The sequence below is a fragment of the Chryseobacterium edaphi genome (assembly GCF_025628985.1).
In the GTDB taxonomy this organism is placed as follows: domain Bacteria; phylum Bacteroidota; class Bacteroidia; order Flavobacteriales; family Weeksellaceae; genus Chryseobacterium; species Chryseobacterium edaphi.
Genome location: NZ_JAOTEM010000004.1, coordinates 1 through 230686, shown reverse-complemented (window position 1 = coordinate 230686; position 230686 = coordinate 1). Strand labels below are relative to the sequence as shown.

Below are 230686 nucleotides of genomic sequence, written 5' to 3'. Positions count from 1 at the left end.
ACCTGAGGTGGAAGGTGGAACAATTGAAGACGACCAGAAAAGAAGAGATTTTACCATTAACGCAATGGCAATTTCTTTAAATAAAGACAATTTCGGAGAATTGATCGATCCTTTTGATGGAATTGGAGACTTGGAAAAAGGTATTTTAAGAACACCTCTAGAACCTGCGCAAACCTATTCCGACGATCCGTTGAGAATGATGAGAGCAGTCCGTTTTGCTTCAACTTTAAATTTTAAAATAGAAGAAAATTCCTTAAATGCAATCAGGCAGGAAGCAGAAAGAATCAAAATTGTTTCGATGGAAAGAATCATGGTAGAATTTAATAAAATCATGCTTTCAAAAAAACCTTCTGTCGGACTTCAATTAATGGAAGAAACAGGTTTAATGAAACTGATTATTCCTGAGTTGATCGAACTGAAAGGTGTAGAAGAAGTGGAAGGACAAACCCATAAAGATAATTTTTACCATACTTTAGAAGTAGTTGACAATATTTCTGAAAACACAGATAATCTTTGGCTGCGTTGGTCTGCGTTGCTTCACGATATCGGAAAAGCTCCTACCAAAAAGTTCGTTGAAGGAACAGGCTGGACTTTCCATGGACACGAGTTTTTAGGTTCAAAAATGGTAAAAACATTGTTTCATAAACTGAAATTACCTCTGAATTCTGATATGAAATATGTTCAGAAAATGGTAAAACTTTCTTCACGACCGATCGCTTTGATTACTGATGATGCTTCAGATTCGGCATTGCGAAGATTACTTTTTGATGCAGGAGAAGATATGGAAGATCTTTTTACACTTTGTAAAGCCGATATAACAACGAAAAATTCAAGAAAACAGGAGAAATTTAAAAAGAATTTTGAATATGTTGCTGTTAAAATAAAAGAAGTTGAAGAAAAAGATCAGGTGAGAAATTTCCAACCGCCAATTTCCGGAGAAGAGATTATGGAAATGTTTAATATAAAGCCCGGAAGAGAAATTGGAATTTTAAAGGAGAAAGTAAAAGAAGCAATTCTGGAAGGTGAAATCGCCAATGAAAAAGAAGAAGCGAGAAGTTTTGTGATCGTTGAGGCTGAGAAATTGGGATTAACTTTATAAATTTTAAGTATAAGAATTAAAAATCCGGCAATTTCTACAGAAGTTGCCGGATTTTTTTGCCTAAAATTTATATTTTATTGAAAGAGAATGATTAATTTTTATAAAAACCATTTGTACCAATTCCGGTAGTAAGAGTTTTTAATAAAGTTCCTCCATTTACGCTGTAAATATTCACTTTGCTGTCTCCCGTGAAACTTGCATCAGAAGTGTAAATCTTTCCGTCAATAACATTAAACCCGTACAAATTCCCAGTTGTTGTAACAATAGGAGTTGTTGGAGTTGTAGTTGAAGTCAAATCCATCGCATAGATTTTATTGCTGCTGTCATTAAAATAGAATCTGTTGGCATCGATTCTCAATTTCTGAGCCTGGCCAAGAGTAAGTGTAGTTGTAGTAAACGTTCCTGCTGTAGTGTTCACTTTGTAAATGTATGAAGCCGTATTGCTTGAAGCAAGCACGTACGCATCACCGTTGTAAGAGATCAAATCTCTGATGATTCCGTTGCTTGGAAGTGTCAATGTTGTTGCAACAGCATTTGTTGAAGGATTTACGATTGTCAAAGAATAACCAGTAGGAAGTTCACCGTAAGGAGCAACTGTCTGATAAGTAATTCCGTCTGTTTGTACTACAATTTTACCGTTGGCTTCTACTACTTTTTCAGCACTTCTTGGGAAATTAATGCTTGTTACAAAAGCGTTTGTAGAAGTATTGTAAATATTTAATTTCATTACATTAAAGAAATTATTATTCGTTACAAAATATTGAGATCCTGAAAATGCAATATATCTAGGATTGTCAAGATTAGCCGTTACTGTAGTTTGTTTTTTGAAATTATAACGGTTTACAATGTCGATTTTGTTAGGAACATTTGATACTAAATAAGCGTTTTCTCCAGTGAATCCTATTGACTGCAAAACATTTCCTAAATTTTCATTATTGTTGGTTTTGTAGATTTTGTTTTCAAAAATTGAAAGATCATTACTCACGAAAGAAACTTCTGAGGTAGGAGTTGAAAATCCACCTTCATTAGCGATAAATATTCCGTTTTCATAAGCTTCGGCTTTGGTAGGTTCCACAAAGTCATCATCGCTACACGCTACGTTGAAAAGTAGAGCAGATGCAAATAAAAATGGTAAAATTTTCTTGAAATTCATATTGTATAGTTTAAAAATTTATATTAAAATTGATACTGTAGTTTCTTTTTGGCAAAGGATAATAAGCCATTGTTTCATAGATTTCGTCAAAAATATTATTGACCTTAAATCCTACAGTGTATTTTTTTAAAAGTGTTGCGGAAATTCCTGCATTCATGACAAAATAAGATTGCAAAGCGTCAGATTTTTTTTCATTACTATCGGTATAAGTCAGTCCGTTGAACATTCCCTGAGCATAAACTCTGAGAAAACGATAATTATAATCTACATTTCCAAAAATTTTGTGAAGAGGAACATACATCAATTGCTTGTTGATTTGTAAATCTTTCGATTTTGTGAAAATATATCCTGCGTTCAGTTTTATATCATGCTCATTGATTTGTTTTCGGTAAGTCAATTGAGATTCCAATCCATAAGATTCAACCTGATTGGTATTAAACGGCGCCCAATAACCCATCGGAGTGCTCATCCATCGCAACATATCTTTTATCCTGATGTAATATGAAGTCAAGGTCAGTTTAAAATCTCCAACTTTAAATTCGTGATCCATATCCGTTTGAATGGAAGTTTCAGGTTTCAGATCAAGGTTTCCTCCCGGTTGCCAATACAAATCATTGAACGATGGAAATCTGAAATTTTTCGAGAAATTTAAATTCAATTGATACCAGTTCGCCGCTTTCCATTTTCCTGAAAACGAATATAAAACCGGAGAATCAAATCCTTCCACAAAATCTTTCTTAATTCCGGCTTCGAAACTAAGCTTTGATGAGGTTATATATCTTAACAAACCTGCAATTGAAGCCACATTTCTGCTGACTTCTTCGATTCCTGAAGTTCCGATTCCTTCACCTTTATTTTGCTGAAATTCTCCAATGATATTCACATTCCATTTTGGATTGATAAAATAATTGAAGTCATTTTTTACAATATAATTTTTCCCCAAACCTCCGCTTGTACTCGGTTGGTTTAAATTAGCAAAATATTGGAAGTTTTCTTCAGTATATGCAGCTTTCAGAATATTGTTAAACTTAGATTTTTTCCAATCCCAGGAAAGTAAACTTCTGAAATTCTGAGTTTCATATCTTGTCGGAGTCTGACTTTCAAAAAACACTGGATAATGCTGATTACCGTCAAAAGTTTCCGAGATCCAGGAAATCTGATGAAAAGGAGCAATTTTATAAGCTGCCGCAAAATTAAAGTTCGTATTGTAGTATTTTCCGTTTCTGTTGATATAATTTCTTGATTCCGGAACTTCGTATTCATTTTGACTTATTGAATGACTTCCCGAAGCTTTAAAACTAAATTTTTCATTGCTGTAAGAAGCTTTCAGGAAATTATTAAACGTTCCGAATGAAGCAATTTCAGAATTAAATGATCCTTTAAAACCTTGATTAAAGTTCAACTCATTATTCAAATGAATACTTCCGCCAATTGCACCGCTTCCGTAGATCACACTTCCGCCACCGGATTTTACTTCCATTTGATCATAACCGAAAAGAGCAATATTATTAACGTCTCCCTGTCCTAAAAACTGAGAATTGATATTGATTCCGTTCCACACAAAAGCTGTTTGCTGCGCTGTTGTTCCTCTGAAAGATGGAGAAGAAACTGCACCACGACCATTTTCTTTAATGTAAACCGGTGATTGAAAACGTAAAACTTCAGAAAGATTGGATGAGTTTTTTTGAATATCTGCAGGAGTCAAGGTTGTAATCTTATGAAAAAGTTTTACCTTATTCATTTGATTATCAAAAATATAAACCGTGTCAATCGTTTTCTCCTGACAAAAGTACAGAGATAGATTGCATACGACAAAAGCGAAGACTAAAGATCTTTTTATATCCATAATTTTTATGCTTTTCCTCCGAAAGCAATCAATTTAAAAATGTTAAAATCTGGCAGGTCTCCTGACTTTCGCTTTTCTACACCTTCCCGCGTTGGCAGTGGCTTTCTTGTAGAAAATGTTGATACGATTTACAGTTGCGGGGACAGCTTGGGATTTTCGCCCAATTCCCTATTAATTCCAATACCTTGGAAACCAAAATTTTTGCAAATATAGGTTTTTAAAAAGAATTATGAATTTAAATTAATATTCTTAGATTGAATAAACTTTGTTTTTTTCAACATTAAGAATTTATGATGAAAAGTTAATTAAGAAAATGCTTCATGCTGTTCTTTAAAGAATCGATAAATTGATTTTGATTAAGATTTTTAAGCGTCATCATTTAAATTTAATCTTAAAATTCAGCGATGTAATTTATCTGTGAAAATCTGCGAAATCTGTGGGAATAATGTTACAAAAACGTCGCATCAAAATAAAAAGGCAGCAGATCTTTAATAGAATTCACTTTAAAGACTTCTTCATTTAAATTTGAAAAATAAACCTCAATATTGTCATTCTGTTTCGTTTCGTATTCCATTAAACTCTGTCTGCAAGCTCCACAAGGAGGAATAGGCGGAGTTTTTTCTGAGAATTCTCTAGGTCCTCCAATGATAAATATTTTGTTGATTTTCTCATTCGGAAAATTTGCACCAATCCAGAACAGAGCCGTTCTTTCAGCACAAAGTCCGGAAGGAAAAGCTGCATTTTCCTGATTGTTTCCTGAATAAATTTCACCGTTTTCCAGTAAAATTGCACATCCTACCAAAAAATTGGAGTAAGGCGCATACGCATTTTCACGCGCTGCTTTTGCTCTTTCAAAAAGCTTTTTTTCAATATCATTCAGTTCGCTGCTGCTTTTGAAATGCTCGTATCCGATGTGTATATCTTTTTTCATTTTTGTGACCGTAAAAAGGGCGATAAAAGTAATCCTTTTTATGGAAGCTGGCAATATCTTTGTTACGATACTAAATTTGTAATTTTAAACCTTTAAAAATAAAATTCAATGTTATATACTCCGATAAAATTTAGAAATGTAGAACTGAAAAACCGTTGGGTAATGTCACCGATGTGTATGTATTCTTGTGAAAATGGTTTGGCTAATGATTTCCATTATGTACATTACGGAAGTCGTGCTCAAGGCGGAACAGGTTTAGTTATGGTAGAAGCTACAGGAGTTGAACCTCGTGGAAGAATCACCAATCATTGCATGGGAATCTGGAATGACGAACAAGCCGCAAAACTTCAGAAAATTGTTGAATTCGTCCATAAAAATTCAGATTCAAAAATAGGAATTCAGATTGCTCATGCTGGAAGAAAAGGCTCTACTTGGGAAAATAAGCAGATCTCTTTGGAAGAAGGTTGGGAGACGATCGCTCCAAGTCCGATTCCTTATCATCCGTCTGAAAGAATTCCGCATGAATTATCGGTGGAAGAAATTAAAGAATTAGTTCAAAATTTCAAAGACGCAGCAAAAAGAGCGGTAAATGCAGGTTTTGATGTCATTGAAATTCATGGTGCACATGGATATTTAGTTCACCAGTTTTTATCGCCGCTTTCAAATGTAAGAAGCGATGAATATGGAGGAAGTTTTGAAAATAGAAGCAGATTTTTATTGGAAATTGTAGATGCTGTGAATGAAGAATTAAGTGAAAATGTTGCGTTATTTGTAAGAATTTCCGGAACAGAATATGCTGAAGACGGCTGGAACGTAAATGACAGTGTAGAATTGGCTAAAATTCTTAAAAATCATTCGGTAGATTTAATAGATGTTTCTAGTGGCGGAAATATTCACGGAGCAAAAATTTCTGTTTTTGACGGTTACCAGGTTCCGTTTTCTTCGCAGGTGAGAAATGAAGCAGATGTAAAAACCGGAGCAGTAGGTTTGATTACTAAAGTTGAGCAGGCTGAAGAAATTTTGCAGAAAGGCAATGCTGATTTGATTTTTGTAGCAAGAGAAATTTTGAGAAATCCATACATTGCCGTTCAGGGATCGTTTGAAATGAAAGAAGATAGTTTTTTTCCGCATCAATACCTTAGAGCGAAAATTTCTTCCTAAATTTAGCATCATCAAAATCATTAAAATAAAATATGAAGATTGAAGACTTTATGCTGCCCTGTCCGAGTAAAAAATTCCTGGGAATAGAATGTTTCGGATGTGGAACTCAAAGAGCACTGGTTTTGGTTTTTCAGGGCAGATTTGCAGATGCATTTCAGATGTTTCCTGCAATTTATACCCTACTATTATTTTTAGGTTTTGTAGCTTTAAATTTTATTGACAAAAAAAGAAATTACGGACAGGTGTTGATATTTTTAGCAATTGTTAACTCACTAATCATGGTATTTTCTTATTTTTATAAACATTTTTTAATCACATAAACTAAACTTTTAAAAAAATCAAATTATGAATCAGCAAAAATTACCTAACGCTACGGCGGTACTTGTTTTGGGAATTGTTTCTATTGTAAGCTGTTGTTGTTACGGTGTTCCGGGAATAATCACCGGTATTATCGGACTTGTTCTTTATAAGAAAGATAATGCCTTATATCAACAAAATCCTACATTATATTCAGATTATAACAATCTGAAGACAGGGAGAATTCTTAGTATTATAGGGATTATATTAAGTATATTGACCATATTTTATTTAATATTCGTAATCTCTTACATTGGTTGGGACGCACTATCAGATCCTGAATTGATGCAGGAACGAATGAAAGATTTGCAAAATCATTAATAAAATAAATAGTAACAGTAAAACCGCAGCAATGCGGTTTTTTTTGTTAAAGAAATAATTAGTATTCCCAATTGATCTTAAATTCTATTAAAATTTTCAAAATATGGTGAATTTAAAATGAAATAAAATCTTTAAAAGTGCTTGCTATAAAGCGTTTTATACTGATTAAAGTGAGAGTAGTAGAATTACTACACAAAATCGTAGTTCTACTACAAAATGTGAATTAAAGCTGTCAAAACTTTTTGTTAGAGATCTTTGGCTCTATCTTCGCTATAGATAAAACATCAAATCACAAAATATTAACTGTTTAAAATTTACAAAATCATGGCAGACAATTCAAGAGGAATCTTAAAATTCAACGGAAGCGAAGGACAAAAATTATTAAAGCTGAATTACAGTGTATCAAGATCTACAGATGTTTCGGGACGTGTAGCTTCAGATCCTTCCAACGCAATCATTAAGCTGACAATTGAGGCTACAGAGAAATCTGAAATCTTGGAAAGTTTGTTGAATGGTAAATACAAACCAACTTCGGGTGAGATCACTTTCAACAAATCTCACGAAGAAGGAACTTTGATCACATTAAACTGGGAAAACGGTTATGTCATTCAACACGAAGTTGATTTTGACGCAGTAGACCAAAATTCTATGTTGATCAGCTTTATTGTAAGCGCAGAAAAAATTAATTACGGAAATGCAGCTTACGAAGGTGTTTGGCCAGGAGCTTAATTACATCAATTAGTTAAATTAAAACTTTATAAAATAGCTTGCTCTTTAAAAAAAGCAGGCTATTTTTATATCTAGTCAAATAAATTTCACTTAGAATATTTAAATATGAAAAAACTAATCTTTACATTGATCATTATTGCTGTTTCATTCGTAACCTCAGCAAATGCACAGACAAATTCCCTTGCAAAATCAACTTGGCAAGTTGAAAAAATAAATAGTGACGGAAGTGTGTTCTTCAAAAAAGCAAAAACAATTAAATTCCCGGCAGAACAACCTAAAATTAATTTCCTTCAGTTTGAGTCAGACAAAAATTATCACACCGGAAATACGTGTTTTCACATGATGGGAAAATATAGCGAATATGAAAATAATCAAGTAGAAATTTCGGAAGGAGCTGCAGATATGGTAGAAAATTGCGAAGAGCCAAAAACATTCAACGGCCTTTATAATTTTAAAATTGATAAAGATCGTCTGGAACTGATTCCGGTAAAAGAGTAAAATTTTAAGAGACAATTTATCTTTAAATTTTAAATCTCGACCCGAAATTCTCAGAAAAAAACATTCCTATTTTCTTATATTTGTTCATTATTCAAAATATGGACGCAACACAGGACAAAAGGCTTTTTCTCATTGATGCTTATGCAATGATTTTCAGAGGATATCATGCAATGTCAAAAAACCAGAGATATACCAGCTCCGGAATGGAGACAACAGCTATTTTTGGTTTTATGAATTCTCTGATTGAACTCATTAGAAAAGAAAAACCGACTCATTTAGCAGTAATTTTTGATGTTGGTCAGGCAAGTATTCGTACCAATGATTATGCTGATTATAAAGCTAATCGAAGTGAAACTCCTGAAGCGATTAAATTTGCCATTCCTTATATTCATCGTATTTTGGAAGCTATGCATGTTCCAAGTTTAGGTGTTGAAGGGTATGAAGCAGATGATGTGATAGGAACAATTGCCTGTAAAGCAGAAAAGGAGAATTACACGAGTTTTATAGTAAGTGGAGACAAAGATTTTGCTCAGTTGGTTACTGATAAAATTAAGCTATATAAACCTGGTTTCAGGGGTGGTGAAATTTCGATTCTAGGAGTAGAAGAAGTAAAGGCTAGATATGGAATTGAAGATCCGAAACAGGTGATCGATTTCTTAGCGATGATGGGAGACTCGTCTGATAATATTCCTGGCTTAGAGGGTGTTGGTGAAAAAACAGCCATGAAATTTCTGAAAGAATACGGAAGCATCGAAAATCTTTTAGCAAACACACATCAGTTAAAAGGAAAAATCAAAGAAAAAATAGAAGCATCCGCTGAGCGTGGAATTTTATCTAAAAAATTAGCAACCATTATTTGTGATGCTCCGGTAGAATTCCACCAGGAACAATACGATCTTGAAACTCCGGATTTTGAAAAAGTAAAAGAAATTTTTGACGAAATTGAATTCAGAAGACTGTACGAAAATTTGTATCGTGCATTTGCCCCAACTGAAACGGTCACTGTGAAAACCACAGTCATCGAAGCAGATGGCGCAATTCTAAGCGAAACCGAAGTGTCAAGTTCTGAAACTCCGCAGCAAAAAGTTGCAAGAAATGTTGGTCAGCTTGATCTTTTCGCAAGTTTTGAAGAACTCGATCAGGCAACTTCAACCAAAGAAACTATTGAGCAAAATGACCATTTGTATCAATTTGTTGATAATCCGAAAGCGCAGAAAATTTTAGTTCAAAATCTTTTAAAACAGAGAGCAGTCTGTTTTGATACCGAAACAACTTCGCTTAATGAATTGGAAGCCGAATTGGTTGGAATGAGTTTCTCTTACAAAAAGGGATTGGCATATTATGTTCCTCTTTCTGAAGATCAGGGCGAAGTTTTGCAGACTTTAGAGATTTTCAGACCATTTTTTGAAAAAGAAGATTTACTTAAAATTGCCCACAACTTAAAATACGATTACAAAGTTCTGAAGCAATACGATATGACTGTAAAAGGTGCCATGTTCGATACCATGATTGCCCATTACCTTCTAAATCCTGACGGAAGACACGGAATGGATTACCTTTCAGAAGTTTATTTAAATTACAAACCCGTTTCCATAGAAACCATTATTGGTAAAAAAGGGAAAAACCAGGGAAATTTCAGAGATGCAGATTTAAGAACGCAAACCGATTATGCTGCGGAAGATGCAGATGTAACTTTCCAGTTATATGAATTGTTTGCGCCTCAGTTGAAAAAAGAAAATCTCGAAGATCTTTTCTACAATATAGAAATGCCTCTTATGGAAGTTTTGGCCAAAATGGAACTCGAAGGAATTTCTTTAGATAAAAAATGGCTTGCTCAGGAAAGTATCGACCTTGAAAATGATTTAAGACAATTAGAATCCAAAATATTTGAAATTTCTGGTGAAGAATTTAATATGAATTCGCCACGGCAATTGGGAGATGTTTTATTTGATAAAATGCAGCTCGATCCAAAAGCCAAGAAAACAAAAACCGGACAGTATGCAACTTCCGAAGATGTTCTTCAGAAATTATCTTCCAAGCATGAGATCATTCAGCATATTTTAGAATACAGAACGTATCAAAAATTAAAATCAACTTACGTTGATGCATTGCCGTCGCAGATTGATAAAGATGATAATCGTGTGCATACCAATTTCTCTCAAACAACGGCTGCAACAGGTCGTTTGGCGAGTGTAAATCCGAATTTACAGAATATTCCGATTCGTACGTTAAGAGGTCAACAAATCCGGGGAGCATTTGTTTCTGCTGAAGGAAAGAAAATTATTTCTGCCGATTATTCTCAGATCGAATTGCGTCTGATCGCTGAAATTTCGGGTGAAGATAATATGATCAAAGCATTTCAGGACGGTGAAGACATTCACGCTTCTACGGCTGCAAAATTGTTTAATATTCCTTTGGAGGAAGTTTCAAAAACGCAGCGTGGACAGGCAAAAACCGTCAACTTTGGAATTCTTTATGGTCAAGGCGCTTTTGCTTTAGCCGAACAAACAGGTTTATCAAGATCTGAGGCCAAACAAATGATCGAAGCCTATTATGAAACTTATCCGAAGTTAAAAGCATATATGGCTGAACAAGTAAAAATAGCTCGTGAGCAGGGCTATGTTGAAACAATTTTAGGGAGAAAACGTCATCTAAAAGATATCAATTCCGGAAATTTTGTGGTTCGAGCTCACGCTGAAAGAAACGCAGTAAATGCTCCTATTCAGGGTAGTGCCGCAGATGTTGTAAAAATGGCGATGATTAAAATTCAGAAAGAACTGGAAAAAGAAAAACTGAAAACAAAAATGCTACTTCAGGTACATGACGAATTAATTTTCGAATCTCCGATTGATGAGGTAGAAGTGGCTACAAATATTATTAAAACCGAAATGGAAAATGCTATTGAAACGCAGGTTCCGTTATTGGTTGAGGTTGGAGTAGGGAAGAACTGGCTGGAAGCGCATTAGAATATATTGAAGACTTCTGCAATAATAATGCGGAAGTCTTTATTTTATATCTTTTTGTAGATACTTGTTTTTCTATCTCCTGATTTTTCAATTAAACCTAATTCAACTGCATTTTTTAAATCTCTACTTGCGGTTGCAGAAGAAATTTCTGAGAATTTTTTCATATAATCTTTTCTCGAAAATTCATCAATATTATTCTCTAAAAAAATTAAAATTCGGTCATTTATGGTAAGTTTTTTAATAGAATTAGCTAATAATTCAGAAAGAGATTCATCAATAATCCCCAACATATATTCTATAAATTTTGTCGAATGACCTTCTTTGTCAGATTGAGATAGCGCGTGATAATATTTTGTCTGATTGTTCGCTATAAGAGTTTCAAAAGGTAAAAACTCAAATATTGGAAATTCATTCATTAAGATTAATGTCTGCCAAAGTCTGCCCATCCTTCCGTTTCCATCCAAAAAAGGATGTATAAATTCCATCTCATAATGAAAAACACAACTCTTAATTAAACTCAATTCAGAATTTTCTTTTAAATAAGAAAAAAGATCTTTCATTAGATAACGAACATTTTCTGATGGAGGTGCAATATGTTCTATTTTTGAACCTTTCATTATTCCAACTCCTTTGGTTCTGTATTTTCCGGGATTTTCGATCAATCCTGTCATCAAAATTTTATGAGCTTTTAGGTAATCTTTTTCGCTGTAAAATTTCAATTGATTTATTTCCTGATAGATCTTTAATGCATTCAAGACCTCTGTAATATCTTTTTGAGGGCCTAAAACTTTTTTATTCTCTAAAATTGCCGTAATCTGATCTTCGGTAAGAGTGTTGCCTTCAATATTTAATGAGGAATGAATGGTTTTAATTTGGTTTTGTTTTCTTAATGTCGGATTATTTTTGATTAAGTAAGTAGCATTTACTTCTCCGATTTTCTGAGAAATATTTGAAATTAAATTTACAATTTGTGAAGTGATCTGATAAGGAGGTTTCATTGTGATACTATCATTTGATACTATCAAAGATAATGAAACTGATTAAGAATTTATATTTTATTTAATACTCAAATTCAATTCCGCCCATATAAACCAAAGAAAATTCATCATTTTCCACAGAAACAGGCTTTGGAATTTGTCCCTGACTTACAAATATCAAAGAGTTAATGTCAAATTTCAATTCAGATAAATTAATTTTATGCACCAGTTCTGGAAGCCATTGATCGGCGAATGAATATTCTGAAAAGTTTTCGTAGATGTTTTTGCTTAGATTTTCAAAACCATATTCAGCCAGATCGCCGTCAAACCAAACTGTATCTTGCGATTCTGCAAATTTTGAGATGTAATTGTCGTCATCTTCTTCATTCAGATAATAGTTCTCATCTTCCTCTACAAATTGTAAGAACTGCTCTTCCGAATTAAAATTCCCTACCCAAAAATCTAAAAACTGTGTATTCATGCCAAATTTTTTGAAGCGTCAAAGGTAAGATTAATAGTTTTTATATTAAAGTTTTCAATGATTTTACAAAAGTATAATTGTGCAGATCGTCCGTTCGAATGTTTTCAGAAGGAAAAATGTATCGAGAACTTGTTGCATCGTAAACAATTTTTGTTTTAGTCTCGCAGACTCTCGATACATTTTCTCTATTTCATTGCGAAAAAACACTAGAACAGACGAAAGTTTAATATATTTTAACCTAAACCTAAACCCTCAAAACTCCACGAAAAGCTCTCGCTGCATAATACGAATTGGCTCCATTGTGATAAACGAAAACTGTATCGTAACGTCTGTCGCAGAAAAGTGCGCCTCCCAAAGCTCTGATTTCTTTTGGGGTTTTGATCCAGCTTGATGTTTTCAGATCAAATTTTCCTAAAGTTTGTAAAAACCGATATTGTGTTTCATCAAGAATTTCTACACCCATTTCGGAAGCAACCGTAAGTATGTCGTTTTGCGGCTTGTTTTCTTTTCTTGAATCCAAAGCTTCACGGTCATAGCAGAAACTTCTTCTGTCTTTGGGGCTTTCTGCCGAACAGTCAAAAAATAAATATTCACCAGTTAGTTTATCATAATCTACCACATCGGGTTCGCCGCCGGAAATTTCCATTTCGTTGATTGACCAAAGTTTTGACGGATTGGCTTTCAGTTTTTCTTCAATTTTAGCCCAGTCCAAATCTTGGTGACGGTTTTTATTTTTTTCAAAACGCTGTTGAAGAACGTCAAGTAATTCTGTAGTTTCTTTTTCAGATAAATGTTTTTTTGATGCCATAGAAGTTCAGTTTTTAACTTAAAATTTAAGGAAAATAAATTAATCTGTCATTCGGAAGATCATATTCGTAAATCTTATCATTTTCAGGATCAATGTAAAGCCATTGAAAAGTGTTGATTTTATGTTCAGACTCTGTGTAAAATCCTAAAACATAGTAATCTTTATTCTCCCAGTTTCGCTTTTCTATGGAATATCCAAGATCTTCTTTATTCTTGATTGTTAATTTAATTAAATCTTTCTTCGAATTAGCAACATAATATTCTGCAAGCTGATAGAGATGATCACGATAACTCTCTGACAATTCATCTTCTTTCGACAAAAGATATTTGAGCTCTTTACCATATTCTTTTCTGAATTTTGAGACATTGCCGTCTTTGATCCTTTTTGCCGAAACAATCCATTGTGCATTTTCAGGAGTTTCTCCGTCTCCTGCGATATAAATAGAATCACTTTTCCATTCGATAGCGATGAGGTCACCTCTCAGAAAACTTCTGTCATTGTTTTGATCATTAACGAAAGTGATTTCTTCCTTTCCTTTTTTACCATTCAATTGAGAGTAATCGAAGTCGTCATTGTAAGAAATAAATTCAATCGTATCTTGTTTAATAGTATCTTTATTAGTCACAATTTTTTGGACAATTTCTTTCTCTGGATCGTCTGTAGATTGATTTTTGGTTTCAGTTGGAGTACATGAAAAACAAATAGTAAAAAGTAAAAACAAAATAATCACTCTCATATTTTTTAATTTGGAATTTAAAAATAACGAAATTTGAGGAAATGAAATTCGCAAATATTCTTAAAAACGATAAATTTTCTGTAAATAAGATACATTTTGATCACAAAAGGTTTAAATGTCAATTCTGATTTTAAGAAACTCTCTTTTCTTTCTCACTCTCCAAAATAGTTTTTTCTAAACGTGAAACTTGTGTTTTTTGTTGTTTAGCGCTCATAATCCAATGAATTGTTACTTTCTTATATGAAGGAGCTTGTCTTTCAAAAAATTCCCAGGCTTTTTTATTGGCTTTAAATTGCTTTTCGTACTCATCAGAAAGTTTGATATTTTCATTTTCGTGAGAATAGATTCTGGATTTACTATCTTTTCTAAGTCTAAAAGCTTCCAATCCTGCAGGTTGCATCAAACCCGCTTTAGTTAGATCTTCAACTTTCTGAATATTGATAGCGCTCCAAATACTTGTTGGTTTTCTAGGGGTAAAACGATTGCTGTAGCTTTCTTCATCAATTGATCTTCGAACACTATCAATCCAGCCAAAACACAAAGCCTGATCAACCGCTTCAGACCAAGTTATTGATTTTTTATTGTTTCCGATTTTGTAGAATCCAACAATGATTTCTGTTTCTGATTTGTGGTTTTTTTCGAGCCAGTTGCGAAAATCTTGTGGAGTGGAGAAAAATGTTGCGGTCATTACTATTATTTAAAGTTATCAGATTTATATTTTAACAATAAATTGATTTGAATTAAATGTAAGAAATGTTTAATTAACACTTAAAATAAATCATCATCATAGATTTATTATAAACAAATGTGGTAGGTCTTATTTTTTGATTCCTTACATTTGTAAGGCATTCAAATTTAAAAAAGAATGATAATGAATTTAGATATGATTGACAGAAGATATAAGGAAACGATTCATACAGACAAAAATAACTATAAATATACCACAGTCACCAACGACGAAAATAAAGTCAGAATTTACACTCTCAAAAACGGATTAAAAGTTTTTTTGGCTCAAAATTTTGACGCTCCAAGAATTCAGACTTTTATTCCTGTAAGAACGGGAAGTAATAACGATCCTTCTGATAATACAGGTTTAGCGCATTATCTTGAGCATATGATGTTCAAAGGAACTTCTAAAATCGGGACTCAAAACTGGGAAAAAGAGAAGGCTTTACTTGACCAAATCTCAGACTTGTACGAGCAGCATAAAGCGGAACAGGATTCTGAAAAGAAGAAGGAGATTTATAAAAAGATTGATGAAGTTTCTCAGGAAGCCAGCCAGTTTGCGATTGCCAACGAATATGATAAGATCATTTCGTCTCTTGGAGCAAGCGGAACCAATGCTCATACTTGGTTTGACGAAACAGTTTACAAAAACAATATTCCGAATAACGAACTCGAAAAATGGCTGAAAGTTGAGAAAGAACGATTTTCAGAAATGGTTCTTAGACTTTTTCATACAGAGTTAGAATCGGTTTACGAAGAATTCAATCGTGCGCAGGATAACGATTCCCGTTTGGTGAATGATTCTTTGATGGAAGCACTTTTCCCGACACATCCGAATGGTCAGCAAACCACTTTAGGGAAGCCTGAACATTTGAAAAACCCTTCGATGAAGGCGATTCATAAATATTTTGACGAATATTATGTTCCCAATAATTATGCGATGGTTTTGGTAGGTGATTTAGATTTTGAAGAAACAGTAAAACTTGTTGATCAATATTTTGGATCAATTCCGTATAAAGAATTACCGAAAAAAGAAGCGATTATAGAAGAACCAATCACCGAAATTGTTGAAAGAACAGTTTTCAGTCCCACAACACCGAGAGTTCAGTTGGCATGGAGAACTGACAGTTATGGTTCAAAAGAAGCGATCCTTGCAGATGTGGTTGCCAATATTTTAAGCAACAGAGGAGAAGCAGGTTTGCTGGATTTAAATATCAATCAGACTCAAAAAATGCTTTGGGCACAAGCGTATTCTTTAGGATTGAAAAATTACGGATTCTTTTCAATGGTCGCTGTTCCAAAGGAAAATCAGACATTGGCTGAAGCTGCAGAGATGGTTTTGGAGCAGATCGAATTGGTGAAAAAAGGAGATTTTCCTGATTGGATGCTTCCGGCAATTATCAATGATTTCAAACTTCAGAGAATGAAAGCTTTGGAAACTGCAGGAGGTTTGGCTAATAATCTTTATGATACTTACATCAAAGGCAGAACCTGGGAACAGGAACTGAATGAAATGGATGAATATGCAGAAATTACCAGAGAAGAAGTTATTTCTTTTGCAAACGATTTCTTTAAAGATAATTATGTGATTATCAAAAAAGAAAAAGGTATTAATGATAAATTGCTTAGAGTTGAAAATCCAGGAATTACTGCAATCAAAATCAACAGAGATGCTCAATCTGAGTTTTTGAAGGAAATCGTGAATCAAAAGACGGAAGATATTCAGCCTGAATTTATCGATTATCAGAAAGAAATAACAACTGATGTCGTTAAAGACAAAAAAATAAGTTTCGTTAAAAATAAATACAATGAAATTGCTCAGGTTCATTTTATTTTTCCTTTCGGAAGTGATCATGACCGCGAACTGGGAATTTCTACGCAGATTTTACAATATCTCGGAACCGATCAATTTTCACCAGAAGATTTGAAGAAAGAATTCTTTAAAATTGGAATAACCAACGATTTTAAAACAACTTCAGACCAGCTTCAGATTTCATTGAGCGGACTGGAAGAAAATTTAGATCAAGGAATCGGGTTGCTGCAACATTGGATGAAAAATGTACAACCCGATCAGGAAATTTACAGTCAGTTTGTAGAAACGATTCTGGAAAACCGAGAAGCGGTAAAAAAGGATAAAAACCGGATTATGAATGCTTTGACGAATTATACAAAGTTCGGAAAAGGTTCGAGGTTTTTAGATTTTCTGTCAAAAGATGATCTTCAAAATGCGAAAGTAGAAGAGTTTACAGAGCGTATCAAGAATTTATTTAAATTCCAGTATCAGATATTTTTCTACGGAAAAGATTTTGAGAAATTTAAAAACGAAATCGAAAACTTTATTGAAACTCAAAGCCGAACAATTGCTGATCCGAAGATTTATCCAGAACCGGAAACCGTAGGAAATGTCTATTTCACCAACTATGATATGGTGCAGATGGAAATGAGCAAAATAGGAAAAGGACACAACGTCAACACAGAAAACTTTGGTAAAATCAATGTTTTTAATGAATATTTCGGGCGTGGTTTGTCATCAATTGTCTTTCAGGAGATTCGTGAGAGCAAAAGTTTAGCATATTCTGCCTACGTTTCTTATTCGCCGAATGCAGAAATCGGACATCCTGATTACGTTACAACGTACATCGGAACTCAACCTGATAAATTACAAATTGCAGTTGATACGATGACTGAACTGATGGATGAACTTCCGGAAGTGACCACTCAGTTTGAAAATGCAAAAAACGCAGCTTTAAAACAGATCGCCTCAACAAGAATTACAAGAACGAATATATTTTTCAATACTTTAAGACTGCAAAAACTGGGAATCACCCACGATTTCAGAAAAGATATTTATAGTCAGATTGAAAGTCTGAGTTTTGATGAAATCAGACAGTTTTATCAGACAGAAATAAAACCAATTCAATTCAACGCAGCGATTATTGGGAAAAAAGAAAACCTGAATCTGGAAGCTGTGGAACAGATGGGAAGTTTTAAAGAACTTGATTTGGAAGAGATTTTTGGATATTAAATATTTTTACTCTCTCAGATTTAAAAGATCAAACAGATTTATTTTAAAGTAATCTGCAAAATCAGCTCGATCTGCGAGAGTAAAATTTTATTATGTCATCAAACAATCGCCATCACCATCCTGAAAATCTGGATTAAAATCTTTCGGAAGACGATCTAAAAGGTTTTGATGAAACATATATCTTCTTTCGATTTTTCGCTGATGGATGTTGGGAAAAGACAAATTTGAATCAATTTTTTCGTTCAGTTCCCATTGATAGCTTGTCATCATTTTTACCTGATGCTCAACAACGAAATAACTTAAAAATTCAATGAATTGTGTGAGATCTGAATTTGAAAATAAATAAGGGATCTTCAAATGACCGTCTCTTACTGCCAATAGTGAACAGGTCATCAGATTCTTATTATCGCAGTACACTTTCACCCAAAAGTATTTGAAATTCTGAGAATAGCTTGAAAATAAGTAATTTTTATCTACTGTTTCACCTTTCAAAATCCAGGGATTTTCAATTGCCCAATTGATTTCTTCAGCAGTCCGATTGCTTTTAAATTCTGAAATGAAATCTGCACTTTCACCATCTATTTTGTCAAGAACTTCAAAAGGAAAACGAGGTTGTTTTACAAAGCTGTTTTTAATAGATATAAAAAAGTTGGCAACAGAGTCTGCAATTTTAAAAACAGGTTTAAAAGGTTTTGTATTCTCTTTTTTCGAAGGAATAATAGTTTCGAGATCTGTTCTAAAATAATATCTCTTTCCCTGTTTTGGCTTGATATATTTAAAAACACCAATTTTGTTATATAAACTTTCTGCTTCTTTTGTAAATTCGGTTATTGCTATGTTTCCACTATATTCGTCAAAAGCTCTGTTGAGTAAAGTTTGAGCGATTCTCTTTCCGCGAAATTGATCACTTATGAAAAGTGTACTCAACCAGGCGTAATGAAGTGCTTTTCCGTCAATTAGAAATTCATCAGGAAGACAACCGATGTATCCCGCTAACTGATCATCATCAAAAGCTAAAATCAGTAAAGTCTGCTCATCATTTGCTTTTGGATTTGTGATGTGCGATTTTGCCCGATGTTCTGTGATCGGAAGAAAATCATATTGTTGAAACTCTCCCGATGAAACAAAATTTTCAAGCTGTTTTTTATTTAAAGTTTTAAGATGGATCATTTCCTGATGATTGTATTTTTATTCAGAAGTTTTTTCAATTTAAAGTAACCAATCTCGCTCCTTAAAGTTTGAGAAGCACTTCCGCCGGTTTCCATTGGAATTCTCTGGAGGTTTTTACTAAAACTGTCAACTTTAATACCTGCACAACCAAAACTGTACGATAGTGGTTCATTTTTAAATAAACTTTCAAAAAAATCATTTTTTACACCAAAATCGGTAAAGGGAAATGCAAAACTGTCGGCTAAAAAATTATTTTCTTTGATGTAGTTTAAACTTTTTATTGTGTTTTCAAGCTGCTCTTCAAGTGCTAATTCCCAATACAGAGGATGATCCCAACTGTGCGCCGAAATCCCGAAACCTCTTGCTGTAAGATTTTTAAGCTGATCAAAATCAAGATATGGTTTTTGTTTTTTTAGATATAAACTAAAATCAATTTCCAGTTCTTCTGCGATCTGATCAAGCTGACTTTTATTTCTGTAATTAATTTTTGAAACTTCTTCGATCTTTATATTATTGTTTGTTGTTCCAGAATTTCTGATTTTGTCAATGATCAAACTTTCCTTAGATCTGAACATCAAATCTTTATTATTGATAAAAGCAGGATTGATAAAATTGATTGCATAAATTCCTTTTCTCTCTAAAATCGGAGCTACTACATCATAAAATTCCCTGAAACCATCATCAAAGGTGAGGAGTGCAATTTTTTTCTTGACTTTAAAATTTCCTTTAAAGAAATCTTTAAATTCATCCCAGTTCACAAACTGAAAATATCTCGAAAAATAATCTAAATCATTCTCAAACTGCCTTACATTTTTATATTTAATAATATGACTGAGATGTGGAAGATTTTCATCAGAAACACAGTGATAAACGGGCAAACAGTAATTTAGAGGAAATGATTTTTCAATATTTTCCTTTTCAAATGTCGCTAAAAAATTAATCAGTTTCTGTTTCATAACGAAAAAAGAATCTATTCAAATAACTCGAAATTGAGATTTAAATAGATTCTTAATAAGTTTTAAATAAAATTATTTTACAATTTTCATCTCATCAATCAGCCACTTAGAATCGGCAAATTTATCAATGATGAAAAGAATATATTTTGTGTCAACCATGATATTTCTGCTGAAACGAGGATCGTAATTGATATCACTCATCGTTCCTTCCCATTGTCTGTCGAAGTTTAATCCTACCAGATTTCCCTGCGCATCCAAAGCAGGACTTCCGGAATTTCCTCCCGTTGTGTGGTTGGTTGCCGTAAATCCTACAGGTACATCACCGCTTTTGTCTTTATAGTTTCCAAAATCTTTTTTGTCATATAGATCGATTAGTTTTTTTGGAACATCAAATTCATAATCTCCGGGAACGTATTTTTCCATTACTCCTGCCAAATGCGTTTGGTAATTATAAGTTACCGCATCTTTCGGAGTAGAACCTTTCACTTTTCCATAGGTTACACGAAGTGTAGAATTGGCATCTGGAAAGAATTTTCTGTCTTTATCGGTTGACATTTGCTGAGCCATATATTTCTTCTGTAAAGCGTCAATTTTCACTTGTAAAGAAGTAAATTGAGGATCTGCAGTTTTCATATATGTATCTTTCATACTCATGAAAAGTTGATAAACAGGATCTTTTTTAATAGTTTTGATCAATTTATCCTGATTAGAAAAAGCTTTGTCAATATCTGTACTCAGAGAAGCTCCGTTCACATCAGATCTTCCTGTGATTATAGAATTTTTAGAAATTTCTTCAATTGCCTCAATGTTTTGAGTTTCGTTTTTATACTTCTCAAAACCTGACGGTAAAAATTGCGGAGCCGTTTTGTTTGCGTATAAAGCTAAAAGTTTAGCAGTTACTTTAGCATCCAATTCTGCGCTGTAATCTCTGTAAAAAGAAGTCACTCTGTTTTTAAATGCTGTTGTTCCTTTCTCGTCCATTCTTCCGGCTTCTACAGAAGTAATGTAATTTGAATAAAGATTTGCTAATGACAAAGTTTCAGCATTCCGTATCACTTCAGAGTAGTAGGCATTATTTAAAGCAAATGGAGCTTGCTGAGCATACAATGAATTAATTTCTGAGATTGTATTTTTTATATCCGGATTTTTTGCAGATAATGTATTCTCATAATTTACTTTTTTCTGTACTGCATTTGATTTTTTCAAACCTTCCACCTCACCAATCCATTTTTTCCAATAGTTGGCAACAGAAGCGAATTTTGACGCATATTTGATACGTGTAGCATCGTCGGTACGCATTTTTTCGTCTAAAGTTTTCAAGGCAACGTCACGAACGGCAATTCTTGCAGGATCTATTTCTGTCATGATCTTTTCAACTGCAATTGCAGGAAGATATTCTGTGGTTCTTCCCGGAAAACCGAATACAAATGTGAAATCATTTTCCGCTTTATCTTTTATAGAAACCGGCAAATAATGTTTTGGAACATAAGGAACGTTGTCTTTAGAATATTCTGCCGGCTTATTATTTTTGTCTGCATAAATTCTGAACATTGAGAAATCTCCCGTATGTCTTGGCCAAACCCAGTTGTCGGTATCACTTCCGAATTTTCCTATGCTTTGTGGCGGTGCTCCTACCAAACGAATGTCTTTGTAAGTTTCGATCACATAAGCATAAAACTTATTTCCGTAATACATTGATTTCACTGAAATCGACTGAAAAGTTTCCGTTTTCTGTGAATTTTTGTAAATTTCAATATTAGCAGCAATTTTTTTCGAAAGTTCAGGTTCCTGAAGATTGTCTGTACCTTCCAAAATCTGATTGGTCACTTCTTTGATGTCAACGATAAAATCAACGGTCACTCCCGGATTTGGAAGTTCTGTTCCCATATTTTTTGCCCAGAATCCGTTAGATAAAAGATCATTCTGAACGGTTGAATGTGCCTGAATCTGCCCGTAACCGCAATGGTGATTAGTTAAAAGCAAACCTTTTGGCGAAATAATTTCCGCAGTACATCCACCATTGAACTGTACTACAGCATCTTTTATACTTGGTTTTTGTGTGTTGAAGATATCTTTGGCAGAGATTTTCATTCCAAGGTCTTTCATTTCCTTTTCATTCAATTCTGTGGGAATCCACATTCCGCCGTATTGCTGAGCCAATCCCAGTGAAAAACTGAAGAACGCCGAAGCAATCAAAATATTACGTTTTATCATTACAAAAAAATTTTGTCTAAAATACGGATTTAATTTTCTATGAAAAAAGAAAACCCTTCCGAAATTTAATTCTGAAAGGGTTTGGGAATTTATATCTTTAGATTAGCAATCTAGTTTAATTTTACAAATAGTAATTCATCATTTGTGTCTCTTAAACGAGAGCAAAATTATGCATTTCATATTTCCCGGAAAATGAATCTAGGTTAAGAAATCTGTTTTCTGATGCGGCTTAACGCTTGTGGAGTAATTCCCAGATAAGAGGCAATATATTTTAACGGAATCTGAAGTACATATTCCGGATAAGTTTTCAGTAAATCCAGATATCTTTCTTCGGCAGAGTACATCAGAAGAGACATTTCACGCTGTACTTTTCTTACATAGAGTCCTTCCGCGGAAATTCGGCCTATATAATTTCCTATTTCTGTACTCTCATATAAATCCTGAAGATCGTGATAATGAATTCTGTAAATGGTTGTGTCTTTTAATGTTTCGATATTGTAGTGACATGGTCTTCGTGTAATGAACGAATCATAAGCGCTGCAGAACATGTTTTTTGCAATAAATGAAAACGTAATTTCCTTTGGCGGCTCCGTTGGATGCGGTTTGTTTACGAAAAAACGAACAATACCTTCAGAGATAAAATAAAGGTAATCTTCGGTATCTCCTTGTTTGAGTAAAATTGTTTTTTTTGGGATTTCTTGCCTTTCAAATTTTACAGTATGAAGTATTGCCAATTCTCTGGGAATTCCTAAAACTGAGACATAAAAATGTATTAAATCTTCCATAAATATGGAAAACAAAATTAAAGAATCAAAATGATTTTAAATAAGATATTACGTGATTTAAACAGAAATTATTCTTTAAACATAGAATAATTAACATTTAAATAATAATCTATTAAAAATTTAAACTCAAAACCTAAAATTCATACGCATTTACTTTGTCGTCACTTTGCAACTGCTCAATAAAAAGGTCATGATTTTTATGTTTTCCTGTTAAAATCCAGGCTGTAGTAATGTTTTCCTGAGTGAATTTTTGTCGTATAATGAAAAATTGTAAATGATATTTCTTAAATGTATCTTCTAGATAAGTGACCTCTTCAAAAGTTTTCACAACAATTTTATACTCCCGAATTTTATGATTATTATCAATGAAATTCTGCAAATAACTGAGCGAACTTAAAATCAAAAGCACCAAAACCGTTCCTGTGAGAGATAGGTAAACATATCCCGAACCTACAGCCATTCCTATTGACGCAGTTGCCCAAATGGTGGTGGCGGTTGTAATTCCATCAATTTTATTATCACCTTTAAAAATAACTCCGGCTCCCAAAAAACCAATCCCTGTAATAATATTTGCAGCAAGACGATCCGGATCTTTGATACCGATTTTTATGGAAAGAATAGTGAAAAGGCAAGATCCGAAACAAACTAATATGAATGTTCTGAGACCTGCCGATTTATTCCGGTATTCTCTTTCAGCCCCAATAAAAAGGCCGAGAATTACCGAAATGAAAATCAATACCAGTTCGTTCTGAATCGAATGATCTTTTAGAAAATCCATTTTTTTTGTTTAAATAAAATTACGATAATTTTCTATTGTTTTTAAACTTAAACACGCACGAAATTACTGTTCATCAGAAATATCAAATCCATTTCAGTTTCGCTGCCACAGTACAAGCTTCAGTTGTATTTCCTACCCGCAGTTTTTCTAAAATATTTTGTCGGTGTCGATTGACAGTATTGATGCTGATAAATAGAAGTTCGGCAATTTCCTTGCTTCTTTTTCCGTCCTGGATCATTTTTAAAATTTCCTTTTCACGAACGGATAAGAATGCAGAATTTCCGGCTTCTGTCTGATGAATTATCGAGCCATTTGAAGTATTAATGATCATTCCGTGATGGAGTGGTGAATTCAAAAAATCAAAATGATAAAGACAAAGTGCCAATTCTACATTTTTGTCTTTAGAATTTGTGAAATAAAACATTTTGTGCAAAATTGCTTTTTGACTGTCAGCTATTCTCAATCTGCTTACGACACAATAATCTTTATGCTGCTCGAAAGGAATCGTTTTAATGAGCTGAAAAAATTGAAGTTCCAATAAATGTTTCTGCAAAACATCTTCAGAATCTAATTTTGAGAAAAGTTCTTCTTCCCAAATGCTTTCAATCTCCTGAATATTTTTATCCTGAAAAATATTGAGTTCGTCTGCCAATTTACCTGAATAAACATAGCTTTTATTAAACTGAAGATCACTCAAAACGGCAATTCCATTTTCCAATTCAATGAAAGTTTTAGCAATTTGCTGACATTTTTTTAATTGAATATTTTCATTGTCAGGATTTTTAGAAAATTCCTGTTGTAAAAGTTTTTCGTTGAGGTCAGCTTGGATGGGTTTCATGAAGAATGTTTAATTAAAACTTAGCTCTGCATTAGGAAGTAATTTTGTTAATCTTTTTTGTTCAGATTCATCAAACGAATTTCCGTTTATCCAAAATGTTTTTACTTGTGTCAATTTTTCAAATCCATTTGGCATTTTTGTTAAACCAGAGAATGGAAATCCAATTCTTCTCAAACTTTTTATTTTAGAAATAATGTCGAATGTTTCAGTCCAATTGAAATCACGAAGTGAGACTAATCCTAGCTGTTCAAGATTTGTAAGCTCAGAAATACTTCTTGGAATAGTTTTTATTGGATTAAGACCAATTGATAATCTTTTTAGGTTATTCAGGTTTGAAATATTTTCAGGAATTTCTCTAATATTATTCCTTTCAATTTCTAATTCTTCTAAGTTTTTTAATTTCCAAATTGGACTTAAATCTTCGGTTTTTAATTGATTGTTTCTAAATGATAATTTTTTAAGGTTCTGTAGTTCAGAGAGTTCTACTGGTAAGTTTTCTATTTTGTTACCCTCAAGATTTAAGACTTCCAGTTTTTTTATATTTTTAATTTCAAAGGAAATTTTTTCAATATTGCTATACCACATAATAATATATTTAAGATTTTTAAGTTTTGATAAATCTGTTGGGAAATCAATGAAATTATTATAGCATAAATTAATTGATTCTAATTTTGGTAAATCATTTTCCTGAAGTGTTATTGCCGAAATTTTGTTGTCAAAAAAACTTATATATTCAAGTTTCTCTAGCCTTAATAGACTCTGTGGTATCTCTGTGAAATTATTTTCATCAAGCATAATTTCTTTAATATTTTTTAGATTTGTTATATTTAATGGCAATTCAGATAAGTTATTTTCAGACAAATAAATAATCTTTAAATTTTTGTTAATTGTTAGAATATTAAAAGCCTGGCTTAAATCTAAATTTGGATTTTCACTCAAATCAATTTCTTCCAAGTTATTGTAAGTGGAAATCTGATCTGGAAGAGTTTTTAAATCTTGTTGTGATAAGTCTAATTTCTTCACGATTTTTGGATTTTTGCTAGCTTCATTGATTGAATTGAATTCCTGTCCAAAGATTGTAATATTTAATAAGCATAATATTAATACAGTGGTTCTCATCTTTTTTTTCTTTTTGAGTTTAATTAAAATTAATGACACAAAAAAATGGTTATAAATCAGTATTGTTCAAAGCTTTCAAACACCATACATTTGCCAATAATCAAGTAAAAATACAATGAATAATCTGAACGAAAAAGAAAAAATGCTGAGCGGAAAAATCTATGATGCAACCGACGAGCTTTTGATGGAGGAAAGAGAAAAGGTAAAAGATATGTGCTTTGAGTATAATCAATTGCAACCATCAAAAATTGAAGAAAGAAAAAGTCTGATCAAAAAACTCTTCGGAAAAACAACAGAAAACTTTCATATCGAACAACCATTTTACTGCGATTACGGTTATAATATCGAGATTGGCGAAAATTTCTATATCAATGTCAATGTTGTCATTCTCGATTGTGCAAAAGTGACTTTCGGAGACAATGTTTTCATCGCTCCCAACTGCGGTTTTTACACAGCTGGACATCCTTTTGACGTTGAGCAGCGCAACAAAGCTTTAGAATATGCCTATCCAATCACAATTGGGAATAATGTTTGGATCGGAGCTGGCTGCAGTATTCTTCCTGGAGTTACTATTGGCGATAATACCGTGATAGGAGCTGGAAGTGTAGTTACAAAAGATATTCCTGCCAATGTTCTGGCTGTGGGAAATCCATGTAGAGTAATCAGAAAAATTTAGAATATTTAAATTTTTAAAATTCTCGCAAATTGTACAGATTTAGCAGATAAAATAATCTGCGCCATCAGCTTAATCTGCGAGAACAAAATCATTCAGAAATGAAAAAGATAATACTATCATCAATCATAGCATTGAATTTATTTCAAGGTTTAAAAGCGCAGTCTTTAGAAAAAATGACATGGTTCAACGAACCTCAGCAATGGGAAATCAAAGACAAAAAACTCATCATGAATGTCACTCCCCAAAGTGATTACTGGCGAATTTCGCATTACGGATTTACAGTAGACGACGCACCATTTTATTACTCAACCTACGGTGGAGAATTTGAAGCTAAAGTAAAAATCACCGGAGATTACAAAGTCCGTTTCGACCAAATAGGATTGATGTTGAGAATTGACGAGCAAAACTACATCAAAGCAGGAGTAGAATTCGTTGACGGAAAGTTCAATTTAAGTACAGTTGTTACCCATAAAACCAGCGACTGGAGTGTTATTGTTTTAGAAAAAACACCACCTTTTGTCTGGATAAAAGCAATACGAAGACTCGATGCGATCGAGATTTTCTATTCCTTCGACGATAAAGAATATGTGATGATGAGGAATGCCTATTTACAAGACAACACACCCGTGAAAGTTGGTTTTATGGCGGCAAGTCCTGATGGAAATGGTTTCAAAGCAACTTTCGAAAGCTTTTCTGTCAAGCATCTTCCGGACCAGCGTCGTTTGGAATGGCTGAAGAAAAATCAAAATTAGTATAGTCAGTTAAAGATGTCAAATCATTTCTTATAAATACAAAAGACTGTCTTCATAAACAGTCTTTGTATTTTAAAAATTAGTTTTTTATAAATTTCTGAATCACCGATTGATCTTTTGTGATTAATTTGATCATGTAATTGCCTTTGGAAAGTTCAGATACATTGATTGAATCGCCATTGAGACTTCGAGAATTTAAAATTCGTCCTGCAGAATCAAAAATTTCAACTTTCACAATTTTTTCTTTTGATTTGATAAATAAGATATCTTTTACGGGATTCGGGTAAATACTGATTTCTGACCTATCATTATTAATTTCCGATGTTCCGAGTACGTTTTGAACTGTTGTTGTATATGTGTTTGTAACGATCGGAGCATTATAATCAAAATAAATATTTGCGGAATTATTGAAGCTTTGTCCAAGCGTCAAAGTAGATTTTGTTTTGATTTTAAATGCTACATAACCATCATTAGTAGCATTTGCAAAAGGTAATTGAATGTTTTCAAAAATAAATTCTACAGTATTTGAGTTTGTAATTCTCGTTACAAAGCTATGACTTCCATGCAAAGCTTGTAAAGTATTAATATCAAATTTTGATGTGTCGATCACGTCTTTTACCACAATATTTTGTGCATTTGCAGTTCCTGTATTCTCGAAACGAATTAAATAATGTACATAATCTCCAACTTGTGTAGATGCAATTGTAGCTCCTTCTAAACAAGTCTTGTCATTCGGGTCAAAAGAATTTACAACTGTTTGGTTTAATGTAAATGTATTATCTAAAGGAGTTTCGTCGACAGCACCATTGATTTGAGAAGAGTAACTTAAAATATTTCCTCCCGATAAAGGTGGTGTTTGTGTCGGAGTATTGAGTACAAATGTCAATGTGATTTCTCTACTTTCAAATGGAAGAAGATTGGCAAAATTCCAGTTTAAAATTCCTGTTGATTGCGAAGCTGGAGCTAGTGTAGAGCTAAGGAAATTCATCAGATTATCATCAAAATTATATACCAATGTTCCTGATTGTGTAGTTGTTCCCTTGTTTTTATAAATGATTTTATATTTTGCATTAAAACCTGGAGAAGCTATTGTTGTCGGGATAATAAGGACTTCCAGATCATTATGATTTCCATTGGGAGCGAGACAGAAATTCTGACTTAAAGGACTCGTTTGTGTAGGAAAATTGGCAGTTATAACACTTGGAGAAATTGTCCAATAAGTTGGATTCTCTGAAATTGGTGTAATAGTATGAGTACCCGAAAGTGCAGGGATAGAGTAATTTCCGGAAGCATCTGCAATCATATTTCCCGAAGTTGATCCGCTGGTTATCGAAAATTTCTGGAAAGGTTTGATAACATCATTGATATCACAGCCATTATTATTTACATCATATTTTGTATTTCCCACCACTTTATAAAAAGTACCCCCCGGTGTGAAAGAGCAATAAGAATTTAATACAATATTGTTGAGCGAATATGAAGATAAATAATTGCTGATAGCTGTGAAATCATCATTATCACAGCAAATATATTTAAGATTAGGGTTATTATTATTAATATGAAACCAAGAGGTTACGTTTAAAACAGTTCCTCCGCTTTTCAGATTAATGTTTTTTAGAAGTGGATTGTCATAGATTGTTATATTCTCTAATAGTGGATTAAGACTTAAATCTAGAGTTGTGAAGTTATTATTAATTGTCCCAAACAATCTTAGGTGTGGAAAATTTGAAAGATTTAAAGATGTTAGACTGCAATTATTTACAACAAATGATTCTATGTTTGTACAATTATTTATTGATAATGAAGAAAGTGGAGTATGAGAAAGAGATACTCCTACCAGACTTTGTAAATTATTCAGTTGAAGATTTGTAAGTGATGCACATGTATTGATTTCTAAATTATATAAATCTGTACAACCTGTTAAATTAATACTATTTGTTAATGGACTAAGTGCAATTTTGAGAGATTCTAAAGAACTCATATTGCTTAAGTTAAAAGATTGTATATTGGTTTTAGTGATAAATAATTTTTCAAGATTAGGACAATTAACAACATTAAGACTATTGACCGGTTGAGGCGAATTTTGATTGTCAATCGTAAGATTTTTTAATGAACTGCTTTGAAAGTCGTAATTTGTAATATTATTATGCTCTGATAATATAGTTGTTAAAGATGTGCACCCTGCAATATTTAGAGAGGTTAATTGCGAGTTATAATTTACTGTTAATGCAACCAGATTTGTCATAGTACTTAGGTCAACAGTCGAAACGGAAGTCCCAAATAGATATAATTCTGATAAATTAGTAAGACTTTTGATACCTTCTACAGATTGTATGTTTGCTCTGTTTGCATAGTTAAGATCAGATAGTTTTACTACATTATTAGCTTCGCTTTGTTGTATTTGACCATCGTTATTTGTATCTATAGCGATATTAATTCCAAATTGATTCTTCGCATAACCATTACTAAAATTTGCTGTTAACAAAAAATTTTTAAAAGCAGCATCAGGAATATTCACAATTTGCGCCTGAAATGCAGAAAACAGAAATATTAAAATTAAAAAGTAAATTTTTTTCATACAGATTATTAGTTTTAAATTCTTTACACGTAGAAAAACAAAAATATATCATTAAGATAAAACCTCAATGATATATTATGTTAAATTTTAAATATGATTGTTATTTTGTATTAGATCAAGGAACTTTTGCTCATCCAAAATACTAATAGTTCCAATATCTTGCGCTTTCTTCAATTTGCTTCCTGCTTTTTCGCCAACAACCAGATAATTTAAGTTTTTAGAAACTGCAGAAATGTTTTTCCCACCATGTTTTTCTACCATTTCTTCAGCAGCTTCTCGAGTGAACAGAGATAGCTTTCCTGTAAATAAAAAGGTTTTTCCGTCTAAAGCATTTGATAAAACTTCGTTGGTATTTTCTCCTTTTTCAAGCTGAACACCGTAAGATTTTAATCTTTCAAGCATCAGAATGTTTTCCGGATTATTGAAGAATTCTACGATACTTACCGCTATTTTCATCCCGATATCTTCCACCTGACAAAGTTCTTCAGCAGTCGCTTTTTTAAGATCATCAATCGTGTTAAAGTTCTTAACCAATTTCTTCGCAACAGTTTCTCCAACGTGTTTAATGCCTATTCCGAACAATACTTTTTCAAAAGGAATTTCTTTTGATTTTTCGATTCCATCGATAATATTTTGAGCAGATTTTTCAGCCATTCTTTCCAAAGGAAGAATTTGTGCTTTTGTTAATGTATAAAAGTCAGCAGGATTTTCTATTAGTCTTTCTTTGTAAAGCTGTTCAATAGTTTCGCTTCCCAGATTATCAATATTTAAAGCCTTTCGCGAAACATAATGAATCATTCTTCCGACCACCTGAGGCGGACAGTGCAGATCATTTGGGCAGAAATGAATCGCCTGATCTTCAAGTTTTATCAGTTCAGTTCCACATTCCGGACAGTTTTTGATGTACTCGATTTCTTTGCTGTTAGAAGTTCTTTTCTCTTCATTTACACCAACAATTTTAGGAATAATCTCGCCGCCTTTTTCCACATAGACAAAATCGTGCTCGTGCAGACCTAGTTTTTTAATAATATCTTCATTGTGAAGAGATGCGCGCTTTACGGTTGTTCCTGCTAGTAAAATGGGTTTTAAATTGGCAACAGGTGTAATCGCTCCGGTTCTTCCGACCTGGTAAGTTACTTTTTCAAGTTTAGTTTCTACTTTTTCGGCTTTAAATTTATAAGCCATCGCCCAGCGAGGAGATTTTGCTGTGTAACCAAGCTGTCTCTGTTGTTTTAATGAGTTTACTTTCAAAACAATTCCGTCAATCTCAAAAGGTAAGTTGTGTCTTTCCGTATCCCAAAAATTTATGAATTCTTTTATTTCATCTAAATTTTTGCAGAGTTTTGCCTGTTCTGAAATTGTAAATCCCCAATCATGAGCTTGATTAAGCAATTCCCAGTGACTTTCTGCCGGAACTTCCTGCGAAACAAATTGATATAAAACTGATGAAAGTCTGCGTTTTCTAACTTCACCGCTGTCCTGCATTTTCAGACTTCCGCTTGCCGTATTTCGCGGATTCATAAAGAGATCAAGACCTTCTTCTTCACGCTGCTTATTGATTTTGTCGAAGTTTTTTCTTGTTAAATAAATTTCTCCACGCATAAAAAATCGCTCAGGAAAATCTCCGGTCAGTTTTATCGGAATGTCTGAAATTGTTTTCACGTTTGAAGTAATTTCATCACCTTGGAAACCGTCACCACGCGTCACTGCCTGAACCAGCTTTCCGTTTTCATATAAAATAGAAATTGAAGCACCGTCATATTTTAATTCAGCAACAAATTCTACAGGCTCATCAATGGTTTTAATGATTCGTTTTTCCCAGTCTGCCAAATCATCAAAATCATAGGAATTATCCAGAGAATACATTCTGAACTGATGCTGAATGGTCGGGAAAATTTTTGTTACACCGCCACCGACTCGCACTGTTGGAGAATTGTCATCATGAAATTCCGGATGTTTGGCTTCAAGATCCTGAAGTTCTTGTAGTAGTAAATCAAATTCAAGGTCAGAAATGCTCGGCTCATCCATCAGATAATAGTTTTCGTTATGCTGATTGAGTTCTTTACGGAGCTGATCTATCTTTTGCTGAATGTTTTCGGACATTGGGAAATTTATTTAAACGCAAAAATAACCAAAGTAATTTCAATTTAAAAAAATAAAATAATTAAATGAGATGAGAATATTAAAATAGCTTAATACATCCTAACTCACTGATATTTCAATTTATAAAATCTCTGTTGACGATGCGTTAATATTATGTTGCAGTTTAATTAAAAAAATGTTAAAACTCCCTTAAACAAAGGGATGAAAAAGTCAGGATACCTTTGCGCATCTAATTTAACAAAATGAAAAGAGTAAAGATTGTAATAGGATTATTATTTTTAGGAATGGGTACGATGGCTTATGCTCAGACCACTCAGGCCTCTATCGTTGGGAAAGTGAATGGCGCAGGAAATGTGGGTCAAGACAAAGTTAAAGTAACGATTGTAAATGAATCTACCGGCTTTAGAACAGAAACGGAAACCAATTCCAAGGGAGAATATATTTTTAAAGAAATTCCATTGGGAGGACCTTATACGGTGATTGTAAATGATGAGAAAAGAGAAGGCTATAATGTCAATTTTGGTGATCAGGTTACCGTAAACATGAGTTTGGAGAATTCCGGTGAAAAAGCGATTGAAGAGGTTGTAATTGTCGGAAATTTAAAAAACAAGATTGGGAATTTGGGCGCTGCTACGGCAATCACCGCAAAAAATATCGGAATCTTACCTGTAAACGGAAGAAATTTCACCAATCTTACCGAATTATCTCCTTTGAGTGGTAAAGGCGGAAACTTATCGGGTCAGTTGGGATCTTCAACTAATTTTACGATTGACGGGATGACTGCAAAAAATCCTACTTCTGCAGGTTCTACGACAAGCCGAAGTGGTGCTCCTTACTCGATTTCGATTGAGGCAGTACGTGAATTTAAGATTACCACCAACCAATATGATGTTACATTAGGAAGAAGTGGCGGTGGAACGGTAAGCGCAGTTACAAAATCAGGAACAAATACATTTACAGGAAGTGCATGGGAATATTTAAGAACAGGATGGTTATCTAGTAAATATGATATCAGAGGAAATGAACGTGTAAATGACTTTTCCACATCTCAGTTCGGGGTTTCCTTAGGTGGACCGATTATTAAAAATAAATTACACTTTTTTGCAGCTTGGGATCATCAGATTGATTCAAAGCCGTTGCTGATTGCAGATATTCGGAGCAATGCTGATGCGTTGAGACTTGGGGTAACCAACGAATCACTGAATCAGGTACTCAATATAGGAAGAGCAAAATATGGTGTTGGAAACACGCAGCAATTTGGATCTTTTGATAGAGTAAGAAATTCTGATGCAGGATTTTTGCGTTTAGATTGGCAGATTAATGAGAAAAACTTGTTAACCCTTAGAAATAATTTCACTTACGATTTTAATAAAAACGGATTGCAGGATAACACGGCAATAAATTTCTTTGAATCGTATGCTAATGATAAAAACTTAGATAACAGTCTTTTAATGACTTTGAGATCAAATCTAAAGCCTAATTTAACCAACGAATTAAAAGCGCAATATCTATATACTTTTCAGGATAGTTATCAGAATGATGAATTAGGGAGAACGGTTCCGAGAGCTATTGTAGAACGTGTAGCTTCTACGATTGACGGAACGAATTTAACCACGAATATCCAAATGGGAGGACATCGTTTTGCTCAGGAAGGATTCAAAAATAATGTTTTTCAATTGGTAGATAATTTATATTACAATACCGATAAAATAAAATACACTTTCGGTGCCGACTTGATGTATACCAGATCAAAATCGATTTATGGAAGTGAAGTGAATGGTAGATTTCAGTTTTTAGGAATTGATAATTTTAATAATCTTACGCCTTACAGATATTACAGAGAAGTGCCGTTGGTGCAAGATACGTCTGTGAAATCAAGTATATATAATTTAGGATTGTACGGTCAGATGCAGACCAAAATTGCAAAAGGTTTAGATCTAATGGCAGGTGTGAGATTTGATTACGGCGGTTATCCAAAAGCAGAATTTAACCAAAAGCTGTTTGATCAAATGGGAATCAGAACCGACAATAAAATTAAATCCTTTATCATTCAGCCGAGATTCCAGTTTGATTGGAATATCAATGAAGGAAATAAAGATTTCTTAAAATTCGGGGCAGGAATTTTCTCATCGGATATTAATAATTATATGGTAATTAATAATTTAGTATTCGATGGAAATCATTTTGCTACGGTAGATGTCAATCCTACTCAGATTGGTCTTACACCTAATTTCCCTGGTTACAGAGCAGATTATTCTACAGTTCCTTCATTGCAGCAATATCAGCTTCCAACAATTAACTATACCGGAAATGATGCGAAAATCCCGATTGTTTACAAGGCAAACATTTCTTATACACATTTCTTCAATGAGAGATTCAGAGCTGGACTTGCGGGATATATGGCTTTAGGTAGAAACAATTATTTCTATTATGACAGAAACATGGTTGCCAATCCTTACTTTACTTTGGGTAATGAAGGTGGAAGAGGAGTTTATGTTCCTTTAAGTACGGTGAATCCGGCAAATGGAACCATGAACTGGAAGGACGGACGAATCAACCAAAACTTCGGTCGTGTTTTAGAACTTGTAAGTGACGGTAAAGTCAACCAGTTTTCATTCGTTGTTGATACGAGCTACCGTTACTGGAGAGATGGAGAGATCACCGCAAGTTACACATGGTCAGATATTAAAGACAATACTTCATACAACGGAAACGTAGCTAACTCAGCAACTTTATCTACTTTGGTGCAAAGCGATCCTCGAGATTTGAGAATGTCTTACTCTGATAATCAGTTTAGAAATAAAGTGGTGGTGTACGGAAACTCTCCAACCATTGCGGGATTCACTTTAGGAATCAGATATTCAGGAATTGGAGGTACGCGTTTCTCTGTAACTTCGGGAGGAAACATCAATGGAGATTTTGTGGATACCAACGATTTGGCTTATATTTTCCCAAGTCTTACCCAAACTTTAATTGATAATCCTGAAGTGGGTGACGCGTTGAAAAACTATATTACAGACTATAATAATCAGGTTGCAGAAAGAAATGGTGGTAAAAATGGCTTCTTCGGTGTTTGGGATCTTCGTATTGCCAAAAAGATTAAATTTGAAAAGATTGGTGGTTTCGAACTTTCTGTAGATATTTTCAACGTAGCCAATATGCTGAATAAAGAATGGGGCGTAAACAAATCTTACGGAAATACAGCACTTTACAGAATCACAGGTTTTGATCCTATCACCAAACAATTTAAATATAGTTTAAATACAAGTGGTTTAGAACCTTTATCAGGAAATCCTTACCAGATTCAGTTAGGAGCTAAATACACGTTCTAAAAATTTAATATTATCTTTATGTAAAAGTCTTTCGGGGCTTTTACATTTAATTTTCCAATTTATATTATGAAAAATTTTATCTTAGGGTTAGCCGTTTTAAGCGCAGGAATTATGAATGCACAAACCCAAATTATCGCACACAGAGGTTATTTTCAGACCAATCCTCCTACAACAGAAAATTCATTGAAATCTCTAGAGAATGCTCAGAATCTGAAAATTTACGGATCTGAATTTGACGTTAGAATGACCAAAGATGGTGTTTTAGTCATCAATCATGACGAGCATCATGCAAAAATGGAGATTTCAGAAACAGATTTCAAAGAACTTGAAAAAGTAAAACTTTCAAACGGAGAACAATTTCCGACCCTGAAAGATTATTTAAAGAAAGGAAAAAAAGATAAATCTTTAAAACTGATCGTAGAAATCAAGCCTGATAAAACTAAAGAAAAAGAAGATGAGTTGACGGCAAAAACCATCAAAATGATCAAAGATCTGAAACTTGAATCTCAAAGCGAGTTTATTTCTTTCAGCTTAAATATCTGCAAGGAAATTAAAAAACTGGAGCCTTCATTTAAAGTTCAGTATTTAAGAGGAGAATTATCTCCGCAACAGATCAAAGATGAAGGTCTTGACGGAATTGATTACCACTACAGCATTTTCGAAAAAAATCCGACATGGATTTCAGAAGCAAAAGCATTGGGATTAATTACAAATTCCTGGACGGTCAATGACGTTGCGGTTTACGAAAAACTTAAAAATCAGGGGATAGGATTTGTAACAACGAATATTCCTGATCAGTTAAAGAACAAATAACTTTTTACTTTATTATTAGATTCAATGCCTTGCAGATTTCTGTCGGGCATTTTTTATGAAATTTTCTAATATTTTCGGGGGAAAAACTATAAAGTTACGGTCTATTTATTTTATGAATAGCATTAAGCTTTCGTAATGTCTCTAAAGGAGTGTATAATAGACAGATAATTCTATTTGTTAAAATAAATTAATATAGCGTTTAAGAATTATTTAAGATATGTTAAAACCTTGTTAAGACCGTAACCATAATGTAATTTTAATTTTGCGCAAACAAAAATTAGATATGCGTAAGGAGACTCAAAAATTACTTCTGTTATCCGTTTTAGGGTTGGTAAGCGTCAATATGGCCGCTCAGCAACAAGTAAAGAAAGATAGTGTGAAGAACATTGAAGAGGTTGTTGTTACAGCTCTCGGAATTAAAAGGCAAGACAGATCATTAGGTTATGTTGCTGAAAAGGTAGATGGAGAAGAATTTACAAAAACTCAAAATAATAACTGGGCGCAAGCTTTGGAAGGTAAAGTAGCGGGTCTGAAAATTCAAACCGCAGGAGCAGGACCTTTAGGATCTGCAAAAATTACTTTACGAGGGAGTGCTTCGATGATCATGGATAAGAATCAGGCTTTGATCGTTGTAGATGGTGTTCCACTGGGAGGTACAGATACCGGAACAGGAAATGCCGCTTACGGAGCAGGAACCGGTGGTGATCTTCCAGTAGATTTCGGGAATAATTTCAACAGCATCAATCCTGAAGATATAGAATCTGTTACGATACTGAAAGGTGCAACTGCAGGAGCTTTGTATGGATCCAGAGGAATGAATGGAGCCATTATGATTACTACAAAATCAGGAAAATCTAAAAATGGTAAAATCAATGTAATTTTCAATTCTAATACTGGCTTTGATTCCGTTTTACATTGGCTGGATTATCAGTACGAGTACGGACAGGGAACTTTACAGAAAAATACTGCGGGACAGTTTTATTATTCGTACGGAGCTTCTCCGGATGGTGTAAATACAGGTTCTACAAGTAGTGCTTTTGGACCAAAATTTGACGGCCAGTCTTATTTCCAATACGATCCTACAGTAGAAGGACAAAGTCTTCAAAGACAAGAGTGGAAACCTTACAGAAATAATATTAAAGATTTTTGGGGAGTAGGAACTACTTATGCTAATAATTTATCACTTGAAAGTTCTACAGAAAAAACAGCTTTCAGAGGATCATTAAATTACACAAAGAATAACTGGATGATGCCCAATACAGGCTTCGACAGATTCAGTGGAGCTTTGTCAATAGATCATCATGCAAGTGATAAACTTCATATTGTAACTAAATTTTCTTACAATAACACGAAAAGTAATAATCTTCCGGCTACGGGATACAACAATCAGTCGATCTCTTATTTCATGATTTTCCAAAATCCGAATGTAGATCTTAGCTGGTACAGACCAATCTGGAAAAAAGGACAAAATCAGATTGATCAGATACATCCGTTTAGTTCATTTATCGATAATCCGTATTTGATTGCCTATGAAATGCTTAATGGATTAGATAAAAAATTTATTACCGGAAATGTCACTGCAACGTACAAATTTGCCAAAAATTTTGACGTGATGTTACGTTCAGGGATTGAGCTTACAGATGAATTAAGAACTACAAAAAGACCTTACAGTTCTGCAAACTATCTTCAGGGATATTACAGAGAGCAACAAATTAAAAATTCTGAATTTAATACAGATATTTTATTCAGCTATAAAAATAATTTTGGGAAATTTGGTTTTAATGCTTCAGCAGGTGGAAACCTTCGCTACAACGAATATGTATTAAACGATTATCGTGCTACAGGATTGAAAATTCCTGGTTTGTATGAGCTTACCAATGCTATTGCTCTTATCACAAAAGTTCCTCAGCCAAGAGATAAAGAAACGAACAGTTTATATGGTTTAGCATCTTTAAATTACGATAATGTTGTGTTTTTGGATGTTACGGCAAGAAACGACTGGACGAGTGCACTACCAAAAGAAAATAGATCGTATTTCTATCCATCAGTAGCAACATCTATTTTACTTTCAGATATTTTTAATCTAAAATCAAACAATTTTAACTTCTGGAAACTGAGAGCTTCATGGTCGATGGTAGGAAGTGATACAGATCCTTATAACTTATATCAGACTTATAATACCAGCGATTTTAATAATTCTGCAGAGATTGCTTCAATCTATTTCAACCCAAATCTAAAACCTGAAATGAATACCAATATTGAAGCGGGGATGGATTTTAGTTTTCTCAAAAATAGATTAACCTACAATCTTACAGTATATCAAAATAATACAGACAATCAGATTATTCCTGTCCCAACATTGATAGAAACCGGATATTCTACAAGAATTATCAACGCAGGAGAAATCAGAAACAGAGGGATCGAAATGACTTTGGGAGCATATCCTGTAAAAACTCAGAATTTCTCTTGGAATGTAAATGCCAACTGGTCGATGAACAGAAATAAAATTCTATCGTTGCCCGGTGAATTTAATGGAGAACCTTACACAATGTCATCCGTAGGAGGAGTTGTTTTCTTCAATGCTGTAGTAGGCGGATCTTTAGGAGATATGTACGGAGCAAAACTACAAAGATCTCCGGACGGTCAGGTAATTTACGGTTCGGATGGTTTGACGGCAAAATCTACAAAAATAGAATACGTAGGAAACGCATACGCCAAATGGAGAGGTGGTTTACAAAATACATTCAGATATAAAAACCTTTCTTTCTCATTCAGTATCGATGGTCAGTACGGAGGAATGGTTTACTCTCAGTCCCATCACAAAATGTCTGAGCAAGGTAAGCTTGAGAATACTTTGCCGGGAAGAGACAACCCGAATGGAACTTTCGTTGGTGCAGGTGTTGTACAAAATGCAGACGGCAGTTTTTCTACCAATACAAAAGCGGTTGCACTTCATACCTATTACGGAGATTATTACAGAAGAGCCAATATAGAAACCAACAGTTTCGATGCAAGTTTTATTAAACTTAGAGAAGCAACAATTACTTATGATTTCCCAAAGGATATCGTGAAGAATCTTAAAATGTCTAATCTGAGCCTTTCTTTATATGGAAGAAACCTGATGATGTTGACAAAGAATTTCCCACTTTTCGATCCTGAAGCGGCAACGCTTAACGATTCTTCTATTACACCGGGCGTTGAGGTTGGTCAGTTGCCAACAGCAAGAACCGTTGGTATACAACTGAATGCTAAATTTTAAAAAAAGAAAAATTATGAAAAATAAAGTTTCAAAATTCTGTACAGTGCTTTTGGCGGCCGCAATGCTTACATCGTGTGACAGATCTTTCGAAGAAATAAATACAGACACCAGCAAAATCAATACACCCACAGCTGGAAGTCTTTTGATGCCGATACAATACAACATGGCAGCAAATGCTTACAACAGAGCCAATAGTTTCACTTCTGATATCATGCAGGTTTCTATCGATTTTCCTAATGAAGGAAACTCGCTCAGCAGATATTACATTACAGAATCTACAGGAAATTCTTACTGGAATACTTCTTACAAATGGCTGAGACAAAACAAGGAAATGTATGATTTTGCAGTGTTGCAAGGTGATAAAAATTATCAGGCAATCTCTATGGTGATGAATGCATGGATGTTTGCAAATCTTACCGATACTTTTGGTGATATTCCTTTCAGTGAGGCGTCTCGTGTAGAGGATGGAATTACCCAGCCAAAATTTGATAAGCAGAAGGATATTTATATAAAACTTCTTGAAGATTTAAAAACGGCAAACTCATTATTTGTAACCACGCAGCCACTTTCAGATGCAGATCTTTTCTTTGGTGCAGGTGCATCAGCTGCAGGTACTGTGAAATGTAAAAAGTTCTGTAATTCTCTGTCATTAAGATTATTGGGGAGAATTTTAAAGAAAAATGGTGAAATAGATGTGCATGGGAAAATTCAGGAAATTGTTAATAATCCTACTGTTTATCCTTTAATGACAAGTAATGCAGATACTGCAGGTTTAGATATTACAGGGGTTGCGCCGCTTTTGCCTCCGATTGCAAGACCGCAGGATTTTACAACAGGTAGAGCTGCTGCTGAATTTTTTGTCGAAACACTGAAAAGCAACAGCGATCCGAGACTCGCTACTTTCTTTTCTCAGGCAAAAGATATTGCGACTCAGGCAAATCTTGGTTACAAAGGTGCTCCTGCAGGTTATGCTCCCGGAACAACATTTACTTATCAGCCGTCAAATATGAATCAGAATTTGGCAAAAGCGCCACTCAAAATTCTTATTTATCCTTACGCAGAACTTCAGTTGACTCTTGCGGAATTTGCTCAGAAAGGCATCATCTCAGGAAATGCTCAGACTTTCTACGAAAACGGTGTGAAAGCCGCTGTAGAACAATGGGGCGGAGTAGTTCCGGCCAACTATTTTACCAATCCGAATGTTGCTTATAACGGTACTTTACAGAGAATTATGCTTCAGAAATATGTTGCTCTTTTCTTTGTAGATCAACAGCAATGGTATGAAAAAAGAAGAACTGGCTTTCCGGTGCTTCCAAACAACGGAGGCTTATTGAATGACGGAAAATTACCTCAACGTCTAATGTATCCTGTTCAAACCAAGATTCTTAATACTACCAATTATCAGGCGGCTGTGCAGTCAATTGGAGGAGATAATATCAATGTGATCAACTGGTGGAATCAGTAATTAATTTAAGTTTAAAAAAATGAATATAAAAATAATATTGCCGTGTCTGTTAGTTTCAGCGATGGCATTCTCTCAGACTTCGGTTTCAGGATATGTTTTTGAAGATAACAACAAAAACCAGAAGAAAGAAAATAAGGAAAAAGGAGTTGAAGGAGTTTCAGTTTCCAACGGAGCGCAGGTTGTTTTAACCGATAAAAATGGGAAATACAGCTTACCGATTCAGGAAGATCAGACGATTTTTGTCATTAAACCTTCAGGATATAAATTAGCTTTAAATTCAAATAATCTTCCTCAATATTATTATCAGTACAAGCCAAAAGGTTCACCTACAGATTATAAATATAAAGGAGTTGCGCCGACCGGAACGCTTCCAAAAGAAGTAAATTTCGCACTGGAAAAGCAGGAAGAAAGCAAAAATTTTGACATTCTTGTTTTCGGAGATCCGCAACCATACACAGAAAAAGAATTAGATTATTTCAAAAGAGCTATCGTTAACGAAGTAAAAGGAACAAAGAAAAATGCTGTTTTCGGGATCAGTTTGGGAGATTTGGTGGGTGATAATTTAAGCCTTCAAAAGCCTTACGCAGATGTCATGAAAGAGATCGGACTTCCTTGGTACAATGTCATGGGAAATCATGATATGAATTATGAGGCAAAAGAAGATTTGGTTTCAGACGAAACTTTTGAATCCAATTTCGGTCCTGCCAATTACTCTTTCAATTACGGGAACGTTCACTTCATGGTTTTGGATGATATTTTATATCCCGATCCACGAGACGGAAAAGGATATTGGGGAGGTTTTCGTGATGATCAGATTCAGTTTATTCAAAATGATTTAAAGCTTGTCGATAAAAATAAACTGATCGTGGTTTCTTTCCACATTCCATTGGATCATACAAATGAAGACAATTTCAGAAATGCTGATCGTCAGAAATTGTTTGATGCGCTTTCACCTTTTCAGAATGCTTTAGTGTTATCAGCTCACACTCACATTCAGCAACAGATTTTCTACGGAAAACCTCAAGGTTGGAACGGTGCAAAAGATCTTCACGAATACAATGTAGGAACCACTTGCGGAGATTGGTGGTCAGGAACTTCAGACGAAATCGGATTGCCAACTTCTACTATGAGAGATGGTACTGCAAAAGGATATTCATTCATCAGTTTTAATGACAATCAATATAAAGTTAAATACAAAACTGCCGGAAAACCGGAAGATTACCAGATCAAATTGTATTTGCCTAAAGTGATTCCTTTCCCATCGAAAACTTCTGCTAAAGTTTTGGCTAATTTCTTCATTGGAAGCAAAAAAGACAAAGTGGAATACAGAATTGACGGTGGAAAATGGGAAGAAATGGAATATAACGAAACCATCGACCCAAATTTTGCACAGTCCGTATTCAAATGGGATACAACCCAAGAACTTTTCCCTGGAAGAAGACCTTCAAACCCTGAGTTTTCAAAACACATTTGGGTAGGAGGGTTTAGTAATAAATTAACGCTCGGAAAACACAAAGTTGAGGTGAGAGCATATGATATGTATGGAAATCAATTCACTACCGCAGATGATTTTGAAGTGAAAAACAGAGTCCTTATTCCTTAATTATTTCAATTTTTTATATATTACTTTCAGAAACCGGCTTATTCGTAAGTCGGTTTTGTTTTTAAATAGAATTTCCTGATTATTAAATTTAGCTGAATAATTGTACTTTAATTTATCTTAACATAAAAGAATATAATTCTAAAGATTCTATTCAGAATTACCAATTGTGAATATTGCTGAGTGGAACGCCATTGCGAACGAAAATAATTTCATTTTTAATTAAAAACCTTTTGCGACCATGGCGTTAAAAAATAACACCCAGATAGAATTTACTTATAATAGATTTCAGTTAAATCAAAATTATAAACGCTTGTTTAAAAAAATGGTTTTGTAAATTTGCACCATCAAAATTAATTGAATGAACTTACAAGGAAAAAATGCTATCATTACGGGTGGCGGAAGAGGTCTTGGAAAAGCAGTTGCTTTAATCCTTGCCAATGAAGGTGTAAATATTGGAATCACAGGAAGAAACGAGGAAAACCTTAAAATGACCGTTGACGAAATCAAAAAACTGGGTGTCAATTCATCATATGCCGTTTTTAGTATAGATAACGAAATTCACGTAAAAGCAGGAATAGAATCTTTAGCAGAACAATTAGACGGAATTGATATCTTAATCAATAATGCAGGAATCGGAGATTTCGGTTCGATCGAAGAAATGTCTTCTGAAGTTTGGGAACAGGTTATCAAAACCAATCTTTTCGGAGTGTATTATGCGGCAAAAGCAGTTTATCCTTTCCTGAGAGAAAAAGGTGAAGGTGATATCATCAATGTTGCTTCAACCGCAGGTTTGAAAGGCGGTCCAAATATGTCGGCTTACGCAGCTTCAAAAGCAGCAGTTGTTTCTTTATCTCAATCTATGATGGCAGAATGGAGAAAACAAAACATCAGAGTTGTAACTCTAACTCCTAGTACAATTGCTTCAGATATGTCTATCGAAGGCGGATTAACAGACGGAAATCCTGATAAAGTTCTTCAGCCGGAAGACTTCGCAGAATGGGTAAGAGATATTTTGAAAATGAACAGACGTGCTTTAATTGCGAATGGTTCTATCTTTTCTACAAATCCATAAGAAAATAGAAATTATAGAATAAATCTGTGTTGAAATACAAAAAGTACCATTCCCGGATGAATGGATTTTATAAAAAACATTTAAATTTTCATTATAAGATGATATAAAAGCGGGAACTATCCCGCTTTTTTTTGTGTTGTCATTTTTGATGAAAAAGTTTCAATACAATCAATATTTTTCATAATTTTATATAAACTAAAAACTTAATAATCGTGAAAACCAATCTTTTAAAAAGGTTTAGGAATTCTAAACCTATACAAGTTCTTTCCTTTTGCTGGAAAGAAGTCTGAACTTTTGGACATCCGTTATATAATATGCAAGAAAGGATAATCCTGAATATATTTCGGTGGTTATCTTAGTTTGATATACTGTAATGGAAATTATTACATGAATGTATGTAATGGTAGTGAAAGAATTCTAAATCATAAGATGTTCTACAACAAGAAATATTTGGAGTTAAAAACTATATCCTAACCAAAAAACCAAACCACCATGAAACTCTGCTTCGTCATCATGGGATACGGCAAAAAAACCGATCCCACTTTAGGAAAAACCTATGATTTAGACAAAACCTATCATAGCATTATAAAACCGGCTGTAGAAAATGTAGGTTTTACATGTGTTCGCAGCGATGAAATTTTAGAATCTGGAATGATCGACAAAAATATGTATGCCTTGTTAATTCATGCAGATCTTTGTATTGCGGACATCACAACGTTTAATCCGAATGCCATTTACGAGCTCGGAATTCGACATGCAGCCAGACCTTTCTCAACGATAATTATGAAAGAAAAAGATGGAAATATTCCTTTTGATTTAAATCATAATAAGATTTTCACCTATTCGCATATGGGAGAAGATATCGGTTATACTGAGACATTGAGATGTGTGAATCAACTGACAAAACTGATAAAAGAGGTTGATAGAACCAGAGAAACAGATAGTCCGTTGTTTCATCATATTAAAGGTGTACAACCTTACACTCTTCCTAAAGAAGAATATACACAAATAATTGAAGATTTAGCAAAAAAGGAAAACGCCATTTTCGCCACAGTAGAAGCTGCTAAAAATAAAATGGCAAAGAGTAATTTCTCTGAAGCAAAGAAACTTTGGAAAATTGCGAGTGAAAGAGTAGGGAACGATGCTTATTATATTCAGCAATGGGCTTTATCAACTTATAAAGATAAATCTGTAAATCCAACTTCTGCACTTTTAGATGCTTTGTCGATCATTAATAAGTTAGAACCGGATAATAGAAATACAAATGATCCTGAAACTTTAGGAATTACCGGAGCAATATATAAAGGATTATGGCTTGAGAACAAAGAAAATATAGAGTTTCTTGATCGTGCAATTGACTATTACAAAAGAGGTTTTACGATTAATCAGGATTATTATACTGGAGAAAATTATACGCTTTGTTTAGATTTAAAATCTGAAATTACCAAAGACGAAGAAGAAAAAATTTATTTGAAATTTGCTGCTAAAAAGAACCGAAAAGAAATCATCAAAATTATTGAAAACTTAAAAGAAGATGAAGATTTTGAAAGCAGAAGTGATTTAAAATGGCTTTATGCAACCTTAGCAAATTGTTATTTTTCTCTTGATGACCATGGAAATTTTGAATTGTATAATGACAAGTTTTTAAGTTCGACAACAGTAGATTGGGAGATTGAAACATATAATAAAGGATTGGAACATTTAAAAAGATTGAAAAATTAATTGTTTAAATATTTTATTAAAACAGAAATCTAACTAATTACTAAGAAATGATTGATTATCCTTTCCAACAAAAAGTGCTTTCATTTGATCAGATGATGGAATTTATTGTAAGTTCTAAACCTGATCAAAAACCGTTAAAATCAAAATCTTTAGGATATACTCTTATTGTTTTAGGAGTGATTGTCTGCTGTGCAATCGCAATTGCTATTACTTGTTTTGCTATTGAAACTAATCTTCACGGAGGAAATTTTCTAATGAGCTATTTGGCGCTTATTTTATTAGTTTTTCCGACTTATCTTTTACTGATGCCCGGATTTAAGCTTATAAAAAAGGAAGGTTTGCCACAAATAAAAGAAAATGGTTATGTGCTTTATTTACGATCTTTCACATCTGATGATGAGATTAATCATTGGAAATATGGTCTTTTGGGAGGACCGGAAGCTGTAATAAAAAGAACGTTTAAAGATTTCGGGCCTTTAATAGGTCTTGGTGCAAATGGAAAAGAAGCTTCTTTTGGCGGATATAGAATTTTTTCTACTGATGATCATTGGAGAGATATAATTTTCAACCTCATAAACTATGCAGGGCTGATTGCACTGTATATGGATGACCGACCAGAAGTACAATGGGAATTGTCTTTATGTTTGAAACATGCAAATCCTGAAAAATTCATTATATATATTGATAAGGGTCGCAAAAAAAACATTAAAATTCTAAATTCTTTTGATCAAATAAAAGAGAAAATTCCATTGAGCTCAGAAAAGCAAAGATTTATTGCTTTTGATAAAAACTGGGTGCCTTTTGAGCCTCGGCGGGAAACGATTCTTCAAGGCGATTTTAAAGCAGAGATGCAGAATTTCATTATCAGTAGAAAATCGGGACTCCCAGCGAATGCTTTTGCAGATAAAACATCAATTAATTTATTGAAGAAAATTTACAGCAGAAAGGTGCTTATTATCATTGCAAACAGTGTAAGTTTTTCATTTATTTTTTTTTCAGATATTGCATTTTATTGGTTGGTGATACCAGTCATTCTGGCCATTATAAATCTGGTGTACATCATCACAGTATTTAACTGGATATTTAGAACAGCACGATATTTAGAATTAAAAATATTCACTACCACAAATGATTATACTCCAAATATAAAAAAAATATCAAATTTAGTGAATATTGGTTTTGTAGTACAACTTATTCCGGTTATTGCATTCATTCCTTTTTTAATATCAATATTTATCGGAGAACCTTTAGATAATTATCTTGAAATTATAATTTCCAAAAGTGTTTGGTGGCTATCCTTAAATTTTTTATATAATGTTACATTTATTATTATCGTTTTTAAACAATTGAAAAAAACTAAAAAAACAATTGCTATTTTGAAAGAACAATTAGGTTTTTTTAAATAAGTTATTTAAAAAATCTCTTATCTTCAAAAATTGGGATAATGACAAAAATGACTGCAAATTGAAAAAGTAGTTTTATTTTTGCAACAAATTATTCACATGCAAAATTATTTAGAATTCGATTTTAAAATACAACCTCTTCAACCTTGGAGTGATATTTTAATGGCAGAATTAATTGAGATAGGTTTCGACAGTTTTACAGAAGAAATTCACGGTATTTTAGGATATATTCAGAAAGATCTTTTCAAAGAAGATGATTTGAAAGCTTTACCACTTTTTCAGAATGATGAGGTGAAAATCGAGTACACTTTTAAAGAAATGCCGAATATCAACTGGAACGAAGAATGGGAAAAGAATTTTGAACCGATCAATATTGACGATAAAGTTTTAATCAGAGCAGAATTCCACGAATCTGTTCCCGGAATGCACGAAATTGTCATTCAACCAAAAATGTCATTCGGAACCGGTCATCACCCGACAACACATTTGATGATCCAGCAAATGATGGATATTGATTTCAACGGAAAAAAAGTTTTAGATATGGGTTGCGGAACTTCAGTGTTGGCAATTTATGCAAAACAAAACGGAGCCGGAGAAACCAAAGCAATCGACATCGACGAATGGTCAGTTGAAAATTCAAAGGAAAATGCTGTAAGAAACAACGTTGAACTGGATATTGAACTTGGGACTGCAGATAATTTAGGAAAAGAAAATTACGATATTATTTTAGCGAATATCAATAGAAATATTCTGATTTCAGACATTCCGACCTATGTTTCTGTTTTAAATGATGGCGGAAAATTATTGCTTTCAGGACTTTGTTTCTTTGATGTTGATGATATTTTGGAAGTTTGTAAAGAGAATAATTTAGAACTGAAAAAGAAATTGCAGCGTGAAGAATGGGTAAGTCTTTTGCTTGAAAAATAATCACACCCATATTAATATGAAATCTTTTTTAATCACCTTATTTTTATTCGTTGTTCAGATTTTTTCTGCACAGGAAGAAGTATATGCAAATGGTGTTTTTAATTTTGAAGAAAACAAAACGCAGAAGATTTTTACTGATCATACGAGAGTCAGACAGCAACCGAATGTGAATGCTCAGATTTTAGATTCTTTGCAATCCAATCAACAGGTTTTAATTCTTAAAAAGGATGAAACTATTTTGAAGTTGGGAGAAAGAGGTTCAAACTGGTATAAAGTTTTCTATCAGAAAGAGAATAAAACTTCGGAAGGTTATGTTTGGGGTGCAAATCTTTGTATTGGTTACAGAAACAAAAACGGGTACGATTTTCTTTTCGGAATTTCAAAAACGATCGATAAGAGAGACAAAAAGTTTAATCAAAATTACAAACAGAATATTGCAAGCGTAAAAGTTGTTGAAGGAAGTTCTTTACTTGATGAGGTTTTCTTTGAAACAGGTTCTGGCGAAAGTTTGAGTTATGGAACTTTCAATGTCGAAAGCAATCACAAACTTCAGAATATAGATTTCACCCTTAAAGCTGTCGTTTCCGGAGAAGCGTGTGGAATTGCAGGTTATGACCAATATATTTTATTTAAAGATAAAAAATTGATCGCTTTGCCACAATTGATGAACGTTGGAGATGCCGATATTTATCATCACAGCGAAGAATTTATTTTCCCAAACGATAAAGGCGGAAATCCAAATGCTTTCATTTTTAAAATGGAAGAAGTGGAAAAGGATGAGAAGGACAGAGAGAAAGTAAAGCGTTTATCTAAAACTTATCTTTGGAACGGGAGTTCTTATAAGTTGAAGTAATTTAAATATGAAAGCTGGAGTCGTTTCTTTATTTTTTATATTGCTGCTTATTTCTCTGATTGGATGCGGAAAAACAATAATTGATTGTGAAAATTCCAGTATTCATATAGAAAATAGATGGTATGCAGAAAATGGGGGAGTAGATTATATGGATGTAACGAGTAATGACCGAATTTTTATTTGTGAAACGATCAATAATTTCTCAGAGGGAGAAAATATAGTGATCAGTCATAATTATGGATATTTAGAAATATTTTTGAGCGGAAAAAAAACTGATATGATTTTCACATACTCAAACGGCGTCGTATATAGAGTTGGTAAATATGTACGCAACGAAGAATTAACAAGAAAAATTTTGAGATTGATGTTTATCTCAAAAAGATGTTGGGTTAAAGATTGTTTAAGTTAAAATAGTATTTTATTAGTATAACTAAAAACCACTCTATATTTACAGTGGTTTTTAATTTTAAGAGCATGACAAAAGGAGAACTTTATGATTGTAAGTATACTCTTTCATATCTTATTTATCCAAGATTGAAAGAGTTTAAAGATGCTGTTGATAGTAAAAAAGCACCATCTGTTCCTGATTTTTCAGATGTTGATTTTTTTTCTAAAACTACTTCTTTTAAAGAAAAAGAAAAATATTGGAGCGAAATCTTAAGCGAAATGATTATTCCTTTTGAGTATCATTGCTACCCAGATCGTTTTGATCAATTAGAATTAGAGGATATTAATAATAAAGTTGATAAAGGGTTGAAACTTTTCGCAAAATACTTTACAAATTTATGGTTCTGATTAAATCTAAAATCTATAAATCCTGATTAATGGTTAATTAAAGATACTCACATTATCAGAAACCAGAAAGATAATTTAATTATTGAGATTGGAAACAAGGAAATGTTATTTCAATAATTAATGATATTAAAATAAAAAAACTCACAAGAAATTGTGAGCTTAAAGTGAGCGCGTCAGGATTCGAACCTGAGACCGTCTGCTTAGAAGGCAGATGCTCTATCCAGCTGAGCTACGCACCCATTTGTAATTTTGAGAAAATTACTAAAACAGTCGGGGCGGCAGGATTCGAACCTGCGACCTCCTGGTCCCAAACCAGGCGCGATGACCGGACTACGCTACGCCCCGATTGAAGGTCATCTAAAACAAATATTACCTTGTTTTTTGTGGGTGCAAAGATAGAGTTTTTTTTGTAATTAAAAAATAAAATGTAAAATAAGTTTTTGTTAAGATTTTAAATTGTTTTTATTATTACATTTACCTTGCTGAGAATCATTTATTTATCTCGTTTCAAAATGAAAAAAATATTAATAAGATTTTCGTTGGTCATTATAATTTCAGCATCATTTATTATTAATTTCAATATTGAAAAAAATTATCTGAAGTCTTCTCAAAATTAAAAATAAAAGATATTCAAAATTTAGAACATACTTCCAGTAAGAACTACTCCAAAAACGGAATTGAAAATATTGGCGAAAGTTTGCAGGCTGAATTAATAAAAATGAATGTTGATCACTGTGATTTTAATGTTAGGAAAGATGGTTTTTTCTTTTTCCAAAATAAAACCATTTATATAAAAAATTCTCAGAAGTGTTTAAGAATAGATACTAAATACATTTTCTTAAAATCAGAATTTAAAATTAATGGATTTCAAATTTGGTATTGAAAGATTTTAACTTCTCAGAATACTTAGTGTAATATTTTTCAATAAAGTATGTGCCAGAAAAGAATTGTTGTTTAAACTAAAAAAGAGAAACCAAATATTGATTTCTCTTTTTTAGTGAGCGCGTCAGGATTCGAACCTGAGACCGTCTGCTTAGAAGGCAGATGCTCTATCCAGCTGAGCTACGCACCCATTTGTAATTTTGAGAAAATTACTAAAACAGTCGGGGCGGCAGGATTCGAACCTGCGACCTCCTGGTCCCAAACCAGGCGCGATGACCGGACTACGCTACGCCCCGAATTTTTCTTGCTGCGGAGAGTAAGGGATTCGAACCCTTGGTACCGTTACCAGTACGCATGTTTAGCAAACATGTCCTTTCGGCCTCTCAGGCAACTCTCCTGTTATAACGTTTTTTGAATGATCGCTATTCCGTTATTGCGAGTGCAAATATAGAATACATTTCCTTATTTACCAAATAATTTTCAGAAAAAAATTGTGTATTTTTGAGGGAATAATCAGTTAAAAAAGTAAACTAATGCGTAAAACATTATATATCATCGGCTTAAGTACTCTCGTTTTTTCGTGTACTTCGCAAAAAAATGTAAAGAAAAGTACTTACAAGCCAAGAACAGCTACAACACAAACAAAAACTGCAGTTAATGCTCAAAATTCAGACAAAAATAAAACTGAAGTAGAAACCGAACACGGCGTAGAATTTTTCAGAACAAATATTGCAGACATTACTAAAAATGACAATACCATAAGTTACGGATCTATCGTTTCTGCAAAACCGGCTGGTTACAAAGTAGTGAAAACTCATTTTCCTGCAATTGCACAAAATTTCAGACAAAAATATCTTATTTTACATTACACGGTTTTACCTGACGATAAATCTGTTGAAGTTCTTACAAAACAATCGGTAAGCGCGCATTATTTAGTAAATAATTTAGGCGATAACGAAATTTATCAGTTAGTAGACGAAAACAAACGTTCATATCACGCCGGAGTAAGCGCTTGGCGTTCTGATAAAAATCTTAATGACACTTCGATCGGGATTGAAATCGTAAACATGGGTTACAAAGCGGATGCAGCTGGAATGAAAAACTTTGAACCATTCAGTGATGATCAGATTAAAAAAGTAGCGGCTCTGGCAAAAGATATCGTGACGAGATATAATATTCCCGCTACCAATGTTTTGGCGCATTCGGATATTGCTCCGACAAGAAAGCAAGATCCGGGACCGCTTTTCCCTTGGAAAAAATTGTACGACGAATATCAGATTGGTATGTGGTACGACGAAATGGCAAAACAGAACTTTTTAACTTTAGCACAAACTGATATTGAAGTTAAATATAACGAACCGTCTTTTATTTTTGTAGTGCAGACTGCTTTACAGAAATTTGGTTACGATATTTTACCCAACGGAAAATGGGATGATGCCACAAAAAAAACAATTGAGGCATTGCAGTATCATTTCAGACCGCAAAATTATAACGGAGTTTTGGATGCTGAAACATGGGCAATTTTGCAGTCGTTGAATCAAAAATATCCAACAAAATAAATTTTAAACGCATCTCTCAATGGTGCGTTTTTTATCATTTAAATAAATTAAACTGTTACAAATATTTTAATGGAAAATTTCAGACAGGAAAGTGACTTATTGGGTGTTCTCAATGTTCCTTTAGAAGCATATTACGGAGTTCAGACGCAGCGGGCAATCGATAATTTTAAAATATCGGGTCAGCTTCTTTCTTCTTACCACGAATTTATAAAAGGTTTGGCTTTCGTGAAAAAAGCTGCCGCAAAAACCAATTATGAATTAGGTTTACTCGATCAGGATTTATATTTTAAAATCGCTGAAACCTGCGATGAATTGATTGGCGGATTGTTTCATACCGAATTTCCTGTTGATATGATTCAGGGTGGTGCCGGAACTTCTATCAACATGAATGCGAACGAAGTAATCGCCAACAGAGTTTTAGAAAAATTAGGAAAAAATAAGGGCGAATACGAATTTTGTTCGCCCAATGATCATATCAATCTTTCACAGTCTACGAACGATGCTTACCCCACGGCGATCAAAATGGGATTGCTGCAGATGAATGAAACCTTAGTTGAAAAGCTGAAAAAAATCGTTGAAGCCTTCCGTGCAAAAGGTGTAGAGTTTCAGGATGTAATCAAAATGGGACGAACACAGCTTCAGGACGCTGTTCCGATGACAATGGGGCAGGAGTTTGAAGCATTTGCTGCGACACTTGAAGAAGATATTTCAAAACTGAATAACAACGCCAATCTTTTTGTTGAGGTTAACATGGGTGCAACGGCGATCGGCACGGGAATTAATGCTCCAATTGGTTATGCGACGCTTTGTGCTAAAAATTTAGCTGAAATCACAGGATATCCTGTCGTTTCTGCTCCGGATTTGGTAGAAGCTACACCCGATACAGGTTCTTATGTGATTTATTCTTCAGCGATGAAACGTTTGGCTTTAAAGCTTTCAAAAATATGTAATGATTTAAGATTGTTATCTTCAGGACCGAGAGCAGGTTTATCAGAAATCAATTTACCGCCGATGCAGCCGGGATCGTCCATTATGCCCGGAAAAGTAAATCCGGTTATTCCGGAAGTCGTGAATCAGGTTTGCTTTAAAGTGATTGGAAACGATTTGACGGTGACTTTTGCCGCAGAAGCTGGACAATTGCAGTTAAATGTAATGGAACCCGTGCTTTCTCACGCCATCATGGAGAATATTCATTTCCTCTGCAATGCTCTTGATACGCTTCGTGAGAAATGTGTTGTAGGAATTACAGCTAACAGAGAAGTGTGTCTAAATATGGTCAAACACAGTATCGGAATCGTAACCGCTCTGAATCCTTACATCGGTTATAAACAGTCAACGCAGATCGCTAAAGAAGCTCTTGCGACAGGACAAAGTGTTTACAATTTGGTTTTGGAGAAAAATCTGCTTTCTCAGGAGCAATTAGATGAAATTCTTGATCCGAGAAATATGCTGAAACCGCACAATAAATAATTGGTAATTTAAATTTACTCTGTTCATAATCAGTATTTTATTTCTCACTAATTCAAATATAGAATTGAAATTTTTAATCATTATTCCTGCGCACAACGAAGAGCATAATCTTCCATTTACCTTAGATTCTTTACAGCAACAGAGTTTTAAAGATTTTAATGTAATAATTGTGAACGATGGTTCTACGGATAGAACATCTGAGGTTATCAAAAATTATACAGATACAGATCCTCGTTTTGAGACAGTTAATCTTGAGAAATCTGCTCATCAGCCTGGTTCTAAAGTGGTCAGCGCATTTAAAAACGGTTTGAAAACTCAGAATATCAATGATTTTGATATTATCTGTAAGTTTGATGCTGATATTATTTTAAATGACAACTATCTTTCTGAAGTGGAGAAAGCATTCGTCAGTAATCCCAGCTATGGACTGGTTGGAGGTCTGCTGTATGTTGAACAAAATGGAAATTGGGTGTATGAAGGAAATTCAAATAGACATCACGTTCGCGGCCCAATGAAAGCTTATCGAAAAGAATGTTTTGAAGCGATTGGCGGTTTAAGGGAAACCTTAGGTTGGGACAATATTGATTCTATTTTACTTAAAAATTTAGGTTGGGAAGAAATTGTTTTACCTGAACTGCATGTGAAATTAATCAAAGTAAAAGGTGCCGATTATACGATAAAACCTGCAGATTACTACGGCAGATATTTTTATTTTTTAGGATTAAACCGTTTTCTTACTTATGTTGCTGCGGGAAAAGAAGCGATGAAATTGAAATCACCAGGTTTTCTCTTTCAAATTGTCGGTTCGTACGAAAAGTGTAAATCTCAAAATCTCGAATTGAAGATTTCGAAAAACGAACAAAAAGTGATTAATGAGCAGCGATGGAATATGTTCAAAAAGAAATGGTTTAAACTGTAAATTCCAATAAGTTGGGAATATCATCCTGATCTAGCCGAAGGAAGCGCGTTCAAAATATAAATTAAAGCTGATTTGGCTTTATCTAAAACTTAATTTACCTGACTTGAAAAACATAGCCTACATAGAAATTGACACCCACGCAGAAATTGCGCAGGATTTTATGGATTTGATGCAAGATTCCAAAGCATTTTCTGTGGATTATTATTTGTCGGAAAAGATTAAAAATCAAATTCAGGAAAATGGCAATGTGGTACACCAATCAGATTCATCGATGATTCTGGATCAGCTGTCAACAAAAAACTATGATTTGATTATTATTGGAACCGTTCACCGTTATTTCAATACTTTTTTAGCCATAAGCGAGAAATATAATACTTCGGTTATTATTCATAATTTGAATTTTTCTAAGATTTCAAAATCAGATTTAATTAAAAATATTTTTAAAAATTATTTGATTTACAGACTGAAATTATGGTGGAAAGAAGGTTTGTATTATGCAGACAAAACCTACGCAAAGGCAAAGTATCACTTGGTTCTTGATCAGGAATTATCTTCTGATAAGCTTGAGTTTTTACCGCTTTTCTATACAAAGTCGGTTGATAAAATTAGGGATAAGATTTTCACCATTGTTATTCCTGGCGGGGTTTCTCAGAAAAGGAGAGATTATAAAAAGGTTTTAGATATCATCCGGAATTTAAAAACCGAAGATCAGTTTACCTTTGTTTTTCTGGGAAAAGCAAAAGGTCATGAACTTAAAGATCTTGAAAATTTAGATAAAAATCTTCCGGAAAATATTAAAACAATCTATTTCTCAGAAAGAGTTTCTGCCGAAATTTTTGACGAATGGATGCGAAAGGCGGATGTTCTCTGGTGTCCGATTCAGGAGGAAGCCGAATTTTTCAGCAACAAAGAAATCTACGGAAAAACAAAAATGACCGGAAACTTAGGTGATGCGATTAAATATGGTAAACCCGCAGTTTTTCCGAAAAACTATTCTTCAAAACTTGATTTTATCATTCCTGAAGAAGAAAATGTGATTGAACAGTTTTTAAAACTGAAAAATTTTCAATATGATTTTCAGAAAGATTTTAGCAGAGAAAAAATTCAGAAAGATGCAGAAGTGCTTTTAAATCAGTTGGTTTCTATTTAAATTTCAGTACACTTTTAATGAATTTCATATTCAAATATTGCTCTACCGGAAATATTTTGGTAAAGTAATTTCCGATGAAAATCAGTATCAGAACAACTGCAGGCTTGTAAACTAAGTTGATAAACTGATTGTCAAAATTTGGCAGAACAATGGCTACCGTTATTGCTAACGTGCAGATAATCGAAACAAAAATCATCTCAATACTTAACGGAGAAACCTTGAACATTACATAATTAAAAATGATTTTGATAACATTGTAAGTGGTTAAAGAAATTGCCGTTGATAAAGCAATTCCCATCAATTTTAGATCTGTATGATTAATAAAATAAAGATTTAAACTGATCGTTAATCCTGCCAGTAAAAGCATGACTAAAATATTGAAACGGTAATACTTTGAAAGCGAAATGATGTTGCCGTTAAAACCGGTTGCGAGATCAATCAAAACAGCAGAACCCCAAATCCAGATAACAGGAGTATATTCCTGCAACTGAAGACCATTTTTAGGCATGAAGTGTGTCAGGAATGGAAATCCAACCATGATGCAAGAGAATAAGATTGCTCCCAAAAAATACAGTGAAAGTGATGTCTTTTTGTGAAATCTATCCAATTCTTCCATATCTCCGTCTGCAAGATTTTTACTGATGATCGGCGCTGAAATATTAAACAAACCAAGCTGTGGAATCGAGATTAAAGAAATCAAAGCATACAAAACCGAGTAAATCCCGTTTTCTTCCATTCCTAAAAACTCACCGATCATAAAACTGTTGATGGCTAAATAATTTCCGAAAGTTCCCAAAAACCCAAAAAAACTATAGCTTGAAAACTCTTTCCAGAAATCATCTTTTTTGAAATATTCTGTACTGAAATCAAAATTTATTTTCTCTAATCTGTTGGTGTAATAAATATATCCCGAAAGCATTAAAGCAAACATTCCGAAGAAAAAAGCATAGGCAATCTGTTGCGATAAAGCAAAATAAAAGACCAGGCAAAATGCACCCAGATTGGCAATTTTTGGAAACAAATTATCAAAAATATTGGAAACAACGATCCGTTTATAATTGGAAGTGTACTTATTAAAAATCGCACAAAACGAAAGCAAAAGAATCATCGGAAGAATGACTTCTTTGATTTTCCAGGCTTCGGTATTTTTAAAATTGGGGAAAATATGAGGAAGAATAAAAAATACAATTGAAAATAAGCAAAAATTTACTAGAATAGCGGCTAACGAAAGTGAAAGCATATTTTGCTTTTTACCATCCTTTTCTACCCTATGAAAAAATTTCACGTTAGAATACGAAATTCCCAGTACTACAAAAGGAACCAACATTTCTGCTGTAGGTAAAATGTATCTCAGTTTTCCGTAAAATTCGAAATCATTCGGGAAGATAAATATTGCCGAGATCGTTCCGATTAAAAAACCAAAATATCCAATGATGGAGTACTTAAAACCCTGTCTTGCAACTACACTCATGAGATTTTAGTTTTTTGGAAGAAAAATAATATTGTTGATGTAGTCGGTTTTGTTTTTTTCGTCGCTGATGTTTTTGGTTAAAATTTCTTCGGTTAATTTTTCAAGTGTAAAAGTTTTTCGGTTGAGATAATTGGCGTCAAATCCCCAACTTTCCACTTCCGAAATTTCGTTCCAGATTGGTGTTTCGTGATGTCTCTGTTCCATTTCAACCATTAAAGTAGGTCTGAATTTCTGTATAGTTTCTTTTCCACCAAAAAGAGTTTTCATTTCATTTCCTTCAACATCGATCTTGATGAAATCTATTTTTTGAATGTTTTTAGATTTCGTCCAGTCATCCAGTTTTACCACTTCTACAGTTTCGGTGTAAGAATTTTCCTCATCTTTTTCTTTGTACGAAGTGTTTAAGGTTCCTCTCGAAGCGACCATTTTTCCTTTGATGATAGGAACTTTAAATTCTGCAGTAGTATTTTCGTCAGACAGAGCTACAGAAGAAATATTCATCGACGGAAATAATCTTTTCAGTCTGATGTTGAGTTTTTTGTTGGGTTCGAAAGCGTAAATATTCTGATGTTTCAGTATATTTTCAAACTGATAAAGAAAAGTTCCAACGTTGGCACCAATATCAAAAATTACAGCGTTACTGTTTAAATACTCTTTACTCCAAACGAGCTCGGGTTCTACATTACGGCCAGAAAAATTTTCTTTAGTGAGATTTTTTAAATTTTTAAAATACCTCTGTTTGTAAAAACTCGGACTGATGTATTGTAAGTTTTCTGCGAGCTGTTGGTATAAAGACATTGCTTTCTTTTTTATGACGACCGACAAAGGTAGTGAAAAATGTTAAAACCATGTTAAATTAATAAAAATATAACATGCTGAAAGCGAGTCTATTGAGTTAGTTTGAAAATGAAATTAATCTGACGCATTTGCAAATGGAGCATTCAAAAAATCATTAAAAGGTTTTGCTGAATTCATAATTGTGGTCAATTTTTCAATGGTATTTTTATCCATAACATCTTTGTTGGTGAGATTGTGCACTCCAATAAAACTTTTAAGCCTTAGATAATCTGCCATTGGATCATCTTTTTCAAAACCTTGTGGGATCTTTTTTAATTCATTTTCACGATCAAGTTCTCCGAAATATTTTTTGAAATCTTTATCATCTATTGCTTTCAGAAAATCATCTTTAAAAACAGATATTTCTTTCCTTATTTGTTTTAAAATAGGAGCTTCAGGTAAATAAATTCCGCTTGCAATGAAAGACTTTTCCGGTTCTATGTGAAGATAATGACCTGATTTTTCATTATTTTTTCCCATTCCGAGAGATGCACCGAAATAGGTTTTGTATGGTGTTTTATCTTTCGAAAAACGTATGTCCCGGTAAATTCTGAGCAGTGATTTTTTTGCATTTAGTTTGGCAACTTTTTCGTCAGATTTCCCAACCTCAATAATCAATTCTTCTACAAAGACTTCAAACTCATTCTGTGCTTCAGTGAAAAGGTTTTTGTTGTCATTAAACCATTCACGGTTGTTGTTTTCATTGAGATTTTTGAGATAGTCGAATATTTTTTTGGAGAGTGTAGCTGCCATTGCTTTTATTTTAATCAAATTTAAATAAATCTAATTACAGACCAAATATTTATATTTTATTTAATGATTCATAAATATTAATGAAAAATTCAAATAAATCGATAAAATAGAACGGAGTTGAGAATTTTTTAAATTTAAAATAAAATTTTTATTCTTTTTTTGCATAAATCTAAAAATACTTAGTGTTTTCTAAAATAAAATTATCAATTCATTAATATTAGATAAAGCGTTATCCAATAATTAGTTGTATCTTTGCAAAAATTTTATATCAATTAATGAATTTATTTACGGAGACCAATTTAAGTCCTGATATCCTTAAGGCCATTGGCGAACTGGGTTACGAAAGCCCGACAGAAATCCAAAAACAGACTATCCCTTTTATTCAATCAGATATTCGCGATCTAATCGCACTTGCGCAGACAGGGACAGGCAAAACAGCAGCGTTTTCGCTTCCGATTTTGGACATGATTGACGATACGAGTCGCAAAATCCAATTTTTGGTGCTTTGCCCGACACGAGAACTATGTCTACAGATTTCAAAAGACATTAACAACTATTCGAAGTACATGAAAAACATCAAAACTACAGCAGTTTATGGTGGAAGCAGTATTACGGATCAAATGCGTTCTTTGAGAGATAAGCCACAGGTAATTGTGGGTACTCCGGGAAGGGTGATCGACTTGATCAACAGAAAAGCTCTTGACTTCTCTGAAATCCACTGGTTGGTTTTAGATGAAGCAGATGAGATGCTATCGATGGGTTTCAAAGACGAATTGGAAACAATTTTAAGAGAAACTCCTGAAACAAAACAAACTTTCTTGTTCTCGGCAACGATGAGCAAAGAAGTAGAAAGAATTTCTAAAAGTTACCTTACAACTCCACATCGTATTTCTGTAGGTTCTATTAACGAAGTTAAAAAGAACATTAAGCACGAATTTTACGTTGTAGGTTACCGTAACAAAAAAGAAGCTCTAAAAAGACTTATTGACGCAAACCCAAACCAGTATTCTATTATTTTCTGTAGAACAAGAATGGAAACTCAGGAGGTTGCAGACTTTTTAATGCAAAACGGTTACGCAGCTGATGCTCTTCATGGTGATCTTTCTCAGGCGCAGAGAGATACGGTAATGAAGAAATTCAGATTGAAAAATATTGATATTTTGGTTGCGACTGACGTTGCTGCAAGAGGTTTAGATGTGAACTCTTTGACGCACGTTATTCACTTCTCTTTACCGGATGATCCTGAAGTTTTCGTTCACAGAAGCGGAAGAACAGGTAGAGCAGGTAAAGACGGTATTTCTATGTCTTTGATCAAGCCTGAAGAAAGCAGAAAGCTGAAGCAGATCAAATCTACAACGAAAATTGATATCGTAGAAAAGAAAATTCCTACAGGGGACGAAGTTATTTCGGCTCAGGTAACTGGAGTTTTTGAAAAACTAATGACGGAGCACGAAAATATCTTTGAATTTGATCAAAGTCTTGTTCCTGATTTGAGTAATTTCACAAAAGAAGAATTGGTTGTTCAGTTGCTACAGTTCCAGTTGAAAGACCTTGCTTTGTATTACAAAGACAAACAAGATCTGTTGGATCAGAAGTTCAACAACAGAGACGATGACAGAGGTGGAAGAGACAGAGACAGCAGAGGTGGAAGAGACCGCGACAGAGGAAGAGATCGTGACAGAGGAGAACGTAGCGAAAGAGGTGAAAGAAGAGGAGATCGTGGTGGTAAGCCAAGACACAGAGACGAAAATATGACTAGATTTTTCTTCAATCTTGGTAAAAAAGACCAGTTGAAAAAACTAGATGTACTGGAAATCATCAACAAAGCTACATCAAGCAAGGGAAGCAAAAGAGCTGAGATTGGAAACATCGAGATTCTTGAGAAATTCTCTTTCTTTGAAGTTGAAAAATCTTATAGCAACGAGCTTTTAGGTAATATTCAATCAATGAAGTTCAAAGGAAAAGATATGAGAGCTGAAGAGGCGAACTAATCTTATACTTAAAATATATCTGAGCCGGCAATTTTGCCGGCTTTTTTATTTTTTTCAATATAAAATATGATTAAATTTAAGATTAAGTATTTGGTTTTTAAAGGTTTATAAGTGAGTGTTTGACATTAGCTTTTGATGTGAACAAATATTAACCCAATATTAACAAAAATTAATGCTGGATGCTTTTTGTTAAGGTCCTTTTTTAAGAAATTTGCACACGAATAAATTAAATACAATTTACAAATGGCAATTGGTAATATTTTCCACGCATTTCAGCCAAAAGATAAAATCTTCTTTGTGCTTTTCGAAAAAGTAACAGAGAATTTAGTTGCAATGTCTAATGATTTCAACCACGGAGTAAAAGATTTTGATCTGAACGACGATGGAATGTTGAAACTGATGAGCGACTATGAGCACAAAAATGACGAGCTTACTCATGAGATCTTTATTGAATTGGGGAAAAACTTCATCACACCTTTCGACCGTGAAGACATTCACACGTTGGCAACAGGTCTTGATGATATTGCAGACTATATCTATGCTTCTACAAAATATATTTTCCTGTACAAATCTCCGATGATGAAAGCTTATGCAGACTTCTCATTATTGATTCACAAGGCTTGTCTTGAAATTCAGAATGCGATGAAAAACCTAAAAGGTTTTAAGAACATGGAGTTGGTAAAAGAAGCTTGTATTAAAGTTAATTCTATCGAGAATATTGCTGATGATCTTCTTTCAAACTCTATGGTAGAGCTTTTCGAAACGAATGATGCCATCAATATCATCAAAATATCATCAGTTCTTAACTATCTTGAAATCGTAACCGACAAAGCAGAAGATGTTGCCAATACGATTGAGAACATCATGATCAAATACGCTTAAAAAAAACAATACATAACAAAAAATGGATTTTCCTATTTTACTCACGGTTATTATTGCTTTGGCTTTAATCTTCGATTATATTAATGGTTTTCATGACGCTGCCAACTCTATTGCGACAATTGTTTCAACAAAAGTTTTAACTCCGTTTCAGGCTGTACTTTGGGCAGCACTTTGGAATTTTGCAGCTTTCTTTATCGCAGCGTATATCATTGGTGAATTCAAAATCGGTAACACGATTGCCAAAACCGTCAATGAAAACTTTATTACGCTTGAAGTTATTTTCTCAGGATTAATCGCCGCTATTGCCTGGAATCTTTTGACTTGGTGGTTCGGAATTCCTTCATCATCATCTCACACATTGATTGGTGGTTTCTTAGGAGCAGCATTAATGCACGCCTTCCTGATGGATTATCGTGAAGTGGTAGCTGCAACTCCAGATTTAGGAATCTGGGATACCTTAACACAGACTGTGACTAAGGTGGCAAGTCAGGATGTGGTGAAATTCAGCAAAGTCATTCCTATTTTCTTATTTATTTTCCTTGCACCGATTATCGGGATGGTGATTTCAATTATTATCACTTTAATTATTGTTCACCTTTATAAAAAATCAAATCCTCATAAGGCTGATAAATCTTTCAAAAGATTACAGTTGGTTTCTTCGGCTTTGTTCAGTTTAGGACACGGTCTGAATGATGCCCAGAAAGTAATGGGAATCATCGGGGCAGCATTGATTTACTACCACGTAAATATGCTTCAGGATCCGGTTTATTTAAATATTGAAACTGCTGAACGTTTTAATTATTTTGCAGAGCACTATATGTGGGTTCCATTGGTTTCTTTCATCGCAATCGCTTTAGGTACCATGAGCGGTGGTTGGAAGATCATTAAAACAATGGGTACCAAGATTACAAAAGTAACTCCATTAGAAGGAGTGAGTGCTGAAACTGCGGGTGCAATCACTTTGTTTATCACAGATCACTTTGGGATTCCTGTTTCTACAACGCACACGATCACAGGTTCTATTATCGGGGTTGGATTGACGAAAAGAGTTTCCGCTGTAAGATGGGGAATTACGGTAAGCTTACTTTGGGCTTGGGTTTTAACCATTCCAATTTCAGCAATTGTTGCTGCGCTTACTTATCTGGCGGTAACGTATCTGACTTAATAAAAAAAATAAATCATATCACTGAACTTTGTCTTAATAGGCAAAGTTTTTTGTTTTATAAAGCCTTGAAAAATCGTATTTTTGTTCAAATTAAAAACTTTTATGGAATTCTTAGACACCTACCAACAGATTGTTGCTGATGCCATTAATAAATATACGTTCAAAGATAAGCCCACAGAATTGTATGACCCGATGAATTACATCATCTCGCACGGTGGTAAGCGCCTTCGTCCGATTATGGTTCTTATGGCGTGTGATTTGTTCGGTGGTGACATGAAACAGGCTATAAAGCCCGCTTTGGCGATTGAGTTTTTCCATAATTTTACGCTGATTCATGATGATATTATGGATGAAGCGCCGTTAAGAAGAAACAAGCCTACGATCCACACTTTACACGGAATCAATGTTGGAATTCTTTCAGGAGACGGATTGATGCTGAAAGCTTACAAATTTTTTGAAGATCTTGAACCTGAAATTTTCAAAGCATGTATCAGAATTTTCACGCATACAGGTTTGCTTTTATGCGAAGGTCAGCAATATGACATCAATTTTGAAACTCAGGAAAATGTAACTTTTGATGACTACATCAGAATGATTACCTATAAAACAGGAGTTTTAAGCGCATCCTCATTTGAGATTGGAGCATTGATTGCTAAAGCACAGTTTAAAGATGCCAAAGCTATCTTCAACTTCGGAAAACATATCGGAATTGCCTTCCAGATCATGGATGATTATTTGGATGTTTTCGGTGATCAGGCTCAGTTTGGTAAAAAACACGCAGGTGATATTTACGAAAATAAAAAAACAGTTCTCTATCTCTTAGCCAAAGAACACGGTACAGAAGAAGAGAAAAAAGAATTGGATTATTGGTACTCTAAAAAGACCGATAACATCGATAAAGTCTACGGTGTTGAGAAGATATTCAGAAGAACAAAAGTTGACGAAAAAGCATTACGTTTGATCGAAAAACATAACGAAATCGGTCAAAGTTATCTTTCAAAAATAGATATTGCAGAAGACAAGAAAAAACCTTTTGCTGAATTGGCAAACTACCTTTTGAGAAGAGAAAGCTAATCAGATTATAGCTATAAGTTTGCAGGTAGCAGTGTTGTTACCTGCTAACTTACAACTGTAACCTCATAACTATACAATGAAATTCAGGACAGAAGTTAATATTCAGGAATCTGAAACGAAGATTGATGTTGAAGATAAAATATTTTCAATAGGATCTTGTTTTGCTTCCGAAATGTCTGAATTGTTTCAACTAGGTCAGTTGCAAACTGTGAATAATCCTTTTGGGACTTTATTTAATCCGTTTTCAATTAATAATTCCATTAAAAGACTTCATGATTCTGAGTTTTATCACGAAGAAGAACTGATCACATTTAATGAGGAATTTATTTCATTAGATCATCACTCAAGCTTTGATACAAGATTTATTCATCAGACTTTAGAAAAGATTAATAAGAAGATTGTTGAAGGAAATCAGTTTCTGCAGGATTCAAATTGGGTAATTATTACCTACGGAACTTCATTCATTTATGAATTTGAACCTAAGAAAAAACTGGTTGCAAACTGTCATAAAATTCCACAGAAGTTTTTTGAAAAAAGATTGTTGACGCATCAGGAACTTACAGATTCTATTTATAATACGATTTTAAATCTGAAAGATATTTGCAGAGACAATCTTCAGATTTTGTTTACTGTTTCGCCGGTTCGTCATACCAAAGACGGAATGATTGAAAATCAGTTGAGCAAATCAAAACTAATTACGGCAGTTCATGAAGTAATTTCAGAGATAGAAAACTGTCATTATCTTCCTGTCTATGAGATTTTAATGGATGATCTGCGCGATTACCGTTTCTACAAAGAAGATATGATTCACCCGAATTCTCAGTCTGTTAATTATATTTTTGAGAAATTCGGAAATGCTTTTTTTTCCGACGAGACTAAAGATTTTATTAAAGAGAATTTTAAAATTCAAAAAGCTTTGGAGCATCGTTCTGATGATGAAAAAGATCCAAAATATATAGAATTTCGTGAAAAGCTGAATCAAAGGATTGAAAACCAGAGAAAGAAAACCAAACACAAAATATTCTGATTCGAGTGATTGACTTTACGAAAATTGATTATCTGAAAGACGGAAATGAAAGACAGAAAAGAGCTTTTGAAATTCTTACAAAGTACAAAGTTTTTGAAAAGCTTTCTAATTTTTCTCCGATTTTGGCGGGAACGATTCCGATTGGAATTGATATTGATGGAAGCGATTTGGATATTATTTGTGAAGTTGATTTCAAATTTGAAGAAGATTTTTTAGATGATATTATTTGGAGTAAAATAATTCCAAATTATGTTGACTTAAAAGCTGATTATCTATACATAAACGATGAGAAATCTCTTGTAATAAATTTTAAATTAGAAGAATTTCCAATTGAAATTTTTGCACAAAACAAACCAACAACTCAACAAAAAGCTTATCTGCACATGATTGCAGAATACAAAATATTACAAGAGAGAGGAGAAGATTTTAAACAAAAAATAATAGAATTAAAGAAAAAGGGAATCAAAACCGAACCGGCTTTCGGGATGTTGCTTAATTTAGAAAATCCCTATGAAGATCTATTAAAATTTTAAAAATAATGATTGATACACATACCCATTTATATTCGGAAGAGTTTAATGAAGATAGAAAAGAGGCTATTCAAAGAGCTTTAGATAAAGGAATTACAGAGTTTTACCTTCCTGCCATTGATTCGGAATCTCATGAGAAAATGCTTCAGTTGGAAAATGATTATCCAAATCAGATATTTTCAATGATGGGACTTCATCCATGTTATGTAAAGCCGGAATCGTGGGAAAATGAATTGAAAATTGTTAAAAAATATCTTGATGAAAGGAGTTTTCCTGCAATCGGAGAAATCGGGATCGATTTGTATTGGGATAAAACGACTTTAGATATTCAGGTGAAAGCTTTTGAACAGCAAATTGATTGGGCAATTGAAAAAGATTTACCTATTGTGATTCACACGAGAGAAAGTTTCGATGAAACATTTGAAGTTTTAGAAAGAAAAAAACATCAGAAATTAAGAGGGATTTTCCATTGTTTTTCGGGAAATCTTGAACATGCAAAACATGCCATCGATTTAAATTTCATTTTAGGTATCGGTGGAGTTGTGACTTTTAAGAATGGAAAGATCGATCAGTTTTTAAATGAAATTCCCTTAGATAAAATCGTTCTGGAAACAGATTCTCCTTATCTCGCACCAGTTCCATTCAGAGGAAAAAGAAATGAGAGTTCTTACCTTGATTTGGTTGCGGGAAAATTGGTTGATATTTATCAAAAAGATTTTGCTGAAATTGATAGGATAACAACCGAAAATGCAAAACAAATGTTTGTGCGATAAATGGTGTTTCATAAACAAAGCCTTCCAAATTTGGAAGGCTTTAATTTTATTTCTTTCTTAAAAAATTACTTTTATTTTTCGGCTTTTTGCTGTGATCAGATTTCTGCTGACCTGCAGGTTTTGGCCTTGGAATAAAAGGTTTGTTGTTAGAATCTCTTTTCTCAACAACCAGATTGTCTGTGTGGAAAGGATGATTTTTCTCAACAGGAATTTTCATTCCGATCAATTTTTCAGTGTCTTTTAGATTTAATAAATCCAATCCGTCAACAAACGAGATGGAAGATCCTTCTGCTCCTGCACGTCCAGTTCTTCCGATTCTATGAACGTAAGTTTCGGCAACGTCAGAAAGTTCAAAATTTACGACATATTTCAGTTCGTCAATATCAATACCTCTTGCGGCAATATCTGTAGCTACCAAAATACGCGTTCTTCCTGCTTTAAAATTATTCAGAGCATTCTGTCTGGCATTTTGCGACTTATTCCCGTGAATCGCTTCTGCTGAGATGTTATTGGCTTGTAATTTTCTTGCAATTTTATCAGCACCGTGTTTTGTTCTTGAAAAAACCAAAACGGAATCTGATATATTATTTTGAAGAATATGCGTAAGAAGTTCAAGCTTATTTTCTTTATCAACAAAATAAACTGCCTGTTTAATGGTTTCAGCTGTTGAAGAAATTGGAGTTACGGAAACTTTGATGGGTGTATTCAAAATTGAATCTGCCAGTTTCTGAATTTCCGTCGGCATCGTTGCAGAGAAGAAAAGCGTTTGTCTTTTTTGAGGTAAAAGCTTAATGATTCTCTTTACATCGTGTACAAAACCCATATCCAACATTCTGTCGGCTTCGTCTAATACAAAGATTTCAAGATTTTTTAAACTGATAATTCCCTGAGCGATAAAATCTAATAATCTACCTGGAGTTGCCACCAAAATATCAACGCCTCTTCTTAAAGCAGTTTCCTGGCTTCCTTGTTTCACTCCTCCGAAGATCACGAGTTTTCTTAGAGGTAAATTTTTACCGTAAGAGTTAAAACTTTCTTCGATCTGAATTGCCAATTCTCTTGTAGGAGTAAGAATAAGTGCTTTTATATGATTGTTTTTCGGGCCTTTTCTCTCTGTAAGATTTTGCAGGATAGGAATCGCAAAAGCTGCTGTTTTCCCGGTTCCCGTCTGTGCAGTACCCAAAAGATCTCTGTGTTCTAAAATAGAAGGAATAGATTGTTCCTGAATAGGTGTAGGTTTTTCATAACCTTCCTTTTGAAGCGCATCTAAAATGGGCTTGATAATGTTTAAGTCTGTAAATAACAAAATTGTATTGTGTATTAAAATAGTGCGGGTGAAGCAGTATACTTCATCATTTTTAGCAAATCTGCTAAAAACTTTTAACAGAATTTTTAAGTAAAAAATTACTTTACTGGCTGAGAATGCCGCGAAATATACTGCAAAGATAGTCTAAATTAATTGAATCCTGTTATTTCACTTTTGTCCACTGTTGATTCATCTTCAAATCTTCAAAAAACTGGTAAGTTTCTCTCAATTTTTCACTTCCTCTTTTACCGTAATCTTCTGTTTCTTTTGAGGTTCCGTCTGCAAATTTAATTCTCAGATAAGAAGTCGGAAGATCGGTAACATTTCTAGTTCCGTATTTGTCCTGAAGGTTTTTCACATCCAATCCATCTAATAAAGCAACCAGTTTATTGTAATCAGCTTCTTTTATGGTAGCTGTAAAAGTTCCTTCTCTCGGTTTCGAAAATTCACCTTTTGATTTTTCTTTTGAGAAATTAAAATGTTCAGCTTCCAAAACTGCGGTTCTGTCTGCATTGATGGTCATTTTGTAAATCGGACAAAATCCGAAACAGGCTCCGGCCTCATATTCTATCACAGAATATTTTGACTGATCCTTTTGTGTGCTGCATGAGAATAAAAGTAATGCAGTAATTAGACTTAATAAATATTTCATTGTTTTAAATTTGATGGGATTCGCTCAATAAGTGTTCCAATTCTTCTTTTATTTCAATAAAAAAGGATAAACAATAATGCTTATCCTTAGATTTTTTATTTTAAATTTTTCTATCCGTGAAGACTCTTCCAGATTGCATCTTTCAGCTCCATCAATCCTTCGCTGGTAACTCCTGAAAAAAACAGAGGTTTTCTGTTTTCCGGGAATTCTGCTGAGATTTCTTTTTTCAATTCATCATCCAATAAATCAGATTTTGAAACAGAAATGATGAAGTCTTTATCCAATAATTCAGGATTGTATTCTTTCAATTCGTTCTCCAGAATTTTAAACTCATGAAAATGATTTTCAGAATCCGCAGGAATTAAAAATAATAAGATTGAATTTCTTTCAATATGTCTCAGGAATCTGTGTCCCAAACCTTTTCCTTCAGCAGCTCCCTCGATAATTCCCGGAATATCTGCCATTACAAAAGATTTGTAATTTCTGTAGTCTACAATTCCTAAATTGGGAGTTAAAGTTGTAAATGCGTAATCTGCAATTTTAGGTCTTGCTGCAGATACAGAAGATAATAATGTTGATTTTCCTGCATTTGGGAAACCTACCAAACCAACATCTGCTAAGATTTTAAGTTCGAAAACGATATAACCTTCCTGTCCATCCATTCCAGGCTGTGCGTAACGAGGAGTCTGGTGTGTTGATGATTTGAAATGTTCATTTCCTTTTCCGCCTTTTCCACCTTCCATCAGAATGATTTCCTGACCGTGCTCTAAGATTTCGCCTACAATTTCTCCATCCTCATTTTTAGCAATTGTTCCTACAGGAACTTCTATGTAAGTATCTTCTCCGTATGCTCCGGTTAACTGGTTTTTGGCTCCGTTCTGACCGCGTTCCGCTTTTACGTGACGGGTGTAACGAAGTGGAAGTAAAGTCCATTCCTGTGAATTCCCCTTCATGATAACGTGACCTCCACGGCCTCCGTCTCCGCCATCGGGACCACCTTTGGGAATATATTTTTCACGACGAAGATGGGCAGAACCTGCGCCACCATGACCGCTTTTACAATGAATCTTTACGTAATCTACAAAATTTGACATTTCTTACAATTTGAGTTATGAGTTATGAATTATGAGAATGAATCGTATGAATTTATAACTCATCACTCACAACTTTAAACTATTTTATTTTTTCTACCTCAGCAAAAAGCTTTTCAGAAATCTCATTGATTTCGCCAACGCCGTTGATCTCTACATATTTTTCTTGTTGTTTGTAAAGCTCAGCAACTTCTGCTGTTTTTGCGTAGTATTCTTTAATTCTATTTTCTATAATTTCTACATCGCTGTCATCAGTTCTACCGCTTGTTTCACCTCTTTTAAGCAATCTTTCAACCAAGATTTTATCTTCTACGATCAATGAAAGACAAACATCGATATCGTTATCCAGTTCTTCTTTTACAATTTTTTCCAAAGCTTCTGTCTGTACAGCAGTTCTTGGATATCCATCGAAAATAAATCCTGCAGCATCAGTCGGCTTTCTCAATTCGTCAATCAGCATATCGATCGTTACCTGATCTGGTACCAATTCCCCTTTATCAATGTAAGATTTTGCCAATTTCCCAAGTTCAGTATCATTTTTCATGTTGAATCTGAAAAGATCACCTGTTGAGATTTGCTTTAGATTAAATTTCTCAATCAGATTTTGAGCTTGAGTCCCTTTTCCACTTCCTGGAGGGCCGAACAGAACAATGTTTATCATAATTGTTTTTCTGCTTAAGGCTTTAGGCAATATGCTTTAAGCCTTTAGCTTTTTTAGTTAATATTTACTTTTTATTTAGATATATTTTAAAAGCTAATAGCTGTCACACTGAGCGTGTCGAAGTGCAAAAGCTAAAAGCCTATAGCAATCGTTAATGGTTGATCGTTCCTTCTTCCAACTGATATAAATTCGGGAGATTTCTTCCCAACTCATCGTAATCAAGACCGTAACCCAAAACAAATTTGTTCGGAATTTCTTTTCCGATATAATCTAATTTAAAATCTTTCTTGTACACTTCAGGCTTTAGTAAAAACGAAGCGATTTTTACAGACTTCGGACGTTGCGTTTCGTTAAAATATTTAAACAAACTTTCCACTGTATTTCCTGTATCCACAATATCTTCTACCAAAATAATGTGACGGTCTTTTACATCTTTCGTTAATTCCATTTTCTGGTAAACGATTCCTGTAGATTCTGTTCCAGCATACGAACTCATCTGGATAAATGCAATTTCACATTCTCCCGGATAATGCTTCAGAAGATCAGAGAAAAACATGATCACTCCGTTTAAAACACCAATGAAAACAGGAACCTCATCCTTGTAATCTTCATAAATTTTTAAAGCGGTTGCTTTTACGATTTCCTGAATTTCGGCGTCCTCTAAATAAGGAACAAAAGTTTTGTCGTGAACTTGAATACTTTCCATAAAATTTTTAGTAGGCGGCAAAGTTACGGATTTTTGATGAAAGTTTTTTGTGAGGTGTATCAGGTTTGTGAAACTTGTTTTATAACAGTAATCAGTAAAATATTTGCAAATTAAAATTCCCCTCCAGTGGAAGGTTGGCGAAAATTTCATAGAAATCTTTGACGGGTTGGTTTTCAACAGCATGGTCTTCCTAGTCCAGAACGGAACGGTTACCCCGCAGTAAGTCGGAGGTCTTGCATCTAAAACTAGGAGTAGGAGTGGATACTGGAAATAGCTCCTGAAAAATAATCATCATTAATAGCAATGTTAAAAAAATATCCTTTGGCGAGATGACTATCAATGAGTTGAAAATTTAAATTGTTAAATTCCTTATCTTTGCAATATAAAATCCCACAAAAACCGCATGTAGAATTTAATTTCTTTCAGATTTAATCAACAATAACTTCAAAAGTTATTGAAGTTCAACCTTAATTAAATAAAGAAATTATGCTTTTTCTACATCATATATCCTTTGGGTTTCCAGCGGGGAATCTGCTTTTTAATTCAATCAACTTAACGATACCCACTCACTCGAAATCTGCTTTGGTCGGAAGCAACGGCACGGGAAAATCAACTTTACTGAAAATCATGGCTGACGAAATTGAACCTTTGGATGGAAACATTAATGTTCGGGGTGATTTATTCTATGTTCCGCAGATGTTCGGAAATTTTAATGCTCTGTCGATTGCGCAGTGTTTAAAAATTGACAAAAAATTAGAAGCTCTTCAAAAAATCACGAGCGGGGAAGTGGATGAAATCTATTTTGAAATTTTAAATGACGACTGGGACATTGAAGAACGCTGTCAGATCGCTTTGCAACATTGGAAACTTGAAAATTTAGATTTAAATCAAACCTTGGAAAGTCTGAGTGGCGGACAGAAAACAAAAGTTTTTCTTGCCGGAATTCAAATCAATCAGCCTGAAATTATTTTATTGGATGAACCGACGAATCATCTCGATTTGGAAGGACGGAATTTGCTGTACGATTTTATCGAAAAAACCAATTCAACAGTTGTGATTGTAAGTCATGACCGAGCTTTGCTAAATTTAGTAAATACGATATTTGAACTGAGCAATCAGGGAATTTCAACCTACGGAGGAAATTATGATTTTTATGCCGAACAAAAAGAAATTGAAAATGAAGCTTTGCAAAATGATATTCACTCGAAAGAACGCGCGCTGAAAAAAGCCAAAGAAAAAGAACGGGAAACTTTAGAACGAAAACAGAAACTCGATGCACGAGGAAAAGGAAAGCAGGAAAAATCGGGTGTTGCAAGAATTATGATGAATACGCTGCGGAATAATGCCGAGAAAAATTCTTCGAAATTGAAAAGTATTCACGCTGAAAAAATCAATGATATTTCGGGAGACTTGCGGGATTTGCGTTCGTCGGTGAGAAATGCGGATCAGATGAAAGTGAATTTTAATGATTCGAATCTGCATTCGGGGAAAATCTTGATTTCGGCGGAGGAAATTAATTTTAAATATGATGAGAAAAATCTTTGGAAAGAAAATCTCAATCTTGAAATCCGAAGTGGTGACAGAATTTCTATCAAAGGCTCGAACGGTTCAGGAAAAACGACTTTAATCAAATTGTTGCTGGGAGATTTGCAGCCTTCTGTCGGAACAATTTCGAAAGCAGATTTTCAGACGATTTATATTGATCAAGAGTATTCTTTGATCGACAAAAATGCGATGGTTTATGATTTTGCCCAACAATTCAATGACAGTTCAATGCCGGAATCTGAAGTAAAAACCTTGCTGTCGAGATTTTTATTCGGAAAAGAAAGCTGGGACAAAAAGTGTGATGTTCTGAGTGGAGGAGAACGGTTGCGACTTTTGCTGTGCGGACTTTCCATCAGCAATAAAGCACCCGATATGATGATTCTCGATGAACCGACGAATAATTTAGACCTTCAAAATGTGAAAATTCTGACGAATTCTATTAAAGATTATCATGGTACTTTGGTGGTGATTTCGCACGATGGAGTGTTTTTGGAAGAGATTGGAGTGAAGATTGAGGTTTTGCTGTGAAAATTTAAATTGTTTCAAGTTGTCATTCGGAACTAAATGGAGTGAAGAATCTCATCTTTTTTGAGATTCTTCATTTTACTTTACTGCATTCAGAATGACAAACTAGATTTCTAACAAATTATTAATTGTAATTTTCCATAAATCTATTTATTTCATGTAAATCTTTTAAGTTCAATTTAAAGTATTCTCCTCTCAATCTTTTTTCTTTATATTTTCTATGTAATTCAGTTTCCACAGAACGTTGTGCTTTCCAACAAGCAATTCTAAAAATTTCCGGTTCTTTGGATTGTAAAGTTTTTTCTCTAAAAATTGGCTGTTTGCTAAAGCCGATTTTTATTAAAGAAGTTTCTTTATTTACCATTAAATAAATATATTCACTTTTGTGTTCTGCATTAAAAATATTATAGTTGTTGTTGAAAATTGATCTTAAAAATTCAACTTTCGGAATCATTTCGATTACTTTAATTGATTTGTAAAATGTGTTTATGATAGTTCCCTCTTTTCCCTCTTCCATCCACTCTTTCAATTCAAGATTTGTTATAGTAAAATGTTTGTCCTTTTCTAATGCCGTTCTTAAATACTTTTGAAAGGTGTTAAAAGTGTCTATTTCTTTAATGAGTTTGTATTTCATTTCTAAAATTGAACAGAATCTCAGTAAAATTAAAGCGTAAAATTTGCTATTGAGATTTATCCTAATAAGATCTCCTTCTGGTTTTTGTTTATAAGTTATATAAAATAATTCGATGATAATATCTTCTTCTTCAAATAATCTTATACCAAAGCATTCCTGATTAATTCCAATAAGTACATTATTGATGCTTCCATTTAAGTCGTCTTGGTTAAGTAAGTGAATTAATTCTTCATTTAGTTCAAAATAGCCATTATTAAATTCATCATTAATTATTTTTAATTCTTCCATATTTTTATTTTTTTAAATTTAAAAATAAATCAGATAAGTTATTAAATGTTGTTTTCAACCACATGATTTCCACACCACCCAAAAATAAAATTCCCCTCAAATTTGCCCACCCAATTTTTTAAAAGTAATTTTGTACGAATCTAAAATAAAAGTAAAATATGTCAACTTACGTAGTTGTAGGTCTTCAATATGGAGATGAAGGTAAAGGAAAAATCACTGATGTTTTATCGGCAAAATCTGATTATGTTGTACGTTTCCAAGGCGGAGACAACGCTGGTCACACAGTTTATGTGGGTGAAGAGAAATTTGTTTTGCACCTTCTTCCTTCAGGAGTTTTGCAGTGTAAAGGGAAATGTATCATTGCTAATGGAGTAGTGGTAAATCCTAAATCTTTCATTAAAGAAGTTGGTCAGATTGAAAGCAAAGGCTTGAGAACAGACCACATCTTTATCAGCAGAAGAGCGCATGTCATCATGCCTTACCACATTCTTTTGGATACTTACCGTGAGGAAGAGCACGGAGGAACTCAGATCGGAACCACCAAAAAAGGAATCGGACCTTGCTACGAAGATAAAATTGCAAGAATCGGGATCAGAATGGTAGATCTTTTGAATCCTGAGATTTTAAGAGATAAAATTGAGAAAAACTTAAAAGTTAAAAACTCTCTTTTCGAGAAATATTACGGAAAACCGACTTTGGACGTTGAAGAAATCTACAACGAGTATTTAGAAATAGGAAAACAACTTCAGGAAAGAATCGTTGATACTGAATTAGAGCTTAACGAAGCGATCAGAGACGGTAAAAACGTATTGTTTGAAGGAGCTCAGGCGTTGATGTTGGATATCGATTTCGGAACTTATCCTTACGTTACTTCATCTTCTCCGTCAACCGGAGGAGTTTGTACAGGAGCAGGAGTTCCGCCAACTTCACTTAAAAATTTAATTGGTGTTGCCAAAGCGTATTGCACAAGAGTAGGAAACGGACCTTTCCCTTCTGAACTGGATAATGAGTTGGGAGAAAGCATCAGACAAATCGGTGGTGAATTCGGAGCAACTACAGGAAGACCAAGAAGAACAGGTTGGTTAGACCTTGTTTCTTTGAAGCATGCTTGTATGATCAACGGAATCAACAATTTGGTAATCACTAAATTAGATGTTCTTACAGGAATTGAAAACCTGAAAATCGTTACGCATTATAAAACGGAAGATGGAAAAATCATTGATTACTTCACTTCTTCAACAGAAAAACTATACAACTACGAGCCAATCTATAAAGATTTACCGGGTTGGACAGAAGATTTAACCAAAGTAAGAAGCTACGACGAACTTCCTGACACAGCTCAGAAATACATCGAGTTTATCGAGGAATACTTGGGAATCAATGTTTACTTGGTTTCTGTAGGTCCTGAAAGAAGTCAGAACATCATCAGAAAAGAATTATTCTAAGAAAATTTATTTTCAATATAAATTAAATCCTGCGAAAGCGGGATTTTTTTTGTTTTAAATGGTAATAATTTTACAGTTGTTATTTTTAACATAGTTAAATTTTTATTTTAACATCATTATTTCTTAAATGATTCTGTTTTGATAATTTTTTGGCAAATATTTTGATATTGTTTCAATGATTTATTCAAACAATATAGAAAACTAATAATTGCAATATATTAACAATTTTAATTTTTATCGTGATGAAACACCTACAAACCAACCAGGATTTCCGTTTTAATGAAATCCTTTTCGAAGGCCGAAACAAACAGTACGGCGCTTATGTTTTAAGAAATGAATCAGACAGAATCCTAACCAAAGCACTCTTCGTAGGTGTTAGTTTATTGGCTGCAATTTCGATTACACCAATGCTGATCTCAGCGTTTAAAACTGTTGAAAAAGTTGTTCCTAATGAACCTATTTACAGACCAGTAGATATTCTTCCGAACGATGATATTGCAAAACCTAAACCTGTTGAAACTGTAAAACCTGTTCAGCCAGTTGCTCCGCCAAATATCAAACAGATAAATACTACTGTTCCTACACCAACTAAGGAAGCGATAGAGTCAGCACCTATTAAAAAGCCTGATGATGCTGTTGCAGGAATAGTGGATAACGTAAAAGGTGTTCCAGCTCCTGTGAATACATATATTCCTCCAATTCCAACGGTAGGAACTGGTACAACAAAAGCTAAAGATCCTATTACAATACCTCAAGGTTCTGACAACTCTGTTAAAGATGCAAACGAATTAAGTGTTTCTGCAAATTTCGAAGGTGGAATTGAATCTTTCAGAACTAAAGTAACAAATAGGTTTGATGGTTCTGGTTTTTCTAGTGGTGATTTAATGAAAACTACGGTAACTTTTATCGTAGAGAAAGACGGAACAATTTCAGGATTAAAAGCTGATGGTAAAGATTCAGACTTCAATGCAGAAGCAATCAGAACTATTAAAGCAGTAAAAGGAAAATGGACTCCAGGAAAAAATAAGAATGGTGATGCTGTAAGAAGTTATTTCAAATTTCCAATTTCTATGAAGTTCGACAATTAAATATATTCAAAAACAAGTTTTGACACTTATCCACAAAATACTACATTTTGTGGATAATTTTTTTTAATGTCTAAAATCCTTATTAACAATATTTTAACTCATCTTTCGTTTTACCCATTCCTTGAAAGCAGAGAAAAAAGTGTATTTTTGAAACTTAAAGTTCAAGCAATGGCAAAAATCATAGGTATCGCTAATCAAAAAGGTGGTGTAGGAAAAACTACAACAGCTGTCAACTTAGCCGCAGCATTAGGGGTATTAGAGAAGAAAATATTAATCATAGACGCAGATCCGCAGGCTAATGCGACATCTGGTCTTGGAGTTGAAGAAGTACAGTATTCTACATACAATTTGTTGGAGCACAGTGTTGAAACGAGAAACTGTATTCAAAAAACAACCACTCCAAATTTAGATATCGTACCTTCTCATATTGATTTGGTTGCTGCAGAAATTGAATTGGTAGACAAAGACAATCGTGAATACATGCTGAAAAAAGCATTGGAATCTGTAAGAGCCGATTACGATTATATCATCATCGATTGTGCACCTAGTTTAGGTTTGATTACGATTAATGCACTTACCGCAGCTGATTCAGTAATTATTCCGATTCAGTGTGAATATTTTGCTTTGGAAGGTTTAGGTAAACTTTTAAATACAATCAAAAACGTTCAGAAAATTCATAATAAAGATTTGGATATCGAAGGTTTGTTGTTGACGATGTATGACAGCAGATTGAGACTCTCAAATCAGGTTGTTGAAGAAGTAAATGCTCACTTCCCAGAAATGGTTTTTGAAACGATCATCAGCAGAAACGTAAGGTTAAGTGAGGCTCCAAGTTTTGGTGAAAGCATCTTAAATTACGACGCAGAAAGCAAAGGAGCCATTCAATATCTACAGTTGGCAGAAGAGGTTCTGTTAAAAAACGAAAATTTAGTAAAGAATTAAAAAAGTTAGAAGCGAAAAGCCAATAGCTATATGCATGATATGAAAGACAAAAAAAGAGCGATGGGACGTGGTTTAGGTGCGATTTTGAGCGCTGAATCCAAGGCTACGGTAAACTCTGCAACTGATGAAGGCGCAGATAAATTTGTAGGAAATATCGTAGAAGTTTCGATTGAAGATATTTACCCGAATCCTACTCAGCCGAGAACTTATTTTGACGAAAAAGCATTAAACGAACTTGCACAATCCATCAAAAATCTTGGAATAATTCAGCCGATTACTCTTAGAAAAGACGGAGAGAACTTTGAGATTATTTCTGGGGAAAGACGTTTCAGAGCGAGTAAAATTGCGGGTTTAACGTCTATTCCAGCTTACATTCGTTTGGTTAATGATCAGGAATTGCTGGAAATGGCTCTTGTTGAAAACATTCAACGCGAAGATCTTGATTCTATCGAAATTGCTTTGACTTATCAAAGACTTTTAGACGAGATTGGGATGACTCAGGAAAATCTGAGCCAGAGAGTTGGAAAGGACAGAAGTACAATTACCAATTCTATCAGATTATTGAGATTGAGTCCGGATATTCAGAATGCGATCAGAAGCGGCGAAATTTCTGCAGGACATGGAAGAGCGATTATCAGTATGGATAATGATGAGCTTCAGCAGATTTTATTTGATTTAATTATTAAAGATAAATTGAATGTTCGTCAATCTGAACAGGCTGCGACAGCTCTGAAAAATCCAAAATCACCCGCTGCTAAAGCAGTAAAGGCTGAACTTTCTAATAACTACAAAAGAGCTCAGAAAACAATTTCTGATCTTTTGGATGTAAAAGTTGAAATCAAAACTACCGGAAACGGAAAAAAAGGTAAAATTGTACTCGATTTCAAAAATGAAGATGAGCTGGAGTATATTTTATCTCATATTAAATAAATGAAAAAAATACTTTTCACATTTTTTCTTTGTGCTTCTGCGATCGCTTATTCGCAGGTAATTCCTCGTGATACCATAAATCGTGATACGAAAGTAGAAACCGTTCCGAGTGACAGTACAATGCTCAAAAAAATTCCCGAAACTTCTATTGTTGAGACTATTGAAGAGGCAAATGCACCTGCAAAAGTTATTGTAACAAAATTAAATCCAACGAAAGCGGGTTTATATTCAGCAGTTTTGCCGGGATTGGGCCAGTTTTACAATAAAAAATATTGGAAAATTCCCATTGTTTGGGGAGCGGTAGGAGCCGGAGTTGGAATTGCATTGTGGAATCAGAATCAATACAAAAAATACAGAGAATATTACATTGCAAAACTCAACGGAACTCCGAATGAATTTATTGATCAAAGACCCTATTTAGATAAAATAGCGTTGGGAAATGCGCAGGACAGATCAAAAAGACAGAGAGATTATGCCATAGCAATTACGGGACTTATTTATATTTTAAATATTGTAGATGCCGTTGTAGATGCGCATTTGTATGAAGGTCGTAAAGATCCTGATCTTACTTTCACGCCAGCTGTGATTTATGATGACTTTGGAAACAATCCACCAAAAACAGGATTGAGTTTAAGTTTCAAGTTTTAAAATTTTTTTAGATAATATAAATAGCTACTATGAAAATAGCATTAGTTGGATATGGGAAAATGGGCAAAATCATTGACGAGATTGCCACCAAAAGAGGTCATGAAGTTGTTGCCCGATTAAAAGAAACTCCAACTGCTGAAAATTTAAACAATCCGGATGTAGTGATCGAATTTTCTCTTCCCGAAGTTGCTTTCGATAATATCAAAGCTTGTCTGGAAAATAAAGTTCCCGTAATCTGCGGAACGACAGGTTGGCTTGAAAGAAAAGCCGAAGTTGAAAATCTTGCTATTCAGAATGAAACAGCATTTTTATACGGATCTAACTTCAGTTTAGGCGTTAATTTATTTTTTGCTCTGAATGAAAAATTAGCTGATTTAATGAAAAGCGTGGATGAATATTCTTGTCAACTGGAGGAAATTCATCACATTCACAAACTTGACGCTCCAAGCGGAACTGCGATTTCTCTAGCGGAAGGAATTTTCAAGAACAATCCGAAATACGATGCGTGGAAACTTGAGGAAACTCAGGACAAGCAATTGGGCATCTTTGCAATCCGTGAAGACGAAGTTCCGGGAACTCACAGTGTTTTTTACAGAAGTGAAGTGGATGAGATTGAGATCAAACATACTGCTTTCAACAGAAACGGTTTTGCGTTAGGAGCAGTCGTTGCAGCAGAATGGATAAAAGATAAAAAAGGAAATTTTACAATGAAAGACGTTTTGGGACTTTAATTTTGTAACAAAACCACAACTTTGCAAACTAATTATAGAAATTTGTGTAATCATTAATTATTGTTACACATTACTCATTACTTAAATTACAGAATAGGCACAAAAATTTATGAATTATTTTTTAACGTATACAGTTTATGTTCTCATTTTATCAGTATTGATGGGGATTTCCACTTGGAAGCTGTTCAAGAAAATGGGGTATAGTCCGCTATTGGCTTTTGTACCTTTCTACAATTATTTCATTGTCTTAAAAGAAACGAATCATCCGAAATGGTGGGCGATTTTATCGTATCTTCCAATTGTAGGTCCGATCATGATGTCAGTTTTTCATTTATATCTAATGAAAAAATTTGGCAAAACTCTTTTTAAAGATCAATTGCTTACTGTAATTCTTCCTTTCATTTATATGGCAACTGTCAATTATTCTAAAGATGTTGAGTTGGAAGATGAAAATGATCTGTATTTGACAGAAGAAGAAAAAAACTCAAAAAAGAAAGATACTTTTATTGGTTCTATTACTTTTGCGGTTGTTTTTGCTACGATAATCCATGTTTTTTTCACGCAGCCTTTCGGAATTCCTACAGGCTCAATGGAAAGAACATTACTAGTTGGAGATTTCCTTTTTGTCAATAAATGGAGCTACGGTTATAGATTGCCGATGCGACCTTTGGCAATACCTTTCTTACAAGGAACTATTCTTGATACAGGAGAAAAAGGTAATCCGAAAGATGACCCAAAATCGTATGTTGAAGGCGTAAAATTACCTTATGAAAGAATTTTTCAATTCAATAAGCCTCAAAGAAACGATGTTGTAGTTTTCAATTATCCTAGAGATTCAGTACACACATCAATTGACAGAAAAGATCCTTATGTAAAAAGATTGGTCGCTGTTGCAGGTGATACTTTTGAAATGAGGAACGGAAGACTGTTTGTGAACGGCAAACCTGAAACAGTTTTAGGAGATCAGGAAGTTCAGCACTCATTCACGGTAAATACAGGAACGCAATTAGATATTCCGGCATTATACAATACTTACGGATTTTTACCTGTAAGAGAAGCTCAGACAAATACAGGGTTTGAATATACTTTTCAAGGTTTAACAGATAAAACTGCAAAGGATATAAAATCATTACCCAATGTTGTTGATATGAGAGAAAATATTTTCCCAAAAGATTCGGGAACTGTTTCTCATAAATTAAATGCTGAAAAAAATGCTTACACAAAAAGTATAGATACAACTCAATCAATTTTCCCGATCAACAAACCTTGGAATCAGGATTTCTATGGACCGCTTAAAATTCCTAAGAAAGGCGATGTAGTTGCAATCAATCAGGAAACTTTACCTGAATATCAGTGGATTATTTCTCAATACGAACATAATAAACTTGAAAATAAAAACGGTAAAATCTTCATCAACGGAAAAGAAACCAGCCAATATACAATTCAACAGGATTATTACATGATGGTTGGAGACAACAGAGATGCATCATTAGATGCGAGATTCTTTGGTTTCGTTCCGGAAGAAAATATCGTTGGAAAGCCGATGTTTACTTGGATGAGTGTTCAGGGAGCGTTTAAAGACTCAAGTTCTTCATACCAAGCACCATTGAAAGTTCGTTGGGAAAGAATGTTTAAAGCAACAAACACAGGAGATGCCAACAAAACTTCTTATTGGTGGATTGCAGTAATGATTCTTGTACTTTTCTTTGGATGGGAGTATTTTGTAAAACTTTTTAGAAAGAAAAAAACTGAAGAAGATTTATAACTAAATTTGTAAAATAAAAATAAAATGAAGTATTTGAAAAAGTACTTCATTTTTATATATAAAAACAATGCAAAATATATTATTACCGGTATTTTATTTACCACCTATTTCATGGTTTTCGGTGTTTTTAGATCCGGAAAACGAAGTTGTTTTTGAACAATGTGAAAGTTTCCCAAAACAGACTTATAGAAACAGAACCAATATTTACGGAGCAAACGGAAAACTTTCTCTTATCATTCCTATCAATCACACCGGAAAACGAGAAATGAAAGATATCGAAATTTCTTACAGGGAAGATTGGCAAAAAATTCACTGGAAATCTATAAAAAACGTTTATCAGGGTTCAGCTTATTTTGAGTATTATGAAGATAAATTTGAAATTCTTTATGAGAAGAAAGAAAAATTTTTGCTGGATTTTAATTTAAAAAGTATAGATATTATTCAGAAAATATTGAAGATAGAAAAGGCACAGTCTTTGAATGAAGAGTATATCAAAAATCCGTCTGAGATTAATTTTAGAGAAAAGTTTTCTACCAAAATTGAGACAGAATTTCAAATGGAAGAGTACTACCAAACTTTCACAGATAAATATGGTTTTCTGAAAGATTTATCAATAATTGATCTTATCTGTAACAAAGGGCCGGAATCTGTGACTTATCTTAAAAATATTAAATAAATCTTATACAATGAAGAAAATAGTATTAGCTGCTTTGTTCTTAGCAGGTTTCAGTTTTTCGTACGCACAGGAAGCAAAAGCTTCGACTAATTCTACAGAAGATAAAGATTTGATGACGTGGTATCATAAAGACTTTACCACTTCAAAAGTCTATGGTGTAAATACCGAAAATGCATATAAATACCTTGAATCTAAAGGTCTTAAACCTAAAACTGTTGTTGTAGGAGTTTTAGATAGTGGTGTTCAGGTTGATCATCCCGGATTATTAAAAAATATCTGGTCGAATCCAAATGAAGTTCCTGGTAACGGAAAAGATGATGACGGGAACGGATATATTGATGACGTTCACGGATGGAATTTTATTGGAGGGAAAAACGGAGATATCGACGTCGACAATATGGAAGTTACGAGAGTTGTAGCAAAGTACAAACCAGTTTTCGAAGGTGATGATTCTACAAAAAACAAAGCAAATCAGGCAAAAATGCCCGAAGAATTTGCAATGTATATGAAATCAAAAGAGATTTTCACAAAAAAAAGTGTGGAAGCAAAGCAAGGGGCTCAGGCAACAACGATGGTTATGGATTTGATACCAAATATGGTTAAATTATTAGGTGGAAAATCTATATCTCAGGAAAACATTGCCGCAATCAAACCTTCTACAGATCAGAAAGATGCCATTGCTTTGCAGATTTTAAATCAGGTTGCTCAAACTCCTGAATTTAAAGGTAAATCTTCAGCTGAATTTGAAAAGTTGATGAATGAACAAATGAAGGAAGCAATGAGTGAGCTTGGTCCAGGAGCAAAGCAATATGATCTTGCTTATGATCCAAGAAAAGAAACTGTAGGTGATAATTATGATGATTACTCTGAAAAAAATTACGGAAACAATCACTATGAAGGTCCTGATGCAATGCACGGAACTCACGTTGCAGGAATCATTGCCGGATCTCCTCAAGGAACTGAAGTACAATATGGTGTTGCAAGCAAAGTTGCAAAAATCATGTCTGTAAGAACGGTTCCTAATGGTGATGAAAGAGATAAAGACGTTGCAAATGCAATCAAATACGCAGTAGATAATGGAGCTAAAGTTCTTAACATGAGCTTTGGTAAACCGGTTTCTCCTGGTAAAAATGTTGTTTGGGATGCATTTAAATATGCTGAAGACAAAGGAGTACTTTTAGTAAAAGCTGCAGGTAACGAAAATGAAGATATTACCGAGCACGTTGCTTATCCTACTAATTTCAAAAATGTTACAGACGAAAAACCTTTAGTAGATAACGTAATCGTTGTAGGCGCAAGTACAAATCATAATGATGCTCTTAGAGCAGGTTTCTCAAATTATAACAAGAATAAAGTAAACGTTTTTGCTCCTGGTGATCAAATATATTCTACGGTACCACACAATGAATATAGATATCTTCAGGGAACTTCAATGGCTTCACCTGTAGTTGCGGGTGCTGCAGCAGTATTGTTGGCTTATATGCCAAATTTAAAACCTGCACAAATTATTGAAGCTTTGGTTAAAACAAGTAATGCAAGTACTGCCAATGAGTTTGGAGAAAAATCTCAGGCAGGTGGTGTAATAGATGTTAAAAAAGCTGCTGAATATGCTTTTACCAATTTCTACAACGGAAAAGCTTCTCAGGTTAAAAAACCGGCAAAAGCAAAAAGAGCTGTAAGAAAATAACAATCAATTATTTAATTGATTATAAAATGAAGCCCGATTTTTCGGGCTTTTTTTATTTTGGTTGTATTTGAATTTTGGCACGGTTTTTTATAGTTATTTTAAGATAATAAACGAAATTGTAAAATCACCATGATTTGAAAACTTAATCATCAATTCAAGTCTATGATTTTATCTCATTAAAAAAATATGCAACTATGAAAAAGTTAATACTTACTGGAATTTTGGGAACATCACTTTTTGCAGTGTCTTGTTCTACCGTTAAAAAAGGAGCAGATGCACAAAGCAACAAATCAGAATTTCTTAAAATGAAAGGAGACTTTCAGATCGTAAGCATCGAATACGACAAACAATATAAAATCAAACCTTTCGACGAAGGTGCAGATGCACAATGTTTTGTTGGTAGTCACTGGAGATTCATTCCAAATAATTATACGGGAGCTTATACTTTAAATGGTGGTGGAAAATGTCCTTCTTTGACACAACCAATCAAATTTGAAGTAAAAGACGGAAATACATTTTTATTCAAAAAAATTCAGGATGGTACAAAAGCTAAACAAAATACTGTAGGTTATACACTTGATGTAATCAATATGACAACAGATCAGTTTTCTTTAGAACAAAATGTACCATTTGACGGAAGTACAGTAAGAGTTGTTTACAACTTCGAAAGAGCTGGAATGAAGTAATTTAATATTTAAAATAAACATTATGAAATTTAACAAAACATATATAGGAGCATTTTTCTTATCATCAGCTTTATTGCTTACAAGTTGTGAAGCAGTACAGAATTCTAATCACCAGCAGAGAGGTACCGCAGTTGGAGTCGCATCAGGAGCGGTAATTGGCGGTATTTTAGGAAACAATGTGGGTAAAGGTAAAAATGCGGCTTTAGGTGCAGTTTTAGGAGGTGTTATTGGTGGTGTTGCCGGTAACGTGATTGGTAATAAAATGGATAAACAGGCTAAAGAAATCAAAGAAACTTTACCTGGTGCAGAAGTTGAAAGAGTAGGTGATGGTATTAAGATTACTTTGAATGAAAGTATTGTAACATTTGCTTTCAATTCATCTGATCTTACTTCAGTTGCTAAAGCTAATTTGGATAAACTTAATCAGGTTTTGGTAAACAATCCTGATACAAATATCAATATCTACGGTCATACAGACAGTGTAGGTGCAGATGATTACAATCAAAAATTATCTGAAAGAAGAGCAAATTCTGTAAAATCCTATTTGATTTCTAAAGGAATTGCTTCAAGCAGAATGTTTGCTTTGGGTGAAGGTGAGGCAATGCCTGTAGCTTCAAACGATACCGATGCGGGAAGAGCAAAAAACAGAAGAGTAGAGTTTGCAATTACAGCGAACGAAAAAATGATCAACGACGCTCAGCAAGGGCAATAATCATTAACATACAAATATTATCATAAAAGACCGCCTTGGCGGTTTTTTTTGTATTTTTATACAGCATATTTTTTTTGCTTTAAATTCACTATTTTTGCAATCGAAATAACATAAATGAAAAAATATCTAAAACTGCTTCGCGTAGAACAATGGGTAAAAAATCTTTTTGTTTTTGTACCTCTATTTTTTTCAGGTAATATCAAAAATTTAGATTTACTCAGCAAAAGTGTTTTCGCTTTCATCATATTTTCGTTGGCTGCAAGCATCGTTTATATTTTAAATGATTACAATGATATTGAAGCAGACAGACAGCATCCAGAGAAAAGAAGAAGACCTTTGGCGAGTGGTGCGATTTCAAAATCAAAAGCACTCTCAATTCTTGGAATTTTGGCTGTCATAAATATTGCTTTAATTCTTTTTGCTCAATTTTATTTTAATCAAATTCTTTGGAAGTTTGCAACTATTATCGGAATTTATTTTGTGATGAATCTTGCATATACTTTTAAATTAAAACATGTTCCCATAATTGATATTTTCATTATTGCGACAGGATTTGTCTTAAGAGTTCAGGCTGGAGGATACATTACTGGAATTTTCATCTCACAATGGGCAACATTATTAACATTTGTTCTGGCATTGGTTTTAGCCATCGGAAAAAGAAGAGGAGAATTAATTAATGCTCAGGTTTCAGGAAAAACAAGAAAAGCTTTGGATGGTTATAATGTGCAGTTTGCAGATATAGCTTTGTCGATCTCAGTGACTTTGGCGATTATCTGTTATCTGATGTTTACATTGTCTCCGGAAGTTCAGGAAAAATTTCATTCAAGAGTTTTTTACACTGTAATTTTTGTTGTTTTTGCATTTTTGAGATATTTACAACAGACTTTGGTTTATAACAGAACTGAATCTCCGACCAAAATCGTTTACAGAGATCGATATATTCAAATCACTTTAATGTTGTGGGTTGCTGCATTTTTAATTCAAATTTACTTTAAAGAATAGATACACAGAATGAGAATGAAGGAAAATAAAGAAAACTTTGTGTTGATTGCCTCTGGATTAAAAAAAATAAATAATTGCTGATGAAGCCGAATTTCATACAAAAAGTTACGAATTGGGGCAATTTTCCGATTGTGGAAAAAGAAATGAAGTCTGAAGACAGCTACAAAAAAATAAAAGAATTTGTACTCAATCACAACGAAGTCATTGCACGAGGAAACGGAAGATGCTATGGCGACGCTTCTTTGGGCGAAAATATATTTTCATCTAAAAAATTAAATAAATTCATCAGTTTCGACCGTCTAAATGGCATTATAGAATGTGAATCAGGAGTTTTGCTTTCAGAGGTTCTTGAAATTTCTGTTCCTCAAGGTTATTTTTTATATGTAACTCCAGGAACAAAATTTGTTTCAGTAGGAGGTGCGATTGCTTCCGATGTTCATGGGAAAAATCATCATGCTGAAGGATGTTTTTCGGAATATGTTATTGAATTTAAATTAATGACAGAAAATGGTGATATCATCATTTGTTCTAGAAATGAAAATTCGGATAAATTTTGGGCGACGATTGGTGGAATGGGATTGACAGGAATTATCCTATCAGCTAAATTTAAACTTAAAAATATTGAGACCTCATACATTCGTCAGGAAAGCATCAAAGCTGAAAATTTAGATGAAATATTCAGACTGTTTGAAGAAAGTGAAAGCTGGACTTACACAGTTGCGTGGATTGACTGCCTCCAAAGAGGTAAAAATATAGGAAGAAGCATTTTGATGCGTGGTGAACATGCTTATCGTCACGAATTATCAGGAAATAAGACCGAAAATCCTTTAACTTTAAAGAAAAAAGTATCTCCTACTGTACCCTTTTATTTTCCGGGATTTGTTCTAAATGCTTTGACGGTAAGACTTTTCAATTTTTTATACTATAAAAAACAGTCAAAAAAAGAAGTGAAGAATTTTGTGGATTACGAAACATTTTTCTATCCTTTGGATGTTGTAAATGACTGGAATAAAATCTATGGAAAATCAGGATTTATTCAATATCAAATGGTCATTCCGAAAGAAACAGGGAAAGATGGAATGAAAAAAATCCTTGAAACTATTGCCAATAGCGGAAATGGATCATTCTTAGCAGTTCTAAAACTTTTCGGAAAAAATAATCCTGAAGCTTACAATTCTTTTCCTTTTGAAGGGTACACTTTAGCTTTAGATTTTAAGGTCAATTCAAAATTGAAAAAATTAGTTGATCAACTTGATCAGATCGTTCAAGAGTTTGGCGGCAGAATTTATCTTACAAAAGACAGCATGAGCAGATCTTCATTGACGGATTATCTCAAAAATGTTCAAAGCTCAAAATTTGTGTCTTTACAGCACAAAAGAATTTTAAATAATAAGTAGAATGATAGTTCTGGGAAGTACATCCGAAGTTGCGCAGGCTTTTGTGGAAAAGGCATTGCAGGAAGGTGAAAAGTTTGAAAGAATCTATCTTTTTACCTCAAATAAAGAAACTACAGAAAGATTTGCAAGACATATCGACGTGAAATTTCTACAACAATCCGAAATTATCGAGCTTGATCTCACAAAAGAAATCAATTATCAGAATTTTGATTCCATCAATTCGAGTCTATTGTTTTGTGCGACTGGATATTTGGGAGAAGCAACCGAAGAAGCTCTTTACGACAACAAAAATACACAGCGAATTATAGATATTAATTATTCGAAGTTAGTTCCTTTAATCAATTATTTTGCTCAGAAATTTGAAAATAGAAGATCGGGAACGATCATTGGGCTTTCATCGGTTGCCGGTGACAGGGGAAGACAGAGTAATTTTATTTACGGAAGTTCAAAAGCAGCTTTTACAGCTTATTTAAGTGGACTGAGAAATTATCTTTTTGAAAAGAAAGTTCATGTTTTAACCGTAAAACCAGGATTTATGGCAACTAAAATGACGGAAGGTTTGCCATTAAATCCAAAATTGACTGCTACTCCAAAGCAGGCCGCAGAATGCATTTACACAGCATTCAAAAAACAGAAGAATGTTACATACGTTTTACCGATTTGGGGCGTTATAATGATGATTATCAGAAATATTCCTGAGTTTATTTTTAAAAAATTAAAGCTTTAAAAGTCATTTTGAAAGATAAAGTAATTTATAAGTCCAATTCATTTTCAATTAATGTATTTATTTTCTTTTTAGGATTTATTTTTTTTAGTCTTGCGATTTGGCTCACGTTCACTTCTCTAAAAAATCATCAGGATGATAATTCAAGAATTGTGGTTTATGTAATTGACTTTATATTTCTCATTGGTTCATTGGGTTCGTTATTTTATTTTTTGAAAACTCAAATTATTAAAGTAACAGAAAATTATTTGATTCTTTCGTATCAGTTTTTACCTTTCTCGAGGAAAATTTTAATTAATCAGATTAAAGGTTTTAAACAGAAATCAAAACCTGTAAAATATTCTAAAGGATTATTTGATAAAGCGGAAACTGTTCATACAATATTTGAAACATTTATCATTTTAAAAAATAATGAAAAAATCAGAACATATTCTTTGACTGATTTTGAATTTTATGAAGTAAGAAAATTAGTTGAAAAAATAAAGAGAGGAATAGGGCATTTTGATGTTGAAAAGTGAAATGCAGCATATTTATTTTTCAAAATTATCCATAATTCTATTCTTAATAATTTGTTTATTTTTGATTTTCGGATTATCAAATGCTCTGGTAAATAATTAATAAATCCATATCAGTTATTAAAACTATGAAAAAATTGTATTGTTTTGATTTTGACGGCACTATTACCTATAAAGATACCATGTTTATGTATCTTAAATTTTACAATCCATCAAAATTTCGGATGCAGTTTGTAAGACATATTCCGCTTTTCATTTTATTAAAACTAAAATTGGCTGAAACTGAAAAAGTGAAAAAAAGTTTTATCGGGTCAATTTTAAAAGGTCAACTTCAGACAAAAATAGAAGAAAAATCGAAGCAATTCTTTGAGGAAAGTTATCCCAAAATTGTCAGAGAAAATGCTCTTGATTTTATTGAAAATATAGACAGAGAAAATACCGAAAGCTTAATGGTAACAGCTTCGCTTGATATTTGGGCAAAACCTTTTGCTGAAAAATTACAGATGAATCTTGTCGCTACTAAGGCAGAATTCAAAAACGGGGTTTTTACGGGAAATTTTATTGGTAAAAACTGCAACGGAAAAGAGAAATTAGAAAGGATAAAAGCAGAAATTACAGACGCTAAATACGATAAAATCATAGCATTCGGGGATACTTCCGGAGATAAGTATATGCTCAAGTGGGCAAATGAAGGACATTATCAATTTTTTCACTAATTTTGAAAGATAAATATTGATTATGAATAAACTTCTTATGTTGCTTTTGGCAGTTATTATGAGCTGTACAAATGCCTCGTCACAAAAGTCAAAAGATATGCAGGCAAAAGGAGAAATTCTTGCTTCTGAATCGCAGGGTGGAGCAGATCAGGCTGGTTTTAAAATCATAAAAGATCAGACAGAACTACAAAATAGTATTACACAAAATTTTAAAAAATCAGGAATGGAACCTGTAATGGAAATTCCTGTTTTTCAAAAAGATAAGAAATTTGTTTTATATAATTTGGGAACTTTCAATTCTGGAGATCATAAGGTAAATGAAATTAGAAGTATTTCGGTAAAAGATAATGTTTTATACGTTGAAGTTCCGGAATATCAGTCTGGAGGAATGGCAATTCAGGTAATGTCAAATCCTTGGTTTATTTTTTCAGTTCCTTCAAATTATCAGTTCACTTCAGTAGAATTAAAATATTCAAAATAAAAATGAATAAAATATATTTAGATAACGCTGCTACAACGCCACTTTCAGAAGAAGTTATTGATGCCATGGTAGAAACCATGAAAATGAATTTTGGGAATCCGTCTTCAACCCACAGTTTCGGACAGGATGCTAAAATTTTAATTGAAAATGTAAGAAGGCAGGTAGCGGATTATCTTCATGTGAGTCCGGCAGAGATCATTTTCACCTCTTGCGGAACAGAATCTAATAACATGATTATCAAGTCAAGTGTAGAACATTTGGGTGTTGAAAGAATCATCAGTTCTCCGATGGAGCACAAATGTGTTTCTGAGAGTATTTTAGATATGAAAAAAAGGAAAGGTGTTGAGGTCGCTTACATCCGTCCCAATGAAAAAGGGGATATCGATTTAGACAAGCTTGATGAATTGCTTAAAGCTTCCGATAAAAAAACTTTGGTGAGTTTAATGCATGCCAATAACGAAATCGGAAATATTATAGATATTAAAAAAGTTGCTCAGATTTGCAAAGAAAATAATGCATTGTTCCATTCTGATACAGTGCAGACAATGGCTCACATGAATTTAGATTTATCTGAAATTCCTGTAGACTTTGCTTCTTGCAGTGCACACAAATTTCACGGACCAAAAGGAATTGGTTTCGCTTTCATCAGAAAAGCCAGCGGATTAAAAGGTATTATTACCGGTGGTCCTCAAGAGAGAAGTTTGAGAGCAGGTACAGAAAATGTAAGCGGTATTGCAGGTTTAGGAAAAGCTCTAGAGCTATCTCTTAAAAATATGGATGCATATACTAAACATATGCAGGACATTAAACAATATACTATTGATCAGGTTTCAGAAGCAATTCCAGGCGTAAAATTCAATGGAAGAAGTTCTGAGCTCAATAACAGTTTGTATACAGTTACAAGCCTTTTGTTACCCTATAAAAATCCTTTAATTGGTTTGCAGTTGGATATGAAAGGAATCGCAGTTTCTCAGGGAAGTGCTTGTTCTTCCGGAGCTTCAAAACCTTCAATGGTCATGATGATGGTTCTTTCTGAAGACGAAATGGAGGAATGTACACCATTGCGAGTTTCATTCAGCCATATGACGACAAAAGAAGATATTGATGTATTTGTAAATGCATTGAAAGAAATTTCTAAAGATCTGATCATAGAAAATACAAATGTTGAGCATAGATAAGCTATTCACTTAAAAGTGCTAATTTTGATCTAAGAAATTAAATAGAATATTAATAATTAAAAATAAAAAAATGGCTTTAGAAATTACGGACAGCTCGTTCCAGGAAACAGTTTTAAAATCTGATAAACCAGTATTGGTAGACTTTTGGGCAGTATGGTGCGGACCTTGTAGAACTTTGGGACCAATCATCGAAGAAGTAGCAGCAGATTTTGAAGGGAAAGCTGTAGTAGGAAAAGTAGATGTAGATAATAATCAGGAAATTTCTATGCAGTATGGTATCAGAAATATCCCTACAGTTCTTATTTTTAAGAATGGTGAAGTAGTTGATAAATTAGTTGGTGTAACTCCAAAAGAGATCATCGCTGAGAAATTAAGTGCACACTTATAAAAAAATCACTTTGATAATGAATGCTTTCCGTATCGGGAAGCATTTTTTTCATTAAAATACTTGCAGATTCGCATTAAAGTTGTATTTTTGCAACCACAATAACAGAAGATAATATCTGAGTTAAAGTAAGAGATCCGGTAGTTCAGCTGGTTAGAATGCCGCCCTGTCACGGCGGAGGTCGCGGGTTCGAGTCCCGTCCGGATCGCAAAAGTTTTTATTCAATTTACTTTTAAAACAAAATTGATCCGGTAGTTCAGCTGGTTAGAATGCCGCCCTGTCACGGCGGAGGTCGCGGGTTCGAGTCCCGTCCGGATCGCAGAAAGTTTTCTCAATTTACTTTAAAAAAATTGATCCGGTAGTTCAGCTGGTTAGAATGCCGCCCTGTCACGGCGGAGGTCGCGGGTTCGAGTCCCGTCCGGATCGCAGGAGTTTATTCAAATTTCATCAAAACCCCTTAAAACGAATGTTTTAAGGGGTTTTTTATTTTTCATCATTTCGTTAAAAGGTAATATAAAGCAATTTAGGAGGGGATAATTCGAGACCAATTTTTTAAAAATCAAAATTGGTCCCTCGATATTTAGAAGTTTTACTTCCCAGAAAGGTGAGCATATTTCTAAAATTGAAAAATTTCGAGGGACCAATGTCGAAATTGGTCTCGAATCAACTAAAAATTGGTCTCGAATTGAGTATTAAATTGATGCTTTTTTACCTATTAATTTTTGATTTTTAAGTTTTATTTATCATAGAGCTGTGATTATTCTTTTTTATTTCTTAAAAATCGAGGGACCAATGCCAAAATTGGTCTCGAATTGACAAAAAATTGGTCTCGAATGAAGAAAATTGAGGTCATTAAAAGAACTGGAGTGCCTTTTAATGAAGGATTTTTATTGCTGTAATAAATTGTAGATAAAAAAAATCGTAAAAATTTATTTTAATCTATAATTATCTTACTATGAGTACGCATTTATCCATTCTTTTCACAGTGAAAAGATCAAAAATTTCATCAAAAGGACTAGTTCCTATTCACTTACGTGTGACCGTTGATGGCAAGAGGCTTGAAATTACAACAGGCAGATTCATAGAACCTGAAAAATGGTGTACTGAATCCGGCAAAGTGAAAGGAAGATCAGCGGATGTTCGGGAAATTAATACCTATCTCGATATTTTAAGATCAAGAATTTACGCCATTCAAAAAGATCTGATCCAATCGGGAGAGATTATATCTGTTGAAGAGATCAGAAATAAGCTAACTGGAATAGAAGACAGTAAAAAACTGCTTCTGTTAATCTTTAGTGATCATAACCTTAAGATGGAACAGTTAATAGGCAATGAATATGCAAAAGGAACTTTAGTTCGTTATAAAAGCTGTTGTAGACATTTAAAAAATTTCCTTCGATTCAAGTATAATTTATCTGACATTGATATTTCCAAAGTCAATCTTGAGTTCATCAATAATTTCGAACATTACCTGAGAACCAAAGATGAAAACCCGTGCAGCAATAATTCAGCAGTTAAGTATATAAAAAACCTAAGCAAGGTCATTCGAATTTGTCTTGCCAATGAATGGCTTAACCGAGATCCTCTGATTGGATATAAATCGAAATACACAGAAGTTAACAGAAAATTTTTAGATGAAGCTGAGTTGAGAAAAATTGAACTTAAGGAATTTAATATTGAAAGGATCGAGATCGTGCGTGATATGTTTGTTTTTAGCTGCTATACAGGGCTATCATTCATCGATGTTCGTAATCTTACTGCTGATCACATCGGAGTAGGAATAGACGGACGAAAATGGATCTTTACTGCCCGTCAGAAAACGAAAATTTCTTCTCATATACCTTTGTTAGATAAGGCAGAAAAAATTCTTTTAAAATATAAAGATTATCCAATGGGTGGGTATAGAGCAAAAAAGTTGCTCCCAATCCCAGCAAATCAAAAAATGAATTCTTATCTGAAAGAGGTAGCTGACCTTTGTGGAATAACAAAAGAATTAACCTTTCACATTGCAAGACACACTTTTGCTACAACAGTAACTCTTTCAAATGGAGTATCTATAGAAAGTGTAAGTAAAATGTTGGGACACAAGAGTATAAAAACAACGCAGATTTATGCAAAGATTATGGACAGAAAAGTCAGTGATGAGATGGACTCATTAGGCGATTTACTCAATAAAAAAGAAAAATCCTTGAGAGGTATTTCTTAAAAAATCTTCCAATTATAATTTCTGTTTCTTCGTGATTAAGCACAAAAGGTTAAGCACGAAGAAACCCGAAATTTTCGGATTTCAACTGCTTTATATCATTCCCTGATCAGCAAATGAAAAATGTGCATCTGAGGTCAAAATAAAATGATCTAAAAGTGTCATACTTAGAATTTTTGCGGCATCTTTAATCTGTTCCGTAATTTTCGTATCAGCTGATGAAGGCTTTATATTTCCGGACGGGTGATTATGAGTAACAATAATCCCGGAAGCATTACAAAGAAGTGCCGCCTGCATAACTATTCTAACATCTACTAGAGTTGAAGATATTCCGCACTCAGATATCTTTTTTATACCCAATACTTTATTTGCCTGATTAAGATACAACGCAAAGAATGATTCTCTGTAATCCATTTCGTCAGCATCAAAATGCTCTCTGAAGATACTTACAACATCTGCAGTCGAAGTAATCAATCTTTCACAATTTCCTTTTCTTGAATAACTCAATTTAATTTCGTTCACAATATTGAATTTCATTTGTTTTGCTCCGAGTACGGCGGAGACTTGTTTTTCCCGCACTTATAATTAAAAACCTGTAGATTGCAGATTGAAGGAAATTTTGACCTTTTTCTATTTTACTAAACCAAATGAAAATCAGATGAGCTGATTAATACTTCATGTGGTTAATAAGGATCAAAATTTCAATGAACTGCATTTGCATCTTGTTAGGTTTCTGACTTTTCTATGCGGATCATTATTCAGGCAGGCACAAGGAAAACTGTAATCAATTTCTTGAAAACAATAGGAGAGAGCATTGATGGAAGCTTGAAATCTATTTGTGGAGGGTTTGGAATCTCTGATTCCGGATACCCAAAAAGATTTTTTTCAGCAGGGGCAACGGAATATATTTGCTACAGAAAATCAATAAGCATAATAAGAAAAAATTCTTGTTTCATGATTGATCATTAGATATTTCTCAGTCAATTGATGCTCAATACCGATCCGAGCTTTAACGAATAAGAATGATTTTAAAATTTACTTTTAGTTTTCAACAAACGATACTGATTGGGAGAATATTTCATTGCAGACTTAAAGTATTTTCCGAAGTGAGAATTATCACCAAATCCGAGCTCATAAGAAATCTGTGTCACGGAAAGGGTAGTGTGCAGTAATAATCGCTCAGCTTCAAGGATGACTCTGTTTTTAATCAATTGACCTGCAGAAATATCCAGATGTTCTTTTATCAGGGCATTGAGATAATTTGCGGTAAGATTCATTTTTTCTGCATATTTTGACTTCGTTTTTAAATCTTTATAATGTAGATTTACCAAATTGCTAAACTCGTCTACAATTTGTTTTTTATGATCAACCGACCTGTTAATGCGATTTTTTTTGTCTGAGTTTCGAATATATTTTAATACAAAAACTTTGAGCAGGAGACAGATGATTTCTTTTCGTAATAATTTACTTTTAAAGTATTCATTTTGAAGTTCATCACAGGTTTGAGCCAGGTCTGCTAAATTTTCATCCGATAACGTTATGTATGGCGAGACATCATTCAAAGCGGTGTCACTTTTAATCAATTTATTTCCAGTGTAAACATAATTGTAAAAAGACTTGGTAAACATCATTATATTTCCTTCTTTGCATTGAACGTCTTTGAAATGGTAAACCTGATTGTAATTAATGAAAAAAAACTTTCCAGGTTTTACATCGAATTCCTGATCATCGATAACGATTAATCCTTCCGCATCTTTTAAAAGTAGAACGGAATAGAATTTATTTTTAAAATGAGAGCTTGAATCAGACTGTATTTTTTCAGCAAATTCATCAAACGGCATCATCACAAACTCATTTCGTAAAACAGAATGATTTTTTAGTTTGCTTAAGGTGAAAGACCGAATTGTATGATTCAAGATTTTTTTTTTAATACCCAAATATAAACATAAAAAATACCACAATTTTGATGTGGTATTTTTCGATATAATTATATCAATGTTAATTACTGTGTTCTAAAATTTTAAAGTGCTTTGGATTTATCTTGTTATCAATTACCTTATCCACATATTCAGAATTCATCGCACGTAAAACAGCCATGTAATTCATACTGAAATCAATCGTATCTCCCACGTGATAATCTTTGCTGTTATCTGCAAGGTCCAAAATCATCATATCAGAACTGGCTCCAATGATTTCAATTCCTGAAGAAATAGGTTGTAAATGCTTTGGGTCAATATCTAAAATTCCGACATCGAGGATAGCTCTTACAGAAGTTTTACCTTTATTTATATTATCGTGAATGGGAGTTTCACCCGTAAGATTCGTTCCTGCATCTCCTGCAGGAATCATAGGCTTTTCTACAATCTCAATGATTTCTGCAGTCATTTGAAATACATCCTGATGCATCCCATTTATGATTGAATCATTATACACATCGGTTCCAAAAAATAAGGTTTCGCCGACTCTGAAATGATTGATTCCTTCCGGTATTTTGTTTTTAAATAGTAAAGGAATCGTCACCGACGATCCTGCTGAAATAAAGGGAATTTTTGTTTGATGGATTTCTTCAATAATCTCTTTGAACCGATGAAGTTTAATGAGTTTTTTTTCATCAGGAAGTATTCCGTTGAGACAGTTGAGATTGGTTCCGATACCTACGATTTCTATGTTGGGTATTCTAATCGCTTCACCATAGAACTGTGATAGATTTTTGACCATAATCCCTTCTCTCAGTTCACCCATTTCCACCATAATCACAATTTTATGAATTTTATTTTGTTCAATGGCTTCATTAGAAAGAGCTTTGATGGTGTCTATTTCAGTATTAAAACTCACATCTGCATATTGTACAATGCTTCGTGCTAACCGTTTAGCAGGTGGTTTTATATAGATCGTCTTTGTCGTTGGAGACAGTTGTTTGATGTGCCTTAGATTGGTTAGACGGGAATCGCAGACTTCTTTATCAGATATTTCCAAAAGGCATTTCAGAAACTTTTCATTTCCACAAAGCAGTTTCGCTACTACTGCCCATATGATATGGTTTTCTTCGAAAAGTTGATTGAGGTAATGATAATTGTGACGTAGTTTATTGGTATTTAAGGTAATGTATGACATTTTATTTTTTTAGTCGCATTTCAAGATATTTACTGGAGAATCCCAGTTTCTTATATAAATGTATTGCCGGATTTTCCGGTTCACAATGGAGTGCGATGTCTCCCTGTGAAGAATTAATAGCGTGTTGCATGAGATTTTTCCCAATTCCATGACCCCGCACATTTTTATCAGTAGCAATATAAACAAGTATATTTTCAGGAATATAGCCACTCATGCCGGTTTTATTGACGACGACTGCGCCAACCAATTGATTTTTGCTTTCGTCTCTGGCAGTAATAATCAGTCCTCCCGGTTTGTTTTCTAATCCTAGCGCATAGCTGACAGCGTCTGAGATATCTGCTTCCGGATCACCGTATTGTTCAAGATGTTCAAAAAGAAACTGAATGATTTCCTTTTTTTGGTAGGCATTGGTTCTGTTATCATCTGAATATTTTTGTAGTGTAATCATAAAGTAAAGTTATCCCGGATGTGGCAGGGTAATGTCAAAACCTACGTTGTCTTCTGAATAGTTTTTGCTCTTTTCCTTTTTGTTTTTTAGAAAAAACAAAGGCACATCCGTGTAATTAATAATCTGTTTTAAAAAATTTTCAGAGAAAAATGATTTCCAGTTGTCTTCATCCTTATAATTAAGAATAATGATATCAGCATCGTCGTCTTCTGAAAACTTTGAAATTTGTGTTGCCTTATCTCGGGTCAGTAAAAATTGTGACTGATATTCCTGCGACTTTATGGCAATCGTAGTTCTGGCTCGTTCATAAGCTTCTTTGATTTTTATCAGATCCTCATCGGTACTGATTCCCAGCAAACTTATCACGCCTTTGTTCCTTTTAGCGATGGCAATCGAAAGATCCACTTTATCGCTTAAATCTTCTAGCACACGAATGGGAACGAGTATTTTTTCGAATGTGTATTTTTTGCATTCTTCAGGCACCAGTAATACAGGGCAGTTTGCTTCAGTTAAGATCTGATAAGATAATGATCCTAAAATCAGTTGTGCAATATTTTGGTTTCCGGAGCTTCCGCAGATCACGAGATCTACTGACTCAAAATCAACAACCTCGTTAATCCCATGTACTAGACGATCATTTTTGATGACTGATTGTATTTCCAACACTGGATATTGAGACTTTAAAGAAATTTCAAGTTCTTTTAACGCCCATTGTATCTTTTGATAGTTTTCATTAATCGTTTCGGCACCGATAATGTGCTTTCCTGTTCTGTCAATGATTGCATGATTGGTGATATTGTGAAGTAATATAATTTTTGCCTGATGGCGTGCAGCGATTTGAACAGCCATTTCGACTGCATTACGTGATTTCTCTGTAAAATCGACCGCTACCAAGATAGTACTGATTAAATTTTGCATTTTCGTTTGTGAATGTAATTCAAAATTGAGATTACAAAATTAAAGAGTACAGTTTTCAATTCATGTTAAGAATGAACGCTGTTATGGTATGTTTTATCTTTTTTTTGATTTGAAACTGGATAACAAAGGATTTATCAATCATTATGAATAGTCTTTCAAAAGCTGTCTGTAAGTGGTCACTATTGGAGATTTTGAAATATAACCGATAAATCTATTTTCATCATCGACAACCGGAAGATGCCATGTGCCCGTATCATCAAATATCTGAATGATGGTTAACGGCATATCAGTTAAATGAATAAGTCAACTTAAAATAAACTTCATGTCACGGATAGGACAGAAACTTTTATCAATGAAGCATACAGACTTGTAAAGTCAGCATTTTTAATTGAAACAATAAAAAAAGATCAAACACAGGCAATAGAGTATGATATTTGGATTTACAGACTAAGCATTTTTATTTTGATTTCTTTACTCACGTTGATTTTGTGGATTCAGCAGAGGATAATGCAGTTTGTATAGAATTTTACAGACCCCATTCAAAACAATATTCTTTTATATTTGACATTGAACTGGAAAATCTATTTGACCGGATAATGAATTTTTTTGGATCAGAGCATATCAATGATTTGAAGAAAAGGAAAGACGAATTTGTTTACAATACCGAAAAACATACTTTTCGATGGAAATATAATTTTGACGTTGTACAATTCCAACGTGATGAGATAACTGACGAGCCCCGAATCTGCTATGCGATAAAGAAAAATTTCGATTTGATGTAAATCTTTAGACTACTGAAAAATTTGAAATAAGTTTTTAATTTAAAATAAAAAAAAATCCAACTGAAAATAAAATTTAACTTTTAAATTATCTTCATCATTCACTGAGCAATAAATTTTGGATATCGTCAATTCTACTGTCATTCACTATACCGAAAATCATTTTCACGTTTCCTTTTTTATCAATAATAAAAGACATAGGATACCGATTTATTCCATATTTCTTCATTCCTTCCAATGATTCAGTGATTTGTAAAAAGTTAAGCTTCTTTTTTTCCGTAAAATTTTTAACTTTCTCTTTATTGTCGAATGTTATACCAATAAAATTGACTTTATCTCCGAGGTCTTGTTGCAATTTTTGTAAATATGGAATCTCCAGATGGCAAGGTTCACAATTGGTAAACCAAAAATTGATTATACTGTTTTTGCCTTCAAGAAAATTACTACTATAATTTTCGCCGTTGGAATCTTTAAAATATTCTATGGGAAAGTGTTTGCCTATTTTATCTTTAACATCGGGAAATACGTAAACAGCTTCTTGTGAGAAGAGTGAAGATGCCAGAAATAGAAAAAAAAATAAAAAAAATAATTTTTTTTCACGCAATGTTGATTTTTTTTTTAATTTTAGCATATGAAAATAGTTGTAAGATTATTATTTGTTTTTAATTTTTTATTAATAAACTCTCAAAGCAAACGTATAGTGTATGAATACAGCTATACAAATGATTCAACGAAACTTGATCAGAAAAAAAGTGAGATTCTGTACTTAGATTTGCACGGTAAAGAATCATACTTTTACAACTCCAAATTTAATTATGTTGACTCATTAAAGCAACAAAAAAATATTGAAAATTACAAACTTTTAACACTAATAAGGGAATATTACAGCTCAAATTCATATAAAGAACTTCTGGTCAGAAATAATAATGCTGTTTCAAGTTTATATTATAAAAATGACACCGACTATTATAAAATTGATTTGCCGAAAAACAGTAAATGGAAAATTTTACCTGAAAAAATCAAATACAACGGTTATAATTTACAAAAAGCTTATGCGGTGATCAATGACAGACATTGGAATGTTTGGTTTAGCAATGAAGTACCAATTAACAATGGACCTTTTATATTTCAGGATTTGCCCGGGCTTGTTTTTATTGCAGAAGATAAAAATAAGAGTCAAATATTCAAATTAGTTGGGATTAGAACCTTAGAGAATGACCATTCAAAGAGTGCATTACTAAAAAGTACAGAAAGATCAAAGAGCATCACAATGGAGCAGTTTAGTAAAATGCTTGTTGATCAGGAGGAAAAATATCTTAATATGGTAAGTAATCGTTCAACAAGTACTCCATCCGAATATTTTGATTCATTAGGAAACAGTATTAGTGAACAGGAATATATGTTAATGCAACGAAAATCCAGACAGGATGTTCTCAAAAGAAATAACAATAAACTGATCAACGATTTTAAAAATAAATAGGAGATACCGAAAATCCTTTAAAGAGTAGGACAACCAATAATTTATTAATTTTTATGAAAACAATTCAGGACTTTCAAAAAGAAAACGATTTGTGTCTGGAAAGAGATGCGATGGTAAACGTTAGCGGGGGTAAAGCTGCAGGTGGATCTCAAAGAAGAGAATCTTATTGCACAGGAGCAAATGGAGGAGACAGTGAAATCTCTTACTTCACAGATAGCAATCAAATGATCTGTGTAGAAGGCTTCACTGAAGACGGTCATCATTATTCAGAAGTATTTTTAAATATTCCAATTAATCCGTAAATGGTTTTAATTCTATCATTGAAAAATGATTTCACAACCAATCTAGTGATAGATTGGTTGTGTTTTTATGCGAAAAAACATATCCGTATTAATGACTCTTTTACCGATGTGGCTTTTAAATCTCAGAAAAATTATCTTAAAATAACAAATGATTCGTTTTTAGATATAGACCACATTTCTTCTTTCTGGTTTCGAAAAGGTACTCCCTTTATCAATACAGAAGATAGTGAAATCATAAAAGATGAAAATAAAATTAATCAGGATTATCTTAGTTTCCTATTACAACAAAAAAAGTCCATAGGAAACACTGGCGGAGCATCTAAAATTAATAAACTAATTGCTTTAAATATTGCTGCCAGTTTTGATCTCAGGATTCCAAAAACATTTTTAGTTGACAATAAAAATGATTTGGCAGATCTGGTAATAAATAATAGTGGCAAAAGGTATATTATAAAAGCGAAAACCAATATTTCAATGTATCAGTTTGATGACTCTTCGGGTATGATATTTACAAATGAAGTCAAAAAGGATGATTTGGAAAAATTTCCTGAAAAATTTGGTTTTACCTTGGTTCAGGAGCTTATTGTAAAGAAATTTGAAATAAGAACATTTTTTTTAAAAAACAAAACATGGTCGATGGCTATCTTTTCACAAAATGACAGTCAGACTGAGAATGATTATCGAAGATATAATAATGATAAGCCAAACAGAAATACTTTATTTCAACTTCCAACCGATATTGAAGAAAAACTGAGATTAGTAATGAGTAAACTTAACTTAGATACAGGATCAATTGATTGGATTTATGCTGATGATAATCAGTTCTATTTTTTAGAAATTAATCCAATAGGTCAGTTTACAAATCTTTCATTCACATGTAATTATAATTTAGAAAAAGAAGTAGCAAAATTATTATGAAATTAATCGAATTTAATGAAATGATTAGTAAGAAAAAAAAGTTGTATCCTTTAACTTTTTTTTATTTGGAAGAACAGACTTCCTCATCTTCAGCATCAAAAAAAACTAAGTTCAGTTTTTTTTACAATGCAAATTACAGCATAGAACCTTTTTACAAAAATATACATCGTTTACTATGAATTTTTTTAAGCTTTTTCCGAATTGTTTAATAACAATTGGTAAAATAAATGCTGTGATCCATGATTTAGAAAGAAATTCCTCAGAACTTATACCTGTTGATTTTGCGAAAATTATTTTGGAATTGGATAATAAAATTCCTGTTACGAAAGTTATTGAAAACTACAATGAAGATGAAAAAGAAATAATTCTGAAAAATATAGAGTATTTTATTGCTAAAGATTATGGTATCTATTGCTCTGCTGAGATGTTTTCATTATTTCCAAAAATGTCAACATCCTTTGAAGAGCCCAATACAATTTCAAATGCTGTAGTAGAATTAAGCTCCATTACTAGAAAAACATTAAAGAAAATTTTCACTAATATCGTGGAAATGGGTTGTTTTGATATTTGTTTAGTTTCGTATGAAGAAATTCATGAGGAAGAATTTTTAAATATTATTGATGTTATTAATATCGATAGGATTAAATCATTAGAAATTACATCAAAATGGCATGATCAAATCAATGATACTTTTTTTCAGAAGATCAATAAGATAGATAGCTCAATTTATAAATTATCTTTTTTTTCGGCGCCTTTTGATAATTATTTTAAATTTGATGAAAATATTTTTTTCGAAAGAGAATTTTCTACACAAAATATTACAAGCTTTAAATACTGTGGCAAAGTTGAAAAAAAATATCTATTTACGGATATGTCAAAATATTTGGAGGCGAAAAACTATAACTCATGCCTTCATAAAAAAATAGCAGTCGACAAATATGGAAATATTCGAAATTGTCCCTCAATGCCGCAAAGCTTTGGTAATATAAATAACATAACACTAGATGCCGCTCTTCAACATAAAGACTTCAAAAAATATTGGAAATTAGGCAAAGATAAGATTGAAGTCTGCAAAGACTGCGAATTCCGATATATATGTACCGACTGCAGAGCTTATACGGAAAGAACTAATGAAAATAGAGAGGGATTAGATGTTTCAAAGCCTTTAAAATGTGGGTATGATCCTTATACAGGAGAATGGGAAGAATGGAGTACGAATCCTCTAAAGAAGAAAGCGATAAAGTATTACGGGATGCAAGAACTAGTTAAGAGAAATTAAATCACGATTAATTGACAAAAAAAAATCCATTTCCATTTTCAGCCGGATTGCAAGATTGCGGTTTCGATGTTTTGGAATAATTAGCAAACAATATTTATCATTTTAAATGGTATGTCTTCAATTTAATGTATTGATTTCTATCTGATCAGTAAATTGAATCACCAAAATACAGTATAAAATTCCATAGAACTTTTCCCCAAATATTATAAGATGTAAAAATATTATTGTGAAGTTCTAAGAATTTTTTTAATTCTTTGGAGTTAGCTAAGCTTTCATTTATAGTTCACTTACTAAACGAAAAGTCAAATTAATCCTTTCTTTCATGTGCAACGCAGACTTCGCGATTCGATGTTCCCAATGCTCTTGTAAATCTCCTTTCATCATCAATAAAGATCCATGAGGAAGCGGAATACTGTGCCTGCTTTGGTGATGATTTAATTTTCTAAAGTCAAACTTCCGGGTCTGTCCAAGACTGAGTGAAGCAATCACAGGTCTGTCACCATATCGGCTTTCCTTATCTCTGTGCCATGCAACAGAATCATTATTGTCCCGATATAAATTGAGTAAGACTGAATTGAATTCATATCCAAAAGCTTGTTCTATCTTATTCTTTAAAGACAATAATTCAGGCGTCCATGCATTCACTTCAAATTCACTGCCTCCCAATTTGTATGATTTCTCACTGTCCCCATACCATGCGGTCAGACGAGGAGTCAAAACTTTCTTGTCATACATGGTCTGGGTTCTCTGTTTCCAAGGAGTACTTTGAAGAAGGTGAGAAAAAAGTAGATCTGATTCGTTCAAAGTCAAAAAATGCTCTCTGAACTCCAACAAATCTTTTGAAAAATCATAAAATTCTTCTGCGCTAAATAAACTGAGTTGACCCATTGTTTTATTAACTTTTTTTATTATTTTTACTAAATCCCACAATGGGATTTTTTCATCATTTGTGTTTTTAAAGCTTTCCCATCAGGAAAGCTTTTTTATATGCGTTCTAAAATATTTTCTATTCTAAATAGTTTTATTAGAACTTCTGATCTCTGATCTTAGTTCTTCAAACATACTTCTGATTTCTTGGTATTCTAAGTTTTCAATTCGCAGTTCCTTTGTATTGATACTGCATGCAAATTCCCAGATTTCATAGACTTCAGACCACTTAATTTCGTAGGGTTCATAAAAAGAATTGTCAGAGCTTACAAAACTTCCGGAATCATTTTGTTTGGAATATCTTTTATAAACAATACCGTCTTTTGTGATGAAAATGTACGTTTTTCCTTTTTTCAAATCCTTTCTATTTTCAAGATATTTTCCGACAATGTAAGTTCCGTCATTGTAAGGCGGCATCGAATCACCATCTGCAGGAAAAGCCCGGAATTTTCCGTTTCTTAAAAATGGTAGCGAGAGATGCTGAAGTCCTTCAACAAATTCAGGATCATTATACCCGCTGAGATATCCCATACTTGCTTTTTGAGGAACAATTTCAATTTTGTTTTCTCCTACCTGATCTACCTTCATCGGCAACAAAACTCTGTTGTTCGGAAGGTTGACGACATCATCCAGCGGATACTTTCGTAAATCAACGGTCAGCAGTAAATCAATACTTACTTTATAGTATTTGGAAAGCTTGACCAACAATTCAATAGGTGGTTCCGACCTTCCGTCCTCATAAGTCGCATACCTTCCGCGCGTGATCGAAATCTCATCACCTACCTTCTGTTGGGATGCTTTGATTTTGTCTCTTAGAAACCTGATGTTTTCTGAAAAAATTGACATTGCTATAAATTATAGCAACAAATATACAATATTTTGTAATAAAACGTAATAATTTTACACCATGGAAAGAGCAATTGTGCATATGGATTTGGATACGTTTTTTGTTTCCTGTGAACGGTTAAAAAACTCCGAACTGGAGAAAAAGCCCGTCATCATAGGAGGTGGAGACCGTGGTGTGGTAGCATTCTGCTCTTACGAAACACGATTTTTTGGCGTACGAAGTGCGATGCCTATCAAGATGGCATTAAGATTATGTCCTGAAGCGAGAGTCATTAAGGGTGATATGGAGATGTACTCCAAAATGTCGCATATGGTAACCGATGTTATTCAGGAAAAAGTGCCTGTTTTGGAAAAAGCGAGCATCGATGAATTTTATCTGGATTTGTCAGGAATGGACAAATTCTTCGGATGCTACCAGTGGACGAATGAAATTGTTGATGCGGTGACGAAAAACACCGGCTTACCGATAAGCTTTGCACTGTCTACCAATAAAACAGTGGCAAAGATCGGAACCGGAGAATCCAAGCCGACCGGAAGATTTGAAATTCAGGAGCAAAATGTCAAGCCTTTTTTAAATCCTCTTTCCGTAAAAAAGATTCCGATGGTTGGGAATGTTACCTTTCAGCTGTTATCAAGACTTGGGGTAAGAACCATCCAGACCTTGTCTCAAACTCCCATTGAAGTTCTGCATCAGCTGATCGGTAAGAACGGAACTGAGCTTTGGAAAAAAGCGAATGGGATTGATGATACTCCGATTGTTCCGTATTCCGAACGAAAATCAATTTCTACAGAAAACACCTTTTCTCAGGACACCATCGATGTACAGAACCTGAGAAGCATTTTGTCAGGAATGGTCGAACAATTGGCTTTTCAGCTTCGTCAGGAGAAATGGCTCACCTCGACCATTTCTGTTAAGATCAGATATTCCAATTTTGATACAGAAACCAAGCAATGCCGAATTCCTTACACTTCAGCAGACCATACTTTGCTCAAATATGTATTGGAACTCTTTAAAAAAGTCTATACCCGAAGAATGAGAATACGGCTCATCGGTGTCAAGTTCACGGGACTGGTACATGGATGCCATCAGATGGATCTTTTTGAAGATACAGAGGAACTGATTTCTTTGTATCAAACCATGGATAAAATCAAAAACAGATTTGGAACAGGAAGTGTGGGTAGAGCGTCCGGACTCTTAAGATAAATACAAGTTTATGTTTCTCAATTGTCATTCCTATCACAGCCTCCGATACGGAACCATTTCTATTCAGGATCTGGTTCAACAGGCTGTGGATCACCAGATAAAAACTTTAGCACTTACGGATATCAATACTGTCACAGGAATTTACGATTTTTTTAAACTTTGTAAAGACAATGACATTAAACCTATTGTTGGAGTAGAGATCAGAGTCGAAAGTGAACTCTATTATATCTGTCTTGCTAAAAATCAGAAAAGTGTCGGAGAAATTAACCGTCTGTTGACCGATTACAATTGTGATGGAATAGAAATTCCAAAACAAAATCCAATCCTTGAAAGCACCATTGTTATTTATCCTTTGCATAACATTCCTGAATTTTTGCAGGAACACGAGTATGTCGGAATCAGACCTGAAGAATTGAACCATCTCATAAAGCAAGATTTCAAAAAGCAGATCGATAAAATGATGATCTTACAGCCTGTTACTTTTACAACCAAACTGGACTATAATCTTCACAAGATTTTAAGAGCCATTGATAACAACACATTGATCAGTAAATTAGATGATCACGATTATTGCAGAGAAACCGAAACATTTGTCAATAAAAAGGAACTGCTGGATCAATACCGTCACTATCCCCAGATCATACAAAACACAGCGAATATTATTGGACAATGCAGTTTCGATTATGATTTTTCAACTCCTAAAAATAAACAGTATTTTACAGACAGCCGGGAGAATGATTTTAAGCTTCTGACCCAACTCGCTTATGAGGGTTTGGAAACGAGATATGGACAAAGTCATCTTGAAGCAAATGCAAGAGTTGAAAAAGAACTAGCCGTCATCGACGAGCTAAAATTCAGCGGTTACTTTCTCATCACCTGGGATGTTATTCAATACAGCAACCGCATGGGTTTTATGCATGTGGGAAGAGGAAGCGGTGCCAACTCCATTGTCAGTTACTGTTTGGGAATTACCGACATCTGTCCATTGGAATTGGATCTGTATTTTGAAAGATTTCTGAACTTGAACCGAAAAACCCCGCCTGATTTTGATATCGACTGGAGTTGGCAGACCAGAGATATCATCCTTGAATATATTTTTACCAAATACGGTAAAGAGCATGTCGCATTCTGTGGAACAAACGTCGAGTTTAAATACCGCTCTATTTTCAGGGAAGTGGGAAAAGCATTCGGTTTACCGAAGGAAGAATTGGATGCATTAGCGACTAAACCAATGTCAGAACACGATAGCAATTCGGTGTTTAAACTTGTTCACAAATACGGCAAACTTTTGGAAAAGTTTCCGAATCAGAGAAGCATGCATTCCTGCGGAATTTTAATTTCGGAAGAACCAATTACCAATTTCACAGCATTAGAAATGCCTCCCAAAGGTTTTCCGATTGTCCAATTTGACATGCATACAGCTGAGGATATAGGATTTGAAAAATTTGATATACTTTCTCAAAGAGGACTAGGAACGATTAAAGATACCGTTGAACTCATCAAGGAAAAAAGAGGAATTACGGTGGATATAAAAGACACGACAATTTCAAAAAATGAAGAGAAATGCAATAGTTATTTGAGTATCGGTAAAACCATAGGTTGTTTTTATATTGAGAGTCCTGCGATGCGGGGATTGCTTAGAAGATTAAAGTGTGAAGACTATAAGGTTTTGGTTGCAGCTTCCTCCATTATCCGTCCGGGAGTTGCACAAAGCGGAATGATGAAGGAATATATTTTCCGACATAATAATCCTACAAAGTTCGAATACTTTCATGATGTATTTAAAGAAGAGCTGGGTGAAACTTATGGGATTATGGTGTATCAGGAAGATGTTATTAAAATCGCTTTGCATTTTGGCGGATTATCGGCTGCTGACGGGGATGTTCTTCGAAGAGCCATGAGCGGTAAAGGAAGATCACTGTCCGCATTGCAGAAAGTTAAAGATCACTTTTTTGAGTCCTGTAAAGAACTGGGACATCCTGAGCAATTGTCTAAAGAAGTCTATCGGCAAATTGAATCATTTGCAGGATATTCTTTCTGCAAAGCGCACTCGGCTTCTTATGCGGTAGAAAGTTATCAGAGTTTATATTTGAAAGTCTACTACCCTATTGAGTTTATGGTGTGTGCCATTAACAACGGAGGCGGATTCTACAGGACTGAAGTCTACGTCCATGAAGCAAAGATGTCAGGCGCAACCATTAAGAATCCTTGTGTTAATCTCAGCGAATATCAGACGACGGTCTATGGAACAGATGTCTATTTAGGGTTGATGCATATTGAGAAAGTTGAAGGTAAAATCGCCATGATGATTCCCGAGGAAAGAAGAAATAACGGGGAATACACTTCCTTGGAAAACTTTGTTAAAAGAATACCGATTGGAATTGAAACCCTGCAGATTCTTATTTTTATCGGAGCGTTCAGATTTACCGGAAAACAGAAACATGAACTTCTGATTCAGGCAAGATTCCTGTTCGGCAATGACCAGTCAACATTCAGACATCCCACTTTATTGGACGAACCGCAAAAAGAATATCAACTTCCGACCATTATCAGAAATCCTTTCGAAGATGCTTTTGATGAAATTGAGATCTTAGGATTCTCTGTGTCATACAGTCCTTTTGATCTGCTGCAGACCAAATACCGCGGTAGTGTAATGGCTAAAGATTTAGTTAAGCATCACAAAAAGCAGATTAAGATGCTCGCTTATCTGATTTCAAGAAAACATGTTCCTACCAAAAGAGGAGCCATGTTTTTCGGAACCTGGATCGATGCGGAAGGAGAATATTTTGACACGGCACATTTCCCGAATTGCCTTGAAGAATATCCCTTTCAGGGTGGAGGCTGCTATTTATTATTGGGAACGGTTGAAGTTGATTTTCATTTTCCAACCATCACTATTCAAAAAATGGCCAAGATGCCATTCATACCCGATCCTAGATACTCAATGGATAAAGAAAAGTCTCTGGAAGCAGCAAGAACACTGCATGAAGATGTCAGCATGACGCAGAGAAAACCTTATCCGCAGGAACATGAAATCGGCCTGCCAAGACAAAAAATGATCTAAAATAAATACTTATTAAAAACAAAATCTCTTACATGAAACTCAAAGCGACCATCGTTGATGAAACAAGTCCCGATCATAATTCTGTCATAGTCAGTTTCGAGGGTGACAAAAACAAAAAGCATTATGAGATCAAATGTTCTTTTAATCCCTATGTCCACAAAATGAGAAAGTGGGACAGCTGGGAATTATCAATTACATGGGACAGTGAAGTTTATATGGATGAGAAGAGTGGTCAAAAATCGTATTTTACCTATCTACTTTGTGATAAGGCAATAGAGATAAATTCACCATATGGTAAAAAAGACTGAAATTAAACTCAGCAGAACTCATACAAATACTAGCAATAAAAAAAATGAGAATCTCCCTTTATCATAAAACTATGAAGGTTTTCAGATGATTAATCGAATAATAGATTGGATGCTTAACCTTAACATAACGAAAGATCTTCACTGATCAATCTAGCTAATAGAGTTTTTAGGTCTTCAAATATGATTTGATTTGAAGATTAATTATAAAAAGATCATTGTAAAAAACATTTCCCTTAGTAATAGCTACTGAAAAAATAAAAAATATGATATGCTATTAGAATGTACAAACCATCTTATTCAAATACGATCGTTTTAGCGATTAATTCGAAAGAAGTTTCACAAATTCTGCCTTCTTTCCAAACAATTAAAATGGTAACAATTCAATAAAATCTTTCGGTACTCCGAAAAGGTAGTGATTTTATGTGACCTCCATTGATAAACTTTGTTTCAACAAAATCAATCAAATTATGGTCACATTATCCCTACTCACCAAAGAAGATCTTCAGGACTTCAAGAAAGAACTCCTGCAGGAAATTACCACTCTATTTGAAAACAAAGGCACTATTCAAAAACAATGGCTTCGAACTTCAGAAGTTAAAAAACTCCTGAATGTCTCATCCGGTACCCTACAAAATTACAGGGTCAACGGGACACTCGGTTACAAGAAGCTGGGTGGAAGCCTGTATTACAGTCATGACGAGATCAAAAAGCTCATGGATTCAAAATAAGTACAATCAATTATAAAACCTACAATTATGCATATCGAAAGAACAGAATTTATTGCCTGGATGGAAAGAATCATGGAACGCTTTGACATCCTCAAAGAGTCCATCGTTAAAAAGCAGTTACAAAATACAGAAATCGACGGAGAGCAATTGCTGGACAACCAGGATGTTCTGCAGCTACTAAGAATCAGTTCAAGATCATTACAGAGATACCGATCAGATAAAAAGCTGCCCTACTACACGATCAGCGGAAAACTTTATTACAAGAAGTCGGATGTTGATCAGTTTATCAGGAACAATTTTCACAGTGCCGTCCGGATCACAGAGAAAGACGATGACAAATAATTCCTTTCACCGCTGAAACTATTCTTGCGATCTCAAAGTCAGATAATTTCGACTTCATATTTCAATACTACAACTAAATACGATCATTATGAGCGAAACCCCAACCGATAAAATTCCAGATTTAGAGGAGTTATCCGATATATTATTGGTACTCGATAAAGCTAAAATGAAAATTCAGGCCGTCACCGGAATTGATGAAAAAGGTCAACTGAAAACAGTTGCCCCCAGCAAGAAAAACCAAAACCAGTTTATGAGGGTTGATAAATCCGGTGATCTTTTTTCTAATTTCTTTTCCAACTTTTTCAGCCAGTTAAAAAATCCAACCCAGTTCTCCTTTTTTAAAGTTCCGGCAGTGGAGTCAGAAGTCAAAGCCAAAGAACTGCAACAAAAGGTAGATCACCTAAACAAGGAAACGACTTCTTCACTTGACAGTACTGAAGTGCCATTACCAAAAACATATACAACAGAAATAACTCAAAATACAACTATAATGGAAGCAAAAGAACCGACAACAGAAAACAATGAATACCGTTACAAACCTGAACAGATCGACTGGGGTACCATGTCAAATTTGGGACTCAGTAGAGAGCGACTTGAGAAATTAAATATTTTAGATCCCTTACTTAAAGGCTATAAAACGAATGATCTCATTTCCATTAGTCTCAATTTTGATGGTGCAATCACGAAACTGGATGCACGACTTTCTCTGCAGCAGAAAGAAGATGGAAAAGTTACGATGGCCATCCATGGCATCAGAAAAGAACCCCAGCTGAACTTTCCATTTTTCGGACATCAGTTTACAGATGAAGATAAAAAAAACCTGTTAACGACCGGTAATATGGGAAGAGTGGTTGAACTTAAAAATTTCAAGACCGGAGAACCTATTCCATCTATTATCAGTGTAGACCGCTTAACCAATGAACTTATTGCTTTGAAGACTCAGTACATCAAGATTCCTGATGAACTCAAAGGGGTTCAACTTGATGATCAGCAAAAGCAAACCTTAAAAGAAGGAAAGCCTCTGCACATTGAAGGAATGATATCGACGAAAGGAGAACCTTTCAATGCCACCGTTCAGTTCAATGCTGACAAAAGATATGTAGAGTTTCTGTTTGACAGAACCCAGCATAAACGTCAAACTCAGACAGAGCATCAAAATTCTGAAACTCCTAAAATATTCAGAGGAAAGGAGCTTGATCCAGAACAATACAGTAAGTTCAAAGCAGGTGAAACGGTCTTTGTCAGTGGATTGACAGACAGTAAAGGAAAAGAATACCAAGGCTATATTACTTTTAATCAAGAAACTTCAAAAACAGAATTCTCCTTTACCAATCCTAATCAGTTCAAAGAAAAAGCAAAAGCATCTGAGGATCATAAAACACAAGCTGCAGTTAATTCCGAAGGAAAAACGAATGAATCGACTAAAAATATCAAAGAGCCTCTGCAATCAAAACAGAAAGAACCAGTGAATAAACAGCAAGAAGATCAGCAAAAAAAACCGAACCGATCAAAAGGTCGAAGAGTCTAAGGACTAAATTTTTCTTTATCATTTATCCAGTATTATCATACCCCATTTATCATCATATACTATGAAAGCAATTCTCGCAGAAAAACCCAGTGTTGCCAGAGAGATCGCCCAGCTTCTCCATGTCAATGAGCAAAAAAACGGTTATCTCACCGGAAACGGATATTGTATAACATGGGCATTGGGACATTTGGTCTCACTGGCCATGCCTGAAGATTATAACATTCCATCTTTTCGGAAAGAATCTATTCCCATTATCCCGGATCCTTTTCAACTCACTCAAAAGAAAATTAAGAAAGGGAAGTCTTATCAAGCTGATCCAGTCGCAGCAAAGCAACTCAAAGTGATCAAAGAAGTCTTTGATCGGTGCAGCAGTATTATTGTGGCGACCGATGCCGGTAGGGAAGGAGAATTAATTTTCCGGTATATCTATGACTATTTGAAATGCAATAAACCCTTTGAAAGACTATGGATCAGTTCTCTTACTGAAAAAGCGATTGCGGAAGGATTCAAAAAATTACAACCCGGTTCAGCATTTGATAGATTGTATCAGGCCGGAAAAGCGAGAAGCGAAGCGGATTGGCTGGTGGGCATTAATGCCTCACAGGCGTTGAGTATTGTTGCAGGCAATGAAATCTATACTTTAGGAAGAGTTCAGACCCCTACACTTTCATTGATCTGTAAGAGATTCCACGAAAATCAAAATTTCACCGTCAGAAAGTACTGGCAAATCCAATTGAAACACCGGAAAAGTTACATCGACTTTACGAGTCAGTCATCAGACCAATGGCAAGATAGAAAATCAGCGGAGCTAATCCTAAAAGCCATTGAGCGTGAAGGAAAAGCTGAGGTGACCGATTTACTGATCAAAACGGTTACAGAACCTGCTCCTTTACTTTATGATCTGACCGCTTTGCAAAAAGAAGCCAACCGCAGGCTGGGATTTTCTGCAGATGAAACTTTACAGATCGCACAAAGCCTGTATGAAAATAAATTCATCACCTATCCAAGAACCGGAAGCCGATATATTCCCGATGATCTATGGTCGGAAATCCCCGAATTAATTCGATGTCTTACTAATCACGAAAAATATAGAAAAGCGGCTTCCCATCTTCAGTTCGGAAACTTCAACAAAAACATCGTCAATGATCTTAAGGTAACCGATCATCATTCCCTATTAATCACCGGTAAAATTCCCTCATCATTATCTGCAAAGGAGAATGCAGTGTACGACATGATCGCATTCCGATTATTGGAATCAATATCTGAAGCCTGTTCAAAAAAGATCAGCACAATTACCATCAGTATAAACGAATATGAATTCCAATCTAAAGGTGTGAAAATTCTGAGTCAGGGCTGGCGATCCGTTAAAGGAATACTCTCTGAAACCGATGACCAAAATATTTCTGAATCAGTGAATGAACTGCCCGAACTTAAAATAGGAGATGAATTCAAGATTGCACAAGGTGAGATTCTTGAAAAGCAAACTCAGCCCGTGAAATTATTTACAGAGGCCGATCTGTTATCTGCCATGGAAAATGCCGGAAAACTCATCGAAAATAAAGATCAACGGAAGATCATCCAGAGCATTGGAATAGGAACATCTGCTACAAGGGCGTCCATTATTGAAACCTTGCTTAAAAGAAATTATATCGAAAGAAAAAACAAGAGACTGATTCCCACTTCAAAAGGTTTGCAGGTTGATCAACTGGTGAAAGATAAAAAGATTGCAAATGTACAGATGACCGCAGAGTGGGAGCTGGCACTGCATCAAATCGAAAAAGGAGACATAGATGCCGGATTTTTCCTCAATAGTATTAAAGAATATGCCTCCGAAATTACTTCTGAACTCCTGTCTATAAATCTTCCAAAAGAAAAATCCCTGACGCTGACCTGCCCAAAATGCAAAAACAAGACATTGCTCATCCATGAGAAAGTCATCAAATGTCCAGATGAAACATGCTCATGGATTCAGTTCCGTATGATTTGTGGTGTTCAACTTACTACCAATCAAGTCAGTTTATTAATCACGAAGGGTAGAACTTCACTTATCAAAAACATGAAAAGTAAAGGCGGAAAAACATTTGACGCATTTATCGTTCTGCAAGATGACCATACCACCAGATTTGAATTTGAAAATCATAAGAAGTGAAGCTCTGAAAAAACGCTGTGTTTAAAATTTTTACCAATTATTGTATTTCACGTAAGAATTGAAGATGGAAAATGATTCAGAATAAAGTTCTATACTGTTAGTAGATTCAATTAAAGAATTGGATCCTTATTGAAAGACAAACGATGTAGCCTAATGATTATTCATCGAACTCAAATCTTATTCTTTTGCCAATTTATAAAAAAGCGTGAAACCTGTTGTTTATTAATCATTCTTGCATGAAATTTCTTACGACTACCAATCGCTTTTAATGTCAATCCGAACAAAAGTCCTCCAAGAGTTCCAATCTTAACTCAAGTAATAATTTCTTTTGGGTGATTAAATTTCGGGAAGTGTCAATTCAAAGTTTTTTTTAATTTCAATTTTTGTTCCTTAAGCGATTTTGCTATCCATTTGCTTGGAATGGATACAAAGTGGAAACTTTAGCCCTAGCAAAATATACCTTGTTAAGTTAGTCAGACAAGGAATCAAATGCCCGCATTGATCACTGTAAAGTCTGGACTTATTTGTGAATGCAGTAGAATTTAATCCGAATATTGCAATTATTACTGGTGCTGTAATTTTATTTTCCGAAGAATCTTAACAATTTTCCGGCTCTGATACCAATCATGATAAACAAATTCCAGTTCTGAAACCTCAAAAGCGCCGAAGTCATAATCCCTGTATTTTTCAATAAGATGATCATAGGTCAACGGGTCTTTGAGTGTTCTTAAATACCTTACTGCAGTAAGATGAGCTGTCTTTAAAGAATATCTTGAATCAATAGAATTCTTAAGTCTGGACTGCTGGAAAGATTGTCGCAGGTTCTCTCTCAGCATCTGCAGCCTTTCATCGTGGTTAAAACCCTGAATCATTATTGCACCTTCAGAACAAGTGACTCCGTGTATTGTTAAAGTAAAGGGCTTATGATCTTTCAAAGATTCGCAGATTACATTTGAATATTGCTCCGGATCAATATTTTCAAGTTTGAAGCCGTCATACGCTGAAATAACTGACAGTATCGTAGTGTGCAAATCTGCTATAGGCTGAAAATACTGTCCGTCATCGACACTGCGAAGTTTTTCCTGAAACTTACTGATTTCATTGGCTGCATGTTCGTCGGGACGTACAATGATACTCAGACCTCGCCGTTGGTCTTTTTTCTTATGGACGAGATTCTGATCAATATCAATTTTCCCTGATCGTATAAAATGTTTTGAGGTATGATAGAGTTGATCGTAGATTTCCTGTGCTTCATTTTTAAAATCCATTTCTCAAAAGTTTTATTAAAAACGAGTATCAAATTTAAGAAAAAAACCAATATGCTACTGCCTCTGATCATTTTATCGAACAACAAAACATGTGGATTGGTAAGAAATTTTGTCTAATTGTTTTTTAGGGGGATTTGACAATCAAGCTAAAAAGAGGTTGCTGATTATCTGATTTTAAAAACTGTTTGAAGTGTCTCGTACACATTTAATAAATTGAGTAATGGTTAGGGAATGATCTTCTCTATTCTCATTAATAAATTATCAATATCAAAAGGCTTAGAAATAAAGTCGTCCGGTTCACAATAATTGCTTATTTGACTAAGCTGGGCATGAGCACTCATAATCATTACAGGAACACCGTCATGATCATTATTGCTTTTAATCTGTTTACACAAATCAATACCGGAGCCGTCCGGAAGCATTACATCGAATAAGTAAAGATCGGGTATTACAGTCAAATCTCGTTTTGAGAATTCACTAACAGTCGAAAATGATTGAACAGAATAGTTTTCAGAAGTTAAGAACATTTCTAATATCTCTCTAATTGCATGATCATCCTCGACCAGAAAAATCTTTCTCATATCATACTCATCATCAATAATAACACCAATATCTATTTTCTTATCATTCTATTTCCTATTGCTGTTGCTTACAGTCTGCAAATCCAATAATATCGAGGTGCTCATTCACGATATTTTGCGTCATTTACTGTACGGTAAAATAAATTTTACTCCATTTTAACAGTGCCTGCCTAAAAGGAATTGTTGATTGTAGCACAGATTTTGATTTGTGACCGATGTTGAAGATTTTTAAGAAAAAAGAAAAGCAAGATCATAATCATTTATCAAGTTGTCAGGAAATTTGTTCAGGAGGTATTTTATATTCTTTTACTTTTTGTTTTAGCCATTTTTCAATCATTTTTAGTGAAATAGCATAGTGCTGCAAAGTAAAAAGTTGTAACCTCATGAAAGATAAGATGAAAAAAATAGTGTCAGAAGAAGACCTGTTTTTATGGGTCAGGCAGAATAACCGGAAGGGTTTCGATTATTTGTACGACCAGCATTCCTGTTTCTTATACGGAATAGCGATTAAAGCGGTTGGTTCACAGCAATATGCTGACGAAGTTGTGGCGATGGTATTTTCAAAGATATGGAATTCGATCAGAAGTGATAAAACTCAAAGTATTCCATTGAAATTATGGATGATACAGGTGCTTTTCTGCACGATAAAAGAATTTTTAGATTCAAAGGGCATTGCCTATGTTTTTTCCATAAATCAATTTCCTGAATTTGGTTTTGAGCTGACTGAAAAGAATCTATAAGTTTTGCTGAGGTTGATTAGACAAAACCATCTCGAACGACCCCAAAGCAAATTCCATATGATCATCGTTTACCACAGCGATCAGACTCGTTCTTATAGAACCTAAATTTCAATCCTTTCTATTCTGAAAAATTCCTCAAACTTCTTTCTATTTCTTCTTAAAAATTAATTAATTTCATCAAAATTAAATGATTAGATTTGCACAAACTATCTGTTGAATGAGTGTCCTAAAAAGGAATAATGTTACGATCAAAGGAACTGGAGAAAATATGATTTTTTTTGCTCACGGTTTTGGCTGTGACCAGAACATGTGGCGGTATGTTTCCCCTGTTTTTGAGGAAAAATATACAACTGTTCTGTTCGATCATGTAGGTGCCGGAAATTCAGATCTTTCTTCCTATTCCTTTACAAAATACAATCAGCTGGAAGGCTATGCCGAAGATATTGTAGAAATCGCAAAGGAGCTCAAGGTTTCCAATGCAGTTTTCGTAGGACATTCTGTAGGGGCAATAATAGGTCTGATTGCTGCAAAGATGTCTCCTGAATTATTTGGGAAATTAGTGCTGGTATCACCATCACCATCCTATATCAATAATGAGGATTATATCGGAGGTTTCAGCAGACCGGAAATTGATGAGCTTCTGGAGTCATTAAATGACAATCATTTAGGGTGGTCAGCAACCATGGCTCCTGTGATTATGGGAAATCCTGACAGAGAAGAACTCGGAAAAGAATTAACCAACAGCTTTTGTAAAACTGATCCTGAGATAGCCAAGCATTTTGCACGCACAACATTTTTAACAGATAAGCGTGATATTTTAGAAGATTCGAAAGTTCCCGTTCTAATCCTGCAATGCAGTAGTGATGTCATTGCTCCGGTTGAAGTCGGTCATTATATGCATAAAAAAATGACGGGAAGTCAACTGGTCATCATGAAAGCAACCGGACATTGTCCTAATCTCAGTGCACCCGAGGAAACCATCGAGGCGATAAGCGATTTTTTATATGACTAGCATCCCATCGAATAATCTGTCAGAAGATTTTGACGACTTTTTTGAATCATCATTATGTGGATTTGTGATTACTGATGAAAATGGGATCATCACAAGAGTCAATACCTGTGCCGCCCGTTGGCTCAACAGCAGTCCCGATCAACTGACCGGAAAACGTATTTCTGACCTCCTTTCGATAGGCGGCAGAATATATTTTGAAACCCATCTGTGGCCGCTACTTCGCATACAGGGACACTTTGATGAGGTCTCTGTCGAACTGACTGATACTGGAAATGGCAGAGTTCCTATTTACATCAACGGATACGAAAGAAGAGGCGAAAACAATAAGCCACTTTTTTTACGTTTCACCTTATTTAAGGCAACTGACAGACGTTTATACGAGGAAAATCTCCAAATGTCCAAAAAACTTGCTGAAACCAACTTAAATATTGAGCAAGAGCAGGCCATCATCCGTGAGCAGTTTATTGCAGTACTTGGTCATGATCTCCGCAATCCGCTTGGGGGTATTATGAGTGCCGCTCAATTGCTGACAAGATCTGAATTGAGTGAACGCGACAAAAAGTTAATGAATATTGTGCATTCAAGTTCAAAAAGAATTTATGAGATGATTAACAACATTATGGATCTGGCTCGTGGCAGACTGGGAGGTGGTATTTCAATAAGCCCTGTCGCTGTTGATTTGGAACAGCTTCTCAATGAAGTGAGTAATGAATTAAAAGTTTCCTGGCCTCAAAGAACCATTGAATCGCATTTTAATATCAGTAATCCGGTAGAATGCGATCCCGGGCGTATTTCTCAATTGGTGTCTAATCTTCTTGCCAATGCAATTAACCATGGTTCGCCTGATACCCCTATCGTTCTTAAAGCAGAAACAGCTCATGAATTTTGGCAGATTTCAGTCACCAACAATGGACAGAAAATACCTGAAGAAGCGGTGCAGAATCTTTTTAATCCGTTTCACCGCGGGGGAACTTCATCCAATCAAAATGGTCTCGGACTGGGATTATATATCTCATCAGAAATTGCAGCTGCACACAACGGCCAATTATCTGTCATTTCAGATAAAGCTCAAACCTGTTTTACATTGCACATTCCAATATAAGATCAGTGTATTGCAGATCCTGAGAACAAGTTTTACCCGCTCTTTAGTGTATTGATAAAAGCTTATGAAAGATAATTAGTAACCATCGCCTCTAAATCCCACAGATCAAATGGCTTTCTTAAAAAATCATTGGCCTGCGAAATATTTTTTATCTTTACGATATTGGTACTCGCACTGACCAATATCACCGGTACCTGTTTGAATTTTTGATTTCTGCGAAGTCTTGTAATTGCTTCTACGCCTCCAATATCCGGAATCAGATAATCCATCAGGATCAGATCAGGCTGAAAGCCGGCTGCACGTTCCTCCACATTATTTGAAGTCTGCGAAACGTCTACTTCATAGCCGTTTTCGAGAAAAATCATTTTCATAGCATCGAGAATCGCAGCGTCATCATCGAAAATTAAGATTCTTTTTTTAGTCATGATTATAGATGTTAAGCGTGTCTTTTATTCCGAAACAAAATCTTTGCACTCTTCATCGAAGGATGATCTATCAAAATTAAAAATCTTTACTGAGATATTTTTGCTCTCCAATTATTCTTTTAAAAGTTACCGTAAGAATTCATAAATTTTTACAACTGTATTCATCAAATAAAATTTATACTTCCAGGATAGTACCGTAGAGGGATAGCAAGAAATTGAACAGACTCTCCAAAGCAATAGACCTGGAAGAATTTGTGACTGTTGAAAGCACTGTGTATTAGCTTAACGATGGTAAAAATGTATTCGTGTACGCTGTTTCAAAACTCAGGATATTCAGGCTCATTACCGTTCTGGCACCACTGCAAAGCACGGTAGACTTTGTCTTTTGGAAATATTTTTACATCTTCTGCAGTAGGCTTCATATTGATTTTCTGAATTCCGGCATCATCACTGACGATGGCTGCGCGATTAGATAAATTGATAAAATCCCTCCTCATTGCTGTAGATCGGGGAATTATAAAATTTAAATCCTTTATCGGATAGATCATCAACTGTTCTTCTGGAAAAGATTTCCAGCATACAACTGCGACAAAGAAATTCATCCTCAAAATGTTCAACATGATCCTTAGATGAACAGCGGCAGCAGGTTTGATGAAGTTTTACAATAAATTGCTCAACAATTTCATTCCATTGAACATTGCTTTTGTCCCTCAATCCTTCGATGGTAATAGAGCCAAAGGAAAAGTTATAATGAAGCTTAGTATCAGATTTCCAACCCAAAGTTTTAAGTTTGGAAAACATTGCTTTTAAGACGTTGTTCCAGCCTGAAGGTAATTCCCAAATAGCACAGTCAATGTAGGTATCATCATCAAAAGCCAAAACATCGATTCCCCTTCTCATCAATTCATCCCTAACCTCCACAATATGTTCGGATGCATACTTTTCAGGAAATATGTATTTGTACTTTAGCAGCTGGTCAGAATCACTTTCTATCATAATCATTCATTTTTAAATTGTTTTACTAGGTTTTTTTTTATAGCTCAACTTTAACTTACTGATCCCGATAGATCGAATTTCGAATTACTTTTTTTCTCCCTTGATTAATGTGATAATACAGTAAATTAAATGCAAAATAATACTTTTTGTCTTCCAGCGAATAATCTCTCAGATCATCTTCCTTCGGAAATATCCAAACTTCAGAAAGATGATCTATTAAATCCTTATATGTTTCATTTTCGATCATTTTAAAAAATCGTCCGATATCCGTTTCATACTGTAGTTCACTGGCCAGCTGATCTTTGTCTACTTGCAGCTCATCGATATAATTCCTGCCCAATAAAAAGATCGGACTGAGTTCAACATCTGTCGTAAAGAATGATCTTCCCTGGTTTGTCAGATCCTGACTTATCTGACTAAGGCATTCTGTCAAAGATTCCGCAGAATGTTCAAATCTATAGGTGACAGATTCAGGAAACCAACTATCAATAGGATTTGAATTGAACAAAAAAGTATGTCTGTTAAAAAAGCCGTCTGAGTGAAACGGCAGATCCTTTTCAAACAAAGATTGATCATGTACTGATTTTAAAGTACAAGTCATGAACTTCCGATTAAAATAGACCCTCATTTCCAGAAAATCGATTCTATCACTCTGCCCATTGACCAGCCTGAAAATATATTTTTTCTTTGAACTGATGTATTTCAAAAATACAATGTTCATTGATTCCAGCTCGATTGAACTGATCAGGGCTTGGTAAAAAAAGGTCTTCGCTAGATTCAATGATTACGAGCATTATTTATTACACATCAAGTCGTTTTATTGCAACAGAGTGATTACTATTTATTCAGTTTCTTTCAGTTTGGTCATCAGATCATTGAAATACTCATAATAGCCTTTTTCATCAACATTCCTGTAATTGAGTAATAAAGAAGGCATCATATATTGAAAGGTTCGCTGATAAAATGCAATCATATGATCTCTTACCAGCGGGTAGTCTGAAACATCTGAATGCTGTAAATTTTGAAATTTTATATTTAATTTATCAAATTGGTCCTTCCAGCTCTTTATCTGTTTCGGATGATCATACTCAGAATCTATCAGTTGATTTAAGCTGTCTTCATAAGGGTTTTGATTAAAGAGATTAAACAGGCAGGCAAATAAATAGGGTTTTTCCACCATTTCTTCTGTCAAACCAAAAGTAGGTATTGCTGTTTTAGAGTTCTCATAGATTTTCTGATAGTGTTGAACAACCTTTTTACGCATCTTAGAATATTCCGGTAATTTTTCACTCATTACTTTTCTGATCCTATTTTCCAATCCAATACACTTTGCTTTCCATTCAGACCTTTCCGATTTCTCAAATTTCTTCACTTCCAAGCTTCTATACTCAAACGGTTCTTCAGAACAACTGTCTTCAAAAAATTCACCCTCAAATAGTTCGATGGTATCCCCATTGATGTGATGGATGTGAATGTAATTCCGAACAAAATCAGGATAATTCAACGGATAATTTCTGGTGGTTAGATGCATTTCAAAATAGAAATCCTCATCCCAAGCTCCCATTACAGAACGAGGAGGAACGACATCCAGAACATAGTGGAATTTATCTTCATCCACGACTGACAATGATTCGACAAAATAGGGTTCATAATTTTCCACAGCCCGAAGAACAGAAATTAATATGCAATCAAATATACATAAATAATTAAAACGTCCTAACGTTGATTCAGTTGCAAGCTGTACAAGTTCAACGCTGCGAAGCCATATAGCGTCAACAGATGCCAGCCAAATCATCTGCTCACAACCACTTGCTTAAATCCTGTACTTTAAACATTAAACAGTAAAAAGCTATGGAAAAGAATAAAGATAAACCACAACCAGACCCACATAATAAAGATATGCAGTCCTCCGACACGCTCTTGGTTCTCCACAACACCAGGAATACCATCGGCATTATCCAAAACATCAACCCAGACGGTACCATCAACCAAACGTCACCCAACCAAGAACATTCAGATCAAATCCTCAAGATCGACCCAAAAGATGACAGTTTCACCCAATTCTATTCAGACTTCTACCACCAGTTAAAAAACCCGGAAGAATTCACCTTCTTCAAAGTCACTGAATACGAAGCCAAGGAAACCGCCAATGACCTCCAAAATTACATCGATCAGGCAACCGTAGAAGAAATTGATGAGCTTAAAGACTATGCAGTTTCCATCGATGCAGTCCAGGCACAACTCGAGCGTCAAAATAAATTCAGCCAATTCCAACAAAGTAAAAATATTCACCCTCACCTCACAGAAAATCAATACCGCTATCTCCCCGAACAGATCGATTGGAACATCATGAGCAAGCTCAATCTAACGAAGGAAAAACTCGAACAGCTCAACGCCTTGGAACCTTTACTCAAAGGATATAAAACACCCACCTTAATTCCCATTACGTTCAATCAGGGAAGCATCAAAACCACCATGGATGTCAGACTTTCTTTAAGACTCAACGATGTTGGATATCTCGAAGTCCGCATTCATCCCATCAGAAAAGAACCCGACTTTACCACCAAACTTTTCGGTCATGAGTTCACGAAAGAAGACCAACTCAATCTCTTGGAAACAGGAAACATGGGCAGGGTCGTCAACCTCATCAACCCCATGACCGATGAACTGACTCCATCCGTCATCAGCAGAGACCGACTGACCAATGAACTCATCGCATTAAGAGCAGAGCATATCAGAATCCCCTTAGTCATTTCCGGAGTTACCCTTAACGAAGAACAAAAGAAAACCCTTAAAGAAGGCAAACCCTTACCCATTGAAAACATGCTCTCCAAAAGAGGAACTCTTTTCCATGCCACCGTCCAGTTCAATGCTGAAAAAAGATATGTAGAGTTCCTATTCAACAGAAACATCAACAAAAGCATCAATAGCTTACAAAACCACTTACAAAGTAAAACCTTCCAAAACCCTCTCAACACAGAAATACCCACCACCTTCAGAGGCAAACCCCTCCACCAATGGCAGATCGAAAAACTCAAAGCGGGCGAGACCGCCTACATCAACGGACTCACCGACAGCAAAGGAAAGAAATACCAAGGCTACATCAGTTTCGATAAGAATATTGGAAGGTTTGAGTTTTCGTTTAAGAATCCGAAGAAAGAACAAAAAGAGCTAAGCAGAAATCAAAGTAAAGGTAAAGGTCGAAAAATGTAAATTTTAGATCGTATTTTTAAAAAGTTTTGTCAAAAAGTGTTTCCTGCAAATCCTGTAAAGGTGTCCAAATTCCGGATTTCACTTTCAAATAAGTTTTACAAAGCGAAACTATTTTTTCTTCGTTTCCAAACCTGATTTTTTTTCTTTCCAATTCTGTTAAACCTTCAAAAGCATTTGACGTAAAACCATAAGTTGACAATAATAGTCCGCTTTCTCTTTTCTCATTGCAGATTACTTTCAAAAAATCTTTAACATATTTATGTCCAACTTGTTTTTGAGACCTCCAATGTTTAACTTCAACAAGATACTTCACTAAAGTTCCCTTTTTATTGATTTCTAATATAATATCTTTGCCACCATCTTTACTTGGAGGTGTTAGTACTACATCAAATGCTAAACCCTCGAATATTTCAGTAATAGTTTTTTCTAATTCCCTCCATTCAAGTTTTAGTAAATAGTTAGAATCTTGAGCAATTTTTTCAATGAATGTTTTACTTACAATTTTGATGATGTCTTCATATTCAAGAGAATTTAGATCAGCTTCTATTTCGATTTTTGATGTCCAGGATTTAAGGTCATCCAAGTTTAAGAGTTCCACTTTTAAAGGATCAGCAATATTTACAAAGCGATAACATGCTGAAGTAAACCCTTTAGGTGCGAATAAGATGATACGATCATAAGGGTAGTTGAATGCAAACGAAACTCTCTCATGTACCCGATCTTCCTTCACACTCTTAGTGGAATTCTGAAGAGAAATGCATATTCTTTCTCGAGAATCTTGCTTAATGCACATAAAATCAAAATTGCTTGTGTCTGGACTTGGGTTGAGTATAGTTGTAAAACCGTCGTTCGACAACAATTTTGAAATGACTTGATGAAATGTAAAGCAAATCTCTCGATCATCTCTTGGGCTTGTTATAGAATTTTCTAAAACAAGAGTATCACGAATTAATTCATCTTTTTTTGTGGGAGTCATCATGTTTCAGAATGTAATAAACCTTGAATGTATTTTAGCAATTATTTTAATTCATCAATATAGAAACATCGTGTCACTTCACTTTTTCTGTCATAATCTTTATAGCGACAAAATTGCGAACCATCTTGAGTTATTACTTTAATTTTCCAATCATCCTCACCGAAAAATAAAAATGGCTTCACAAGTTTCTTTGAATTTTCTACCATATCGAATTTTACAATCCACCTTGGTAAATCATCATCTTCGCCTATATTATAATCCCAAATCTTAATGACATTATCTGTTGGATTTATATTTTTACTATTTTCAACAACTGTACAGCAATCTCCAAAAATCTTGAACATTTCAATCTTTTTATCTGCTTTTCCATATTGACTTTCAGGATAATATTCAAATCCCAATTTTTTCCATGCATACTGAGATTCCTCAGGTGCACAATATAGATGATAAGCTAAATATCCTTTCGGATTCAGATGTTTTGATAGAGTGTTTAGGAGTAATTTTGCTATTCCTGTGCTTCTGAATTCTTTCTTTGTTTCAGCGATCACTATTTCAACACATCTCGATGTTAGTTTATAAGCAAAAAATCCAACGACTTTGTTTTCTTTTGTTACAATACAGATATTTTTCTTTCGATATGATTGGTCAATAGAAGGAAAATTATTTGGTGGAAATGTAGTCCACGAATAAATCTCGTCCATATGATCTGGAGTCGGGTCAAAACTCACAAAGTAGTTATCGGTGTTCATTGAAAAATAATTTAGATATATGTAAGAAATATAATAACTTATTTATCTTCCTACAACTTTTTTAATATCTTCATTGAATGAAATTTGATAATGACCATATAAGAAAAGAAGCTGATGATTTACTAAAAGGTACACTTAGAAATTTACTATTTCAAATGGGTATGAAACTAAAAGAGCATTCAGCCTCAGCGGGAGAAGATAATGGAACAGATTTCTATTTTGATGTAACAAATGAAAAAAATGAACATATATTTTTCTTTAGAAATCAGAATAAAGGCACAAATGATCATCCAAAAGTTCTTAAAAAGAAAAAGGATGTTCATTATCATACGATTTCACATCAGATTAGTTTGCGAAATGCAATCAATTACTATAATGAGTTTGATGAAGCTATAATTTTCACGCTTTGTGATTTGACCACTAAACAAGTTTATTGGTATGATTTACAAAATGACCCTTCTCTCAAAGAAAGAATCGAAATACAAAAGGATAAAGGAAGTAATTTTATCAGATTATACATACCTGCGGTGAATTTTCTCAATGAAGATACGCTAGCGCAATTTCTTGATCACATTGAGACTTCAAAATTAGCGCAGATTCGGAAAAAAAAATTTCTCAGCGACAGTACACAGTCTGATTATGCAATAGTAGAAGAGGAGATTAAAAGCATGCATATTATTGATAAAATTGACCATACACTTAAGTTGTTTGATATCATATATGTTCTTCCTCCAAATGTTATTAGTAGTCTTCCCCCGTTTAAAGGCTCAGATGAAAACATCACAAATTTAGACGGCTTTACATTCTACACGGACAATGAGGAGTTTTTTGATCTGATAGATTCTATTATTCTGAGTGATAATGAGATCAAATTAAATTCTGATGAAATATTTGTTGAGGATCAAAACCGAAAATTAAAGGACATTACCACTTTTCTTTCTGTAAACTATATTAATCATATTATATGGAGAGGTAAAAGTCCAAAAAACAGGATATGTGTTCATAATCTTTTTCAGTATGGTATTTGTGATTGTGAGAGATGTAGTTTGGAGAAACTAAATATTAAGAAAGCAAAAGAACTATTAGAAGACAAAAAAGAAGAAGATATTCTTTACATTACTCTTAGAAAAGGTTATGCCTATTATCTGATGGGGAATTATAAAGAAGCTTTTGATGTGTTCTTTAATATTTATAACGAAACAGATAGAGCAAATAATCCCATAAAATATACTGTTTTAACGTATAATCTAATCCGACTCAGAAGACTGATTAAATGGTCATACATCGGTAGTGACGAGCAAGATATATTAGAAAAGTTATCAAAAATCAATTTTGATTTTGATGAACCTTGGATACGTAAAAAAACTCCTTATTTTCTAGATGTTTTTAAATATATTAAAGATGAAAAATTCTATGATGAAGCTAGAGATAGTTTAGATAGCTGTTTTTCAGAAATTCAGAAGATATCATTCAGTGATAAATACGGTTCATCATTTAGCAGCAATAGATATGATGAACTTAAATCATCTTTTCTTAGGCTAAACTCGTTCCTAAAATATAACTTTTTAATTTTTAAGCATTATTCAAATTACGAGGATTTTGCTAAAAAAGTGTTGGAGTGCATTTTTGCATTATATACATTAAAAAATCCCATCACTGAAAAATATCAAAAATTTGACTGGAGTATTATTGAAATGTGGATTTTTAGCATTGATGAAAAGCATTCAGTTTATCTGCTTGAGAAATACGGTTTAAGTAAAATCAATTTTAATGAACAGTTTGATATTTTTGAGAGAATTAATGATTTAATCCTTAATCTTATTTATTCATGTGAACAGTTAGAAAGTATAAGTGGAATCTATAAACCAATAAAGATTAATAGGATTCTTAGCAATATACTAGTGATTGTTCAATTGTTGGAAATTTCCTATGAATCGAAATCCCAAGTATTTGAAAATATTCTTTTATTGGCAAAGATGGTAAAAGGAAAGTATAATATACCTTTCGATCACTTAATCAGATTTGTGGAAAAGAATGAAGATAACATTCTAAAAGATCAAGTAAGAGAACTGTTAGATGTACTGATTAATGAAGATCGAAATTACAGCTTTGGGCGTTTAATAAATATTTACGTTGAAAAATCCACAAATGAAGAAATAGAAGATTTGATAAAAGAAGTTTTGAAAATTGATGATTTGTTTAAGATTGATGTAGATTTAGATAAGAGATATATCAAAAAACTTTTTTACTCTTTTACCTTTTTGAAAGATGAATTTAAAAATGATATTAAACTCAAAATAACTGAAAGTTTGGAAAAAAACTTTAGTAATGAACTCTACCAATATGCAACAATATATGATCTGATAGAATACGATGACAAATTATTTGAGGTGTATACTTCTCATGTTCCGGATATGTCAGATGAGAGTCAAGAACAAGGTTACGGGTTTTACGATAATATAATGATTGGTCAGATTATCAATCTAGCTTTCAAGTACAACTTAGAATTTAGTAATGAATTAAAGAAATTGATTAAAAAATCTCATCCTAAGTATTCTGATTATTACACATGGTTGATGAACATTGATAGTTTTGATTATTCTAAGTTTGATCCCTATTGGATATTGGAATATCGAACAATTTATTATTTTGAAAGATTTAAGAAGTCTGATATTTTAAAGAAAGAATTAGTGCAATGTCTTAAAGAAAATTATATTGAGGGAGTTGCAAAAATTTATTTTAAAGAGTTGGTTTAGTTAAATCGCTTGATGAGTTTTTATCAAATTGAGATTAGGCTAAAAATGATTATCTTCAAAAAAAGATAAAATTTATCTTAAAATTCACGAGGAATAAAAAATCCTTTTATACAGTCTTGATTTCTGATAGCTATTTGTATGTGATTTTTCTGCTTAAATCCTGCGTTTTCATAGAGATCTTCACCTTCAAAAAAAACTCCACGTACTGAATCGTAGTCTTTTCCTCCAGCATTTACATTCAATGCGTGGGTTGATTGAATTACAGCACAGTCAAGCTTTCTTGCTAAAAGTTCTCCTGTTTTTGATTTTATGTTTTTGGGAAGCTCTAAACCATATGTTTCATATGAATCACACAGTAAATCGTGTGATATTTTTATTTCTTTTAGAAATTTTGAATCCAGTAAGTCTAAGCATGCACCTAGATCTATGACAGCACCTAAAACAGCTGGTTCAGTCACAGAGCTCTTAGGATTGTCTCTTAGCTCCTCAGCAAAATGAAGAGCTCTCTCATGATTGTTTTCCCAGAAATAGATACCGTGTCCCAACCAGTCATAATCATTCTCACTCTTTTTTAGCATAAATCCGCTTTCATTGACGACTTTGTCTCTTATTGACTTATCGCATCCGTGAAAACCTAAAATGAGACCTGATCTTCTCGTATACATGTATTATTTATGTGTAGGAGTTTGCTTTGGTTTAGAAGGTGCCAGATATGGCTTTGTTAGATTTCCGCTTTTTGTGTGAATTCCTGCAGAAAACAAAAAAGCAGAAGCTGACTCCTTAGATCTAAGAATCTTAGAAGATAGACTTTTCAGCTTTTCCAAATGTTCGTTATGTTCTTTAGTACTCATTCTGCTTTACTTTAATGAAGCAAATTTAAAGATAATAATTAATGAACTAAAAATATTTTTAAGTTTTTATTAAATTTTATTTTTATTTAAGAATTTGAAGTACTTGTCATCATGGCAGTTTGTAAATGTCATAAACGTTGCAATTTCACTTTTTCGAAGATATCTACTATTCGGATTTAATTAAAATGCTATCTACATTTTAGTTTGATGAACGGATTTTAAATTTTGCTTAAATTATATGAATAATACCTTATTAACTTTTATAAATTACTGCACACTAACTTCAATAAAATACGATTCTATCTCATCAGTTCTGTCTTTGCCGTTAATATAGATGGCTTGGGATTTTAGATGTGGAGTTGCGTAATTGTACATTTGCTTTAGTTCATTGCAAATATAATAAACTATTGATTTAGTAAAGTGCGTAGTCTCACGGTTTTAGAACCAAGTATAAAAAAAGATTCTGAAAATAATCAGAATCTAGTTTAAAAGTTTACCTACCTTGTTGTCTCTTAGGTGGTTTTAGGGAAGGAGTATTTCCCGGAGTCTGTTTGTTGTCACGCTGTCTTTTATCCGGTTGTCCGGTAGAAACTGCTATTCTTTTAGGTCCTGTTTTTAATCCCATAATATTAAAATTTAAAGTTGTTTTGAATTTTAGATGTTATAAATAAAAATGTGAATTTAAAATGAAAAATATTTAAATTAAATCGCGTAGAGCAAAGATTAATTTCTTAATTGTACTCTAACATCTTCTTTTAATCGAACATTTTGATGTACAAAATTATAGCTATCGAGTAACTGTGTCACCTCATTATAGATATGATTTTCATTTTTTGTATCCTTAATTGTGATAATAAGACAGAACTCCTGACTAGGCGTAATTCTTTGCATATCTGCTTTAGTTTCTGTAAAATCTCTAAAGAGACCATCTACTTTTAAATACCAATTTTTTGGATTTCTTAAGAACTTTTCTTTGTTTGAAGGAGTAAATTCATCTAGATTGACAGCCCATTTTTTCACTGGTTGAAATTTATCTCCATAAGCAACTAAAACTCTCTCTTTTGTATACGGACTATCATTGTTTTTTATTGCGGATTTACTGTATAGACTGTGAGATAGAAGGTTTTGTGCTCCCTCTTTTCCAATTGGATTTATGATAGTTGGTTTGGAGGTATCTCTATCTACCTTTTCATCATAAGTTCCTAGCAAGATATCAATGTTAGATTGGCAATATTCGGCACCGTTTGCTGAGTCAAGAATAGGAGAGGTGACAAGCGTTACTGAGATTTCGCCATGAAAATATCCTTGATCGTCAATCATCGACTGTGGATATGGGAAATCAAGAATTTCAATAAAATTACCTTTTTCCAAATTATCCTGAAGAATTAGAGTAATTTCATTCGGCTGATTAAATAATATATCTTGTATGTTAGATGGTACGCCAAACCCTAAATGTTTCAACTTCTCATCAATAGGGGATTTCAATTCTTCCGGATACTTTGCGGAATGAATTGTTAGAGCCTTTAATAATAGTGGGTTAAAACCTTCATTTAATAAACTGTCAAGGCCAGAAACTATGGATGAGATTCTTGGAGTTGAAAAACTTGTTCCAGCTACGCCTTTCCTATCTCCATTTTTAGAAAAAGTATATATAGGATTTAGGATCAACCTATTGAGATGATCTAAACCGGCATTGCCGCCTACATGAGAGATTTCTGGTTTTATTAAGAAAGATGGTCCAGGTCCAATTCTAGAGAATGGAGAGGAGTGATTTTTTTCTGAGAAGTCTGTAGAATTTTTGTTTTTTGCAATTGAACCTACTACCAGCCCCCTAATAGTATCTGCGGATTGAGATATTCTACCTCTCGGTATATTACTTTTGAAGTTCCCACAGTTACCTGCAGATTTGCAGATTAAAACATTGTGTTGTTCTTGAATTTCATCCAAAGCTTTTCCAAAATCAGAAAATTCTACTTCGTCAGCCTCTTTGTTGGTTCCTAGTGATAAATTCCATATCTTGATATCTTCATTTTCACTAATTGCTTCACGGATGTTCTCAATCAATTCTTCTTCCGAAACTCCTTGAGAGGTATTATTTGGAAATACAATAGCCTCGAAAAGTTTGGCTCCTTGAAAACCAGTATATTTTTCTTCTTCTAGTTCATCTCCGTATATTATAACTCCCGAAACCGCCGTTCCATGACTTTTATCTATGTCATCTTCATGATATTTTGTAAAATTGTTTTCTAATATCCAAGGCGATAAATGAGGAATTTTCGCAATCCCGCTGTCTAGAACACCAATCGTCGGATATTCTCTTCCTATCTCAGGAGTTTTTATTTCAATTTCACCGTCACCTTCCAGTTCATCTAAAGTGACATGATATCTAGGCATTTCGGTAATTAACTGTATTCCATCAAAATCCTTTAATTCCTCTATGGTATCAAGAGTTGCTTGAGTTATTTTGAAAATGTTTAAATCAGCCGAATATAATGTTCTACTATAATTAATTTGTCTTTCGTTACAGAACTTTTCAAATGCTCTGATAGCCATAATATTTAATTCCGGATCCCCGTAATTAAATAACTTTACCTTAAGTGATTCATCTTCTTCAAGTGTCTCGTTGTCAATGTTAATTTCAGGGAAATGTTCTTCAATATCCTCAATTGCTCCGATTCCAAGCTTGAGAGATTGGCTAGCAAGCTCTCTTAGTCCTATTGCTAATTTTTTAGTAATCTTATCAACTTCTTCTGCATTTTCAATTTTCACTAACACTTCGTCGTTTTGACTCAAGCCTATAATATTCATTTTTTGAGTGTTAAAGATTTTGCCAATTTCTCTACGATAAGTTTTAGCTAAGGCGTCTTCATTAAGTTTAACTTTAACAACATTGGGGATATAGTTGCCACTATGCTTTTTTTGTGTTATTTTTTCAGATACAATATTTAGAGCCTGAATAAAGTGCCTAGCTTTTTCTGGTATAATCTCTTCATTGAACCACTTTGGAGGATTTGAACTTCCGCCTCCTTCTGTATTTCTTTCATCGTTAATTCGTTTCTGAAAAAATTTTATAGGTAAATTCCTTTCCATAATGTGCTTATTTTGTTTTTAAATTGTTTCTTACTTGTCTGATTGAAATGTTCATTATATGAGTTATGCGTTCTTGAGAAATACCATTTTCGTTTAAAAATATAATTAGATCCTCAGCCTTGTAATCTTTGTTATTAGCTTCAAAAATTTCCACAAGAACATCTTCATATGATAAAATTTCTTTATTTCTAATGATTTTTTGAGCAAGGATATTGTTAAACAATGTTTTGATGAATGAAGGTGTTTTTCCTTCCAAGTTTTGTAAGATTCTAACCAATTTCTTTTCGTCATTTAGAAAATCGTTAGCTGAGCCTTGTACAAATTTTTCAATGAGTCCTTGTATTTCATTTTGTTGAGGTAGTCCAACTTCTATAACTGTATTAAATCTTCTCCAAATTGCTTTATCTAACAGTTCAGAGTGGTTCGTAGCTGCAATCAGCAAATTAGATTTAGAAAATGTATCAATATTTTGTAATAAACTATTTATTACTCTTTTTAATTCACCTAACTCATATTGATCATCCCTCGCTTTAGCGATTGCGTCAAATTCGTCTAAAAATAGAATGCATGGTTTTTCATCTGCATATTCGAAAATTTTACGTATGTTTTTTGATGTATTGCCCAATAAGGAAGATACAATAGCATCAAATCTTGCGGTAATTAATGGAAGTCCTGTTTTGAATGAAATGTATTTTGCTATCGTTGTTTTTCCTCCTCCAGGAATTCCATACAATAGGAGCGAATTGGAGATTTCAAGTCCATTTTTTATTAGTTCATTTTGATGACTATATAGATTAATATAGTCTTCAACTTTATTTGAGATGCTCGGTGGAAGTATCACATCCTCATCAATTTTGATAGGCATTGAAATATCAACAATGCTCATGCGGCTTTCCTGATCAACAGGGCTTGATAATAATGAATCCATTGACACCATTGAAGAAGGTTTATTTTCTAAAATATTTAGAATCAACTTTGCTAACTTACCGTCTCCATCTTTTTCTAATTTCTCAGCTAAAATTTTGGAATAGTTTGTTATTTTTTTTATATCTCTATTTAAGCCTCCTTCGATAATTCTTAAAATTTCAGTGTGCATTATTTGATTTTAGTGTTACAAATATATCGAATATTGTTATTTAAAACAAGTGATTTGTAATTTATTTAACGTATTTTGTTATTTTTATTTAAAAAATCGTTATTTATTTGTACGTTAGTATGGTTTTTACTGTAGTTATAACCTATGATCGATATTTTATAATGAGTAAATCTCTGCTTTCCAGAGGTTTTTTTTAATATGGTACTTTTAAGATATATTTTTTATATTTATTGACTTTTTCGATTATTATCGGATAAATCAATCTTCCTTAATAAAAACTACATATAAATGAGTCTTAAAATTGTGGGCGTACAGCCTTTATTGGGTTGTGCTGACGGAATAAAAAAAAAGTTATCGGCTGATACTTATTATCCTTTAGATAACAATTTTTCATTTAATCCAAAAACAGAGGAAATATCTAAAGAAAAGATTCAGAAAATACCAGACGATTTTTTTTTTACAGACAAGAAAAAATCGTCTTTAAAAAACATTAATGTTCAAGCTATTGTAGGCAAAAATGGCAAAGGAAAAAGTTCTATTGTTGAATTAATAATAAGAATTTTAAATAATTTTTTTAAAGAATATAAAATTGGTAAAGTAACAGATAATTTGTTCTTTGCTAAAGGAGTATACGCAAATCTTTTTGTTGAAATTAATGGGAAAATAGGGAAAATTTTTGTTGATTCACGTAAAATTTATCACGTAGGTGGGATTGACAATATAATTGTAAAATTTTCATTAGAAAAAAAAGTAATCTTTGATTCAACCAAACAAGCTGAAATAAAAAGATATAGAAAGGAGATTATTAATATTGATGACCTCTTTTTTACAATGTACATTAATTATTCGCTATATGGTCTCGATGACGAAGATTATCACTCTGAAAGCGAGTATTATAAAACTGCAGATGGCGATAAAGTTTCGTGGCTAACTCAACTTTTTCATAAAAATGATGGATATCAGACTCCAATTGTCTTACATCCTTTTAGAGAAGCAGGACAAATATATATTAGGAATGAAAAATATCTTGTCAGTCAACGGTTGATAAGTACAATATTAGACCGGTATAAAAATGATTTCTATTTAACAGACGATCTTCTTATAGATAAAATAAAATTAACTTTTAAAGAAAAGGATGCTTTAGCAGACTATTTAGACAGAATTATCACATCAGATGCTCTTGAAATCAATAATTATAAGGAAGTTGAAGAAATTCTTAGATCACATCTTACTAAAGACAGTAATTATACTGCAAAAATAGTAAATGACTACTACGATTTTTTGGTACAAAATAAAATATTGTTAGATCGTTTTAAAGAGACAATTAATAACAAAAAAACAAGAAATTTTATTCTTAAAAATGAAAGTACATATTCCGATTTAACCTTCATAAATCTTGCAAACTTTGCACGATTACTCAATATTTCTGTCTCAAATGAATCTGATTATGTGTTGATTTATCAAGAATTAATGCAACGAATTGAGGATGCAGAATTAAAAGCGAGAATAAATTATATTATAACCGAAACTGCAGATTTTAATTTTTACATATATAATATCTTTCAGATATTAACTATCTATTTCAATTTTTGGAAACAACATTTTAAACTCCAAGAAAATAATATAATTTTTACATATAAAAAATATCATTTAGAGAAGCATTTATTTTATTATTGTATGATAAAAAGTTATAAATCCATTGCCTATCCAAAATATGATGTTTTTAACAGGTCGGGCACTATTTTAAGCTTTGCTGCGAAATTGGGTCTTGATGAGAAGATTACGACTAATCCTCACACTGAATTTTTAAATAAAATTGTTGAGACAGATAATTCTCATATTTCACTAAAACTCAGACAATCTCAGAAAATTTTGAAATTATGTCTAAGTAATCAGAATGATAAACTTGTAAAGTTATATAAAAAGTTCACCGAGAAAACTGATTTTGTTAATATTAATAATCTCAATACCGCTATTAATAATGTCATTGCTAATTTAAATAATGAGAGTAGATTATTTTATTTACCTCCTAAAATTTTTGAGACAAACATTTTTTTAAAATCTGCAGCAACACAAGTTTCAAATATTGATATTAGTACATTAAGTTCTGGGGAATACCAAAAAAATTCAATTATCAGTTCTTTAATTTATCATTTAAAAAATATTGATTCAGTCGAATATGAAGAAGGTAAGAAGATGGAGTCTATAAGTTCAATATCAATCGCTCCCACATATAAATTTAGAAACATTAATGTAATTTTGGATGAAATTGAATTATACTTCCATCCAGAATATCAAAGAGTCTTTATAGCTGATTTACTAAAACAGTTATCTAAAATCAGGTTCAGGAATATCGAAGGTATAAATTTTCTTTTTGTGACACATTCACCATTTATACTTTCAGACATTCCACAACAAAATATATTATTCCTTAATGATGATGCAAAACCTGAATTTTTTTCAGATACATACAATACCTTTGGAGGTAACATTCATGATTTGTTAGCACACAATTTTTTTTTAAAAAACGGTGCAGTTGGTGAGTTTGCACTTGATAAAATAGATGAAATCATAAAACTTCTCAACAATAAAAAACTAAAAGAAAGATCAGAAGAAGAGAGAGATCATTTACTGAAAAATATTAATTTAATTGGAGAAAGTTTTTTAAGGAATAAATTGTTGGATATGTTTTATGCAAAACTAAATAAACAGAAGAGAATCGATGAGCTAGAAGCAGAACTATTAAAGCTAAAGCAAAATGATTAGTCTAAAATTGAATGATAAGGCTGCCGAAAGTCACTTTTTATTAATTGAAAAATTACTAACATCAAGAATATCAAATGTTATAAAAAATGGTATAAGAAAGAAATCCGGTAAAATTTTCGTTGTACTTAAACCAAATAAAGATCTTCTTAATTATTTAAATTTCTTATTAATATCTGGAAATCTTAAGAAGTTAATAACTGCTAAACCTGATGGATTGATTAAAATAATCTCCGATTTAAACAAGAATTATACTGAATTTTTGGATTCTAAAAGTGAGTCAAACAGAATTTTGTACAATATCTTTGTGTCAAGTTGTTATGATACTAAAAAGTTTTCAAAACATGATTTTATCACTATTATAAATTTAGACACATGTCCATATTGTAATAGAAATTATATATATTATCTTGCAAAAAAAGATGAAATCAAACCTCAAATTGATCATTTTTTTCCTAAATCCAAATATCCCTTTTTTGCAATGAGTTTCTATAATTTAATTCCCAGCTGCCAGACCTGTAATGGCCTAGAGGTTAAGGGCGAAAAAGATCCAGTAAAATTAAAAATCACAAATCCTTATCAAATTATGGATACTGATTTTACGTTTTCTTATAAAATTTTGACCAGCGGCATTATTTCATCGCTCTTAGATAAAAATTCTGTCAAGGTAGAACTTACAAGTTCGCTTACTGGAAATTTGGAAGTTTTTAAACTTAAAGAATTATATGAGCTTCACTCAGATCACGTTGTGGAGTTAGTGTTTAAAAGTAAAATAAAATATTCAGACACCTATAGGAAGTATTTAAAAAAGTACCGTGAAAAAGGTATTTTTTTCAGTGATAATGAAGTTGATAGAATGATTTTAGGAAATTATACTAATATTGATGATATTCACAAAAGGCCATTTTCTAAACTTTACCAAGATATTGGTTTGGATCTTGGCTTAATTAAAAAAAAGTAATTATGAGGTAAACTCACAAATTGATTACTTCTATATTTCACATTTTTTTATAAATGTGTATGATTTAAGGCTTTATTTAATGTAGGTCACTATCTTAGCTTGTTATCTCAACTAGATTTCATGACACTTTTTTAATTATATTTTAACTCTTTTTCCAGAGCCACGAAATGTTTAGGAAGATATAAGCTTTCAGAAATTCCAAGTCTTTGCATTGTATTTATTGCTTGATCCCTATCGCTTTCGGAAAAATATGATAAAGTCCACTTTATATTATTATTGATTGATTTTGAAATTTTTTTTATGTAAGGAAAATCAATATCACTATACGAAAGCCCCCAAACAATAACTTCTTTTATTTCTGAAATATTTGAAAAGAAAAGCTGATTATCATCGATAACTTCTTCAGTTGGCTTTCTCATTTTATTATAAAACTTAATGACCTCAATTTCAGCAAATTTTTCATGACCTACTTCGCTTGACTCCACATTTCCATATTCATCGACCATTTCAAAAATATTCTCATTACCATACAACGCACTCTTCACATTAAACTTTTCAGTTTCTTTACCGTGGCCAAAAATAAGTTTTCCTCCCACTTTATTATGGATATGAAGAATGTTTTTCTCCGCAATGCCATAAACATTTTCTAATGTTTCAGTATAATTAAAAGTCATAAATAAATCATTACTGTCAAGAGTAAATTTTTTATCGACGGAAGAAATTTCTAAAAAATTTATCCATTCCTCAAATCCAATACGAATGTAATCTAATAATTCTTGACATTCTTGTTCGACATATGTTTCGGCCTCAAACCAATCGCAATGATTAGACGTCAGATTAGGAGGGTAATCATTTATAATTTCTTTTAGGGAATCATAAACAATATTGCTCTCAAGAGCATTTTCAAAGTCTGACCATAATTTAGAATTTTCCTCAATATCATAATACTTTTCCATGTAATCTAAAACATCATACCTAAAACGTTTTAAATACATATAAAAATCGGAGAACTTACAAGGAATCCCATGAGTTATATCAAATCCATTGCCAATTACGAATAATTTCATTGTACGATTATTTTATTTAAAATAGAGATAATTTATTAAAGAGGATTTTTAAATTAAATTCATCCTTTTGAAGAATTTAATTTAAAATTTTTTATTAGAAAAATTATTTTTTAAATGCAAGAATTTCAATAAAAGAATTGCAGTTTAATAAATAAAAATCCGTCTTTAAATCAAATGAGAAGTTTATATAAATAGAAGAACTTCTGAAACCATGTATTATCAGTATTCTGAAGAAGTGGGTACTTTCAATAAAATCCCAAGACCGTCAGAATTTTGATTATTCATCTATTTTATATTTAGTTATATCAAATTCAAAATTGAAGAGATCTTTTGGAGAAATTCCAAACGCTGATGACATTTTTAGCATTGTTTCTATGGTCGGATTACCTTTTCCATTTTCAAATTTATTGTAGTTGCTTGAATCGAAAGCAGAATTCTGAGCAACTTGATCCATTGACTTAAATTTTGATTCTCTAACTTTTTTTAGATTTTCAGAAAACTCCAACATAAATAATCTTAAAACTTCTTTGCTATCCATTAATATTGTATTTAATGGCAATTTTGTATTTTTGATTTTAAAATCCGTGGTAATATATTACCATAACTTAAATAAAATTTCTATATTTGTAAAATAAGTTACAATAATTGTAATTTTGCGATACTTCAAAGAATATTAGAAGCTATTGCTTAGAATCTTGGTTTTGAAAACTGGCACTTTTTAAGGAAACAAGAGGATAAGTATTAAGCTCACGACCTAGGCGTGAGCTCTCTTATCTGTTTCCATGGTATGCCAGTACCTCAAGCCGGATATTGTAGAGTTTCACGCTGTTTTTATTTTCTAATTAGTCTACATTCTAAGCCGCTTCCAAAAACATAGTATCAGATTATAGGATACAATAGGGTGTACAACCTATTGCGGCTTTTAAAGCTTACACGGGACAATTTTTCATTCATATTAATTAATGCTTTCCAGTGTCTTTTGGTCACTGCTCAAAGACCTCACCATGTCCTTTTTCAAACCAAAAGGCACTTAGGAAAGTTTTGTTTTCAAATACATGAATTCTGTAGTGATATTATAAAAAAAATGAAATAAAGAAAAGTATTCAATAAAAAAGCCCCTTCCCATAAGTCGACTAAAACATTTTGGAAGGAGCAATGATTATTGAATCGTTTAATTAAAAACATTACAAAACTATGAAAAAATCCTATAATACTATAGGAAGTATTGGCTTTGCCTTTATGTTGACCCTTGTTTGCGGAAACCTAAAGGCTCAGACCAAAACCGTCACGGGCACAGTTACCGTGAATGACCAGCCCCTTTCAGGAGTCTCAGTCTCCCAGGAAGGAAGTGACCAGACTGCCGTCACCAACACCCAAGGCAGTTATCAGCTCCAAATCACCGGAGAAAACAATGTCCTCATCTTCAGACATCCTGAATATACAGAACAGAGAATCTCCGCCAATAACCAATCCGTCATCAACCTCACCCTTGACCCAAAAGTCAAAGGCATCGAAGAAGTGGTGATTAACGCCGGTTACTACAAAGTCAAAGACAAAGAAAGGACCGGAAGCATTGCCAAGATCTCCGCCAAAGACATCGAAAACCAACCCGTCACCAATGTGCTCGCATCCGCACAGGGAAGAATGGCAGGCGTTAACATTTCCCAGAACGGAGGAACACCCGGAGGAGGATACCAAATTGAGATTCGTGGAAGAAACAGCCTCCGTACCCGAAGCAATTCAGAATTCGACGGCAATCAGCCTTTGTATGTAGTCGATGGAGTAGTCCTTGGAAGCGAAGTCAGAACCGTCTATGCCGGATCATCCCTTCCCAACGGAAGCATCAATCCCCTTAACAGCATCAATCCCAATGATATTGAAAGCTTCGAGATCCTGAAAGATGCTGATGCCACTGCCATCTACGGTTCAAGAGGAGCCAACGGGGTGGTTTTAGTCACGACCAAAAAAGGAAAAGCCGGAAAAGTCAGCCTATCCTTCACCAGCAACTATGGACTCAGCAGTGCGATCTCCAACCTCAGCATGATGAACACCGAGCAGTATCTCGGGATGCGCCGTCAGGCTTTTGCCAACAGCAACATCAGCACCTATCCTGCCAATGCGTACGATATCAACGGAACCTGGGATCAAAACCGATCTACCGACTGGCCTGAAAAGCTCATCGGAAATACCTCAACCTTCTCCGATATCAGAGGATCAGTCAGCGGCGGAAATGAGCAGACCGGATTTATCATCAGTCTGGGCCACACCGAACAGACCACGCCTTTCGGAAGAGGTTTCCGGTATGTGACCAACAGTCTCAACAACAGCATATCCCACCGTTCAAAAGACAAAAAGCTCGAGATCAATGTTTCGAACATATTCTCCCTGCTTAAAAACAATGTGATCAATACCGACGTCACGGCGCAGGCTTTTCTGCTCGCTCCGAATGCTCCTGAATTGTACCTTCCTGACGGAAGCATCAACTGGGCTAACGGAATGTTTACCAACCCAGTGGCTGCTTTCAACGGAAGTTATACCAATGATTCCAAACAGCTGATTACCAATCTGACCGCTTCTTATGAAGTTTTAAAAAACATCAGACTCAAACTCAACGGCGGGATCAACTATCAGAATTTTGAAGAATGGTCACTCCAGCCCAATACCATATACAGTCCTACCACCAGTTTAGGATTATCCAGTGCGACTTCAAAAGCATCGAAAAGCAGTCAGAACCGTTTTTCATTAGTGGTCGAACCCCAACTGACTTGGGATTTCCAAAGAAACCATCACAAGATCAATATAATCGTCGGAGGAACCTTACAGCAGGACAGTTTTGAAAGAGGTTCGATGACAGGAACAGGATTTGAGAGCAATGTCTTCATCCGCAATATTGCCGCTGCCAAAACCAAAACCTTTGGTGACCAGCTCGAAACAGAATACAAATACACTGCTGTTTTCGGAAGAGTTAATTACCAATACGACGGTAAATACATTGTCAATCTGACGGGCAGGAGAGACGGGAGCAGCCGTTTCGGTCCCAACAACCGCTTTGCCAATTTCGGAGCTATCGGTGCTGCATGGCTTTTCTCCAAAGAAACCCTATTCAAGAACATCGACTGGCTGAGTTTTGCCAAACTTCGCGGAAGCTATGGCGTTACCGGAAGTGACAACATCGGGGACTACCAGTATCTGGATACCTACACCGTTTCAACATTGATCTACAACGGAACGGCAGCCCTGATTCCATCCAGGCTTTTCAATCCTGACTACAGCTGGGAAAATACCTATAAACTGGAAACCGCCCTTGAAGCCAGCTTCTTTAAAAACCGATTCAACCTGACGGCTTCATGGTACCGGAACCGCTCTTCCAATCAATTGGTAGGCTACCAGCTTCCGGCAGTCACAGGATTTACCTCCGTACTCGCCAATATGCCGGCTGAAGTGGAAAACACCGGCTGGGAATTCGAGTTGAGTGCCGATCCGTTCAAAGACCAAGCACTGAGATGGGATACCTCGTTCAACATCAGTTTCCCCAAAAACAGACTCGTGGCATTTCCGGGTCTGGAAGGTTCCACCTATTCCAATACCTATATCGTAGGACAGCCGATCACCATTGTTAAGCTCTACAACCTTGAAGGCATTGATCCCAACTCCGGAAAATATATCTTCACCGACTATAATGGCGACGGTAAGATTTCAGCACCGGATGATACCCGTGCGATTGAGAACCTCGGGGTTCGATATTTCGGAGGCTGGAACAATCGGCTGACCTACAAGAATTTTGAATTCTCATTTCTGTTTCAGTTTGTGAAACAAAAAAACAGAAACTTTAACAGCACCATGCCTTCTCCCGGACTTATGAGCAATCTCCCAGTAGATGTTCTGAATGTTTGGTCACCCCAGAACGCTGATGGATTGTACATGCCGTATCAGTCCACGGTCAATCCGCTGCATGCCCAGTTTCAGAACTCGACCGCTTCGGTTTCCGATGCCTCATTCATCCGTCTGAAAAATGTTCAGCTGGGCTATCAGATCCCCGTTGAAAACACTTTTTTCAGAAATGCAAGAATCTACATTCAGGGACAGAACCTGTTGACCGTCACGAAATACTTTGGCTATGATCCCGAGTTTCCGTCCATGAGCTTCCTTCCGCCGATGAAAACCTATTCCATGGGCGTACAACTGACTTTTTAAGCAGGATAAACATCCTATAACCCTAATACGAACTTATAATGAAAAAGATAATCAACTATATGAACATCGCAGGAATGCTTTTTTTAACCGGTATTCTGTTATCCTGTGAGAAAATGATTGACGCAGAAATTCCTGCCAACCAGATCGCTTCCGAAACGGTCTTTGAAAATGTCCAGACTGCGGATGCAGCATTGGCGGGCCTCTATGCAAGTCTGTGGAACAATTCCCCGATCTCCGGCGACAAAGCCGCGCTGATGCTCAGCCTCTACACCGATGACCTTGATTTTTATGCCACCTCATCTACCAATGGCATGAATGAAGTCTATCGCAATCAGCTTATTCCATCCAATCCTATTGTGTACGGACAGTGGGCATCTGCCTATCAGATCATATATTCCTGCAATGCAGTCATAGAAGGCTGTGAACATTCAGTTTTACTGAGTGCTCAGGATAAAATGAGAATTTCAGGGGAGGCACTGCTGATCCGTTCTCTGCTTTTATTCTATCTGCAACAGATGTTCGGAGATATTCCATATCCGGTGACCACCAACTATCTGACCAATCAGTCGATCGCAAAGACGCCCTCTGCTGAAGTGCTTGAAAGGTTAGAAAGTGATCTCAACAAAGTAGTTCCCATGCTTTCAGATCAGTACCGGAATGCCGAACGAATTTATCTGAATAAAAAGTCAGCACAGATCCTTTTGGCTAAAGTCTGCATGACCCGACAGAAGTGGGCTGAGGCAGAATCCCATCTTAAACTGATCATCCAGAGTCCTTTGTATCTGGTGCAGAATGATCTGACCAAGACCTTTAAAAAGACCAGCACGAATATCATCTGGCAGCTCAAACCTTTCAATACCAACGATGCGGTTAAAGAAGTGATTGCCTATTATTTCGATTTTATTCCCCCTTATAATTATGCCCTGTCCACTTCATTAATGAACAGTTTTTCAGCATCAGACCTGAGAAAGCAGCGCTGGACAATCCCCGTGACTGTTGCAGGAAACACTTGGTACAGAGCTGCCAAATACAAGAACCTGACCGGAAATACCGACGAATATTCGGTAGTCTTCAGGATTGAAGAAGCGTATCTGCTGCTGGCTGAATCATTAACAATGCAAAATAAAACAGCTGAAGCTTTGCCCTATCTCAATGCTGTGCGTCAACGTGCAGGTTTGGGAGCCGTTGCTTCGCCGATCAGTCAGCAAACGCTTCTCAATGAAATCCTGAGCGAAAACCGCAAAGAGTTTTTTACCGAGACCGGACACCGTTTCTTTGATCTGAAACGGATGAATCAACTCCAACAGCTGACTGCTACGAAACCCAACTGGAAACCGGAACATCAATTGTGGCCGATTCCTGAGCGGGAACTTCTTTTAAATCCAAACCTCAAGCCGCAAAACAATGGATACTAACAGGAAGTTCATGCTTTTGATCATCGTATTGCTGCTGATGCTTTTCCATCGTTATCATGCTCAATCCATGAATCAATCAACCGAAACGCCGCCGACCACTGTTCCGACTTACAATGATCTCCGGCTTTCCGAGAAGGGAAGGTGGTTGCTGTCGAGGACATTGTATGGACAGAATAGTGACACCATATTGGTATTTGACACCCGATATCCTCAAAAGATTCATACCAAGCTGGTTAAACGAAATGTAAAACAAAATTTTATCGGTGAGCAGTCAATTCTTGCTCAGGGTAGCAATACTGCAGATCTGATCAGGCTGCATGATCTACAAACAATCACGTTCAAAGGCGTGAAAAAAAACGATGTGCTCACGGAAGCCAACCACTTTGTGATCCTGAATGACCATCATATCCTCACCATTTATAACTGTGATGCTAAAAAAATAAAGGAAGTAGGGGATATTGAAGAGTATGTCACGGACGAAAAAACCGTTGTGGTTGCGCTTGCTAAAAAAGGGGCAAATTATCAGCTGATCAATATCTATGGAGATATCCATAAGACAATCTACACCACCACCAATACTATCTCGGCAGTTCCTCAGTTTGCAACAGGTAGGTATGCTGCTTTCACGGAAAAGGATGCATCCACCGGAAAGATAAGGGCAGTTCTGGTCAATACCAAAACCTCTGGCCTCCATTTTCCGCTACAGGATATTTTTACGGATGCAAATTTTATCAAAGTGACACCGATTCAGGATGGACGTTATTTTCTCATTGAATCTGAAAAACGGGAAGCTCCTGAAAAAAGCTTTGTGGAGATCCGGTATGGCAATGATCCCTACATGCGGTTTAGAAAAAAAGGGATTCCCCAAAATAAATATTGGCTTTATAACACCCAAAACGGAACAGCACAGTATTTTCCATCTGAATCCAATCTCGACTATATTTCGATTAACAGCGACCGTTTTTTCCTGACACTTCAGAAAGTGGAACAATTCGATTACCGTTTTGCGCAGCCTGTTTTCGGAATCGATCTGTACGACCGACAAATGAATACTTCCCGGAAGGTTGCTGATGCAGTTCGTAATGCTGAAGCTTCTGTCAAAGGACGGTTTGTTGTCATGCGGAATGAACTTACCATGAATTGGGAGCTTCTTGATACCTTTTCCATGACTATTAAAAGTCTTGGTCAAAATCTGACAAATCCTTTCTTCTCTTCTGATGAATCGATGCTGATCTTCGAAAGCAAAGATGGAGTCAAAGTATATGATCTTCCTGAGAATAAGTGGAAGAAAACGCTCCTTCCGGGATTGCAAACCACTGTTGTCCGTAACAGTTCAGTCAATGTTTTTCAGAAATTCGGAGTCAGTATCAGCTGCAGCAGAGAAAATCTATCGGCGGGAATAATTATTAAAGCATGGGATCAGAAAACCAATGGGTTAACCTATTACCGATGGGACGGAAAAAATATCAAAGAAATGGTTTCTGCCCCAAAGAGGTATATCAAAGATTTTGAAATGACAGACCGGGCTTCAGGTTTCATATACACGATCGAAGAATCATACGCTCAAAGTCCGCAGATATTTCAGTATCCTGTAGGCAAAAGCGATAAAAAGCAATGCATGACCTGTCAGGGACTCAGACTAAAAGAACCGGAAATAAAACAGGAAATCATCTCCTATAAAAATTCTTTTGGAAAAGATTTAAAAGGAGTCTTGTATTATCCTTTGATGTATCAGCCGACACAAAAATATCCCATGATCGTCAAAATCTATATGGAACAAAGTAATGCATCTAACCATTTCCTGACGGATGAAGAGAGTGGCGATGGATTCAATCCCAGAGTGCTTCTGGAAAAAGGTTATTTCGTTTTCCTGCCGGATATTGTCATGGATCAGAGGGGAAGCGGACTTTCTGCATTAGACTGTGTACACCGTTCATTGGATGCATTACAAGCTGTACACTCTATTGACCACAACAGAATCGGATTGACAGGACATTCTTTTGGAGGGTATGAAACCAACTTTATTGCAACGCACTCCACCCGATTTAAAGCCTATTTATCCAGTGCAGGCGTCAGCAACTTAACCAGCCATTACTTTACAAACAATCCTCATTCTGCTTTCAACGAATACTCCCGGGTAGAAAACGGACAGTATGAGATGAAAGTCCCTTTTGCAGAAAATAAACAACTATATTTGAATAATAATCCCATCTACGATGCAGAAAAAGTCAATGCTCCGATTTTGCTTCAGGCAGGATTAAAGGACAACAACGTTCTGCCGTCACAAACGATGGAATTTTATACCGCATTGGTCAGAAACAGAAAAGATGTGATTGCTCTTTTTTATTCAGATCAGGGTCATATTCTCGAACCCGAAAGCAAAGCTATTAAAGATTTTAGCAGAAGAGCCATGGAGTGGTGGGACTATTTTCTAAAAGATCATAAAGATGTAGAATGGATTCATCAACAAATGAAAAAGGACGCTTTGTAGCGTCCTTCCTCTTTAAGATTATGGAATTTTGTACAGTAACTCGCCACACATGGTCGGCGTATCAAACTGATGAAGATTGGTGACACCATCACCGCTCCATTTACAAATGTTGGGACTTTGAACATTGTCGCAACTCTGCTGCGCATCAACGCAGACGGTCTGGTTCTCACCAACAGTAACGATTCTGTAGCCGGCTTCCAAAGCTTTGGCTTTCTTGTTGTTTGCGTTGCCTGCAAACGCTGCTCCTGTTCCCAGTGATACCAGGATAGCAGGAATAATGAACTTTTTCATAGTAATAAATAATAATGATTGTTGCCTACTCTGGTTAAGGGTTTTCAGCTTCCCCCTTTCTGAAGTACTTCGTAATTTGTTCTGATAAATGATATCTGGTTAAAAGATCATCCTGTATGATGTACATTGAATGATCTTTTACATACAGTTCTTTCAACTTTTTATTATTTTTTCTATAGATATAAAAACTTCCGATATACATTTGAGCATCTGTTTGATAGACATCAATGACATCTGCTTTTTTCCATGCATTTTTTGATTCATTTTTGCCCATCAGCACAGAGTGATTGAACAGTAGACCCCGGTAAACAAAAGATTGGCTGTTGACTTTAAGGGGAGGCTGGTTCATCTTGCGGCTACCGTCAGATAATGCTACACTTCTGATCTGTGCATTTCTGACTGTATCGATGGTGTGAAGTCTTTGTTTTATTTTCATATCGTTGTCCATCACAATGAACTCGTTTCTGTAAGCATAGGTGTAGATCAGCTCCTTTTCTGCTGCATCGCCGATTAAAATTCCATCGAGATCAAAAACGCCGTCTGTCTGTTTTTGCAGTATCCCTGAAATCATGGTCAATTTGGGAGTCTTTCTCAGATCGATCTGTCCTAAAATGAAATTTTGAGTCGCTGCACTTTGGGTACGTACTGCAAATCTCGTAGAGTCTAAAACAACAAGACTGTTAAAATACGCATCCTGATAACTGATGGTTTTTGCTTTGATGCTTCCGATATTTCCTCTGAATATTACAGGTACTGTACCATCATAAACATAATAATGAGTACCCTTCACTTCAACAGAAATATTTTTAAAATCCAACTGCTTATGATCCGGCTGGAGATACGAAGTATGAATTTTTGAGAGGGCAGTATCTGTTGTTGTTAAAGACAGTGGATATTGACGATTCCCTAAATACAAGGTGTCCTGATTAAAACCTGCAAAATAATAATCTTTATTATCAAGGGTTAAAGTATTGGTTTCCGAAACCGGATGCAGAAGAAATCTTCGGGTAAAATTATTTTCTTTTTTAATGATGTATTCTGATGACAAAAATAAGGTGATCACCATTCCAATGCTAATAATATTAGTTCCCAAAATAATCAATACACTAGATCTCATACTGTTACCTTGACAGTACTTTTCACTGATGATTGCAACAATACCCAATACAACGCATACCAAATTAAAAATTAAATGTTCAGTCCACCCCAGTTTTTCAAGAATTCCCCCGCATGAGCACGGAACAAAATCACTGTAGTTAAGAATCAGATAGATGTATATTGTAAAGGATGACATCAATGCAGTAGATGCATACAATCCTGTTTTCCTATACCTTTCAAAAGACAACAATAGGGCAATGACGATCTCAACAAGAATCACCGAATACGAGATAATACCGGCATAAGCGCTCAGCAAAGGAGACTGCCCGATCTGAACCTGAAAATTTTCAAAGTCTAAGATTTTACTCACCGCTGCGTAAAGAAACAGCAGAATAAAAAAATAAGCGATGATTAGGGGTATATTAATCGAACGGTTTTTCATGGCATAACGATTTATAAGGGTGTTGATTTTATCCTTTGATTATTAGTTTCCATTGAACCCGAAAACCGCAATATTCCGGCATGGGCTCACCTTTATACAGGGTAATGGTTGTCTTAAAATTCCCCATACTTTCCCAGATGCCACTTGTAGGACATGGTTTGCCTGTAACGACTGATATGGATTTTTGGGGAATCATGGGTACATTCTTTTTATAATTTGCCTTTATTTCTTTGGCGCTATCCGCCAGTCATCTCCGTCTCTTACGGGAGGGTCCGGATATAGATGTTCGTCCGATGACTTCGCAGAATCTCTGCTCATCAGATGATGATCTTGCAGATTTTCTGAAATATTTGTCTCATGTACAAAATCTTCGTCATGTTGTGAACAGTTTTGCATCATTGCCGAGCATAGGGCCAGGCTTAAAATTGGGAGTAACTTTTTCATTTTAATAATTTTTTGGTAGTTATCCCGGCCGGATAAGAATCGAATTCGTTACCCAAAGGTAGAGGGGAGAAACCTCGTAAAAAACTGTTGCAAGGAGCTTTTGCACAATTAAGACGTCCTAATTTTACAATTAGGACAATCAAAAAAGTCCGTCAATCAGCATTATGACGAGTATTGTCATAATTTGTCTTAGAATGGCTTATCGATTCCAAAGGATAAGACTTATTATGTTGCAAATTGTCTATTTTTGAGATGGTGAGGTTTTAAAATAGAGCATATGAAAAAGTATCAATACCTGATGACCGTATTTTTATTGTTATCACAACAATTATTTCCCCAGAATTCAGAAAGGTTGACCTATCGCGATATCAGAAAAGAATATGAAAAAATGTTGAACGATGACAGCAGGGCGATGCCGTCTGTGCAGAAATATATCAAAAAAGCCAAAAAAGAAAAAAATCAAGAACACCTCATTCAGGGATATCGTGACGGAAGACAATATTCAGCATCATTTGATGAAAAGCTACAGTATGCAGACAGTACCATTTCTGCAACGATGATGTATGGCAATAAAGATGAAATCAGCAAAGCCTATTTGAGCAAGGGTATTTTATTCTATTTCAATAAGAAGAAATTCAAGCCTGCTTTAGATCAATATCTTAAAGCGTATAAATATTCCAAAAATTCCAAAGATGAATTTCTGAAACATAAAGTCCTGTATCACATGGGCATTGTTAAAAATCATTTAGGGTACTATCAGGATGCTCAGTCCCATTTTGAAAACTGTATCAATTTTTATGAAGAACAGATTAAACGCAGGCTGCATGATAATGACTTATACAGCAATAAAAAAGCATATTATAACAGTCTGCACCAGCTAACCGTAGTCAATAGGTATCTCAAAAATTTTAAGACTAGTGACAGTTTAAGTGCTCTTGGATATAGACTGACCGAGGCTGATAGGGATTTCGCATTGGAAAAATCTTATTTTCTGAAATGCATGGGCATATCCAGTTTCCATAAAAAGGATTTTATTTCAGCCAAACGTTCTCTTGAGGAATCTCTCCCTGGCCTGATCGCAAGAAACGATTTTGCATGGTGTTCTGTAGTTTATTATTACCTTGGAAAACTACATGAAACTCAGGAAAATCCGGTACTTGCCATTAAAAATTATCAGAAAATCGATTCTATATTTAATAAAAATGATTTTATTCTCCCTGAAGTAACAAGAAGTTATCATTATCTGATCAATCACTACAATAATTCGGATGTCAAGAAAGAGCTTTATTATACTACACAACTACTAAAAGCAGACAGTTTAATTACCAAAGACTTCTCCTATCTTTCAGAGAGGATTCATAAGGATTACGACCGGAGTTCTCTGATGGAAGAAAAAACTGAACTGGAAAGATCAGGTTATTATAAAACAAGATTTGGTGTCTTTTTAATGATCGTTCTTATCATTGTGATTGTCCTATTTTCGATGCGATACCGTAAAGATCAAATCATTAAAAAGAAATATTTAAACCTGCAAAAAAGACTTCTTGATGAAAAAGAGATGCAGAAAACCATACAGGTGGCAGAAGATTCGCCCAAGTACAGAATAAAAACTGAACTTTCTCCGGAAGTTTTCGAAAAGATTAGGAAAAAGATTAAAAAATTTGAAGAAGATAAAGGATACAATAAATTGGGATTGACCCAAAAAAGCATTGCAAAGGATTTTGGAACCAATGCTTACTATCTTTCTGTTTATATTAGAGAAAACAAAGAGGTCAATTTTACAACTTATTTATCACGTCTGAGGATCAATTATATCACGAATCTCCTCAATACCAATAATCAATCGTTAAACTTTAAAATAGAAGCGCTCGCTGAAATGTGCGGAATAGCGGCACGACAGAACTTTTCGGATCTGTTTTACGAATACAATGGTATACGTCCGGCTGATTTCATAAAAAACAGAAAGAAGGAATTGGGCTTGCAATAGGATCTACAATTGGTGAATTTTTGTAATTTTCTGAAAAAAGGACATGGTTACAAAAACAATTTTTAGAAAAATCGGTGAATTGGATGAAGATCTAAAACGCAGAATGCAGGCAGTACATGATGAAAACAGTGATCTCATCAGAATATCGGAAAAGTGTCTGATCCTGATTGATCAATGTGTGGTACTGGTCAAAAAAATGATTGTTGATCATCATTTTGACAGCATTGGCGAGGAAGTTCATTTTTTCAAAACACTCAAGCCTCAACTGATTTCAAAGTTTATGTATTACAGTACTGTGCTGGATTTAGAATCACACAGACCCACAGCAGGCCATAAGATTTTAAAAAAGTACTATGAACAAGAACAGGAAAAAATCAATCAGTTTTATCAGGAAAATGCGGAGTTCTACAGCTATTACAGACGTGATGCAACCTATCTTGATCATAAGATATTCATCAGGAACTCGTATGATTTAAAAATGAAATTGTCGTTTGGGTTTTATAATTTTGACAGAAGTTTTACCACTTCTCATGATCATCTCATAGCGCATTTTATAGCAAATCAGCAGCTGGATGAATTCTTAAAAAAGCAGATCGTCAATATCTCAGATAGTCCTGCTTCAAAATCAGTATCTCCTTTAACGTGGTCAGCTTCTAAAGCAGGTCTGATTGAATTGGTATACGGACTGTACCAGATGAGGTGTTTTAATGGAGGAAATATCGAATTAAGTGAGGTGATCAAGTTTGTAGAAAAATTTCTGGATACAGATCTTGGCAATTTTCACAAAACCATATTTGAAATCAGGAACAGGAAGCAGGGACCTGCAAAATTCATTCAACTCATCAATGATCATCTGATTCAGCATTTTCTGGATAAAGATGAGGATGAGTCGTAGCATTCATGTTATAGCTCTGGTTTCGATACAAATTTTTGAAAAACAGAATCTAATCTGGATAGTAGTGCAAACAATGGTATGCTGCTATTTAATTTCTAAAAGCTAAATCCCCTACTGTAGGGGATTTTATGTACTTATAGTTTAAAAAAATAATGCTTTAAAGTATATTTACTGGCAATCACCAGAAATTAATTTTAGACTTATCCGCACAGAAGACATGTTCGAAACTTTAAATGAACGATCCGTTAAAATATCAATAATTTTTAAAACCAGCTCCATATAAAATAATTGTGCTTTCTGACAAATCATTAATTTCTCATTTTAATAAATGTTGTAAAGCAGGATCATTCTGAATTCTTTCTATTTCATCAATAATAATTTTTGAGATATCTAGTTTAATCTTCCGATAATTTTCATCGATCACCTGTTTCATTTGATCTTTTCCGTCCTTATCTACGAAACTCAAAACCTCTGGTATTTTTTGATAGTTTTTAGTTTGTCTAGTTACCGATTCATTATCGACTACAATTTCAGCGTGGAACATTTTCTGATCAATTCGCTCATCAAAATTATCTGAAACTGCCCCGACAAAAACTCCCTGCGTTAAGGTAGATATTTTTGAAGCGGGGATCAAACTGTCTAATTGCGTAGAGATTGAGGTTGAAGTGTCATTTCTGTTGATGGATATGCTTTGTCTTTTCTGTAGTACTTTTCCAAACCTTTCCGACAGACTTTTGGCCGTTTCTCCCACTACCTGACCACTAAAAATATTACCTACTGTATTCTGAATCACCTTACTTTCCTTATCGCCGTAATCCCTGGTTAACTGCGAAAAATCCTGAAAACCCAAGCACACCGCCACCTTATTACTTCGCGCAGTGGCAATCAGATTATCCAGTCCTCTGAAATAAATCGTGGGCAACTCATCAATAATTACCGAACTCTTTAACTGATCTTTTTTGTTAATCAGCTTTACAATTCTTGAGTTGTACAGTCCCAAAGCAGCAGAATAAATATTCTGTCTGTCGGAATTGTTTCCCACGCACAAAATTTTCGGCTCCTTGGGATTATTAATATCCAACGAAAAATCATCACCGGTCATTACCCAGTATAACTGTGGAGAAATCATTCTTGATAATGGTATTTTAGCGGATGCAATCTGTCCCTGCAACTGATCCTGTGCTCCTCCCTGCCAGGCATCCATAAAAGGGGAGAGGTAGTTTTCAAGATCAGGGTAGGAAGTCAAAATAGTAAATACATCTGAGTATTTTTTATTCAACAGTTCGATGGCATGCGGAAACGTACAGTATTTTCCACCCTCGTAAATCTTTAAAAACCAGATGATTGCCGCAAGTAAAATAATCGGTGACTCGACAAAAAAGTCACCCTGCTTTTGTATCCAGCTCCGGTTCAGATTCAGCATGATAGTGTACGCTGCTTCATACGCATCTGATATGTCGGTCATAAAATCAGGATTTAAAGGATTGCAGCGATGACTTTTTTTTGGATCGTCAAAATTGATGACGTAGAATTGAGGCTTTACTTTATATTTTTCGGTGTGCTTCAGCAGATGATTGTACGCGATGGTTGAAAGGTCACAAAATTTAAAATCATAGATGTACATTGAAAATCCTTTTTCAATATGTTGCTTGATATAATTATTCACAATCGCATACGACTTTCCTGAACCCGGAGTTCCTAAAACGATCGTTGCTCTGAAGGGATTGACAACATTGATATAACCGTCATTCCACTTCCCCTTATAATAAAATTTGGTGGGAAGATTAACAGAATATTCATTCTGCATCAGTTTTGTTTCCTGCATAAAACTTTCATTCTCATTATTGAAGACATCATCCAATAGATTATTACGTAGTAACCGGTTCATCCATACTCCTGCAACCATCATAGATACATATCCCAATCCCATGGATAGACTGTAAAGCAAGTGACCCATATTAAAGCCTATTTTCAACAAAGGAAAATTCAGAAAAAATAAGAAGAATCCAATCCCTGCAGCAACATAGATTTTAGGCCATATTATCTTTTCATTTTTCACTCCTTTAGTTCCTAAACAGCTCAATGCCAATAACACCAAAGCAAATATTTTGGAATATAATGGGTTCGAAAACAAACCTGCTTTACGGTCAAAATTGTAGAGTATTTTATTAATAAGATCCAATGTCCACCCCCGTTCGAGAAAAAAGCCATAACAAAACCAGTATAGATGCATCAGAACTAATAGAATACTGATTGCTCTCATAAATCCCATTATCTTGGCCAGTCCTTTTGCATCATCTTCTCCCATGAGTATGTATAATTATTTGGAGCGAATATAAAATCCTACAATATTGAAGTCCTTAATGGTGGATTTCCTTTCATGATTTGTCGGTATTTGTCATTATCTCAGAATAATATTTTTTATCGATTATATATAGTCTGTCGAAAATGGCAGGCAGTGCCTGCTAAATTGAGATTAACACCTATTGTCACTCTATAGGTGTCTCAGATAATAACGCAAGAAAGTTTTGCGAAATGCAGACCGTAGTGAAAAACTGGGTTAGAAAGAAATTAACCGACCAATTCATTCAGCGTTTTCTTTTCCGTCTTTTTCTTATTTGATGTTCAAATTCCTGTTCCTCATGGTCACCTTCATTATGAAATAAAAATAATCCGCCAGCAGATTCAATCACGCCGTCGTCAGATTGAATTCTTTTCTGATCGGTTTCTAAAAAATTGAAAAGAAGATGTGGTTGTTCTGACGGCGCAGAGAATGACTTGTTTCTATCTACGGTTTCATTTTTTTCTAAAATCAATTTTTTCTCTATCGATACATTTTTATTTTTCCATTTCTGAGTAAAAGCATTAGAAGAAAATTCTTTTCCCAGACTTGAGCCATTCCAAACAGTTTTTGAACGATGGTCAATAAAAGTAATTCCGTACATGATACCATCATTATTTCTTCGGATGACCGTATTAATTCCCTGTCTGATCAACATGTTTTTAAAATCATTTTCATTAAAAGTAGATTCCATTATGTTGGCAATAACGCTTTTTAGTTGAGATTTCAGGATGTCATCTTTGAGAGATTCACGACATTTTAAAAAATGTTTTTCCAACGCATAAAGACTGGCATCTACACCAAACAAGGATGCCTTGAAAGGATTTCCTACTTTTTTGCCTTCTTCATTCAGCGGAAAATAGAGTAGACCACTTTGTAATTGACCTTGCAACTCACCATCTACTTTTTCTGTTGTCATATTAAAAAGAGACAGCAAAGCATTGTATTCTGCCAAACTCCGAAACTGGTAGTATTTCTGAAGATGGCGAATTACAGAAGCGATCTGTTTTTTAACATCACCGGCATTGTAGTCGACAGGATGAAAGATCAAGTCGGATTTTTGAACTCTTTTCATCGTAGCAGGCACTAATTCGTATTTGTTTTCCAATTCTCTGCATATCTCCATTGACCTTCTTTTCTCAAACCGATCTGAAATCTTTTTTCCCATCTCATCAACAACTACTGTAACAATATGAATATGAGTACGATCAATATCAAAATGTTTAAAGACAACATACGGCTGATCACCATATCCCAATTTCTGCATATATTCTTCAGCCATCTGTATAAAACTTTCATCACTCACCTCATCCTTTGGATCAGGATTTAATGAGATATGCAACGTGTACTTTTCTGTATTTCGGTTTGCTGCCAAATAAGAATCAAATGAATGTGCTAATTGAGATACCGTATACTGTCCATCCGTCGTTTCAATCATTTTATTAGTCATCAAAATTTTTCCTTTCTCATTTTCAACCTTCTTATTATTGTAGGCTAAAGCCCCGTATAGATTACTGCTTCTCCCAATTTTTGAAATCATTTTATTTTTCCTTTTTTAAATGATCTCTCTTAAATTCTTCCGTAATCTCAATGATTTTTTTACACAAAACTGCCAATTCAATGGTTTGCTTTTCCAATTTATATAAAAATGCAGCAGCTTTCCGATCAGAAAACCGGGTATATAATAGTTTGACGACTTGATTATAGTTGAATCCCACCGCACGAAACTGACTGTAAAGCGAAGTTAAACGCATATAAAAATCTGCTGCACCCTTATCAATTTTAACTGTTTTAATTTCTTTAGAAAACAGTAAGGAGACTATAAATTTTGCTTTATTGGACAGTCCGGACTCCTCATAAAGCATCATCAACCGATCATTTTCTGCGTCGGTCAATCTGAATACATGACGGTGGACGCTTCGATTCAACTTAGGCTTTCTGCCTCCTTTTTTTTTGTAATGTTTATCATGATTATTCATAACGTACTATTTACCAATTTTTAAAACTTCGACTTCGGAGAATGTTTTTCAGCTCCCGGCAGGGCAAGTTGTTTTGAGGCACAAAAAACAGTGATGAGGCACTCAAAACACAACTTGCCGTGTTCTAATGAACACATTCATTAAACTTTAGATTATTGTACAATGTAAGAACTTACCAATCAGAACGTATGATTGAGTGAAGGCTAAGTGCTTCCTCTATAAGTCATTAGAAGTCAGTATTTAATCGATTGAAAGAAGAAATGCTTTATTTGATGTAAGGTTTTAATGGAGGCAATAAAGAATGTAGTAGATCTAAGAAAACGAGCAGCTACAATTACAAATTCGTAAGCATAAAAGAATAAAGTTTTAAAACGATAAAAGCATAAAAGCGATAAAAATTATAGTCTGCAATAAAGTTTATTATTTGCTCAGTAAAAAAGCTTTTTCAACCAGAATATGTACAAAGATTTGCTCACAAATATTTCTGATTAACCAGATCGTAATTTATGAATCTTTAAAACTGTAAAATTCTAAGGTAAATCAATTAACAATAAATTTTGAAATTATGGAAAGAACAAAAAAAACTTTAAAAATCAGTTTTTCCACTCAGAAAGGAGGCGTTGGAAAATCGACGATAACTACTTTGCTTGCGAGCGTTCTCCACTACCGGTTAGGATACAATGTTGTCGTTATGGATTGCGACTTTCCGCAGCACAGTTTAACGAACATGAGGGTACGCGATACAAAAAGCATCATGCAGAACGAGTATCATAAAAAAACAGCAATGAAGCAGTTCCAAACAATCAACAAAAAAGCATACCCAATTATTAAGTGCAAAGCTGAAAATGCATTGGAGACGGCATTTGAATATTGTGATGATATGGTCACAATGCCGGATATTATTTTTTTTGATCTTCCCGGAACTGCCAACACCAAAGGGGTGCTGACTACACTGAGGTCGATGAATTTTATTTTTTCACCAATCACTGCTGATCGTTTGGTAATTGAAAGCACATTGGGGTTTACCAAAGCCTTTCTGCAATTGCCAGAATCAGGAGGGGAGGACCACTGCCAATCTTTGCATCTGTTCTGGAATCAGGTAGACGGTAGGGAAAAGACAGGGTTATATAATGCTTATCAACGGGTAATTGAAGAGCTCCAGCTTCAGATTATGCATAGCCGTATCATGGACAGCAAACGTTTCAGAAAGGAAGCGGATGATTCAGGAAATTATATTTTCAGATCCAGTTTGCTGGCTGCTGATCCTCAACTTTTAAAAGTGACCAAAATGGATTTATTTATCGAAGAATTTTTAAGCATCATACAACTATAAAAAATATCATCTATGGATTCAGATAACGATCATAAAGAAAGAAATGTTGACGAAGATTATTTGATGAATATCATCAGCGGTGATGAGAATGAATCATCTTCTAACAAGCTTCAGCATAACAATATTATAAAGAAAGGAAAGACTAAAGAAAAAACACGAAGCAGTTCCTTGAAGAAAGTGGATTATGAGGAAGCCTTTCTGATCAACCGTTTTCCTTCGGGTCGTAACGGTAAGGTGGTGTACATTCGGCCGGAATATCACGAAAGGCTGATGAGAATCGTTCAGTTAAATACTGAAGATAAAACAACACTATACTCTTATATTGACAACATTCTGGAATATCATTTCCGAGAATTTGGAGAGGATATCACTACCTATTTTAACGAACGTTTTAAACCAATTTTATAAATTATGGAAATACTTATTGTTCTATGTCTGCTCCTTATCATTACTTTACTTTTGCAGGATAAAATAGTGACCAAAAAAAGATTAGATAAAAAAAATAAACCTCACCTCCAAAGCCATGATCTTCCTCAAATTATGGGGAAGCCTAAACAGGTAATAAAGCACACTGTTTTTAATAATCCTAGTGAAACTCCTGAAAATTTCAATGAAGATTTTGTCAAAAATGAAAGTGTAAAAATTCAAATTCCGGAGGAAGAGTTAGAGGTAATTTTTGCTGTACAACCTGATTTTGAAGAGGAGGAAGAAGGGTGGAAAAAGTATGGTATTTTGGTTGACGATCAAGACCTCGCCACTGGAGCGACATTTGAAGATCTGGGTTCTGCCAGTAGGATGCTGCAAAAGGAAAAATTGCAACCCAGTGAAAAGGAGGTCATCCTTCACCATGTACAAAGGATAGAAGGCACACTATTATTAGATTTATTAGAAAATTCTATTGAAAAAGGTGCAGATAAAATAGCTGAATTATTAGATTCCAGCATTGCGTCCCTTGACACTACTGATGATTTTGCCACCTTCCCAAAAGTCCATTTAAAGGATTTTGATATTGATCAATTTTTATAAAAAGCCGTGTTGTTGAGATTTTTCTTTAACATAAAAATAACTTATTTTAAGAATAAATTATGTGTTTTTGGTTTGTTTATTGCTTCAAAAAGAAACGATTCTCATGTTTAATTGAGTTTTCATGGTTATTAGTTTTTACCCAGCATTTAGCTGGGTTTTTTGTGTGATCACAATTTCTTTAAAAACTTTGAAATTCAAAGCCATTCTTATTTCTCCAATCACTTTCTTCCTGGGTTCTTAGTAATAGCTTGTCAAGCATTAAAGCTACAAATAATACAATTAGGTTAACTAAAGGTTTATTCGAAATAATTAATAACTGAACCTTTTTTCTGTTCGTTCAAAGGTCATTCTCTGCCAAGCAATTCAACATGCTGCCACTTTTTAACCAAGGATCGATTTCCATAACACCTTTGTCCAGAAGTTCACAAGGCGTGGACAGATAACGACAATCTAAAGTGTTATAGTCATGGAAAAACAAAAGATCAAAATTCTAATCTGCAGTGTATTTTTATTCACCGCATCTCAAACATTCGCCCAAGGCAACGGCACTGCCGGAATCAATGAAGCCACCCAGATGGTGACTTCCTATTTCGAGCCGGCTACGCAACTTATCTATGCCATCGGAGCTGTAGTAGGACTCATCGGAGGGGTAAAAGTCTACAACAAATTCAGCAGTGGCGATCCTGACACCAGCAAAACTGCAGCAAGCTGGTTCGGTGCGTGTATCTTTTTGATTGTTGCCGCTACCATTCTCCGTTCATTCTTCCTTTAAAAAATCAATGTTATGAATATTTATCATATCAATAAAGGAATTGGAAGAACCGTCGAATTCAAAGGACTAAAAGCGCAGTATCTCTTCATCTTCGCAGGAGGATTGCTCGGACTTTTGGTTTTGGTCATGATTCTTTACATGGCAGGAGTTAATACCTACATCTGTTTATCCATTGGAGGAATCACCAGCAGTGTACTGATCTGGCAGACTTTCTCTTTAAACAGGAAATATGGGGAACACGGACTAATGAAATTGGGTGCGAAGATAAAGCATCCCCGATACATCATCAGCCGAAAGTCAGTCTTCAGATATCTAAAATCTAATTCCAAAAAAGCTGCAGCATGAGAAATACATCAAAAGCAGCAACTTTGGAAAGCAGGTTCCCACTATTAGCAGTGGAAGAAAACTGCATCATTTCAAAAGATGCTGATGTTACGGTTTGTTTCAAAGTGAGACTACCCGAGCTTTTCACCGTTGCTTCCGCAGAATATGAGGCCATCCATTCCGCATGGTTCAAGGCAGTCAAAACATTACCTGATTATAGTATCGTTCATAAGCAGGATTGGTTTATTAAAGAAAATTACAATCCCGATTTGTCAAAAGAGGATCAGAATTTTCTGTCTAAATCATTTGAAAGACATTTCAATGAAAGACCTTTTCTAAATCATTATTGCTATCTCTTTATTACAAAAACCAGCAAAGAACGGATGAGAATGCAGAGCAATTTCTCCTCCTTATGCAAAGGTAAACTCATTCCCAAAGAGATCAGGGATAAAGAATTGATCAGCAGATTTATGGAAGCGGTCGATCAGTTCGAAAGAATTATGAATGACAGCGGTTTTGTGAGATTGGAAAGAATGACAGAAGATGAAATCACCGGAACAAAAGATCAGTCAGGACTTTTGGAGCAGTACCTTACTTTATCCAGAGAAATCAATCCATCCCTTCAGGACATCAACTTGGGTGCAGAAGAAATGAGAATCGGCAATAACCGGATCAGCATGCACACACTATCTGATACTGATGATGTTCCCGGAACGGTATCTTCTCACAGCCGCTATGAAAAACTGAGTACAGACCGCAGCGATTGCCTGCTGTCATTTGCTTCTCCTGTGGGACTTTTACTGAACTGCAATCACATGTACAATCAATATCTCTTTCTTGACAACAGCGATGATAACCTCAGCAAATTTGAAAAGTCTGCAAGGAACATGCACTCACTGGCGAGATACAGCAGAGCCAATCAGATCAATAAAGAGTGGATTGAAAAATACCTGAACGAAGCACATTCATATGGTCTGCAATCCATTCGAGCCCATTTCAATGTAATGTCTTGGTCAGATAGTCCTTACGAATTGAAACAACTGAAGAATGATATTGGTAGTGCCTTAGCCTTAATGGAATGCAAACCCAGACACAATACCACGGATACTGCCACTCTTTACTGGGCGGGAATTCCAGGAAATGCGGGAGACTTTCCAAGTGAAGAAAGCTTTTACACCTTCATCAAACCGGCTTTGTGTTTCTTCACAGAGGAAACCAATTATCAGGACTCTTTATCACCTTTCGGGATCAAGATGGCCGACCGGCTTACCGGCAAACCCATTCATCTTGATATCTCCGATCTTCCGATGAAGCAGGGAATCATCACCAACCGTAACAAATTTATTCTCGGACCTTCAGGAAGCGGTAAATCTTTTTTCACCAACCACATGGTGAGACAGTATTATGAACAGGGAGCTCATGTCTTACTGGTAGATACCGGAAACTCCTATCAGGGATTATGTGAACTTATTAAGGGTAAAACGAAAGGAGAGGACGGCGTGTATTTCACTTACACTGAAGACAATCCGATTGCTTTTAATCCCTTCTATACCGATGACGGAATCTTTGATATTGAAAAAAGAGAAAGTATCAAAACTTTGATTTTAACCTTATGGAAAAGAGATGATGAACCGCCTACAAGATCGGAAGAAGTAGCCTTGTCCAATGCCGTCAGTGGCTATATCGAGCAGATCAAAAAAGCGGAACATCAACCATCATTCAATGGCTTTTACGACTACGTAAAAGATGATTATCAGGCAGTACTGGAACAGAAAAAAGTACGTGAAAAAGATTTCGACATCGCCAACTTTCTAAATGTTCTCGAACCATATTACAAAGGTGGAGAATATGATTACCTGCTCAATTCAGACAAGCAGTTTGATCTTCTATCCAAACGGTTTATTGTGTTTGAGATCGATGCGATCAAAGATCATAAAATTCTTTTTCCAATTGTGACCATCATCATAATGGAAGTCTTCATTAATAAAATGCGAAGACTGAAAGGCATCAGAAAGCTCATTCTGATCGAAGAAGCATGGAAAGCGATTGCAAAAGAAGGGATGGCAGAATATATCAAATATCTGTTCAAGACCGTCAGAAAATTCTTTGGAGAAGCCATTGTCGTAACACAGGAAGTAGATGACATTATTCAATCACCGATTGTCAAGGAAAGCATCATTAACAATTCAGACTGTAAGATTTTACTGGATCAGCGAAAGTACATGAACAAGTTCGATGATATTCAGGCAATGTTGGGACTTACGGATAAAGAAAAAGCTCAGGTACTTTCGATCAATATGAACAATGATCCGAAAAGACTCTACAAAGAAGTCTGGATCGGATTGGGCGGAACCCACTCCGCAGTCTACGCTACAGAAGTTTCCACCGAAGAATATCTCGCATACACCACCGAGGAAACTGAAAAATTGGAAGTCATGAATCTGGCTTCAGAACTTGGTGGCAATGTCGAACACGCCATCAAGAGGATTTCCTTAAAAAGAATCAAATCAAACAAAGAAAATTAATCAATTAATTAAAATTAAAAGCAATGAAAAAGTTAATCATTAAAACCCTAATGGTAGCAGTTCTCGCTACAACAACCTCATTAAAAGCACAATTCGTAGTGACCGATCCAGCCAATCTCGCTTCAGGAATTCTGAACTCCGCCAATGAAATTGTGCAGACTTCCAACACCGTTTCGAATGTCGTTAAAAACTTTAATGAAGTCAAAAAAGTCTACGAACAGGGAAAGGAGTATTACGACAAACTCAAAGCAGTCAACAATTTGGTCAAAGATGCCAGAAAAGTTCAGCAGACCGTATTGATGGTCGGCGATGTCTCGGAAATGTATGTCAATAATTTCGGGAAGATGCTGAACGACCCCAATTTCAATGCACAGGAACTGACAGCCATTGCCAATGGCTATTCTCAACTCTTGAACGAGAGCACTGAACTGCTGAAAGATTTAAAGCAGATTGTCAATACCAGCAGCCTTTCCCTGAATGACAAAGAAAGAATGGATATCATTGACCGTGTCTACAAAGAAGTCAAAGATTATCATAATCTGGTTCGCTACTACACCAATAAGAACATTTCTGTAAGCTATCTACGAGCAAAAAAACAGAACAACACGCAGAGAGTATTGAACCTTTATGGTACCGCCAATCAAAAATACTGGTAAGATGGAATCCGATAATTTACACGAACTGCTTCGTAATGTTTACGAAGAAATGATGCCGCTGTGCGCAGACATGGCAGCAGTTGCCAAAGGCGTAGCAGGATTAGGAGCTTTATTCTACGTAGCGATCAAGGTATGGCAGGCACTGAGCCGAGCAGAACCTATCGATCTGTTTCCGATGTTAAGACCTTTTGCGATTGGGATTTGCATCATGTTTTTTTCAACGCTTGTGCTTGGAAGCATTAACGGCGTATTAAGTCCCATCGTTCAGGGTAGCCATTCCATGTTGGAAGATCAGGTGTTGGATCTCAACGAACTCCAGCAGAAAAAAGACCTATTGGAAAGAGAAGCCATGCTTCGAAATCCTGAAATGGCCTATCTGATCTCCGATGAAGAATTTGACAAAAAACTGGAAGCACTCGGCTGGTCTCCTTCAGATTTGGTCACCATGTCCGGAATGTACATCGAAAGAGAAATGTTCTCCATTAAAAAAGACATCAGAGACGGTTTCCGGGAATTTCTCGAGATTTTGTTTCAGTCTGCAGCACTGGTGATTGATGTCATAAGAACATTTTTCCTCATTGTTTTATCGATACTCGGTCCCATCGCATTTGCTATATCGGTCTGGGATGGATTTCAGAGTACCCTTACCCAATGGCTTACCCGATACATCAGTGTGTATTTATGGCTTCCTGTTGCCGACATGTTTAGTGCAATCCTTGCCAAGATTCAATCCTTAATCATTGAAAAAGATATTGAGATGCTGGCTGACCCCAACTTCATTCCCGATACCTCCAACACCGTGTACATTATTTACATGATCATTGGCATCATCGGATATTTTACCATTCCTACGGTAACAGGCTGGGTCATACAGGCAGGTGGAGCCGGAAACTTCACGAGAAACGTCAACCAGACTGCACAGAAATCCGGAAACATTGCCGGAGCGGCTGCAGGGTCAGCGACAGGAAATATTTCAGGAAGATTATTAAAATAAAATCGTACAACAATGGAATTTAAAACTTTAAGAAATATAGAAAACAGTTTCAAGCAGATCAGGTTATTCACCTTTGTCTTTGCCCTGTTATGTTTTGGAGTAGTAGGGCTGGTCATCTTTAAATCTTACCAATTTGCAGAAGAACAGCGACAGAAGATCTATGTTCTGGATAACGGAAAATCTTTGATGGTTGCGCTTTCTCAGGATATGTCCATCAATCGTCCTGTAGAGGCAAGAGAACATGTAAGGCGTTTTCATGAGCTTTTCTTTACGATTGCTCCTGATAAAAATGCGATTGAGAGCAACGTCAAAAGAGCTTTTAATCTGGCAGACCAATCAGCCTTCAATTATTACAAAGACCTTTCTGAAAAAGGCTATTACAACCGAACTATTTCGGGAAATATCCAGCAGAGAATTGAAGTCGACAGTGTGGTTGCCAATTTCAACAGCTATCCTTACGAAGTTCAAACATTTGCCCGTCAATTTATTATCAGATCCAGTAATCTGACCATACGTAGTTTGATAACAAATTGTTTCTTAGTGAACTCAGTCAGATCAGACAGCAACCCTCAGGGATTTACCATTGAAAAATTCAACGTCGTCGAGAACAAAGATGTTGAAACAGTTAACCGTTAAAATCAGAACCTATGAAAAAGTTTAGACAAATAATCGATCAACAGGTTCTGAATGCAGAGCAGAAGTGGAAAGCGTTGCCGGAGGCACGTCAACGAATACTAACCAAAATCTTTTTTGCAGTGTATACTTTGTTCACTATCGCTGCATTTGTACAGATTTGGTGGAGTGCGGCTCACAGTAAATCAATTCCAATTGGTGGTCACATCAGTAACATTCCGGCAGGAGTCAACATCGATCAAAAAGCAACAAAATGAAAGATCAGAATACAACCCAAGTGCGGGTTACTGAAGGAAGTTCCGGATTGTCATCGAACAATGAACTTCATGAAAGCAGAAAAGAACAGCTCGAAAAACTGAAGAAACCATTAATTTATTTTCTCATGGCAGTGGTCTTTGCAGGATGCCTATATCTTATTTTTAAACCAAAGGAAAAAACAATTCTTGAAGATATCGGTTTTAATTCAGCAATTCCCCAGGCAGCAGAAGATAAATTACAGTCGGATAAGCAAAAAGCTTACGAACAACAATTGTTAGAGCAGAAAAATGAAGAGAAAAAAAATGCTTTAACAACACTGTCGGATTACTGGACAGACCCTGTGACCTCACAAAATAGAAATTCACAAACTGTAAATGATCAAACTCAAGGTAGTCAAAACGGAATGTTATCCGGTGACCAAAATGCAGTTAACAGTTATCGAAATGCACAGCAAACATTAGGCTCTTTCTACAGCCGTAATGATCAGGAAGTCAGCCAGCTGAAAAGAGAAATCACCAGATTGAAGAATGAATCATCACAGAAAGATTCGGCACCTGTTGGAACAAGCATTAATGATCAGCTTGAGCTGATGGAGAAATCTTATCAGATGGCTGCTAAGTATCTTCCGACGAATTCCGGCTCAGAAAAATCAGAAGAAAAAAAAGTTCGTGAAAAGCAGGATGATGAGAAGAAACTTCAAGTGACTACTGTCATACCAGCTAGAAACAACATTGTATCCGGTCTGTACCGTGAAGTCAGTGACAGTGCATTTCTAGCAAGCTTTCATCGAAACAGTTTCACCGATCTGCAAAGCAGTAAAGAAAGAAATAATATTTCCAATCCAAACAGCATTAGGGGGGTGATCCATGAAACAAAAATCATTACTGCCGAAAGTATGGTCACCCTAAGGCTTTCTCAGCCGATGCTTTTAGCAAAGACTTTCATCTCGGAAGGCACTGTCCTCAAAGCAACTGCAAAATTTCAGGAAGGAAGGTTAATGTTGAAAATTTCAACCATTGAATACCATGGAAATATTCAGCAGGTTGATATTAATGTGCATGATAACGACGGGCAGTTGGGACTTAATATTCCTTATTCCCCGGAACAAAATGCAGCCACTGATATCTTAGCAAATATGGGACAGAATTCGGGAACGAATATTATGATGACTCAATCCGCGGGACAGCAGATTGCGGCAGACTTAACAAAAGGAGTTGTTCAGGGTGTATCGGGATATTTCCAAAAAAAGGTCAGACTTCCGAAAGTTACTGTGAAAGCAGGGCATCAGGTTTTTCTGGTCTCAAAAAAATAATGTAACAACAAAATAACAACAATGAATAATATATTGAAACAATGGATGATCTTCATCCTTACTGCGTTTTCAATGAGCGTATTTACTGCTCAGGAAATGCCTCAATTTGCTTCACTCAACGAAGCCAGATTAGAGCCGTATAAAATGGAAGTCACCTACAATAAGACGACCCATTTAATATTCCCGTCACCCATCCGGTATGTTGATTTGGGAAGTGAAAATCTCATTGCCAACAAAGCTGAAGATGTAGGAAATGTTTTACGAATTAAAGCAGGCATCAGAGATTTTGAAGAGGAAACCAATTTCTCCGTGATTACGCAGGATGGTAAATTTTACAACTTTGATGTATTTTACAGTTCCTATCCTGACACTTTAAATTATGATCTTCTCAAACTGCAAAGACAGCATGAAAAAGAATATTCAACAGAAGTGTTACTGGAAGATCTTAAAGGAGAATCAGCTTCATTGACAGAGCTATTGATGAAGACATTGCACGAAAATCCAAAGGGCAGCATCAAACATGTTGGCTCAAAAAGCTTTAGAATTCATTTTCTTCTCAACTCTTTATACATACACGAAGGGAAATTTTATTTCGTACTCAAATTAAGAAATAAAAGTAATCTTCCGTACGATATCGATTTTGTCAGCTTTAAAATTATTGACAAGAAGAACTTTAAACGTACCGTCGTTCAGGATAAAGTATTGACACCGATTCGTCAGTATTTAGTCACTAAAACGATCAATCATCAATCCGATGAAAAGGTAGTTTATCTTCTTGATCAATTCACATTATTGGAAGATCAGATATTGGAAATAGAAGTATATGAAAGAGAGGGTGGAAGGCATCAGAAAGTTAGGGTTAAAAATAAAGATCTCATCAGTGCGAAACTTATTAATGAGATTCATCTTAAAATTAAGTAAAATGATATTAATCACGTTTTCTGCATAGGTGATATCAATACAAAATGCCACTCATTTTTTGAGTGGCATTTATCTACTATAATACGCTCTGCTATTTAAGGTTTTGCGATGATTTTAATATTTTATCATTTAATTTTTTTTTCACCCAGTTTTGAGCTTAATCTGAACGACTTCATCGGAATAAATAATCTCAAAATGCAGATTAGCATTGTTGGTAACTAATCCGGTAATGATGCTCAAAGTAATGATTTTTGCTTATATGGAAAACATTTATTCGTCAAGAAAAATAGAAAAGGCGATGCGTGAAAATTTTCTTTTTATGTGGCTTTCCAATATGAATATTGCTGATCATAACACTGTTGCAAGATTCAGAAGTCAAAAATTGCAGTCTGCTTTTAAGGATATTTTAACCCAGGTGGTTTTGCTTTTGGCAGAAGAAGGATTGATTACTTTAAAGCAAGTCTACACGCACGGTACAAAGATATAAGCACAAGCCAACCGTTATACTTTTGTTTGGGGAAAATCCATCAAAACCGATAGAGAAAAAATGCTTCAACGACTTGAAAAACTTTGGACTTATGCCCAAAGCATTGCTGCGGATGAAGATAAAGATCCGGCAGACCGTTGAAAATATCAATCAAAAACTAAGCGGAAAAACTACTTCGGACAAAGGAAAAACCAAAGCAAAAACGAAGCTGAACTATATCAAAAACAACTTTGAGAAAAACCTTGAAAAGTATGAGCTGCAGGAGGGAATTTTGAAAGAATGAAGCTCTTACAATAAAACCGATAAAGATGCTACTTTTATGAGAATGAAGGAAGATCACACGAAGAACGGACAACTAAAGCCCGTATACAACGTACAAATCTTATTGGTTAGTTTGCGTTTTTTTTTCTAATAATGGCAAAACAATCCTTTTCACCATCGGTTTATCATCTTTCCAATCGGGATCATCCTTAGAGTCTTTCCAATTGGTTACCAACTGTACCTCTCCTTTTCGGTTTAAAAGGATAAATTTTGACATATCATCAATATTTTCAAATTGTGCAGGAGTAATTTTTTTAAGAAAATCTTTATACTTTTTAGATTTCCCTCTACTTTCTATATCTTTAATAACAAGAATTTTTGCATCAGGATAGGTCTCCAAAACCATGTCTCTTGATTGCTTTGTGAAATTATTGTTTTCTTGATCAATCAGCAAAACATAAAGATCAACATTATAAAATTTCTCTATGACGAAAAAAGAAGGTATATGATAGATACACGGTGTACACCAACTTGCAAAGGTGAAAAACAACGTATTGGGTTGGGGTGAATTTTCAGCTAAACACTTCACATCATCAACCGTTACTGAGTAAATATTTTCGTAATGCGACTGTGGTAGTTTGCATTTTTCAATAGGTGTTTGTGAGAAAACTAATGAAAACCCAAATAGTAAAAAGGGAATTGTTTTTAACATTTAATATAATCAGTTTTTGAGATTATTATTAACCATTTAAAATTCTGTTACCACTTATTGATTAATCCATTTTATCGCCTCATTTAACTGAGTATCTGTATTTTTAGCAACATCGGATATAGTGGGGTAAACAAATTTGTCGATCTTAACGCCTTTACGCTGGGTCTGAGTTCCATCTGGATAAAAAATGGCATTGCCGGAAAACGGAAATTTGTATCCACCTGGTAGAATAATCTCCTTATCATCGCCATCTGCACCAGCACTTTGACTACCGATTGTAATGGCATTAGGAAACATGTGCTGTAAAAACATGGTATAATATTCACCAGCGCTAAGGGTTTCACCATCTACTAAAATAACAATCTTTGCATTCATTGTAAGATTTCCGGGTCGTGCTGTTTGCGGATAATATTCTATATTATCTGTTAATTGTTTATACATCCCTATATGCTGTTTATCCAACTTATAATATCTGGCAAACAAACTTTTATCATTTCCAAAAGTATTGTACATCATATAATAGAAACCGCCCCAATCCGGATAGCTTCGCATATCTAAAATGATGCCTTTTTGCTTTCCTGCTTGAATAAAAATAGAATCCATAGCAGTTTTCAATTTGTCTTCTGGCAGGTTTTCAAGAAATCGAGTCGTTTGATTAGATCTGAAGATCACGATACCAGGGGCTGCATATTCAGGTTGAATGCCTAATTTACTTCCGGCAAGTTTGTTATTAATATAGGCAGACACTTTTTTGAAGTCGTCCTGTTTACTTACCCACTCAACAGTTGTTTTTTTAATATTCCTGCCACGCGTCAATAATAGTTTAGCATGCAGTTTATCGGTTGGGAACAGCAGATTATCCAAGTATCGGCTTAAACGAGAATTTAGCGCATTGGGATTTGAAGCTGAAAGATATTCCCCGATAAAGTCCACCCTCTTACTTATCGTTTCATCATTAACATGGGTGATCACATCGCCTTCTTTAATATCGGCTTGTTTACACAATTCAGGAATGATAATTTTAGTAACCACCACCTTGGAGCCATTATTGACTAATTGATAATCAAAAGGTGGGTAAAACTTTATCTTTAGAATAGTCTTCCAGTTTTTCATTTCCTTATAAAACCGAAGGGCATGAGTATCATTTAAAGGTGCTACCAGTCTAAGTAATTGCGTTTCATAAGCGAGTTGTGTATCAGCTTTTGCAAACAATGGTACAGCATCCCTGGAAATCTTGTCCCAGTCAGAATTCATGAGATATTTGTGTGGGAAGAGATAATCTACACCAGCCATAATTTTAGCCAAAGACAGCATCCGGTAATCATAGGGTAAAGCAATTGAATCTGGAAAAGCGTATGCCTTTTCATTTGGGATTTCAGTAGAGAAATGTTTTGGCGTATAATAGTGATGGTTATCATCCACGAAGCGATTCTTGTAAATATATTGCAGCTTTTTACGCAGATCCACTGAAAGAAACGTTTCTTTCGTAAACCAATTTTGGTTAACGTTTTGAGCCATTTCTGTGACAGAATATTTTGTAGGAGCGGGTTTAAAGCTTTGCCCAAAATTTAAGTTGCTGATCATTCCGGAAAGTATAGCGTCTAATTGACTGGCATTCTTAATTTTATCTACAGCTTCATAATTTTTTAAAAAAATACTATCAGCATCAATCCTTCCTGAAGCTAACGCTGGATGATAGTATTTTAAAAATCCCCAAGTTTTTAAATAATAATATTTGACTTTTATTTGGTCGGATTGCTGTGCAAAGGTATGAATAGTAAATAACGTGCAGACAATGGTTAGAAGAAAATGTTTTAAGTTCATAATTATTGATTTATGATTTATAAGCCTGTTTGTTCTTGATAAAAAAATGAGTGTATAATTATTTTTTGAGATTGTTTAAATATATTATCTTTTTTTCATATGTAAAATTGACTCTCAACGAAGCTAAATATATAATTTGTTTCAGATATCATACTATTTTTTAATTTCCTGCATCAATTCAAAACACATTGGATCAATATTTTCAATAGGATTAAATGACGAAACATTTGATAAGATAATTACGGCTGTTTTGTTGTCAGTACTTAAAGTCATTGAAGACGAATATCCAGCTGTTCCACCGTTATGCCAAAATATATTTTGACCATTTTCTGATTTTAAAATATGCCACCCTAAACCGATTTTCATTTTTTCGCTGATGTCAAAAGTAGGTCTTCTTGTTAATGCAAGTTCTTTGTTTTTAGAATTAAACTGTGCTGCTGCAAATTTTGCTAAATCTTCTGTCGTTGATAAGATTCCGCCACCACCAAATAAAACGTCAAAATCCCAATTTGGAATTATTTCTCCATTTATATCTAACCCTTTTATCAATTTTCCTCCCAAATTCTGCGAATTGGTAAAAGAATTCATCATTTTATATTTATCAAAAATTTTTTTCTTTAATAACTCCTGAAAACTTGTTTTTTGAGATAAACCTAAAGTGTATCCTAATAATCCTGCTCCCAAATTTGAATAAGCATAAGATTTTGAGGGCTTATTTTCAAGCGTCAATGAATTTTTAAGATAATTTTCAAGTTCTTTCTTGCCATAGTCTTGATAGGGATTAGATTCATTTGATAAATCTAAATTCTCGGGTAAGCGAGGCAGTCCGGAAGTATGATTGGCTAAACTTTCAAAACTAATATTAGTATTCTCTTTGAATTTAAAATGATAGTAACTATCGACATGATCAGCTAAATTGATCTTTTTATCTTCTACCAAAGAAGCTAAAACTGTGGAGGTAAAAACTTTAGTAATAGAACCGATCTCAAAGACCTTGCGTTGATTTTCAATTGGTTTTATAGAATCATTTTCCTTTATAATTCCGTAGTAATTTGTTTTTCTATTTTTAATGACGGCAATGGATAATTGGGTACTATTTGGAAAATCTTTCGCCTTTGAATAAACAATCTGGGCAATTTCTTTTGGATATCTACTTAAAACATTTGCAATATTGTTCGCTTCTAATGTAGCAGATTCTTTATACGGTGTTATAAAAAGTCCGTCAATTTGATTATTCTCATTCAGTGAAATATTAACTGACAAAACTGCCTTTTCAAATTTGGTTTTATAACTTGCATAAGTTTCCTCTTCGTATTTGATGAATTCTTTATTCTCAATTTTACCAGCTTGCAATTTTAAACTTTTTAAAAATTCATTTGTGCTTTCAAAAGGTAATGTCTTTTTCATTTCTGTCGAAAAACTGTGAAAAATTTCATCATATTTTCCGGCATTATATTTTGTCTGAAATTCATCAATCTTAGCTTTGTAGTTTTCAGTCTGAGCAAAAATTTGCTTGTTTATCAGGATGGTTAAAAGTAATGAGAATATTTTTTTCATTAGATTTTTGTTGTTAAGTCAGTTAATTTTAAACTTTAGCTAATTTAAGTTTGATGAATTAAAATTTATTTCTATAGTTATTTTAAAATTCTTACTAATTGAATCTTTTTAGTGCTAGAAGCTGAGCTATTTCTTCGCTGCTCATTAGATAGCAGCAGATAAAATTAAAAAACTTCTACATCATAGAACCCTTAATTGGCAAGATCATTATTTTCAATTTTTCTCTTTGTATTTTTGATCGCGTCTTTGAGTTTTCCAAATTGATACTTTATATTGAAACCAAATGACCTGTGATAATCCCTAGTATAATTGTTCTGGTAGAAATCAGTTCCACTAGTTTCAGTAATGGCTTTTCTGAACATATTAAAAGGATTATTGATATATGCTGAGAATGAGAGTTGATTATTCAGAATACGCTTGCTGAAACTGTAAGATGAACCCGTAAAAGCGTTTGTCTTACTTTGAAGGCCTGCTGGCATCTTACTGGTGATTTCAATATTTGAACTGACATTCCAATTATTTTCAAACTGATAACTGGCTGAGAGGTAGATATAGTAGGTGAAAAGATTATTTTCAGTTTCAATATTATTGACTTTACCCTTTATAAAATAGTAAGCTGCATTTCCGTTCACACCAAAAGTCAGTTTCTTTGTAAATGGGTAAGTCAGGTTGTAATCCAAAGCAAGCCGGCTTACGCTGCTTGAATTTTCGTAAGTGGTTTTGGTAGTATTTATCGCCGAATCGTAGCTTGAAACTTTGAGATCAATTTTATTAGAAAAGGAATATCCCAATCCAAGGTTCAGATTTACTTTATGGTTGTAGGAATAATTAGCCATCAGATCATTGTTTATAACAGGTTTCAGATAAGGATTCCCACTGATCTGAAAATATGGATTTGATTGATTGACGAAAGGATTCAGACGGTTAATTCCCGGTCTTTTGATTCGTTGCGAAAACCCGAAGCTGATACCGTGGTGTTCTTTCCAGTTTTTACTGATGGATATATTTGGGATCAGATTTAAATAATTCTGATCTACTTTAGTTTGGGTAGAAGTAAAATTGACATTGGTGTCTGTACTTTCCAATCTCAAACCCGTCTGAAAATTCCATTCGGACAAACTAAACTTTGTGGTGATGTAAGCTCCGTAAATATTCTGTTGATTTGAAAATTCATCTGAGTTTATAAGACTTTGCGGAACTGATGTATATTGACTGGCGTTTTTCCTGAGTATAGCCTTAATACCGGTTTCCAGATAGACTTTTTTAATATTCTTTATAAAATCGACTTGGAATGTATTTTCACTATTTTGACTATCATTGTTTTGACTGAGAAAATTAGAAATATTGTTCAGTCTGTTCTGAAAATCTGTACTACTGTTAATCTTGTTATCATAATTATTGAACCGGTAAGAGAATGTTAAAAGCTGGCTTTTGTCATTTCTGAAACCCATCTGGTAATTGGCAGAAGCCTCAAAGCTTTTTCCGTTACTGTCTGAATTGCTTACAGAATTTATATTTTCAATTAGATTATTTTGCTGAAAAAAACTGGAATCAAAATGGTCTTTTGATATGTAGTACATAAAATTGGAACCCAGCTGAACGTTCAACAGATTCAGACTATCGATTTCGTAACTGACATTGACATTAAAATATCCTCCGCTTCCTTTGCCTGAAGTTCTTCCATTTTGTTGCAAATTATTGGAAACTGTCTGTTGAGAATTCTGATAACCGATTTCAGGATTGTTCTTAAGAAAACCACCACCGTAAGCCGAAATTCCTAATTTATTTTTTTTAATATTCAAAGAAAATCCTGCGTTCTGTTCTTGTTTTGGAAACCTTGATCCAAGATTGACAGAAGCGTTGTAACCATCTTTCATTTTCTTTGTTGTAATGATATTAATAATGCCGGAAGCACCTTCAGCATCGTATTTTGAAGACGGATTGGTAATGATCTCGATGTTCTGGATCGAGCTTGCAGGTATACTCTTCAAAACATCTTTGGAATTATTGGTAAGAAGCTGTGTTTCTTTTCCGTTGATCAAAATTTTAAAGTTGGTATTGCCTTTGAAAAGAATGTTTTCGTTAGCATCCAATGAGAGATAAGGCATTTTTTTCATCATTTCCAGAAGATTTTTAGATTTGCTCTCCGGATCCGACTGAACATTATAAACCAAACCATCAATTTTAGTTTTGATTAAAGGTTTTTTGCCATCAATGATAACTTCCTTGATCGAAGTTTCCTGTTGGAGCACTAGAGAATCTCTCATTTTCTTTTGAGCATTTAAACTGCTGAATAACAGGATGAAAGATAGTGCTGAAATTATTTTTGTTTTCATAATTATTGTTTTGAAATTTGGACATAGCAATCCTGAGAACAAGGTTTTTGTTCTAAAAAAAGTGGAATGCTAAGATTGATTATTTAAAAGGGAAATCTATTTCTTGTGATTTTTCATCAGAAAATAGTAGGTAAGGAAACCGAGCGAGACAAAAACCGTCATCACTCCATAAGGAAGCGACGAATTTTCATTGTACGGAAGAAATTCCAGCACGATAAGTCCTATTCCTCCAAAGAGTAAAATAATTCCCCATTTTAGCATTTCGGAACCGAAACCTGTCAGATTATTAAGAATGATAAACATTTTATCATCTATATTTTCTTTGTTCAGTATCTTCTTTTTCAGATCATAATTAGTTAAAACTACGATCACGATGGAGATTGCAATTAAGATTGCGATCATTACTATAAAGGGTGCAAGATGTTTCATTGTAGATAATTTAACCAATAGACAAAGAAATGTATTTCAGGTTACAAAATATTGAATATATTAGAAAATTGTAACCGAAAGTAAATAATGCTGTCTAATAGAATATGTTCGATGAAGAGAAAGTTATTTCTGATATTTTAAAAGGCAACCTGAATGCTTTTCAGATCGTCGTAAAGCAATATCAGAATTTAGTCTATTCTATTCTGAACAGGATGCTTACGAATGATGAAGATATCGAAGATGTCGGACAGGAAGTTTTTATCAAAGTTTTTGAAAATCTGAAATCATTTAAAAAAGAATCAAAATTATCAACTTGGATTGCCAGGATCACGTATAATATTGCCATTAATTATCTGAAAAAAAATATTAAAAAAAAGTATGATAATCTGGACGAAAACATTGAGTTTCAGTTCTCTTCAGAAACGCCGGAATCCAAGCTCATCGGAAAAGAATTTGATGCCTATCTGAATAAACTGATCCGTGAACTTCCATTGCAATACAAAACGGTGATCACACTGTATCATTTGGATGAGCTGAATATTCAGGAGGTTCAGAAGATTACTAAATTCCCTGAAGGAACCATAAAAGTATACCTCCTCCGTGCCAGAAAATTATTAAAAGAAAAATTAAAGAAAGATGGATATCCCTAGAAAAAAAATAATTGAAAGACTGAAAGAGAACAGCAGTAATCAGGAAATATTAGATACTGATTCAAAGATTTACGATTTCTTGAGCAGCAACCTTGAAAAAGAAAGTACCCACAGTTTTTCTCCCGGATTTGCAAAGAGTATTACGCAAAAAATTGAGACGAAGCAACAGCTTCGGCTTAATGTGACAATTTACAGCTTGGTGTCTTTATTGGTATTAATGATTTTACCATTGCTCATCAGTTTTCTGAATACAGAATTTATTTCAATGCTATCTACTCTTTTTTTGCAAAATAAATTTAGAATTGCTTTTTTACTTTTTTTAGTGATCTTGATTCAGTCCGGTGAAAAACTTATTAACTTAAGAAAACATCGTATATAGGATCATATGCTTAGGTATAAATAATTTGTTATGGATTTTAAATAATACTAATTTTAATATTACTAAGATTCCTAGCAAAAATTACTTTATTAATGAATTGAATAAAGATTAGCGATCGTTTTTTGATTTATTATCTCTTTTTGAAAATAGTTTTTGGAAGACATTATCATCTGTAGTCACATTTTTCAATTCTTTTAGATTCAGCAACAAATTTATATACTTTTTCGTTTTTCTGATTTGTGATTATTATTTCAATGATATCCTTCGTAAGATTTCTATGATATTTCATATCACCAATTCTCAAATTATAAAATCTAATTGAATCACTTCGTTTTTTTTCATTAAAGGAGACTTTTTCGGCTAGTTTGTTGAAATGTGATGATTTAATGTAGACTGAGTCATTAGGATTAGCATTTCTTATTTCAAATGTTTTGTTTAAATACATACAATGAACATGTAAATTCAAATTACTATATCCATTAATTTCTCGATAAGAATGATTGTGAGGAGCTCCAGTAATTGCTAAAAAACAAGAATTTAAAGTCAAAATTATTAATATAAAGAGTGTTGTTTTTTTCATTCTATTATTGTGCGGAATTTTGGTAATTATAACTAACTTATTTTTACGCGCTACACAATAGCGCATATATCCAAATTTGCTTAAATATGCGTTATATTATAGGCGATCATTTTCCGAGAATTATTACTTTAATTATTTTAATATCAAAAGAGGCTAAAAATTCATATTGTATTTAGGTATTCACTGAGGTCAGTTTCTCTTAAGATACCCAATTTTGATTTAATCTTCGTTTTGTAAACTCTTACCGTTCCGTCGGTAGTATCTTCCAAAACGGATATTTCTTTTGAAGAAAGATTCATTCTGAAGTAGAGACACAATTGAAGCTCTTTATTGGTAAGAACAGGATGCTTCTCTGAAAGATTATGAAGAAATGCCTTGTTTTCAACACTGGTTTCATTCATCAAGTCATAATTCCGCTTGTCGATCTGCATCAGATTATTAAGCTTGAACATTAAATCTTTTAAAATTTCTTCAGTATCAATCTTCTTTGAACGCTTCACTTTTTTTAAATGTTCTAAAAATGCCTTTTCTGTTTCAATTTTAAGATTTAGATTTTGATGAAGGTTTTTTATTTTTTCTTTCTGCATATCGATATCCTGCTCAAGAATTATCCTGTTATTGTCTAAAATAATTTTTTCCGCTTCCGCAATCTTTCTTTCCTTATAAATCTTATTTCTGACATACAGCATAATAACAATGAAAATAATTAAAGATAATACAATAATGGTAAGTAGTAGTCTCTGATTACTTTTAATTATAATTAGATCGTGATCATATTGATTATTGATATTGCTAATGATCATTTTGTTCAATTCATCCGAAACATATTTTGTTTTTTCCAGATTCTCCGCATCAAATTCATGATTCAATTTCAGTAATTTTTCAGAAACCTCTTTTATCTTCTTGAGATCACTTCCTTTTAAATACTTTTTCTGAACAATCTCATTCAGTATGATCTTGTCAGAAACATTCTGCACTTGATTTTCTAGTTTTAAAAGATAATCTGTAATACCTTCTTCTTTTTCACTTTGATGAGTAGCATCATAAAGATCATATAATTTTTGAGCCGTTAAGATAATTTCGTGATAAGAATCTTTTCTGCTTTTATAAAAATCAAATGCATAAATAAGATAATCTTCTGACTGTTTATAATTTTTAGCTTTAAAATAATACCATCCTAGATTATATCTCAGAGACATTAAAAAAAGATTCTCACTACTATTTAGTCTTTTTTCATTTTCTAAAATTGCAATCGCTTTTACGGTTTCTTGAATAGCACGATTATTATGATTCAATTTGTCATGTATAAGTGCAAAATTATTATGCATTGATGCGATAAAGAGATTCTCATCCGGATTGAAAGTATGCAAGGCTTTAATAAAATAATTTTGAGCTTGAGAATACTTTTTATCATTATAATAAAACCTTCCTTTTGCGTGGTATAAATGAGCCAGAAAATATTTGGTGTTAAGGCTTTCACTATAGCTAATTGCCTTATTAAGAAAGGTCATTGCTAAGTTGGGAGAATTATTTTCAAGCTGCAGTGCAATATTAAAATTGCCCACAATAGAAATAAATTCATATTGATCATTATTTACTTTAAGTAAATTGTAGACATAGGGTAATTGTTTAAGTGTATCTTTTGTGTGCAAATAAACTTCCGCATACTTACTGCTGATCAGAAACTTATTATCTCCACTTTCTTCATACTTTTTGTTTTCACGAATCTGAATCTGCTTTATTTTTTTTTGATCAGATGCTGTAACATAAAGTTCTTTGGTGATAGTATCAAAATATTTATTCCCTTCCTCATTTCCAAATGAGGTGAGCGTCAAATAAGCAAAGAGTATTAGAAGAACTTTCATAACAAGTTAACATGAATATGTATTAGAATGGTAAGTTTAGGTATTTTATTTGATAAATAATCTTTGAAATAATATAAAAATCAATAAAAAACCATTACTAATGATTTAATAAAGATATGTACTATCATTCAGTACTTTAACATTAAAATCATAACAAATATATGCTTTTATAATCCATCATAACTAACCTTTTTTAACAGATTGTGTGGAAGTAATCATTTTTCCGATGGTAATTTTGGACCGTTATCATAATGGTAATTTGGTTTGTTACAAAAATTACTAAATATTTATGATAGATAAGGACTTACATTGTAAGAGCCTGCCTCCAATAATGTACAATTTTTCAACTTTCTTGTGTCAACGTTGGAGGCGCTTTTTTAAATTAAAATTAAATCGATTGTATCATGTTTTATACATTTTCCTTCGTGCCTTCAGCATACGACAATTCCCATAGGCATCCCACGATTTTATTGTACAAATGTGCTGAAGGTTAATTTTAAAACGGTAATGAAATGAAAGATTTTAAGAATATTGATATAGGAAATATTATTAAAAAACGGGTGGCAGAATGTCAAATTGATATTTCCAGAATATGCAAATTTCTAAATACTACTGAGGAAGAGATTAATCGTATGTATGAATCTGAAGACCTTAATTCTAATGTTTTACTCAGGTGGAGCAAATTACTGGAGTATGATTTTTTCAGAATTTATTCACAACACTTGATCCTGTATTCTCCTCCAACGAGATGCTACAACAATATTCAGAAAACTCAATCTTCTGCAATACCTTCATTTAAAAAACATATTTACACAACGGAAATCATACATTTTGTTTTGGAACAGATAGCAACAGGACAAAAGACAAAAATTCAAGTAATTGAAGATTACCGTATACCAAAAACAACATTATACAAATGGATTGAAAAATATGCTGACAAAAAATAAATATTTTCTGGGACCAGATTACGTACGCATCTATAAAGATATATTGCTATTAATACATCCTGAAAAACAGAGGGACTGCGAAAAAATACTATCAAAAAATAAACTATCTGCAACAGATGTTATAAAAATCAATAATATAATTTTTCCTCCTCACTGTAAGATTACTTCCTCTAAAAATCAAAAACATCGTTGCTATGATCAGTCTGCTATTTTAGAGCTACTCGATTATCAGAAGGGTCATCACCTAAATAACAGTCAGATGTCAAAAAAATTTAATATCAGTAGAAACACGTTGGCAAAATGGAAAAAAAAATATTTAATATGAATGTCTTTACTAAAATTACCGTAAGAATCAGTCATGTTTGAGATAACTATATACTAACAGTATGAGTTGAAATAACATTGAATGTCAATGAATTAAAAATTTAAAACTAACAAATTTACGGGAACTTAATATTCAACTAGTAACAAAAACTAACATAATTTTTAATGCGATCTTTCTTGATTAAAATATTTTTGACCCCGGAAATTTAACGAAAACAAATTTTAATTAAAAAAATATGATGAAAAACACATTAATTTTCTCAATGCTTTTATTATCTATTTTTACGAGCGCACAGGTCGCCATCGGAAAAACAACTGTTTCGCCTTCCGTTTCTCTGGAGTTCGGATCAGAAAATAGAGGATTGGTATTACCTTGGGTAACCGACGTAACTGCTATGACCACAGCAGTTAATGGAACTATTGCTTTTAATCAAGCAGATCACAAAGTGAAAGTGAAATATGCTGCCGGATGGAAAGATCTTTCAATTGATAATACTGGAACTACTGTTGATCCCATATCAGGCGTAAATGGAGCAACCTTGCAAAATCCGCTGAACGAGAATTCAAACGCACAGGTATCGATAGGCACTAATACAGCAACTGTACCTGGGATTCTAATTTTATCAGATACAAATAAGGCGATGGTTTTGCCCAAGGTATCAGATCCGCATCTAAATATTATAGATCCTGCACCTGGAATGATTGTTTTTGACACCAACAAAAAATTATATGCCGTATTTAACGGTAAGGTGTGGAGTTTTTGGAGATCTAATTAAATGATCTGTCTGCAATAAAACAAAATTGTCGAAATACATACAATAATCTCTGATAGATGGAAATGCTTTCTCAAGAAAAATCTTATTAATACTGAAATATAACTGACTCTATGAAAATAAAATATACTTTGCTTTTCTTCCTTATAATTTCTAATTTTAACTTTTACTATTCGCAATGTTCTGCCAGTACAAATGATTGCGATGGTGACGGAATTTTGAACGCCGTGGATCTGGATGATGATAATGACGGGATTTTTGATGTGGACGAAAGTACATGTACCGGTCAGTTCGATGCCGGATGGTTTAGTAATTCTCCATCGGGTACACAAAATCAGGATGGGGTGTGGTCTAATGCTCCAGCAGGTAGTCCTACGTACGGTGGTGCTCATAATAATGCCGTGGTGCAATCTGCCGCCCCTTTTACTTTTGGAACAGGTCTTACAGCAACCTCAAATGGAAACAGCTGGTTCTTAACTAATGTAGAAAATACTTCTTTTCCGACTGCAAAAACAGATAACGATTATGTACAATATGCGTTTACAACTCCTTCTTCACTTTCTGCAGGGACGGTAATCCGGAAAATTGGTTTTGGAAAAACCAATAGAGAAAGTAATTATAAAATTAGTGTTGAAATTTCTAGTGATGGCTTTGCGACAGCAGCTAATACCAAATTACTGCTAAGAGATTTAGAAATAATTTCAGATGGATCTTCTAGCTATAATTACGTTTCTGTGCCTTCCGGCAAAGTTACTCCAAAGCTCCTGTTGCCAAGTACTACCTATACTTTCAGAGTGTATGTTTACGGTACTCCACTTAACACGAGCATTGCTCATTACGACGATTTTCAGTTTGGTACATGTGTACCTGTTACTAAAGATACTGACAATGATGGTATTCCAGATTTTCAGGACTTGGATTCTGATGGAGACGGATGTTTTGATGCCATAGAAGGAGGTGGAAATGTGGAGCAGAATCAAATTAATGCACAAGGTAGAATAGTAGGATCAGTTGATGCAGAAGGTGTACCAGAACTCGTTAATTTAGGTGGTCTCGCAGATGTAAATAATGATCAGGGACAAAGCGTAAACAACTCAGCCAACAATGCAGTGAATGACTGTAGAGATACAGATGGTGACGGAGTTGCAGATATTAATGATGTCGATAATGATAATGACGGCATCACTGATGCAGATGAATGTGGTCCTGCACTAAATACTTTAGAAAGCGGCGGAACTTTTGGGCAAACTACTACCTATCGAGATTTTACCGTTCCCCCTAATCCGCCATTGAATGGATATTCGTATGGTTCATCAGGAACAATTTCTTCACCAGGTCAATATGTTATTACAAGTGCCAATAATTCGAATAATATTCATCCTTTTCATTGGAAAAATCTTTATGGACATACCACCGGAGATCTTACCGATGCTTATCTTGCAGTAAACGGAAGCACAACAATCGCAACATTTTATCGACAGGATTTAGTTCCATTGCAGACAAATACTCTATACAGGGTTTCATTATGGGCAATTAATGCTATTACAGTTACTACCCCTTACAATAATTCACCTGCCAATTTGCGGGTAAGAGTATTCAGAAATTCAGATAATGTAATGGTAGCTGATTATTCTACCGGAGATATGTATGCTCGGGTGGCACCTGCGGGAACAATTATTCGCCCTTTACACTGGCGTGAAGCGGCAGGTACCTTCAATTCCGGAAATGAAACATCTTTCAGGTTAGAGGTATCAAATATCAGTATATCCAGTTTTGATAATGATTTTGCAATTGATGATATTACGATACGACAGGCTGTTTGTGCCGATAGTGATAACGACGGAATTCCTAATAGTCTAGAATTTGATTCTGATAATGATGGCTGTCCTGATTCGATTGAAGGAGGTGCAAATATTAACTATCCAAATCTTAATTCAAATAATAGTATTTCGGGAACTGTAAGTCCAGGTGGTTTACCAAATCAAGTTCCTGGTGGTCAAAGTATTGGCAGCTCTGCAAATAGTGCAGTTAATATATGTGTGTGCTACAAGCCTGGAATTACTGCAGGTGCACCAATTTTGGATTCGAAACATGGCATCACCTCACTGGGAAGAGCCGGAGCAAATAATAGCAACTGGCCGATGGTAAGAAAAGGCGCTTGGTCAGTTTTAGAATCCAAGACAAAAGGTTTTGTACCTAACAGATTAACTTCTTCTGAAATTGCTGCAATACCAGCAGGAAATCTACTTGAAGGAATGATGGTCTATAATATCACTTTAGATTGTTTGCAAGTATATTTTACAGGAACATCATCCGGCTGGAAATGTTTAAATAATCAGAGCTGTCCAGATGTCAACTAATCTGATCGTAAAATTTCTCATATCTTAGTTATATAAATTCCGGTAAATTTTAGTGAACCTTCATCTGGCTGATTTCTAAGTATTATTTTATACATTGATCAGATTCGATGGAGGTTTTTGTATTTTAGCTCAAACACATATTTGAATATGTTGGTTTGCTATCAAAGGTCAATATTTATATGTTATTATCAGGAGCTTCCATTACAAAAAAATCTGTTCAAATTAACTGTTATAATTTTTGGCAGTTAGTTTATCTGTTTAAGATTACTCATAAAGGTTCTTAACTATAGTACTTCTAGATTATAAATTGCACACTTTAGGATTTATTACAATTTAAGTCATAGCCATTTATGATTTCTTAAATGTATTTAAATAAAATCCACAGTTATTTTCTGAAAAAAAAATTACGTAAATGTAGGTAGATCATATTCTGTAGCATTTAAGTATTGCATTCGGAATTATTTTAGTAGACTGATTGGAACAGTAAAAGAAGAACTATATTCTAACATCAAAATATTATCAACCTATAAATTGTTTGATGCAATTGACTAACCTGATGGGTTACCACACCTAAAAAGGATCCTTAAAATTGCAGCTTGTACATTTGTCCTCCAATAATAATTAGATTTGATTCAACTATGGTTGTGTATCGTGAATAAACTTGCATTCGAGGTAGGACACTCTGTTTCGTCACTATTACAAATTCCGTTATCATCCTAATCATTATCTAAATAATTTGAAACTCAGTTTATATCTGTGTCAATAGTACAATTTTTATTATAAAATCAGATGAATATTGGTGATCGTTTGCACCATCAATATATTGTAAAAAATTTGACATTCTTAGAAACAAAAACAGAAAATATATTGTTGGAAAGCAATGGTATTGGCAGGATAAACGTAGATTTTTTTTCCTCAAATTGGTAATTTCGTATTCAGAATATTTTTACGCCTTTAGAACCATGTAATAGTTGGCTGTGAATTTATTCCAATACTTCGTTTTTTTTGTGTTTAAATGCACTTAATATAACAAACAGTTTTCTACAAACAAAAAATACAGAACTACTAAACGCCAGGCAAGGTTCATTATTTATCTTAAATTCTACACTAAAGAAGCTTGTATAAATCTAACATTTCAAATGCTTGTTTTAGATTCGAATTTGATTCCATTAAAAGAGGCTGATCTTTCATCGAACAGCCTCCTAAAATAAATATGATTTAATCAAAATTAATCGTATTTAAACACCATTTTTCTATTCAGAATTATTTTTTAATTACTAACACCTGATGTACCAGCACATGATTCTCATACAGTCTCAGTATATAATTTCCACTGCTGAAATTTCTGAAGTCTATCTTGTCAGTAAATTTATTTTTATACAGGAGGTTTCTGCCAGACATATCATACACATCATAGTGGGTAATTTTTTTCTTCGTAATTACATACAGAAAATCGTTTACTGGATTGGGTGCAAATTTTATTCCCTTATCATAAGTAAGATCAGATGTTGATAGTGTTGATGTTAGAGTTAATTTTCTGTTTCTTTTACTTAAATTAATACAATTGCCGGCAAGAATCAAATTGCTGAAAGTTTGGTTAACAAACGTTGAAGGATTAATGGTGCTCAAATAAGAAAAACCTTGTATAGTATATGTTCCTGGCGGTAAAGTTGTAAAATCTGCAGTCGCACTCGTAGTGATTATATTTCCATTATTTCCAACGGCTGCAAATAGATAACTGTAACCTGATGGAGGCATTGTTTCAAACAGCATTTTTCCTGGTCCATCTATGGTAATAGTATGTGTCGCTCCTGAAGATGATGCACTTGATAAAAATAAATAATAATCTGTACCTTCTGTCAAGTATGCTGATTTCGTACTGCTGTAAACCGAAACGCCATTTCCGGAGTCATTGACAAATCCGCCAGAACTTACAAAATTGGCAGTAGTGAAAGGATTACCCGAAGCTAAAGACAAAATCATATATCCAGCACTTTTATTGATAACATAATTTCCGGAAATTGTTACCTTGAACTTTTTAACCATGCCATTTCTTACATCACGAAAAACTGGAGTAATCAGATTTGAATTGTTATAAATTATTAAATTATGCATACTCACAGAAGTATTGGAATAATTATTTACAAAAGAGGAAATTTCTGATTCAACAGCTTGCGGAGCAGTCATATTCAGATTGGCTAGCGCAGAACCACTGACTGCAGTTACAGCATCTGTAGGATATGCATAGGTAGCATACGCAGCACAAGTAGAATTGATGGTAAAATTGGTATCTGATATATCAAAAAACTCGGCACTACTGTTGATGATAGCCACAACCTTTATTCTAGCTGTAGTCGTTGAAGGTACATTTGGAATAGTGATATTTTTAGAACCATTATTCGGAGTGTTTTCTGCCAAAATAAGAGGGAATGTTAAACCGCCATCTGTGGATAATAGTATGTTAACCGTATTTTTTAGTGTATTTGTATTATTCACATCCCAAGTGACATTGATATTGCTTCCTGCATTTAACGTAACACCTGAAGCGTTGGGATAAGATACACTTAAGGGACCCGTATTGGAAACTGTCACAACAATATCATCCGAATCTATCCCGCCATAGGTTGGATTGTTATCTCTCACCGCAAATCTCAAATTGATATCTCTGCCTACATTAGATAATGCTTCTCCAGCTTGCAGAGGGGGAATATTCTGATTATTTAAAACATATTCCATTGCAGGAAAATATCTCTCTCCTGATACATTGCTGAATTGTGAGCGGAAAAGCGGTGCAGTAGTACTGTTGACTGCGGTATAACCGCCTTCTCCAGCAAGTGTGGAGCCCATCGCTCCTCTATCATCGGTTGTCGCAAGATCATTTTGATCCCATGTATACGTTAAACTCGTATTATTAGCATCGCTTCCTAAACCGATTAATTTGAAAGGTGTATTTTTAGGTATTGTAATATCTACGCCTGCATTAGCAACAGGCGGTATATTGCTACTCGTAACAATTGTATAGCAATTAGAAGTGTTTTGAATTTTGGTTAAAATTTGATCCATACTTCTTGCATGGAAAAATGGAATATCTCTGGTTGGGATATAACGTACATCTACCGGACTGCTGCATAAATTAGCATATGCAAGAAATGTAGATCCTGCTCCGGGTTCAACTGCCGAATTCGCACTCCATGAACCGGCACAACCGCCCCCAGCATTAAAAGTATGCCCTGCGCCAAACTGATGTCCCATTTCGTGACAAAGGACCTGTGTAGCAGAAGCTAAGGTGCTTTGTGTCCCAAAGTTAGTAAAACCAGCAGCTTTGGAAGTATTGCTACAAGGAGTTCCACCAGCAGATCCGCTGGTAGAGGATCCAGTAGTTATTTCAACGGTATGTCCAATATCATATTTATTATATGTAAGCACTCCCGAAGCATTTAAGTTTTGGAATACTGTTGAGCTTTCAGCAGGTCCTGTTGTGCTATAAGGATCACTAGATGGATCAGAGAAAATAAGGGTTTTGTTGGTAGTTTCGGCAATTAAAGTGAAAGTTACTGCTAATTCACTTTCATAAGCCAAACTCACAGCATTGAATTTTGACACTACCTGTGCCAAAACAAGATCGGTATTACCAAGAGCCTGTGCAGACTCTCCTCTCGTTGCCACCGCAAGTCTGAATTTTTTAATTTGTGTCCCTAATGGAAAGGGAGTTACCGATTTTGCCAGCAATTCATTATTTAGTTCGGGAAAATCCAACTCTGCGTTACAAACAAAACCACCTTCACCGGAAGCCTCTGCCAAAGTGGTGATACGGTAACGATCAACAGTATTTTCAATTTTTTCAATGAAAAAATATTCTCCTTTATCACTTTTTATAGCCGCACTAAATGAATCATTCATTAATGTAAGCTTCATTGAAAATTTATTATCTTTGCTAACTCCATTAAAGGTAATGATGTTTGGGATTCTTTTTTCAATAAAGTCATTTTCTGTAAGATTAAACAGTACATCTAGGGTTCCTGGTACAGGAAGATTAATTCTTCCGGTAATTTTCTTTTTATTGGTGGAACTATTTTCAAACTGATTTTTGAAATTTGCAAAGTTAAAGGCAAAACTGTTTTTGATATCGGACCTTTGGTTTTGTCCGAAAAAAAAACTCATGCTAAAGAGTAAAATAAAAGATAAATTTTTCATAATATTTTGATTTTTGTTTCTTAGTTCAGCTTTATTAAAGATGTATTACTTCTACCTCGGTCTCCCTTAGAGGTATTAAGATCTATTTAAAAGATAATGTTATCTAACTTCTAAGCACTGACAATAACTATTTCTTAGTTTAATTCCATAGATTTATAAAACAAATTATACTCTGGAAATTCTGGATGTGTTAAAGATCATTAGGCGCAAGAATTGTAATATCAAAAGTTGTTCATAAAAATACTGACAAGCATTAAATCTTATAATATTTAACAACTAAATTATACTTTGTAACTACTTTTGCTATATCATCAAAATCTATTACCTAATATGCATACAAATGTTCTCCCACTATTCTATTTATCATAAAATTACTTTATTATATTATTTCTACGCATTTTTTCTTATCAATAACTAAAATTAAAGATCTTTTTGAATAAAGCTCCATTGAGTACCATTATATATGCACAGAAGCTCTTTTACAGTATCAAAAACGATCATCCCTGGTGAAGGATTTATTATGTTAAGGTGTGGACTGGCCACCTTTGGCAGAACCAATGCTTTATCCTGACTTTCGAGAACTAAAATACCTTTAACTGTTGAAGAATTACCAATGACGACACCTGCATTTGGATTTTCAGGAAAGGCAGCGCTATTTTGTAAACTCGTATCCACAGAATTATTCGTTGATGCTTCATTGGAATAGTCAACCCACGCGTTATTTAAAAAAGCCTTAACTTTTTTTGATACAGTATTGAAAATGATAGTTCCGTTGACGGGATTGCCAACATCTCCATTAGTCCATGGCAAGATAATTCCTTTATTGGCATTATTTGAGAATTCCAACAAGACAGATGTAGAAGAAACAACAGGACTGGTCAATGTTGACTCACTCCCAATGATAATTTGTGATTTAACGCTGAGGAATGTGGCAGATACCAAAAGTACACAAGTTAATTTTTTCATATGTAATATGTAATCTAGAATTTAAGATACTTTGAGATAACAAATTATCTTAGAAAGAATAAAAGAAACAAACTGTTAAATAACTAATTAAATATTATTAAGAGACTGTTACAGTGACAAACGCTTTAGTCAGGACAGGAGAAATTTTGATAACATTTCCAACCTGTAGAGGTATAGACTGATAAGCATTTATCATTAATTTCGTAAATAAGCATACCAATAACAGGATTACCGATGCTTGCTTTCGTTGTTCTGGTCACCACCATTCCCATCGTAGAAGATTCCAGTGCAATATAACCTCCTTTTCTTATCATCGGCCAATCTCCATTGCCGGCACCTGCTCTATTAAATGCAGAAATTCCCATATTGGTCGCTAATGTATTTCCTGTGGTAACAGGATTTTTGTAACATACATTATCTGTTATAGAATATATAGCTGATGAAACTGCCCCTTGACAGGAGCTGGTATCAGCAAGCTGTAGATCTCCAGTTCCGGGATCAACTAAGGTCATAATTATGGTTTCTGTACCTTCTGAAATTAAATCTTGATTAATTTGAATGATATTTGCCAAACTAATAGCAGTATTGGTCGTCCCATCATAGTTACCCGCGGGTATATTTATGGTCAGCGGTCCTGTCGCAGGTACCGTTGTATAATCTGAACCTCTTGTAGCAGTACCTCCCAAATCAATCTGAACAGTTCTTGCTACAGAAAGTGGTCCATTAATGAGTATCTTCGGCAAATTAGCAGTCGGAACATTTTCATTTCCTGAAGTATTTTTAGAGTCAAACGTCATTATTGCATTGAGCGCAGAAATTTTAACATCATCTAAAAGATTTCCTGCTATGACTGAGCCTGTTGACGATGAGACTGCCTTAAAGCCAAAACTAATCTGTCTGGATACTCCAGTTGTGTTTGTCCAGGTTCCATAATACCTTGTCCAACCTGTTGCTGTCGTTGCATCTTTATTGAGGATAAGATTTGCAGTAGTACCTGCAGGTAAAATTGTACCTGTATGCGTTCCCGTTTGTACGTTACTGTCAGAGAATTCTGCAACATCTAGATCATCAACTACCAATCGCATAATGTCTGTACCAGATCTACCTCTATGTGCCAGCGAAAAATTAAAAGATTCGTTGGGAAGAATACAAATAGGCTGTTGTTGTAGAATACTTGATCTGTATGAATTTAATTCCGCAAAATAGTTACCTTCATAAGATGGAATTCCATTCATCCCAGTTCTCCATAATTCAATTGCACCTCCCTTAGCATTAATTAGATTTGCTATGTTGTCTGGTTCTCCTGCAACTCCCTCAGTAGTACTCCAGCCTTCAACAGTTGCTTCAGGTATCAAGTGATAAATCAACTGTGTTGAAGTTGTTCCTTGCTCAAAACCACCATTTTTAAAAGTTCGTACAGGCACCGAACTTCCCATAACCTGTAATTCAGTAAACTCTAATTTTGTATCTTGAAGATTAAGCAACATAATATATCTTGCTTTATGAATACCAAGATCAAGCCTGTAAATACCTTGTTCAAAAACAGGTCCCAATGTTTGTCCTGCATTTCCTGGTATATTAGGATTTGATGATGTTCTTCCAAAGACGTAATCAGAGGATGAAGTAGGGCTGGTATAAAAGAATTTGTTGTAGGCAGCTCCATTGTTATTAATATAAGTTAGAGGATTTTTTCCTAGCGAAGATAAACTTGAAGGGTAAGTGACTATCATGAATCTTCTAGATAATGTATTATCAGGCACAACAGCGCCTAAACTTATTTTTTGTATAAAGTAGTCTCCACCAAGATCAACAACAAACCATTCAGCATTAGGTGGAATTTCAGCATTACCAGTTCGCGCAACTGTACTAAAATTGCCATCTGTAAGATTGGAATTTGGTAAGGATGCATTGTCTACAGAAGAAGAAGTTACTGTTTTCCCTAATGCAAGATTGATTTGCTGTGCTTTTGCACTAAACAAAATCAAGAAAAAAATAAAATTAAAAATTTTTGCTGTCAAAACTTTTTTTTTAGCATTAATAGTAATTTTTTTCATCTGTTTAATTTAATCATAAAATATGGCGGTTCATTTATTTGATAATTGCATTTATTCAAGTAGTCTCAATAATCCTGTGGTAAAAATGTGGCGATTTAAGGAATTGCAAAACCGCAATCTAATTTTAAAATTATTGTCTGATTCAAAATGAATCAGACAATAATTACCTAACCTAAGGAATTAATAGAATCCTTTATCTTTTTTGGATTCGACTTTGACAAAATTAGATTCCAATTATTTTTTGATAATTTTTACAGTTGCCTTCTCCTTCCCATTTTCCAAGTTTATGATATAAAATCCAGCAGGTACTGATTCCACATTGATGGATTGAGATATTGATACTCCAGAGAGAACTACGGTTCCTCTCGAATCGACAAGCTGATAGTTATATTCTGAATCTGATTGAGATTTAATCTTAACTATATCTTTTACAGGATTAGGGTACACAGTTATCACATTTTGATTTTCATTAGCCAGTTCTCCTCCAATTAATGATGAAATTGAGTTAGATGGTGATATTCTTAATGTATAGTCTTCAACCTGTCCGTAATTGTAAGTTCCACAAGGGGAAGCAGGTAATGCGTTGTATCTCATTATTACCCTCATTCTTGTATCTCCAGTAATTGCTGCGCTTGGAATCGTGATATTGCCTGAAACCGGTGAAGTTGTGCCTGCTGTTTTAGACCATGCCAATTCTCCATTATCTGTAAAATCTCCATCCTTGTTATAATCGATATATACTGCGTAAGCCTCGCTGTATTTCGTGGACCTCCAATATGGAGTTATCGAAATTGAGTAGGAGTTTCCTTTAGTAACATTCCCAATTGTTGACGTGAAATTCTCGTAACCTGTTGTACCGGTAGATGATTTATTAATATCTGCAAAAGTAACATTTGCAATACGTTCATCGGTTGCAGAATTTGCAGAAGATGTACAATAAGATGTTGAGTTTCCTCCACCTCCTGAAGACAACGTGGTCACCATAGCGGTGTTGCTTGCAACTGACAAATTACCTGCAGCATCTTTTGCTTTAACTGTAAAGGTATATTGGGTCGCCGGTGATAATCCTGATACTGTGTAAGACGTGGCAGAAGTTGTACTAATAAGTGTGCTTCCTCGGTAAACATCATATCCTGTTACGGAAATATTATCTGTTGCTCCGCTCCATGAAAGTAACGTAGAATTTTGTGTCGTGGATCCTGCTGACAGTTGCGGTGCGGTTGGAGCTTGTGTATCAGTTCCTGGATTTGCTCCCCCTCCCGAATAAGCTGTTCCTAATCCTACCGCATAGAATGCATTCTGGGTTGCTTTATGCTCAGGTGAATCAGCCCCAAAAAGATCTTTTGCCGTTTGTATTCCATATGTCATTGCATTATTGTAATTTGAATTTGCAGTGAGATAGGAAGTCTCTAACCTGTAAGCGATTTTTGCCGCCTTGTCAAATCCAACTCCTGTTACGTTAAAGCTGTTGCCAATATCATTTGTGCCTGTACCTCCGGAAACCAGAAGATAAAACCAGTAATTAAGTACGCCACTGTTTGAATGGACTCCGCAGTTATCATTTGTGTTTTGATTGGGTACGCAACTGTTACTGGCATCCTTCCAGTAAGTACCTTTATACGTATCTGGTTGTTTTTGAAGTCCGGAGTTTGGATTGCTCATGGACCTTAAGTAATTGGGGGCAACCTTTGTTATATCTTCACCAATCAGAAAGTTTTGTTTTTCCGGCGCATATTTATTTTCAACAACAGTTCCCCAGATGTCAGAAAATCCTTCGTTTAATGCACCCGATTCCCTCTGATAAGCCAGCTGTGCCGTTGACTGACATATTGCATGTCCAAGTTCGTGTGCAGTTACATCAAATGCGGATAAGGGTCTGAATGTACTTGCTCCGTCGCCATATACCATGGCACTTCCTGTCCATGCTGCATTTTCCCAGTTTGAAAGCACATGAATGTAGCTGTTGAGTACTGCACCCTGATTGTTGTAACTATTTCTGTTGAAAGTATCCTTAAAGTAATCATATGTTTTTTCTACACCCCAATGTACATCTAACGCTGTATTGTTTCCACTTGGGTTGTGTTCCGCAGTCGTCCAGTTATTATCATTATCGGTGATGTCTGTATTTGAAAGATTGCTGTAATTGCCATTATTGTTGTTAAAAGTATTGATTCCGTTTCCTCTTGTATTGTCCCGAAGTACATATTTTCCGTTCAGCAAAGTAGTTTCAATAGTTTTTGTGCCACTGTATCTGGTTTCAGCATTTCCGGCCACAAAAGCAGGAGCTAAATTTATAGCCGCTCTCTTTTTTGCTCCGATAAAATGTTCATGGTCACCACTATGACTATTCGACTCGTGACCGGCATGCTTCATGATTGGATCATTGAGGAGAACGTCACCGGATTTTGCGTCAACATAAACGTATGACCGCAAAAATGGTTCTGCAGAAAATATATCAAATTTATAAGCCAGCAGGAGTCGAAATTTTACATCTGAGGACTCAACAGGAAGTAAAACCAGCTCAGCTTTAGGCGTATAACCAATGTCATTTCCATGCTCGGTGTTTGTCATTAATTTTTTTGCTCCCAAAAATTTTACTGCATTAGCTAATGCCATAGATTCTGAAATATTGGCATCTGTATTCACATCGCTCGTATCATACATTTCTCCGTTCATACTAACTAAGTTCCCTTTAATAAAATGAAGGGTATAATTGGCAAACTGAACTTTAATACCATTGTGAAATAACTGATATTTTTCATCTGAAAAATCACTAAACAGTTTGGCAGATTCTTGTTTAATCATTTTTGATCCTGGTGGAAGCTTAAAAATTTCGGAAAAGAAATTTTCGCTATCTGATAAAGCTGCATCTCTAGCGGCAGTTCCAGAATTAAATATTATAAATGATGATCTTCCGTCATCTCCATAAATCTTCTGCTCAACATATCTTTGAGCGTGTATTGAAATTACCCCTAGTAAAAGTGGAATTAAGAATGCAGAAATTAATTTGTTTTTCATAAATAGATTGTTTGAAGTGTTATTTTAATACATTACAAAAAAGTAATGTAAATGCTTTTCATAAAACTATTAATTTATTTATTCAAGAAACACGCGTGGCATTTGTGTATGGAAGTAATTAACACCAATTTTTTATATATAACTGAAATACAATGATATAAAAAATATTTACTAATTATTGTGCTGGTGAAATTTTATAAATTCACAGTTTAAAACTCAAAAATTTAAGAGATAATTAACTATATATGTATTAAATCACTGAGTAATTGTAACTGAATGATAAAAAAATATATACTAATAGAAGTTTATTTATCCAAGATTATTAACATATTTTTCACGCCATAGAGATTTTAAACCGGTTGAAAAGACTTTAAGGACAATATCAAAAGCTTTGAAATTGTAATTGTTAAGAACAATTATAATCTCATACTAGATTTAAAAGTTAGTATGAAGGATTGAGATGTTACATTATAAGTTATTTTTATATGGTCTTTTCAGTTTACATGATTAAATTTCGGCATCAACATTTCAATTTTTATAACATTAATCGTAATTTCAATAAAATAATTAATGATAAGAAAAAAGAGAATAATTAAGAAATGAACACCGAAAGATCTGCTTAGAATGAGAGCCTTCAATGAACCAATAAATAATCTTTATATAAGTATTTTATTTGAATTTTTAATTCATTAAAAGAACAATTGCAGAAAATCCATGAAGGAAGATCCTGAGAGATTTAGCGAACTAATTTTGATTGTCGGAAAAAACAACTTTATTGAGATTCATCATTCTAATTCATCGTTTTTTGAGCCTTTATAACACAACTCTTAACGATCTAGATTTAAAAGATAAGCCTAATTTAGACAGAATCGATTTACATTTACAATGAGTCCCAACCTTCTTCGAACCATTAGATTACTCTGAGCCAAAAGCACATTAAGTCTGAATTAAAAATGAGAACCTTAAACAAAAAACCAAAGCAAAAACATTCTTGCTTTGGTTTGACTAATTATTTTTGACCTATAATATCTATCGGTTAGTACGAAACATTTGTTTTTTCCTAATTTTATACTCACATTTTCTTAATTATTAAAATGATCTGTCTGTTTTTGGTTTTTTAGAATAGTTTAAGAAAAATGCTCATTCTAAATTAATTTTGTAACAAAATATTAAAACAAAATTTTCGTATAAAAATATAAGTCAAACTGACAATCTCATTTTATTTAAGGAAATTGACAATACATTTTAACAGCTGGAGGACAACCGAATGGAGTCATATAAGTTAAATTTGGACCAGGCTGTTGCTGACATGACATTGATCTCATTCCTTCCAAACATTCAGGTGTATAACCTCCCTGTACCATTTTTAAAGTTTCCCTAGAAAGTTTCTTAAGATTTTTCATAATAAATAAAATTTGTCTTTGATTCCTACTCTTTGTAAAGCTTTTCGGATTTCGCTTTTTTCATATCGTAATTTAGTAATTTTAGCAATTCAAAAAGTATTTTTTTTCAAAACTTATGGATTTAAATATAACATACTGAAATTAAGATGTTTTATTTCTTGGTAGTTATTCTATTATTCTAAAATTGGAATATTTATAAATTAACTTTTACCTTCAGAAATAAATTTACCATCGTTTTTTAAGATTATTTGCTTATAAAAAAACAAGTTGCATAGATAGAGAACTTAGATAACTTGAATTTTCAATCATTCATCTCGGTCAATATTGCCAAGGGGTAATTTCTATTATTTAAATTTCTTATAAAAATTAAAGGTTCATTTTTCATACGACGAGTTTTGTCGCTTTCAGCACTGATATTTGCATCAAGAGAAATACAGAAATGAAACTTGATATTAAATACTAAGGTGGAAATCTTTCGCCGGAAACCACCTAAAAAAATAAGGCTAAAACCTGAAGGAATTCTAATAAAAAGAACCTTCAAATCTTAACCTTTATAAAATCAAACAAATCTACACAAAATGTCAACAAACAACAATGCGTCTCAGACGTTATTCAGATTCGTGAGTTTAAGAAACCCACAACTTACAGAAACTAAAAGAAGAAATCTCGGTTTTATTCATCGTCCATCAGGAGCGAAAGGTATTTTCGATGATGCTGTTTCATCAAGAAGCGGTCGGACTTTAAAACTTCAGGCATTATCTTCTAAAATCTCAGATTTTGCTCCTTCAGCTATTAAAACAGAAAAGGAATTAGAAACGGGAGTATTTGCAACTCTTTTGGTAATCGGAAGAAAAATTTCAAAAAAAGAAACTCTTTCTAAAGGCGATTGGGACTACACAAAGGAATATTACAGTTCTCTGATCGACAGCAATAAAGAATTGACTTTAGATGCTATGAAAATTTTTGATAATCTTTGGAATAATCTTATTTATCAGATTGTCAGCCAAAAAGATTTTTATGTAAAAGAAGCAATCAGTCATATTTTAAAAGCGATTCATATTGGTTTTGCACAATATATAGACATCAATGAAGATGTATTGAAAGCAAATGGTGATAAAAAACCTTTGGATAATGCACTCAATGGTAAAATAGTAATGCCGAAATATCTATTCTTGGAAGAAGATAATGTGAATACCGGAAATGGAGCGGCTTTAAAATCAGAAGCTTCCTCAAACGTATCACTTGCTCCGAAAGATTTGGAAAGAATAAATTCTGTTGCAAAAAATGATTTGATTGTTACTGAAGCTTTACTAAGAAAAGAAAAGCTTGAAAAATTAAATTCCGAATTAGAAAAACTTCAAAAATCATATCATAAATCGAGTGAGAAAGCTTATCAAATAGAATATGAAAAATATAAAGATAACTATCGAAAAGAATTAGAAGAGTACGAAAAAATATCTGAACAGATCGATATTTTACTCGAACAGAAAGCTTCTGAGGAAGAATTACAGAGATTATATAATCATTTAAAAGAATTAAATCTTCCGGTATTTGAGTTTTCATATAAAAATGAAATCAACCTTTCTGATCTTCAGGAAAAGCTATCTCCGGAATCTTTGGATTTATTTATTGAATTATGTTCCGTTCAGGACATCAACGAAAACTTTCGTACAAAATTAGCAAAAGATGCAAAAAGTGAGGTTATTTCTGAAAGGGAATTGAAGATCGGAGCACAGTTTCTTCAAATTGATGATAGTTATGAGACATTTAATGAAGTAATTGCTCATGTTCAGAATAATATTGCAGCAACTACGCAAAATGCTTTGGATAACGCAACGATTGAGCAAACACAATATGCAAATATTGGAGGAGCATTAATTCCGGTGGTAAATGCTCGTTCAATTACTCATTTAGCATATAATTTACAGGCGATTTATTCTAGATCTATATTTATTCCTAACAACGGATTTATTAATTTCTCTTTTGAAGTGCAGGATAATTCATGGAGTGTTGCCAATGCAAAAATAGTGTTAGAATCTAGTACAGGAGTTTATCAGGAAACACTAAGTAATATTTCTGTACTTAATAATATGATTAGCTTTCCGGCTGTAATGGTCAACAAATTTGCATCTATTTCAAAAATAAGAATTGATGTTTATTTTGATAATGGAAGTGAAGCCTATCTGGAATTATTAAAAATTCCAAATAATCAATTATTAACAGGAATTCTTACCTTAAAAGAGCGCACAGAAAATCCGATAAAAGGATCTGAAGAAACTTACAGAAGAAAGAATTTCGGAATTAAAAGATTGGGAGTTGCCGATTTCCTTAAAGTTGTACAAAGTGTTCATGCTTATGTTCCGGGAGAAGTTTCGAATATCGAAAATGTAATGGCAAGTGAATTAAGACATAAATCTTCCGTTGCAAGAGATTATTCTGAAATTACAGACACGACATCAAAATCTCAGGAAACAGAAAAAATTTCTGATACTTCTAAAACTTCAAGAACAGACATGCAGACTGAAGTTGCAAAAGAAGTAGAAAAGCAACAAGCCATCACAGCTCACACTCGTGCAACTTACGGAGGTTATGGAATGTCATTTGAAATTGGTGCAGAATATGCAAACAATACCGCTCAACATGATAGCACAAGACAAGCTGTAATGAAATCTCAGGAGATTACAGAAAGAGCAATGGAAAGAGTTCTTACCAAAATTTCTGAAGAAAGAGTCCAGAAAATCATTAAAGAATACACAGAAACCAACGTACACGAATTTGACAACCGAGGAAAAGCTCTTACAACCAACGAACCGCCTCAACATATTACAGGAGTTTATCGCTGGATTGATAAGAAAATGAAAAACCAGATTTATAATTATGGTAAACGTACTATGTTTGAATTTATGGTTCCTGAACCGGCAAGGTTACATAGATTATCTTTAGCTGTAGCAAAAGGTCAAATTCTTACTGCTCCTATTGATCCTAGAAAAGCAGACAGACCTTACACGATGGCAGATTCTAAGTCTGCAACAAAAGCGTTATTACAATATTGGGCACAAATTTACGGTGTAAAACTTACCGATCTTCCCAAAGAAGACGCTGAAGTTTATCAGGAAATTAAAGGAAGACCAAATTCTACCGGTTCTTTCGGAGCTGTAGGGACTCCTATAAACATTACCCCTAATTATGCTGCTACAACAATGAAACTAGGATTTTATATGAGCAGAAATTCTCTGTGGCATAACAGTAATTTCTATTGCAGCAACGGAAGAGGCGGTGACAGAGATTTAAGTTTCGGAGGAAGAATTAATCAGGGAACTGTTATGGAAACCGGATTGAATCTTGAAGGATCATTTAATTTCTTATACAGAGGCAGAAATATTGAAGATGTAACTCTTAATGTGACATTGTATTGTAAATTATCTGATACTTTTATGCAGGCATGGCAACAAGAGAATTTTAATTTAATCATCACAGCTTACGAAGAAGCGTATAAAAAATTCCAGGAAGAACAGGCCAGACTCGATGCGGAACAAAAAGAGAAAGAAGCTGCAGCTAAAGAAAAGACAGGAACTTTCTACAGATACATGGAGCATGATGTTCTGAAACATAACTGTATTGCTTATCTGTTGCAAGATTATCTGAGTGTTTTAGGACAAGTAATGACCAACGGAGCAGAGAAAGATACGGTAATGGAAAATTATCAGGTTTATTTAGGTGAAGATCTTGATAAATATACAGCCTTAGCGAAATTCATGGAACAGGCTTTTGAGTGGGAAATCATGGATTACACATTTTATCCATACTATTGGGCAAATCGTAAACTTTGGCAGGAAATGTACGTTTCTGAAAGTACAGATCCATTATTCAGAAGTTTCTTACAAGCAGGTATGGCAAGAGTCATTGTCACTGTAAAACCGGGATTTGAAGATGCTGTCAATTTCTTCCTTACAACAGGTAAAATCTGGAACGGCGGAGAAGTTCCCGTAATCGGAGATCCGATGTACATGTCTATTGCAGACGAAATGCGTCAACCAACAGGAAAACCGCAAGGAAAGTATTGGATTACAAGAGTTCCAACAACGCTTACCATTATTCAGGATAAATCTACAGGATTACCTGTTGATCAACCATTGCCGATTTTCCCTGAATTAGATGCTACTAATTGTGAAAATCCTTTAGAATTAGAGACTAAAACTAGTTTTGAACCTAGAGATGTACAGTTATCTCATGGTACTATTGCGGATAGTACTTTAGATTAAGATTTAATTAAAGAAATGGTGGTATTTCTGCCACCATGTCTATTTTAACTTTTAAAATTTAGAAAAAATGAGCAAAATAAAAGCGTTAGGATTGCCCAATAAAATAAAAGCGTTGGGGTTGGGAAATATAGAGGTATTAGAAGCTAAAAAAATTCAAAGCGAACCTGATAATGAAGATTTTTTACCAATTGTTAGAATTAACAATTCTGAAAAATCTAAAAATTGTATAGTATCCGTTGCAGATTGTGCTAGCGAAAAAATAAATTTAGGGATTGATTTTGACGATGATTTAAGAAATTATACAGTTCCTGATATCGTAATAACAAAAAACTCAAAAGCTTATATCCCTCTTCAAAATATACAAGGATATGACGGATGGGGTTATCAAGATGGTGACGGAATTTTAGAGTTCAGGACAAATAATGCGAAAGCAAAAATAAGGTTATTAAGTGAAAAAAATCCTGAAAAGATAAATACTAATTCTAAAACGTATGATCTAAAAGATGCTGAATTTGGAGACCAATATACATTAGAAATTTTTCATACACTAAATAGAGGAGATAAATTTTCAATTGAAATTTATGCTAGTGATGATAATGATGGTATTTGGGGACGTTCGAAAAAAACAGTTAAATGTGGAAAACTTAATTTTACAGTTATTCAACAAGATGTATTCATGGTGGATGAGCTCAAAAAGGGTTTTGATTTGTTGTCAATCATTTCTCAAGAGCATAAAAAGAGACCTACAACAGGAGAATATTCCGTAAATTATTGTATTCAAGGAGCAGACAGATTTTTAGGTGCAATAGTAGACAACAAAAAGGATTTTTATGCATATGATGATAAAAGTCAGCAATTAATATATAGTCCTGGCTTTACGACAGCTATTGATAGAGCAAAAAAAATAGAAAAATTAGGATATGGTAGAAATTATAAGGAGTTTGATGGTGGAATATTTGGTATTCAAGAAGTAAATAAAATAGATAAGTACGGGAACAATCCAAGCAGAAAATTGTCTTTAAAAACTAATGGTAAAGAAGCAATTAATAATTACTTCCAAACAGTCGTAAAAAATAAAATAGGAATACATATTTTTTATTTATCTATTGTCGAAGCATTCCACACATTATTTATTGTTATAGATAATACAAATCCATGTGATCCGACATATAAAATATATGATGAAGATGGAGAAACGAGTAGTTATGGGCAACTTAAAACAATAGGTGATGGATTGGTAGGGCAATCCCAATGGGTTTATACTTGGGCAAAACCTAAATTTGGATATTGGGCAAAATTGAATGTATCTTTGTTAAAATTTCAAAGAAAATGAAAATAATTATCTTTATATCAATCCTATTCGGTTTATTAAGTCCTTATCAAAAAAATCCTTATTCTATGATAAAAAAGGATCTACTTTATAAGGATAAACAAGCTAATATTTACTTAAAAGGTAAGATAGATGTTGCAAGTGAAAAGAATCCACAAGATAATAAAACAGTCTATCTAGATAATATTCTTTATAAAGATAAAGTTATAAAGCTAAAACAATTAGTGGATGTTGCAACATTTCACCAAATAGGAACTCGTGATAAAAAAGATATTTTTGTAAAAGGTATTTTTGAAGATAAAAAATATAAATATATATTTAGAAATCATCCTGCTTCTTCGCCTAATATAAAAGTGGTTGATAAATAATTGAAATAGACCGCAACATTAGTTGCGGTTTTTTTATACTTAAATGTCTTTTGTAATCATTTATATGTATTTATCGTTTTTTGAGATTATTTCCGTTTTATTTTTTATAATAATCAAATTCACGTACTCAAAGTATTCAGTAAATATGTAATGATTTAAATATTACATTTTCTACTTTCATAATATTACTCTATATCTTTCGCAAAAATCCCCATTTGGCAATTAAATCCCGACGGATCTGAAGGTGAGTATAAATTTACTCCTATATTAGGATTAATATCATGAAATCCTGCTCCATTTTAAAATTAATTTCTTCAACTTTATATTTTATGCCACCATATTCAATAATTTGTCCTAATTTCTATAAATTGCGAATTATCAAATTTAATAGGTGTAATATTTAATAGATCAAAAGATTCACGATTATATAAATATGCGATTGTTGCGCCTTCTACATGTTTGATGAGTAATCTCAATTGTAATTTTTCTATGGTATTTTATAATTATATTTTAGTAAACATAGGTATTGTTTTCTTCCTAATCTTATTAGTTTTTTTTCAAAATGTATTTCATCGTTTTTCGAGACTTTCTACTAGTGAACAAGTAGTTTTGGAAATTAATTTTTAATCTTTAGAACAGCTTTTTCCAACTTATCCAATTTTTCAGAGATATTGCTATTTTTTATAAAGAAGTTTTCTAAATCTGAATCAGGTGATGTCGTCATCCTATACTGTTCCATAGAAATTGTTTTCTGTTTTTTCACTGAATTTCCATTTTCAGTATGTGAAAATGAGAAATGAACTGTATACTGCTTTGGTCTTTCGCCTTTTGAATTTTCGTCAAACATATCAGGAGTATAAGCTACGTAATACTGAATTCTTTCTTTTTTGTCAATAAAAGTTAAATCACCATCTTTTATGATTTTATTGTTTAATACTCTTAGCTCTGGTGTTATAGTAAATTTAATATTATAAGCTCTACTACCTCCTGTATTTTCAATTACAAGCAATGCCATTTTTCTAACTATTTTTAGATCAAATTTGATATCTAAATCAGCTTCGTACTCATCTTCTTGTTTCCAAGAAATACGTTGAGAATTGAAATTTGCTATTATGGCAGCAACTACCGCTAAAGCCGCTGCTGTCACCTCCCAATTAGAATTTATTATTGAATAAAATATCAGAATAATAGAACCACATAAAGCTAAGTATTCTACACTCAGTATTAAATTTCTCGAAAATCTTTTACTCATATTTTTTATTTATTCCTAAAACGAATTAGAGCTTATCGTTTTGTGAGATTTTTTTAATTTCCAAATAAAAATAAGAAGTCGGAATGATATATGAATCTATAAAGGTCAAATCTTCTCCGGATATTACTTATTGTACATAATTCAAGATAAATTTTTGTTCTGCATATCGATCTACTAAGGCCGCTGATATATGTATGTAATAATTTGTGCCTAAGGTGAGATACATCATCTTCCCTGAAAGCATTGACCCTGTAATCATTCGATTGAACATAATTGTTTCATCTACAGGCTCATTGACAATAGAGGGATTATTCAAAGCATCCATATTGTTACTACTACTGGTATTGATCTGCATCCATACAGTACCGACTCCCTGATCAGTTCCCGATACTGATTGTGGAGCTTGAATATAAAACCATCGTGATTTGATCTGATACCATCCCGTCTTACCGACCGTATAAGGTCCGTATACGTAATTTTGATAATATCCTAAAGTACCAGCGGATCCGGGATTATCCCATATATAGGTTGTGGAGGGTGCAGTTAGCCCAGTTATTGATTTCCATGTCCCTTTTCCATTGACGTCACTTGTAAGGACTTTATTGTTACCTTGGTTTCCATCTATAATCTGAATGGCTTGATTTGCTACATCACTGTTTATTACCAATTTAGAATAACTTCCGTTACTGGAAGAAGGTGAAGTAGTACCAATAAGGACTTGTTTTGTTACATTGCCAATATTCAGAATAGAACTAAAGGCCCCATTATCAATAGAACCGAACTGAAGTTGGTTTCCTCCTATATATCCGGTTGGATTATTGACATGTCTCATATACATTCCTTCTGTCGTAGAGTTTGCTCCATTATAAAACACAATAGATCCATTGTTATTATTGGGATTAGAATAATTTGTTGGTATTGTAGACTGGAAGTAAATCGTGGGACTATCATGATGCATAAACATATTTCCGCTTTCTATATGCAGTTTTTCTGAAGGTGCATTGGTACCGAGACCTACTCTGTTATTTAGTGCATCTACCGACAACGTAGTATCATCCACTGTAAAATGGCTGGTTCCAGAAGTAGGATTTGCACTGAAAGCTAACGTTTTATCCGACATTGCTATTGTACGGTTGGCAGCTAAGGCACCGTCACTATTATAAATATCATTACTATTTCCTGCGCTTCCTGTATTTCCTGTTGTCACTTTCAGCCAACCCGTTCCATCAAAGAAATAATAACCGGCTGCATTAATGTTGGCAGTCTGTCCGGACGGGATACCGTTACCTGCGTCTATCACATAAATCAGGGATCCGACCTGGGCCGTTCCATAGGCAGAAGCTTTTGCATTCAAGTCGGCGATGGTAAGCCGCGGAGCGATTAATCCTTCAGCAGTGGAGGCTGATGTGCCGGTTGTACGGGCAGCTACATCCAGCGTTGCCGCCGGAGTCTGGGTATTGATACCCACTTGCCCAAATGCGGATATAGAAAAAAAGCATAAAGCCCCGGTAATCATCTCAGTTTTCATACGATACAAAATTTCCACAAATATATTCATATGTAGATGAACATGCGTGCCTTTTTATTAATTTATTAATTATCAATCAACACCGAAATTTCACTGGTATCGTTTTTTGAGACAAAATTGATAATTAAAAAGACCAAAAAAAAATATTGAAGTTCAAAATTACAATGGAAATGGATCAATATTCAAATTATATATTTTTTTGGTAAAAAAAGTACAGACCAAAATCAGTCTGTACTCCAAAAATTAATTATTCTAACTATTAGTTTTTGATAAAAGTCTTCTGTGTTCTTTTTGAACCTTCTTTCACCACCACAAAGTAGGTTGCATTGGAAAGGTTTGAAATATTTAGTTTTTCATTGTAATCACCCGTTGATGACTGTTCATCTTTATTGAAAACTATTTTACCTGAAAAATCAATAATCTGCAGGTTGATTCTATTTTCAGTAGATTTAAATTTCACGGTCAGTTCGTTTTTAGCAGGATTGGGATAAATTGCAAGATCAGAACTGCTTTTTACCTGTTCAGTAACCGCTAAACTTCCAAGGTCGCACATAGGAATTCTGTTAGTTCCGTCAATTCCCCATGAAGTCATTACCGGAATACAAAGCCAGTTGAGTACAGTTGGGAAATGATCGGTTTGCCTTGGTGTATTCAGATAATTCTGAATGGTAAATGTTTCTGATGTCTGAAGATTTCTTGTAGGTGAACCTGTAATTGTCGCATTATTACCCAAAGGTCCTGAATCTGTCAAAGCATTTCCGGAGGCTTCAGTCATCTTGTAGTTTGCCAAAAGATTAGCGTAGAAAGGATGCGAGTTTGTTACATCCTGATTTGCCCACTGTACAATGGCTTCATTGGACAGTTTTGCATTCCAGATTCTTACATCTTTGTAGGATGCAGCGAGGTTGACACCATAAGTATTGGTTCCGTCCTGATTGATGGTTAATGGTAAATTAGAAGTGATATCACCGATATTATTCATTTTCCCAACGGTTACAGGAACTCCATCGTCATACATTGTCGCAAGACCGTCTCTGTCAAAAGTTACAGCAATATGTTTCCATTGGTTGGTCACCAATTTTCCTCCAGTTAGATCTAGTCTGTTGCTGCCATCACCAATATTCATTTTAAAGGTCTGCCCGGAATATCCTGAAATGACAAACCCTTTATTGTAGCCATTATTCCAGTTTTTATTTCCAATCAATACTGGGTCACTGCTGTAGTTGACGTTTGGTTTCACCCAAAATTCAATCGTGAAATCTTGTGTGGCTCCGAAATTAAAGCCGCTCTGCACAGATGGCTTCGCGTATGTTCCTGCGGGGAAATTCAGACGGTTATAGGTTGGTGTATTTTGAAGCTGGGTTTTGCTAATCTGTTGAGGAACAAACGAAGGATTGGAATAAATTGAAAAAATATCTCGTTCCGTAAGATTTCCTCCACCATGTGAGCTGCCCTCTCCACCGTGATCAGTGGTAACTACCACCAGCCAGTTTTCGCTGTTGTACGTGCTTCTGTTTTTCATTGCAGTGAGAATCTCACCGATATAGGTATCGGTAGTCTGAATTGAGTTTACATACTGAGTTGATGTGGAAGAAAAACCGTATGAATGTCCTGCGCCATCCACATCGTCAAAATCAACGAACAGGACGTCAGGATTATCATTCTGCAGTGCATTGACTGCTGCATTTTTTACCGCAAGATCAGTTGAGAAGTTTGTTTTTACATCAGCAGTATTGATGATATTGTTGTTAATCGGTGCCCAGTGAGCCAATGATATGGTTCTTAAACTGGAATTATATGTTTCAATTCTTGTTAAAAAATCACGGTAATTTACGTAATTGGGATTGGTGAAATTATTGTCCGGTACATTATGCTTATCGACTCCGACCCCTGTCAGCATAGAGCTCCAGCCGTTTCCGCTGATAGTGGGTGCCAATGTAATGGCATCTAAAGAATAAATTGCAGTCGGCAATAATCCCTGAATGTTCGGAGTGTTAGACGACATCATCACATCGGGTCTGCAACCGTCTATCCCGATAAAAAGAACTTTTTTGGTCTGTGCACTCATCAATGCGCTGGTCATGACCAAAAGAGAAAGAAGTTTTGTTTTCATAATAACTATTTTAAAGATTTAATTTTTGAAATTGAATTAAAACTGATTAAAGAAAACTTCTGTAACCAGTTCTTTGAAGTAATTAAAAAAGGAGATGTTCAGCTTCTGAAAGATTGTTTAAAATATGATCGGGCAATGCCGATTCAAGTTGTGCTCTTGTTTGTGCACCGCTCAGAACGGCAATCGTGATTCCGCAGCCTGCGTTTTTTCCCTCATGAATATCGATGGTCGAATCTCCTGCTTTCAAAACTGTTTTCGAATCCGTAATTCCGAATTTTTTCATTGCAAGGAAGATCATTTCAGGATTAGGTCTGCTTTCCAAAACATCATCGGCAGTAATCAGAGCGTCGTAGTGAACATTAATTTTCCAGTTGAGTTTTGTGAGCAATTGACTGGCAATTTTATGAGTATATCCGGTGTTTAAAACTACTTTTTTACCTTTAGATTTTACTTTCAACAAAAATTCTTCAACACCAGCGATGGGTTTTACGTCGAGATCATCATAGGCAAGTCCCAGTTCATCAGAAAAGTTTTCGAATATAGCTTCGGTATCTGCTGTATTTCCACCTATGTTTTCGAGTAAGTTTTTAATGGCTTCTGCTTTTTCCATTCCGGCACAGATTTCAAGCACTTTATCTAAAGTCACTTCGTAGCCATAGTCATTCACGGCTTTTGTAAGTGTTTTATACACCACATTATCTTCATCGATCGTTGTTCCGGCCATATCCAGAACCAATAATTGTATGTTCATCTTTAAGAATAAATTGTATCAATATTAAATTTTGCAAAGCCACCGCTTCCGGTCATTCCTTTTCCGCCGATTCCCGTCACGATATGAATGTTTGGCGAAACATTGTGCTCGAAAATATCTTTGGTTTTACACTGAGAATAAATTCCGAACCACCTTCTCTGAATTTCGTAGGTTGGCAGATCGATAATTTTTTTAGCTTCATTAATCATAAATTCGTCGATATCCATATTTAAATCATAACCAAGATCATCAGCATTTTTGGCGTACGCATATTCGTGAGAATCGCCGATGATAACTGAACCATCCAAAGCTTGTTTGAATAAAATGTGAATCCCGAATTTTTTCTCAAAAGAGTTTTTGTCTTCTTTTTCTTTGATTGATTTAAAAGATACACATTCGCTGAAAGACTCATATCTTCTGATGGACAATCCTGTAAGGATATTTCCCGGCAGCGAATAAATCCCCTGCGGTTTGGTCTGAAGCATCTGCAGTTTGCTGACTTCGAGATCACTTTCATTAAAAACCTCAGGATACAGAGTTTTAAACTCGTGTCCTCCACAGATAATAATTTTTGAAGAATTGATTTTCTTTCCGTCTGCAGTGGTAACAGTACATTGAGCATTATTTTCAGTGGTTTCCACAACGGTGGTGTTGTAAAAAATATCCAGACCTTCCTGACTATTCAGATATTGATGAAGCTTGACAATCATCTCGCTGGAATCCACTGAGATCTCCTGTGGAAAGAACAGTCCGCCTTTACAGTAATCAGATCTCAAGCCATCGAACTTTTGGATGCACTCGCTTTTCGAAAGAATGACCGATTCGTAATCATTGCTTTTGTTGATCTGGGCCAGTTCTTCAATAAGTTGTAGCTCTTCATCATTGGAAGCAATGTAGACCGAACCATTTTGTCTTACGGTAAGATCAGTTTTAGACTGGAAATCTTTATAAAACTTTAAACTTTCTTTTCCGAAATTCTGCCATTTAATGTCCATTCCCGAAGGAACGACCTGTCCAAAATTTCTTACTGTTGCGCCTTGTGGAACAGAATTTCTTTCAACAATTGCAACTTTTAGGTTTTTCTGTAAAGCGTGATAAGCGTGAAAGGTTCCTAAAACTCCACCACCTACAACAATTAAATCATATTGAGTATTCATATGTATTATTTTAAATTTTAAAAGCATCAAAACGAATTGTCTGTGATGTTCCTTCGTCATCAGCATTTGATTTTGATCTTGATTTTTTTTGGAATGCTAAAAAAGCAATGATCGAAAAAAGCAAAACGACGGCGGCGATGATATAATTAAGATGAATATAAAACTGAAGCCACGACCGATCCTGCGATCCTAAATTTTTTAGAAACAGAACGGAAACACTTCCCAAATATCCAAATGCGTCAACGAAATAGATGAAAAAACCGACATTTCCTTTAATTTTAAATGCAGCAATCATCCGGTCAAAATAAATTCCGTTAAATGGAATATAACAGAGATACATCCCAAAACCTGAAATCGTCATCCATAAAAACGGAGAAATGCTGTTGCCTTGAAATAAAATGGTTGATAAAGCGACCAAAATAATTCCACCAAAAAGAATGTAATGATAATATGCAAAGGCTTTTATGTTGTTTTTTACCTTGACCATAAATCCGAGAATAAGTAAAACCATTATGGAAATCGGTACTTCTGTCAAAGTGAAAACCGAACTGTCTGCAGAACCGTTCATCTCATCCCAGATCTCACGGCTGAAATTGTCGCGAAAATCCCTTAAAACAGTCAGACAAATGTAAAGAATCGTGATGCTGACCAATGGAAGGAAAAACTTTTTGACCAGACTGCTTCTTTCTTCTTCGCTCAAAGGTTTTCTTTCTTTTTTTAAGGCAATATCTTCCTCATCCGGAGCCGGAATTTTATTCAATAAAACCGCAAAAATGATTAATGGAATAATGAAAATCAAACCTGTTGCAAACGGCATCCAGAATTCTGAAATTCCGAAGCTGTCCATTAAAAATTTTCCTGCAGATTTTACCACTCCTGAAGAAATTACAAAGCTTGAACAAAGAAATAATCCGATAATTTCGGTGGTTTTTCTTCCTTCGATGTAGGAGAAAACAATTCCCCAGATCATTCCGAGAGGAATTCCATTAATGAACATGAACAAAATGTTATATGGTGCAGGAACAATCGCAAAACCTAACAAAGCCAGCTCGGCAATTCCGATAAAAATCAAAAGAAAAAGGATTCTTTTCTGGGGTTTCAGTTCTGAAATGAATTTAATTCCGATGAATTTTGAGATAAAATAACCGACTGCCTGTGCAATGATGATTAAAATTTTATAATCAAAACCAAAAAATTCCAAGTTGCTGAATGAGGCCACCGCAAAAGGTTTTCTAAAAGCATACATGCAGAAGTAAACCCCGAAAGCAGCGATCGCCGCTTTCAGAGTTACACTTAGTGTATTGTTTTTTGATGTAGTAATCATGGCTTTAGAAATTAAGTTTTACCCCAATATTTCCTCTTACACCGTAATATTCTACCTGTTCAGGTCTTTGTTCATCTTTTCCGAAATGATAGATCAAAGGTTTGTTCAGAATATTGTTGACGTCTGCGAAAACAGTGATATGCTTATTGATTTGGTACGATGTTCCGAAGTCAAGATTGCTGTATTTTCCGTAGTAAGAATCGTAAAGATCTTCTTCAGCATATTCTACTGCAAATTTTCCTTTGTGATTGTAAGCCAGCCTTGCATTGAATCCTTTTTTCTCGAAGAACAGTTGAATATTGTACAGTTCTTTCGCTTGATAAGGAAGTTTTACCATTCTTCCGCTTGGTTTTTCCATTTCAGAAGTCATGAAAGTGGCATTCAACTGTGTTCCAAAATATTGCAGAAATCCCGGCAGGAAGTCAAATCTTCTATTGATTCCCAATTCGATTCCGCCTAACCACGCTGCTTTTCCGTTGTTTGGCGCACTGAATTGCACACCATTGATTCCATTATAATTTCCGATAAAAGAATCTTGGAAAATCGGGTCAGTGATTGATTTGTAGAAAACTCCACCGCTCAAAATCCCGACATTGGAGAAATAATATTCACCCATTAAATCAAAGTTGACAGAGTAGGTCGGGTTCAGGTTCGGATTTCCACCTTTAAACTCGTTGTCTGCTTCAATGTAAGTTCCACCTGGAGTAAGGTCTCCAAAATTTGGTCTTGAAAAAGTACGTGTCGCTGCAAATCGTAAATTTGTCTTGTCGTTGATCATGTATTTTAGATGCAACATTGGTAAAACCGCAAGATAGTTTTTGGTATTTTCCACTGGCGTCAATACGTCACCAACAACATTGTAACCTTTCACTTTGGTGTGCGTGTTCGATAATCTCAAACCTCCTAAAACGGTTATTTTGTCATTGATTTTATAAGTTCCCATACCGTAAGCATCTGCATGTTTTTCGAAAACATCGAAATTTCTTCCCAATGCTTTATTATATTCAAGCGCCTCGGAATCGGTTTTGTTGATGGCTAAATTCCCTTGATTCTGAAACCAAAACTGATCCATTCCACCTGTTGAAAGTACCGGACCGAAAGTGTTTCCGATATTGGCATTCATCTCACTCAAATACTTTGTAGCATTAGGTTGTGTCGTGATATGCTGATTGAAATCTGACAACAATGGCGCATTTCCGTTTGACCAGTTGTAGAAAATATCAGAGAAACGGGCGTTACGTTCTTTATCACGGTATTTTAAACCATACTTTAAAGTTAATTTGTCCGAAGCATTAATTTCGTGGTTGAAACCTGCTACAATTTTATCTTTTTCCTGAACGTACACTTTATAAAATTCCAAATCTGTAAACCTCATCTGAGAAGCATCCATTTTGAAATTTGGGTTGCTGTAAAAGCCAAATAATGCATCTGGATCTTTTAAATCTAATTTTCCGCCATCTGCTTTCCAGTAAGCTCTCGGGCCGTTTCCTTTATCTGAAATATAATCCGTATTGATGCCTACACCGCTTTGAGTATATTTAATTACGTAGTAAGAATTATTCTGCTTATCAGGAATATTTCCGTATTTGAAAAGGTTGTTGTAGTAAGAAAGATCCCAGTCGATTTTACTTTTATTCAGCTGATGAACTCCGCCCAAAGAAACCGAAGTCAGTTCTGTGATCAGTAAATTGTGAATATTCTGAAGCTCAACTCTTGCCGTGTTGTTGGCCGCACTGAATTTATCAAATCTCACTCTGTGTTTGTAGTGAGTTTCGTCATCTGAAAGAGTTCCGTACATTCCTTTAAGATATAAGGTGCTTTTCGGAGACAACACGTATTCTAAAGCTGCATTCGCTCCAGTGGTTTTTCTTACTCCGTTGTAATCACGAAGTTCCATTCTGAAGACTCCTTCATCACCGCTTCTTCTTGCTTCAAAATTATCCGTTGACCAGTTTCTGATGAAGTGTGAAAAATTAACAAGATATCCGAATTTTTTATCTTTCGTGCGTCCTCCGTACAATAAACCAAGATTATAAACTCCTTTATCCGACTTTGCATTATAGCCCGTACCTATAGTACCTCTGAACTCGGTTTTCATTGGTGGAGTTTTGGTGATGAAATTCACACCGCCGCCAATTCCGTCTGCTTCCATATCGGGAGTAAACGATTTGTTGACGTGTACATAAGAAATCAATTCCGTTGGGAAAAAGTCAAAAGCTGTCGCTCTCGAAGTGGTTTCTTCTTCAGCCGTTGGAAGTCTGTTTCCATTAATGGTTGTAGAAGCCCAGAATGGCGGAAGTCCTCTTAAAGAAACAAATCTTCCTTCACCCTGATCGCGCTCGATGGAGACACCCTGAACTCTTTGTACGGTTTCGGCTGCGTTTCTGTCCGGTAGTTTTCCGATACCGTCTGAGGCGATGACGTTCGAAATATTGATTGCGTTTTTCTGCATATTCAAGGCCCGAGCTTCACTGTTTTTCAAAGATCCTGTGACTACAACTTCATCAATATTCTTCTGTTTTTGAAACATTGAAATAATTCCCAAATCTAAGGACTGATCTGAAATCAGATCAACAGTCATATTTTGAGGTTCATAACCGATGTATGTAAACTGTAAATCGTAGTGCCCAGGTTTAAGGTCATTGACAGAAAATTTTCCGTCAACATCTGTGATTACGATTTTTGAGCCTCCATTGATTTTAACCGTTGCGCCGGGAAGTGGCTGACTGTTATCTGAAACCGTTCCGGTGACGATTTGTTTTTGTGCCGATACAAATATCGTACAGCAGGCAAAAAGAGGAAATAAAGATTTTTTTATAATTGTTTCCATTGTTTACATATATTAAATTTCTATTGCAAAACAACTTAATAATTTTAATATATGTAAAATTTTAATATTAATTTATATTTAATAAATAATAGATAATTATTAACTCAATCTTACGGACCTACGACACTTATTGTATTGAAATCTTGCTGCTAAAATGTTTTAAAACATTGTTTAAAAGGGAGTTATTTATATAAATGAAAAATGAATTGCTTGTGAGCAATTCATTTTGTTCGATCTCCTTATGTGGAATTTATGTTAACATTCTTAAATATGTAGAAAACCAAATTTTACTATTTGTAAACTTTTGCATTCGAAATGATAAAAAATATGTGATTTTTTAGTCTTTGTCTGAGTAGAAATAAAGCACGAGCATCATACAATCTTCATCGGAAATACTGACCGGAACGTGTGGTAATTTTCCATTGAAATAAAGCGAGTCACCTTCCTGAAGATCAATTTCTTCATTATCAATGATATATTTTACTTTACCTTTTAAAATATATTTAAATTCCCAGGCATCCGTAATTACTTTATCTCTTTTCGAATTGGGTTCCAAGGTCAATAAAACTGCTTCAAAGCCTAATGAATGAAGACTTTTACTGAAAATATGCATGTATTTAAAACCTTCAGCTTCCACTTCTTTTTCTATAACCTGTTGATTTTCTTTAGGTACAAAAATGAATTTAGCATTAGATTTTTTCTCAACGCCTTCAAAAAAATAACTGGCATCAATATCTAAAGACTGTATGAGTTCAAGTAAAACAGGCAGTGATGGAATTGTCCTTCCATTCTCGATTCTTGAAACCAGACCATTACTCACATGAGCTTTTGATGCAAGATCGTTAATGGTAAGATTGTTTTTCTTTCGAATATCTTTCAGTCTTTTTCCAATACCTATTAGAAAGTCACTCATAATATTTACTGTTTCAGGCTTTTTTATTTATATTGACTGTAAAAATAACAATTAAATAAAATCTAAGTATAAAAAATGTTACAAATAGTAAACATTTCTTAAATTAAATATTTTAAAAGTAATTATTTTTTAATTCCCATTTTTTTTATTTCTTCATCTGTATGATGATCAAGAATTTTAGCATACCTATAGAATGTTGCCCTAGTCAATCCAAAAGGCTTATAAATATCTTCCGGACGCTTAGTGACATCCTTATATATATTACGTAGAAGTAACAGTTTGGAAATTGTTTCTTTAGTATACCCCTTTGGTCTTCCTCCTAACCTTCCCCTTGCTCTAGCAGATTGTAGGCCAGCATTGGTTCTCTCCCGGATCAACTCACGCTCATATTCGGATAAGGATGCCATTATATTTAAAAAGAGTCTCCCGTTCATTGTGGAAGTATCGACTCCATCAGTTATACCTTTTATTATAATACCCTTATCACTTAAACTTAGAACAAGATCAATAATATTTTTTAAGCTTCTCCCTAACCGATCCAGTCGCCAAACAGAAAGTTCATCACCTTCCCTAAATTGTTCAATCATCTTATCAAGTTCAGGACAATTTTTTGTTGTGCCAGAAATTTTCTCCTGATAAATTTTTTCACAACCTGCTTTTTCTAAAGCTTCGATCTGTAGATCTAAATTTTGATCTTTAGTAGAAACCCGTGCATATCCAATTTTCATAATATGTTACATTAAACTCATACTCCGTAAATTTATGAAACTTTGTTTAATGATACGAGATTTTGAGAAAGTTAATTGAAAAAGTAAGATTTTAAAACTTACATATATCAAAATCTCAAAATACCACCGCTTTTTGAGTGATGATTTTTGGAACTTCAATAAAATGCTATGATAGAGTAGGGAATTATAAAATATTATTTTTGCAAAATTTTTTAAATTTTTTAGCCTAATATCGATAAATTTTATAATTTTGTTATATCTACAAAACGTAATAAAATTACATAAATTTTAAGGGGTAAATTCGAGACCGAAATGAGTTTAACTTGCTGAAAACCTATACGATAGGGGATTGGTGGAAATGCTCAAAGTCCCGTCCGGATCGCAGATGATTTCATCAAAAACTCCTTAAATTATTTAGGGAGTTTTTTTATTTTAAAATGTAGATTTACGGTTGATTTAGATAAAAACAAACACAAAATATTTATTTCTATTATTACAACACTAAAAATCCGATTGCAGCACTCTTAATAATTCTGTCTGTTGCAGAACTTCATTTTTACTGTTTATCAGATTATAATTTGCCTGAAGCCAGTTGTTTCTTACCACAAAAAAAGTATAAGCATCCATCAAACCTTCTTTGTATTTTTCTTCAGATTTTTTAAATGATAATCTTTGGTTTTCAAAATTAGATTGCAGCAAAGTGTACTTTTCTTCAGAATTCTGATATTGTGTTTTGATTGAATTGATCGTTTGAATCAGATTGTTGATCACGATTTCTTTTTCATAATTAAAGTTGATTACATTTAGTTTTGCAATTTCAACATTGTTTTTGACTTGTAGTTTATTGAAAACAGGAATATTGAGTCCAAAAGCAACTTGCTGACTTTTATTTCGTTTAAACTGATCTGAAAAATTGTCGGCAGTTTCTCCCAAAGTTTTGCTGTAAAAGCTTGACCAATTGTAGAGCCCGTTCAATGTAGGTAAATAAGCCGATTTTGCGATACCGATATTCTTTTCAGCGGCTTTTATCTCTGTAACAATAGTTATATAAGCCGGATTTTTTTCTAAAAGACTATTTGTGAAATTTTGATCATTAAAATTAATTTCAGAAAGACCCTCTTCATTCATTTTAAAATCTAAAGTGTCAGTAGTAATCGCTAATGCATTCAGTAGATTTATTTTAGAAAGATCGCGAGAGTTTTTTGCAGAAACCCATTGTTCCTGCAAAGTTCCCAGGTTAGCTTTAATGTCGTACACATCACTTTTGGGTCTGTTTCCGATTTCAACTTCCTTTTCTGTCCGTTTTATTTGATCTTCAATTCCTGAAATTTGTGTTTCCAGTACTTCCAACCAGCTTTTGTTGTTCTGATAATTGAAAAACATCGCAATTACATTCAGTTTGACCTCATTTTGAGCCTGTTTCAACTTATAGATCGAACTTTCCTTATTGATCTTGGATAAAGATATATTTAGATAGTTCCGCCAGTTCAGCAATTCCCAATTAGCTTGTGCGTAAATCTGGTCATATTGCGTATTAAGAGAACCTCTTTGATTGGTAGTCTGATCAATCGTAGAGCCAAAACTGTAATTATGATTGATTCCGACTTCAACTGACGGCAAAAGCATTCCTTTTGCAGCGGAAATCTGATGTTCAATTTTGTGAATATTGACGGTGGCTTGTTTTATCAACGGATGATTTTTTGCTGCATAATCGAGACTTTGATCTAGAGTCCATATTTGTTGGGCAGAAATTATATTACCTGCTAAAATTAATATGATGAAAAGTTTTTTCATTGTAATTACTAAATGTTTGAGAAATTTTAATTACTCTTTGTTATTCGTATTTCAGGTATTTAACAAGGTTAATTTTTGTGGCTCGGTAAGCTTTGAAACTCACGACCACGAAGGTTAAAATCAATAATGAAATCATACTCAGAACATAAGGCCAAATGGGCATATCGATTCTGTAAGAAAAATCCATGAGCCATTCGTTCATCGCATAATATCCAAATGGAATGCTGATTAAAACGGCGATTACGCAAATGATTAAAAATCTTTTCGTTAAATCCCAGACAATCGTTCTTTCGTCTGCACCCAAAGTTTTTTTGATGGCAACATCCTTCAGTTTTTGTTCTATTAATAATGATGACAAGGCGAATAATCCTAATAGTGCAATCACCAAAACCACGATATTTAAGATGGTAAAAAGTGTCTGTTGCTTCTGGAATTTTTCGAATGTCTTGGCGAATTGCTTATCAACAAATTGAAATTCATAAGGGTAGCCAGGTTCTGCTTTGGTAAGCCAAAATTCTTTGATGCGCTCCAAGGTTCCGTTGATATCGTCTTTGGAAAGTTTAATCTGAATATTGTTCATATTATTTTTAACCCAGTTTCTGTCATAATTGAAGTAGACGATTGGCATAACTTGTTGTTCAACACCGGCGTAGTTTATATCTTTTACCACGCCTAATATTTTATATTTTTTCTTGCCGTCCCAACCAGTGAAAAATTCTTTGTCTAACGCTGTTTTGGGATTATAGCCCAATTTTCCTGCAAAGGTTTCGTTTACCACAGCACCACTAATGGTGTCGGAAGTTTTTTTCCAATCCAAGTCTCTGCCTGAGAGGAATTTCACATCGTAAAAGCGCAGAAAGTTTTCATCTATTCCGCCAAGCATAGTCTGGACCGTTTTGGTTGTATCAGTTAATTTTTTAGCGATAGATGCGTTGGCAGAACCGTTGCCTATGGAATTTACAGAGCCTGTGACATCAGTTACGCCAGAGATTCTTGACACTTCACTTTTCAGCCATTTGTATTTTTTAACATTAAAATTATTTTCCCAATTCATTTTCTTGAAATTAATCTGAATCGCCTGGTCACCTTTGAACCCCAAATCTTTATTCATCATAAATTTGACCTGCGTATGAATAATCAGCGAACAAATGATAAAAAATGATGAGATAATCAATTGAAGGGTCAGAATAGAATTTCTCAACCAAACGCCTTGTCTGCTTCTTGCGAAATTTCCTTTCAATGTATTAATAGGTTTGAAGTTCGAAAGGTAAAGTGCCGGAATCAATCCCGAAAACAATGAAAAAACCAACAGCAATAAGCCTGTATAAATGAATAAGCTTAGATTATTGAGTTTAATTTCCTTGTTGAGAAATTTGTTATATGACGGTAAAAACAATTCTACCATTGCAAAAGCGATGACATAAGCTACGAGACAAATCAAAAATGTTTCCAGCAGGAATTGCAAAACCAATTTCGATTTCGAACTTCCCACTACTTTTCTCACGCCAACTTCTTTGGCTCTTTGCGAAGCCTGAGCGGTTTTCAGATTAATCAAATTAATACCAGACAATAATAGAATCAAAGCAGATAATGTGAGTAAAATCAATATTGATTTTTTGTCGCCTTTGTTGATGCCTTCACTTTTTGCATCCAGTTTCATCTTCCTGATAGATGTCAGATAAACCAAGGGTGGATTTTTTTTATCAACATCGTAACCCCACTTTTTGGCAGAAATCACGTCTTGTTGCTGCATCAGTGTCGACAGTTTATTTTCAAGTGCCTTGACATCTGTGCCTGGCTTCAACCTGAAAAATCCGTTGTAACTAAAACTTGTCCATTGGTCTTTGGACTGCTCCAGATAAGGATTTTTGTAGATAAAATCTGGCTGGAAAACCGTATTGCTTTCAGGAAGTTTGTATATTGCCGTCACCACATATTCTATGCTTTTGGAATCATTTTTTATTGATTTTCCGACGGCATTGAGATAATCATCACCGAATAATAACCGTGCCGTTTTTTCTGATAATGCGACCTTTCCATTATCCGACAATGCACCTTGAAAATTACCTGAAACTTTCTCAAAAGGAAACAGTCTGAAAAAAGAATCCACAGAAGCCGAGCCGGTAACATACGCAGAATTGCCGCCAAAGCTGAGTTTCTCTTTTCCCCAATCATTATAGATTGTAGCATCTTCAATCTCTGAAAATTTTTCTTTGGAAACAAAAATCTCGGGATAACTGGAGCTGGACATTACGCCAAAAGCCGCACTTTTATTCTCTACAAAATAAATATCTTCATTGTTGGGAACCCATTGTTCATAAGACTTTTCATCCTGCCAATGGATATATATCAATAGGAAAACACACAGACCAACACTCAACCCCAACACATTGATAATGGTGGAAAGCCAGTTTTTTCTGTAATTGATGAATGCTATTTTGAGCCAGTTCTTTAACATAGTTGATGGTTTTTAGTTGATGGTTGATAGTTGACAGTTGATAATTCCCATCAACTATCAACTGACAACTGTCAACAAATTCTACTCGTATTTCAGATATTTCACAAGGTTTACTTTTGTGGCTTGATATGCTTTGACGCTTACTACTGCGAATGTCAAAATCAATAATGAAATCAAACTCAAAACGAATGGGAAAACCGGCATATCAATTCGGTAAGCGAAATCTTTCAACCATTCATTCATTAAATAATAACTGATTGGAATACTGATAAGTACGGCAATTAAAGTAATCCAGAGGAATTGTTTTGTTAATCCGATAATCAAAGTTCCGTCTGAAGCGCCAAGCGTTTTTCTGATGGCGACGTCTTTCAGTTTTTGTTCTATCATTAACGATGATAAGGCGAATAATCCGAGTAAGGCTACCATTAAAACCATTGCGTTTAGAATTGTGAAAAGGGTCTGTTGTTTTTGATAAGTTGCAAATGTTTTGGCAAACTGTTTATCAATGAAATAAGAATTGAACGGATAACCGGGTTCTACATTTTTTTGCCAGTAAGTTTTGATTCGCTTCACCGTCCCATCAATGTCATCTGGTTTTAATTTTAAATGAATATTATAAACATTAAATCTCTTCCACTCCGTAGCTCTGTAATGGAAAAATATAATCGGATCTATTTCGCTTTTTAAACTTCTGATGTTGAAATCCTTAATAATTCCGATGATGTGATAAGGTTTGTTGTCAAATCCTGGTCTGATATCTCTCTTCATTGCCTGATCATTTGTCCAGCCTAGTTTTCTTACAAAAGCTTCGTTGACCAAAGCGTTGTAGATTGTATCTGAAGATAATTTTGGATCTAACCATCGGCCTTGTAATAGCTTCACACCTATAAACTGAGGATAATCGTAATCCATAGAACCGTGTTGCGCCTGAATACTTTGGCTCATATAATCCATATTGGAACTGCTGAAATTGCCGGTTGCAGGTGGCGCTTCTGAATACGAAATGCTTTCCACACCCTTAATCTTTGCCATTTCATTTTTCAGTCTTTCATATTTCAGCCAGGGTTTTCCGTTGTTATATTCATTAAAATTAACCTGAAAAATTTGCTTCCCGCTGAATCCCAAATCTTTGTTCATCATATGTTTAACCTGCTGATTGATTATTAATCCACCGATGATAAAGAATGAAGAAATGATCAGTTGTACAGTAAGAATTCCGTTTCTTAGCCAGACGCCGTGTTTATTTCTGGCAAAGTTTCCTTTTAAGGTTTCTATCGCTTTAAAATTTGATAGATATAAAGCCGGAATTAACCCCGAAATAACAGTTACCAGAGCTACCATTGCAAATGAGTAGAAGTAAATATGCCAGTCATTCATTACGATTTCCTTATTAAAAAACTTATTGAAGCTTGATAAAAGAAGTTCTGTCAATGCCAATGAAAGCAGATATGCTGCAATACAGATCAAAAAAGTTTCCAGTAAAAACTGCAGAACAAGACTTAATTTTGTACTTCCGATTGCTTTTCTTACCCCAATTTCTTTTGCTCTTTGAGAAGCCTGTGCTGTTTTTAAATTGATGAAATTAATGGCTGACAAAATCACAATCAAAACGGAAAGTGTGAAAAGAATTAGAATAGATTTGAAATCCGGCTTTCCAAACCAGGTTGACTCGGCGTGGAGTTTCATCTTGTCAAGCGGCGTCAGCAGAGAATCGTTTGGTCCGTAAGTATCAATATACTGTTGGGGTGTAATTCCGCCTTTCTTCGCATCTATTTTTGCACGCATCAAAATAATATCAAGGAACTTTTTCTCAAAATTTCTATGGTCTGCCCCTTTTTTCAGCAGGAAAAATCCAGCATAGTTGAAATTTCCCCATTGCTCCTTATCATTTTTGATTTGGTCTGCCGGTTTGTAAACAAAATCGGGTTTTATCTGGCTATTTCCCTTTGGTAATTCGTAAACAGCAGTTACAACATAATTTTTATTATCAAATTTGATCGTTTCGCCAGCTACATTCGTTTTTCCAAAAATATTTTTGGCAGTGATTGTTGAGATTGCAACATCCGTATCATTTTTAAGCGCATTTTTATACGCTCCGGAAACCAGTTTGAAAGGAAAAAGATTGAAGAAATTCTCACTCACCGGAAAACCATTTTCTTGATACGCGGTTTTGACCTTAGTGGTCATTTTGTAGGAAGTACCTGTATTGGTCATCAGCACGTAATCCTGAACTTCTGAAATGCGCTTTGAAGCATTTTCTGCTAAAGGGATTGAAATAGCTGATCCGTAGACGTTTTCTTTTTTATTATAAGTTTGAAAATAATAGATATTATCCTTCTTAGGATTCCATTTTTCAAAGGATTCTTCGTCATTCCAATGCATCAGGATGAGCATAAATCCTGTCAGTCCAATCGTTAATCCAAAAAGATTGATGATGGTGGAGAGCCAGTTTTTTTTATAATTGATGAAGGCAATTTTGAGCCAGTTGTTGAGCATAGTTGTGGTTTTTGGTTTCTAGTATTTTGAGTTTAGTTTTAAATATTTGATTGAGCGAAAAACTCAACACCTTATACAATACACTAAAAGATTATTCAAAATTCTTAGAATCTGCTTTTTCGAACACATCTTTTCTTTGGGAAGAATGTTCTTCGCTGAAGATTTCGCCGTCTTTCATATTCACAATTTTGGAAGCATAGCCGGCATCATAAGACGAGTGTGTTACCATTGCGATTGTAGAACCTTCTCTGTGAAGTTCAGCCAAAAGGTTCATTACCTCGTTTCCGTTGGAACTATCTAAGTTTCCGGTTGGCTCATCGGCAAGGATTAATTTTGGTTTCGTCACCAAAGCTCTTGCAACGGCCGCTCTTTGTTGCTGACCACCGGAAAGTTGCTGTGGATAATGTTTTGCTCTGTGTGCGATATTGATTTTCTCCATAATTTCCTCCACACGTTTTTTTCTTTCTGAGGAAGAAACGCCGTTGTAAATTAATGGAAGTTCGATATTTTCATACACCGTAAGTTCATCAATCAAATTAAAATTCTGAAAAATAAAACCGATATTTTTCTTTCTGATGTCCGATTTTTTCTTTTCAGAAGTTCCGATAGTTTCCGTTGATTCGAATTGATAAGAACCGGAGGAAGCGCTGTCGAGAAGTCCAAGAATATTAAGGAAAGTCGATTTTCCACAACCGGAAGGTCCCATTATCGCTACAAATTCGCCTTCTTTGATGTGCAGGCTTACATTGTTCAGGGCGTTGGTTTGAACATCTTCTGTTTTGTAAACTTTTGAAAGGTTTTGAATATTTATCATTTTTATTAATTTTTTAAAGTGTTGTTTTTTTGATTTCGCCTGTTTGATTGATGTAATATTTTGATTTTACATCTCTGGTCAAAGTGATGTTTTTCCAATCCACGCCTTTTATTCCTTCCAGATTGATTTGGTTTCCTTTCTTTGAATATTGAACCAGAAAATTGGAATTTTCCTCGTCGGGATTTTTCTCAAGATTCGCCATTGCATTTTCATTAAGGACTACTTTTTTGTAAGCGTCAAAACTCAAATAGCTATAATTACAACCTTTGGAACATTCAAAAATAACGTGATTCTTTTTGAAAGAAACGGTCCATTCCAGCTCTGTTGGCTTCTGTGAATATGCCATTGCGGAAAATGAACATAATAATATTAAGAATATTTTTTTCATAATTAATTATTTTTGAATATCTAAAATCTCATATTTTTTCAGTTCATTGTAATCTGATGTAATGACTGTTTCACCTTGTTTCAATCCGGAAACCACTTCGTAATACATTTGATTTTCTCTTCCTAGATTGATGTTTCGCTTTTCAGCTTTGTTACCTTTCACTACGAAAATCCATTTTCCATTGGTGTCTTTGTAAAAATTTCCTTTCGGAATCATCATACTTTGCGTGTCAGCAGACAATTTCAGTTTCACGCCGAAGGTCATTCCCATTTTCAGATTTTCAGGTTTTACATCTACAAAATTAAGTTCCACTGAAAACTGTCCGTCTTTCACTTCCGGAAGAATTTTGGTAATAATCACATCAAACTGTTTCGCATTGCTTTCCAGACTACCTTTGATGCCGTTGATTAATTTGTTGATATAATACTCATCCACTTTTGCAATCAGCTTGTAACCACCCATCAAATCGACTTTTCCAATGCTTTCTCCACTCGTCAGATTTTGTCCTAATGAAATATTGAATGATGACAATCTTCCGGAAACAGGTGACATTATCAGGAAATTATTTTTGTTGGAACGAAGGATATTCAAGCTTTTCTCCATTTGATTGATGGAATTATTGATGGCAGAAAACTGAGAATTTCTGGAAGCTTTTTCGCTGGAAGCACCTTTTTCGACAATTACTTTTCTTTGTTTCTGATAATTCAAATTTTGCAAAGCAATATCATAATCGGTTTTCTTTCCGATTTCGGCATCGTACAATCTTTTTTGAAGGTTGAAAGACTGCAAAGCCGTATTATAATCATTCTGAGATTGAAGCAACTCCTTATCCTGATTGAATTCCTGATTTTTCAATTCCAAAAGCGAACTTCTCATCTGACTGATTTGCTGCATAATTCCCGTTTCCTGATTCAGATAATTGAATTCTGTATTCGGATTATAAACTCTTGCGATGGGCTGTCCTTTCGTTACTATTTGTCCATCTTCCGCAAAAATCTCTTTTACTGCTCCACCTTCCAATACATTTACCAAAGAAGAATTAAGAGATTGAGTCTGCGCCGTAACCATCAGCATATCTTCGAATTTCCCATTCGTCACTTCATCCGTTTGAATATCCTCCAGCTTTACATTATAAGTTTTTTTCTGATTCAAAAAGTACCAGCCAAAAACTGAAATCGCCAAACCAGAAAGAATGATAATCGATATTAATTTTAGTTTAGATTTCTTTTTTACTATTTTCGTATCCATATTTTGAGATAACTTATTTATCTACAGACTATTACACAATGCAGATGCCAGAGATTTATAACTTCGTAACACTCTGGAAATGTGATTAAATATAATTTTATTAATTTTAAGACTGTTCATTATCGGACACTTTTTGTGCGAAAACGGACATCTTATTGATGAAAATTAAAAATTATGATAAAAAAATCAAAAAATACAGATTCCAACGATAATCAAATAGGATTTTTTAATGAAAAACTATTGACAGATTTATCAAAGTTAATAGAGCAAAGTCGCCATCAGGTTGCGATGCAGGCCAACAGTACTTTGACCATTTTGTTTTGGCAGGTTGGTAAGCGTATCAATGATGACATTCTTCAGAATCAACGTGCAGAATATGGAAAACAAATTGTGCCGACATTGTCGGCACAATTGGAAACTTTATATGGTCGGAATTTTACGGAGCGAAATGTAAGAAGAATGATGCAGTTTGCAGATGTTTTTCCCGAAATGCAAATTGTCGTTCCACTGGCACGACAATTAAGCTGGTCTCATTTTTTAATCCTAATTCCTTTGAAAACCAATGAACAAAGAATGTTTTATGCCGAGTTGTCAATTGATAGAACATTAGGAAAGAGGGAACTTAGAAAACAAATCGCCAACAAAGCCTTCGAAAGAACTGAAATTGCAAATATTCAAGTCAATAAAAACGAAAATTTTCCTATTAATACTTTCAAAGACCCATATCTTTTAGATTTCCTTGGACTGCAAAACGGTTATCTCGAGAAAGATATTGAAACTGCTATTCTCCACGAATTAGAAAAATTTATTTTAGAATTAGGAAAAGGTTTTGCTTTTGTGGAACGCCAAAAAAGAATGATTATCGACGGCGAAGATTTTTACCTTGACCTATTATTTTATCATCGTTCACTTAAAAGATTGGTAGCCATCGAACTGAAATTAGGAAAATTCCAGGCAAAACACAAAGGTCAAATGGAATTATATCTGAAATGGCTGAATAAAAATGAACGTCAGCAAGGCGAAGAAACCCCAATCGGACTTATACTTTGCGCCGAAAGCAGTAAGGAGCAAGTGGAGCTTTTGGAAATGCACAAAGATGGAATTATGGTAGCAGAATATTGGACAGAATTGCCTTCTAAAAAGGAATTAGAAAGGAAATTACACTCTGCCCTTATAGAAGCAAAAGAACGTTTCGAACGCAAGAAATTGCTTTAATCTTATAACACGAAAATGCGAAAAAAAGAAGCTCATATTTTAATAGTAGATGACGACGAGGATATTTTATTTTCGGCGAGAGTCTGGCTCAAGAAATTTTTCACCGAAGTAAGTTGTTTGAGTCAGCCTAAAAATATTCTGAAGTTTTTAGCCGAACAGCAAGTTGACACGGTCCTTCTTGATATGAATTTCCGGAAAGGTTTTGAAAATGGGCAGGATGGATTGTATTGGATGAATGAAATCAAAACGCTGGAACCTCAGCTTCCAATCATCCTGATGACGGCTTACGGCGAGGTGGAATTGGCGGTTGAAGCGTTGAAAAATGGTGCATCAGACTTTATTCTTAAACCTTGGAATAATGAAAAGCTCTACGCTTCTGTGAATCTCGCAGTTGATATTTCACGAAAAAACAAAAAACTGAATCAGTGGGAAAATGTGAGCTTAAAAACCAATCAATACCAATTGGAAACTGCGTCTTTTGCGATGCAGGAAGTGATGGAACAAATCACAAAAGTGGCACCGACTGGCGCCAACGTTTTACTTTTAGGAGAAAATGGAACGGGAAAATATGTTTTGGCAGAGCACATTCACGAATTATCGGAAAGAAAAAACGAGCCTTTCGTTCACATCGATTTGGGCAGTCTGTCTGAAAATTTGTTTGAAGCGGAATTATTTGGTTACAAAAAAGGAGCGTTTACCGACGCGAATCAGGATTATTCGGGGAAAATAGAAAATGCGCAGAACGGAACGGTATTTTTGGATGAGATTGGAAATCTTCCGCTTCATCTTCAAACCAAATTGTTGAGCTTGATTCAAAACCGAAAATTAACGAGAATCGGAGAAAACAAGGAACGAGCGTTGGATGTCAGATTTATTTTTGCTACGAATGAAAATTTAAAAAAAGCCGTATCAGAAAATCGTTTCAGGAAAGATTTGTATTATAGAATCAATACGGTTGAATTGCAAATTCCCAGTTTGCGAGAGCGTTTGGAAGATATTCCTACTTTAGCCGATTATTTCTTGGAGAAATACAAGCAGAAATACCATAAATCTGACTTAGCTTTAAATGAATCTTTAATTAATGAACTCACCATTTATTCTTGGCCCGGAAATATTCGAGAACTCGACCATTGTATTGAGAGAAGCGTGATTCTTTCCAATGAGAAAAATTTAAAATTATTGATGCCTCAAGATGAAGAATTTGAAAAACCAATCGTCAACCTCAACATCGAGGAAATGGAAGAAATTCTCATCAAAAAAGCTTTGAAAAAACACAGAGGAAATATTTCTCTCGCGGCGGAAGATTTAGGATTGTCGCGTGCCGCGCTTTACAGAAGAATGGAAAAATTTGAATTATGATAAAGCAGGAAGTTGGAAGAGGGAGGAAGTAAGTCTGAAGTTAAAATTCAAGCACAGCTCCGAAGGAACGATTTAATCAAGGATAGGATGAAATCCTATTAATCAATTTGAATTATAGATGAACAAACAACAAATTATCTGGCTGATATTTATTCTTCTGGCGATTGTCAGTGGGATTTTCGCTTTTGATTTTTACACACAAACCAAGTGGATAAACTTCGGATTGTTTACTGGTGTAAGTATTGGATGCATTATTTTGGCGCAGATTTCAGCTTTGAGTTATGTTCAAAAAAGTGAGAAAATATTGTTGGCGATTCAGAAAAAAGATTTTTCACTGTTTCCAAAAACTGAGGAAAATAATTTGGTGGATAATGCTGTGAAACTTTATTATCAAAGCAAAGAAGAATATTTGACTTTGTCTTCCTATAAACTTTTGTACGAAGAAATTCTAAATCAACTGGAAATCGGATTGATGATTCTTACCGAGAAGAATAATCAATGGGAAGTTTTTTATGTGAATCCTGTTTTCCTGGAAATATTACAGATTCCGAAATATAATTCGTGGGAATTGTACGAATCGAAAACATCAGAATTTTATAAAATCATCGCGCAAACCAATTACGAAAACTCGCAGGAATTCTTTGATATTTCGATTAATGAAAATGTAAAACAGTCATTTTCTCTTCGAACCAAAAAAGTGCAGAATGTCAAAAACCGTTTCTGCATCATCAGTTTGGAATCTGTTCAGAAAATCATTGAACAAAAAGAAAAACTCGCCTGGAATAATTTAATGAAAGTCATTTCACACGAACTTCTGAACACTTTGACGCCTGTCAACAGCTTGATTCAAAATCTTGAATATATCGCCAATCAAGAAATTGTTGACAAAGATGACCAGGAAGAAATGAAGGAAAGTCTGATGATTATCAATTCAAAATCCAAGCAATTGCTGAATTTCGTGGATGATTACCGACAAGTTGCTGAACTTCCAAAACCTGTGTTCAAAACTATTTCTCTGACACAAATTGTAGAATCTGCATTGAATTTCCTCAAACCTGAATTCGAAAAAAATCAGATTAAAATCATCAATTCATTAGAAAATCAAATGATTTTTGCTGACCAGAAAATGATTGAAAGATGTTTGATTAATCTTTATCTAAACGCAATTTACGCAGTTGCTGACAACTCAGAAAGAATCATCAAAACAGAAATAAAAACATTCAACAAACGAATTCTACTAAGTGTTGAAGACAACGGAATCGGAATCTCGAATGAAATTAAGGACAAAATTTTCCTTCCTTTTTTCACAACAAGAATCAGTGGTTCCGGAATTGGTTTAACTTTGAGCAAAAGTATTATCGAGGCTCATAAAGGTTATCTTAATTATAAACCTATAGAAAAAGGAAGTCGTTTTGAAATGTGGTTTTTAGAGTAGTTAATAAACTACTTACAACTAACTAACTATTTACATTTTCTCATTCTCCAGAATTTTCAAAACCAGCTTTTCTTCGTGGGTTAATCCTGCTTTTCCGTCGTTTTCTTCAATCACTTCCAATGCATCAAGATATTTTTTGATGGAATTATTCTCGTATAAATTGATAACCAATGGATGCACATAATATTTTCTGCAAACTGTACTCGTATTCCCAAGATGTTCAGCGACAATATCTAATGCAGCTTTTACTTTCTTTTTATATTGCGAGTTATTTTCAGCATATCCGATTTCTTTGAAAGCAATCAGAGCATTAACCGTTCCGGACCATGTTCTGAAGTCTTTTGCAGTAAAATCTTCACCACTCAGTTCTTTAATGTATTCATTGACCATTCCGGAATCTATATGATGTCGGTTTCCTTCGCTGTCGTAATATTGAAAGAGTTCTTTCCCGGGAATTTCTTTACATTTTGTAATCAGTTTTGCCAGTCTTTTACTTTTTAGATTAACATCATGCATTACTCCCTTTTTACCTTTGAAGGCAAAGTTGATCTTTTGTCCTTCCACTTTTACATGTTTTCCTTTCAATGTCGTTAAGCCGAAAGAACCGTAGAGTTTTTCGTAAATACTGTTTCCGATACGGATATTGGTTCGTTGCATCAAACTAACAATCAATGCAAGAATTTTACGCTTTTCGAAATTTCTTAAAGCTAAATCTTTCTCAAGCTGAAGACGTATTTCTGGTAATGCATAACCAAACTGTAGCATTCTGTAGAATTTGGTATGATTTCTCAATGCACTCCAAAGTGAATGATATCGGTATTGCTTTCTTTTTAATGCGTCAAATCCTGTCGCCTGAAGATGACCGTTGTCTAATGTACAAATCCAGACATTTTCCCACGCAGGTGGAATTACCAGACTGTTGATGCGGGTAATTTCTGTTTTGTCCTTAATTTTTTCACCGTCTTTATAGTAAGAATACTTTGTTCCTCTTTTTTTACGAATGATACCGGCGGTTTCTGCATCGGAAGTATAAATAAGATTTACTGCCTTTGCAGAAGCTACCGGATCTTTCATAATCTTGATAATCTTCGACGGTTTGAGGTGAGAAATAATCTCTTGATCTGATTGATCCATAAAATAATTTGGTTAAGAGTTCTTACCCCTTGAAAATAGCCATAATAAAAGTGCTACTATGCCTACAACGACTATTATTCCCCACCACATTCCGGCTTTGAAGATTGTTTCTACTGCTTCGCAGCTTGTTAATAATAGAAAGCTAAACAGACTCATGCTGTATAATGATAACTTTTTCATAATAGTTTATTTAGTGATTATTTATTTAAATTCTGTCATTGTCAGGTCGCCAGTTTTTGATCGACTTTTTGATCTCGTCACCTGAAATATTTTCATTTAGAGCTTTATATAAAAGTTCCTTAAACTCGTCATCATAAGCGAATCTTAATGCAGCAATCTGGCCGAAATTGAGTTTCTCGCAAACTTCATCAGACCGTTTATTAAAAATCTCAAAATATCTTTGTCTGAATTCAAGTTTTACCAATCGGTTTTGAAGTCCTAATGCATAATGCTGCCTTGTCATGAATGCCAGATACAGAATCAGAAAAATGATCAGGGAAAATAGAATCCATATCAGTTGATGCTCTGCATCGTCCCAAATTTTATAAATTCCGTAACCTTCTAAAATAAACAGGATAGGAAGATAAACAAAGTGGTGTGGCGGATAAAATTTCCTGTGGTTGCTGTAATTCTGGGTTTTCATTTTTGAAATATAGCAATAACCTTTCCAAAATATTATGATATCAATAATGATAATGACTTTGTGGTATTAAAGAATTGAATGGTGTATGTTAACTGTAAGTCGTACAGCGACTTCAATTTAGTCTTAATAGAAGCTGTGACCTTGTAATAGTCGATTGATTTCATTTAAAATAAAAAAGTAGTCAATAGTAAGATGATAGTCGGATTGCCGGAAAACAGCATCCAAAAAATAACCACTTAACTCTGATAAGCTTTAAAAATAAGGAAAAACGAACTTGATTTTTTTGTAACTTTCGGTTTTTAAAATTTTAAATAATGACTTCAAACGAAAAAGTAGCTGCACTTCGTGAAGAGATGCAAAAAAATAATGTTGATGCATTTATTGTATATTCTGCTGATCCTCACATGAGCGAATATTTACCCACAGAATGGCAGGAAAGAGCTTGGTTGTCGGGTTTTACGGGATCTGCAGGTTTTGTGGTTGTTACGAAAGATAAGGCAGGACTTTGGACTGACGGAAGATATTTTACACAGGCTCCCATAGAATTGGAAGGTTCCGGAATTGATCTTTTCAAAGACGGGATGGATGGAACTCCAAATTATATCGACTGGATTATTTCTGAAATTCCGGAAAACGGAAAAGTGGCAGTGAATGGTTTGGCAACTTCTCACGCCAACTGGGAATTGCTTTTTGGAAAATTACATTCAAAAAACATAACATTGGCCGATCTTCCTTTACTGAAACAAGTCTGGAAAGAAAGGGGAGAACCTTCAAAAAATCCTATTTACACACATCCGATTGAAAGAGCAGGGAAATCTGTGATCGATAAAATTGCTGCTATCCGTCAAAATATGGAAAAGCAGGAAGTGACTTTTCATATCATTTCAAGTCTTGATGATGTTGCATGGACTTTAAATTTAAGAGGAAGTGATGTAGAAAGCAATCCTGTATTTTTGGGATATATCATCATTACAAAAAATGATGCGTTTCTTTTTACAGAACTTGAAAAAATGGATGTTGAATCGAGAAGGCAAATGGACGAAGCATGGGTGAAAATGATGCCTTACGAGGAATTTTACAACCATCTTAAAACCATTCAAAACGCAAAAGTTTTAATTTCACCAAACAGCAATCAGTCAATTTTTGAAGCCTTGAAAATTGGAAATGAGTTTATAAAGGCTGCTGTTCCCGGAAATCTGATGAAAGCTCAGAAAAATGAAACTGAACTGGAAGGTTTCAGAAAAGTGATGATCAGAGATGGAGTAGCGATGGTTAAATTTCTTCACTGGCTGACTCAAAATGCCGGAAAAGAGAGCATGAACGAATATTCTATCGGTGAAAAGCTGAAAGGTTTCCGTGCTGAAGGAGAAAATTTTGTTGGTGAAAGCTTTGGAAGTATTGTTGGATTTAAAGGAAATGGCGCAGTAATTCATTATTCTGCGAAATCTGAAGAAAGTCAGGAGGTGACAAACGAATCTACAATTTTGGTGGATTCCGGAGGTCAGTATTTGGAAGGAACTACCGATATTACAAGAACTTTGGCTTTGGGTGAGGCTTCTGATGAGTTTAAATTAAATTCAACATTGGTTTTGCAGGGGATGATCCGTCTTTCGATGGTGAAATTTCCGAAAGGTACAAAAGGCGTTCAGCTGGATGCGATTGCAAGGCTGCCTTTGTGGATGAATGGTAAAGATTATAATCACGGAACGGGACATGGTGTCGGAAGTTTTATGAATGTACATGAAGGCCCTCAAAACATCAGAAAAGATCTGAATCCTCAGGAATTACTTCCGGGAATGGTTTGCTCAAATGAACCAGGATTTTATGTTGAAGGTGAATACGGAATCCGTCATGAGAACTTGATTGCGGTAAAAGAATCTGAAACTACAGGATCAGGAACTTTTTATGAGTTTGAAACTTTGACTTTTTGTCCGTTCTTCAAAGATACGATCGTAAAAGAAATTTTATCTGCAGACGAGATCAAATGGCTGAATGATTATCACAAAACATGTGAAGAAAAAATAGCTCCGTTACTGGAAGATGAAGTGAAAGACTGGTTCCTTGAATTGGTAAAACCACTTTAATGGTGTAAAACAAAATAGAAAAAGCCTTGTATCAAACAGATATGAGGCTTTTTTATTGGTGTTAAAATGCTTCTTTGAAATCTGCAACCGTATTTTTACGGTTTTATTTATGTGCATTTTACTAGAATAAATAACAATTATTGAGGCTACATTTGCTGTACCAAATCACATCACACATATTTAAATTAAATTTGCGCAGAATCATCTCAGAAATGGGATGATTTTGCTTTTTATGATGAAGCAGGTTATCGGTAAACTTTCAACTTCGCTGAACATTAATTTCTCAGACTCATTATCTATCCTTAACGACTTTTTAGCCCTGATTGAACGGCATGTTTGAGCTCTTTTTGCAGGAAATGGGAAAAGAGGTGGCGCAAAAAAGCGAGTAGTGAAAGCAGGTTCCTGGCTCCTGAGAAATGGGATAGCGGGAGAGTTTTTAGGTAAAGGAGTTTTTGAATAGAAGAGTTTTTTAGCCTGTTAAATTTCCGTAATTTTGCACTATGAATCACGACACTATCTGCGCACTCGCAACTGCCAACGGAATCGGAGCTATCGGAATTATTAGAATTTCCGGAGAACAATCTTTTGAAATTGTGAACAAAATTTTTCAGGGAAAAAACTTGGAAAAAGCCGATTCGCACACGATTCATTACGGATTTATTGTAGATGGAAAGATTCAGGATTTGGTTACTGACAACCAACAACCAACAACCGACAACCAGGAAACGATCGATGAAGTAATGGTTTCAGTTTTCAGGGCTCCGAAAACATTTACGGCAGAAGATTCGGTAGAGATTTCTTTTCACGGTTCGCCACATATTGCGAAAAAAATTCTTGAAGTTTTGATTAAAAACGGAGCAAGAATGGCAAAAGCGGGTGAATTTACGATGCGTGCTTTCATGAACGGAAGGATTGATCTGAGCCAGGCAGAATCTATTGCAGATTTGATTGCTTCAGAAAATGAATCTTCCCGAAAAGTAGCTTTGAATCAATTGAAAGGAGGAATCACCAATGAAATATCTTTCCTGAGGACAGATCTTTTAAATTTTGTGTCACTTGTAGAGCTTGAGCTGGATTTTGCGGAAGAAGATGTAGAATTTGCTGACAGATCTGCTCTGAATCAGCTACTTGATAAAATCGAAACTAAATTAGATTCACTGATTGAAAGTTTCCAGTACGGGAATGCCATCAAAAACGGAACGGCGGTCGCGATCATCGGAAAACCGAACGCCGGAAAATCTACTTTACTGAATGCCTTATTGAAAGAAGAACGCGCCATTGTCAGCAATATTGCAGGGACAACACGAGATACCATCGAAGAAATTCTTCACATTAAAGGTCACGCTTTCCGATTGATTGATACAGCGGGATTGCGAGATACGGTAGATGAAATTGAAGCGATCGGCGTGAAGAAAGCCAAAGAAAAGGTAGAAAATGCCAATATTCTTGTTTATTTAGCGGATGCTGCGACAGAGGATTTTTCCGAAGATATTGAGATGATTAAGTCTTTAATGAGAGACGATCTGAAACTCATTATCTGTGCAACAAAAATTGACGAAGTTTCTCCGGCAACGTATGAAAAAGTAGAAAATATTTTCAGGAGTGAAATTTCGGACGACTTTGATTTTATTAAAATTTCTGCTGTTGAAAACCAGAATATTCAGGATCTTAAAAACGAACTGTCTTCTTACGTCGAGCAATTAAAATCTCAGGAAAATAATGTGGTCATCACCAACCAGCGTCACTTCGAAGCTTTAGGAAAATCTCTGGATGCTGTCAGTAAAGTGAAAGAAGCGATTGTTACTCAGATTTCAACAGAATTGCTAGCTTATGAACTGAGAAATGCGCTTGAACATCTTGGTGAGATTTCCGGAGAAGTTACGAATGATGAGGTTTTGGGGAATATTTTTTCTAAGTTTTGTATTGGCAAGTAGGATCACAAAATAAAACATAATACCAAAATAAACGATTAGTTTTGAGATGATTGTAAAATTGGTACCTTGTGGCAATATTACAGCATTGGACAAATAATGTATCTTTCAAACCACAAACATCTGTACCGCTTAGGTGGATCTTGTATCTTATTTTTAATGGCGTTGATATTATTTTTATTGGTATAATTTTTAGAAGGTTTTATCCAAAAAAACATGAGATTGGTTTATCAAGGATTAAAATGAAATTAAGTGATTTTTTTTATCTTTAAAATCTACAAATTTATTCAACAATTCTTTAATTTTCCCTTAGCTCGACTTTTTTCAAGTCTCAATTCATTAAAAAAGTTGCCAAACTTGCTCCATTTTTGTATCTAAAATCATTTGCACATCAATTATTTTAATTTTTTTTGAATCTTGCTTAGCCGATGAATATTAAGATCTTGTGTTTATTATGTTAAATAGGTGTTTTTTGTATTTAAAATTTTAACTAGAAATGATTTTTGTATTAAAATATGACATATATTTGACATAGATATTTCCATTGTTGGTTATTAATCATTATAAAAACGCAAATATGTATCAAAAACAAAGACACAAATCGCTGAATTTTCACCATCACTACTCTGTGATTACTTATAAATACTCAAAATCTTCATTGCCATAGATAAAGCCAATCATTGCTTAGCATTGTATTTCATTGCCCATTGATTGGGCTTTAGTAAGACTTTAGGCAATAACGAATTCTAATTTAACCTTAAAATATATTATTATGTCATTTAAAGCAAAGTTCAAATCTTCGGGTATTGAGCGCAACATTTTGGCTGTAGATTTCGGAATGCTACAGGAAACCGACCCAACAGGAAGACCAT

General features: G+C 34.4%; 191 protein-coding genes, 8 tRNA genes and 1 riboswitch (1 of these 200 cut by a window edge). Of the genes, 107 read left to right on the top strand and 92 right to left on the bottom strand.

From position 1 onward, the window contains the following. Positions 1-1099, top strand: partial view of a CCA tRNA nucleotidyltransferase gene (locus tag NZ698_RS15485; protein ID WP_263004104.1) — the 3' portion only. The gene continues 320 nt to the left of window position 1, outside the view; 1099 of the gene's 1419 nt are visible here — the last part of the coding sequence; the start codon falls outside the window, past its left edge; the stop codon is at positions 1097-1099. 91 nt (positions 1100-1190) lie between these two features. On the opposite strand, the gene NZ698_RS15480 is transcribed toward NZ698_RS15485, so the two are convergent. The 3 genes from NZ698_RS15480 to cdd form a co-directional block, all read right to left on the bottom strand. Then, positions 1191-2252, bottom strand: a complete 1062-nt coding sequence (locus NZ698_RS15480; protein WP_263004103.1) for a DUF5074 domain-containing protein — start codon at positions 2250-2252, stop codon at positions 1191-1193. A gap of 10 nt (positions 2253-2262) precedes the next feature. Beyond that, positions 2263-4098 carry a TonB-dependent receptor plug domain-containing protein gene (locus tag NZ698_RS15475; protein ID WP_263004102.1) on the bottom strand — a complete coding sequence of 612 codons (1836 nt, stop codon included), beginning with the start codon at positions 4096-4098 and terminating at the stop codon, positions 2263-2265. A 34-nt stretch (positions 4099-4132) separates the two neighbouring features. Continuing rightward, a riboswitch (cobalamin riboswitch) is annotated at positions 4133-4310 on the bottom strand. A gap of 236 nt (positions 4311-4546) precedes the next feature. Beyond that, entirely contained in the window at positions 4547-5029 is a 483-nt protein-coding gene (cdd, locus tag NZ698_RS15470; protein ID WP_263004101.1) for a cytidine deaminase, read from the bottom strand. Between the two features lie 108 nt (positions 5030-5137). On the opposite strand from cdd, the gene namA reads away from it, so the two are divergent. The 6 genes from namA to polA all read left to right on the top strand — a co-directional run bounded on the left by namA (position 5138) and on the right by polA (position 11061). After that, the gene (gene namA / locus NZ698_RS15465) at positions 5138-6190 is read left to right on the top strand and encodes an NADPH dehydrogenase NamA (RefSeq protein ID WP_263004100.1); all 1053 of its coding nucleotides are present in this window, start codon (positions 5138-5140) and stop codon (positions 6188-6190) included. Positions 6191-6222: 32 nt separating this feature from the next. Further along, positions 6223-6510 (top strand): DUF2752 domain-containing protein, encoded by a 288-nt coding sequence (locus NZ698_RS15460; RefSeq protein ID WP_263004099.1) that lies wholly within the window; start codon positions 6223-6225, stop codon positions 6508-6510. Between the two features lie 25 nt (positions 6511-6535). Next, positions 6536-6868 (top strand): CCC motif membrane protein, encoded by a 333-nt coding sequence (locus tag NZ698_RS15455; protein WP_263004098.1) that lies wholly within the window; start codon positions 6536-6538, stop codon positions 6866-6868. Positions 6869-7192: 324 nt separating this feature from the next. Next, on the top strand, positions 7193-7597 hold the full coding sequence (tssD, locus tag NZ698_RS15450) for a type VI secretion system tube protein TssD (RefSeq protein WP_263004097.1): 405 nt from the start codon (positions 7193-7195) through the stop codon (positions 7595-7597). 105 nt (positions 7598-7702) lie between these two features. After that, a complete protein-coding gene (locus tag NZ698_RS15445) occupies positions 7703-8095 on the top strand; it encodes an META domain-containing protein (protein WP_263004096.1) in 393 nt (130 codons plus the stop codon). Between the two features lie 98 nt (positions 8096-8193). Beyond that, entirely contained in the window at positions 8194-11061 is a 2868-nt protein-coding gene (gene polA, locus NZ698_RS15440) for a DNA polymerase I (RefSeq protein ID WP_263004095.1), read from the top strand. A 44-nt stretch (positions 11062-11105) separates the two neighbouring features. Here polA and NZ698_RS15435 read toward each other — a convergent pair whose 3' ends face one another. From NZ698_RS15435 to NZ698_RS15415, 5 genes are all read right to left on the bottom strand, one after another. Beyond that, positions 11106-12059, bottom strand: coding sequence for a Fic family protein (locus NZ698_RS15435; RefSeq protein WP_263004094.1), 954 nt, complete (start codon positions 12057-12059; stop codon positions 11106-11108). Positions 12060-12120: 61 nt separating this feature from the next. Then, a complete protein-coding gene (locus NZ698_RS15430) occupies positions 12121-12519 on the bottom strand; it encodes an immunity 22 family protein (protein ID WP_263004093.1) in 399 nt (132 codons plus the stop codon). Positions 12520-12763: 244 nt separating this feature from the next. Next, positions 12764-13327 (bottom strand): DUF4256 domain-containing protein, encoded by a 564-nt coding sequence (locus tag NZ698_RS15425; protein ID WP_263004092.1) that lies wholly within the window; start codon positions 13325-13327, stop codon positions 12764-12766. A gap of 25 nt (positions 13328-13352) precedes the next feature. Further along, a complete protein-coding gene (locus NZ698_RS15420) occupies positions 13353-14063 on the bottom strand; it encodes a hypothetical protein (protein WP_263004091.1) in 711 nt (236 codons plus the stop codon). Between the two features lie 130 nt (positions 14064-14193). After that, entirely contained in the window at positions 14194-14751 is a 558-nt protein-coding gene (locus NZ698_RS15415) for a YdeI/OmpD-associated family protein (protein WP_263004090.1), read from the bottom strand. Between the two features lie 183 nt (positions 14752-14934). Between NZ698_RS15415 and NZ698_RS15410 the strand changes: the two genes are divergently transcribed. Further along, positions 14935-17814, top strand: a complete 2880-nt coding sequence (locus tag NZ698_RS15410; RefSeq protein ID WP_438265583.1) for a M16 family metallopeptidase — start codon at positions 14935-14937, stop codon at positions 17812-17814. A gap of 90 nt (positions 17815-17904) precedes the next feature. On the opposite strand, the gene NZ698_RS15405 is transcribed toward NZ698_RS15410, so the two are convergent. From NZ698_RS15405 to NZ698_RS15375, 7 genes are all read right to left on the bottom strand, one after another. After that, positions 17905-18984, bottom strand: coding sequence for a GNAT family N-acetyltransferase (locus tag NZ698_RS15405; RefSeq protein ID WP_263004089.1), 1080 nt, complete (start codon positions 18982-18984; stop codon positions 17905-17907). Then, complete coding sequence (locus NZ698_RS15400) at positions 18981-19940, bottom strand: polysaccharide deacetylase family protein (protein WP_263004088.1); 960 nt, start codon at positions 19938-19940, stop codon at positions 18981-18983. The genes NZ698_RS15405 and NZ698_RS15400 overlap by 4 nt, the downstream gene beginning before the upstream one ends. Positions 19941-20012: 72 nt before the next feature. After that, positions 20013-22154 carry a S46 family peptidase gene (locus NZ698_RS15395; RefSeq protein ID WP_263004087.1) on the bottom strand — a complete coding sequence of 714 codons (2142 nt, stop codon included), beginning with the start codon at positions 22152-22154 and terminating at the stop codon, positions 20013-20015. Positions 22155-22357: 203 nt separating this feature from the next. Beyond that, on the bottom strand, positions 22358-22939 hold the full coding sequence (locus NZ698_RS15390; RefSeq protein ID WP_263004086.1) for a Crp/Fnr family transcriptional regulator: 582 nt from the start codon (positions 22937-22939) through the stop codon (positions 22358-22360). A 133-nt stretch (positions 22940-23072) separates the two neighbouring features. Next, entirely contained in the window at positions 23073-23717 is a 645-nt protein-coding gene (locus tag NZ698_RS15385) for an MgtC/SapB family protein (protein WP_263004085.1), read from the bottom strand. Between the two features lie 82 nt (positions 23718-23799). Beyond that, positions 23800-24555 (bottom strand): response regulator transcription factor, encoded by a 756-nt coding sequence (locus NZ698_RS15380; RefSeq protein ID WP_263004084.1) that lies wholly within the window; start codon positions 24553-24555, stop codon positions 23800-23802. Between the two features lie 9 nt (positions 24556-24564). Beyond that, positions 24565-25674 (bottom strand): leucine-rich repeat domain-containing protein, encoded by a 1110-nt coding sequence (locus NZ698_RS15375; protein WP_263004083.1) that lies wholly within the window; start codon positions 25672-25674, stop codon positions 24565-24567. Between the two features lie 115 nt (positions 25675-25789). Between NZ698_RS15375 and NZ698_RS15370 the strand changes: the two genes are divergently transcribed. After that, positions 25790-26350 carry a sugar O-acetyltransferase gene (locus NZ698_RS15370; RefSeq protein ID WP_263004082.1) on the top strand — a complete coding sequence of 187 codons (561 nt, stop codon included), beginning with the start codon at positions 25790-25792 and terminating at the stop codon, positions 26348-26350. 98 nt (positions 26351-26448) lie between these two features. Beyond that, positions 26449-27102, top strand: a complete 654-nt coding sequence (locus NZ698_RS15365; protein WP_263004081.1) for a DUF1349 domain-containing protein — start codon at positions 26449-26451, stop codon at positions 27100-27102. Positions 27103-27181: 79 nt separating this feature from the next. Here NZ698_RS15365 and NZ698_RS15360 read toward each other — a convergent pair whose 3' ends face one another. Both NZ698_RS15360 and ligA read right to left on the bottom strand, forming a co-directional pair. Then, positions 27182-29680: a DUF7619 domain-containing protein gene (locus tag NZ698_RS15360; protein WP_263004080.1), complete on the bottom strand. Its 2499-nt coding sequence runs from the start codon at positions 29678-29680 to the stop codon at positions 27182-27184. 87 nt (positions 29681-29767) lie between these two features. Beyond that, the gene (gene ligA, locus NZ698_RS15355; protein ID WP_263004079.1) at positions 29768-31783 is read right to left on the bottom strand and encodes an NAD-dependent DNA ligase LigA; all 2016 of its coding nucleotides are present in this window, start codon (positions 31781-31783) and stop codon (positions 29768-29770) included. A gap of 242 nt (positions 31784-32025) precedes the next feature. On the opposite strand from ligA, the gene NZ698_RS15350 reads away from it, so the two are divergent. The 12 genes from NZ698_RS15350 to NZ698_RS15295 all read left to right on the top strand — a co-directional run bounded on the left by NZ698_RS15350 (position 32026) and on the right by NZ698_RS15295 (position 49027). Then, positions 32026-35115, top strand: a complete 3090-nt coding sequence (locus tag NZ698_RS15350; protein ID WP_263004078.1) for a TonB-dependent receptor — start codon at positions 32026-32028, stop codon at positions 35113-35115. Positions 35116-35181: 66 nt separating this feature from the next. Beyond that, positions 35182-35928, top strand: coding sequence for a glycerophosphodiester phosphodiesterase family protein (locus tag NZ698_RS15345; protein WP_263004077.1), 747 nt, complete (start codon positions 35182-35184; stop codon positions 35926-35928). 283 nt (positions 35929-36211) lie between these two features. Continuing rightward, positions 36212-39187, top strand: coding sequence for a SusC/RagA family TonB-linked outer membrane protein (locus NZ698_RS15340; RefSeq protein ID WP_263004076.1), 2976 nt, complete (start codon positions 36212-36214; stop codon positions 39185-39187). Positions 39188-39200: 13 nt separating this feature from the next. Further along, positions 39201-40652 carry a SusD/RagB family nutrient-binding outer membrane lipoprotein gene (locus NZ698_RS15335; protein ID WP_263004075.1) on the top strand — a complete coding sequence of 484 codons (1452 nt, stop codon included), beginning with the start codon at positions 39201-39203 and terminating at the stop codon, positions 40650-40652. A gap of 19 nt (positions 40653-40671) precedes the next feature. Beyond that, positions 40672-42255 carry a calcineurin-like phosphoesterase C-terminal domain-containing protein gene (locus tag NZ698_RS15330; RefSeq protein WP_263004074.1) on the top strand — a complete coding sequence of 528 codons (1584 nt, stop codon included), beginning with the start codon at positions 40672-40674 and terminating at the stop codon, positions 42253-42255. Between the two features lie 358 nt (positions 42256-42613). Further along, a complete protein-coding gene (locus NZ698_RS15325; RefSeq protein ID WP_263004073.1) occupies positions 42614-43327 on the top strand; it encodes a 3-ketoacyl-ACP reductase in 714 nt (237 codons plus the stop codon). A 492-nt stretch (positions 43328-43819) separates the two neighbouring features. Next, the gene (locus NZ698_RS15320) at positions 43820-45049 is read left to right on the top strand and encodes a TRAFs-binding domain-containing protein (RefSeq protein ID WP_263004072.1); all 1230 of its coding nucleotides are present in this window, start codon (positions 43820-43822) and stop codon (positions 45047-45049) included. Positions 45050-45387: 338 nt separating this feature from the next. Beyond that, positions 45388-46455 (top strand): hypothetical protein, encoded by a 1068-nt coding sequence (locus tag NZ698_RS15315; RefSeq protein ID WP_263004071.1) that lies wholly within the window; start codon positions 45388-45390, stop codon positions 46453-46455. Between the two features lie 96 nt (positions 46456-46551). Next, the gene (gene prmA, locus NZ698_RS15310; protein WP_263004070.1) at positions 46552-47379 is read left to right on the top strand and encodes a 50S ribosomal protein L11 methyltransferase; all 828 of its coding nucleotides are present in this window, start codon (positions 46552-46554) and stop codon (positions 47377-47379) included. A 16-nt stretch (positions 47380-47395) separates the two neighbouring features. Next, positions 47396-48232: an SH3 domain-containing protein gene (locus NZ698_RS15305; protein WP_263004069.1), complete on the top strand. Its 837-nt coding sequence runs from the start codon at positions 47396-47398 to the stop codon at positions 48230-48232. Positions 48233-48239: 7 nt separating this feature from the next. Further along, positions 48240-48641, top strand: coding sequence for a hypothetical protein (locus NZ698_RS15300; RefSeq protein WP_263004068.1), 402 nt, complete (start codon positions 48240-48242; stop codon positions 48639-48641). 65 nt (positions 48642-48706) lie between these two features. Continuing rightward, positions 48707-49027 carry a hypothetical protein gene (locus NZ698_RS15295; protein ID WP_263004067.1) on the top strand — a complete coding sequence of 107 codons (321 nt, stop codon included), beginning with the start codon at positions 48707-48709 and terminating at the stop codon, positions 49025-49027. Between the two features lie 165 nt (positions 49028-49192). Here the strand turns inward: NZ698_RS15295 and NZ698_RS15290 are convergent. The 5 genes from NZ698_RS15290 to NZ698_RS15270 form a co-directional block, all read right to left on the bottom strand. Next, positions 49193-49266: transfer RNA gene (locus tag NZ698_RS15290), tRNA-Arg, on the bottom strand. Positions 49267-49297: 31 nt separating this feature from the next. Continuing rightward, positions 49298-49372 (bottom strand) — tRNA-Pro (locus tag NZ698_RS15285). Positions 49373-50025: 653 nt separating this feature from the next. Further along, a tRNA-Arg gene (locus tag NZ698_RS15280) sits at positions 50026-50099 on the bottom strand. A 31-nt stretch (positions 50100-50130) separates the two neighbouring features. Further along, positions 50131-50205, bottom strand: a tRNA-Pro gene (locus NZ698_RS15275). Positions 50206-50219: 14 nt separating this feature from the next. Beyond that, positions 50220-50306, bottom strand: a tRNA-Ser gene (locus tag NZ698_RS15270). Between the two features lie 136 nt (positions 50307-50442). Here NZ698_RS15270 and NZ698_RS15265 point away from each other — a divergent pair. The 4 genes from NZ698_RS15265 to NZ698_RS15250 all read left to right on the top strand — a co-directional run bounded on the left by NZ698_RS15265 (position 50443) and on the right by NZ698_RS15250 (position 55007). Beyond that, positions 50443-51468, top strand: a complete 1026-nt coding sequence (locus NZ698_RS15265) for an N-acetylmuramoyl-L-alanine amidase (protein ID WP_263004066.1) — start codon at positions 50443-50445, stop codon at positions 51466-51468. A gap of 69 nt (positions 51469-51537) precedes the next feature. Continuing rightward, positions 51538-52938 (top strand): aspartate ammonia-lyase, encoded by a 1401-nt coding sequence (gene aspA, locus NZ698_RS15260; protein ID WP_263004065.1) that lies wholly within the window; start codon positions 51538-51540, stop codon positions 52936-52938. Positions 52939-53002: 64 nt separating this feature from the next. After that, on the top strand, positions 53003-53857 hold the full coding sequence (locus NZ698_RS15255; RefSeq protein ID WP_263004064.1) for a glycosyltransferase family 2 protein: 855 nt from the start codon (positions 53003-53005) through the stop codon (positions 53855-53857). A 103-nt stretch (positions 53858-53960) separates the two neighbouring features. Continuing rightward, on the top strand, positions 53961-55007 hold the full coding sequence (locus tag NZ698_RS15250) for a hypothetical protein (RefSeq protein WP_263004063.1): 1047 nt from the start codon (positions 53961-53963) through the stop codon (positions 55005-55007). Here NZ698_RS15250 and NZ698_RS15245 read toward each other — a convergent pair. The 3 genes from NZ698_RS15245 to NZ698_RS15235 form a co-directional block, all read right to left on the bottom strand. Then, positions 55000-56478, bottom strand: coding sequence for a lipopolysaccharide biosynthesis protein (locus NZ698_RS15245; protein ID WP_263004062.1), 1479 nt, complete (start codon positions 56476-56478; stop codon positions 55000-55002). The genes NZ698_RS15250 and NZ698_RS15245 overlap by 8 nt on opposite strands. A gap of 6 nt (positions 56479-56484) precedes the next feature. After that, a complete protein-coding gene (locus tag NZ698_RS15240) occupies positions 56485-57276 on the bottom strand; it encodes an FkbM family methyltransferase (protein ID WP_263004061.1) in 792 nt (263 codons plus the stop codon). A gap of 114 nt (positions 57277-57390) precedes the next feature. Then, positions 57391-58068, bottom strand: coding sequence for a DUF2461 domain-containing protein (locus NZ698_RS15235; RefSeq protein WP_263004060.1), 678 nt, complete (start codon positions 58066-58068; stop codon positions 57391-57393). 275 nt (positions 58069-58343) lie between these two features. Between NZ698_RS15235 and NZ698_RS15230 the strand changes: the two genes are divergently transcribed. The 7 genes from NZ698_RS15230 to NZ698_RS15200 all read left to right on the top strand — a co-directional run bounded on the left by NZ698_RS15230 (position 58344) and on the right by NZ698_RS15200 (position 65510). Further along, a complete protein-coding gene (locus NZ698_RS15230) occupies positions 58344-60059 on the top strand; it encodes a DEAD/DEAH box helicase (RefSeq protein ID WP_263004059.1) in 1716 nt (571 codons plus the stop codon). 243 nt (positions 60060-60302) lie between these two features. Beyond that, positions 60303-60941, top strand: a complete 639-nt coding sequence (locus NZ698_RS15225; protein ID WP_263004058.1) for a DUF47 domain-containing protein — start codon at positions 60303-60305, stop codon at positions 60939-60941. Between the two features lie 22 nt (positions 60942-60963). Further along, a complete protein-coding gene (locus tag NZ698_RS15220; protein WP_263004057.1) occupies positions 60964-62106 on the top strand; it encodes an inorganic phosphate transporter in 1143 nt (380 codons plus the stop codon). Positions 62107-62208: 102 nt separating this feature from the next. Further along, positions 62209-63180 carry a polyprenyl synthetase family protein gene (locus NZ698_RS15215; protein WP_263004056.1) on the top strand — a complete coding sequence of 324 codons (972 nt, stop codon included), beginning with the start codon at positions 62209-62211 and terminating at the stop codon, positions 63178-63180. Between the two features lie 76 nt (positions 63181-63256). Next, positions 63257-64207, top strand: coding sequence for a GSCFA domain-containing protein (locus NZ698_RS15210; RefSeq protein WP_263004055.1), 951 nt, complete (start codon positions 63257-63259; stop codon positions 64205-64207). Positions 64208-64212: 5 nt separating this feature from the next. Further along, the gene (locus NZ698_RS15205; protein WP_263004054.1) at positions 64213-64740 is read left to right on the top strand and encodes a DUF4269 domain-containing protein; all 528 of its coding nucleotides are present in this window, start codon (positions 64213-64215) and stop codon (positions 64738-64740) included. Between the two features lie 5 nt (positions 64741-64745). After that, complete coding sequence (locus tag NZ698_RS15200; protein WP_263004053.1) at positions 64746-65510, top strand: TatD family hydrolase; 765 nt, start codon at positions 64746-64748, stop codon at positions 65508-65510. Positions 65511-65556: 46 nt separating this feature from the next. Here the strand turns inward: NZ698_RS15200 and NZ698_RS15195 are convergent, their stop codons facing one another. The 5 genes from NZ698_RS15195 to hpt all read right to left on the bottom strand — a co-directional run bounded on the left by NZ698_RS15195 (position 65557) and on the right by hpt (position 69926). Further along, entirely contained in the window at positions 65557-66816 is a 1260-nt protein-coding gene (locus NZ698_RS15195) for a DEAD/DEAH box helicase (RefSeq protein WP_263004052.1), read from the bottom strand. 163 nt (positions 66817-66979) lie between these two features. Next, complete coding sequence (locus NZ698_RS15190) at positions 66980-67468, bottom strand: DUF6438 domain-containing protein (protein WP_263004051.1); 489 nt, start codon at positions 67466-67468, stop codon at positions 66980-66982. A gap of 110 nt (positions 67469-67578) precedes the next feature. Further along, positions 67579-68562: a GTPase ObgE gene (gene obgE, locus NZ698_RS15185; RefSeq protein WP_263004050.1), complete on the bottom strand. Its 984-nt coding sequence runs from the start codon at positions 68560-68562 to the stop codon at positions 67579-67581. Positions 68563-68641: 79 nt separating this feature from the next. Next, positions 68642-69220: an adenylate kinase gene (locus NZ698_RS15180; RefSeq protein ID WP_263004049.1), complete on the bottom strand. Its 579-nt coding sequence runs from the start codon at positions 69218-69220 to the stop codon at positions 68642-68644. Positions 69221-69371: 151 nt separating this feature from the next. Beyond that, complete coding sequence (gene hpt, locus NZ698_RS15175; RefSeq protein ID WP_129536427.1) at positions 69372-69926, bottom strand: hypoxanthine phosphoribosyltransferase; 555 nt, start codon at positions 69924-69926, stop codon at positions 69372-69374. Positions 69927-70412: 486 nt separating this feature from the next. Between hpt and NZ698_RS15170 the strand changes: the two genes are divergently transcribed. After that, the gene (locus tag NZ698_RS15170) at positions 70413-71999 is read left to right on the top strand and encodes an ABC-F family ATP-binding cassette domain-containing protein (RefSeq protein ID WP_263004048.1); all 1587 of its coding nucleotides are present in this window, start codon (positions 70413-70415) and stop codon (positions 71997-71999) included. A gap of 121 nt (positions 72000-72120) precedes the next feature. Here the strand turns inward: NZ698_RS15170 and NZ698_RS15165 are convergent, their stop codons facing one another. Beyond that, positions 72121-72918 carry a GIY-YIG nuclease family protein gene (locus tag NZ698_RS15165; protein ID WP_263004047.1) on the bottom strand — a complete coding sequence of 266 codons (798 nt, stop codon included), beginning with the start codon at positions 72916-72918 and terminating at the stop codon, positions 72121-72123. 158 nt (positions 72919-73076) lie between these two features. Here NZ698_RS15165 and NZ698_RS15160 point away from each other — a divergent pair, with 158 nt between their 5' ends. The 23 genes from NZ698_RS15160 (at position 73077) to NZ698_RS15050 (ending at position 92832) form a co-directional block, all read left to right on the top strand. Further along, complete coding sequence (locus tag NZ698_RS15160) at positions 73077-74363, top strand: adenylosuccinate synthase (protein WP_263004046.1); 1287 nt, start codon at positions 73077-73079, stop codon at positions 74361-74363. Between the two features lie 242 nt (positions 74364-74605). Then, complete coding sequence (locus NZ698_RS15155; protein WP_263004045.1) at positions 74606-75451, top strand: energy transducer TonB; 846 nt, start codon at positions 74606-74608, stop codon at positions 75449-75451. 168 nt (positions 75452-75619) lie between these two features. Continuing rightward, a complete protein-coding gene (locus NZ698_RS15150) occupies positions 75620-76393 on the top strand; it encodes a ParA family protein (RefSeq protein WP_263004044.1) in 774 nt (257 codons plus the stop codon). 39 nt (positions 76394-76432) lie between these two features. Further along, complete coding sequence (locus NZ698_RS15145; RefSeq protein ID WP_263004043.1) at positions 76433-77323, top strand: ParB/RepB/Spo0J family partition protein; 891 nt, start codon at positions 76433-76435, stop codon at positions 77321-77323. Next, positions 77324-77971, top strand: a complete 648-nt coding sequence (locus tag NZ698_RS15140) for a DUF5683 domain-containing protein (RefSeq protein WP_263004042.1) — start codon at positions 77324-77326, stop codon at positions 77969-77971. It abuts the gene before it with no gap. Between the two features lie 29 nt (positions 77972-78000). Then, a complete protein-coding gene (gene dapB, locus NZ698_RS15135; protein ID WP_263004041.1) occupies positions 78001-78702 on the top strand; it encodes a 4-hydroxy-tetrahydrodipicolinate reductase in 702 nt (233 codons plus the stop codon). Positions 78703-78811: 109 nt separating this feature from the next. Next, complete coding sequence (gene lepB, locus NZ698_RS15130) at positions 78812-80467, top strand: signal peptidase I (protein WP_263004040.1); 1656 nt, start codon at positions 78812-78814, stop codon at positions 80465-80467. A 67-nt stretch (positions 80468-80534) separates the two neighbouring features. Continuing rightward, positions 80535-81143 carry a WbqC family protein gene (locus NZ698_RS15125; RefSeq protein ID WP_263004039.1) on the top strand — a complete coding sequence of 203 codons (609 nt, stop codon included), beginning with the start codon at positions 80535-80537 and terminating at the stop codon, positions 81141-81143. Positions 81144-81153: 10 nt separating this feature from the next. Further along, a complete protein-coding gene (locus tag NZ698_RS15120; RefSeq protein WP_263004038.1) occupies positions 81154-82830 on the top strand; it encodes a S8 family serine peptidase in 1677 nt (558 codons plus the stop codon). Between the two features lie 194 nt (positions 82831-83024). Then, positions 83025-83516 (top strand): lipocalin family protein, encoded by a 492-nt coding sequence (locus NZ698_RS15115; protein WP_263004037.1) that lies wholly within the window; start codon positions 83025-83027, stop codon positions 83514-83516. A 22-nt stretch (positions 83517-83538) separates the two neighbouring features. Next, positions 83539-84228: a YiaD family glycine zipper/OmpA-like lipoprotein gene (locus tag NZ698_RS15110; protein WP_263004036.1), complete on the top strand. Its 690-nt coding sequence runs from the start codon at positions 83539-83541 to the stop codon at positions 84226-84228. A gap of 114 nt (positions 84229-84342) precedes the next feature. Then, positions 84343-85230, top strand: coding sequence for a decaprenyl-phosphate phosphoribosyltransferase (locus NZ698_RS15105; RefSeq protein WP_263004035.1), 888 nt, complete (start codon positions 84343-84345; stop codon positions 85228-85230). Positions 85231-85310: 80 nt separating this feature from the next. Further along, positions 85311-86627 (top strand): FAD-binding oxidoreductase, encoded by a 1317-nt coding sequence (locus tag NZ698_RS15100; RefSeq protein WP_263004034.1) that lies wholly within the window; start codon positions 85311-85313, stop codon positions 86625-86627. Position 86628: 1 nt separating this feature from the next. Further along, positions 86629-87354, top strand: coding sequence for an SDR family NAD(P)-dependent oxidoreductase (locus tag NZ698_RS15095; protein ID WP_263004033.1), 726 nt, complete (start codon positions 86629-86631; stop codon positions 87352-87354). 8 nt (positions 87355-87362) lie between these two features. After that, entirely contained in the window at positions 87363-87869 is a 507-nt protein-coding gene (locus tag NZ698_RS15090; RefSeq protein WP_263004032.1) for a hypothetical protein, read from the top strand. A 125-nt stretch (positions 87870-87994) separates the two neighbouring features. Then, the gene (locus NZ698_RS15085) at positions 87995-88582 is read left to right on the top strand and encodes an HAD family hydrolase (RefSeq protein ID WP_263004031.1); all 588 of its coding nucleotides are present in this window, start codon (positions 87995-87997) and stop codon (positions 88580-88582) included. Between the two features lie 22 nt (positions 88583-88604). Beyond that, positions 88605-89063, top strand: a complete 459-nt coding sequence (locus NZ698_RS15080; protein WP_263004030.1) for a hypothetical protein — start codon at positions 88605-88607, stop codon at positions 89061-89063. Positions 89064-89065: 2 nt separating this feature from the next. Further along, a complete protein-coding gene (locus NZ698_RS15075; protein WP_263004029.1) occupies positions 89066-90241 on the top strand; it encodes a cysteine desulfurase family protein in 1176 nt (391 codons plus the stop codon). Between the two features lie 70 nt (positions 90242-90311). After that, on the top strand, positions 90312-90629 hold the full coding sequence (gene trxA, locus NZ698_RS15070; RefSeq protein WP_047445614.1) for a thioredoxin: 318 nt from the start codon (positions 90312-90314) through the stop codon (positions 90627-90629). Positions 90630-90760: 131 nt separating this feature from the next. Further along, positions 90761-90834, top strand: a tRNA-Asp gene (locus NZ698_RS15065). Between the two features lie 37 nt (positions 90835-90871). After that, positions 90872-90945 (top strand) — tRNA-Asp (locus NZ698_RS15060). A gap of 33 nt (positions 90946-90978) precedes the next feature. Next, positions 90979-91052: transfer RNA gene (locus NZ698_RS15055), tRNA-Asp, on the top strand. Between the two features lie 529 nt (positions 91053-91581). Continuing rightward, the gene (locus tag NZ698_RS15050; protein WP_263004028.1) at positions 91582-92832 is read left to right on the top strand and encodes a site-specific integrase; all 1251 of its coding nucleotides are present in this window, start codon (positions 91582-91584) and stop codon (positions 92830-92832) included. 90 nt (positions 92833-92922) lie between these two features. Here the strand turns inward: NZ698_RS15050 and NZ698_RS15045 are convergent, their stop codons facing one another. The 6 genes from NZ698_RS15045 to NZ698_RS15020 form a co-directional block, all read right to left on the bottom strand. Continuing rightward, positions 92923-93366: a JAB domain-containing protein gene (locus NZ698_RS15045; RefSeq protein WP_263004027.1), complete on the bottom strand. Its 444-nt coding sequence runs from the start codon at positions 93364-93366 to the stop codon at positions 92923-92925. A 491-nt stretch (positions 93367-93857) separates the two neighbouring features. Then, entirely contained in the window at positions 93858-94745 is an 888-nt protein-coding gene (locus tag NZ698_RS15040) for a helix-turn-helix domain-containing protein (protein WP_263004026.1), read from the bottom strand. Between the two features lie 82 nt (positions 94746-94827). After that, a complete protein-coding gene (locus tag NZ698_RS15035; protein ID WP_263004025.1) occupies positions 94828-95943 on the bottom strand; it encodes an alanine racemase in 1116 nt (371 codons plus the stop codon). 1 nt (position 95944) lies between these two features. After that, positions 95945-96391 (bottom strand): GNAT family N-acetyltransferase, encoded by a 447-nt coding sequence (locus NZ698_RS15030; RefSeq protein WP_263004024.1) that lies wholly within the window; start codon positions 96389-96391, stop codon positions 95945-95947. A gap of 9 nt (positions 96392-96400) precedes the next feature. After that, positions 96401-97309 carry a universal stress protein gene (locus tag NZ698_RS15025; protein WP_263004023.1) on the bottom strand — a complete coding sequence of 303 codons (909 nt, stop codon included), beginning with the start codon at positions 97307-97309 and terminating at the stop codon, positions 96401-96403. A gap of 141 nt (positions 97310-97450) precedes the next feature. Beyond that, entirely contained in the window at positions 97451-97594 is a 144-nt protein-coding gene (locus NZ698_RS15020; RefSeq protein WP_263004022.1) for a CBS domain-containing protein, read from the bottom strand. Between the two features lie 149 nt (positions 97595-97743). Between NZ698_RS15020 and NZ698_RS15015 the strand changes: the two genes are divergently transcribed. Next, entirely contained in the window at positions 97744-98091 is a 348-nt protein-coding gene (locus NZ698_RS15015; protein ID WP_263004021.1) for a hypothetical protein, read from the top strand. Between the two features lie 94 nt (positions 98092-98185). On the opposite strand, the gene NZ698_RS15010 is transcribed toward NZ698_RS15015, so the two are convergent. Beyond that, entirely contained in the window at positions 98186-98719 is a 534-nt protein-coding gene (locus NZ698_RS15010; protein ID WP_263004020.1) for a TlpA family protein disulfide reductase, read from the bottom strand. Here NZ698_RS15010 and NZ698_RS15005 point away from each other — a divergent pair, their 5' ends adjacent. The 4 genes from NZ698_RS15005 to gwsS all read left to right on the top strand — a co-directional run bounded on the left by NZ698_RS15005 (position 98720) and on the right by gwsS (position 102067). Next, positions 98720-99568, top strand: a complete 849-nt coding sequence (locus tag NZ698_RS15005) for a GLPGLI family protein (protein ID WP_263004019.1) — start codon at positions 98720-98722, stop codon at positions 99566-99568. Positions 99569-99621: 53 nt separating this feature from the next. After that, positions 99622-99870 carry a hypothetical protein gene (locus NZ698_RS15000; RefSeq protein ID WP_263004018.1) on the top strand — a complete coding sequence of 83 codons (249 nt, stop codon included), beginning with the start codon at positions 99622-99624 and terminating at the stop codon, positions 99868-99870. Next, positions 99871-100788 carry a grasp-with-spasm system ATP-grasp peptide maturase gene (gwsG, locus tag NZ698_RS14995; protein ID WP_263004017.1) on the top strand — a complete coding sequence of 306 codons (918 nt, stop codon included), beginning with the start codon at positions 99871-99873 and terminating at the stop codon, positions 100786-100788. A 175-nt stretch (positions 100789-100963) separates the two neighbouring features. Beyond that, entirely contained in the window at positions 100964-102067 is a 1104-nt protein-coding gene (gene gwsS, locus NZ698_RS14990; RefSeq protein ID WP_263004016.1) for a grasp-with-spasm system SPASM domain peptide maturase, read from the top strand. 276 nt (positions 102068-102343) lie between these two features. On the opposite strand, the gene NZ698_RS14985 is transcribed toward gwsS, so the two are convergent. Continuing rightward, the gene (locus NZ698_RS14985) at positions 102344-102955 is read right to left on the bottom strand and encodes an alpha-ketoglutarate-dependent dioxygenase AlkB family protein (protein ID WP_263004015.1); all 612 of its coding nucleotides are present in this window, start codon (positions 102953-102955) and stop codon (positions 102344-102346) included. A 123-nt stretch (positions 102956-103078) separates the two neighbouring features. Beyond that, positions 103079-103840, bottom strand: coding sequence for an XRE family transcriptional regulator (locus NZ698_RS14980; protein WP_263004014.1), 762 nt, complete (start codon positions 103838-103840; stop codon positions 103079-103081). 61 nt (positions 103841-103901) lie between these two features. On the opposite strand from NZ698_RS14980, the gene dinB reads away from it, so the two are divergent. The 7 genes from dinB (at position 103902) to NZ698_RS14945 (ending at position 113163) form a co-directional block, all read left to right on the top strand. Further along, positions 103902-105044 (top strand): DNA polymerase IV, encoded by a 1143-nt coding sequence (gene dinB, locus NZ698_RS14975; RefSeq protein ID WP_263004013.1) that lies wholly within the window; start codon positions 103902-103904, stop codon positions 105042-105044. A gap of 10 nt (positions 105045-105054) precedes the next feature. After that, positions 105055-108108, top strand: a complete 3054-nt coding sequence (locus NZ698_RS14970; RefSeq protein ID WP_263004012.1) for a DNA polymerase III subunit alpha — start codon at positions 105055-105057, stop codon at positions 108106-108108. 32 nt (positions 108109-108140) lie between these two features. Beyond that, positions 108141-108416 carry a hypothetical protein gene (locus NZ698_RS14965; protein WP_263004011.1) on the top strand — a complete coding sequence of 92 codons (276 nt, stop codon included), beginning with the start codon at positions 108141-108143 and terminating at the stop codon, positions 108414-108416. A gap of 422 nt (positions 108417-108838) precedes the next feature. Next, positions 108839-109144: a helix-turn-helix domain-containing protein gene (locus NZ698_RS14960; protein ID WP_263004010.1), complete on the top strand. Its 306-nt coding sequence runs from the start codon at positions 108839-108841 to the stop codon at positions 109142-109144. A gap of 27 nt (positions 109145-109171) precedes the next feature. Beyond that, positions 109172-109486 (top strand): helix-turn-helix domain-containing protein, encoded by a 315-nt coding sequence (locus NZ698_RS14955; protein WP_263004009.1) that lies wholly within the window; start codon positions 109172-109174, stop codon positions 109484-109486. Between the two features lie 88 nt (positions 109487-109574). After that, on the top strand, positions 109575-111014 hold the full coding sequence (locus tag NZ698_RS14950; RefSeq protein ID WP_263004008.1) for a DUF3945 domain-containing protein: 1440 nt from the start codon (positions 109575-109577) through the stop codon (positions 111012-111014). 61 nt (positions 111015-111075) lie between these two features. Continuing rightward, positions 111076-113163, top strand: a complete 2088-nt coding sequence (locus NZ698_RS14945; RefSeq protein WP_263004007.1) for a type IA DNA topoisomerase — start codon at positions 111076-111078, stop codon at positions 113161-113163. Positions 113164-113553: 390 nt separating this feature from the next. On the opposite strand, the gene NZ698_RS19590 is transcribed toward NZ698_RS14945, so the two are convergent. The 3 genes from NZ698_RS19590 to NZ698_RS14935 form a co-directional block, all read right to left on the bottom strand. Then, positions 113554-113718, bottom strand: a complete 165-nt coding sequence (locus NZ698_RS19590; protein ID WP_497006626.1) for a hypothetical protein — start codon at positions 113716-113718, stop codon at positions 113554-113556. An 8-nt stretch (positions 113719-113726) separates the two neighbouring features. Continuing rightward, the gene (locus NZ698_RS14940) at positions 113727-114431 is read right to left on the bottom strand and encodes a 2'-5' RNA ligase family protein (RefSeq protein ID WP_263004006.1); all 705 of its coding nucleotides are present in this window, start codon (positions 114429-114431) and stop codon (positions 113727-113729) included. Positions 114432-114655: 224 nt separating this feature from the next. Then, complete coding sequence (locus NZ698_RS14935) at positions 114656-115012, bottom strand: response regulator transcription factor (protein ID WP_263004005.1); 357 nt, start codon at positions 115010-115012, stop codon at positions 114656-114658. Between the two features lie 395 nt (positions 115013-115407). On the opposite strand from NZ698_RS14935, the gene NZ698_RS14930 reads away from it, so the two are divergent. The 3 genes from NZ698_RS14930 (at position 115408) to NZ698_RS14920 (ending at position 117866) form a co-directional block, all read left to right on the top strand. After that, the gene (locus NZ698_RS14930; RefSeq protein ID WP_263004004.1) at positions 115408-115752 is read left to right on the top strand and encodes an RNA polymerase sigma factor; all 345 of its coding nucleotides are present in this window, start codon (positions 115408-115410) and stop codon (positions 115750-115752) included. Between the two features lie 217 nt (positions 115753-115969). Continuing rightward, the gene (locus tag NZ698_RS14925) at positions 115970-116764 is read left to right on the top strand and encodes an alpha/beta fold hydrolase (RefSeq protein ID WP_263004003.1); all 795 of its coding nucleotides are present in this window, start codon (positions 115970-115972) and stop codon (positions 116762-116764) included. Next, complete coding sequence (locus NZ698_RS14920) at positions 116757-117866, top strand: PAS domain-containing sensor histidine kinase (protein ID WP_263004002.1); 1110 nt, start codon at positions 116757-116759, stop codon at positions 117864-117866. Before NZ698_RS14925 ends, NZ698_RS14920 begins: the two co-directional genes overlap by 8 nt. A 62-nt stretch (positions 117867-117928) precedes the next feature. Here NZ698_RS14920 and NZ698_RS14915 read toward each other — a convergent pair whose 3' ends face one another. The 5 genes from NZ698_RS14915 to NZ698_RS14895 form a co-directional block, all read right to left on the bottom strand. Continuing rightward, on the bottom strand, positions 117929-118291 hold the full coding sequence (locus NZ698_RS14915) for a response regulator (protein ID WP_263004001.1): 363 nt from the start codon (positions 118289-118291) through the stop codon (positions 117929-117931). Positions 118292-118608: 317 nt separating this feature from the next. Further along, positions 118609-118788, bottom strand: coding sequence for a hypothetical protein (locus NZ698_RS14910; protein ID WP_263004000.1), 180 nt, complete (start codon positions 118786-118788; stop codon positions 118609-118611). Continuing rightward, on the bottom strand, positions 118760-119287 hold the full coding sequence (locus NZ698_RS14905; protein ID WP_263003999.1) for a hypothetical protein: 528 nt from the start codon (positions 119285-119287) through the stop codon (positions 118760-118762). Before NZ698_RS14905 ends, NZ698_RS14910 begins: the two co-directional genes overlap by 29 nt. A gap of 55 nt (positions 119288-119342) precedes the next feature. Beyond that, positions 119343-120008 (bottom strand): hypothetical protein, encoded by a 666-nt coding sequence (locus NZ698_RS14900; protein WP_263003998.1) that lies wholly within the window; start codon positions 120006-120008, stop codon positions 119343-119345. 120 nt (positions 120009-120128) lie between these two features. Further along, positions 120129-121082, bottom strand: a complete 954-nt coding sequence (locus NZ698_RS14895; RefSeq protein WP_263003997.1) for a hypothetical protein — start codon at positions 121080-121082, stop codon at positions 120129-120131. A gap of 56 nt (positions 121083-121138) precedes the next feature. On the opposite strand from NZ698_RS14895, the gene NZ698_RS14890 reads away from it, so the two are divergent. After that, on the top strand, positions 121139-122500 hold the full coding sequence (locus NZ698_RS14890) for a DUF3945 domain-containing protein (RefSeq protein ID WP_263003996.1): 1362 nt from the start codon (positions 121139-121141) through the stop codon (positions 122498-122500). Positions 122501-122516: 16 nt separating this feature from the next. On the opposite strand, the gene NZ698_RS14885 is transcribed toward NZ698_RS14890, so the two are convergent. Then, the gene (locus NZ698_RS14885) at positions 122517-123479 is read right to left on the bottom strand and encodes a restriction endonuclease (protein WP_263003995.1); all 963 of its coding nucleotides are present in this window, start codon (positions 123477-123479) and stop codon (positions 122517-122519) included. Between the two features lie 38 nt (positions 123480-123517). Then, complete coding sequence (locus NZ698_RS14880) at positions 123518-124225, bottom strand: GNAT family N-acetyltransferase (protein WP_263003994.1); 708 nt, start codon at positions 124223-124225, stop codon at positions 123518-123520. Between the two features lie 77 nt (positions 124226-124302). Between NZ698_RS14880 and NZ698_RS14875 the strand changes: the two genes are divergently transcribed. Continuing rightward, on the top strand, positions 124303-126981 hold the full coding sequence (locus tag NZ698_RS14875; RefSeq protein WP_263003993.1) for a hypothetical protein: 2679 nt from the start codon (positions 124303-124305) through the stop codon (positions 126979-126981). A 77-nt stretch (positions 126982-127058) separates the two neighbouring features. Here NZ698_RS14875 and NZ698_RS14870 read toward each other — a convergent pair whose 3' ends face one another. From NZ698_RS14870 to NZ698_RS14850, 5 genes are all read right to left on the bottom strand, one after another. Next, on the bottom strand, positions 127059-127646 hold the full coding sequence (locus NZ698_RS14870) for a hypothetical protein (protein ID WP_263003992.1): 588 nt from the start codon (positions 127644-127646) through the stop codon (positions 127059-127061). 3 nt (positions 127647-127649) lie between these two features. Next, positions 127650-127832, bottom strand: a complete 183-nt coding sequence (locus tag NZ698_RS14865) for a hypothetical protein (protein WP_263003991.1) — start codon at positions 127830-127832, stop codon at positions 127650-127652. 493 nt (positions 127833-128325) lie between these two features. Continuing rightward, positions 128326-128457, bottom strand: a complete 132-nt coding sequence (locus tag NZ698_RS14860; protein ID WP_263003990.1) for a hypothetical protein — start codon at positions 128455-128457, stop codon at positions 128326-128328. A 98-nt stretch (positions 128458-128555) separates the two neighbouring features. Continuing rightward, positions 128556-130922, bottom strand: coding sequence for a S8 family peptidase (locus tag NZ698_RS14855; protein ID WP_263003989.1), 2367 nt, complete (start codon positions 130920-130922; stop codon positions 128556-128558). A 7-nt stretch (positions 130923-130929) separates the two neighbouring features. After that, positions 130930-132018 carry an AAA family ATPase gene (locus NZ698_RS14850; RefSeq protein ID WP_263003988.1) on the bottom strand — a complete coding sequence of 363 codons (1089 nt, stop codon included), beginning with the start codon at positions 132016-132018 and terminating at the stop codon, positions 130930-130932. Positions 132019-132306: 288 nt separating this feature from the next. Here NZ698_RS14850 and NZ698_RS14845 point away from each other — a divergent pair, with 288 nt between their 5' ends. Together NZ698_RS14845 and NZ698_RS14840 are read left to right on the top strand one after the other, a co-directional pair. After that, complete coding sequence (locus tag NZ698_RS14845; protein ID WP_263003987.1) at positions 132307-134784, top strand: hypothetical protein; 2478 nt, start codon at positions 132307-132309, stop codon at positions 134782-134784. After that, on the top strand, positions 134777-135742 hold the full coding sequence (locus tag NZ698_RS14840; RefSeq protein WP_263003986.1) for an HNH endonuclease: 966 nt from the start codon (positions 134777-134779) through the stop codon (positions 135740-135742). The genes NZ698_RS14845 and NZ698_RS14840 overlap by 8 nt, the downstream gene beginning before the upstream one ends. Before the next feature lie 131 nt (positions 135743-135873). Here NZ698_RS14840 and NZ698_RS14835 read toward each other — a convergent pair whose 3' ends face one another. After that, positions 135874-136809 carry a bacteriophage abortive infection AbiH family protein gene (locus NZ698_RS14835; protein WP_263003985.1) on the bottom strand — a complete coding sequence of 312 codons (936 nt, stop codon included), beginning with the start codon at positions 136807-136809 and terminating at the stop codon, positions 135874-135876. 277 nt (positions 136810-137086) lie between these two features. Further along, a complete protein-coding gene (locus tag NZ698_RS14830; protein ID WP_263003984.1) occupies positions 137087-137347 on the bottom strand; it encodes a helix-turn-helix domain-containing protein in 261 nt (86 codons plus the stop codon). A 656-nt stretch (positions 137348-138003) separates the two neighbouring features. Here NZ698_RS14830 and NZ698_RS14825 point away from each other — a divergent pair. Genes NZ698_RS14825 through NZ698_RS14815 form a run of 3 tightly spaced genes read left to right on the top strand, consistent with a single transcriptional unit; the run spans position 138004 to position 144909 of the window. Continuing rightward, positions 138004-141003 (top strand): SusC/RagA family TonB-linked outer membrane protein, encoded by a 3000-nt coding sequence (locus NZ698_RS14825; RefSeq protein ID WP_263003983.1) that lies wholly within the window; start codon positions 138004-138006, stop codon positions 141001-141003. 38 nt (positions 141004-141041) lie between these two features. After that, complete coding sequence (locus NZ698_RS14820) at positions 141042-142418, top strand: RagB/SusD family nutrient uptake outer membrane protein (protein WP_263003982.1); 1377 nt, start codon at positions 141042-141044, stop codon at positions 142416-142418. Beyond that, positions 142408-144909: an alpha/beta hydrolase family protein gene (locus NZ698_RS14815; protein WP_263003981.1), complete on the top strand. Its 2502-nt coding sequence runs from the start codon at positions 142408-142410 to the stop codon at positions 144907-144909. The genes NZ698_RS14820 and NZ698_RS14815 overlap by 11 nt, the downstream gene beginning before the upstream one ends. Before the next feature lie 18 nt (positions 144910-144927). On the opposite strand, the gene NZ698_RS14810 is transcribed toward NZ698_RS14815, so the two are convergent. From NZ698_RS14810 to NZ698_RS14800, 3 genes are all read right to left on the bottom strand, one after another. After that, on the bottom strand, positions 144928-145200 hold the full coding sequence (locus NZ698_RS14810) for a DUF6520 family protein (RefSeq protein ID WP_263003980.1): 273 nt from the start codon (positions 145198-145200) through the stop codon (positions 144928-144930). A gap of 34 nt (positions 145201-145234) precedes the next feature. Then, positions 145235-146740 carry a MauE/DoxX family redox-associated membrane protein gene (locus tag NZ698_RS14805; protein WP_263003979.1) on the bottom strand — a complete coding sequence of 502 codons (1506 nt, stop codon included), beginning with the start codon at positions 146738-146740 and terminating at the stop codon, positions 145235-145237. 222 nt (positions 146741-146962) lie between these two features. Beyond that, complete coding sequence (locus NZ698_RS14800) at positions 146963-147139, bottom strand: hypothetical protein (protein WP_263003978.1); 177 nt, start codon at positions 147137-147139, stop codon at positions 146963-146965. A gap of 322 nt (positions 147140-147461) precedes the next feature. Here NZ698_RS14800 and NZ698_RS14795 point away from each other — a divergent pair, with 322 nt between their 5' ends. Both NZ698_RS14795 and NZ698_RS14790 read left to right on the top strand, forming a co-directional pair. Further along, on the top strand, positions 147462-149171 hold the full coding sequence (locus NZ698_RS14795; RefSeq protein ID WP_263003977.1) for a helix-turn-helix domain-containing protein: 1710 nt from the start codon (positions 147462-147464) through the stop codon (positions 149169-149171). A gap of 43 nt (positions 149172-149214) precedes the next feature. Continuing rightward, the gene (locus NZ698_RS14790; protein ID WP_263003976.1) at positions 149215-150066 is read left to right on the top strand and encodes an RteC domain-containing protein; all 852 of its coding nucleotides are present in this window, start codon (positions 149215-149217) and stop codon (positions 150064-150066) included. A 316-nt stretch (positions 150067-150382) separates the two neighbouring features. Here NZ698_RS14790 and mobC read toward each other — a convergent pair whose 3' ends face one another. The 3 genes from mobC to mobA form a co-directional block, all read right to left on the bottom strand. Continuing rightward, entirely contained in the window at positions 150383-152374 is a 1992-nt protein-coding gene (mobC, locus tag NZ698_RS14785) for a conjugal transfer protein MobC (RefSeq protein ID WP_263003975.1), read from the bottom strand. Positions 152375-152654: 280 nt separating this feature from the next. Beyond that, positions 152655-153947 carry a conjugal transfer protein MobB gene (locus tag NZ698_RS14780; RefSeq protein WP_263003974.1) on the bottom strand — a complete coding sequence of 431 codons (1293 nt, stop codon included), beginning with the start codon at positions 153945-153947 and terminating at the stop codon, positions 152655-152657. A 1-nt stretch (position 153948) separates the two neighbouring features. After that, complete coding sequence (gene mobA / locus NZ698_RS14775; RefSeq protein WP_263003973.1) at positions 153949-154386, bottom strand: conjugal transfer protein MobA; 438 nt, start codon at positions 154384-154386, stop codon at positions 153949-153951. Positions 154387-154951: 565 nt separating this feature from the next. On the opposite strand from mobA, the gene NZ698_RS14770 reads away from it, so the two are divergent. From NZ698_RS14770 to NZ698_RS14705, 14 genes are all read left to right on the top strand, one after another. Then, positions 154952-155719: a ParA family protein gene (locus NZ698_RS14770; protein WP_263003972.1), complete on the top strand. Its 768-nt coding sequence runs from the start codon at positions 154952-154954 to the stop codon at positions 155717-155719. A gap of 12 nt (positions 155720-155731) precedes the next feature. After that, positions 155732-156127: a DUF3408 domain-containing protein gene (locus NZ698_RS14765; RefSeq protein ID WP_303649272.1), complete on the top strand. Its 396-nt coding sequence runs from the start codon at positions 155732-155734 to the stop codon at positions 156125-156127. 3 nt (positions 156128-156130) lie between these two features. Then, the gene (locus tag NZ698_RS14760) at positions 156131-156745 is read left to right on the top strand and encodes a conjugal transfer protein TraD (RefSeq protein WP_263003971.1); all 615 of its coding nucleotides are present in this window, start codon (positions 156131-156133) and stop codon (positions 156743-156745) included. A 466-nt stretch (positions 156746-157211) separates the two neighbouring features. Next, positions 157212-157517, top strand: a complete 306-nt coding sequence (locus NZ698_RS14755; protein ID WP_263003970.1) for a DUF4134 domain-containing protein — start codon at positions 157212-157214, stop codon at positions 157515-157517. Positions 157518-157529: 12 nt separating this feature from the next. After that, the gene (locus NZ698_RS14750; protein WP_263003969.1) at positions 157530-157862 is read left to right on the top strand and encodes a DUF4133 domain-containing protein; all 333 of its coding nucleotides are present in this window, start codon (positions 157530-157532) and stop codon (positions 157860-157862) included. Beyond that, positions 157859-160366 (top strand): TraG family conjugative transposon ATPase, encoded by a 2508-nt coding sequence (locus NZ698_RS14745; RefSeq protein WP_263003968.1) that lies wholly within the window; start codon positions 157859-157861, stop codon positions 160364-160366. Before NZ698_RS14750 ends, NZ698_RS14745 begins: the two co-directional genes overlap by 4 nt. Positions 160367-160389: 23 nt before the next feature. Further along, positions 160390-161022 (top strand): DUF4141 domain-containing protein, encoded by a 633-nt coding sequence (locus NZ698_RS14740; protein ID WP_497006625.1) that lies wholly within the window; start codon positions 160390-160392, stop codon positions 161020-161022. Position 161023: 1 nt separating this feature from the next. Then, positions 161024-162016, top strand: a complete 993-nt coding sequence (gene traJ / locus NZ698_RS14735) for a conjugative transposon protein TraJ (protein WP_263004259.1) — start codon at positions 161024-161026, stop codon at positions 162014-162016. A gap of 12 nt (positions 162017-162028) precedes the next feature. After that, positions 162029-162652 carry a conjugative transposon protein TraK gene (gene traK / locus NZ698_RS14730; RefSeq protein ID WP_263003967.1) on the top strand — a complete coding sequence of 208 codons (624 nt, stop codon included), beginning with the start codon at positions 162029-162031 and terminating at the stop codon, positions 162650-162652. Positions 162653-162663: 11 nt separating this feature from the next. Next, positions 162664-162906 carry a hypothetical protein gene (locus tag NZ698_RS14725; RefSeq protein ID WP_263003966.1) on the top strand — a complete coding sequence of 81 codons (243 nt, stop codon included), beginning with the start codon at positions 162664-162666 and terminating at the stop codon, positions 162904-162906. Further along, entirely contained in the window at positions 162903-164219 is a 1317-nt protein-coding gene (traM, locus tag NZ698_RS14720) for a conjugative transposon protein TraM (RefSeq protein ID WP_263003965.1), read from the top strand. The genes NZ698_RS14725 and traM overlap by 4 nt, the downstream gene beginning before the upstream one ends. A gap of 21 nt (positions 164220-164240) precedes the next feature. Next, on the top strand, positions 164241-165140 hold the full coding sequence (gene traN, locus NZ698_RS14715; RefSeq protein WP_263003964.1) for a conjugative transposon protein TraN: 900 nt from the start codon (positions 164241-164243) through the stop codon (positions 165138-165140). A 229-nt stretch (positions 165141-165369) separates the two neighbouring features. After that, positions 165370-165627, top strand: a complete 258-nt coding sequence (locus tag NZ698_RS14710) for a transposase (RefSeq protein ID WP_263003963.1) — start codon at positions 165370-165372, stop codon at positions 165625-165627. A gap of 112 nt (positions 165628-165739) precedes the next feature. Then, entirely contained in the window at positions 165740-165910 is a 171-nt protein-coding gene (locus NZ698_RS14705) for a hypothetical protein (protein WP_263003962.1), read from the top strand. Positions 165911-166009: 99 nt separating this feature from the next. Here the strand turns inward: NZ698_RS14705 and NZ698_RS14700 are convergent, their stop codons facing one another. The 5 genes from NZ698_RS14700 to NZ698_RS14680 form a co-directional block, all read right to left on the bottom strand. After that, complete coding sequence (locus NZ698_RS14700) at positions 166010-166600, bottom strand: hypothetical protein (RefSeq protein ID WP_263003961.1); 591 nt, start codon at positions 166598-166600, stop codon at positions 166010-166012. A gap of 54 nt (positions 166601-166654) precedes the next feature. After that, a complete protein-coding gene (locus NZ698_RS14695; RefSeq protein WP_263003960.1) occupies positions 166655-168424 on the bottom strand; it encodes a S41 family peptidase in 1770 nt (589 codons plus the stop codon). Positions 168425-168577: 153 nt separating this feature from the next. Beyond that, positions 168578-169981: a serine hydrolase domain-containing protein gene (locus NZ698_RS14690; RefSeq protein ID WP_263003959.1), complete on the bottom strand. Its 1404-nt coding sequence runs from the start codon at positions 169979-169981 to the stop codon at positions 168578-168580. A 191-nt stretch (positions 169982-170172) separates the two neighbouring features. Further along, a complete protein-coding gene (locus tag NZ698_RS14685; protein ID WP_263003958.1) occupies positions 170173-172317 on the bottom strand; it encodes an outer membrane beta-barrel protein in 2145 nt (714 codons plus the stop codon). 96 nt (positions 172318-172413) lie between these two features. Continuing rightward, a complete protein-coding gene (locus NZ698_RS14680; RefSeq protein ID WP_263003957.1) occupies positions 172414-172746 on the bottom strand; it encodes a DUF6249 domain-containing protein in 333 nt (110 codons plus the stop codon). Positions 172747-172850: 104 nt separating this feature from the next. Here NZ698_RS14680 and NZ698_RS14675 point away from each other — a divergent pair, with 104 nt between their 5' ends. Further along, positions 172851-173396: an RNA polymerase sigma factor gene (locus NZ698_RS14675; protein WP_263003956.1), complete on the top strand. Its 546-nt coding sequence runs from the start codon at positions 172851-172853 to the stop codon at positions 173394-173396. 545 nt (positions 173397-173941) lie between these two features. Here the strand turns inward: NZ698_RS14675 and NZ698_RS14670 are convergent. Both NZ698_RS14670 and NZ698_RS14665 read right to left on the bottom strand, forming a co-directional pair. Further along, positions 173942-174355, bottom strand: a complete 414-nt coding sequence (locus NZ698_RS14670; protein ID WP_263003955.1) for a hypothetical protein — start codon at positions 174353-174355, stop codon at positions 173942-173944. 161 nt (positions 174356-174516) lie between these two features. After that, on the bottom strand, positions 174517-176220 hold the full coding sequence (locus tag NZ698_RS14665) for a hypothetical protein (RefSeq protein ID WP_263003954.1): 1704 nt from the start codon (positions 176218-176220) through the stop codon (positions 174517-174519). A gap of 512 nt (positions 176221-176732) precedes the next feature. Here NZ698_RS14665 and NZ698_RS14660 point away from each other — a divergent pair. From NZ698_RS14660 to NZ698_RS14650, 3 genes are all read left to right on the top strand, one after another. Continuing rightward, positions 176733-177167 carry a transposase gene (locus tag NZ698_RS14660; protein WP_263003953.1) on the top strand — a complete coding sequence of 145 codons (435 nt, stop codon included), beginning with the start codon at positions 176733-176735 and terminating at the stop codon, positions 177165-177167. A 563-nt stretch (positions 177168-177730) separates the two neighbouring features. Then, positions 177731-178267: a phage tail-like protein gene (locus NZ698_RS14655; RefSeq protein WP_263003952.1), complete on the top strand. Its 537-nt coding sequence runs from the start codon at positions 177731-177733 to the stop codon at positions 178265-178267. 110 nt (positions 178268-178377) lie between these two features. After that, positions 178378-180624: a phage tail-like protein gene (locus NZ698_RS14650; RefSeq protein WP_263003951.1), complete on the top strand. Its 2247-nt coding sequence runs from the start codon at positions 178378-178380 to the stop codon at positions 180622-180624. Positions 180625-181887: 1263 nt separating this feature from the next. Here the strand turns inward: NZ698_RS14650 and NZ698_RS14645 are convergent. From NZ698_RS14645 to NZ698_RS19575, 5 genes are all read right to left on the bottom strand, one after another. Further along, on the bottom strand, positions 181888-184818 hold the full coding sequence (locus NZ698_RS14645) for a reprolysin-like metallopeptidase (RefSeq protein WP_263003950.1): 2931 nt from the start codon (positions 184816-184818) through the stop codon (positions 181888-181890). A gap of 420 nt (positions 184819-185238) precedes the next feature. Next, positions 185239-185700 (bottom strand): phage tail-like protein, encoded by a 462-nt coding sequence (locus tag NZ698_RS14640; protein WP_263003949.1) that lies wholly within the window; start codon positions 185698-185700, stop codon positions 185239-185241. Positions 185701-185909: 209 nt separating this feature from the next. Next, positions 185910-187838 carry a hypothetical protein gene (locus tag NZ698_RS14635; RefSeq protein ID WP_263003948.1) on the bottom strand — a complete coding sequence of 643 codons (1929 nt, stop codon included), beginning with the start codon at positions 187836-187838 and terminating at the stop codon, positions 185910-185912. A gap of 234 nt (positions 187839-188072) precedes the next feature. Continuing rightward, positions 188073-190856, bottom strand: a complete 2784-nt coding sequence (locus NZ698_RS14630) for a M4 family metallopeptidase (RefSeq protein WP_263003947.1) — start codon at positions 190854-190856, stop codon at positions 188073-188075. Positions 190857-192079: 1223 nt separating this feature from the next. Then, positions 192080-192259 (bottom strand): bacteriocin-like protein, encoded by a 180-nt coding sequence (locus NZ698_RS19575; protein ID WP_438265577.1) that lies wholly within the window; start codon positions 192257-192259, stop codon positions 192080-192082. Positions 192260-192837: 578 nt separating this feature from the next. Here NZ698_RS19575 and NZ698_RS14625 point away from each other — a divergent pair. The 3 genes from NZ698_RS14625 to NZ698_RS14615 all read left to right on the top strand — a co-directional run bounded on the left by NZ698_RS14625 (position 192838) and on the right by NZ698_RS14615 (position 198219). Then, positions 192838-196521, top strand: coding sequence for a hypothetical protein (locus NZ698_RS14625; RefSeq protein WP_263003946.1), 3684 nt, complete (start codon positions 192838-192840; stop codon positions 196519-196521). Positions 196522-196588: 67 nt separating this feature from the next. Then, entirely contained in the window at positions 196589-197854 is a 1266-nt protein-coding gene (locus NZ698_RS14620; protein WP_263003945.1) for a hypothetical protein, read from the top strand. Next, complete coding sequence (locus NZ698_RS14615) at positions 197851-198219, top strand: hypothetical protein (RefSeq protein WP_263003944.1); 369 nt, start codon at positions 197851-197853, stop codon at positions 198217-198219. The genes NZ698_RS14620 and NZ698_RS14615 overlap by 4 nt, the downstream gene beginning before the upstream one ends. A gap of 616 nt (positions 198220-198835) precedes the next feature. Here the strand turns inward: NZ698_RS14615 and NZ698_RS14610 are convergent. The 15 genes from NZ698_RS14610 to NZ698_RS14540 form a co-directional block, all read right to left on the bottom strand. Continuing rightward, complete coding sequence (locus NZ698_RS14610) at positions 198836-199471, bottom strand: DUF8453 domain-containing protein (protein WP_263003943.1); 636 nt, start codon at positions 199469-199471, stop codon at positions 198836-198838. Positions 199472-199598: 127 nt separating this feature from the next. Further along, positions 199599-200999, bottom strand: a complete 1401-nt coding sequence (locus tag NZ698_RS14605) for a phage tail-like protein (protein WP_263003942.1) — start codon at positions 200997-200999, stop codon at positions 199599-199601. A gap of 259 nt (positions 201000-201258) precedes the next feature. Further along, on the bottom strand, positions 201259-203112 hold the full coding sequence (locus tag NZ698_RS14600; protein WP_263003941.1) for an alkaline phosphatase family protein: 1854 nt from the start codon (positions 203110-203112) through the stop codon (positions 201259-201261). A gap of 82 nt (positions 203113-203194) precedes the next feature. After that, a complete protein-coding gene (locus NZ698_RS14595) occupies positions 203195-203863 on the bottom strand; it encodes a phosphonatase-like hydrolase (protein ID WP_263003940.1) in 669 nt (222 codons plus the stop codon). Positions 203864-203865: 2 nt separating this feature from the next. Beyond that, positions 203866-205020 carry a TIGR03364 family FAD-dependent oxidoreductase gene (locus tag NZ698_RS14590; protein ID WP_263003939.1) on the bottom strand — a complete coding sequence of 385 codons (1155 nt, stop codon included), beginning with the start codon at positions 205018-205020 and terminating at the stop codon, positions 203866-203868. Between the two features lie 10 nt (positions 205021-205030). Then, positions 205031-206344 (bottom strand): DUF5690 family protein, encoded by a 1314-nt coding sequence (locus NZ698_RS14585; RefSeq protein WP_263003938.1) that lies wholly within the window; start codon positions 206342-206344, stop codon positions 205031-205033. A 4-nt stretch (positions 206345-206348) separates the two neighbouring features. Continuing rightward, the gene (locus NZ698_RS14580; protein ID WP_263003937.1) at positions 206349-209174 is read right to left on the bottom strand and encodes a TonB-dependent receptor; all 2826 of its coding nucleotides are present in this window, start codon (positions 209172-209174) and stop codon (positions 206349-206351) included. 337 nt (positions 209175-209511) lie between these two features. Further along, positions 209512-210087 carry a helix-turn-helix domain-containing protein gene (locus NZ698_RS14575; protein ID WP_263003936.1) on the bottom strand — a complete coding sequence of 192 codons (576 nt, stop codon included), beginning with the start codon at positions 210085-210087 and terminating at the stop codon, positions 209512-209514. Positions 210088-210209: 122 nt separating this feature from the next. Continuing rightward, a complete protein-coding gene (locus NZ698_RS14570) occupies positions 210210-210815 on the bottom strand; it encodes a recombinase family protein (protein WP_263003935.1) in 606 nt (201 codons plus the stop codon). Between the two features lie 501 nt (positions 210816-211316). Then, entirely contained in the window at positions 211317-212609 is a 1293-nt protein-coding gene (locus NZ698_RS14565; RefSeq protein WP_263003934.1) for a TolC family protein, read from the bottom strand. 40 nt (positions 212610-212649) lie between these two features. Then, the gene (locus tag NZ698_RS14560; RefSeq protein ID WP_263003933.1) at positions 212650-215067 is read right to left on the bottom strand and encodes an ABC transporter permease; all 2418 of its coding nucleotides are present in this window, start codon (positions 215065-215067) and stop codon (positions 212650-212652) included. A gap of 81 nt (positions 215068-215148) precedes the next feature. Continuing rightward, positions 215149-217563 (bottom strand): ABC transporter permease, encoded by a 2415-nt coding sequence (locus NZ698_RS14555; RefSeq protein WP_263003932.1) that lies wholly within the window; start codon positions 217561-217563, stop codon positions 215149-215151. Positions 217564-217654: 91 nt separating this feature from the next. After that, the gene (locus NZ698_RS14550) at positions 217655-218377 is read right to left on the bottom strand and encodes an ABC transporter ATP-binding protein (RefSeq protein WP_263003931.1); all 723 of its coding nucleotides are present in this window, start codon (positions 218375-218377) and stop codon (positions 217655-217657) included. Positions 218378-218390: 13 nt separating this feature from the next. Beyond that, a complete protein-coding gene (locus NZ698_RS14545) occupies positions 218391-218765 on the bottom strand; it encodes a hypothetical protein (protein ID WP_263003930.1) in 375 nt (124 codons plus the stop codon). 6 nt (positions 218766-218771) lie between these two features. Further along, positions 218772-220013 (bottom strand): efflux RND transporter periplasmic adaptor subunit, encoded by a 1242-nt coding sequence (locus NZ698_RS14540; protein ID WP_263003929.1) that lies wholly within the window; start codon positions 220011-220013, stop codon positions 218772-218774. A 174-nt stretch (positions 220014-220187) separates the two neighbouring features. On the opposite strand from NZ698_RS14540, the gene NZ698_RS14535 reads away from it, so the two are divergent. From NZ698_RS14535 to NZ698_RS14525, 3 genes are all read left to right on the top strand, one after another. Beyond that, entirely contained in the window at positions 220188-221228 is a 1041-nt protein-coding gene (locus NZ698_RS14535; protein ID WP_263003928.1) for a PDDEXK nuclease domain-containing protein, read from the top strand. Between the two features lie 15 nt (positions 221229-221243). Further along, entirely contained in the window at positions 221244-222587 is a 1344-nt protein-coding gene (locus NZ698_RS14530) for a sigma-54-dependent transcriptional regulator (RefSeq protein WP_263003927.1), read from the top strand. Positions 222588-222705: 118 nt separating this feature from the next. Then, positions 222706-224022 (top strand): sensor histidine kinase, encoded by a 1317-nt coding sequence (locus tag NZ698_RS14525; protein ID WP_263003926.1) that lies wholly within the window; start codon positions 222706-222708, stop codon positions 224020-224022. Positions 224023-224052: 30 nt separating this feature from the next. Here the strand turns inward: NZ698_RS14525 and NZ698_RS14520 are convergent, their stop codons facing one another. After that, positions 224053-225156: a DNA topoisomerase IB gene (locus NZ698_RS14520; RefSeq protein WP_263003925.1), complete on the bottom strand. Its 1104-nt coding sequence runs from the start codon at positions 225154-225156 to the stop codon at positions 224053-224055. A 205-nt stretch (positions 225157-225361) separates the two neighbouring features. Further along, complete coding sequence (locus tag NZ698_RS14515) at positions 225362-225799, bottom strand: DUF6526 family protein (protein WP_263003924.1); 438 nt, start codon at positions 225797-225799, stop codon at positions 225362-225364. A gap of 314 nt (positions 225800-226113) precedes the next feature. Here NZ698_RS14515 and NZ698_RS14510 point away from each other — a divergent pair, with 314 nt between their 5' ends. Both NZ698_RS14510 and mnmE read left to right on the top strand, forming a co-directional pair. Beyond that, positions 226114-227883, top strand: a complete 1770-nt coding sequence (locus NZ698_RS14510; RefSeq protein WP_263003923.1) for an aminopeptidase P family protein — start codon at positions 226114-226116, stop codon at positions 227881-227883. Between the two features lie 500 nt (positions 227884-228383). After that, positions 228384-229817 carry a tRNA uridine-5-carboxymethylaminomethyl(34) synthesis GTPase MnmE gene (gene mnmE, locus NZ698_RS14505; protein ID WP_263003922.1) on the top strand — a complete coding sequence of 478 codons (1434 nt, stop codon included), beginning with the start codon at positions 228384-228386 and terminating at the stop codon, positions 229815-229817. Positions 229818-230686 lie beyond the last annotated feature (869 nt).

Coding starts and splice junctions, on each gene's coding strand:
- NZ698_RS15480 (WP_263004103.1), bottom strand. CDS start 2,252: ATGAATTTCAAGAAAATTTTACCATTTTTATTTGCATCTGCTCTACTT.
- NZ698_RS15475 (WP_263004102.1), bottom strand. CDS start 4,098: ATGGATATAAAAAGATCTTTAGTCTTCGCTTTTGTCGTATGCAATCTA.
- cdd (WP_263004101.1), bottom strand. CDS start 5,029: ATGAAAAAAGATATACACATCGGATACGAGCATTTCAAAAGCAGCAGC.
- namA (WP_263004100.1), top strand. CDS start 5,138: ATGTTATATACTCCGATAAAATTTAGAAATGTAGAACTGAAAAACCGT.
- NZ698_RS15460 (WP_263004099.1), top strand. CDS start 6,223: ATGAAGATTGAAGACTTTATGCTGCCCTGTCCGAGTAAAAAATTCCTG.
- NZ698_RS15455 (WP_263004098.1), top strand. CDS start 6,536: ATGAATCAGCAAAAATTACCTAACGCTACGGCGGTACTTGTTTTGGGA.
- tssD (WP_263004097.1), top strand. CDS start 7,193: ATGGCAGACAATTCAAGAGGAATCTTAAAATTCAACGGAAGCGAAGGA.
- NZ698_RS15445 (WP_263004096.1), top strand. CDS start 7,703: ATGAAAAAACTAATCTTTACATTGATCATTATTGCTGTTTCATTCGTA.
- polA (WP_263004095.1), top strand. CDS start 8,194: ATGGACGCAACACAGGACAAAAGGCTTTTTCTCATTGATGCTTATGCA.
- NZ698_RS15435 (WP_263004094.1), bottom strand. CDS start 12,059: ATGAAACCTCCTTATCAGATCACTTCACAAATTGTAAATTTAATTTCA.
- NZ698_RS15430 (WP_263004093.1), bottom strand. CDS start 12,519: ATGAATACACAGTTTTTAGATTTTTGGGTAGGGAATTTTAATTCGGAA.
- NZ698_RS15425 (WP_263004092.1), bottom strand. CDS start 13,327: ATGGCATCAAAAAAACATTTATCTGAAAAAGAAACTACAGAATTACTT.
- NZ698_RS15420 (WP_263004091.1), bottom strand. CDS start 14,063: ATGAGAGTGATTATTTTGTTTTTACTTTTTACTATTTGTTTTTCATGT.
- NZ698_RS15415 (WP_263004090.1), bottom strand. CDS start 14,751: ATGACCGCAACATTTTTCTCCACTCCACAAGATTTTCGCAACTGGCTC.
- NZ698_RS15410 (WP_438265583.1), top strand. CDS start 14,935: ATGAATTTAGATATGATTGACAGAAGATATAAGGAAACGATTCATACA.
- NZ698_RS15405 (WP_263004089.1), bottom strand. CDS start 18,984: ATGATCCATCTTAAAACTTTAAATAAAAAACAGCTTGAAAATTTTGTT.
- NZ698_RS15400 (WP_263004088.1), bottom strand. CDS start 19,940: ATGAAACAGAAACTGATTAATTTTTTAGCGACATTTGAAAAGGAAAAT.
- NZ698_RS15395 (WP_263004087.1), bottom strand. CDS start 22,154: ATGATAAAACGTAATATTTTGATTGCTTCGGCGTTCTTCAGTTTTTCA.
- NZ698_RS15390 (WP_263004086.1), bottom strand. CDS start 22,939: ATGGAAGATTTAATACATTTTTATGTCTCAGTTTTAGGAATTCCCAGA.
- NZ698_RS15385 (WP_263004085.1), bottom strand. CDS start 23,717: ATGGATTTTCTAAAAGATCATTCGATTCAGAACGAACTGGTATTGATT.
- NZ698_RS15380 (WP_263004084.1), bottom strand. CDS start 24,555: ATGAAACCCATCCAAGCTGACCTCAACGAAAAACTTTTACAACAGGAA.
- NZ698_RS15375 (WP_263004083.1), bottom strand. CDS start 25,674: ATGAGAACCACTGTATTAATATTATGCTTATTAAATATTACAATCTTT.
- NZ698_RS15370 (WP_263004082.1), top strand. CDS start 25,790: ATGAATAATCTGAACGAAAAAGAAAAAATGCTGAGCGGAAAAATCTAT.
- NZ698_RS15365 (WP_263004081.1), top strand. CDS start 26,449: ATGAAAAAGATAATACTATCATCAATCATAGCATTGAATTTATTTCAA.
- NZ698_RS15360 (WP_263004080.1), bottom strand. CDS start 29,680: ATGAAAAAAATTTACTTTTTAATTTTAATATTTCTGTTTTCTGCATTT.
- ligA (WP_263004079.1), bottom strand. CDS start 31,783: ATGTCCGAAAACATTCAGCAAAAGATAGATCAGCTCCGTAAAGAACTC.
- NZ698_RS15350 (WP_263004078.1), top strand. CDS start 32,026: ATGAAAAGAGTAAAGATTGTAATAGGATTATTATTTTTAGGAATGGGT.
- NZ698_RS15345 (WP_263004077.1), top strand. CDS start 35,182: ATGAAAAATTTTATCTTAGGGTTAGCCGTTTTAAGCGCAGGAATTATG.
- NZ698_RS15340 (WP_263004076.1), top strand. CDS start 36,212: ATGCGTAAGGAGACTCAAAAATTACTTCTGTTATCCGTTTTAGGGTTG.
- NZ698_RS15335 (WP_263004075.1), top strand. CDS start 39,201: ATGAAAAATAAAGTTTCAAAATTCTGTACAGTGCTTTTGGCGGCCGCA.
- NZ698_RS15330 (WP_263004074.1), top strand. CDS start 40,672: ATGAATATAAAAATAATATTGCCGTGTCTGTTAGTTTCAGCGATGGCA.
- NZ698_RS15325 (WP_263004073.1), top strand. CDS start 42,614: ATGAACTTACAAGGAAAAAATGCTATCATTACGGGTGGCGGAAGAGGT.
- NZ698_RS15320 (WP_263004072.1), top strand. CDS start 43,820: ATGAAACTCTGCTTCGTCATCATGGGATACGGCAAAAAAACCGATCCC.
- prmA (WP_263004070.1), top strand. CDS start 46,552: ATGCAAAATTATTTAGAATTCGATTTTAAAATACAACCTCTTCAACCT.
- NZ698_RS15305 (WP_263004069.1), top strand. CDS start 47,396: ATGAAATCTTTTTTAATCACCTTATTTTTATTCGTTGTTCAGATTTTT.
- NZ698_RS15300 (WP_263004068.1), top strand. CDS start 48,240: ATGAAAGCTGGAGTCGTTTCTTTATTTTTTATATTGCTGCTTATTTCT.
- NZ698_RS15295 (WP_263004067.1), top strand. CDS start 48,707: ATGACAAAAGGAGAACTTTATGATTGTAAGTATACTCTTTCATATCTT.
- NZ698_RS15265 (WP_263004066.1), top strand. CDS start 50,443: ATGCGTAAAACATTATATATCATCGGCTTAAGTACTCTCGTTTTTTCG.
- aspA (WP_263004065.1), top strand. CDS start 51,538: ATGGAAAATTTCAGACAGGAAAGTGACTTATTGGGTGTTCTCAATGTT.
- NZ698_RS15245 (WP_263004062.1), bottom strand. CDS start 56,478: ATGAGTGTAGTTGCAAGACAGGGTTTTAAGTACTCCATCATTGGATAT.
- NZ698_RS15240 (WP_263004061.1), bottom strand. CDS start 57,276: ATGTCTTTATACCAACAGCTCGCAGAAAACTTACAATACATCAGTCCG.
- NZ698_RS15235 (WP_263004060.1), bottom strand. CDS start 58,068: ATGGCAGCTACACTCTCCAAAAAAATATTCGACTATCTCAAAAATCTC.
- NZ698_RS15230 (WP_263004059.1), top strand. CDS start 58,344: ATGAATTTATTTACGGAGACCAATTTAAGTCCTGATATCCTTAAGGCC.
- NZ698_RS15225 (WP_263004058.1), top strand. CDS start 60,303: ATGGCAATTGGTAATATTTTCCACGCATTTCAGCCAAAAGATAAAATC.
- NZ698_RS15220 (WP_263004057.1), top strand. CDS start 60,964: ATGGATTTTCCTATTTTACTCACGGTTATTATTGCTTTGGCTTTAATC.
- NZ698_RS15215 (WP_263004056.1), top strand. CDS start 62,209: ATGGAATTCTTAGACACCTACCAACAGATTGTTGCTGATGCCATTAAT.
- NZ698_RS15210 (WP_263004055.1), top strand. CDS start 63,257: ATGAAATTCAGGACAGAAGTTAATATTCAGGAATCTGAAACGAAGATT.
- NZ698_RS15200 (WP_263004053.1), top strand. CDS start 64,746: ATGATTGATACACATACCCATTTATATTCGGAAGAGTTTAATGAAGAT.
- NZ698_RS15190 (WP_263004051.1), bottom strand. CDS start 67,468: ATGAAATATTTATTAAGTCTAATTACTGCATTACTTTTATTCTCATGC.
- obgE (WP_263004050.1), bottom strand. CDS start 68,562: ATGTCAAATTTTGTAGATTACGTAAAGATTCATTGTAAAAGCGGTCAT.
- NZ698_RS15180 (WP_263004049.1), bottom strand. CDS start 69,220: ATGATAAACATTGTTCTGTTCGGCCCTCCAGGAAGTGGAAAAGGGACT.
- hpt (WP_129536427.1), bottom strand. CDS start 69,926: ATGGAAAGTATTCAAGTTCACGACAAAACTTTTGTTCCTTATTTAGAG.
- NZ698_RS15170 (WP_263004048.1), top strand. CDS start 70,413: ATGCTTTTTCTACATCATATATCCTTTGGGTTTCCAGCGGGGAATCTG.
- NZ698_RS15165 (WP_263004047.1), bottom strand. CDS start 72,918: ATGGAAGAATTAAAAATAATTAATGATGAATTTAATAATGGCTATTTT.
- NZ698_RS15160 (WP_263004046.1), top strand. CDS start 73,077: ATGTCAACTTACGTAGTTGTAGGTCTTCAATATGGAGATGAAGGTAAA.
- NZ698_RS15155 (WP_263004045.1), top strand. CDS start 74,606: ATGAAACACCTACAAACCAACCAGGATTTCCGTTTTAATGAAATCCTT.
- NZ698_RS15150 (WP_263004044.1), top strand. CDS start 75,620: ATGGCAAAAATCATAGGTATCGCTAATCAAAAAGGTGGTGTAGGAAAA.
- NZ698_RS15145 (WP_263004043.1), top strand. CDS start 76,433: ATGAAAGACAAAAAAAGAGCGATGGGACGTGGTTTAGGTGCGATTTTG.
- NZ698_RS15140 (WP_263004042.1), top strand. CDS start 77,324: ATGAAAAAAATACTTTTCACATTTTTTCTTTGTGCTTCTGCGATCGCT.
- dapB (WP_263004041.1), top strand. CDS start 78,001: ATGAAAATAGCATTAGTTGGATATGGGAAAATGGGCAAAATCATTGAC.
- lepB (WP_263004040.1), top strand. CDS start 78,812: ATGAATTATTTTTTAACGTATACAGTTTATGTTCTCATTTTATCAGTA.
- NZ698_RS15125 (WP_263004039.1), top strand. CDS start 80,535: ATGCAAAATATATTATTACCGGTATTTTATTTACCACCTATTTCATGG.
- NZ698_RS15120 (WP_263004038.1), top strand. CDS start 81,154: ATGAAGAAAATAGTATTAGCTGCTTTGTTCTTAGCAGGTTTCAGTTTT.
- NZ698_RS15115 (WP_263004037.1), top strand. CDS start 83,025: ATGAAAAAGTTAATACTTACTGGAATTTTGGGAACATCACTTTTTGCA.
- NZ698_RS15110 (WP_263004036.1), top strand. CDS start 83,539: ATGAAATTTAACAAAACATATATAGGAGCATTTTTCTTATCATCAGCT.
- NZ698_RS15105 (WP_263004035.1), top strand. CDS start 84,343: ATGAAAAAATATCTAAAACTGCTTCGCGTAGAACAATGGGTAAAAAAT.
- NZ698_RS15100 (WP_263004034.1), top strand. CDS start 85,311: ATGAAGCCGAATTTCATACAAAAAGTTACGAATTGGGGCAATTTTCCG.
- NZ698_RS15095 (WP_263004033.1), top strand. CDS start 86,629: ATGATAGTTCTGGGAAGTACATCCGAAGTTGCGCAGGCTTTTGTGGAA.
- NZ698_RS15085 (WP_263004031.1), top strand. CDS start 87,995: ATGAAAAAATTGTATTGTTTTGATTTTGACGGCACTATTACCTATAAA.
- NZ698_RS15080 (WP_263004030.1), top strand. CDS start 88,605: ATGAATAAACTTCTTATGTTGCTTTTGGCAGTTATTATGAGCTGTACA.
- NZ698_RS15075 (WP_263004029.1), top strand. CDS start 89,066: ATGAATAAAATATATTTAGATAACGCTGCTACAACGCCACTTTCAGAA.
- trxA (WP_047445614.1), top strand. CDS start 90,312: ATGGCTTTAGAAATTACGGACAGCTCGTTCCAGGAAACAGTTTTAAAA.
- NZ698_RS15050 (WP_263004028.1), top strand. CDS start 91,582: ATGAGTACGCATTTATCCATTCTTTTCACAGTGAAAAGATCAAAAATT.
- NZ698_RS15045 (WP_263004027.1), bottom strand. CDS start 93,366: ATGAAATTCAATATTGTGAACGAAATTAAATTGAGTTATTCAAGAAAA.
- NZ698_RS15035 (WP_263004025.1), bottom strand. CDS start 95,943: ATGTCATACATTACCTTAAATACCAATAAACTACGTCACAATTATCAT.
- NZ698_RS15030 (WP_263004024.1), bottom strand. CDS start 96,391: ATGATTACACTACAAAAATATTCAGATGATAACAGAACCAATGCCTAC.
- NZ698_RS15025 (WP_263004023.1), bottom strand. CDS start 97,309: ATGCAAAATTTAATCAGTACTATCTTGGTAGCGGTCGATTTTACAGAG.
- NZ698_RS15020 (WP_263004022.1), bottom strand. CDS start 97,594: ATGCCGTTAACCATCATTCAGATATTTGATGATACGGGCACATGGCAT.
- NZ698_RS15010 (WP_263004020.1), bottom strand. CDS start 98,719: ATGCTAAAATTAAAAAAAAAATCAACATTGCGTGAAAAAAAATTATTT.
- NZ698_RS15005 (WP_263004019.1), top strand. CDS start 98,720: ATGAAAATAGTTGTAAGATTATTATTTGTTTTTAATTTTTTATTAATA.
- NZ698_RS15000 (WP_263004018.1), top strand. CDS start 99,622: ATGAAAACAATTCAGGACTTTCAAAAAGAAAACGATTTGTGTCTGGAA.
- gwsG (WP_263004017.1), top strand. CDS start 99,871: ATGGTTTTAATTCTATCATTGAAAAATGATTTCACAACCAATCTAGTG.
- gwsS (WP_263004016.1), top strand. CDS start 100,964: ATGAATTTTTTTAAGCTTTTTCCGAATTGTTTAATAACAATTGGTAAA.
- NZ698_RS14985 (WP_263004015.1), bottom strand. CDS start 102,955: ATGGGTCAACTCAGTTTATTTAGCGCAGAAGAATTTTATGATTTTTCA.
- NZ698_RS14980 (WP_263004014.1), bottom strand. CDS start 103,840: ATGTCAATTTTTTCAGAAAACATCAGGTTTCTAAGAGACAAAATCAAA.
- dinB (WP_263004013.1), top strand. CDS start 103,902: ATGGAAAGAGCAATTGTGCATATGGATTTGGATACGTTTTTTGTTTCC.
- NZ698_RS14970 (WP_263004012.1), top strand. CDS start 105,055: ATGTTTCTCAATTGTCATTCCTATCACAGCCTCCGATACGGAACCATT.
- NZ698_RS14965 (WP_263004011.1), top strand. CDS start 108,141: ATGAAACTCAAAGCGACCATCGTTGATGAAACAAGTCCCGATCATAAT.
- NZ698_RS14955 (WP_263004009.1), top strand. CDS start 109,172: ATGCATATCGAAAGAACAGAATTTATTGCCTGGATGGAAAGAATCATG.
- NZ698_RS14950 (WP_263004008.1), top strand. CDS start 109,575: ATGAGCGAAACCCCAACCGATAAAATTCCAGATTTAGAGGAGTTATCC.
- NZ698_RS14945 (WP_263004007.1), top strand. CDS start 111,076: ATGAAAGCAATTCTCGCAGAAAAACCCAGTGTTGCCAGAGAGATCGCC.
- NZ698_RS14940 (WP_263004006.1), bottom strand. CDS start 114,431: ATGGATTTTAAAAATGAAGCACAGGAAATCTACGATCAACTCTATCAT.
- NZ698_RS14935 (WP_263004005.1), bottom strand. CDS start 115,012: ATGAGAAAGATTTTTCTGGTCGAGGATGATCATGCAATTAGAGAGATA.
- NZ698_RS14930 (WP_263004004.1), top strand. CDS start 115,408: ATGAAAAAAATAGTGTCAGAAGAAGACCTGTTTTTATGGGTCAGGCAG.
- NZ698_RS14925 (WP_263004003.1), top strand. CDS start 115,970: ATGAGTGTCCTAAAAAGGAATAATGTTACGATCAAAGGAACTGGAGAA.
- NZ698_RS14920 (WP_263004002.1), top strand. CDS start 116,757: ATGACTAGCATCCCATCGAATAATCTGTCAGAAGATTTTGACGACTTT.
- NZ698_RS14915 (WP_263004001.1), bottom strand. CDS start 118,291: ATGACTAAAAAAAGAATCTTAATTTTCGATGATGACGCTGCGATTCTC.
- NZ698_RS14910 (WP_263004000.1), bottom strand. CDS start 118,788: ATGAGGAGGGATTTTATCAATTTATCTAATCGCGCAGCCATCGTCAGT.
- NZ698_RS14905 (WP_263003999.1), bottom strand. CDS start 119,287: ATGATAGAAAGTGATTCTGACCAGCTGCTAAAGTACAAATACATATTT.
- NZ698_RS14900 (WP_263003998.1), bottom strand. CDS start 120,008: ATGAACATTGTATTTTTGAAATACATCAGTTCAAAGAAAAAATATATT.
- NZ698_RS14895 (WP_263003997.1), bottom strand. CDS start 121,082: ATGATTTGGCTGGCATCTGTTGACGCTATATGGCTTCGCAGCGTTGAA.
- NZ698_RS14890 (WP_263003996.1), top strand. CDS start 121,139: ATGGAAAAGAATAAAGATAAACCACAACCAGACCCACATAATAAAGAT.
- NZ698_RS14885 (WP_263003995.1), bottom strand. CDS start 123,479: ATGATGACTCCCACAAAAAAAGATGAATTAATTCGTGATACTCTTGTT.
- NZ698_RS14880 (WP_263003994.1), bottom strand. CDS start 124,225: ATGAACACCGATAACTACTTTGTGAGTTTTGACCCGACTCCAGATCAT.
- NZ698_RS14875 (WP_263003993.1), top strand. CDS start 124,303: ATGAAATTTGATAATGACCATATAAGAAAAGAAGCTGATGATTTACTA.
- NZ698_RS14870 (WP_263003992.1), bottom strand. CDS start 127,646: ATGTATACGAGAAGATCAGGTCTCATTTTAGGTTTTCACGGATGCGAT.
- NZ698_RS14865 (WP_263003991.1), bottom strand. CDS start 127,832: ATGAGTACTAAAGAACATAACGAACATTTGGAAAAGCTGAAAAGTCTA.
- NZ698_RS14860 (WP_263003990.1), bottom strand. CDS start 128,457: ATGGGATTAAAAACAGGACCTAAAAGAATAGCAGTTTCTACCGGACAA.
- NZ698_RS14855 (WP_263003989.1), bottom strand. CDS start 130,922: ATGGAAAGGAATTTACCTATAAAATTTTTTCAGAAACGAATTAACGAT.
- NZ698_RS14850 (WP_263003988.1), bottom strand. CDS start 132,018: ATGCACACTGAAATTTTAAGAATTATCGAAGGAGGCTTAAATAGAGAT.
- NZ698_RS14845 (WP_263003987.1), top strand. CDS start 132,307: ATGAGTCTTAAAATTGTGGGCGTACAGCCTTTATTGGGTTGTGCTGAC.
- NZ698_RS14840 (WP_263003986.1), top strand. CDS start 134,777: ATGATTAGTCTAAAATTGAATGATAAGGCTGCCGAAAGTCACTTTTTA.
- NZ698_RS14835 (WP_263003985.1), bottom strand. CDS start 136,809: ATGAAATTATTCGTAATTGGCAATGGATTTGATATAACTCATGGGATT.
- NZ698_RS14830 (WP_263003984.1), bottom strand. CDS start 137,347: ATGGATAGCAAAGAAGTTTTAAGATTATTTATGTTGGAGTTTTCTGAA.
- NZ698_RS14825 (WP_263003983.1), top strand. CDS start 138,004: ATGAAAAAATCCTATAATACTATAGGAAGTATTGGCTTTGCCTTTATG.
- NZ698_RS14820 (WP_263003982.1), top strand. CDS start 141,042: ATGAAAAAGATAATCAACTATATGAACATCGCAGGAATGCTTTTTTTA.
- NZ698_RS14815 (WP_263003981.1), top strand. CDS start 142,408: ATGGATACTAACAGGAAGTTCATGCTTTTGATCATCGTATTGCTGCTG.
- NZ698_RS14810 (WP_263003980.1), bottom strand. CDS start 145,200: ATGAAAAAGTTCATTATTCCTGCTATCCTGGTATCACTGGGAACAGGA.
- NZ698_RS14805 (WP_263003979.1), bottom strand. CDS start 146,740: ATGAAAAACCGTTCGATTAATATACCCCTAATCATCGCTTATTTTTTT.
- NZ698_RS14800 (WP_263003978.1), bottom strand. CDS start 147,139: ATGATGCAAAACTGTTCACAACATGACGAAGATTTTGTACATGAGACA.
- NZ698_RS14795 (WP_263003977.1), top strand. CDS start 147,462: ATGAAAAAGTATCAATACCTGATGACCGTATTTTTATTGTTATCACAA.
- NZ698_RS14790 (WP_263003976.1), top strand. CDS start 149,215: ATGGTTACAAAAACAATTTTTAGAAAAATCGGTGAATTGGATGAAGAT.
- mobC (WP_263003975.1), bottom strand. CDS start 152,374: ATGGGAGAAGATGATGCAAAAGGACTGGCCAAGATAATGGGATTTATG.
- NZ698_RS14780 (WP_263003974.1), bottom strand. CDS start 153,947: ATGATTTCAAAAATTGGGAGAAGCAGTAATCTATACGGGGCTTTAGCC.
- mobA (WP_263003973.1), bottom strand. CDS start 154,386: ATGAATAATCATGATAAACATTACAAAAAAAAAGGAGGCAGAAAGCCT.
- NZ698_RS14770 (WP_263003972.1), top strand. CDS start 154,952: ATGGAAAGAACAAAAAAAACTTTAAAAATCAGTTTTTCCACTCAGAAA.
- NZ698_RS14765 (WP_303649272.1), top strand. CDS start 155,732: ATGGATTCAGATAACGATCATAAAGAAAGAAATGTTGACGAAGATTAT.
- NZ698_RS14760 (WP_263003971.1), top strand. CDS start 156,131: ATGGAAATACTTATTGTTCTATGTCTGCTCCTTATCATTACTTTACTT.
- NZ698_RS14755 (WP_263003970.1), top strand. CDS start 157,212: ATGGAAAAACAAAAGATCAAAATTCTAATCTGCAGTGTATTTTTATTC.
- NZ698_RS14750 (WP_263003969.1), top strand. CDS start 157,530: ATGAATATTTATCATATCAATAAAGGAATTGGAAGAACCGTCGAATTC.
- NZ698_RS14745 (WP_263003968.1), top strand. CDS start 157,859: ATGAGAAATACATCAAAAGCAGCAACTTTGGAAAGCAGGTTCCCACTA.
- NZ698_RS14740 (WP_497006625.1), top strand. CDS start 160,390: ATGAAAAAGTTAATCATTAAAACCCTAATGGTAGCAGTTCTCGCTACA.
- traJ (WP_263004259.1), top strand. CDS start 161,024: ATGGAATCCGATAATTTACACGAACTGCTTCGTAATGTTTACGAAGAA.
- traK (WP_263003967.1), top strand. CDS start 162,029: ATGGAATTTAAAACTTTAAGAAATATAGAAAACAGTTTCAAGCAGATC.
- NZ698_RS14725 (WP_263003966.1), top strand. CDS start 162,664: ATGAAAAAGTTTAGACAAATAATCGATCAACAGGTTCTGAATGCAGAG.
- traM (WP_263003965.1), top strand. CDS start 162,903: ATGAAAGATCAGAATACAACCCAAGTGCGGGTTACTGAAGGAAGTTCC.
- traN (WP_263003964.1), top strand. CDS start 164,241: ATGAATAATATATTGAAACAATGGATGATCTTCATCCTTACTGCGTTT.
- NZ698_RS14710 (WP_263003963.1), top strand. CDS start 165,370: ATGATGCTCAAAGTAATGATTTTTGCTTATATGGAAAACATTTATTCG.
- NZ698_RS14705 (WP_263003962.1), top strand. CDS start 165,740: ATGAAGATAAAGATCCGGCAGACCGTTGAAAATATCAATCAAAAACTA.
- NZ698_RS14700 (WP_263003961.1), bottom strand. CDS start 166,600: ATGTTAAAAACAATTCCCTTTTTACTATTTGGGTTTTCATTAGTTTTC.
- NZ698_RS14695 (WP_263003960.1), bottom strand. CDS start 168,424: ATGAACTTAAAACATTTTCTTCTAACCATTGTCTGCACGTTATTTACT.
- NZ698_RS14690 (WP_263003959.1), bottom strand. CDS start 169,981: ATGAAAAAAATATTCTCATTACTTTTAACCATCCTGATAAACAAGCAA.
- NZ698_RS14685 (WP_263003958.1), bottom strand. CDS start 172,317: ATGAAAACAAAAATAATTTCAGCACTATCTTTCATCCTGTTATTCAGC.
- NZ698_RS14680 (WP_263003957.1), bottom strand. CDS start 172,746: ATGAAACATCTTGCACCCTTTATAGTAATGATCGCAATCTTAATTGCA.
- NZ698_RS14675 (WP_263003956.1), top strand. CDS start 172,851: ATGTTCGATGAAGAGAAAGTTATTTCTGATATTTTAAAAGGCAACCTG.
- NZ698_RS14670 (WP_263003955.1), bottom strand. CDS start 174,355: ATGAAAAAAACAACACTCTTTATATTAATAATTTTGACTTTAAATTCT.
- NZ698_RS14665 (WP_263003954.1), bottom strand. CDS start 176,220: ATGAAAGTTCTTCTAATACTCTTTGCTTATTTGACGCTCACCTCATTT.
- NZ698_RS14660 (WP_263003953.1), top strand. CDS start 176,733: ATGAAAGATTTTAAGAATATTGATATAGGAAATATTATTAAAAAACGG.
- NZ698_RS14655 (WP_263003952.1), top strand. CDS start 177,731: ATGAAAAACACATTAATTTTCTCAATGCTTTTATTATCTATTTTTACG.
- NZ698_RS14650 (WP_263003951.1), top strand. CDS start 178,378: ATGAAAATAAAATATACTTTGCTTTTCTTCCTTATAATTTCTAATTTT.
- NZ698_RS14645 (WP_263003950.1), bottom strand. CDS start 184,818: ATGAAAAATTTATCTTTTATTTTACTCTTTAGCATGAGTTTTTTTTTC.
- NZ698_RS14635 (WP_263003948.1), bottom strand. CDS start 187,838: ATGAAAAAAATTACTATTAATGCTAAAAAAAAAGTTTTGACAGCAAAA.
- NZ698_RS14630 (WP_263003947.1), bottom strand. CDS start 190,856: ATGAAAAACAAATTAATTTCTGCATTCTTAATTCCACTTTTACTAGGG.
- NZ698_RS19575 (WP_438265577.1), bottom strand. CDS start 192,259: ATGAAAAATCTTAAGAAACTTTCTAGGGAAACTTTAAAAATGGTACAG.
- NZ698_RS14625 (WP_263003946.1), top strand. CDS start 192,838: ATGTCAACAAACAACAATGCGTCTCAGACGTTATTCAGATTCGTGAGT.
- NZ698_RS14620 (WP_263003945.1), top strand. CDS start 196,589: ATGAGCAAAATAAAAGCGTTAGGATTGCCCAATAAAATAAAAGCGTTG.
- NZ698_RS14615 (WP_263003944.1), top strand. CDS start 197,851: ATGAAAATAATTATCTTTATATCAATCCTATTCGGTTTATTAAGTCCT.
- NZ698_RS14610 (WP_263003943.1), bottom strand. CDS start 199,471: ATGAGTAAAAGATTTTCGAGAAATTTAATACTGAGTGTAGAATACTTA.
- NZ698_RS14605 (WP_263003942.1), bottom strand. CDS start 200,999: ATGAAAACTGAGATGATTACCGGGGCTTTATGCTTTTTTTCTATATCC.
- NZ698_RS14600 (WP_263003941.1), bottom strand. CDS start 203,112: ATGAAAACAAAACTTCTTTCTCTTTTGGTCATGACCAGCGCATTGATG.
- NZ698_RS14595 (WP_263003940.1), bottom strand. CDS start 203,863: ATGAACATACAATTATTGGTTCTGGATATGGCCGGAACAACGATCGAT.
- NZ698_RS14590 (WP_263003939.1), bottom strand. CDS start 205,020: ATGAATACTCAATATGATTTAATTGTTGTAGGTGGTGGAGTTTTAGGA.
- NZ698_RS14585 (WP_263003938.1), bottom strand. CDS start 206,344: ATGATTACTACATCAAAAAACAATACACTAAGTGTAACTCTGAAAGCG.
- NZ698_RS14580 (WP_263003937.1), bottom strand. CDS start 209,174: ATGGAAACAATTATAAAAAAATCTTTATTTCCTCTTTTTGCCTGCTGT.
- NZ698_RS14575 (WP_263003936.1), bottom strand. CDS start 210,087: ATGAGTGACTTTCTAATAGGTATTGGAAAAAGACTGAAAGATATTCGA.
- NZ698_RS14570 (WP_263003935.1), bottom strand. CDS start 210,815: ATGAAAATTGGATATGCACGGGTTTCTACTAAAGATCAAAATTTAGAT.
- NZ698_RS14565 (WP_263003934.1), bottom strand. CDS start 212,609: ATGAAAAAACTTTTCATCATATTAATTTTAGCAGGTAATATAATTTCT.
- NZ698_RS14560 (WP_263003933.1), bottom strand. CDS start 215,067: ATGTTAAAGAACTGGCTCAAAATAGCATTCATCAATTACAGAAAAAAC.
- NZ698_RS14555 (WP_263003932.1), bottom strand. CDS start 217,563: ATGCTCAACAACTGGCTCAAAATTGCCTTCATCAATTATAAAAAAAAC.
- NZ698_RS14550 (WP_263003931.1), bottom strand. CDS start 218,377: ATGATAAATATTCAAAACCTTTCAAAAGTTTACAAAACAGAAGATGTT.
- NZ698_RS14545 (WP_263003930.1), bottom strand. CDS start 218,765: ATGAAAAAAATATTCTTAATATTATTATGTTCATTTTCCGCAATGGCA.
- NZ698_RS14540 (WP_263003929.1), bottom strand. CDS start 220,013: ATGGATACGAAAATAGTAAAAAAGAAATCTAAACTAAAATTAATATCG.
- NZ698_RS14535 (WP_263003928.1), top strand. CDS start 220,188: ATGATAAAAAAATCAAAAAATACAGATTCCAACGATAATCAAATAGGA.
- NZ698_RS14530 (WP_263003927.1), top strand. CDS start 221,244: ATGCGAAAAAAAGAAGCTCATATTTTAATAGTAGATGACGACGAGGAT.
- NZ698_RS14525 (WP_263003926.1), top strand. CDS start 222,706: ATGAACAAACAACAAATTATCTGGCTGATATTTATTCTTCTGGCGATT.
- NZ698_RS14520 (WP_263003925.1), bottom strand. CDS start 225,156: ATGGATCAATCAGATCAAGAGATTATTTCTCACCTCAAACCGTCGAAG.
- NZ698_RS14515 (WP_263003924.1), bottom strand. CDS start 225,799: ATGAAAACCCAGAATTACAGCAACCACAGGAAATTTTATCCGCCACAC.
- NZ698_RS14510 (WP_263003923.1), top strand. CDS start 226,114: ATGACTTCAAACGAAAAAGTAGCTGCACTTCGTGAAGAGATGCAAAAA.
- mnmE (WP_263003922.1), top strand. CDS start 228,384: ATGAATCACGACACTATCTGCGCACTCGCAACTGCCAACGGAATCGGA.